The 225276-nt window shown below is 61.8% G+C and carries 198 protein-coding genes, 1 other RNA gene and 17 pseudogenes (2 of these 216 running past the window's edge); 120 read left to right on the top strand and 96 right to left on the bottom strand.

The window, feature by feature from the left end:
* On the bottom strand, nt 1–450 hold the 5' portion of the coding sequence (gene tssB / locus PSH84_RS28075; RefSeq protein ID WP_305482065.1) for a type VI secretion system contractile sheath small subunit. 57 nt of this gene lie to the left of the window's left edge; 450 of the gene's 507 nt are visible here — the first part of the coding sequence; the start codon lies at nt 448–450; its stop codon lies beyond the left edge, outside the window.
* 81 nt (nt 451–531) lie between these two features.
* A pseudogene (tssA, locus tag PSH84_RS28070) lies at nt 532–1570 on the bottom strand (type VI secretion system protein TssA).
* Between the two features lie 416 nt (nt 1571–1986).
* Between tssA and tagH the strand changes: the two are divergent.
* From tagH to PSH84_RS28005, 13 genes and pseudogenes are all read left to right on the top strand, one after another.
* Complete coding sequence (gene tagH, locus PSH84_RS28065; RefSeq protein WP_305482064.1) at nt 1987–3489, top strand: type VI secretion system-associated FHA domain protein TagH; 1503 nt, start codon at nt 1987–1989, stop codon at nt 3487–3489.
* Nucleotides 3490–3557: 68 nt separating this feature from the next.
* Nucleotides 3558–4065: pseudogene (tssJ, locus tag PSH84_RS28060) on the top strand (type VI secretion system lipoprotein TssJ).
* Between the two features lie 15 nt (nt 4066–4080).
* Nucleotides 4081–5416, top strand: a pseudogene (gene tssK, locus PSH84_RS28055) (type VI secretion system baseplate subunit TssK).
* Nucleotides 5417–5422: 6 nt separating this feature from the next.
* Nucleotides 5423–6736 (top strand): DotU family type VI secretion system protein, encoded by a 1314-nt coding sequence (locus PSH84_RS28050; RefSeq protein ID WP_116833752.1) that lies wholly within the window; start codon nt 5423–5425, stop codon nt 6734–6736.
* Complete coding sequence (gene tssM / locus PSH84_RS28045) at nt 6733–10233, top strand: type VI secretion system membrane subunit TssM (RefSeq protein ID WP_122567581.1); 3501 nt, start codon at nt 6733–6735, stop codon at nt 10231–10233. Before PSH84_RS28050 ends, tssM begins: the two co-directional genes overlap by 4 nt.
* Nucleotides 10230–10883, top strand: coding sequence for a type VI secretion system-associated protein TagF (tagF, locus tag PSH84_RS28040; protein WP_122567580.1), 654 nt, complete (start codon nt 10230–10232; stop codon nt 10881–10883). Before tssM ends, tagF begins: the two co-directional genes overlap by 4 nt.
* Entirely contained in the window at nt 10884–11615 is a 732-nt protein-coding gene (locus PSH84_RS28035; RefSeq protein WP_003206909.1) for a PP2C family protein-serine/threonine phosphatase, read from the top strand.
* Entirely contained in the window at nt 11612–14710 is a 3099-nt protein-coding gene (locus tag PSH84_RS28030) for a serine/threonine-protein kinase (protein ID WP_305468837.1), read from the top strand. Before PSH84_RS28035 ends, PSH84_RS28030 begins: the two co-directional genes overlap by 4 nt.
* Nucleotides 14710–15426, top strand: coding sequence for an ABC transporter ATP-binding protein (locus tag PSH84_RS28025; protein WP_003206906.1), 717 nt, complete (start codon nt 14710–14712; stop codon nt 15424–15426). The genes PSH84_RS28030 and PSH84_RS28025 overlap by 1 nt, the downstream gene beginning before the upstream one ends.
* Nucleotides 15426–16622 (top strand): ABC transporter permease, encoded by a 1197-nt coding sequence (locus tag PSH84_RS28020; RefSeq protein WP_122567578.1) that lies wholly within the window; start codon nt 15426–15428, stop codon nt 16620–16622. The genes PSH84_RS28025 and PSH84_RS28020 overlap by 1 nt, the downstream gene beginning before the upstream one ends.
* Nucleotides 16623–16659: 37 nt before the next feature.
* A complete protein-coding gene (locus PSH84_RS28015) occupies nt 16660–18357 on the top strand; it encodes a formylglycine-generating enzyme family protein (protein ID WP_436278731.1) in 1698 nt (565 codons plus the stop codon).
* A gap of 85 nt (nt 18358–18442) precedes the next feature.
* The gene (tagQ, locus tag PSH84_RS28010; RefSeq protein WP_305468836.1) at nt 18443–19384 is read left to right on the top strand and encodes a type VI secretion system-associated lipoprotein TagQ; all 942 of its coding nucleotides are present in this window, start codon (nt 18443–18445) and stop codon (nt 19382–19384) included.
* Nucleotides 19385–19798: 414 nt separating this feature from the next.
* Nucleotides 19799–19999 carry a nucleoid-structuring protein H-NS gene (locus PSH84_RS28005; protein WP_305471308.1) on the top strand — a complete coding sequence of 67 codons (201 nt, stop codon included), beginning with the start codon at nt 19799–19801 and terminating at the stop codon, nt 19997–19999.
* Between the two features lie 300 nt (nt 20000–20299).
* Here the strand turns inward: PSH84_RS28005 and PSH84_RS28000 are convergent.
* Nucleotides 20300–20684, bottom strand: a pseudogene (locus PSH84_RS28000) (DUF6124 family protein).
* A gap of 530 nt (nt 20685–21214) precedes the next feature.
* Here PSH84_RS28000 and PSH84_RS27995 point away from each other — a divergent pair.
* Nucleotides 21215–21598 carry a helicase gene (locus PSH84_RS27995; RefSeq protein WP_305468834.1) on the top strand — a complete coding sequence of 128 codons (384 nt, stop codon included), beginning with the start codon at nt 21215–21217 and terminating at the stop codon, nt 21596–21598.
* A gap of 141 nt (nt 21599–21739) precedes the next feature.
* On the top strand, nt 21740–23119 hold the full coding sequence (locus PSH84_RS27990; protein ID WP_305482062.1) for an NHL repeat-containing protein: 1380 nt from the start codon (nt 21740–21742) through the stop codon (nt 23117–23119).
* Nucleotides 23120–23187: 68 nt separating this feature from the next.
* Here the strand turns inward: PSH84_RS27990 and PSH84_RS27985 are convergent, their stop codons facing one another.
* The 6 genes from PSH84_RS27985 to exbB form a co-directional block, all read right to left on the bottom strand.
* A complete protein-coding gene (locus PSH84_RS27985) occupies nt 23188–24585 on the bottom strand; it encodes an aminoacyl-tRNA deacylase and HDOD domain-containing protein (protein ID WP_122567573.1) in 1398 nt (465 codons plus the stop codon).
* 79 nt (nt 24586–24664) lie between these two features.
* Nucleotides 24665–26740, bottom strand: coding sequence for an ATP-dependent DNA helicase RecG (gene recG, locus PSH84_RS27980; RefSeq protein ID WP_305468832.1), 2076 nt, complete (start codon nt 26738–26740; stop codon nt 24665–24667).
* A 9-nt stretch (nt 26741–26749) separates the two neighbouring features.
* A complete protein-coding gene (locus PSH84_RS27975; protein WP_122567571.1) occupies nt 26750–27670 on the bottom strand; it encodes a hydrogen peroxide-inducible genes activator in 921 nt (306 codons plus the stop codon).
* 326 nt (nt 27671–27996) lie between these two features.
* Nucleotides 27997–28755, bottom strand: coding sequence for an energy transducer TonB (locus PSH84_RS27970; protein WP_305468831.1), 759 nt, complete (start codon nt 28753–28755; stop codon nt 27997–27999).
* Nucleotides 28752–29180 carry a TonB system transport protein ExbD gene (gene exbD, locus PSH84_RS27965; protein WP_122567569.1) on the bottom strand — a complete coding sequence of 143 codons (429 nt, stop codon included), beginning with the start codon at nt 29178–29180 and terminating at the stop codon, nt 28752–28754. Before exbD ends, PSH84_RS27970 begins: the two co-directional genes overlap by 4 nt.
* A 6-nt stretch (nt 29181–29186) precedes the next feature.
* Nucleotides 29187–30170 (bottom strand): tonB-system energizer ExbB, encoded by a 984-nt coding sequence (gene exbB / locus PSH84_RS27960; RefSeq protein WP_122567826.1) that lies wholly within the window; start codon nt 30168–30170, stop codon nt 29187–29189.
* A gap of 187 nt (nt 30171–30357) precedes the next feature.
* Here exbB and PSH84_RS27955 point away from each other — a divergent pair, with 187 nt between their 5' ends.
* On the top strand, nt 30358–31215 hold the full coding sequence (locus tag PSH84_RS27955) for an SDR family oxidoreductase (RefSeq protein ID WP_305468830.1): 858 nt from the start codon (nt 30358–30360) through the stop codon (nt 31213–31215).
* Between the two features lie 157 nt (nt 31216–31372).
* Here the strand turns inward: PSH84_RS27955 and PSH84_RS27950 are convergent, their stop codons facing one another.
* The 6 genes and pseudogenes from PSH84_RS27950 to PSH84_RS27925 all read right to left on the bottom strand — a co-directional run bounded on the left by PSH84_RS27950 (nt 31373) and on the right by PSH84_RS27925 (nt 36681).
* Nucleotides 31373–32113 carry a hypothetical protein gene (locus PSH84_RS27950; protein ID WP_122567567.1) on the bottom strand — a complete coding sequence of 247 codons (741 nt, stop codon included), beginning with the start codon at nt 32111–32113 and terminating at the stop codon, nt 31373–31375.
* A 55-nt stretch (nt 32114–32168) separates the two neighbouring features.
* Nucleotides 32169–32549, bottom strand: a complete 381-nt coding sequence (locus tag PSH84_RS27945; protein ID WP_014340863.1) for a RidA family protein — start codon at nt 32547–32549, stop codon at nt 32169–32171.
* 36 nt (nt 32550–32585) lie between these two features.
* The gene (spoT, locus tag PSH84_RS27940; protein ID WP_053126562.1) at nt 32586–34691 is read right to left on the bottom strand and encodes a bifunctional GTP diphosphokinase/guanosine-3',5'-bis pyrophosphate 3'-pyrophosphohydrolase; all 2106 of its coding nucleotides are present in this window, start codon (nt 34689–34691) and stop codon (nt 32586–32588) included.
* A 60-nt stretch (nt 34692–34751) separates the two neighbouring features.
* The gene (gene rpoZ / locus PSH84_RS27935; protein ID WP_003177259.1) at nt 34752–35015 is read right to left on the bottom strand and encodes a DNA-directed RNA polymerase subunit omega; all 264 of its coding nucleotides are present in this window, start codon (nt 35013–35015) and stop codon (nt 34752–34754) included.
* Between the two features lie 167 nt (nt 35016–35182).
* Nucleotides 35183–35804 (bottom strand): annotated as a pseudogene (gene gmk, locus PSH84_RS27930) (guanylate kinase).
* A 12-nt stretch (nt 35805–35816) separates the two neighbouring features.
* A pseudogene (locus PSH84_RS27925) lies at nt 35817–36681 on the bottom strand (YicC/YloC family endoribonuclease).
* A gap of 262 nt (nt 36682–36943) precedes the next feature.
* Between PSH84_RS27925 and rph the strand changes: the two are divergent.
* On the top strand, nt 36944–37666 hold the full coding sequence (rph, locus tag PSH84_RS27920) for a ribonuclease PH (RefSeq protein WP_060740056.1): 723 nt from the start codon (nt 36944–36946) through the stop codon (nt 37664–37666).
* 30 nt (nt 37667–37696) lie between these two features.
* The gene (locus tag PSH84_RS27915; RefSeq protein WP_122567565.1) at nt 37697–38065 is read left to right on the top strand and encodes a DUF4870 domain-containing protein; all 369 of its coding nucleotides are present in this window, start codon (nt 37697–37699) and stop codon (nt 38063–38065) included.
* A gap of 177 nt (nt 38066–38242) precedes the next feature.
* Here PSH84_RS27915 and crc read toward each other — a convergent pair whose 3' ends face one another.
* Nucleotides 38243–39022 (bottom strand): catabolite repression control protein Crc, encoded by a 780-nt coding sequence (gene crc, locus PSH84_RS27910; RefSeq protein WP_013694557.1) that lies wholly within the window; start codon nt 39020–39022, stop codon nt 38243–38245.
* Between the two features lie 82 nt (nt 39023–39104).
* On the opposite strand from crc, the gene pyrE reads away from it, so the two are divergent.
* A complete protein-coding gene (gene pyrE / locus PSH84_RS27905) occupies nt 39105–39749 on the top strand; it encodes an orotate phosphoribosyltransferase (protein WP_122567564.1) in 645 nt (214 codons plus the stop codon).
* A 195-nt stretch (nt 39750–39944) separates the two neighbouring features.
* Here the strand turns inward: pyrE and argB are convergent, their stop codons facing one another.
* The 4 genes and pseudogenes from argB to coaBC all read right to left on the bottom strand — a co-directional run bounded on the left by argB (nt 39945) and on the right by coaBC (nt 44202).
* Entirely contained in the window at nt 39945–40850 is a 906-nt protein-coding gene (argB, locus tag PSH84_RS27900; RefSeq protein WP_025216133.1) for an acetylglutamate kinase, read from the bottom strand.
* A gap of 27 nt (nt 40851–40877) precedes the next feature.
* A pseudogene (locus tag PSH84_RS27895) lies at nt 40878–42281 on the bottom strand (phosphomannomutase/phosphoglucomutase); the annotation flags it as partial.
* Between the two features lie 252 nt (nt 42282–42533).
* Nucleotides 42534–42989 (bottom strand): dUTP diphosphatase, encoded by a 456-nt coding sequence (dut, locus tag PSH84_RS27890; protein ID WP_053126549.1) that lies wholly within the window; start codon nt 42987–42989, stop codon nt 42534–42536.
* A 4-nt stretch (nt 42990–42993) separates the two neighbouring features.
* Nucleotides 42994–44202, bottom strand: a complete 1209-nt coding sequence (coaBC, locus tag PSH84_RS27885) for a bifunctional phosphopantothenoylcysteine decarboxylase/phosphopantothenate--cysteine ligase CoaBC (RefSeq protein WP_003206865.1) — start codon at nt 44200–44202, stop codon at nt 42994–42996.
* Nucleotides 44203–44346: 144 nt separating this feature from the next.
* Here coaBC and radC point away from each other — a divergent pair, with 144 nt between their 5' ends.
* Entirely contained in the window at nt 44347–45021 is a 675-nt protein-coding gene (radC, locus tag PSH84_RS27880) for a RadC family protein (RefSeq protein ID WP_122567560.1), read from the top strand.
* A 151-nt stretch (nt 45022–45172) separates the two neighbouring features.
* On the opposite strand, the gene PSH84_RS27875 is transcribed toward radC, so the two are convergent.
* On the bottom strand, nt 45173–46759 hold the full coding sequence (locus PSH84_RS27875) for an ABC transporter substrate-binding protein (protein ID WP_305468828.1): 1587 nt from the start codon (nt 46757–46759) through the stop codon (nt 45173–45175).
* Between the two features lie 437 nt (nt 46760–47196).
* Between PSH84_RS27875 and rpmB the strand changes: the two genes are divergently transcribed.
* Together rpmB and rpmG are read left to right on the top strand one after the other, a co-directional pair.
* Entirely contained in the window at nt 47197–47430 is a 234-nt protein-coding gene (gene rpmB, locus PSH84_RS27870) for a 50S ribosomal protein L28 (protein WP_003177273.1), read from the top strand.
* 11 nt (nt 47431–47441) lie between these two features.
* Nucleotides 47442–47597 carry a 50S ribosomal protein L33 gene (rpmG, locus tag PSH84_RS27865; protein WP_003177274.1) on the top strand — a complete coding sequence of 52 codons (156 nt, stop codon included), beginning with the start codon at nt 47442–47444 and terminating at the stop codon, nt 47595–47597.
* A 75-nt stretch (nt 47598–47672) separates the two neighbouring features.
* On the opposite strand, the gene PSH84_RS27860 is transcribed toward rpmG, so the two are convergent.
* Entirely contained in the window at nt 47673–47918 is a 246-nt protein-coding gene (locus tag PSH84_RS27860) for an I78 family peptidase inhibitor (RefSeq protein WP_305482059.1), read from the bottom strand.
* A gap of 170 nt (nt 47919–48088) precedes the next feature.
* Nucleotides 48089–48448: a cupin domain-containing protein gene (locus PSH84_RS27855; protein ID WP_122567558.1), complete on the bottom strand. Its 360-nt coding sequence runs from the start codon at nt 48446–48448 to the stop codon at nt 48089–48091.
* Between the two features lie 233 nt (nt 48449–48681).
* Between PSH84_RS27855 and PSH84_RS27850 the strand changes: the two genes are divergently transcribed.
* Together PSH84_RS27850 and PSH84_RS27845 are read left to right on the top strand one after the other, a co-directional pair.
* The gene (locus PSH84_RS27850; protein ID WP_305482057.1) at nt 48682–50175 is read left to right on the top strand and encodes an aldehyde dehydrogenase; all 1494 of its coding nucleotides are present in this window, start codon (nt 48682–48684) and stop codon (nt 50173–50175) included.
* A gap of 302 nt (nt 50176–50477) precedes the next feature.
* Nucleotides 50478–51620 (top strand): MFS transporter, encoded by a 1143-nt coding sequence (locus PSH84_RS27845; RefSeq protein WP_305468827.1) that lies wholly within the window; start codon nt 50478–50480, stop codon nt 51618–51620.
* A 163-nt stretch (nt 51621–51783) separates the two neighbouring features.
* Here the strand turns inward: PSH84_RS27845 and PSH84_RS27840 are convergent, their stop codons facing one another.
* Nucleotides 51784–53349, bottom strand: a complete 1566-nt coding sequence (locus PSH84_RS27840) for a phospholipase D family protein (RefSeq protein WP_305468826.1) — start codon at nt 53347–53349, stop codon at nt 51784–51786.
* Nucleotides 53350–53410: 61 nt separating this feature from the next.
* Entirely contained in the window at nt 53411–54844 is a 1434-nt protein-coding gene (locus PSH84_RS27835) for an aminotransferase-like domain-containing protein (protein ID WP_122567554.1), read from the bottom strand.
* A gap of 179 nt (nt 54845–55023) precedes the next feature.
* On the opposite strand from PSH84_RS27835, the gene PSH84_RS27830 reads away from it, so the two are divergent.
* Complete coding sequence (locus PSH84_RS27830; RefSeq protein ID WP_053126531.1) at nt 55024–55269, top strand: DUF1127 domain-containing protein; 246 nt, start codon at nt 55024–55026, stop codon at nt 55267–55269.
* A 133-nt stretch (nt 55270–55402) separates the two neighbouring features.
* On the opposite strand, the gene PSH84_RS27825 is transcribed toward PSH84_RS27830, so the two are convergent.
* Nucleotides 55403–56716 carry an NAD(P)/FAD-dependent oxidoreductase gene (locus tag PSH84_RS27825; protein ID WP_305468825.1) on the bottom strand — a complete coding sequence of 438 codons (1314 nt, stop codon included), beginning with the start codon at nt 56714–56716 and terminating at the stop codon, nt 55403–55405.
* 145 nt (nt 56717–56861) lie between these two features.
* Here PSH84_RS27825 and PSH84_RS27820 point away from each other — a divergent pair, with 145 nt between their 5' ends.
* On the top strand, nt 56862–57215 hold the full coding sequence (locus PSH84_RS27820; protein ID WP_122567552.1) for a YkgJ family cysteine cluster protein: 354 nt from the start codon (nt 56862–56864) through the stop codon (nt 57213–57215).
* Between the two features lie 153 nt (nt 57216–57368).
* Here PSH84_RS27820 and PSH84_RS27815 read toward each other — a convergent pair whose 3' ends face one another.
* Entirely contained in the window at nt 57369–57857 is a 489-nt protein-coding gene (locus tag PSH84_RS27815; protein WP_305482054.1) for an Lrp/AsnC ligand binding domain-containing protein, read from the bottom strand.
* A gap of 156 nt (nt 57858–58013) precedes the next feature.
* On the opposite strand from PSH84_RS27815, the gene dadA reads away from it, so the two are divergent.
* The 6 genes from dadA (at nt 58014) to PSH84_RS27785 (ending at nt 64154) form a co-directional block, all read left to right on the top strand.
* Nucleotides 58014–59318 (top strand): D-amino acid dehydrogenase, encoded by a 1305-nt coding sequence (gene dadA / locus PSH84_RS27810; RefSeq protein ID WP_092204785.1) that lies wholly within the window; start codon nt 58014–58016, stop codon nt 59316–59318.
* Nucleotides 59290–59643: a RidA family protein gene (locus tag PSH84_RS27805; protein WP_305468824.1), complete on the top strand. Its 354-nt coding sequence runs from the start codon at nt 59290–59292 to the stop codon at nt 59641–59643. Before dadA ends, PSH84_RS27805 begins: the two co-directional genes overlap by 29 nt.
* A 96-nt stretch (nt 59644–59739) precedes the next feature.
* Entirely contained in the window at nt 59740–60813 is a 1074-nt protein-coding gene (gene alr / locus PSH84_RS27800; RefSeq protein WP_305468823.1) for an alanine racemase, read from the top strand.
* A gap of 128 nt (nt 60814–60941) precedes the next feature.
* Nucleotides 60942–61490: a cupin domain-containing protein gene (locus PSH84_RS27795; protein WP_003206841.1), complete on the top strand. Its 549-nt coding sequence runs from the start codon at nt 60942–60944 to the stop codon at nt 61488–61490.
* A gap of 183 nt (nt 61491–61673) precedes the next feature.
* The gene (locus PSH84_RS27790; RefSeq protein WP_122567549.1) at nt 61674–62087 is read left to right on the top strand and encodes a c-type cytochrome; all 414 of its coding nucleotides are present in this window, start codon (nt 61674–61676) and stop codon (nt 62085–62087) included.
* Between the two features lie 135 nt (nt 62088–62222).
* Nucleotides 62223–64154, top strand: a complete 1932-nt coding sequence (locus PSH84_RS27785) for an acetyl-CoA hydrolase/transferase C-terminal domain-containing protein (RefSeq protein WP_305468822.1) — start codon at nt 62223–62225, stop codon at nt 64152–64154.
* Nucleotides 64155–64260: 106 nt separating this feature from the next.
* Here the strand turns inward: PSH84_RS27785 and PSH84_RS27780 are convergent, their stop codons facing one another.
* Both PSH84_RS27780 and rep read right to left on the bottom strand, forming a co-directional pair.
* Nucleotides 64261–64833, bottom strand: a complete 573-nt coding sequence (locus tag PSH84_RS27780) for a xanthine phosphoribosyltransferase (protein ID WP_109752690.1) — start codon at nt 64831–64833, stop codon at nt 64261–64263.
* A 54-nt stretch (nt 64834–64887) separates the two neighbouring features.
* Nucleotides 64888–66897 carry a DNA helicase Rep gene (rep, locus tag PSH84_RS27775; RefSeq protein ID WP_122567546.1) on the bottom strand — a complete coding sequence of 670 codons (2010 nt, stop codon included), beginning with the start codon at nt 66895–66897 and terminating at the stop codon, nt 64888–64890.
* 272 nt (nt 66898–67169) lie between these two features.
* Between rep and PSH84_RS27770 the strand changes: the two genes are divergently transcribed.
* The gene (locus PSH84_RS27770) at nt 67170–68840 is read left to right on the top strand and encodes a putative bifunctional diguanylate cyclase/phosphodiesterase (RefSeq protein WP_122567545.1); all 1671 of its coding nucleotides are present in this window, start codon (nt 67170–67172) and stop codon (nt 68838–68840) included.
* 106 nt (nt 68841–68946) lie between these two features.
* On the opposite strand, the gene PSH84_RS27765 is transcribed toward PSH84_RS27770, so the two are convergent.
* Nucleotides 68947–70341, bottom strand: a complete 1395-nt coding sequence (locus tag PSH84_RS27765; protein WP_305471294.1) for a NorM family multidrug efflux MATE transporter — start codon at nt 70339–70341, stop codon at nt 68947–68949.
* A gap of 158 nt (nt 70342–70499) precedes the next feature.
* Between PSH84_RS27765 and PSH84_RS27760 the strand changes: the two genes are divergently transcribed.
* From PSH84_RS27760 to PSH84_RS27750, 3 genes are all read left to right on the top strand, one after another.
* Nucleotides 70500–71420 carry a LysR substrate-binding domain-containing protein gene (locus tag PSH84_RS27760; RefSeq protein ID WP_122567544.1) on the top strand — a complete coding sequence of 307 codons (921 nt, stop codon included), beginning with the start codon at nt 70500–70502 and terminating at the stop codon, nt 71418–71420.
* A gap of 186 nt (nt 71421–71606) precedes the next feature.
* Nucleotides 71607–73583 carry a methyl-accepting chemotaxis protein gene (locus tag PSH84_RS27755; RefSeq protein ID WP_122567543.1) on the top strand — a complete coding sequence of 659 codons (1977 nt, stop codon included), beginning with the start codon at nt 71607–71609 and terminating at the stop codon, nt 73581–73583.
* A gap of 328 nt (nt 73584–73911) precedes the next feature.
* On the top strand, nt 73912–75126 hold the full coding sequence (locus PSH84_RS27750) for an aldose 1-epimerase family protein (RefSeq protein ID WP_305468821.1): 1215 nt from the start codon (nt 73912–73914) through the stop codon (nt 75124–75126).
* 5 nt (nt 75127–75131) lie between these two features.
* Here PSH84_RS27750 and PSH84_RS27745 read toward each other — a convergent pair whose 3' ends face one another.
* Complete coding sequence (locus PSH84_RS27745; protein ID WP_305468820.1) at nt 75132–76625, bottom strand: YifB family Mg chelatase-like AAA ATPase; 1494 nt, start codon at nt 76623–76625, stop codon at nt 75132–75134.
* A 212-nt stretch (nt 76626–76837) separates the two neighbouring features.
* On the opposite strand from PSH84_RS27745, the gene PSH84_RS27740 reads away from it, so the two are divergent.
* Both PSH84_RS27740 and PSH84_RS27735 read left to right on the top strand, forming a co-directional pair.
* Entirely contained in the window at nt 76838–78283 is a 1446-nt protein-coding gene (locus PSH84_RS27740) for an alpha/beta fold hydrolase (protein ID WP_305468819.1), read from the top strand.
* Nucleotides 78284–78527: 244 nt separating this feature from the next.
* A complete protein-coding gene (locus tag PSH84_RS27735; RefSeq protein WP_122567539.1) occupies nt 78528–79805 on the top strand; it encodes a sensor histidine kinase in 1278 nt (425 codons plus the stop codon).
* 36 nt (nt 79806–79841) lie between these two features.
* Here the strand turns inward: PSH84_RS27735 and PSH84_RS27730 are convergent, their stop codons facing one another.
* Entirely contained in the window at nt 79842–80102 is a 261-nt protein-coding gene (locus tag PSH84_RS27730; RefSeq protein ID WP_122567538.1) for an accessory factor UbiK family protein, read from the bottom strand.
* Between the two features lie 415 nt (nt 80103–80517).
* On the opposite strand from PSH84_RS27730, the gene glnK reads away from it, so the two are divergent.
* The 4 genes from glnK (at nt 80518) to sutA (ending at nt 83288) form a co-directional block, all read left to right on the top strand.
* On the top strand, nt 80518–80856 hold the full coding sequence (gene glnK / locus PSH84_RS27725; protein ID WP_002555808.1) for a P-II family nitrogen regulator: 339 nt from the start codon (nt 80518–80520) through the stop codon (nt 80854–80856).
* 33 nt (nt 80857–80889) lie between these two features.
* Nucleotides 80890–82224 (top strand): ammonium transporter, encoded by a 1335-nt coding sequence (locus tag PSH84_RS27720; protein WP_305468818.1) that lies wholly within the window; start codon nt 80890–80892, stop codon nt 82222–82224.
* 212 nt (nt 82225–82436) lie between these two features.
* Nucleotides 82437–82862: a secondary thiamine-phosphate synthase enzyme YjbQ gene (locus PSH84_RS27715; RefSeq protein WP_122567822.1), complete on the top strand. Its 426-nt coding sequence runs from the start codon at nt 82437–82439 to the stop codon at nt 82860–82862.
* A gap of 102 nt (nt 82863–82964) precedes the next feature.
* On the top strand, nt 82965–83288 hold the full coding sequence (sutA, locus tag PSH84_RS27710; protein ID WP_072406034.1) for a dormancy-specific transcriptional regulator SutA: 324 nt from the start codon (nt 82965–82967) through the stop codon (nt 83286–83288).
* Between the two features lie 228 nt (nt 83289–83516).
* Here the strand turns inward: sutA and PSH84_RS27705 are convergent, their stop codons facing one another.
* Genes PSH84_RS27705 through lptM form a run of 6 tightly spaced genes read right to left on the bottom strand, consistent with a single transcriptional unit; the run spans nt 83517 to nt 88118 of the window.
* Nucleotides 83517–84221, bottom strand: a complete 705-nt coding sequence (locus tag PSH84_RS27705; RefSeq protein WP_305468817.1) for an HAD family hydrolase — start codon at nt 84219–84221, stop codon at nt 83517–83519.
* The gene (xerC, locus tag PSH84_RS27700) at nt 84218–85117 is read right to left on the bottom strand and encodes a tyrosine recombinase XerC (protein ID WP_122567534.1); all 900 of its coding nucleotides are present in this window, start codon (nt 85115–85117) and stop codon (nt 84218–84220) included. Before xerC ends, PSH84_RS27705 begins: the two co-directional genes overlap by 4 nt.
* 2 nt (nt 85118–85119) lie before the next feature.
* Nucleotides 85120–85842, bottom strand: coding sequence for a DUF484 family protein (locus PSH84_RS27695; RefSeq protein ID WP_122567533.1), 723 nt, complete (start codon nt 85840–85842; stop codon nt 85120–85122).
* A gap of 13 nt (nt 85843–85855) precedes the next feature.
* Nucleotides 85856–86686: a diaminopimelate epimerase gene (gene dapF, locus PSH84_RS27690; protein ID WP_122567532.1), complete on the bottom strand. Its 831-nt coding sequence runs from the start codon at nt 86684–86686 to the stop codon at nt 85856–85858.
* Nucleotides 86687–86690: 4 nt separating this feature from the next.
* A complete protein-coding gene (gene lysA / locus PSH84_RS27685) occupies nt 86691–87938 on the bottom strand; it encodes a diaminopimelate decarboxylase (RefSeq protein ID WP_092174851.1) in 1248 nt (415 codons plus the stop codon).
* A 9-nt stretch (nt 87939–87947) separates the two neighbouring features.
* On the bottom strand, nt 87948–88118 hold the full coding sequence (gene lptM / locus PSH84_RS27680) for an LPS translocon maturation chaperone LptM (protein ID WP_072406122.1): 171 nt from the start codon (nt 88116–88118) through the stop codon (nt 87948–87950).
* 185 nt (nt 88119–88303) lie between these two features.
* On the opposite strand from lptM, the gene cyaY reads away from it, so the two are divergent.
* The 3 genes from cyaY to rnk all read left to right on the top strand — a co-directional run bounded on the left by cyaY (nt 88304) and on the right by rnk (nt 89573).
* On the top strand, nt 88304–88636 hold the full coding sequence (cyaY, locus tag PSH84_RS27675) for an iron donor protein CyaY (protein ID WP_122567530.1): 333 nt from the start codon (nt 88304–88306) through the stop codon (nt 88634–88636).
* A gap of 4 nt (nt 88637–88640) precedes the next feature.
* Complete coding sequence (locus PSH84_RS27670) at nt 88641–88856, top strand: DUF1289 domain-containing protein (RefSeq protein ID WP_305468816.1); 216 nt, start codon at nt 88641–88643, stop codon at nt 88854–88856.
* A 306-nt stretch (nt 88857–89162) separates the two neighbouring features.
* Nucleotides 89163–89573: a nucleoside diphosphate kinase regulator gene (gene rnk, locus PSH84_RS27665; protein WP_122567528.1), complete on the top strand. Its 411-nt coding sequence runs from the start codon at nt 89163–89165 to the stop codon at nt 89571–89573.
* Nucleotides 89574–89585: 12 nt separating this feature from the next.
* Here rnk and PSH84_RS27660 read toward each other — a convergent pair whose 3' ends face one another.
* The 3 genes from PSH84_RS27660 to PSH84_RS27650 form a co-directional block, all read right to left on the bottom strand.
* Nucleotides 89586–92426 (bottom strand): class I adenylate cyclase, encoded by a 2841-nt coding sequence (locus tag PSH84_RS27660; RefSeq protein ID WP_305468815.1) that lies wholly within the window; start codon nt 92424–92426, stop codon nt 89586–89588.
* A gap of 168 nt (nt 92427–92594) precedes the next feature.
* Complete coding sequence (locus tag PSH84_RS27655) at nt 92595–92843, bottom strand: TIGR02647 family protein (RefSeq protein WP_305482051.1); 249 nt, start codon at nt 92841–92843, stop codon at nt 92595–92597.
* A gap of 278 nt (nt 92844–93121) precedes the next feature.
* On the bottom strand, nt 93122–93406 hold the full coding sequence (locus tag PSH84_RS27650) for a hypothetical protein (RefSeq protein WP_122567526.1): 285 nt from the start codon (nt 93404–93406) through the stop codon (nt 93122–93124).
* Nucleotides 93407–93529: 123 nt separating this feature from the next.
* On the opposite strand from PSH84_RS27650, the gene PSH84_RS27645 reads away from it, so the two are divergent.
* On the top strand, nt 93530–94189 hold the full coding sequence (locus tag PSH84_RS27645) for a glutathione S-transferase family protein (RefSeq protein ID WP_305482050.1): 660 nt from the start codon (nt 93530–93532) through the stop codon (nt 94187–94189).
* A 130-nt stretch (nt 94190–94319) separates the two neighbouring features.
* On the opposite strand, the gene argH is transcribed toward PSH84_RS27645, so the two are convergent.
* Complete coding sequence (gene argH, locus PSH84_RS27640) at nt 94320–95714, bottom strand: argininosuccinate lyase (RefSeq protein WP_122567524.1); 1395 nt, start codon at nt 95712–95714, stop codon at nt 94320–94322.
* A 462-nt stretch (nt 95715–96176) separates the two neighbouring features.
* On the opposite strand from argH, the pseudogene PSH84_RS27630 reads away from it, so the two are divergent.
* The 7 genes and pseudogenes from PSH84_RS27630 to rsd all read left to right on the top strand — a co-directional run bounded on the left by PSH84_RS27630 (nt 96177) and on the right by rsd (nt 102761).
* Nucleotides 96177–96927: pseudogene (locus tag PSH84_RS27630) on the top strand (LytR/AlgR family response regulator transcription factor).
* Between the two features lie 138 nt (nt 96928–97065).
* Nucleotides 97066–98007, top strand: coding sequence for a hydroxymethylbilane synthase (gene hemC, locus PSH84_RS27625; RefSeq protein WP_122567522.1), 942 nt, complete (start codon nt 97066–97068; stop codon nt 98005–98007).
* Nucleotides 98004–98702: pseudogene (locus tag PSH84_RS27620) on the top strand (uroporphyrinogen-III synthase); the annotation flags it as partial. The gene hemC and the pseudogene PSH84_RS27620, both read left to right, overlap by 4 nt.
* An 84-nt stretch (nt 98703–98786) precedes the next feature.
* A complete protein-coding gene (locus PSH84_RS27615) occupies nt 98787–99920 on the top strand; it encodes a uroporphyrinogen-III C-methyltransferase (protein WP_240998498.1) in 1134 nt (377 codons plus the stop codon).
* Nucleotides 99917–101168: pseudogene (locus tag PSH84_RS27610) on the top strand (heme biosynthesis protein HemY). Before PSH84_RS27615 ends, PSH84_RS27610 begins: the two are co-directional and overlap by 4 nt.
* Nucleotides 101169–101585: 417 nt before the next feature.
* Nucleotides 101586–102128, top strand: coding sequence for a disulfide bond formation protein B (locus tag PSH84_RS27605; RefSeq protein ID WP_122567519.1), 543 nt, complete (start codon nt 101586–101588; stop codon nt 102126–102128).
* 174 nt (nt 102129–102302) lie between these two features.
* Nucleotides 102303–102761, top strand: coding sequence for a sigma D regulator (gene rsd, locus PSH84_RS27600; protein WP_122567517.1), 459 nt, complete (start codon nt 102303–102305; stop codon nt 102759–102761).
* A 58-nt stretch (nt 102762–102819) separates the two neighbouring features.
* On the opposite strand, the gene PSH84_RS27595 is transcribed toward rsd, so the two are convergent.
* Nucleotides 102820–103485: an FKBP-type peptidyl-prolyl cis-trans isomerase gene (locus PSH84_RS27595; protein ID WP_122567516.1), complete on the bottom strand. Its 666-nt coding sequence runs from the start codon at nt 103483–103485 to the stop codon at nt 102820–102822.
* A 191-nt stretch (nt 103486–103676) separates the two neighbouring features.
* Here PSH84_RS27595 and PSH84_RS27590 point away from each other — a divergent pair, with 191 nt between their 5' ends.
* Nucleotides 103677–104855, top strand: a complete 1179-nt coding sequence (locus PSH84_RS27590) for an AlgP family protein (RefSeq protein WP_305482049.1) — start codon at nt 103677–103679, stop codon at nt 104853–104855.
* Here PSH84_RS27590 and PSH84_RS27585 read toward each other — a convergent pair.
* Nucleotides 104852–105316 carry a TIGR02444 family protein gene (locus PSH84_RS27585; RefSeq protein WP_122567514.1) on the bottom strand — a complete coding sequence of 155 codons (465 nt, stop codon included), beginning with the start codon at nt 105314–105316 and terminating at the stop codon, nt 104852–104854. The genes PSH84_RS27590 and PSH84_RS27585 overlap by 4 nt on opposite strands.
* Before the next feature lie 50 nt (nt 105317–105366).
* Here PSH84_RS27585 and abc-f point away from each other — a divergent pair, with 50 nt between their 5' ends.
* The 3 genes from abc-f (at nt 105367) to rhtB (ending at nt 108633) form a co-directional block, all read left to right on the top strand.
* The gene (gene abc-f / locus PSH84_RS27580; protein ID WP_305482048.1) at nt 105367–107277 is read left to right on the top strand and encodes a ribosomal protection-like ABC-F family protein; all 1911 of its coding nucleotides are present in this window, start codon (nt 105367–105369) and stop codon (nt 107275–107277) included.
* Nucleotides 107277–107858 (top strand): mechanosensitive ion channel family protein, encoded by a 582-nt coding sequence (locus PSH84_RS27575; RefSeq protein ID WP_122567512.1) that lies wholly within the window; start codon nt 107277–107279, stop codon nt 107856–107858. Before abc-f ends, PSH84_RS27575 begins: the two co-directional genes overlap by 1 nt.
* A gap of 142 nt (nt 107859–108000) precedes the next feature.
* Nucleotides 108001–108633 carry a homoserine/homoserine lactone efflux protein gene (rhtB, locus tag PSH84_RS27570; protein ID WP_305468809.1) on the top strand — a complete coding sequence of 211 codons (633 nt, stop codon included), beginning with the start codon at nt 108001–108003 and terminating at the stop codon, nt 108631–108633.
* A 192-nt stretch (nt 108634–108825) separates the two neighbouring features.
* Here the strand turns inward: rhtB and PSH84_RS27565 are convergent, their stop codons facing one another.
* The 4 genes from PSH84_RS27565 to PSH84_RS27550 form a co-directional block, all read right to left on the bottom strand.
* The gene (locus PSH84_RS27565; RefSeq protein WP_122567510.1) at nt 108826–109569 is read right to left on the bottom strand and encodes a penicillin-binding protein activator LpoB; all 744 of its coding nucleotides are present in this window, start codon (nt 109567–109569) and stop codon (nt 108826–108828) included.
* A 3-nt stretch (nt 109570–109572) separates the two neighbouring features.
* Nucleotides 109573–110160 (bottom strand): penicillin-binding protein activator LpoB, encoded by a 588-nt coding sequence (gene lpoB / locus PSH84_RS27560; protein ID WP_003177333.1) that lies wholly within the window; start codon nt 110158–110160, stop codon nt 109573–109575.
* A gap of 142 nt (nt 110161–110302) precedes the next feature.
* Nucleotides 110303–110674 (bottom strand): YcfL family putative periplasmic lipoprotein, encoded by a 372-nt coding sequence (locus tag PSH84_RS27555; protein WP_134926331.1) that lies wholly within the window; start codon nt 110672–110674, stop codon nt 110303–110305.
* An 18-nt stretch (nt 110675–110692) separates the two neighbouring features.
* On the bottom strand, nt 110693–112087 hold the full coding sequence (locus tag PSH84_RS27550) for a COG3014 family protein (RefSeq protein ID WP_122567821.1): 1395 nt from the start codon (nt 112085–112087) through the stop codon (nt 110693–110695).
* 312 nt (nt 112088–112399) lie between these two features.
* Here PSH84_RS27550 and PSH84_RS27545 point away from each other — a divergent pair.
* Nucleotides 112400–114300, top strand: a pseudogene (locus tag PSH84_RS27545) (FTR1 family protein).
* A gap of 138 nt (nt 114301–114438) precedes the next feature.
* On the top strand, nt 114439–114894 hold the full coding sequence (locus PSH84_RS27540; RefSeq protein WP_122567508.1) for a YaiI/YqxD family protein: 456 nt from the start codon (nt 114439–114441) through the stop codon (nt 114892–114894).
* 123 nt (nt 114895–115017) lie between these two features.
* Here PSH84_RS27540 and elbB read toward each other — a convergent pair whose 3' ends face one another.
* Complete coding sequence (gene elbB, locus PSH84_RS27535) at nt 115018–115686, bottom strand: isoprenoid biosynthesis glyoxalase ElbB (protein ID WP_122567507.1); 669 nt, start codon at nt 115684–115686, stop codon at nt 115018–115020.
* Nucleotides 115687–115811: 125 nt separating this feature from the next.
* Here elbB and PSH84_RS27530 point away from each other — a divergent pair, with 125 nt between their 5' ends.
* Entirely contained in the window at nt 115812–117059 is a 1248-nt protein-coding gene (locus PSH84_RS27530; RefSeq protein WP_122567506.1) for a sterol desaturase family protein, read from the top strand.
* On the opposite strand, the gene PSH84_RS27525 is transcribed toward PSH84_RS27530, so the two are convergent.
* On the bottom strand, nt 117040–117663 hold the full coding sequence (locus PSH84_RS27525; RefSeq protein ID WP_122567505.1) for a DedA family protein: 624 nt from the start codon (nt 117661–117663) through the stop codon (nt 117040–117042). The genes PSH84_RS27530 and PSH84_RS27525 overlap by 20 nt on opposite strands.
* 204 nt (nt 117664–117867) lie before the next feature.
* On the opposite strand from PSH84_RS27525, the gene hemB reads away from it, so the two are divergent.
* Nucleotides 117868–118881, top strand: a complete 1014-nt coding sequence (gene hemB, locus PSH84_RS27520) for a porphobilinogen synthase (RefSeq protein WP_122567504.1) — start codon at nt 117868–117870, stop codon at nt 118879–118881.
* A 17-nt stretch (nt 118882–118898) separates the two neighbouring features.
* A complete protein-coding gene (gene ppk1 / locus PSH84_RS27515) occupies nt 118899–121115 on the top strand; it encodes a polyphosphate kinase 1 (RefSeq protein WP_122567503.1) in 2217 nt (738 codons plus the stop codon).
* Nucleotides 121116–121313: 198 nt separating this feature from the next.
* Here ppk1 and ppx read toward each other — a convergent pair whose 3' ends face one another.
* Nucleotides 121314–122816 carry an exopolyphosphatase gene (ppx, locus tag PSH84_RS27510; RefSeq protein ID WP_305468803.1) on the bottom strand — a complete coding sequence of 501 codons (1503 nt, stop codon included), beginning with the start codon at nt 122814–122816 and terminating at the stop codon, nt 121314–121316.
* A gap of 369 nt (nt 122817–123185) precedes the next feature.
* Here ppx and PSH84_RS27505 point away from each other — a divergent pair, with 369 nt between their 5' ends.
* The 4 genes from PSH84_RS27505 (at nt 123186) to PSH84_RS27490 (ending at nt 127798) form a co-directional block, all read left to right on the top strand.
* Nucleotides 123186–123839 carry a DUF1120 domain-containing protein gene (locus PSH84_RS27505; RefSeq protein WP_305468802.1) on the top strand — a complete coding sequence of 218 codons (654 nt, stop codon included), beginning with the start codon at nt 123186–123188 and terminating at the stop codon, nt 123837–123839.
* Nucleotides 123840–124087: 248 nt separating this feature from the next.
* Nucleotides 124088–124723: a fimbria/pilus chaperone family protein gene (locus tag PSH84_RS27500; protein ID WP_240998497.1), complete on the top strand. Its 636-nt coding sequence runs from the start codon at nt 124088–124090 to the stop codon at nt 124721–124723.
* Nucleotides 124724–124731: 8 nt separating this feature from the next.
* On the top strand, nt 124732–127323 hold the full coding sequence (locus PSH84_RS27495; protein ID WP_439800571.1) for a fimbria/pilus outer membrane usher protein: 2592 nt from the start codon (nt 124732–124734) through the stop codon (nt 127321–127323).
* Nucleotides 127286–127798: a DUF1120 domain-containing protein gene (locus PSH84_RS27490; protein ID WP_305468800.1), complete on the top strand. Its 513-nt coding sequence runs from the start codon at nt 127286–127288 to the stop codon at nt 127796–127798. Before PSH84_RS27495 ends, PSH84_RS27490 begins: the two co-directional genes overlap by 38 nt.
* Nucleotides 127799–127801: 3 nt before the next feature.
* On the opposite strand, the gene PSH84_RS27485 is transcribed toward PSH84_RS27490, so the two are convergent.
* The 4 genes from PSH84_RS27485 to PSH84_RS27470 are packed head-to-tail and all read right to left on the bottom strand — an operon-like array spanning nt 127802 to nt 130660.
* Nucleotides 127802–128539 (bottom strand): amino acid ABC transporter ATP-binding protein, encoded by a 738-nt coding sequence (locus tag PSH84_RS27485; protein ID WP_024619803.1) that lies wholly within the window; start codon nt 128537–128539, stop codon nt 127802–127804.
* Nucleotides 128526–129176, bottom strand: coding sequence for an amino acid ABC transporter permease (locus tag PSH84_RS27480; RefSeq protein WP_077507224.1), 651 nt, complete (start codon nt 129174–129176; stop codon nt 128526–128528). The genes PSH84_RS27485 and PSH84_RS27480 overlap by 14 nt, the downstream gene beginning before the upstream one ends.
* Nucleotides 129173–129853: an amino acid ABC transporter permease gene (locus PSH84_RS27475; protein WP_305468799.1), complete on the bottom strand. Its 681-nt coding sequence runs from the start codon at nt 129851–129853 to the stop codon at nt 129173–129175. The genes PSH84_RS27480 and PSH84_RS27475 overlap by 4 nt, the downstream gene beginning before the upstream one ends.
* Before the next feature lie 21 nt (nt 129854–129874).
* Nucleotides 129875–130660 carry a transporter substrate-binding domain-containing protein gene (locus PSH84_RS27470; RefSeq protein ID WP_305468798.1) on the bottom strand — a complete coding sequence of 262 codons (786 nt, stop codon included), beginning with the start codon at nt 130658–130660 and terminating at the stop codon, nt 129875–129877.
* 255 nt (nt 130661–130915) lie between these two features.
* On the opposite strand from PSH84_RS27470, the gene PSH84_RS27465 reads away from it, so the two are divergent.
* The 7 genes from PSH84_RS27465 (at nt 130916) to PSH84_RS27435 (ending at nt 139194) form a co-directional block, all read left to right on the top strand.
* Nucleotides 130916–131623, top strand: coding sequence for a FadR/GntR family transcriptional regulator (locus PSH84_RS27465; protein ID WP_305468797.1), 708 nt, complete (start codon nt 130916–130918; stop codon nt 131621–131623).
* Between the two features lie 121 nt (nt 131624–131744).
* Nucleotides 131745–132074 carry a thioredoxin TrxA gene (trxA, locus tag PSH84_RS27460; RefSeq protein WP_003206727.1) on the top strand — a complete coding sequence of 110 codons (330 nt, stop codon included), beginning with the start codon at nt 131745–131747 and terminating at the stop codon, nt 132072–132074.
* 241 nt (nt 132075–132315) lie between these two features.
* Entirely contained in the window at nt 132316–133575 is a 1260-nt protein-coding gene (rho, locus tag PSH84_RS27455; protein ID WP_046039047.1) for a transcription termination factor Rho, read from the top strand.
* 149 nt (nt 133576–133724) lie between these two features.
* Nucleotides 133725–135680: an acyltransferase family protein gene (locus tag PSH84_RS27450; RefSeq protein WP_305468796.1), complete on the top strand. Its 1956-nt coding sequence runs from the start codon at nt 133725–133727 to the stop codon at nt 135678–135680.
* 78 nt (nt 135681–135758) lie between these two features.
* A complete protein-coding gene (gene ubiD, locus PSH84_RS27445) occupies nt 135759–137225 on the top strand; it encodes a 4-hydroxy-3-polyprenylbenzoate decarboxylase (RefSeq protein ID WP_122567817.1) in 1467 nt (488 codons plus the stop codon).
* Nucleotides 137225–138193 carry a CDP-6-deoxy-delta-3,4-glucoseen reductase gene (locus PSH84_RS27440; protein ID WP_305468795.1) on the top strand — a complete coding sequence of 323 codons (969 nt, stop codon included), beginning with the start codon at nt 137225–137227 and terminating at the stop codon, nt 138191–138193. The genes ubiD and PSH84_RS27440 overlap by 1 nt, the downstream gene beginning before the upstream one ends.
* Nucleotides 138194–138525: 332 nt before the next feature.
* Nucleotides 138526–139194, top strand: coding sequence for a gamma-glutamylcyclotransferase (locus PSH84_RS27435; protein WP_305468794.1), 669 nt, complete (start codon nt 138526–138528; stop codon nt 139192–139194).
* Here the strand turns inward: PSH84_RS27435 and glpT are convergent.
* Nucleotides 139170–140519: a glycerol-3-phosphate transporter gene (glpT, locus tag PSH84_RS27430; RefSeq protein WP_122567494.1), complete on the bottom strand. Its 1350-nt coding sequence runs from the start codon at nt 140517–140519 to the stop codon at nt 139170–139172. The two genes, PSH84_RS27435 and glpT, sit on opposite strands and share 25 nt — an antisense overlap.
* A gap of 330 nt (nt 140520–140849) precedes the next feature.
* Here glpT and PSH84_RS27425 point away from each other — a divergent pair, with 330 nt between their 5' ends.
* The gene (locus PSH84_RS27425) at nt 140850–141437 is read left to right on the top strand and encodes an energy transducer TonB (protein WP_305468793.1); all 588 of its coding nucleotides are present in this window, start codon (nt 140850–140852) and stop codon (nt 141435–141437) included.
* Nucleotides 141438–141479: 42 nt separating this feature from the next.
* Here PSH84_RS27425 and PSH84_RS27420 read toward each other — a convergent pair whose 3' ends face one another.
* From PSH84_RS27420 to PSH84_RS27410, 3 genes are all read right to left on the bottom strand, one after another.
* Nucleotides 141480–141737 (bottom strand): bacteriocin immunity protein, encoded by a 258-nt coding sequence (locus PSH84_RS27420; protein ID WP_305468792.1) that lies wholly within the window; start codon nt 141735–141737, stop codon nt 141480–141482.
* The gene (locus tag PSH84_RS27415; RefSeq protein WP_305468791.1) at nt 141734–144073 is read right to left on the bottom strand and encodes a pyocin-S2/colicin E7-DNase domain-containing protein; all 2340 of its coding nucleotides are present in this window, start codon (nt 144071–144073) and stop codon (nt 141734–141736) included. The genes PSH84_RS27420 and PSH84_RS27415 overlap by 4 nt, the downstream gene beginning before the upstream one ends.
* 407 nt (nt 144074–144480) lie before the next feature.
* Entirely contained in the window at nt 144481–145458 is a 978-nt protein-coding gene (locus PSH84_RS27410; protein WP_305468790.1) for an NADPH:quinone oxidoreductase family protein, read from the bottom strand.
* A 150-nt stretch (nt 145459–145608) separates the two neighbouring features.
* Between PSH84_RS27410 and PSH84_RS27405 the strand changes: the two genes are divergently transcribed.
* Nucleotides 145609–146016: a flagellar basal body-associated protein FliL gene (locus tag PSH84_RS27405; RefSeq protein WP_305468789.1), complete on the top strand. Its 408-nt coding sequence runs from the start codon at nt 145609–145611 to the stop codon at nt 146014–146016.
* A 125-nt stretch (nt 146017–146141) separates the two neighbouring features.
* On the opposite strand, the gene PSH84_RS27400 is transcribed toward PSH84_RS27405, so the two are convergent.
* Nucleotides 146142–146594, bottom strand: a complete 453-nt coding sequence (locus PSH84_RS27400) for an EVE domain-containing protein (RefSeq protein WP_305482046.1) — start codon at nt 146592–146594, stop codon at nt 146142–146144.
* Between the two features lie 195 nt (nt 146595–146789).
* Here PSH84_RS27400 and PSH84_RS27395 point away from each other — a divergent pair, with 195 nt between their 5' ends.
* On the top strand, nt 146790–146936 hold the full coding sequence (locus PSH84_RS27395) for a hypothetical protein (RefSeq protein ID WP_122567491.1): 147 nt from the start codon (nt 146790–146792) through the stop codon (nt 146934–146936).
* Between the two features lie 35 nt (nt 146937–146971).
* Here PSH84_RS27395 and PSH84_RS27390 read toward each other — a convergent pair.
* The 4 genes and pseudogenes from PSH84_RS27390 to PSH84_RS27375 form a co-directional block, all read right to left on the bottom strand.
* Nucleotides 146972–147579 (bottom strand): annotated as a pseudogene (locus PSH84_RS27390) (5-formyltetrahydrofolate cyclo-ligase).
* 117 nt (nt 147580–147696) lie between these two features.
* Nucleotides 147697–147876: non-coding RNA, 6S RNA (ssrS, locus tag PSH84_RS27385), on the bottom strand.
* 30 nt (nt 147877–147906) lie between these two features.
* On the bottom strand, nt 147907–148224 hold the full coding sequence (locus PSH84_RS27380; protein ID WP_122567489.1) for a cell division protein ZapA: 318 nt from the start codon (nt 148222–148224) through the stop codon (nt 147907–147909).
* A complete protein-coding gene (locus tag PSH84_RS27375) occupies nt 148221–148430 on the bottom strand; it encodes a TIGR02449 family protein (protein ID WP_003177365.1) in 210 nt (69 codons plus the stop codon). Before PSH84_RS27375 ends, PSH84_RS27380 begins: the two co-directional genes overlap by 4 nt.
* A 131-nt stretch (nt 148431–148561) precedes the next feature.
* On the opposite strand from PSH84_RS27375, the gene PSH84_RS27370 reads away from it, so the two are divergent.
* The 8 genes and pseudogenes from PSH84_RS27370 (at nt 148562) to gcvH (ending at nt 157658) form a co-directional block, all read left to right on the top strand.
* Entirely contained in the window at nt 148562–149116 is a 555-nt protein-coding gene (locus PSH84_RS27370) for a YecA/YgfB family protein (RefSeq protein WP_060740134.1), read from the top strand.
* A 22-nt stretch (nt 149117–149138) separates the two neighbouring features.
* Nucleotides 149139–150474 (top strand): annotated as a pseudogene (gene pepP / locus PSH84_RS27365) (Xaa-Pro aminopeptidase).
* A pseudogene (ubiH, locus tag PSH84_RS27360) lies at nt 150471–151660 on the top strand (2-octaprenyl-6-methoxyphenyl hydroxylase). Before pepP ends, ubiH begins: the two co-directional pseudogenes overlap by 4 nt.
* Nucleotides 151661–151727: 67 nt before the next feature.
* Nucleotides 151728–152945 (top strand): 2-octaprenyl-3-methyl-6-methoxy-1,4-benzoquinol hydroxylase, encoded by a 1218-nt coding sequence (locus PSH84_RS27355; protein ID WP_305471291.1) that lies wholly within the window; start codon nt 151728–151730, stop codon nt 152943–152945.
* A 243-nt stretch (nt 152946–153188) separates the two neighbouring features.
* Nucleotides 153189–154193, top strand: coding sequence for an extracellular solute-binding protein (locus tag PSH84_RS27350; protein ID WP_305468787.1), 1005 nt, complete (start codon nt 153189–153191; stop codon nt 154191–154193).
* Between the two features lie 173 nt (nt 154194–154366).
* Nucleotides 154367–155984, top strand: a pseudogene (locus tag PSH84_RS27345) (ABC transporter permease).
* Between the two features lie 155 nt (nt 155985–156139).
* The gene (gene gcvT / locus PSH84_RS27340) at nt 156140–157222 is read left to right on the top strand and encodes a glycine cleavage system aminomethyltransferase GcvT (RefSeq protein WP_305468786.1); all 1083 of its coding nucleotides are present in this window, start codon (nt 156140–156142) and stop codon (nt 157220–157222) included.
* Nucleotides 157223–157274: 52 nt separating this feature from the next.
* Nucleotides 157275–157658 (top strand): glycine cleavage system protein GcvH, encoded by a 384-nt coding sequence (gene gcvH / locus PSH84_RS27335; RefSeq protein ID WP_305468785.1) that lies wholly within the window; start codon nt 157275–157277, stop codon nt 157656–157658.
* 181 nt (nt 157659–157839) lie between these two features.
* Here the strand turns inward: gcvH and PSH84_RS27330 are convergent, their stop codons facing one another.
* From PSH84_RS27330 to PSH84_RS27310, 5 genes are all read right to left on the bottom strand, one after another.
* Nucleotides 157840–158160 carry a DUF2388 domain-containing protein gene (locus tag PSH84_RS27330; protein ID WP_170846005.1) on the bottom strand — a complete coding sequence of 107 codons (321 nt, stop codon included), beginning with the start codon at nt 158158–158160 and terminating at the stop codon, nt 157840–157842.
* Nucleotides 158161–158225: 65 nt separating this feature from the next.
* Entirely contained in the window at nt 158226–158675 is a 450-nt protein-coding gene (locus tag PSH84_RS27325) for an NfeD family protein (protein ID WP_122567480.1), read from the bottom strand.
* 9 nt (nt 158676–158684) lie between these two features.
* The gene (locus PSH84_RS27320) at nt 158685–159605 is read right to left on the bottom strand and encodes an SPFH domain-containing protein (RefSeq protein WP_003206668.1); all 921 of its coding nucleotides are present in this window, start codon (nt 159603–159605) and stop codon (nt 158685–158687) included.
* A 197-nt stretch (nt 159606–159802) separates the two neighbouring features.
* The gene (gene tfpB / locus PSH84_RS27315; protein ID WP_053126399.1) at nt 159803–161587 is read right to left on the bottom strand and encodes a type IV pilus assembly ATPase TfpB; all 1785 of its coding nucleotides are present in this window, start codon (nt 161585–161587) and stop codon (nt 159803–159805) included.
* 145 nt (nt 161588–161732) lie between these two features.
* On the bottom strand, nt 161733–162071 hold the full coding sequence (locus PSH84_RS27310) for an ACT-like domain-containing protein (RefSeq protein WP_122567479.1): 339 nt from the start codon (nt 162069–162071) through the stop codon (nt 161733–161735).
* Nucleotides 162072–162196: 125 nt separating this feature from the next.
* Between PSH84_RS27310 and PSH84_RS27305 the strand changes: the two genes are divergently transcribed.
* Entirely contained in the window at nt 162197–162667 is a 471-nt protein-coding gene (locus PSH84_RS27305) for an Lrp/AsnC family transcriptional regulator (RefSeq protein WP_122567478.1), read from the top strand.
* Between the two features lie 133 nt (nt 162668–162800).
* Here PSH84_RS27305 and PSH84_RS27300 read toward each other — a convergent pair whose 3' ends face one another.
* Nucleotides 162801–164168 carry a CYTH domain-containing protein gene (locus PSH84_RS27300; RefSeq protein ID WP_305468784.1) on the bottom strand — a complete coding sequence of 456 codons (1368 nt, stop codon included), beginning with the start codon at nt 164166–164168 and terminating at the stop codon, nt 162801–162803.
* Between the two features lie 158 nt (nt 164169–164326).
* Between PSH84_RS27300 and argE the strand changes: the two genes are divergently transcribed.
* The 3 genes from argE to PSH84_RS27285 all read left to right on the top strand — a co-directional run bounded on the left by argE (nt 164327) and on the right by PSH84_RS27285 (nt 168725).
* Entirely contained in the window at nt 164327–165484 is a 1158-nt protein-coding gene (gene argE / locus PSH84_RS27295; RefSeq protein WP_122567476.1) for an acetylornithine deacetylase, read from the top strand.
* Nucleotides 165485–165623: 139 nt separating this feature from the next.
* Nucleotides 165624–166922, top strand: a complete 1299-nt coding sequence (gene argA, locus PSH84_RS27290; RefSeq protein ID WP_122567475.1) for an amino-acid N-acetyltransferase — start codon at nt 165624–165626, stop codon at nt 166920–166922.
* A 474-nt stretch (nt 166923–167396) separates the two neighbouring features.
* Nucleotides 167397–168725: an OprD family outer membrane porin gene (locus PSH84_RS27285; protein WP_122567474.1), complete on the top strand. Its 1329-nt coding sequence runs from the start codon at nt 167397–167399 to the stop codon at nt 168723–168725.
* Nucleotides 168726–168808: 83 nt separating this feature from the next.
* Here PSH84_RS27285 and hepT read toward each other — a convergent pair whose 3' ends face one another.
* Together hepT and mntA are read right to left on the bottom strand one after the other, a co-directional pair.
* Entirely contained in the window at nt 168809–169237 is a 429-nt protein-coding gene (gene hepT / locus PSH84_RS27280; RefSeq protein ID WP_305468783.1) for a type VII toxin-antitoxin system HepT family RNase toxin, read from the bottom strand.
* Nucleotides 169227–169622 (bottom strand): type VII toxin-antitoxin system MntA family adenylyltransferase antitoxin, encoded by a 396-nt coding sequence (gene mntA / locus PSH84_RS27275; protein ID WP_122567472.1) that lies wholly within the window; start codon nt 169620–169622, stop codon nt 169227–169229. Before mntA ends, hepT begins: the two co-directional genes overlap by 11 nt.
* Nucleotides 169623–169958: 336 nt before the next feature.
* Here mntA and PSH84_RS27270 point away from each other — a divergent pair, with 336 nt between their 5' ends.
* The 7 genes from PSH84_RS27270 (at nt 169959) to PSH84_RS27240 (ending at nt 175570) form a co-directional block, all read left to right on the top strand.
* Complete coding sequence (locus PSH84_RS27270) at nt 169959–170597, top strand: peroxiredoxin (protein WP_024617266.1); 639 nt, start codon at nt 169959–169961, stop codon at nt 170595–170597.
* Nucleotides 170598–170913: 316 nt separating this feature from the next.
* Nucleotides 170914–171507 carry an NADPH-dependent FMN reductase gene (ssuE, locus tag PSH84_RS27265; protein WP_305482044.1) on the top strand — a complete coding sequence of 198 codons (594 nt, stop codon included), beginning with the start codon at nt 170914–170916 and terminating at the stop codon, nt 171505–171507.
* A 90-nt stretch (nt 171508–171597) separates the two neighbouring features.
* Complete coding sequence (locus tag PSH84_RS27260) at nt 171598–172563, top strand: sulfonate ABC transporter substrate-binding protein (protein ID WP_305482043.1); 966 nt, start codon at nt 171598–171600, stop codon at nt 172561–172563.
* A 24-nt stretch (nt 172564–172587) separates the two neighbouring features.
* Nucleotides 172588–173736, top strand: a complete 1149-nt coding sequence (ssuD, locus tag PSH84_RS27255) for an FMNH2-dependent alkanesulfonate monooxygenase (RefSeq protein ID WP_018610594.1) — start codon at nt 172588–172590, stop codon at nt 173734–173736.
* A 7-nt stretch (nt 173737–173743) separates the two neighbouring features.
* Nucleotides 173744–174526: an aliphatic sulfonate ABC transporter permease SsuC gene (gene ssuC / locus PSH84_RS27250; RefSeq protein WP_122567469.1), complete on the top strand. Its 783-nt coding sequence runs from the start codon at nt 173744–173746 to the stop codon at nt 174524–174526.
* Nucleotides 174523–175329: an aliphatic sulfonates ABC transporter ATP-binding protein gene (gene ssuB, locus PSH84_RS27245; RefSeq protein ID WP_122567468.1), complete on the top strand. Its 807-nt coding sequence runs from the start codon at nt 174523–174525 to the stop codon at nt 175327–175329. Before ssuC ends, ssuB begins: the two co-directional genes overlap by 4 nt.
* A gap of 25 nt (nt 175330–175354) precedes the next feature.
* Nucleotides 175355–175570, top strand: a complete 216-nt coding sequence (locus PSH84_RS27240; protein ID WP_003177394.1) for a TOBE domain-containing protein — start codon at nt 175355–175357, stop codon at nt 175568–175570.
* A gap of 128 nt (nt 175571–175698) precedes the next feature.
* Here the strand turns inward: PSH84_RS27240 and PSH84_RS27235 are convergent, their stop codons facing one another.
* Complete coding sequence (locus PSH84_RS27235) at nt 175699–176334, bottom strand: TetR/AcrR family transcriptional regulator (RefSeq protein ID WP_122567467.1); 636 nt, start codon at nt 176332–176334, stop codon at nt 175699–175701.
* A gap of 244 nt (nt 176335–176578) precedes the next feature.
* On the bottom strand, nt 176579–177955 hold the full coding sequence (locus PSH84_RS27230) for a glutamine synthetase family protein (protein ID WP_025216023.1): 1377 nt from the start codon (nt 177953–177955) through the stop codon (nt 176579–176581).
* A 278-nt stretch (nt 177956–178233) separates the two neighbouring features.
* Here PSH84_RS27230 and PSH84_RS27225 point away from each other — a divergent pair, with 278 nt between their 5' ends.
* From PSH84_RS27225 to PSH84_RS27190, 8 genes and pseudogenes are all read left to right on the top strand, one after another.
* On the top strand, nt 178234–179010 hold the full coding sequence (locus PSH84_RS27225; RefSeq protein ID WP_305482042.1) for a gamma-glutamyl-gamma-aminobutyrate hydrolase family protein: 777 nt from the start codon (nt 178234–178236) through the stop codon (nt 179008–179010).
* Between the two features lie 40 nt (nt 179011–179050).
* Nucleotides 179051–180409 (top strand): glutamine synthetase family protein, encoded by a 1359-nt coding sequence (locus PSH84_RS27220; protein ID WP_053126367.1) that lies wholly within the window; start codon nt 179051–179053, stop codon nt 180407–180409.
* 58 nt (nt 180410–180467) lie between these two features.
* Nucleotides 180468–181832 (top strand): aspartate aminotransferase family protein, encoded by a 1365-nt coding sequence (locus PSH84_RS27215; RefSeq protein WP_122567465.1) that lies wholly within the window; start codon nt 180468–180470, stop codon nt 181830–181832.
* 181 nt (nt 181833–182013) lie between these two features.
* Nucleotides 182014–183111, top strand: a complete 1098-nt coding sequence (locus PSH84_RS27210) for a polyamine ABC transporter substrate-binding protein (RefSeq protein WP_122567464.1) — start codon at nt 182014–182016, stop codon at nt 183109–183111.
* Nucleotides 183112–183294: 183 nt separating this feature from the next.
* Nucleotides 183295–184394: pseudogene (locus tag PSH84_RS27205) on the top strand (polyamine ABC transporter substrate-binding protein).
* Between the two features lie 59 nt (nt 184395–184453).
* Nucleotides 184454–185596, top strand: a complete 1143-nt coding sequence (locus PSH84_RS27200; RefSeq protein ID WP_122567462.1) for an ABC transporter ATP-binding protein — start codon at nt 184454–184456, stop codon at nt 185594–185596.
* Nucleotides 185593–186513 carry an ABC transporter permease subunit gene (locus PSH84_RS27195; protein WP_122567461.1) on the top strand — a complete coding sequence of 307 codons (921 nt, stop codon included), beginning with the start codon at nt 185593–185595 and terminating at the stop codon, nt 186511–186513. The genes PSH84_RS27200 and PSH84_RS27195 overlap by 4 nt, the downstream gene beginning before the upstream one ends.
* Nucleotides 186510–187397 (top strand): ABC transporter permease subunit, encoded by an 888-nt coding sequence (locus tag PSH84_RS27190; protein WP_122567460.1) that lies wholly within the window; start codon nt 186510–186512, stop codon nt 187395–187397. The genes PSH84_RS27195 and PSH84_RS27190 overlap by 4 nt, the downstream gene beginning before the upstream one ends.
* Nucleotides 187398–188415: 1018 nt before the next feature.
* Here PSH84_RS27190 and PSH84_RS27185 read toward each other — a convergent pair.
* From PSH84_RS27185 to PSH84_RS27170, 4 genes are all read right to left on the bottom strand, one after another.
* Nucleotides 188416–188757, bottom strand: a complete 342-nt coding sequence (locus tag PSH84_RS27185) for a carboxymuconolactone decarboxylase family protein (protein WP_014340738.1) — start codon at nt 188755–188757, stop codon at nt 188416–188418.
* 105 nt (nt 188758–188862) lie between these two features.
* A complete protein-coding gene (locus tag PSH84_RS27180; protein ID WP_305468779.1) occupies nt 188863–191268 on the bottom strand; it encodes a penicillin acylase family protein in 2406 nt (801 codons plus the stop codon).
* 360 nt (nt 191269–191628) lie between these two features.
* Nucleotides 191629–193764 carry a type III effector gene (locus PSH84_RS27175; protein ID WP_122567457.1) on the bottom strand — a complete coding sequence of 712 codons (2136 nt, stop codon included), beginning with the start codon at nt 193762–193764 and terminating at the stop codon, nt 191629–191631.
* Nucleotides 193765–193773: 9 nt separating this feature from the next.
* On the bottom strand, nt 193774–194265 hold the full coding sequence (locus tag PSH84_RS27170) for a type III secretion system chaperone family protein (RefSeq protein ID WP_122567456.1): 492 nt from the start codon (nt 194263–194265) through the stop codon (nt 193774–193776).
* 187 nt (nt 194266–194452) lie between these two features.
* On the opposite strand from PSH84_RS27170, the gene PSH84_RS27165 reads away from it, so the two are divergent.
* Entirely contained in the window at nt 194453–195577 is a 1125-nt protein-coding gene (locus tag PSH84_RS27165) for a transglycosylase SLT domain-containing protein (protein WP_305482041.1), read from the top strand.
* Between the two features lie 114 nt (nt 195578–195691).
* Here PSH84_RS27165 and PSH84_RS27160 read toward each other — a convergent pair.
* Nucleotides 195692–196850 (bottom strand): annotated as a pseudogene (locus tag PSH84_RS27160) (serine hydrolase domain-containing protein).
* A gap of 144 nt (nt 196851–196994) precedes the next feature.
* Here PSH84_RS27160 and PSH84_RS27155 point away from each other — a divergent pair.
* Entirely contained in the window at nt 196995–198209 is a 1215-nt protein-coding gene (locus tag PSH84_RS27155) for a cytochrome P450 family protein (protein ID WP_305468777.1), read from the top strand.
* Nucleotides 198210–198525: 316 nt separating this feature from the next.
* Here the strand turns inward: PSH84_RS27155 and PSH84_RS27150 are convergent, their stop codons facing one another.
* Both PSH84_RS27150 and PSH84_RS27145 read right to left on the bottom strand, forming a co-directional pair.
* Nucleotides 198526–199122, bottom strand: a complete 597-nt coding sequence (locus PSH84_RS27150) for a GNAT family N-acetyltransferase (RefSeq protein ID WP_122567452.1) — start codon at nt 199120–199122, stop codon at nt 198526–198528.
* Nucleotides 199119–199670, bottom strand: a complete 552-nt coding sequence (locus tag PSH84_RS27145) for an RNA polymerase sigma factor (protein WP_122567451.1) — start codon at nt 199668–199670, stop codon at nt 199119–199121. Before PSH84_RS27145 ends, PSH84_RS27150 begins: the two co-directional genes overlap by 4 nt.
* 310 nt (nt 199671–199980) lie before the next feature.
* Between PSH84_RS27145 and PSH84_RS27140 the strand changes: the two genes are divergently transcribed.
* From PSH84_RS27140 to PSH84_RS27085, 12 genes are all read left to right on the top strand, one after another.
* Nucleotides 199981–201108, top strand: a complete 1128-nt coding sequence (locus PSH84_RS27140; protein ID WP_122567450.1) for a TyeA family type III secretion system gatekeeper subunit — start codon at nt 199981–199983, stop codon at nt 201106–201108.
* Nucleotides 201105–203192, top strand: coding sequence for a type III secretion system export apparatus subunit SctV (sctV, locus tag PSH84_RS27135; RefSeq protein WP_122567449.1), 2088 nt, complete (start codon nt 201105–201107; stop codon nt 203190–203192). Before PSH84_RS27140 ends, sctV begins: the two co-directional genes overlap by 4 nt.
* A gap of 156 nt (nt 203193–203348) precedes the next feature.
* Nucleotides 203349–204242: an FHA domain-containing protein gene (locus tag PSH84_RS27130; protein ID WP_305468776.1), complete on the top strand. Its 894-nt coding sequence runs from the start codon at nt 203349–203351 to the stop codon at nt 204240–204242.
* Nucleotides 204242–205600 (top strand): FliI/YscN family ATPase, encoded by a 1359-nt coding sequence (locus PSH84_RS27125; protein WP_305471289.1) that lies wholly within the window; start codon nt 204242–204244, stop codon nt 205598–205600. Before PSH84_RS27130 ends, PSH84_RS27125 begins: the two co-directional genes overlap by 1 nt.
* Nucleotides 205587–206006, top strand: a complete 420-nt coding sequence (locus tag PSH84_RS27120; RefSeq protein WP_122567446.1) for a YscO family type III secretion system apparatus protein — start codon at nt 205587–205589, stop codon at nt 206004–206006. The genes PSH84_RS27125 and PSH84_RS27120 overlap by 14 nt, the downstream gene beginning before the upstream one ends.
* On the top strand, nt 205999–206568 hold the full coding sequence (locus PSH84_RS27115; protein ID WP_240998489.1) for a type III secretion protein: 570 nt from the start codon (nt 205999–206001) through the stop codon (nt 206566–206568). The genes PSH84_RS27120 and PSH84_RS27115 overlap by 8 nt, the downstream gene beginning before the upstream one ends.
* On the top strand, nt 206565–207662 hold the full coding sequence (gene sctQ, locus PSH84_RS27110) for a type III secretion system cytoplasmic ring protein SctQ (RefSeq protein ID WP_122567445.1): 1098 nt from the start codon (nt 206565–206567) through the stop codon (nt 207660–207662). Before PSH84_RS27115 ends, sctQ begins: the two co-directional genes overlap by 4 nt.
* On the top strand, nt 207659–208312 hold the full coding sequence (gene sctR, locus PSH84_RS27105) for a type III secretion system export apparatus subunit SctR (RefSeq protein WP_116833691.1): 654 nt from the start codon (nt 207659–207661) through the stop codon (nt 208310–208312). Before sctQ ends, sctR begins: the two co-directional genes overlap by 4 nt.
* A 9-nt stretch (nt 208313–208321) precedes the next feature.
* Nucleotides 208322–208576, top strand: coding sequence for a type III secretion system export apparatus subunit SctS (gene sctS, locus PSH84_RS27100; protein ID WP_003206603.1), 255 nt, complete (start codon nt 208322–208324; stop codon nt 208574–208576).
* Nucleotides 208576–209373, top strand: coding sequence for a type III secretion system export apparatus subunit SctT (sctT, locus tag PSH84_RS27095; protein ID WP_109752489.1), 798 nt, complete (start codon nt 208576–208578; stop codon nt 209371–209373). Before sctS ends, sctT begins: the two co-directional genes overlap by 1 nt.
* 15 nt (nt 209374–209388) lie before the next feature.
* A complete protein-coding gene (gene sctU, locus PSH84_RS27090; protein WP_305468775.1) occupies nt 209389–210489 on the top strand; it encodes a type III secretion system export apparatus subunit SctU in 1101 nt (366 codons plus the stop codon).
* A 114-nt stretch (nt 210490–210603) separates the two neighbouring features.
* Nucleotides 210604–211125, top strand: a complete 522-nt coding sequence (locus tag PSH84_RS27085) for a type III effector (protein WP_305482039.1) — start codon at nt 210604–210606, stop codon at nt 211123–211125.
* A gap of 158 nt (nt 211126–211283) precedes the next feature.
* On the opposite strand, the gene PSH84_RS27080 is transcribed toward PSH84_RS27085, so the two are convergent.
* The 13 genes from PSH84_RS27080 to PSH84_RS27020 form a co-directional block, all read right to left on the bottom strand.
* On the bottom strand, nt 211284–211733 hold the full coding sequence (locus tag PSH84_RS27080; protein ID WP_122567443.1) for a type III secretion system chaperone: 450 nt from the start codon (nt 211731–211733) through the stop codon (nt 211284–211286).
* Between the two features lie 79 nt (nt 211734–211812).
* On the bottom strand, nt 211813–212190 hold the full coding sequence (locus tag PSH84_RS27075) for a transcriptional regulator (RefSeq protein ID WP_122567442.1): 378 nt from the start codon (nt 212188–212190) through the stop codon (nt 211813–211815).
* Between the two features lie 6 nt (nt 212191–212196).
* On the bottom strand, nt 212197–212406 hold the full coding sequence (hrpT, locus tag PSH84_RS27070) for an HrpT family type III secretion system protein (RefSeq protein WP_122567441.1): 210 nt from the start codon (nt 212404–212406) through the stop codon (nt 212197–212199).
* On the bottom strand, nt 212403–214550 hold the full coding sequence (sctC, locus tag PSH84_RS27065; RefSeq protein ID WP_122567440.1) for a type III secretion system outer membrane ring subunit SctC: 2148 nt from the start codon (nt 214548–214550) through the stop codon (nt 212403–212405). Before sctC ends, hrpT begins: the two co-directional genes overlap by 4 nt.
* Complete coding sequence (locus tag PSH84_RS27060) at nt 214543–214980, bottom strand: type III secretion system chaperone (RefSeq protein ID WP_305482038.1); 438 nt, start codon at nt 214978–214980, stop codon at nt 214543–214545. Before PSH84_RS27060 ends, sctC begins: the two co-directional genes overlap by 8 nt.
* Nucleotides 214967–215191, bottom strand: coding sequence for a type III secretion protein (locus tag PSH84_RS27055; RefSeq protein WP_014340714.1), 225 nt, complete (start codon nt 215189–215191; stop codon nt 214967–214969). The genes PSH84_RS27060 and PSH84_RS27055 overlap by 14 nt, the downstream gene beginning before the upstream one ends.
* 248 nt (nt 215192–215439) lie before the next feature.
* On the bottom strand, nt 215440–216033 hold the full coding sequence (sctL, locus tag PSH84_RS27050; RefSeq protein WP_305468772.1) for a type III secretion system stator protein SctL: 594 nt from the start codon (nt 216031–216033) through the stop codon (nt 215440–215442).
* A gap of 565 nt (nt 216034–216598) precedes the next feature.
* Nucleotides 216599–217486 (bottom strand): type III secretion system inner membrane ring lipoprotein SctJ, encoded by an 888-nt coding sequence (gene sctJ / locus PSH84_RS27045; RefSeq protein ID WP_122567436.1) that lies wholly within the window; start codon nt 217484–217486, stop codon nt 216599–216601.
* Nucleotides 217487–217500: 14 nt separating this feature from the next.
* Complete coding sequence (gene sctI / locus PSH84_RS27040) at nt 217501–217875, bottom strand: type III secretion system inner rod subunit SctI (protein ID WP_122567435.1); 375 nt, start codon at nt 217873–217875, stop codon at nt 217501–217503.
* A 49-nt stretch (nt 217876–217924) separates the two neighbouring features.
* Nucleotides 217925–218854 carry a type III secretion protein gene (locus PSH84_RS27035; protein ID WP_305482036.1) on the bottom strand — a complete coding sequence of 310 codons (930 nt, stop codon included), beginning with the start codon at nt 218852–218854 and terminating at the stop codon, nt 217925–217927.
* A 61-nt stretch (nt 218855–218915) separates the two neighbouring features.
* The gene (locus PSH84_RS27030) at nt 218916–219125 is read right to left on the bottom strand and encodes a type III secretion system major pilin HrpA (protein WP_109752469.1); all 210 of its coding nucleotides are present in this window, start codon (nt 219123–219125) and stop codon (nt 218916–218918) included.
* Between the two features lie 93 nt (nt 219126–219218).
* Complete coding sequence (locus tag PSH84_RS27025; RefSeq protein ID WP_122567434.1) at nt 219219–220142, bottom strand: sigma 54-interacting transcriptional regulator; 924 nt, start codon at nt 220140–220142, stop codon at nt 219219–219221.
* 403 nt (nt 220143–220545) lie between these two features.
* Complete coding sequence (locus PSH84_RS27020; protein ID WP_122567433.1) at nt 220546–221121, bottom strand: DUF6436 domain-containing protein; 576 nt, start codon at nt 221119–221121, stop codon at nt 220546–220548.
* A 108-nt stretch (nt 221122–221229) separates the two neighbouring features.
* Here PSH84_RS27020 and bipL point away from each other — a divergent pair, with 108 nt between their 5' ends.
* A complete protein-coding gene (bipL, locus tag PSH84_RS27015; RefSeq protein WP_305468769.1) occupies nt 221230–222177 on the top strand; it encodes a phospholipase BipL in 948 nt (315 codons plus the stop codon).
* Between the two features lie 114 nt (nt 222178–222291).
* Here bipL and PSH84_RS27010 read toward each other — a convergent pair whose 3' ends face one another.
* Nucleotides 222292–223035: a hypothetical protein gene (locus PSH84_RS27010; RefSeq protein ID WP_305482035.1), complete on the bottom strand. Its 744-nt coding sequence runs from the start codon at nt 223033–223035 to the stop codon at nt 222292–222294.
* Between the two features lie 142 nt (nt 223036–223177).
* Here PSH84_RS27010 and PSH84_RS27005 point away from each other — a divergent pair, with 142 nt between their 5' ends.
* Together PSH84_RS27005 and PSH84_RS27000 are read left to right on the top strand one after the other, a co-directional pair.
* Entirely contained in the window at nt 223178–223813 is a 636-nt protein-coding gene (locus PSH84_RS27005) for a 2OG-Fe(II) oxygenase (protein ID WP_122567430.1), read from the top strand.
* Nucleotides 223814–223815: 2 nt separating this feature from the next.
* Nucleotides 223816–224307 (top strand): 2-thiouracil desulfurase family protein, encoded by a 492-nt coding sequence (locus PSH84_RS27000; protein WP_305468768.1) that lies wholly within the window; start codon nt 223816–223818, stop codon nt 224305–224307.
* Nucleotides 224308–224448: 141 nt separating this feature from the next.
* Here PSH84_RS27000 and PSH84_RS26995 read toward each other — a convergent pair whose 3' ends face one another.
* Nucleotides 224449–225276, bottom strand: the 3' portion of a protein-coding gene (locus PSH84_RS26995) for a GTPase/DUF3482 domain-containing protein (RefSeq protein WP_122567428.1). 546 nt of this gene lie beyond the right edge of the window; only the last 828 of its 1374 coding nucleotides appear in the window; its start codon lies beyond the right edge, outside the window; it ends in the stop codon at nt 224449–224451.

Raw genomic sequence — 225276 nt, 5'->3', positions numbered from 1 at the left:
CTTGATCGCCTTCATGATGATTTCTTCGGCGCCGGTCTTGCCGTCCATGTAGGTCAGCAGGTTGGCCAACTGGGTGCGCGCTTCGAGCAGCTTGTTCAGCGAGTCGACCTTGCGGGCCACGGCCGCCGGGCTGAAGTCGTCCATGCTTTCAAACGTCAGGTCCAGGCTCAGGTTGCCTTCGCCGGTCAGTTCGTTAGGCACATGGAACGCCACGCGCGGCTGCATGGCCTTGAGGCGCGAGTCGAAGTTGTCGACGTCGATCTCGAGGAACTTGCGGTCGGCTACCGCTGCCAGAGGCTCGGCGGGCTTGCCGGCGAGGTCGGCCATGACGCCCATGACGAAGGGCAACTGGACCTTTTTCTCGGCGCCGTAGAGCTCGACGTCGTACTCGATCTGCACTCGAGGCGCGCGGTTGCGCGCGCTGAATTTCTGAGAACTTTGCTTCGCCACGTTGCTGCTCCTGGTCGCTTGAGCGACGGTGTTGGCGTCATCGGGGGTGCCGGTGACGTGACTGCGTGATCCGCTCGCTTTTTATTCGCTGTCTGGGCCGCGCAGGTTTTCAAATTGACTCATGCCGTCGGGAATCAGGTTGCGCACAATGGCCGCGAAATCGGCGTGCACCAGATTCTTGGCCCGATTCAACAGCACCGGCAGCGGGCTGGAGGGCTCATGACGGGTGTAGTAAGCGAGAATTCGGTCCAGGCTGCGCAGCACGTCGTCACGGTTGTTGATGTCGCCGCTGACGGTGCTGTCGCTGGTGTGGCGCGGTGCGCTTGGCGCGCTGGCATATTCTGTTGTTGCGGCGCTGTCGTCGCTCACGGAATCGGGCAGGGCGCTGTCGCCACTCTGCGGGGCGAACTGACCGAGAATCTGCAGGGCCATCTTCAACGGTTGCTTCAACGGGCCGAGGTCCACGCCTTGGGCGGAACCGACCTGGTCGCTGACCTGCTGCTCGATGGCTTCGGCGGCGCTGCGGGCTTCGAGCAGCGGCGGCGCGGGTAATTTCCAACTGCTCGGGATCGCTGTCGAGCAGGGCACCGGCGAGTTGTTCGGCGCCGAGGTTTTCATCCGGAAAACTTTGCAGGCCACTGGCGTTGGCGGCGGCGCGCAGGCTGACGGCACCGAAGGTCCGCGAACGGGTCAGGATGCTTTCGCGCAGCAGGCGGAGAGTGACATCGGACGTCAGGCCGGCGAGGGCATTGATGCGCACGGTGGGGTCATTGTCGTCATCGGCGTCCAGGCGCGGATGCAGTTCGGCCCAGTATTGCTTGAGCAACTCGCTGATCAGCGTCAGCACACGGGCCATGCCCGGCAGGCCTTCGAGGGCCAGGGAGCTTTGCATCAGGAAATGGGTGATGCGCAGGTCTTTGCTGCGTTGCAGCAAGTCCAGGCTCTGCTGCTGGATGCTGCGCCATTCAGGGGGTTCGGCAGGCAGGATCGAATCGCCCATGCTGCGCTCGGGTTGGCCCCGGGAGTCGCGCTCCAGGCGCAGGAAATCCGCGTCATATTCCAGATCTTCACCGCACGGCGAAGTCGCGGAAACGGCGGCGAGCAACAAAGGCACATCCACTTGGATCGATCTCCCTATCACCCGCTTGATAGAAGTCGGGCAGTTCACACGCAAGTTTCGGATAAAACTTCACATGTTCCTTGACGATAATGGCCCTTTAGATCTGCAATGATTTTAAAGTGCCATCATCTATATTCAAGAAGTTGTGCATTTTTGGTGTAGTACTTATCGCTTGTCAAGGTAAGCTATTTCACCAGTGTAGCCCCTCTGTAACAGTTGTGATGCGCTTAACAGCCTGCCCGACCTACCGGTCGAAGCGGCAACTGACGTGGGGTTTTTGTCACGCAAGCCGGTTATGATCAGCAATCATGCTGGCAAAAAGCCGTTTTCACGGTTGTTGGCAAGGTTGCCGGCGGGTTGTCAGGGCCTGACCCCTCACTCCCGCCCGCGCGCGAAGTATTCAGCAAGGAGGCAAGATGCCGCTGTGTTTGACTATCACTAGTTATCACAAAATTACCCCAGGCCAGTGTTCTGAAAAGTCCATGGATCAGGGGGTGATGGCAATTGGCCGTAATTCCGATAATGACTGGGTATTACCGGACCCCGAGCGTCTGGTTTCCGGTAAACATTGCGTTATCCAATACAAAGACGGGCGTTATTATTTAACCGATAACAGCACTAATGGTGTGGAATTGGTCAAGGCCGGCGTCCGCCTGCGCAAGGGCAACAGCGAGCCCCTGCAAGACGGCGAAGTGATTCGCATCGGTGATTATGAAATCCAGGCACGCGTGGATTTCAACCTGCCGGTCACCGACAGCAACCCGTTCGCCGAGTCGCCCAGCAGTTTCGAGGCCCTGATGGGCCAGCAGAGCGCCCCCGCGCATACGCCGTCGCCGATCCAGGTGGCCTCGCCTGCGCATTTCCAGGGCGTGTCGGCCATGGACACCCTGCCGGACCTGTTCGACTTCTTGACCCCAAGCAGTGTCCCGCCGGCCACCCAGCCTGACCATGTCCCGGCCGAGCAACACAATTTCCGCCCGCCGACGCCGATTCCCCGGCCGAGCCCACCGCCGGTGGTCGAGCCAGTGATACCGCCGTCCGCCTCGATGATTCCGGACGACTGGGACCCGTTCAGCGACAAGCCTGCGTCGGTGGCGGTTGCTCCGCTGCCCGTGGCCTCGCCGCCGGTGCCGCTACCGCCGGTGGTTGAACCTGTCGCGACGCCTGTTGCGCAGCCTCCGCTCGTCGACATCTTTGCTGAAATCAGTGCTCCGCCGCCGCCCGTGCGTGAAGCGCCGGTGACCCGCGTCGAGCCCCCGGTCGCACCTCCGGTTGCTCCGGTTGCTCCGGTTGCTCCGGTTGCTCCAGTCGCCCCGATTGAGGCCAACCAACCCGACTTGCTGCAAGCCTTCCTGCGCGGTGCCGGGCTGGATCAGTTGCGCCTGGACAAGGCCCAGGCCGAAGCGCAGATGGAAAGCATTGGGCGCAGTTATCGTTTGATGGTCGAAGGCCTGATCGATGTCTTGCGCGCCCGCAGCAGCCTCAAGGGTGAGTTCCGCATCCAGCAGACGATGATCCAGCCGGTGGAAAACAACCCGCTGAAATTCGCCCCCAATGTCGATGAAGCCCTGCTGTTGCTGTTGCGCCACGGCAACCAGGCGTTCATGGCCCCGGACGCGGCGGTGCGTGACAGTTTCGATGACTTGCGGGCCCACCAACTGGCGGTGATGGCCGGCGTGGAAGCGGCGATCAAGCATTTGCTGGGGCGCTTCGAGCCAGCGCAACTGGAAGAACGCATGGCCAAGCCCGGTGGGCTCTCCGGTATTTTCAGCGGCTCGCGGCAGGCCCAGTACTGGCAGCAATTCACCGAGCTCTACAGCAACATTTCCCGTGAGGCCCAGGAGGATTTCCAAGATCTGTTCGGCCGTGAATTCAGCCGCGCCTACGAAGAACACAGCACACGACAGCGACGCCGTTGAGCGGCGCTGTCCTATAACAATATTGATAAGCCAACAACGGATAGCTCAAACGTCATTGAGGACGCAGGATGATTCCCAGGTTTTTACTCGCAGTCGCCACCGCGCTTCTGCTGACGGCGTGCGCCAAGGATGCGGCCAACCCCCAGCCCGAAGAAGCTGAGGCCGACACTGCCGCCATCGAGCTGCATTTCCATGCCATTGCCGGCCTCAACCCCGGCGCCACCGGCCAGCCGGCCCCGGTCCGGGTGCGCATTTTCGAACTGAAAAATGCCGCGACCTTTGGCCGTTCCGATTATTTCGCCCTGGCCGAACGGGCCCAGGCCACGCTGGGCGCCGACCTGATCGACCAGGACGAGGTTGCTGATCCAGCCCGGCCAGCAACTGAGCCTGCAACGCGACCTCGACCCCGCCACGCGACACATCGGAATACTGGTGGGCTATCGCGAGCTGGACCAGTCGCTGTGGCGCACGGTGATGAATGTCCCGGCGCGTGAATACACCGAATACCAGATCAGCCTCGACGTGCGCGCCGTGCGCAGCGCCGTCGTCGTTCCCCCATCCAGCCCTGCCCAATAAGCAATCGGAGCCCCCATGTCCTGGAACAATCGCGTGGTCTGGTCGGAAGGCATGTTCATTGGAACGCAGCACTTCCAACAGCACGACCGCTACCTGGAAAACCCTCATCGACGCACGCAGCCGCCCATTGTCGGCCGGCGCCTGGGGTTTTTCCGAACTGCTGATCGACCAGGGCCTGCTGGCCCAGGGCAAGCTGGCGATCATCTCGGCGCGGGGCCTGCTGCCGGACGGTACGCCCTTCAACATTCCCCAGGATGACCTGGCGCCCACACCGCTGAACGTCGATGACAACCTGCGTGACGGCCTGGTGTACCTGGCCTTGCCGCTCAAGCGTGCCGGCGCCCGTGACACCGTGGACGAAGGCGAAGACCTCGGTGCTGCGCGGTATGTGAGCCAGGTGTGCGAAGTGCGCGACGACAACGCGCCGTTCGAGAACCGTGCGCCAGTGGCCCTCGGCTCCCGGGCCCTGCGGTTGTTGACCGAGCAGGATGGCATCGGCGACTACGCCGCCATCGGTGTGGTGCGCATCAAGGAAAAACGTGCTGACCGTGCCTTGGTGCTCGACGACGCCTACATCCCGCCGCTGCTGGATGTCATCGCTTCCAAACCGCTGGCGGCGTTTCGCAGTGAACTGCTGGGCCTGCTGCATCAACGCGGTGAAGCCTTGGCCGGGCGGGTGGTGGCGTCCGGTGCCGGTGGCGCCTCGGAGATCGCCGATTTCATGCTGTTGCAACTGGTCAACCGCGCTCAGCCGCTGATCCAGCACCTGAGCCAGTTGAGCCCGCTGCACCCCGAGCGCTTCTACAGCGAACTGGTGAGCCTGGCCGGGGAGTTTTCCACGTTCACCGCCTCCGGGCGACGACCGCAGCAATACCCGCCGTACCAGCACGATGACCTGGCGCTCAGCTACGCGCCGGTGATGCAGGCCCTGCGCGAAGCCCTGTCGATGCTGATCGACAGCAAGGCGACGCCGATTCCGATTGTCGAGAAAGCCTACGGCATCCACGTGGCGATGCTCGCCGACAAGACCTTGCTCGACAGCGCCAGTTTCATTCTGGTGGTGCGTGCCGATGTACCGGCCGAAACCCTGCGCAGCCGCTTCGGCCAGCAGAGCAAGGTCGGTTCGGTGGAGCACATCCGCGATCTGGTCAACCTGCAACTGCCGGGCATCGGCCTGCTGCCGTTGCCGGTGGCGCCACGGCAGCTGCCGTACCACGCCGGTTCCACCTACTACGAACTCGACCGGGGCAGCGACCACTGGCAGCAGTTGAGCAACTCCGGCGGCTTTGCGTTCCACATCGCCGGCCAGTTCCCAGGGCTGAACCTGGCTTTCTGGGCGATCCGAGGATAAACCGCGATGAGCAACGACGATCGTACCCAATTCATGCCGACGCCCGGTGGCCGTGGCGCCGATCCATTTCGCCCGGACCCTGGCCGTCCGGACCCGGGTCGTCCACAGCCTGCGCCGCTGTCGATGCCGGCCGCGCCGGTCCTGACCGGCAAGGCCGAGGGCCTCAACCCGTTGGAAAGCGCCGCCGGCCCGCTGCTGGCGCTGCTGACGCGCCTGCGCAACACCATCGCCCACCCGGCGCCGGCCAGTTTGCGCGCACAGCTGCTGGCCTATCTGCGCCAGTTCGAAGAGCGCGCCGAGGCCGCCGGTGTGGTGCGCAACGATGTGTTGCTGGCCCGCTACGCCCTGTGTACCGCGTTGGACGAAGCGGTGTTGAGCACCCCGTGGGGCGGCACCAGCGACTGGGGCAAGCAAAGCCTGCTGATCACCGTGCACAACGAAGCCTGGGGCGGCGAGAAGGTGTTCCAGCTGCTGGAGCATTGCCTGCAAAGCCCCCGCGAGCGCCTGTATCTGCTGGAGCTTTTGTACCTGTGCATGTGCCTCGGTTTCGAGGGGCGCTACCGGGTAATGAACGACGGTCGCAGCCAATTGGAAGCCTTGCGTGAGCGCACCGCTGGTGTGATTCGCAGCGCCCGGGGCGACTACGAGCGCGAGCTGTCGCCGCACTGGCGCGGTGTCACCGTGGCCCGCGACCGGTTGGCCCAGTTCATGCCGCCATGGATCGCCGTGGCTATCGGCGCGGCCCTGCTGCTGGCGTTGCTGTTCGGCCTGCGCATGAAACTGGCCTCCGATGCCGAGCCGGTGTTCAAGAACATTCATTTCCTCGGTGAAATCCCGGTGCAGACCATCGACCGCCCTGTGGTGCAGCCGAAAGTGGTCGAGCGCCCACGTCTGGCCGGCTTCCTCGCCGATGAAATCCGCGCCAACCGCATTGCGGTGGAAGACGCCGTCGACCGCTCGGTGGTGACCATCCGCGGCGATGAACTGTTCGCCTCGGGCAGCGCCAGCATCAAGGACGATTTCCAGCCGCTGATGCTGCGCATCGCCGATGCGGTGCGCAAGGTCAAGGGCCAGGTCCTGGTGACCGGGCACAGCGACAATCGGCCGATCGCCACCCTCCGGTTCCCGTCCAACTGGGCGCTGTCCGAAGCGCGGGCCCAATCGGTGCTGCAAATTCTGTCGGCCAAGACCGGCCAGCCCGAGCGCTTCAGCGCCGAAGGCCGCAGCGACACCGAGCCGTTGGCGTCCAACGCCACCCCAGAGGGGCGTGCGCGCAATCGTCGGGTTGAAATCACAGTATTGGCGGAGGGGGTCGAGTGAAGGCGTTTTTCAGTTTTATGACCCGCTGGGTCATTCCATTGCTGGGGCTGATCGCCCTGAGCCTGATCATCTGGTTCGTGGGCCCGCTGCTCGATTGGCTGGTGCCTGAAGGCCGCCGCTGGGCCTTGATCATTCTGGTGTTCGCGGTGTGGATCGCCTACCGGGTGTTCCGCATCATCCAGGCGCGCCGGCAGGCCGCCGAAGTGATGCGCAGCCTGGCCGCGCAAACCCCACCCGACCCCACCAGCATCGCCACAGCCGAGGAGCTCGAGACCCTGCGCCAGCGCATGGACGAAGCCTTGGCCCTGCTCAAGAAAGCCAAGCTGGGCGGTGACGAGCGCCGTAACCTCTACGAGCTGCCGTGGTACGTGATCATCGGCCCGCCGGGTTCGGGCAAGACCACCGCGCTGGTCAACTCCGGGCTGCATTTCCCGCTGGCCGCGCAACTGGGCGCCGGTGCCGTGCGCGGCGTGGGCGGTACGCGCAATTGCGATTGGTGGTTCACCGACCAGGCGGTCCTGCTCGACACCGCTGGCCGCTACACCACCCAGGACAGCGACGCGACCATCGACAAGGCCGCGTGGCTGGGCTTTCTTGGCCTGTTGAAAAAACAACGGGCCCGACGCCCGATTGACGGTGCCTTCATTGCCATCAGCCTGTCCGACCTGCTGCTGGGCAGCGACGCCGAGCGCGCCGCCCATGCCGCGGCAATTCGCTTGCGCATCCAGGAGCTGTACACCCAACTGGGCGTGCGTTTCCCGATCTACCTGATGCTGACCAAGCTCGACCTCGTGCCGGGGTTCATGGAGTATTTCGATACCCTGAGCAAGGAAGAGCGCGCCCAGGTCTGGGGCATGACCTTTGCCCTGGACGATGGCAAGAGCAACGACAGCCCGCTGGCGCACCTGCAAAGCGAATTCACCGGCCTGGAGCAGCGCCTCAACGACCGTTTGGTGGAGCGCTTGCAACAAGAGCGCGACCCGGCGCGCCGTGATCTGATCTACGGCTTCCCGCAGCAGTTCGGCGCCTTGAAAGATTGTCTGCAAAGCTTCCTCGAAGGCGTGTTCAAACCCAACGCCTTCGAAGAGCGCGTGTTGCTGCGCGGCGTGTATTTCACCAGCGGCACCCAGGAAGGCAGCCCGATCGACCGCTTGATCGGCTCCATGGCCCAGAGCATGAACCTGGACCGTCAGCACCTGGCGCGCCAGACCGGCACCGGGCGCAGCTACTTCATCGAAAAACTCTTCACCGCCGTGGCCTTCGCCGAGCGCGGGCTGGTGGGCGTCGACCCGAAAGTCGAGCGTCGGCGCAAATGGATCGCCCGGGGTGTACTGGCTTCCACGGTGGTGCTGGTGTTGGTGGTCAGCACGCTGTGGTGGGTCAGCTACCGCGCTAACCAGGCCTACATCGCCCAGGTCGATCAGAAGGTCGCGCCATTGGGCCAGACGGTGCAGAACCTCAGCCCGGCGCAACGGGATGTGCTCGCGGTGTTGCCGCTGCTTAACGCCGTGAAGCACCTGGCCGACGACGCCCCGAGCTGGGCCGAAGGCCTGGGCCTGTATCAGGGTGACATGCTCGAAGCCGAGTCCGGCAGCGTCTACCGCAAGCTGCTGATCGCGGTGTTTGCGCCACGCCTGCTGACACGCATCGAAGAGCAACTGCACAGCGGCGGCAATTCGGATTTCCTCTACGAAGGCTTGAAGGCCTACCTGATGCTCGCCGACACCGAGCATTACGATGCCGATTTCATCAAGGCCTGGATCGCCCTGGATTGGGATCGCAGCCTGCCGCGGGACTTGCCAGCCGAGCAACGCCAAGCCTTGACCGCGCATTTGCAGGCACTGTTCGAGCGGCGTCCGCCGCTGGCGCGCCTCGACACGCGCCTGGTCGAAGACCTGCGCCGCCAGTTGCAGCAATTGCCGGTAGCCCAACGAGTGTATGACCGGATCAAGCGCCAGAAACTGCCCGAAGGCATCCCGGACTTCCGCATCAACGAAGCCGCCGGGCGTGACGCGGCGCTGGTGTTCAGCCGCAAGAGCGGCAAGCCGTTGGGCGAGCCGCTGAGCGGGTTCTTCACCGTCAAGGGCTACCGCCAGGGCTTCTTGCTCACCAGCCTGAGCCAGACCGGTACCCTGGCCGAAGAGCAATGGGTACTGGGCCACGAAGAGGCCGATCAGCAGAACGTCGCCAGCCTGGCCGCCGATGTGCGTCGCCTGTACTTCCAGGATTATCTGCGCCAATGGGACGCCTTGCTGGCCGACATCGACTTTGTGCCGATCACCAGCGTGGCCCAGGCCGCCGACGTGCTGCGGGTGATTTCCGGCCCGACCTCGCCGTTGAAAAAACTGCTGGTGGCGGTGGCGAAGGAAACCGACCTGCAACAGGATGAACGCCTGCTGGCCGCCCAAGGTACACCGGTGGAAGGCGGTGTGGACAAACTCAAGGAGCGCCTGGGCAGCTTGCTCGGCCAGGAGCAGGCGACGCCCAACGCGCCGGCGGCGAGCGATGACCCGATCACCGCGCACTTCGCCGAGCTCAACAGCATCGTCAGCAAAAGCGAAGGCGAGCCGGCGGCCATCGATGGCTTGCTGGCGGACATGAACGCTTTGTACGTGCAGGTCAGCGCCATGGTCGGTGCCAGCGGCGACGCCTTGCTCGGCGAGGCCAAGAACCAGGCCTCGGCCGCTGCCACTCGGGTCAGCCTCAACGCCGAACGCCAGCCGCCGCTGGTGCAGGGCCTGGTCAAGTCGGTGGTCAACTCCACCACCAACAGCATGATGGGCGGGGTGCGCAACCAACTGAACGCCGCCTGGACCAGCGAAGTGGTGAACATCTATCGTCAGTCCCTGGCCGGGCGCTATCCGATGTCGCCGGGCAGTGCGCGGGACGCGACCCTGGATGACTTTGGCCAGTTCTTCGGCGTCGGCGGGGTGATGGACAACTACTTCCGCAAGTACCTGCAACCCTACGTCGACACCTCGACCCCGACCTGGCGCTGGCAACCGGGCGCGGCGCAGAAGCTCGGCATCGCCCCTGGCGTGCTGCAGACCTTCCAGCGCGCGGCGACCATCCGCGATGCGTTCTTCCGTTCCGGCGGCACCCAGCCGATGGTGCGCTTCGAACTCAAACCGGTGGCGATGGACTCGACCATCACCCAGTTCCTGCTCGACCTCGACGGCCAGCAACTGAGCTACGACCACGGCCCGAGCCGGCCGACCGCCATGCAATGGCCGAACCCGGGCAGCATCGGCGTGGTGCGGATCTCGATCATGCCGCCGTCGTCCAGCGGTCGCTCCGGCATCACCCTGGATGGGCCGTGGGCCTGGTTCCGGCTGCTGGAGCAATCGGACCTGACCGCCGGCAACTCGCCGGACCGCTTCAACCTGCGGCTGCGGGTCGATGGTGCCAGCGCCTCTTACGAATTGCGGGCCAACAGCGCCTTCAACCCGTTCAAGAGCCGGGTGCTCAGCGGCTTCAGCCTGCCGGAGCGGCTATGAGTACGCCGGGCTTCTACGGCAAGTTGGCCAGCCGCGGGGACTTTGTCAGCCGTGGTTTGCCCCAGGGGTTTATCGGTCCGTGGGATTCGTGGTTGGCGGCGGGTTTGCTCGCCAGTCAGAGCAGCCTCGGCGAGCGCTGGCTGGATGCCTATCTGGTCAGCCCGCTGTGGCGCTTCATGGTCGCGCCCGGTGTGTGTGGCCCGGACGCCGCCGTTGGGGTGGTGATGCCGAGCATCGACCGGGTCGGCCGTTATTTTCCGTTGACCGTCGCGGTGCTGCTGGAGCCCGACGCGGACCCGGCGTCGGTGGTGGGCGGTGCGGACGAGTGGTTCGAGCGGGTGGAGAACCTGTTGCTGAGCACGTTGAGCGTGGAGGCCAGTTTCGAGGCGTTCAACGAACAGCTGGAAACCCTCGGCAGCCCGATGTATTTGCCGCGCACGCCAAGCAGCCGTTTCGCCAGCCTGCATCGCTTCGATGCCACCGACCCGCAGCGGCGCATGAGCGCTCTGGCCGAAGCGGCCTGCGAAGGCGTGAGCTTGTGGTGGGGCCAGGGATCGGAGCGCATTGCCCCGGGTTTGATGCGCTGCCAGGGATTGCCGGCAGCCGCTGATTTTGCGCAATTTTTGCTCGGCCAAGAAGGTGTTGTGTAGATGCGTCCAAGTGCCGGAAAAGCAATCAAGTCTGCAAGCAAGAGCCATGTCGGGATGGTCCGTCAGGTCAACGAAGACGCCTGCCTGGACCTGCCGGAAAACGGCCTCTGGGTGGTGGCCGACGGCATGGGCGGGCACGCGGCGGGCGACTACGTCAGCAGCCTGATCGTCGACAGCCTGCGCGGCATTGCCGTGGGGCGTTCACTGGATGAGTACGTTGCGGCGCTGCAAAGCGACCTGCTGCGGGTCAACGCCGCCGTGCGCGAAGAAACCGCCAACCGTGGCGTGACGATGATGGGCAGCACCGTGGTGGTGCTGGCCGCCCGGGACCTGCGTGGCATGTGCCTGTGGGCCGGTGACAGCCGTTTGTATCGCCTGCGCGACGGCGTACTCGAAGGCATCTCCCGGGACCACAGCTATGTCCAGGACTTGCAGGACAGTGGCCTGCTCAGCGAAGCCGAGGCGCGGGTCCATCCACGAGCCAACATCGTCACCCGGGCCATCGGCGTCGAGGCGCAACTGAACCTGGCGCTGACCGAACTGCTGCTGGTGCCTGGCGACAGCTACCTGTTGTGCAGCGACGGGCTGACCAAGACCGTCGAGGATGATGAGATCCGCGAAGTCTTGAGCCACGACGAGCCCGGCGAAATCGCCAGCAGCCTGGTGTCCCTGGGCCTGATGCGCGGTGCGCCGGACAACATCACCGTGGTGGTCGTGAAGGTGCCGTCATGAGCTTGACCCTGAACATTGTCATCCCCGGCTACGACATCGAAGGGCCGATCGGCGAAGGCGCGATGGCCAGCGTGTACCTGGCGACCCAGCGTTCGCTGGAGCGCAAGGTGGCATTGAAAGTCATGGCCGCCGCCCTGGCCGCCGACCCGACCTTCTGCGAACGTTTCCTGCGCGAAGGCAAGACCCTGGCGCGCTTGTCGCACCCGCACACCGTCACCATCCATGACATCGGCAACGTCGGTGAGCTGTATTACATGGCGATGGAATACCTGCCCAACGGCACGCTCAAGGAACGCATCGCCGCGGGCCTGACGCCGGAGCAGGGCCTGACCTACATTCGCCAGATCGCCTCGGCCCTGGGGTATGCCCACGGACTGGGCCTGGTCCACCGTGACGTCAAGCCGGCCAACATCCTGTTCCGCGCCGATGGCACGGCGGTGCTCTCGGACTTCGGCATCGCCAAGTCCTTGGACGACCGCACCCAATTCACCCAGGCCGGCTTTGCCGTCGGCACGCCCAGCTACATGAGCCCGGAACAGGCCCGTGGGCAAGACATCGACGGCCGCGCCGACCTGTACGCCTTGGGCGTGGTGCTCTACGAAATCCTCGTCGGCAAACTGCCGTATACCGGCAATGACGCACTGTCCACAGCCCTGGCGCACCTGACCGAACCGTTGCCGGAGTTGCCGGTGCACCATGGTCGTTACCAGGATGTGCTGCGCAAGCTATTGGCCAAGGATCCGGCGGAGCGTTTCCCGGATGCGGCGGCGTTGCTGCGGGCGCTGGATAACCTGCCAGAGGAATCGTCGGAGGCGACGCTGATCCGACCGTTGTCGTTTCAACTGCCGACCACGCCACCGCCGGTGGATGACTTGGCGGGCTTGACGCCCATGTCCATCGACATTCCCAGCGGCCCGGCTTACTCACAACCGCAGCCTCAACCGCAGCCCAAGCCCGTTCCGCCGCCAGTAAAACCGACGGTTCAATCCTCGGTGTCGGAGCAGCGCAAGGGGCCGGTGTTCGCCCTGGCCGCCGTGGCAGTCGCCGTGGCGCTGGCGTTGGGTGGCGCGGGTTATTGGTGGTTGGCCGGTGATGATGGGAAAGAGGTGAAGAAGCCGGTGACCACGACGACCTCGGTCAAGCCTCCCGAGGTGTCCCGGCCGAAGGCTCCCGAGGTGCCAGCGGTTAAACCTCCCGTCACCCCTGCGGCCCAGCCACCCGTGGCGGCCGAGGCCGACGGCGGCCAGCGTCCGCTGCTGATGGCCGGCAAGAAAACCCTGTTCCAGCGCGTGCTCAGCAAGCCGGGGGCGAAACTCGCCGAGGCGCCGGGCGCTGCGCCCGGCAAGGCACTGCCGGCGTTTTCGGTGTTGTACGTGTATCAGCGCAAAGACGTGGATGGCAGCGCTTGGGTGCGGGTCGGCGCGGCCACCGACGGGCGCAGCGACGGCTGGTTGCCCGCAACCCAAGTCAGCGACTGGAAGCAAAGCCTGGTGCTCAAGTTCACCGAACGCTCTGGCCGTGCGCCGGTGATGTTCCTGCGTCAGCCTGGCGAAGTGGAAAAGCTCCTGGCTAACCCATCGGCCGCCAAGAACGTCTTGCTCAAGGCCCAGCAGAGCCCCCAGCAAGAGCAGCAAGTGTTGGCCCTGGAACCGGCCGCCAGCGCGGTACCGCAGAACCAGTTCTACCTGTTGCCGATCTTCGATTCCCGCGAAAGCATGGATGAGAACGGCCAGCCGGTGCAGTTGCTGAACGTGGCCTCCATCGACCCGGGCAACACCCCCAAGGCTGCGGGCAACACGCCGATCACGACCGCCAATGCCGACGCGTTCCGTACGGCGGTGGTGCTGGTGGTGGACACTACGGTGTCGATGCAGCCCTACATCGACCAGGTCCGCGACGTGGTCCACGCACTGCAAACCCGCATCGCCGAGCGCGGCGAGTTGGACAGTGTCAGCTTCGGCATGGTGGGTTTCCGCAGCAGCATCAAGAAAACCCCGGGGCTGGAATACGTCGCCAAGACCTTGATCACCCTGGAGCAGGGCCGCGACCCGCAACGCTTCGTGGAGCTGGCGCGGCAGGTCAAGGCCTCGACGGTGTCGAGCCATTCGTTCAACGAAGATGCGTTCGCCGGGGTCATGGAAGCCGTCGAAGGCATGGACTGGTCCGGCTACGGCGGGCGCTTGATCCTGTTGGTCACCGACGCCGGCGCCCTGCGCAAGAACGATCCGTTTGCCGCCACGCAAATGAACGAGGCCGAAGTGCGCCAGGCGGCGCTGGGCAAGCAGATCAAGATCTACGCCCTGCACCTGCTCAGCGACGCCGGCAAGAAAACCCATGCCGGCGCCCAGAGCCAGTACCGCATCCTGACCGCCGACGCCAACCCGCAGATCGGCGACCTGTACATTCCGGTGCCGGGCGCCGATGTGCGCAAGTTCGGCGAGCGCGTCGATGAGATCGGTTCGGTGTTCGCCGACCTGGTGCATCAGGTGCGCAGCAACAAGCCGCAAGCCGTGCCGCTGTTGAGCGCCGCGCCGAGCCTGGCCGACAAGTCGGCCGCGGTCGGCTACGCGATGCACATGGATTTCCTGGGGCGCAAATCCGCCAGCCAGGCGCCGCAACTGGTCAGCGCCTGGACCGCCGACCGCGACCTGACCAACCCGGCGCTGCCGGCGTTCCAGGTCTGCGTGATGCTGACCAAGCTGCAACTCAACGACCTGCAGCAGTCGCTGAAGCTGATCGTCGACGCGGCCCGCAAGACCCAGAGCTCGCCCAAGGATTTCTTCCAGGAAATCGCCAGCGCCAGTGCCTACATGAGCCGCGACCCATCGGCTTTGCGCAAGGGCGGTAACCTGGCCGACGGCGGGATTCTCGGCGAGTACCTCGAAGGGCTGCCGTACCGCAGCAAGTCGCTGAACATGACCCAGGACTTGTGGTTGTCCTTGAGCGTGGCCGAGCAGGAAGACTTCATCGACGAGCTGGATTCGAAAATCCGTCTCTACGAAACCTTCCACAACGACCTCGCCAACTGGGTGCGTTTCGGCGATGCCGAGCCGGGTGATGCCTTGTACCGCGTTCCGTTGTCGACGCTGCCGTGATGCTGACCCTGAACGCCGTGCACAAAAGCCGGGGCGCCGGCAGCCAACGCTACAGCCTGGTGATTCCACGGCTGCATTTGCGCGGCGGTGAACAGTTGGCGGTGGTCGGCCCCAGCGGCTGTGGCAAGAGCACCTTGCTGGACCTGCTGGCGCTGGTGTTGGCGCCGGATCAGGCCGGGCAATTCGACTTCACGCCGGCCGACAAGCCGCTGGACATCGCCAAATTGTGGCGTGCGTCGCAACAGGGCACCTTGGCCGAGCTGCGCAGCCGTTACCTGGGTTATGTTCTGCAAACCGGCGGCCTGTTGGGCTTCCTGGATGTGCGCGGCAACATCGCGTTGTCGCGCAAATTGCTGGGCTTGAAGGATGACGCAAGCGTGACGCGCCTGGCTGGGCAGTTGGACATTGCCGATCAACTGGACAAGAAACCGGCGGACTTATCCGTCGGCCAGCGCCAGCGGGTCAGTTGTGCCCGGGCGTTGGCCCATGGGCCGCGCCTGCTGCTGGCCGATGAACCGACCGCCGCCCTCGACCCGCTGAACGCCGAGCGCGTCATGCAGTTGCTGGTGGCCCAGGCCCGCGAGCACGGCGTCTGCTGTGTGGTTGCCACCCACGACGAAGCGCTGGCCCGCGCCAGCGGTTTGCAGGTGCGGCGCATCAGTTGCCGTCGCGATGTCGACGGTGGCGTCACCGCTACGCTCGGGGAGGCTTGCTGATGCGCGGCGCGCTGGTGGCTTCCCTGGCCTGGCAGGATTACCGCAACGATGCCTGGCTGTCGGCTTGCTCGGTGCTGGCCTTGGTGGCGGTGGTGGCGCCGTTGCTGGTGCTGTTCGGCCTGAAGTTCGGCCTGGTCAGCAGCCTGACCGAGCGCTTGCAGAACGATCCGGCCACCCGGGAAATCATCCCCTTGGGCGGCGGTCGCTTCAGTGCCGAATTCATCGACCAATTAAGTCAGCGCGGCGACGTGGCCTTTGCCTTGCCGCGCACCCGGCAGATCGCCGCGACGGCGGATTTGAGCAGCGATGCTTCGGCCGTCACGGTCGAGATGATTCCCACCGCCGCCAACGATCCCTTGTTCGAACATTTGCCGGTGCCGCAAGGCTTGGATCAAGTGGTGCTCAGCCAGACCGCCGCTGAAAAGCTCGGCGCCAAGGCTGGCGATTGGTTGCAGGCCAGTTTCGGCCGGCAGGTGGCCGGTCGCAGCGAGGCGCAGCGCACCCGTGTGCAGGTGCTGCACGTGCTGCCCTTGGAAGCCTTCGCCCGGGACGGTCTGTTTGCACCGTTGGCGTTGCTGGAGGCGGCTGAGGATTACCGTGACGGCCGTGCCGTGCCCGCGTTCGGTTGGCCGGGGGATGCGGTGGGTGTGAGCGGGCAACGGGTCTACCCGGCGTTTCGTTTGTATGCCCGCAGCCTCGGCGATGTCGAGCCGCTGCGACAGTATTTCGCCGGGCAGAACCTGCTGGTATCGACCCAGGCCCAGACCATCGCACAAGTGCAATCGCTGAGCCGCAATCTGTCGATCGTGTTCTGGATTATTGCCGGGTTGGCGCTGGCCGGCGCGTTCGCGGCGATCTTCGCCGGGGCCCTGGCGGCGGTCGAGCGCAAGCGCCGGGAGCTGTCGGTGTTGCGCCTGCTGGGGGTTTCCACCGCGGCGCTGTTGCTGTTCGTGGTGTTGCAGGCACTCTACAGCGCCACGTTTGCGGCCCTGTTGAGTGCCGGCCTGTATGGCCTGGCGCAGTCGGGCCTGAATTATTTATTTGCACAGATGCCCGGCGAATACGCCAGTCATCTGTTGGTGCGTCACTACACCTTGGCCCTGGTGGCCGTGCTCGGCGTCAGCGCCGTCGCGGCGGCTTGCGGCGGCTGGCGGGTGGCGCGCATCCAGGCGTGTGAAGGAATTCGCGATGTATAAATTATTGGGCGCCGCCGTGGCGCTGAGCCTGGCCAGTATGGGCATGGTTGGCCTAGTGCATGCCGATGAAGGCACGGACAAGCTGGACAACCCCAAGCCGCTGCCCGACGACGTCAGCCTGCCGCTGCCGTGCGAAGGCCAGATGGTGTTCCGCTACGTCTACATCCTCGCCCAGGGCACCTTGGACGACCGTGAGATCAGCCTCGGTTACCCGTTCAGCGAAGGCGAGGCGGGCTATCAACAATCGTTCATTTCCGGCTACCGGCGCGACTTCATCAACGGCCAGTTCACCCTCAAGGACCTGCCCAAGGACTGGAACAAGACCATCACGCCGTTGATGCCCAAGACCGACGCCAAGACGCCGCTCAAGCCGATGCTGTACTTCATCGGCAAGTACGAGGTCACGGCCCGGCAATACGCCCAGGTCATGGCCCAGGCGCAATCGTTGGCCAGCGGTGAGCCAGCGCCGGCCTGTGAAACCCTGCAAGCCGATCTGCCCCAAGGCGTGGCGGGGCGTTTGCCCAAGGTGAAACTGTCGAAGTTCGAGGCCGAGCGCTTCTCGGCGGTGTACAGCGCCTGGCTGATGAAATACCACAAGGACCTGCTGCCGGTGAGCGGTCGCGGCACCTCCGCCGAAGACGGCGGACTGGGTTTCGTGCGCTTGCCGACGGAAGTCGAATGGGAATTCGCCGCCCGTGGCGGCCAGGCCGTGAGCCGCCAGGACCTGGAAGGACGTCTGTTCCCACGACGCCTGGAAGGCAGTGAAAGCGACGGGCCGCTGGCCGACTGGGCGGTGTTCAACCAGGTCGCCGGTGGCACCGGACAGGCGGCGCGGCTGATGCCCATCGGCACCAAGCTGCCGAACCCTATCGGTTTGTTCGATGTGGTGGGCAACGCTGCCGAGATGGTCCAGGAATCCTTCCAGTTGGTGCACGCCGGTCGCCGCCAGGGCGCCTATGGCGGCTTCGTGGTCAAGGGCGGCAACTACCTGGAAGGCGAGGGTACGTTGTTCACCGGCATGCGCCGCGAATACCCGTTGTTCGCCGCCGATGGCACCGAGCAAAGCAACGAAACCACCGGTTTTCGCGTGGCCGTCGGGGCCTTGTCGGCGCCGCGTTCGCGCTACAAGGAATTGTTCGCCCAATGGCAGAAAGAAGGCCGGCTCGCGTCGCTGACTGACGCCATCGATGACGCCGACGACCCGACCAAACGCCTGGACAGCATCATCGCCGCCAGCGTCGATCCGCGCCTGCAAGCGGAACTGGGGCTGGTCAACGAAGAGCTCAAGCGCAACGTCTCGCTCATCGCCCAGCAGCGCGAGGAAGCGGCGGGCAACCTGATCCAGTCGTCGGCCCTGGTGGCCGAGACCGTCAACAACTACAACATTCGCCTGACCAATCTGCAGAACAGCCGGCAAGCCGCGCTGGACGCCAAGGACGAGGCCAGCGCCACGCTGTTCGCCACGGCCATCGACAATGGCCGCAGTGCGCTGGATGGCGCGGTGGCGATCTACATCGACAACCTGGCGACCGGCACGCGCTACACCGATGCCGTGATCCAGGCGCAGTTCCAGCGCATCAAGGAAGAGCTTGAGCGCAAACCGGTACTGGGCAAGAGCCTGGTGGCGCGTGCAACGTTATTCGTTCGTCATGTCGGGGATTATCGTCAGCAAAAACGAGCCGACCCGGCGGCGATATTGAAGGAATTGCTCGCATCGAACGCTCAGCGGTCTTGAGCGTTCGTTGTCAGCGAGCTTGGAAGGGACTCAGGCGGCGATAGCGCCGCGCTGAGCGGGTCAATACTTAAACGAGAACACAACTATGCTTTTCTCCCGTAAACCATTTGCTTCGGTTTCCAAGCGTCACTTGCTGATGGTCGCTGTCGGCTTCAGCACCGTACTGACCGGCTGTGCCACGTCGCCGACCTCCAAGGTTGCTTCGAGCACCAAGGTCGAGTACTACCCGAACTGCTACGAGCCGGTGCAGCACTTGCGCTCCACCGAAGGCAACATGACCAAGTCGGTTGTCACCGGTGCGGCCGTTGGTGCGGTCGGCGGTGCATTGCTGGGCGTCTTGACCGCCGATAAGGAAGACCGTGGCCGTAACGCCGCCATCGGTGCCGCGGGCGGCGCCCTGGCCGGTGGTGCCGCCGGTTACTACACCGAGCGCCAGAAGCAGATCGCCGATGACAACCAACGCATCGCGTCCTACGCCGCTGACGTCAACAAAAGTGTCTCCGACATCGACCGCAGCACTGCCTACGCCAAGACGTCGCAGCAGTGCTACCAGAACGCGTTCAGCAAACTGGTTGCCGACCGCAAGGCCAAGACCGTCAACGACACCGAAGGCCGCAAGCGCCTGGCGGAAATCGTCGCTGGCCTGAAAGAGTCGAACGACCTGATTGTTGCGGTCAACGGCAAGGCTTCCGAAGACCTGAACAACTACACCCAGGCTTACGAGAAAGACCTGCAGCAAGTGGGTGTGCAGCGTACTGATGTGGTGACCGTGGCTACTGCTGAAACCACGCCGGTTGTGGCTCAGACCAACACCAAGAAAAAGAACAAGAACGTACAACCGGCGAAGAAGAAAGACCTGCCGACTGTTCCGAAAGAAGCGGTAACCACCGAGAAAACCCTGCAGACCGCCAAGGCCAAGCAGGATGAAAGCAAGCAGGTTGCCAGCGCTGGTACCTCTCAGGTCAACAGCATGTGCAAGAACCCGGACCTGGGCGACTGGGCACCGGTTCCTTGCCCGAATGTTTGATTGAGTGATTGCGGCTGATCATTCCCTCGGGGAGTGATCAGTGCACAAAACCTGTGGGAGCGAGCTTGCTCGCGATAGCGTCGGTTCAGTTGGCATTAATGTCGACTGACTCACCGCCATCGCGAGCAAGCTCGCTCCCACAGTTGTTTTGTGCTGGCTGAAATATCTGCTCCAATCCCCAATCCGCCTGTGGGAGCAAAGCTTGCTCGCGAGGCGGCCTGACAGCCGACCTGTCTCTCCGGTTGTGCCCCAATCCAACTGTGGGAGCGAGCTTGCTCGCGATGGCGGCCTGACAGCCGGCCAGGATTTTGTTGACCGGGTACATATCCATTGCTGCGGTAACGGCTACTTAGGGTTCCGCCCTTACGGCGGCTCACTTTTTTTCAGACGCCAAAAAAAGTAAGCAAAAAAGGCTTGCCCCACCACTCGGTGCCTCGCCTAGGCTCGGCATGCCCGAACGCAGGCATTGCTCCGTGGGCCCGCCGCGAAGGGCCATCCATGGCCCAGCGCGGCTATCCCGGCATCCATGCCGGGATGCCCACTCCACAATGCCTGCGTTCGGCCATCGTGGTTAACGGGGCGTCCGAGATCAACGTCCACCGCGAGGCGGCCTGATAGCCGACCTGGTTCTTGATCAGACCGCGTTCCTCCTGTGGGAGCGGGCTTGCTCGCGAAGGCGGCCTTACAGCCGGCCTATCTCTCCCGGCTGTACCCCGATCCAACTGTGGGAGCGAGCTTGCTCGCGATGGGGCCGTATCAGCTTGCATCGATAGTGCCTGATACACCGCCATCGCGAGCAAGCTCGCTCCCACAGTTGTTTTGTGTCGACTGCTATATCCGCGACAACACCCACTTCCCCTGTGGGAGCGAGCTTGCTCGCGATGGCGTCAGCTCAGCTTGCATCAAAGCAAAGTGCTACCCCTCGGTCCCAGGCGCCGCCATCTCCTTGGTTTCCAAATGATCCAACGCCCGCTCAACCAACAACTGCACCCCATCGGCCATACGGCTGATTGCCAGGGCGACACAGCGGCGTGAGTCGTCCCACGTCGTCGGCCAGGTCGGCGGCGATGGTGCTGATGGAGAGCAGGTCTTCGGAGGCGTTGGCGAGCAGGGTTTCGGTGTCGATGTGGGGCGAGACGATGAAGAGTTGGTTTTTGTCGGGTTCGGGCGGTGAGGCAGGCTTGGGCTTGAGGTAATAGTCGAGGGCGCGGGTGGCGGCGTCATCGAGCTTTTTTTCTTCCTGCGCTTGGAGGCGGGATTTGTGACCGCTTTGCGGGGGATTCGGAGTTGCCTTGAACATAATGAAGCTTCCTGGAAGTGGAGCCGGCACCCTCCGATTGCACGTCGAAAAATGGGTGGCAGCTGTACGTAGGTGTGCAAGACCGGTCCAGGAGCCCGGCAGACCCGAAGGTCTCCCACGCGCAGCCGCCATAACAGTCGGCGAGCATAAAAAAATGCTCAGCGAATAGCCATAACGAATACGTTCCTAGATCGGACTTGCACGTCCGTGTCACCGTTTTTTGCGATGACGAACAGAGGTTAGCGGCGCTCGAAAGCGCTGCCTAGTTCATGAACAGCCCGGCGTATTGAAGGAAATGTCCGAGGAGCAGGAAGGTAAAAAAGATCAAAAGATCGCAGCCTTCGGCAGCTCCTACGGAAATCGATGTAGGAGCTGCCGTAGGCTGCGATCTTTTGATTTTTGGTTTCGTGACTTGGCAGTCATCTTTCGCGAAAACCAGCTTATCTTCCGACAAATCGATACGATGATGGCGTTGCGCCGAAGAATCGCTAAACTGCCAGCCATTGATCTTTTCTCACGAGGCTGTGCCCATGAAATTTCGTTTTCTGCTGTGGATGCTGGGGTTGTTGATGGGCAAGGCCAGCCGGACCAATCCGGCGTTCCAGCAGCAGTTGGGCGACAAGGAGTTGGTTTTCCAGCTACAAACCCTGGACGGTAAGGTCGCCCGGCATTTCACCGTGAAAAACCAGCGCATCACCAGTCAGTCGGGCATCTACCCAGAGCCTGCGTTCGCCATCGCCTTCAAGGACGCGGCCTATGGCTTCGCCACGATGCAGGCCAAGAACAAGCAGTTGGCGTTCATGACAGGGATTCAGGACAAGTCGATCCAGATCAAGGGCAACCCGGCGCTGGTGATCTGGTTCCAGGGGCTGACCAAGTACTTGAAGCCGAAGAAGGCCAAGCCCAAGGCTTGATTGGTTTGGCCTGAAAGGCCAATGATTTGGCCGCCAGGGATCATGGCTCTGTCAACCCTGACAGGTGTGTGGACCGGTGTTTGGGCGCTCCATTGATGATGAAGCCAGCGTGGTTTCATACACCTTGATGGAGTAACGATCATGGCCTATGCATCAAGCGCCGTTCAAGCTGGAACGCTCGACCCCACCTTTGCCGAAGGTGGGGTGCTGACGCTGCCCACCCGCGAATTAGGAGGCTACCGCACGTTAGCCATGCTGCCGCTAGCTGAAAACAAGCTACTGATCACCGTGCTCATACCGGAAAAACCCGGCGCTTTCGGACTGTCTAAAGTGAACGAGGATGGGTCGATCGATAGGGAGTTTGGTGGAGCCGGGACGGGCGTGGTGGAATTCTCCAAAGAAAATACATATGTGGACGAGATCGTCGACATCTGCGGCCTGAGCGATGGTGGATGGCTGGTGATGGGCGGATATGCATCGTTCGGTGATTCCGGCATTTATGTCGTGCGGTTCTTGGAAGATGGGCGGCTGAATACACTCTTTGGCGAGGACGGTGTGCGCTGGCTTCCGTTTCGTCTTGAGCCAAAGAGTGGAGGTATGGAAGATGGGCCGCTGACGTTTAGTTGGCGGGACCGAGAACCCTCCGCACAGGCTCCGCGATCTTCAGGCAATAATGGCTCTTCTGCGGTTGAGCAGCCGGATGGAAAGATCATTCTGCGCAATGTGGTCAATAGCGGCTCCGACGACCTATCGCACTGGGTGGTGCTTCGTCTTAACCCGGATGGCTCTACTGACGAAACGTTTAATGAGACTGGATCCGTGGTCATCGAGTTTCCAGGTGTGCCCCGTGTCGCTACCAGTGTCAAAGGTGTTGCCCTTCAATCAGATGGCAAGGTGTTAGTTTTCGGGGATTTTTTCCAAAACACTCTGGCTTCCAGTATTTATGTGGCGCGTCTGGATGCAACGGGACGTTTCGATACCAGTTTCAATGGCGGCGTCGGCGTTGTGACCGTTCCGAATCTTCATTATGCGAACGCGAATGCGATGGCGCTGAGAGAAAGCGACGACGCGATTGTTGTTGCAGGGGATTGTTGGCCCAATCCCGATCAAGGCTTCGACAGGCATGGTCTGATGTTCGTGTTAAGTCGCGATGGATTCTTCGATTTTGCTTTCAATAGCGGGCAGCCACTGTTCTCTAAGTTGGTGGATAAGGGGCATGACTGGTATCGCTGCGCATGGCAGGCAGACGGTTCCATCGTCGTCGCGGGCACTACCGGCAGGGGGGGTGTTGAGACGGGGGTGTTAGCGCTGACAGCGCGTTTGCGCTCTGATGGTTCGCTGGACCCGACCTTCAATGGCAGTGGTTTTGTGCGTTTTAACGAAGAAGGCTATGAGGCGACTGTCGAGGATATGGGGCTAATGCCTGACGGACGGATTGTCGTTGGCGGTTTTACGCGGCGACCCGGCGCCGTATATTGGGGCCGCACCTTTGGAAGCTGGTTCATACGCTACCTGGCTTGAATGGCTATGGATCGGTGGCGGGGGAAGCCAACTCCCCTGCCACAAAAAGCTCCACTCCCAACCTGCAATCAGTGGCTGAACTGCGAAGCCAGTTCCCGCAGCAGCACTTCAGCCTCAAGCACTTTGCTGACCACGTCGTTGGCCTTTTCCCGGGTCAAGCCCACGCGTTCGAGCAACGCGTCCGGGATTTCTTCATCCGGGCCGGAGCCGATGCTGCGGGCGCGCAGCAGGCGCACAGCCAGGCACACCAGGTTCGGGTAGGCGGCGTATTCGCCGTCGTAGTGCGGATCGTGCTGGAAGCGCAGGGCGGTGGCCAGTTCGTCGGGCATGTCCCAGTAGCGCATCAGCCAGGCGCCGATCTGTTCGCGGCTGATGCCCAGCAGGTGCTGTTCCACGTAGCTGTGGCACAGGTGCGGGTTGACCTCCAGGTGCCGGCAGATCAGCGAGAAGTGCGGCGGGAACACGTGGGCCAGCAGCAGATAACCGAAGTTGTGCAGCAGGCCGGAGAGGTAGGTCAGGCCGCCTTCGGGGCGCTGGGCGCGGGGCATGGCGCGGGTCAGGCCTTCGATGACGGCGGCGGTATAGATCGACTGGTGCCAGTACGGCGTGGTGTGTTGCGGGTGGTCCTTGGGCAAGCTGAGGGTCTTGCCCAAGGCCAGGCCCAGCGCCAGGTTGATCACCAGGTCGAAGCCCAGGACGCGGACGATGGCGTCCTCTACCGAGCGAATCTTGCCGGGCGAGGCGTAGTAGGGCGAGGCGGCCCAGCTCACCACTTGCGCGGCCAGGGCCGGGTCGGTTTCCACCACACCGGTGATGTCGTCGATGGTGGCGTCGGGGTCGACCCGCAGCTTGATGATCTTTTGCGCGGTTTCAGCCAGCGGCGGGATCTCGATGGTTTCTTCCAGCCGTTGCTGGATACGCCGGGCGGTGAACGCCTGTACGGCCTGGGTGATTTCCGCGCGGTCGTCGTGCGGGCGGTCCAGGTTGGGGGTGATGTTGCTCACGGCTTCGCCGAACGTCGCGGCGCTGGCCTTGGTGAGCATGGTCTTGAACGCTTCGCTGGTCACTTCCAGCAGCAGCCCCGGCTCGCCGGAGTTGATCAGCAGCTTCGGTTCGCGCAGCAGGCTTTCTTCGTACAGGCACGGTGAGCTGGTCAGTGCCGGCAGGCCGGGCAGCAGGCTCAGGCTGTGTTTGCCGAGCATGCGCTCCAGGCGTTCGGTCGGCACCGCCGTGAGCTTGCGACCGGTGAGTTCGGCCAGGCGATTGAGGTCCAGCAGCTGGCTTTGCGGAAACAGCACCATGAGCGCGCCAACGGCATCGTGCAGCAACACCGCCTGGACTTTGCGGGCAGGGTTCAGGCCGGGGTGTTCGAGTACTTCGTCATAGCCGATGCCCAATTTCTCGAGCAACAGCCGAATAACAGACGGAGCGTGCGGGGCTTCGGGGACGAGGGCAGCTTCTGTCATGGTCTGTATCCGTTTTCCTACAAGTTGGTCAGTATAACCAGCTTGTCCGGCACGCGGGTCTTGAAAACTGAGCGCGTGCTCACACTTGGCCGTATTGCTGCCCATGACGCAGCCAGCGATCCAGCAGCGGGCTGACGTGGTCGGGCCAGCGTTCCAGCAGGGCCTGGGCGGCGTCGCGTACGGCGGGGAGCAGATCGGCGTCGCGCATCAGGTCGGCTACCTTGAATTGAAGCAGACCCGTCTGGCGTGTGCCGAGCATTTCACCGGGGCCGCGCAATTCGAGGTCTTTTTCGGCGATGACGAAACCGTCGTTGGTTTCGCGCATGATCCCCAGCCGTTGGCGGCCGATCTGCGACAGCGGCGGGTGATAGAGCAAGACGCAATGGCTGGCGGCGCTGCCCCGGCCCACCCGGCCGCGCAGTTGGTGCAACTGCGCCAGGCCCAGGCGTTCGGGGTTCTCGATGATCATCAGGCTGGCGTTGGGCACGTCCACACCGACCTCGATCACCGTGGTGGCGACCAGCAATTGCAGGGCGCCGGCCTTGAATTCAGCCATCACCGCGGCTTTCTCGGCGGGTTTCATGCGGCCGTGGATCAGCCCGACCTTCAACTCGCCGAGGGCGGCGGTGAGGTCCTCAAAGGTGGTTTCGGCCGCCTGGCAGGTCAGTTCTTCCGACTCTTCGATCAATGTGCACACCCAATAGGCCTGCCGACCCTCGGCACAGGCGCTGCGCACGCGCTCGATCACCTCCACCCGTCGGGTATCGGTGACCAGCACGGTATTGACCGGCGTGCGGCCGGGGGGCAGTTCGTCGAGGATCGAGGTGTCGAGGTCGGCGTAGGCGCTCATTGCCAGAGTCCGCGGGATCGGCGTGGCGGTCATGATCAGTTGATGAGGGCACATCCGCCCGCCGACGCCTTTCTGCCGCAGGGCCAGGCGCTGTTGCACGCCGAAGCGGTGCTGTTCGTCGATGATCACCAGGGCCAGGTTCTTGAATTGCACTTCGTCCTGGAACAGCGCATGGGTGCCGACCACCATCGGTGCGCCTTCGGCGATCTGCGCCAGGGCGGCGGCGCGGTTCTTGCCCTTGAGCTTGCCGGCCAGCCAGGCGACTTCGATGCCCAGCGGTTCGAGCCAGCGCTGGAAGGTGATGAAATGTTGTTCGGCGAGGATTTCGGTGGGCGCCATCAACGCCACCTGATAACCGGCCTCCAAGGCTTGCAAGGCCGCAAGGGCGGCGACCACGGTCTTGCCGGCGCCGACATCGCCCTGGATCAGCCGCAGCATGGGCTCGGGCTGGCTCAGGTCGTAGGCGATTTCGTTGCCGACCCGTTGCTGGGCGCCCGTGGGAGTAAATCCGAGGTTGGCCAGGTAGCGGGCCGGCAGGTCCCTGGCCTTGGGCATGGCCGGGGCGCGCAGGGAACGCAGGCTTTCGCGCAGGCGTTGCTGGGACAGTTGATGGGTCAGCAGTTCTTCGAACGCCAGGCGGTGCTGGGCCCAGTGATGGCCGAGGGCGAGTTCGTCGACATCGGCGTCGGCAGGCGGATGGTGCAGGTAGCGGATCGCATCGGCCAACGGCGCCAGTTGATAATCCCGGGCCAGTTCCGTGGGCAGCCAGTCGGGCAGGCTGCTGGGGCCAAGCAATGTCAGGGTTTGCTGGCAGAGCTGGCGCAGGCGTTGCTGGGTCAGGCCTTCGGTGAGCGGATAGACCGGGGTCAGGGTTTCATCCACGGGCGGCGGTTCGTCGCCGGTAATGCTGCGGTATTCCGGGTGGTAGATCTCCAGCCCCGATGCTCCGGGCCGCGCCTCACCGTAGCAGCGCACGCGGGTACCGCGCTTGAGGCCTTCCTTCTGAGCATTGCTGAAGTGATAGAAGCGCAGGCTGAGCCCGCCAGTGCCGTCCTGCAGGCGCACCACCAGGCTGCGACGGCGGCCCATGACCACGTCGGCGCCGCTGACGGTGCCTTCGATCACCGCATCCTGCCCCGGGCGCAGATGGCCGATGGGCACCACGCGGGTGCGATCCTGATAGCGCAACGGCAGGTGAAACAGCAGGTCCTGGAGGTTTTCCAGGCCGACCTTGGCCAGTTTTTCGGCCATGGCTTCACCGACACCCTTGAGTGTCGTGACCGGCACTTTCGACAGCTCAGTCATGGCAGCGGCTTACTTGGCGGCAGGCGGCTTGGCCACGGAGCACAGGCGGATCGAGTCGGCGAGGATTTCGATGGCCTTGGGCCGCGGGAAACTGGCGCGCCAGGCGATGGCAACGGTGCGGAACGGAACGGGCGGCGTCAGCGGGCGGACTTCGATCACGCCGGGGGAGTAATGATGGCTGTCCACCGCCGACAGCGGCAGGATCGAAATGCCCAGGCCGGATGCGACCATGTGGCGAATGGTTTCCAGGGAGCTGGATTCCACCGTGGTGTGCTTGGCGCCTTCGCTGCCCTTGGTCAGGGTCGGGCAGGCTTCGAGCACCTGGTCGCGGAAGCAATGGCCTTCGCCGAGCAGCAGCAGGCTCTTGTCGTTGAGCAGGGCGGCGTCGATGGTTTTTTTCTGGGTCCAGGGGTGTTGAGCCGGCATCAGGACGTAGAACGGTTCGTCGTAGAGCGGCAGGGTCAGGACATCGGCTTCGTTGAACGGCAAGGCGATGATGATTGCGTCCAGCTCGCCGTTGCGCAGCTTGTCGCGCAGCACGTGGGTGAAGTTTTCTTCGATGTACAACGGCATCTGCGGGGCAACCCGGTGCAGTTGCGGAATCAGGTGCGGGAACAGATACGGGCCGACGGTGTAGATCGCGCCGACTTTCAGCGGGGCGGTCAGTTGGTTTTTGCCGGCCTGGGCCAGTTCGCGAATGCCTTGGGCCTGCTCCAGGACTTTCTGTGCCTGGGCAACGATGCCTTCGCCCACCGGGGTCAGGCGCACGGCGCTTTTGCTGCGCTCGAAAATCAGCACACCGAGTTCGTCTTCAAGCTTTTTCACACCCACCGACAGCGTCGGCTGGCTGACGTGACAGCGCTCGGCCGCATGGCCGAAATGCTGCTCTTGGGCGAGGGTCACGATGTAGCGTAATTCTGTGAGGGTCATGGCGAGCGTCCGTGAAGTTGCGAGCCAAGCATACCGGCTGCAATCGATAGACGCACGTTATCAGACTGGGGGCGCGGTGTGACACTGTCGAATGTCTGTGTGGACAGGGATTTATTTGAGAATGTGGAATTGTCTGTGGGAGCAAGGCTTGCCCGCGATGAAGTTAACGCGGTGCTCACTGGAACCGAGGTGCCTGTATCGCGAGCAAGCTTTGCTCCCACAGATGTCCTGGCTCCACAGATGTCTTTGCTGCGAATTACCTGGGCTCCAAAAACCTCGTTACTAGAAACAAGAAGCCCCTGTTACAGGGGCTTGCAAATTTGAGGTCAACGCCGGCGCTTGTCGATGGAGTACACAAACGGTGCCGTCAGTTCGATGGTGCCGTTGGTCAGCAGCTCCGCCGGTGGCTTGGGCAGCGGTTGGGCGCGGCGGATCATTTCCAGGGTGGCCCGGTCCAGCAACTCCGTGCCGGAACTGCCCACCAACTCGAATGACAGCACGTTGCCGTTGGCATCCACCACGAAACGCAGGCGGTTGGTGCCTTCCTTGTTCATTTGCTGGGCCCTGGGCGGGTACTTCTTGTACTTGCCCAAGTGCGCCAGCAGCGTGCCCTGCCAATTGGCCTTGGCGGCTGTTTGCGCAGGTGACGGGCCAGGCGCCGGTTGCGCGGACTTCTCGGTCGGTGCCTGGGTCGGCTGGGTGTCGCTCGGTTTCTGCTCCGACGGCTCTTCCTTCGGCGGCTCCGGCTTCTTCTCGACCACGGGCTTGGGTTTGGGCGGTTGAGGCTTGGGCTTGGGCTTGACCGGCTTGGGCACGGCGATTTCCGGCTTCGGCGCATCGGCAAGCTTAGGCAGCGGCAGCTCTTCCACCGGCTCGGGCGGTTGCGGCGGTGTGACGACTTTTGGCGGTGCCGGTGGCGGCGGGGCGGGCACTGGCGCCAGCTCGACCATCATCGCCTGGGGCGGCAATTCGATGGGCGGGCGCGAGGTCCAGTTCAGCGCCAGGGCGATGGCGAGCGCATGCACGCCCAGCACGACCACCAGGCTACCGCTGTAACGCGTCAGCTTTTGGCGCGTCGTGATCATTGCTTGGGCGCCGTCTCTAGGCCGACCAGGCCGACCTTCAGGTAGCCGGCGCTTCGTAGCGCGTCCATCACGCTCATCAGGTCGCCGTAGTCCACGCCTTTATCGGCCTGGAAGAAGATCGTCGTGTCTTTCTTGCCTTGGGTCTTGGCGTCGAGGGTCGCGCCGAGGGTATCGGCTTTGACCTCGTCCTCACCCAGGAACAGGCGTTGGTCGGCCTTGACGCTGAGGAACACCGGTTTTTCCGGCCGTGGCGAAGGCTTGGCCGTCGACGCCGGCAGGTCGACTTTGATGTCCACGGTGGCCAGCGGGGCGGCCACCATGAAGATGATCAACAGCACCAGCATCACGTCGATGAACGGCGTGACGTTGATTTCGTGGTTCTCGGCCAGATCGTCGTCTGCGCCTTCTTTCAAATGCAGGCCCATGGCCGATTACCCCACTTTCACCATGTGCGGTTGCGCGCCGCGCTCGGGCGGCAGATGGTCGAGGTCGCGGCTGACCAACAGCAGGACTTCGGCCGAAGCGTCGGAGACTTGGGCCTTGTAGCCGGCAATGGAGCGGGCGAAGACGTTGTAGATCACCACGGCTGGAATGGCCGCGACCAGGCCCAATGCCGTTGCCAGCAGGGCTTCGGCGATGCCGGGGGCGACGACGGCGAGGTTGGTGGTCTGGGTCTTGGCGATGCCGATGAAGCTGTTCATGATGCCCCAAACGGTGCCGAACAGGCCGACGAAGGGGGCAGTGGAACCGATGGTGGCGAGCACGCCGGTGCCACTGCTCATGTTGCGACCGCAGGCGGCAACCAGGCGCTCAAGACGGAAGCTCACGCGTTCCTTGATGCCTTCCTTCTCGCGGCTGTTGGCCGACAGGCGCATCTCTTCGAGTGCGTCATGCACCAGCAGGTTGGCGAGGGTGCCTTCCTTGGCGGCGGTGGCGCTGGCTTCCTTGAGGGTGGCGGCTTTTTTCAGGGCGGCGATTTCACCGCGCAAGCGACGCTTGGCCCCCAACAGCTCGAAGCCTTTGGCAATCCAGATGGTCCAGGTGATGATCGAGGCGATGGCCAGGCCGATCATCACGATCTTGACGATGATGTCGGCGTTTTTGTACATGCCCCATGGCGACAGGTCGTGGGCCATGCCCAGGGTGTTGTCGGCTTCGAGCACTTCAGGTGCCTGGGCCTCGACGGCTTGGGCCGGATCGGTGGCTACCGGCGTCGCAACGGGAGCGGCCGGGTCCGTCGGTGCCTGGGCGGCAGCAGGTGCGGCGGTCGGGGTTGTGGCTGGGGGCGTGGCGGGCGTCTGTGCATCAGCGAACGCGGCGGCAGGTGCCAGCAGCAGGCTGAATAGCAAGGCGGCTACCGTGCTCCAGGCACGAGGTCGATTGGTTGGCGAAGCGGGGGATAGAGAGCGTTTCATGCTGGCCGGACCTGAGAAAAAAAGAAGGTTGATGCTCTTCCAGGCCTCGTGGGCCGAGAACAAAAGTGGCGAGCATTATTGCAAGTAATTCTTGTTAACAAAAGTAATACAGTAACTTTTTTTCTCACATGGCTAGCCGCTCATCCCCTACGGAGGCTAGTCTGCGGCTTTGCCAGAGGAGTTTTTAATGTCCGCGCCTTCTGTTTTGATTGCCGGCTGCGGTGATATCGGCGGCCGCCTGGCCCGCCAATTATTGGCCGAACGTTGGCAAGTCCATGGCTTGCGGCGTACGGTTTCGAGCCTGCCGACCGGCGTCATCGGGGTGGCAGGGGATTTGTTCAGCGAGCAATGCCCCGTTGATTGGCCCATCGGTCCGCTGGACTACCTGGTGTACAGCGCCGCCGCCACCGACCACGACGAGGCGGGCTATCGCACGGCTTATGTCGAAGGGTTGCAGCATGTGTTGGGCTGGTTGAAGCAGCATGGCCAGCGGCCCAAGCGCCTGTTGTTTGTGTCCAGCAGCAGTGTTTATGGGCAGCAGCAGGGCGAGTGGGTGGATGAAACTTCGCCTACCGTGGCCGGCGGTTATTCCGGTCGGCTGATGCTTGAAGCCGAACAAATCGCCCTGGACAGTGGCATCCCGGCCAGTCGCGTGCGCCTGACCGGCATCTATGGGCCGGGTCGGGAGTGGTTGCTGAGCCAGGTGCGCCAAGGTTATCGCGTGGTGATCGACCCGCCGCTGTACGCCAATCGTATCCATGCCGACGATGCCGCCGGCTTGCTGGCGTTTCTGCTGGAGGCTGATCGCCAGGGCCAGGTGTTGGACGATTGCTACATCGGCGTCGATGACGCCCCCGCGCCACTGGCCGAAGTGGTGGGCTGGTTGCGGGAATACATGGGGGTTACCGAGTGGGCCGAAGACGCCAGCGTGCGTCGCGCCGGCAGCAAGCGCTGCAGCAATGCCCGGGCGAAGGCCTTGGGGTGGACGCCGCGTTATCCGAGTTTTCGCGAGGGGTATGCGGCGATTCTGGAAGGGCGTTGCTGACTTACAGCCACCCCAAAACAAACTGTTGGAGCGAGCCTGTGGGAGCAAAGCTTGCTCGCGATGACGTCGCTACATACAACACTTCTGTTGGCTGTAAAACCGCTATCGCGAGCAAGCTTTGCTCCCACAGGCTCGCTCCCACATTAGGGAGTTCGGGTTACTGCTTTTCAAGCACCCACTTGCGATCACCCGGTGTGAATGACGGCATTTCATCGGCCAGCGCGGCATTCACGGTCTGGAAAATTTCCAGCTTCTTGCCGTCGCGAGCGAAGATCCAGGTGTTGCCCTGGCCGTTCTGTTGCAGCCAGATGTTGTCGTTGCCGCCACTCATGGAGGCGCAATCGCCCGCCAGGCATAAGGCGTAGCGATCGGCGCCGGGCAGGCCGCTGACCTGGCCGTCAGGCTGGAATTGCACGGTGGCGCCTTGGCCGGGGCCGTTGACGATGTTCCAGGTGCCACCGAGGTAGGCGGCATACAGCGCCCGTTCGAAACTGGCGCCGATGGGTGCGCCTTCCGGCACCTGGACTTGCGCACGGTCGAACACCTGCTGCGGTTCGTTCTCGGTAGCCGCCTGGCTCAACTGGTCGCCGTCACGCTTGAGTTCGCTGGCGGAGCTGCCGTAAAAGTCGACTTTCCAGGCGCCGTCTTCTTCGCCCAGCAACTTGCCTTCGACGTTTTCAAAGCCGTTGGTGTAGCGCGCCTGGCCGGCCCGGGTGTTGACGTCCCATTCCAGGTTAGGGCCATAGCCTTGCAGCGCTTCGCGCAGCGGGCCGCCTTTGGCTGCAGCGTCGATGGCCGCCTGGTTGATCCAGGTGCCGCTGATGTCACGGTCGGCAGGGTCGCTGGCGCAACCGCCCAGAAAGAGGGCGAGCAGCGAGAGAGCAAGCGCTTTGCGCATGGTGGAATCCTTTCAAGACGAAAACGGCGCAGCGGGGGAGGCTGCGCCGACCTTATTACTCGATGACCAGGATGGCATCCATCTCGACCTGCGCGCCCTTTGGCAGGGCCGCCACGCCAATGGCGGCGCGGGCAGGGTAAGGCTGATCGAAGTACTTGCCCATGATCTCGTTGACCTTGGCGAAGTGGCTCAGGTCGGTGAGGAAGATGTTGAGCTTGACGATGTCCTTGAACGAACCGCCAGCAGCTTCGGCCACGGCCTTGAGGTTTTCGAACACCTGCACGGTCTGGGCCTCGAAGCCTTCCACCAGCTCCATGGTTTTCGGGTCCAGTGGGATCTGGCCCGACATGTACACGGTGTTGCCGGCCTTGATCGCCTGGGAGTAAGTACCGATGGCGGCCGGGGCCTTGTCGCTGGTGATTACAGTCTTGGTCATTGATGACTCCTTGTAAGCAATAGGGCTGTTGAGGCGCTATGCGCGCATCCGAGTGATGCGGATAACGCCGGTCAGGGCGCGCAGTTTCTTGATCACGCGGGCCAGGTGCACACGGTCGTGCACGCTGACCACCAATTGGACGACGCTGATGCGGCCATCGCGCTCGTCCATGCTGATTTTTTCGATATTGCCGTCGGCGGCGTTGACGCTGCTGGCCAGCAGGGCGATCAGGCCACGCTGGTGTTCCAGCTCGACCCGCAACTCGACATTAAATTCGCCGGTGACATCCTTGGCCCAGGAGAGCTGGATGCATTTTTCCGGGTTGTGGCGGATTTCGCTGATGTTGCGGCAGTTGTCCAGGTGCACCACCATCCCCTTGCCGGCGGACAGGTGGCCGACAATCGGGTCGCCCGGGATCGGCGTGCAACACTTGGCATAGCTGAGCACCAGGCCTTCGGTGCCGCGAATCGCCAGCGGGCCTTCGGGGCTTGGCAGCTGTTCGCCTTCGCCAAGCAGGCGGCGGGCGACGACATAGGCCATGCGATTGCCCAGGCCGATGTCTTCGAGCAGGTCTTCGATCAATTCGAGGCGGTATTCGTGGAGCATCACTTGCACGCGCTCGCCTGGAATCTTGTCCAGGGAGCTGTCGAAGCCGTTCAGGACCTTGTTCAACAGGCGTTCGCCGAGGCTGATGGATTCGGAGCGGCGTTGCAGCTTCAGCGCGTGACGAATGTGCGTGCGGGCCTTACCGGTGACCACGAAGTTGAGCCACGCCGGGTTGGGCCGTGCGCCGGGGGCGCTGACGATCTCCACCGTGGAGCCGCTTTGCAGCGGCTCGGACAACGGTGCCAGGCGACGGTTGATGCGACAGGCGATGCAGCTGTTGCCGACGTCGGTGTGCACCGCATAGGCGAAGTCCACGGCCGTGGAGCCTTTGGGCAGCTCCATGATCCGGCCTTTGGGCGTGAACACGTAGACCTCGTCCGGGAACAGGTCGATCTTCACGCTCTCGATGAATTCCAGGGAGTTGCCGGCGCGCTGCTGCATTTCCAGCACACCCTTGACCCATTGCCGGGCGCGGGCGTGGGTACTCTTGGGTTGTTCGTCGCCGCTGGATTTGTAGAGCCAGTGGGCGGCGATGCCGTTGTTGGCCATCTCTTCCATTTCGCGGGTGCGGATCTGGATTTCGATCGGGACGCCGTGCATGCCGAACAGCGTGGTGTGCAGCGATTGGTAGCCGTTGGCCTTGGGGATCGCGATGTAATCCTTGAAGCGCCCCGGCAACGGTTTGTACAAATTATGTACAGCACCGAGCACGCGATAACAGGTATCGACCTTGTCGACGATGATCCGGAACGCGTAGACGTCCATGATCTCGTTGAAGGCCCGACGCTTTCCGCGCATTTTCTTGTAGATGCCGTAGAGGTGTTTCTGTCGCCCGCTGACTTCGCCTTCGATGCCGTCGATGGCCAGGCAGTGGCTCAGGGACTCTTCGATCTTGTTGACGATTTCCTTGCGGTTGCCCCGGGCGCGCTTGACGGCCTGGTTGATTCGCGCCGAACGCATCGGGTGCATGGCCTTGAAGCCCAGGTCTTCGAACTCGATGCGGATCGCGTGCATGCCCAGGCGGTTGGCGATGGGCGCATAGATTTCCAGGGTTTCCTTGGCGATGCGCCGGCGTTTTTCGCCGGAGAGTACTTCCAGGGTGCGCATGTTGTGCAGGCGGTCGGCGAGCTTGACCAGGATCACGCGGATGTCGCGCGCCATGGCCATGGCCATTTTCTGGAAGTTTTCGGCCTGGGCCTCGGCCTTGGTCTCGAAGTTCATCTGGGTCAGCTTGCTGACCCCGTCGACCAGTTCGGCCACGGTTTCGCCGAACTGCGCTTGCAGCGCTTCCTTGGCAATGCCGGTGTCTTCGATCACGTCATGCAGCATCGCCGCCATCAGGCTCTGATGGTCCATGTGCATGTCGGCAAGAATATTCGCCACCGCAAGAGGATGCGTGACGTACGCTTCGCCGCTGCGGCGGCGTTGGCCGTCGTGGGCTTGTTCAGCGTAGAAATAGGCTCGGCGGACCAGGTTGACCTGGTCCGTGCCGAGGTAGGCCGATAAGCGATCGGCGAGGGCGTCTATGCTCGGCATGATGATGACTCCTGCCGTTTGCTGTGACCCCGCGCCGTGCTACGTCGACCAGGCATAGGCTTAGACCGCCTCGTTGGACTCGTCCTCGAACGCTGCGAACAGCGGTTCGTCTTCGACGATTTCAGCGTTGGCGATGAACTCGTAGCTCATCAGGCCTTCGGCGATTTCACGCAGCGCTACCACGGTAGGCTTGTCGTTTTCCCACTGGACCAATGGCTCTTTGCCGCCGGTGGCCAGTTGACGGGCACGCTTGGTAGAGAGCATGACCAGCTCAAAGCGGTTTTCCACGTGTTCTAGGCAGTCTTCAACGGTTACGCGGGCCATGGTATTCCTCGGAGCGAATGCAATATGCGCGCTGCCCGGTTGGGCGAGCGGACTCGACAGTTTAAAAAAACACCAGCGTTTAGGGAAGCGCTGATTTTTTAACCAAACCCCTCGGCGCGCTGCGACTACCAATGTAAAGCCGTCGCAGCGGTTTTGGGAAGGGCTGATCAGCCCAACAATTCGGCCAATAATTTACCGAAACGTTGCTGCTGGCGTTTCTGTTGCAGCTGGCTGGCGCGGAAAATCGCCTTCAGGTCGTCCAGTGCGTGGGCGAAATCGTCGTTGATGATCAGGTAATCGTAGTCGACGTAGTGGCTCATTTCGCTGACCGCTTCGCGCATCCGGCCTTCGATGATTTCGTCACTGTCCTGGCCGCGGTTGGTCAGGCGCTGGCGCAACGCCTGCTGGCTCGGCGGCAGGATGAAGATCGAGCGGGCCTGGGGCATCAGCTTGCGCACCTGCTCGGCGCCTTGCCAGTCGATTTCCAGGATCAGGTCGTGGCCTTCGTCGAGGGTCTGCTGCAAGTAGCTTTGCGAAGTGCCGTAGAGGTTGCCGAAGACTTCGGCGCGCTCCAGGAAGTCGCCGTGCTCGGCCATCTTCACGAACTCTTCGCGGTCGACGAAGTGATAGTTCACGCCATTCACTTCCCCCGGGCGCATGGCACGGGTGGTGTGCGAGACCGAGACGCGAATTTGCGGCTCGGCGTCGATCAACGCCTTGACCAGGCTGGTCTTGCCGGCGCCCGAGGGCGCGGAAATGATGTAAGAGAGTGCCGGTGCTGTGGGTCATGTCGGGTTAGCCTTACTCAATGTTCTGCACTTGTTCGCGCATTTGCTCGATCAACACCTTGAGGTTGACCGCTGCCTGGGTGCTGCGCGGGTCAAAGGCTTTGGAGCCCAGTGTATTGGCTTCGCGGTTGAGCTCCTGCATCAGGAAGTCGAGGCGGCGACCGGCCGCGCCGCCGGACTTGAGCACCCGGCGAACTTCGATGATGTGGGGTGCTCAGGCGATCCAGTTCTTCGGCCACGTCGCTCTTTTGCGCGAGCATGACCATTTCCTGTTCCAGGCGTTGCGGATCCAGCTCGGCCTTCATGTCGGCGAAGCGGTCGAGGACTTTCTGGCGCTGGGTGGCGAGCATCTGTGGGACCAGCTCGCGCAGGGTGCTGACGTCTTCTTCGATGGAGGTCAGGCGCTCGTTGATCAGCCGGGCCAGCTCCGCGCCTTCACGCTCGCGACCGGCCTTGAGTTCTTGCAAGCCTTGGTTGAACAGTGCCAGCGCCTCGGCGTTCAGCGCTTGCGGGTCGCTCGCGTCACCCACCAGCACGCCGGGCCAGGCCAGGACTTCCAGCGGGTTCAGGGCTGCCGGATTCTTGATCAGGCTGGCGACGGTTTCGGCGGCGGCGACCAATTGCGCGGCGCGCTCGCGGTCCACTTGCAGGGCTTTGCCGGTGCTTTCTTCGGTGAAACGCAGGGTGCATTCCAGCTTGCCCCGGGACAAGCCCTGGCGCAGCGCTTCGCGCACTCCGCCTTCCAGGTCGCGGAAGGACTCGGGCAGGCGCAGGTGCGGCTCCAGGTAACGGCTGTTGACCGAGCGCAGTTCCCAGCTCAGCGTGCCTTGGGCACCGGCTTTTTCGACGCGGGCGAAGGCGGTCATGCTGTGCACCATGGAGGTTCCTCGCAATGCAGGCCGGCACGACGGTGGTCGTGGGCCTGGGATCTGTAGATAAAAGCCCGAGGGCAGCAAAGGCGCAGGATTGTAGCGCAGTGGGACGCAAGCGCCCAAACAGCTCCGGCAACAAAGCGCTGCAGCCCGTCGGCCGGGGTTTTGAGCGCGCTCACCTGCCGCGTCAGTTTTTTTAAACTGCCCTCTGGCGGCCCACGGCTCTATAATGTCCGGCAGTTTTCCGTCCTCTGTACAGGTGTTCCCTATGAAACGTCCAAGTGGTCGCGCTGCCGATCAGCTTCGCTCGATCCGCATTACCCGCAACTACACCAAACACGCCGAGGGATCTGTACTGGTCGAATTCGGTGATACCAAGGTCATCTGCACTGTTAGTGTCGAAAACGGCGTGCCACGGTTTCTCAAGGGCCAGGGCCAGGGCTGGTTGACCGCCGAATACGGCATGCTGCCGCGCGCCACCGGTGAGCGGAACCAGCGTGAGGCCAGCCGTGGCAAGCAGGGCGGTCGTACCCTGGAAATCCAGCGCCTGATCGGCCGTTCGCTGCGCGCCGCGCTGGACATGTCCAAGCTGGGCGACGTGACGCTGTATGTGGACTGCGACGTGATCCAGGCCGACGGCGGCACACGTACGGCCTCCATCACCGGGGCCATGGTTGCGCTGGTCGATGCCTTGAAAGTGATCAAGAAGCGCGGCGGCCTCAAGGGCGGCGACCCGCTCAAGCAAATGATCGCCGCCGTGTCCGTGGGCATGTATCAGGGCGAGCCGGTGCTGGACCTGGATTACTTGGAGGACTCCGCCGCCGAGACCGATCTGAACGTGGTCATGACCAGTGCTGGCGGTTTCATCGAAGTCCAGGGCACCGCCGAAGGCGCGCCGTTCCAGCCGGAAGATTTGAACGCTATGCTGGAATTGGCGAAGAAAGGCATGAACGAGATTTTCGAACTGCAAAAAGCCGCATTGGCTGACTGATTGTTTCGCGCTTCAGACAAGGAGAGTGTCATGAGTGATGAGCAAGTCCTACTGCCCCAGCCGAGCAAAGAGGCGCGTCAATGGGCAATGTTTTGTCACCTGTCCGCCTTGTTGGGGATCTGGATTCCGTTTGGCACGCTGATCGGGCCGTTGGTGCTCTGGCAGCTCAAGCGTGAATCCGACCCGTTCATCGATGCCCAGGGCAAGGAAGCGCTGAACTTCCAGATCACTGTGGCGATTGCCTCGGCGATCTGCCTGCTGTTGATGATCGTGGTGATTGGCTTCTTCCTGTTCGGCCTGGTGGCCATCGGTGCGCTGGTGCTGACCATCATTGGCGGCGTGAAGGCCAATGAAGGGCTGCCGTATCGGTATCCGTTTACCTGGCGGTTGGTCAAATAACGATCAGTAAACGCCTGTCCCTGTGGGGGCGAGCTTGCTCGCGATTGCGATTTTTCATTCAACATCGATGTTGGTTGATCCGCCGCCATCGCGAGCAAGCTCGCTCCCACAGTAGAAATGGGTGTCCACAAAAAAACCGACACGGCTGTCGGTTTTTTTGTGGCTGCGAAACGACACTCAGATCGTCAGCGTCCAGTCGTAATCCACGATCAGCGGCGCATGCTGTGAGAACCGTGGCTGGCGCGGCAGGCGGGCGCTGCGTACGAAGCGGCGCAGCCCGGGCGTCAGCAACTGGTAGTCGAAACGCCAACCGAGGTTGAGCATTTCGGCCTGCTCGTTGTCCGGCCACCAGCTGTATTGGTCGCCTTCGCGGCTGACTTCACGCAGGGCATCGACATAACCCATGTTGCCAATGATCTCGTCCATCCAGGCCCGTTCCGGCGCCAGGAAACCAGGAGATTGTTGGCTGTCACGCCAGTTCTTGATATCCAGCTTCTGTTGCGCCACGTACAGCGAGCCACAATAGATGTACTCGCGACGTTTGCGCCGCTGTTTATCCAGGTAACGGGCGAAGTCGTCCATCAACTTGAATTTCTGATTCAAATCTTCATCGCCGTTCTGCCCCGAAGGGAGCAGTAAGGTCGCGATGCTGACCTTGTCGAAATCGGCTTGCAGGTAGCGCCCGTAGCGGTCCGCCGTCTCGAAACCGAGACCGTTGATGACAGCCTTCGGTTGCAGCCGCGAGTACAAAGCCACGCCACCCTGGGCGGGGACTTCGGCATCGCAGGCATAAAGGAAGTAACCATCCAGTTGGAAGGCTGCATCGTCCAGTTCAAAGGCGGAGGCGCGGGTGTCCTGCAGGCAGATGACGTCGGCATTCTGTGCTTGCAGCCAACTGAGCAAACCACGCTCGACTGCAGCCTGAATACCATTGACGTTCACACTGATGATCCGCATAAATGGCCCCAAAAATCACGTGCGTGTATGATACACGGCGTGTACCTATTTAGCTAAATCCGCGGTATTTGAGGCTTTTTTCATGCAGGCGTATCAGCGCGATTTCATTCGCTTTGCCATCGATCGCGGCGTTTTGCGCTTCGGTGAATTCACCCTCAAGTCCGGGCGCACCAGCCCGTACTTCTTCAATGCCGGCCTGTTCAACAGCGGTACTGCCCTGGCGCAGTTGGGGCGTTTCTACGCGGCAGCCATCGTCGAGAGCGGCATCCCGTTCGACGTGCTGTTCGGCCCGGCCTACAAAGGCATCCCCCTGGCCGCCACCACCGCCGTCGCCCTGGCCGAACACCACGGCCGCGACCTGCCCTGGTGTTTCAACCGCAAGGAAGCCAAGGCCCACGGCGAAGGCGGCAGCCTGGTCGGCGCGCCGCTGACCGGCGAAGTATTGATCATCGACGACGTCATCACCGCTGGCACTGCCATTCGCGAAGTGATGCAGATCATCGGTTCCCAGGAAGGCGCCAAGGCGGCCGGCGTGCTGATCGCCCTGAACCGTCAGGAGCGCGGCAACGGTGAGTTGTCGGCGATCCAGGAAGTGGAACGCGACTTCGGCATTCCGGTGATCAGCATTGTGTCGCTGAACCAGGTGCTGGAGTTTTTGGCCGACGATCCGCAACTCAAGCAGCATTTGCCGGCGGTGGAAGCCTACCGCGCCCAGTTCGGCGTCTGAAATGGCTCCTGATTTTGATCTTGTGGCGAGGGAGCTTGCTCCCGCTGGGCTGCGCAGCGGCCCCAACATTTTGGCGATCGCTGCGCAATCGAGCGGGAGCAAGCTCCCTCGCCACAAAAGCATCATCTGAAAAAGAGGTGCAAAAAAAGACCCCGCTCAACCAGGTTGAGCGGGGTCTTTTTTTACCGGTGTCGCTTACGGACGCTTGCGATTACTGATCAACGTACCCACACCTGTATCGGTGAAGATCTCCAGCAGAATCGCATTCGGCACCCGCCCGTCGATGATCAGCGAGCTGCCGACGCCGCCCTGTACCGCTTCCAGCGCGCAACGGATCTTGGGCAGCATGCCGCCGTAGATGGTGCCGTCGGCGATCAGGTCGTCGACCTGTTGGGTCGACAACCCGGTCAGGACCTTGCCGGTCTTGTCCATCAGGCCGGCGATGTTGGTCAGCAACATCAGCTTTTCAGCTTTCAGCGCCTCGGCAACCTTGCCCGCCACCAGGTCGGCGTTGATGTTGTACGACTCACCGTTGGCGCCCACGCCGATCGGCGCGATGACCGGGATGAAGTCACCCTTGACCAGCAGGTTCAGCAGGTCGGTGTTGATGCCGACCACTTCGCCCACGTGACCGATGTCGATGATTTCCGGCTGGGTCATCTCCGGGGTCTGGCGGGTGACGGTGAGCTTCTTCGCCCGGATCAGCTCGGCGTCCTTGCCCGTCAGGCCAATGGCGCTGCCGCCATGGCGGTTGATCAGGTTGACGATGTCCTTGTTGACCTGACCGCCGAGGACCATTTCCACCACATCCATGGTCTGCGCATCGGTCACGCGCATGCCGTCGATGAAGTGGCTCTCGATCGACAGGCGCTTGAGCAGGTCGCCGATTTGCGGGCCGCCGCCGTGGACCACCACCGGGTTGATGCCCACGGCCTTCATCAGCACGATGTCGCGGGCGAAGCCGGTTTTCAGCTCCTCGCTTTCCATCGCGTTGCCGCCGTATTTGATCACCAGGGTCTTGCCGACGTAGCGTCGGATATAAGGCAACGCTTCGGACAGGACCTTGGCGGTGTTGGCGGCGGCTTCGCGTTCGAGGGTCATTCAGGGCTCCGGTAGTGCTTCAAAAAATCAAAACGGTAGTTGGAGATCAGGTGCAACACGTTTGAGTTGGGTGTGGAACACGTCCTTGATGCGCTGCAGTTCGGCCTCGTTGTCGGCCTCGAAGCGCAGCACCAGCACCGGGGTGGTGTTGGACGCGCGGACCAGGCCCCAGCCTTGTGGGTAGTCGACCCGCACACCGTCGATGGTGGTCAGTTCGGCGCCTTCGCCCCACTGGGCGTCGTGCAGTGCATCAATGATGCTGAATTTGCTCTCTTCGGTCACATGGATATTGATTTCTGGCGTAGAAATATCGTTCGGGAAGGTTGCGAACAGCTCTTCGGCCGTGGATTTTTCCTTGCTGAGGATCTCCAGCAGGCGCGCGGCGCTGTAGATACCGTCGTCGAAACCGAACCAGCGCTCCTTGAAGAAGATGTGGCCGCTCATTTCACCGGCCAGCAGGGCACCGCTCTGTTTCATTTTCTTCTTGATCAACGAATGACCGGTTTTCCACATCAGCGGACGACCGCCATATTCCTTGATCAGTGGCACCAGGCGACGGGTGCATTTCACGTCGAAGATGATTTCGGCGTTCGGATTGCGCGCCACCACGTCACGGGCGAACAACATCAGCAGGCGGTCGGGGAACACCACGCTGCCGGTATTGGTCACCACGCCGACGCGGTCGCCGTCGCCGTCGAAGGCCAGGCCCAGGTCGGCGTTGGTTTCCTTGACCTTGGCGATCAGGTCTTGCAGGTTTTCCAGCTTGCCCGGGTCCGGGTGGTGGTTAGGGAAGTTGCCGTCCACGTCGCAGAACAGCGGGATGACTTCGCAATTCAGGGCTTCGATCAGTTGCGGGGCGATCACGCCGGCCGCACCGTTGCCGCAGTCGACCACCACTTTCAGGCGTCGGGCGAGCTTCACGTCCTTGACGATCTCGTCGTTGTAGCGCTCGAGGATGTCGACCTTGGTCACGCTGCCCTGGCCGCTGCTCAGGTCGTTGGTCTTGAGGCGGGTGTGCAGGGCCTGGATCTGCTCGTTGGCGAGGGTGTCGCCGGCAATGACGATCTTGAAGCCGTTGTAGTTCGACGGGTTGTGGCTGCCGGTGAGCATCACACCGGATTTGCCGGCCAGCACGTTGGCGGCGTAGTACAGCGCCGGGGTCGGTACCAGGCCCACGTCGCTGACGTGGCAGCCACTGTCGGCAACGCCTTTGATCAACTGTTCTACCAGCTCAGGGCCCGACAAGCGGCCATCACGGCCGACGCACACGTTCGGTTCGCCCTGGGCCAGGCTCTGGGAGCCAATGGCGCGGCCGATCCAATAGGCGGTTTCGGCGGTGAGGGTTTCCGGTACCACGCCACGGATGTCGTAGGCGCGGAAAATGCTTTCAGGGAAGATCGGGGCGATTGCGGCTGGGGTGTTCATGGGCGGGGCGCTCTATCAGGAAAGTGACTGGACAGGCCGGCACTGGGCGTCGGCAGGCTCAAGCTGAAGGGTATGACGGCGTTTTTGACAGAGAGTTCGTGGTGGGAAATTGCCATGAGACAGCGTTACCCCGGCCTCGCTCGCCTAATACATTGATTCCGGATGGGAAACCTAGCAGAAAGCCATTGCGCATTTTTTGTCCTGAAACAGAAGCTTAACAAACGGGCCGGGCAGGACGCCCGGCCCGGAATCGCACGGTCAATGGCTGCCGGAATGCCCGAAACCACCGGCGCCGCGCTGGCTCTCGTCGAATTCCTCGACCAGTTCGAAGTGGGCTTGGACCACCGGCACCAGCACCAACTGCGCGATGCGTTCGCCCACGGCAATGTTGAAGGCCGTCTGGCCGCGGTTCCAGCACGACACCATCAATTCGCCCTGGTAGTCGGAGTCGATCAGGCCCACCAGGTTGCCCAGCACGATGCCGTGCTTGTGGCCCAGGCCCGAGCGCGGCAGGATCAGCGCGGCCAGGCCCGGGTCGCCGATGTACACCGACAGGCCGGTAGGAATCAGCAGGGTCTGGCCTGGTTCCAGGATCGTGTCCTGCTTGAGCATCGCCCGCAGGTCGAGGCCGGCGGAGCCCGGTGTGGCGTATTGCGGCAGCGGGAATTCGCTACCGATGCGTGGGTCGAGGATCTTGGCTTGTAGGGCGTGCATGACATTAAACCTGGTTCAGACGTTCGGCGATAAAAGTGATCAGCTGGCGGGCAATCTTGCTCTTGCTGGTCTGGGCGAAAAGCGTGGCGTGCAACTGGCGGTCGATCACGCTGCAGGCGTTTTCTTCGCTGTTGAAGCCGATGCTCGGGTTGGCGACGTCGTTGGCGACGATCAAGTCGAGGTTCTTGTCCTTGAGCTTGCGGGCGGCGTAGTCGAGCAGGTGTTCGGTCTCGGCGGCGAAGCCGACACTGAACGGACGGTCGGGGCGGGTGGCGATGCTGGCCAGGATATCCGGGTTGCGCACCATTTGTAGTAGCAGGCCGTCACCGCTTGTAGGGTCTTTCTTCAATTTTTGCGGGGCAACGACTTCGGGGCGGTAGTCCGCTACCGCAGCCGAGGCGATGAACAGGTCGCACGGGATGGCCGCTTCGCAGGCCGCGAGCATGTCCCGGGCACTGACCACGTCGATGCGCGTGACCCGGTCCGGGGTCGGCAGGTGCACCGGGCCGGTAATCAGCGTCACCCGGGCGCCGGCTTCCACGGCGGCTTCGGCCAGGGCGAAGCCCATTTTCCCGGAGCTGTGGTTGGTGATGTAGCGCACCGGGTCGATGTTTTCCTGGGTCGGCCCGGCGGTGATCAGCACATGCTTGCCGGTCAGGGCCTGGCGCTGGAAGCAGTCGGCGGCGCACTGGGCCAGGTCCGTGGCTTCGAGCATGCGCCCCATGCCGACATCGCCGCAGGCCTGGCTGCCTGAGGCCGGGCCGAAGACTTTCAGGGCGCGGCTTTCCAGCAATTGCAGGTTGGCCTGGGTGGCCGGGTCGCGCCACATGGCTTGGTTCATGGCGGGTGCAACGGCGACCACGGCGTCGGTGGCGAGCACCAGGGTGGTCAGCAGGTCGTCGGCGATGCCTTGGGCCAGACGGGCGATCAGGTCGGCCGTGGCCGGGGCGATCAGCACCAGGTCGGCCCATTTGGCCAGTTCGATATGGCCCATGGCGGCTTCGGCCGCCGGGTCGAGCAAATCCAGGTGGACCGGGTGCCCGGACAGGGCTTGCATGGTCAGCGGGGTAATAAACTCGCTGCCACCACGGGTCATGACGACCCGTACTTCCGCGCCCTGGTCGATAAGCCTGCGAACCAGCTCGGCGCTCTTGTAGGCGGCAATGCCGCCGCCGACGCCCAGAACGATGCGTTTCCGATACAGCCGCTGCATAGGCCTGCCTTTCGATTTCAGTGGTCAGTGCAAGGCGAACCCCTTGGCAGCAGCTGCCAGGGTGCTAATCGCCTGCAAAAAAGATGGGCTACGATATCACAGCGACCGCTACGGAACAGCGGCGCCCACAATCAGGGAGATGCCATGAGTATTCGCGATTGGCCTGCGGCCGAACGGCCACGGGAGAGGTTATTGGCGCTGGGGGCGGGGAGTCTTTCGGACGCCGAGCTGCTGGCGATTTTTTTACGCACCGGCGTGTCGGGCAAAAGCGCTGTGGATCTGGCGCGACAACTGTTGATTCAATTTGGCAGCCTGCGCGCACTGCTTGAAGCGGATCAGATCACATTCAGCAATCACATGGGGCTCGGGCCGGCGAAGTTTGCCCAACTGCAGGCGGCTCAGGAAATGAGTCGGCGGCATTTGGCTGAACGGGCGCGGGAAAAGACCATGCTGGAAAGCCCGTTCGCGGTGCGTGAATACCTGAAGTCCATGCTGCGCCACGAGCCCCACGAGGTGTTCGGTTGCCTGTTTCTCAATTCCAAGCATCAGGTGCTGACCTTCGAAGCGCTGTTTCGCGGTTCTATCGACAGCGCCAGTGTCCATCCCCGGCAGGTGGTCAAGCGCGCCCTGGCCCACAACGCCGCTGCGTTGATCCTGTGCCACAACCACCCCTCCGGCAACACCGAGCCCAGCCAGGCCGACCGGGTGCTCACCGAGCGGCTCCAGGAGGCCCTGGAGCTGATCGACGTGCGGGTGCTCGACCACTTCATTGTTGGCGATGGGGAGCCGCTGTCGATGGCGGAGTATGGGTGGATGTAGGCCCGATTAGGCTTGAACAATTCCTTGTGGGAGCAAAGCTTGCTCGCGATAGCGGTTTTACAGCCAACACAAGGGTTGTATGTGACGACGTCATCGCGAGCAAGCTTTGCTCCCCCCAGGCTCCCCCGGAGGGGCTCTGGGGGGGGCGGGGTTACTTGAGGCTGACTTTGGCGTAATCCTGCCGCCCAAACGGGCTCACCGAATAACCCTGCACATCCTTGCGGGTCAGCGCGAAGGCGGTGGGGTGGGCCAGGGGCAGCCACAGGGCCTGCTGCTGGATCTGTGCCTGGGCCTGCTCGTACAGCTTGGCACGCACACCTTGTTCGCCGGTGGTCTTGCCGGCGCTGATCAGTTTGTCCAGGTCCGGGTTGCAGTAGCGGGCGAAGTTGGTACCGGATTTGACTGCCGCGCAGGAAAACTGCGGCGTGAGGAAGTTGTCCGGGTCGCCGTTGTCACCGGCCCAGCCCATGAACAGCAGGTCATGTTCGCCGGCCTTGGCGCGGCGGATCAGTTCGCCCCATTCGATCACGCGGATTTCGGCCTGGATGCCGATTTCCGCCAGGTCCGATTGCAGCAACTGCGCACCAAGGCTCGGATTGGGGTTGAGCAGGCTGCCGGAGGGACGGGTCCAGATCGTGGTCTTGAAGCCTTCCTTCAAACCGGCCTTGGCCAGCAGGTCACGGGCCTTCGCCGGGTCATGGGCGTAGCCGGGCAGGCTTTTGGCGTAGCTCCAGGTGTTAGGCGGGTAAGGGCCGTTAGCGGCTTCGGCGGTGCCTTCGAAGACGGTCTTGAGGTAGCTGGCCTTGTCGAACGCCAGGTTGATGGCTTGTCGCACCTCAGGCTTGTCCAGTGGCGGGTGCTGGCTGTTGATCGCCACGAACGCGGTCATGAAGGCTTCGGTCTGGGCCACGCTCAGGGTCGCTTCCTGTCGGGCGGCTTGCACGTCCAGTGGCTTGGGCGACAGGGCGATCTGGCATTCGTTGCGGCGCAATTTCTGCAGGCGCACGTTGGCGTCCGGCGTGATGGCGAAGATCAAGGGGTCCACTTGGGGCTTGCCGCCAAAATAATCCGGGTTGGCTTTGTAGCGAATCGAAGCGTCTTTCTGGAATCGGTTGAAAATGAACGGGCCGGTGCCGACCGGCTGGTTGTTGAGTTTCTCCGGCGTGCCGGCCTGCATCAACTGATCGGCGTATTCGGCTGAATAGATGGAGGCAAAGCCCATGCTCAACGTCGCCAGGAAGGTCGAGTCGGCGTGATCGAGGGTGAAGCGCACGGTCAGCGGGTCCAGGGCGTCGATTTTCTTGATCAGCACCGGCAATTGCATGGACTGGGCGTGGGGGAAGCCGCTTTGCGCCACCTTGTGCCACGGGTTCGCCGGGTCGAGCATGCGCTCAAAGCTGAACTTCACGTCCTCGGCGGTCAGGTCGCGGCGCGGCGTGAAGTAATCGGTGTGATGGAACTTGACCCGTGGCCGCAGCTTGAACACGTAGGTCAGGCCATCGGTGGAGACTTCCCAGCGCTCGGCCAGACTGGGGACCACCTTGCCGCTGGCGGTATCGAAATCCACCAGGCGATTCATCAGCACGTCGGCGGAGGCGTTGGTGGTGGTCAGGGAGTTGTACTGGACGACATCGAACCCTTCCGGGCTGGCTTCGGTGCAGACGCTCAGGGCGGCGGCCAAGGCCTGCGGGGTGATCAGCAGAGGGGCGAGCAACAACGGTAGGGCAGCGAGGCGCATGGTCGGTTTCCTGTGCAAGTCGAAGGCCCATCTGCGAGTGCAGTCTGGAAAAGGCCTACCCTAGTGGGCTCGCTGCCAAATGACTATCCCCTTTTTGCATTTTCCGGCACGCTGCGGCGACGGTGTGGATGGCCAGAACCTGCCGCGCGTGAAAAAAACCTGCGTGCAGCGACGAGCGGTCAGGGGCCGTGCCAGCCTCTGCCCCCGCCGTCCGGGGCGGTTAGTCGATGCTTCTCCAGGAAGACAAATCACATCGGCTGTTGTTGCGCTGTGGTCTTTCTGGTATAAAGCAGCGCTCTTTTCTAGGGGCCCGGTTCCTTCACTGTAGGTGTAGCCGGTAAGACCCTTAAAGAAACGCGGCGCCTGGCGCCAAATGACTGAGAGATTAAGCGGCCAACCCATGCCGGGTTGGGCATGTGGTTTTAGAGGGCTGAGGCATGTCGAGAGTCTGTCAAGTTACCGGTAAGGGTCCGGTGACTGGGAATAACATTTCCCACGCAAACAACAAAACCCGTCGTCGTTTCCTGCCGAACCTGCAGCATCACCGCTTCTGGGTTGAAGAAGAGAAACGTTTTGTGCGTCTGCGCGTATCTGCCAAGGGCATGCGTATCATCGACAAGCGTGGCATCAGTGTCGTGCTGGCCGAACTTCGTCGCGATGGCAAGGTTTAAGGGAGCTAATCATGCGTGAATTGATTCGTTTGATCTCGAGCGCCGGTACTGGTCACTTCTACACTACCGACAAGAACAAGCGTACTACCCCGGACAAAATCGAGATCAAGAAATATGATCCGGTTGTTCGCAAGCACGTGATCTACAAGGAAGGCAAAATCAAGTAATTGATTTTTCCGTCTTACAAAAAAGGCCCGTATCGCGAGATACGGGCCTTTTTTGTTGCGTTTGGATCTTGTGGATCAACCGCATTTAATGCCGATGATAATGCCGTCGACATCGGTTACAAGGTTGATGCGGCGCGGGCGCAGATCGTAGGTTATCGGGTGTTTTGGGCCTGCGGGGCGAACCGGGGCTCCGTTGGCCAGGGCGCGAACTTCTTCACGCAGCTCAGGGGTGTATTTTTGGCCAATGGTGTACTGGGCGATAGCGATATCGCACTGATCGTTTGGCGTCGGCACGACAACGGTGTCGTTTTGATTAGGCATTTCTAGCTTCCTTGCTGATAGTTAAAAAGTTAAGGCACTCACCGGTTGGGTGGGGCGCGCATCCTGCGCGTCCCGCTGTGAGGATAAATTGCGCGGTGCCTATGGCAGGTTTTAATCGTCACCGCGGTTATTGACCAATGATTAAGTGTCACGGTCTTTTACGGTGTGGTTCAGGCCTGCTCGAACACCACATAGATCTTGCGGCACGGCTCCAGCACTTCCCAGGTGCCCTTGAACCCGGCCGGGATCACGAAGCGGTCGCCGGCCCGCAGGGTCTTGGCGTTGCCATCGTTGTCCCGCAGCACGGAAACGCCCTGGACGATCTCGCAGTATTCATGCTCGGTGTAATTGACCATCCATTGGCCGACGGCGCCTTCCCATACGCCAGCGTTCATCTGGCCGCAGGGGCTGCTGTAGTGGTTGAACACGGTTTGCTCGGGATCGCCCTTGAACACCTTGGCCGGATCCGGGCGATAACGTTCGGCGGTGGTATTGGCCTGGCTGAAGTCGACGATGTCCTGAATGCTCATGCGGGTGATCCCCAGTGATCGTGTGGAAGGCCTCGAGTCTATGTTTATTAAAACGAACATCGCAAGGCCGTTTGCCACTGTTGTGTCAAATATATTGAAACATGACCAGCCGCTGGTTTAGGGTGGCGGGTGCCCTAAGCCGAAAACGGCGCCGAAAACAGCTGGCCGGGCAGAATTCTTTTGAGCGCTGCGCATTGCGCGGCGTTCGTACTCAATAAGAGGAGGACACACGCATGACCACCCTGACTCGTACCGATTGGGAACAACGCGCCCGCGACCTGAAGATCGAAGGCCGCGCCTTCATCAACGGTGAGTACACCGATGCGGTGTCCGGCGAAACCTTCGATTGCCTCAGCCCGGTCGATGGCCGTGTGCTGGGCAAGATCGCCAGCTGCGACGTGGCCGACGCCCAGCGTGCTGTCGAAAATGCCCGCGCCACCTTCAACTCTGGTGTCTGGTCGCGCCTGGCGCCGAGCAAGCGCAAAGCGACCATGATTCGTTTTGCCGGCCTGCTCAAGCAGAACGCCGAAGAGCTGGCACTGCTCGAAACCTTGGACATGGGCAAGCCGATCAGCGACTCCTTGAACATCGATGTTCCCGGTGCAGCTCAAGCGTTGAGCTGGAGCGGTGAAGCCATCGACAAGCTCTACGATGAAGTGGCTGCTACCCCCCACGATCAGTTGGGCCTGGTGACCCGCGAGCCGGTGGGGGTCGTGGGCGCTATCGTGCCGTGGAACTTCCCCTTGATGATGGCCTGCTGGAAGCTCGGCCCGGCGCTGTCCACCGGTAACTCGGTGGTGCTCAAGCCCTCGGAAAAATCCCCGCTGACCGCCATCCGCATTGCCGCACTGGCGATTGAGGCCGGCATTCCGAAAGGCGTGCTGAACGTGCTGCCGGGCTACGGTCATACCGTCGGCAAGGCCCTGGCCCTGCACATGGACGTCGATACCCTGGTGTTCACCGGTTCCACCAAAATCGCCAAGCAACTGATGATTTACTCCGGCGAATCGAACATGAAGCGCATCTGGCTGGAAGCCGGCGGCAAGAGCCCGAACATCGTGTTCGCCGATGCCCCGGACCTGCAAGCCGCGGCCGAATCCGCCGCCAGCGCCATCGCCTTCAACCAGGGCGAAGTCTGCACCGCCGGCTCGCGGCTGTTGGTGGAGCGCTCCATCAAGGACACGTTCCTGCCGCTGGTGATCGAAGCCCTCAAGGGCTGGAAACCGGGTAATCCCCTGGACCCGGCCACCAACGTCGGCGCGCTGGTGGATACCCAGCAGATGAACACCGTGCTGTCCTACATCGAGGCCGGTCACAGCGACGGCGCCAAACTGGTGGCCGGTGGCAAGCGCATCCTTGAAGAAACCGGCGGCACGTATGTCGAGCCGACGATTTTCGACAGCGTGAGCAACGCCATGAAAATCGCCCAGGAAGAGATTTTTGGCCCGGTGTTGTCGGTCATCGCTTTCGACACCGCCGAGCAGGCCATCGAAATCGCCAACGACACGCCGTATGGTCTGGCCGCAGCGGTGTGGACCAAGGACATTTCCAAGGCTCACCTGACCGCCAAGGCCCTGCGTGCCGGCAGCGTATGGGTCAACCAATACGACGGCGGCGACATGACCGCGCCATTCGGTGGCTTCAAGCAGTCGGGCAACGGTCGCGACAAGTCGCTGCATGCGTTCGACAAATACACCGAGCTGAAGTCGACCTGGATCAAGCTCTGACAGGGGCGCCATGCAGTACTGATTCCCTCTGTGGGAGCGAGCTTGCTCGCGATAGCGGTACAACAGTCGACGAATTTGTTGAATGTCGCGCCACCATCGCGAGCAAGCTCGCTCCCACATTGGTCGGGATGAGCGGAAGATTGGCGGCCAACACAAATCCTCTGTGGGAGCGAGCTTGCTCGCGATAGCGGTATGACAGACGACGACTTTGTTGAATGTTGCTCCGCCATCGCGAGCAAGCTCGCTCCCACAGTGGTTTTGGGTGATGGCTGAGATTGATAACCCTCCACAGGAGCGTGGAAATGCGTTGGGCAACCTATTTCGCCGTGCTGGCGTCCGTCCTGAGCGTCGGCCTGGCCCTGGGCGTGAGCATGCCGTTGGTGTCGCTGCGCCTGGAGGGCTGGGGCTATGGCTCGTTCGCCATTGGCGTGATGGCTGCCATGCCGGCCGTGGGGGTGTTGCTCGGGGCCAAGGTATCGAGCCGGCTGGCGGCGCGGTTCGGCACGGCGGCGTTGATGCGCCTGTGCCTGTGGGGTGGCGCGGTGTCCATCGGGTTGCTGGCGCTGCTGCCCAGCTATCCGGTCTGGTTGCTGCTGCGCCTGATGATTGGCGTGGTTCTGACTCTGGTGTTCATTCTGGGTGAGAGCTGGATCAACCAACTGGTCATTGAAAAATGGCGTGGACGGCTGGTGGCGCTGTACGGCAGCAGCTACGCCCTGAGCCAGCTATCCGGCCCGCTGCTGCTGGGCGCGCTGGGGACCGATCATGACTACGGGTTCTGGGTGGGTGTCGGCCTGCTGTTGGTCGCACCCTTGCTGTTGCTGGGTCGTAGCGGTGCGCCGAGCAGCGAGGCCGGCAGCGTCACGTTCGGCGATTTGTGGACGTTTTGCCGAGGTTTGCCGGCGATTGCCTGGGCGGTCTCGTTGTTCGCTGCGTTCGAGGCGATGATCCTCACGTTGCTGCCGGTGTATTGCCTGCGCCAGGGCTTCACGGCCGACATTGCGTTGGCGATGGTCAGCACCGTGGTGGTCGGTGATGCCTTGCTGCAGTTGCCCATCGGCGCCCTGGCCGATCGCGTGTCTCGCCGGGCCCTGTTGACCGGGTGCGCGGTGGCGCTGATGTTATCGAGCCTGGCGGTTCCGCTGCTGATCGATACGTTGTTGATCTGGCCGCTGTGGGTGCTGTTCGGCGCCAGTGCGGGCGGTTTGTTCACGTTGTCGCTGATCCTGATCGGCGAGCGTTATCGTGACGATGCGCTGGTGCGGGCCAACGCCCATGTCGCGCAACTGTGGGGGCTCGGTTGTCTGATCGGTCCACTGGTGGCGGGGGCGGGCAGCCAATGGGTCAGCGGACATGCACTGCCTTTGTTCATGGCGGCCGGGGCGTTCGGGCTGGTGATCCTGTTGTTGTGTCAAGGGGCGTTTGGGGCCACCCAACCCGCCTGAATATCCCGGAACCCCTGTGGCGAGGGGATTTATCCCCGCTGGACTGCGCAGCAGTCCCAAACATCTGAATCCAGCCAGTCGGATCGGTGCAGATCACCCTTTTTTAGGGTCGCTTCGCGCGCCAGCGGGGATAAATCCCCTCGCCACAGAGGTTTGTGCAGACCTACAACATCCGCTCCAACCCGATCGTCGTGCTGAACCAGGCATTGAACCGGCGCCACCAGCTGCCCGGCTCGCGGGCCAGGTCGTGGATCTTGCCGTTGTCTTCTGTGGTCCATACCAGCGTTCCATCTTCCAGCCTGGCCTGATAACTCAGGGCCGGCGCCATGCCTTGCAGGGCCAGTTCACGCACTTGGCCGGCGAGTTCAGGGCTGTCGACCAGCACCCCGACTTCGGTGTTCCACAGCACTGAGCGCGGGTCGAAATTGAACGAGCCAATGAAGGATTTCTGCTGATCGAAGATGATCGCCTTGCTGTGCAGGCTGGAGTCCGATTCGCCGTAGGATTTGCTGTAGAACAGGTGCGGGCTGCTGCCGGAATCGCCCGGTTGTCGGCGCAACTCGAACAGGCGCACGCCATGCTGCAGCAGGGCCTTGCGGTACGGCGCATAGCCGCCGTGCACGGCGGGCACGTCGGTGGCCTCCAGGGAGTTGGTCAGCAGGCTCACCGACACGCCGGCATCGGCGCGACTGGTCAGGTACACCAAGCCTGGCTGGCCGGGGACGAAGTAGGCGGAAATCATGATCAGTTCTTTGCGCACGCCCGTCAGCTCGGGGGCCAGTTGGGTGGTCAGCAACAGCTGCGGGTCCGGTTCGTCCTTGGCCAGCACCTTGCTGGGCGCGTCCCATAGCGCCTTGTTCCAAGCCCAGATCAACTGGTCGCGCCAAGTGTCCAGGCGCGGTTGGGTCTTGTAGGCGGTCAGCTGCTGGTAGAGCGCGTGGTTTTCCTTGTGGGTTTGTTCCAGGGACTCTTGCAGGCGCAGGCGGCTGTTGGCCAGGTCCTTGGGCGTGGGGCGATGGGACAGGAACTGTTCGATGGGTTTGCTCAGGGCGCTGTTCCAGTACTGGTCGAAGCTGTGGCCCAATTGTTCGGCCACCGGCCCGACGCTGAGCAGGTCGATGTCGGTGAAGTTCAGGTTGGGTTCGGCGTCGAAATACTCATCGCCCAGGTTGCGACCGCCGACGATGGCCATGCTGTTGTCCGCCAGCCACAGCTTGTTGTGCATCCGCCGGTGCTGCAACGACAGGTTGAACAGGCGTCCGAGGCTGCGAGTCACGCCGGTGGCGCGTCCCAAGTGCAGTGGGTTGAACAGGCGGATCTGGATTTGCGGATGGGCGGCGAGGGTGGCGATGATCTGATCCTGGCCGTCGCTGGTGGTGTCGTCCAGCAGGATCCGAACGCGCACCCCCCGGTCGGCGGCCTTGAGCAGTTCATCCACCAGCATCCGCGTGCTGATGCCGTCATGGACGATGTAGTACTGCAAATCCAGGCTGCCTTGGGCGTGGCGAATCAGCTCGGCCCGAGCGGTGAAGGCCTCGGTGCTGTCCGATAGCAGCCGAAAGCCCGAGCGCCCTTCATGGGAAGCGGCCTGGGCCTGGACCGAGCGGCCGAACGAGGACTCGGTGGCCGGCAGGGCCTGGGAGGGCTCACGGGTGATATCAAGACCGGCGCAGCCGCTCAGCAGTGAGGCGACTAACAGTAGCGCAGGCAGGATCGGTCTGGATCTCACGTAGGATCGTTCCGCTTGTTCACATTGATCGGCTGTTGGGGGCTGCTTCCCTGGATAAAGTTCAGACGACGTCGCGCTGGGTTTCGTTCAACAGCGCGATAGCGGCGGCTCCGACCTTGCGTACGGCCTCTTCGATCTGGGCCGTTGGCTTGGCAGCGTAGTTCATCCGCAGGCAGTTGCGGTACTTGCCCGATGCCGAAAAAATACTGCCGACGGCGACCTGCACGCCTTGCTCCAGCAGGACCCGATTGAGCTTCAGTGTGTCGAAGCCGTCGGGCAACTCGATCCACAGCATGAAACTGCCCCGTGGGCGACTGGCACGAGTGCCCGAGGGGAAGTAGCGGCTGACCCAGTCGATCATCACGTCGCGATTGCGCTGGTATTGCGTGCGCATCCGCCGCAAATGGGGTTCGAAATGCCCGCCCTTGAGAAATTCGGCAATGGCGATCTGCGGCTGTGGCGCGGTGGAGCCGGTGCTGATGTATTTCATGTGCAGCACCCGCTCCAGGTACCGGCCTGGCGCGACCCAACCAATGCGCAGGCCAGGCGCCAGGGTCTTGGAAAATGAACTGCAGAGCAGGACGCGGCCGTCTTCATCGAAGGACTTGATGGTGCGTGGGCGAGGGTATGTGTAGGCCAATTCTCCATACACATCATCTTCGATGATCGCCACGTCGAAGCGCTGTGCCAGGTTCAGCAGTGCGCGTTTATTGGCGTCGGGCATGATGTAGCCCAGCGGGTTGTTGCAGCTGGGGGTCAACTGTATGGCCTTGATCGGCCATTGTTCCAGGGCCAGTTCCAGTGCTTCCAGGCTGATGCCGGTGAGTGGGTCGGTGGGAATTTCCAAGGCCTTCATGCCCAGGCCCTTGAGGGTTTGCATGGCCCCGTGAAAGCTGGGTGAGTCCACCGCGACGATATCGCCTTGTTCGCAGGTGGCGCGGATGCTGACCGACAGAGCTTCGTGACAGCCGGTGGTGATGATCAGATCGTTGGGCCCCAGTTGGCAGCCAGAGTCCAGCGACAGCCGGGCGATCTGCTCGCGCAGTGCGAGGTTGCCGTAGATGTTGTCGTAATACAGGCCGGGCATGTCTTGCCGGCGGCTGATCTGCGCCAAGCTGCGCAGCAGCGGCTTCATGGTCGGTGAGTTGATGTCCGGCATGCCCCGTCCCAGCTGCACCACATCCGGGCGCGGTACGGCGCGTATCAGTTCCAGCACCTGGTCCCACTGGGAAATATCCACAGGGCGCTGGGCCGGCCGGCCTACCACCGGCAGGTCCGGCAATTCGCGGCCCACGGGTACGAAGTAGCCGGACTTGGGCCTAGGCATCGCCAGTCCACTGTCCTCCAGCACGCGATAGGCCTGCTGCACCGTACTCAAACTGACCCCATGTTCCGTGCTCAATGCCCGCACAGACGGCAGCCGGTCGCCGGGGCGGTAGAAGCCCTGTTCGATGCGGGTGCCGAGCAGTTCGGCGAGGTTCACGTAGAGGGTCATGGTGCGCTCCCGATGAGGTGGACAACTGCAACCGATACAGTTGAGGTGGAAAATGACGATTCAGTGCCGTAAATATCGAATCTGTATGCTTATAAAAGAAACTGGTTGAATCTGTATCGTTTTCGGTCGTCCGCGCATCATGAAACCTCTGGCTACCCAAGTAAACAGGAGCGATCAAAATGAACGGCTTGAGCGATGTGCGGCTGACGTTACACAGTCAGGAACTGGCGGCAGGGCAGGAGAAGGGGCTGCGCAGCGCGACATTGCGCAATGCGCCGTCCGGCCTGAGCCGCTGGGCCCTGTTCTGGCATCGTCTGCATACACGCAAGGCCTTGTTGGAACTTACACCCGAACAGTTGCGTGACGTCGGGCTGAGTCGGGAGCAGGCGCGGGAGGAGGGGCTCAAACCGTTCTGGCGGCTTTGAAGCGGTGTGGGTCCTGAGATTGCTATCGCGGGCAAGCCTTGCTCCCACAGATTTGCTTGCTCCCACAGATTTGAAATTGACCTGTGGGAGCTAGGCCTGCCCGCGATAGCGTCATCCGTAGTGCTGAAGTTCTTTAAACCAACTCTTTCAATCGATGCCACAACATCCCCAGCGCCAACAGCGGTGAGCGTAAATGCTTGCCACCCGGGAAGGTCATGTGCGGAACCTGGGCGAACAAGTCAAAACCGCTGCTCTGCTGCCCGCTGATGGCTTCGGCCAACAGTTTGCCGGCCAGGTGCGTGGCATTCACCCCGTGGCCGGAATAGGCTTGGGCGTAATACACATTGGGCTGGTCCTTGAGCCGGCCGATCTGCGGCAAACGGTTGGCGCCAATGCCAATCATCCCGCCCCATTGATAATCGATGTTCACCTCCGCCAATTGCGGGAACACCTTGAGCATCTTCGGACGCATATAGGCGCCAATGTCCTGCGGGTCGCGGCCGGAATAGTGACAGGCCCCGCCAAACAGCAAGCGGCGATCCGCCGAAAGCCGGTAGTAATCCAGTGCCACCCGTTGGTCGCAGACGGCCATGTTCTGCGGCAACAGCGCCTGTGCCTGGGCCTGGCTCAAGGGTTCGGTGGCGATGATGTAGCTGCCGGCCGGCAGGACTTTACCGCCGAGTTGCGGATTGAGTCCATTGAGGTAGGCGTTGCAGCCCAGCACCAGGGTCTTGGCGCGGACTGAGCCCTGATGGGTGTGCACTTTCACCTCGGTGCCGTAGTCGATGCGTGTGACCGCCGATTGTTCGAACAGCCGGACCCCCAGTTGCTGCGCGGCGGCGGCTTCGCCCAGGGCCAGGTTCAACGGATGCAAATGACCCGAACCCATGTCGATCAGTCCGCCGACGTAGCGATCCGAACCCACGACGCTGTGCATTTCGTCAGCTTGCAGCAGTCGGGTTGGGTGGCGATAACCCAGGCTGCGCAATTCTTCGGCGTCTTCGGCGAAGCCTTCCAGGTCGCTGGGTTTGTTGGCGAGGTCGCAGTAGCCCCAGGTGAGATCGCACGGGATCTGAAAACGCTCGACGCGCTGTCGGACGATTTCCACAGCCTCAAGACCCATGAGTTTCATCTGGCGCACGCCATCGGTGCCGATGATCGGCGCGAACTGGTCGAGGCCGTGACCGACGCCACGGATCAATTGCCCGCCGTTGCGCCCGCTGGCGCCCCAGCCGATCCGGTGCGCTTCCAGCAGCACCACGCTCATGCCGCGTTCGGCCAGTTCGATCGCCGTGTTCAACCCGGAGAACCCGCCGCCGACGACGCAGACATCCGCCCGCAACTCACCCTGCAGCAGCGGATGGTCCGGTTGCGGCAGGCTGCTGGCGGCGTAGTAGGAGGCGGCGTGCGCGTGGTTCGGGGCGGGTTGCTGAACACGGGCGTTCATGTGCGTAATCCTGATTATTGTGTTTGAGAAATTTTACGGAGCATAAGCCGGGGATTCCTTTCTGGGCAACACCGGTCGGTTGGCGCTGTCTGGCTCTCGGCCTTTAAGGCAGAATCCCGGTTTGTCCCTCTCGGTAACCGCCTCGATGAGCTGCAACAGTCAAAAAATCCGCACGCTACGCCAGCAGATTCCCACGTTCGAGTGCGTACCGGGCTGCCATGACTGCTGCGGTCCGGTCACCACCTCGCCCGAGGAAATGGCCCGCTTGCCCCGCAAGACCCGCGCCGAACAGGACGCGGCCTTGGAAGCCCTGGACTGCGTGCACCTGGGGCCCAACGGTTGCACGGTCTACGACGAGCGGCCGCTGATCTGCCGACTGTTTGGTACCACGGCGACCTTGCCCTGCCCCAATGGCCGGCGGCCGGTGGAGCTGATCCATCCGCGGGTCGAGAAACAGATTCATGAATACATGGCCAGCACCCGGCAGGTGTTGGTCTAGCAGGCAGCGATACCGAGTCGCGGCCTTCGCGAGCAAGCTTGCTCCCACAAATGGATCTTCATTGCTCACAAGAAGGTATTCACTGCCGCACGATGTGGGAGCGAGCTTGCTCGCGAAAGCGGCCGTCCAGATAACCATTGCCTTGAGCCAGACTCAATCCGGAATCGGCAGGTTCAAGCTCTCCTTCACTTCTTCCATCACGATGTAGCTCTTGGATTCGCGCACGTGGGGCAGTTTGAGCAGGATATCCCCCAGCAGCTTGCGGTACGACGCCATCTCGGAAATCCGCGCCTTCACCAGATAGTCGAAATCTCCTGACACCAAGTGACATTCCAGCACGTGAGGCAATTTCAGCACGGCGCGTCGGAACTCTTCGAAGGTGTCGCCGGACTTGTAGTCGAGACTGATCTCGACAAACACCAGCAGGCTGCCCTTCAAGTGCTGCGGATTGAGCCGGGCGTTGTAGCCCATGATGATGCCCTCGCGCTCCAGGCGCCGGACCCGCTCGGTACAGGGCGTGGTCGAAAGGCCGACCTTTTCCCCCCGCTCGGTGAAGGAGATCCGTCCGTCCGCCTGGAGAATCCGCAGGATGTTGCGGTCGATCTTGTCCAGCTCGCGTTTGGTCTGGGTGTTGGTACGCACAGGTGATGCGCCTCCATGAAAAGGGGTTTTGCCGAGAATTCTCGCCAAATATAGGTGTTTATATAGTGAAAAGCACTGGCTGATCTTTTTTACACTGCGCCCATCAAAGCTATGTACAACAAACGTCAGCGGATCATCCGCGATGAGGGCATCAACATGCGCGTTCTGGTCTTGGGTAGCGGCGTCATCGGTACCGTCAGTGCTTATTATCTGGCCCGTGCCGGGTTTGAAGTGGTGGTGGTCGACCGTCAGCCAGCGCCTGCCATGGAAACCAGTTTCGCCAACGCCGGCCAGGTGTCGCCGGGTTATGCCTCGCCGTGGGCCGCGCCGGGCGTGCCGCTCAAGGCCATCAAGTGGCTGCTGCAACGCCATGCGCCACTGGCGATCAAGGCCACTGCCGACATCGATCAATACCTGTGGATGGCCCAGATGCTGCGCAATTGCACCGCCAGCCGCTATGCCATCAACAAGGAGCGCATGGTGCGCCTGTCCGAGTACAGCCGTGACTGCCTCGACGAGCTGCGCGCCGAAACCGGCATTGCCTACGAAGGGCGTAGCCTCGGGACTACACAGCTGTTCCGCACCCAGGCCCAGCTCGATGGCGCGGCAAAAGACATCGCTGTATTGAAAGAGTCTGGCGTACCATTCGAAGTGCTCGACCGTGAAGGCATCGCCCGGGTCGAGCCGGCCCTGGCCAATGTCACCGACATCCTGGCTGGTGCCTTGCGCCTGCCTAATGACCAGACCGGCGACTGTCAGATGTTTACTACGCGCCTGGCGGAAATGGCGGTGAAGCTGGGTGTGCAATTCCGCTTCGGCCAGGACATCCAGCGTCTGGACTTTGCCGGTGACCGCATCAACGGTGTCTGGATCGACGGCAAGCTGGAAACCGCCGACCGCTACGTCCTGGCCCTGGGCAGCTACTCACCGCAACTGCTCAAGCCGTTGGGGATCCGCGCGCCGGTGTACCCGCTCAAGGGCTACTCCCTGACCGTGCCGATCACCAACCCGGCGATGGCCCCGACCTCGACCATTCTCGACGAAACCTACAAAGTGGCGATCACCCGGTTCGACAATCGCATTCGCGTGGGTGGCATGGCGGAAATCGCCGGTTTTGACCTGTCCCTCAACCCACGTCGGCGCGAAACCCTGGAGATGATCGTCAACGACCTTTATCCTCAGGGCGGCGATCTGGCCCAGGCCAGTTTCTGGACCGGCTTGCGCCCGACCACCCCCGACGGCACGCCCATCGTGGGTGCCACACCGTTCAAGAATCTGTTTCTGAATACCGGCCACGGCACCCTCGGATGGACCATGGCCTGTGGTTCCGGTCGCCTGTTGGCCGACCTGATGGCGAAGAAAAAGCCGCAGATCAGCGCCGAAGGCCTCGATATTTCCCGTTATGGCAGCAAACCCCAGGAGTCTGCAAAACATGTCAATCCAGCGCCAGCTCACCAATGACCGCATGAGCCAGGTTGTCGTGCACAACGGCACCGTTTACCTGGCGGGGCAGGTCGGCGACGACATGAACGCCGGTATTGAACAGCAGACTCGTGAATGCCTGGCCAATATCGAGCGTTTGCTGGATTTGTCCGGGACCGACAAGACGCGGCTGTTATCGGTGACGATCTACCTGAAGGACATCGAGGCCCACTTCCAAGGCATGAACGCCATCTGGGACAACTGGTTGCCCAAAGGCGTTGCCCCGGCCCGGGCCACGGTGGAGGCCAAGCTGTGTGAGCCAGAGATCCTGGTGGAGCTGTCCGTCGTGGCTGCGCTGCCTTAGTTCCGGCCTAAACGATCCCTCTTCCGGCGCTGTGGTTGGTTCACCCTGCCAGCCCGCGTCGGTTTTTTATTCATGACCGCCTAGAAGCCTGCCGCCATGCGTCCTGCCCGTGCCCTGATCGACCTCCAAGCCCTGCGTCACAACTACCAATTGGCCCGCGAAGTCACGGCGGCCAAGGCCCTTGCGGTAATCAAGGCCGACGCCTACGGACACGGTGCGGTGCGTTGCGCCGAGGCCCTGCAGGACACGGCGGACGGGTTCGCCGTGGCCTGTATCGAAGAAGCCTTGGAACTGCGGGCCGGCGGGATCCGTGGGCCGGTCCTGCTGTTGGAAGGTTTTTTTGAAGCCGATGAGCTGCCGTTGATCGTCGAGCACGATTTCTGGTGCGTGGTGCATTCGTTGTGGCAGCTCGAAGCGATTGAAAAAACCGCGCTGAGCCAGCCGATCACGGTCTGGCTCAAGCTCGATTCCGGCATGCACCGGGTCGGCCTGCATCCGGCGGATTACCAGGCGGCCTACCGTCGCCTGCTCGCCAGCGGCAACGTGGCAAAGATTGTCTTGATGAGCCACTTCGCCCGTGCCGATGAATTGCACGACCCCAGCAGCACCGAGCAACTGGCGATATTCGACAAGGCCCGCCAGGGCCTGGTGGCGCAGATCAGCCTGCGCAACTCACCGGCGGTGCTGGGCTGGCCGCAGATACCCAGCGACTGGGTGCGCCCGGGCATCATGCTCTACGGGGCCACGCCCTTTGACGAGCCCAATGCCGTCGCCTCGCGCCTGCAACCGGTGATGACCCTGGAGTCGAAAATCATCAGCGTGCGCGAATTGCCCGCCGGCGAACCGGTGGGCTATGGCGCCCGCTTCGTCACCACGCAACCGACTCGGGTTGGCGTGGTTGCCATGGGCTATGCCGACGGCTACCCACGCCAGGCGCCCACCGGGACCCCGGTGCTGGTGGATGGACAGCGCAGCCAGCTGGTCGGCCGGGTGTCGATGGACATGCTGGCTGTCGACTTGACCCATATCCCCCAGGCCGGGCTCGGCTCGGCCGTGGAGTTGTGGGGCAAAAACATCCTCGCCAGTGACGTCGCCAAGGCCGCTGACACGATTCCCTATCAGATTTTCTGCAACCTGCGGCGGGTGCCACGGCTCTATTCCGGGGCCTGACACAAAGCGTAACCTACCGAAAGTCGCTTCACCGCACAGGATTCGGGTCAAAGTGTTGTAAATACTGAACGCTGTCGCCATGATAACGGTCACTTTCCACACAACCTGATTCCCTGGAGGCTCCAGCATTGGACGTCGGTGAACGACTGCAATCCATTCGTAAACTCAAAGGCCTTTCCCAGCGTGAACTCGCCAAGCGCGCGGGCGTCACCAACAGCACTATTTCGATGATCGAGAAGAACAGCGTCAGCCCCTCGATCAGTTCGCTGCGTAAGGTCCTTGGCGGGATTCCCATGTCCATGGTCGAATTTTTCTCCGAAGAGATCCTTCAGGAAAAACCGACCCAGATCGTCTACAAAGCCAACGAACTGATCGACATCTCCGATGGCGCCGTGACCATGAAGCTGGTGGGCCGAGCACATCCGAGCCGGGCGATTGCCTTTCTCAACGAGATCTATCCGCCGGGTGCCGATACCGGTGAAGAGATGCTCACCCATGAGGGCGAGGAAACCGGGATCCTGGTGGAAGGGCGGCTGGAATTGGTGGTCGGTGTCGAAACCTTCGTGCTTGAAGCTGGCGACAGCTACTATTTCGAAAGCACCAAGCCCCACCGTTTCCGTAATCCGTTCGACGTGCCGGCGCGACTGATCAGCGCAGCCACACCGGCCAATTTCTAGACCAAGAGGCGCCAGGCCCGCGTGGCAAAGGCGCCCACTTGTTGGGCTGTCATGACAAACAAGACCCTTGCGACTTTGGGGTTGTTTCAGAGTGACAGGCTTACCGCTATACTTGCGCCCGCCTGCAAACCGTGGCCGCAGGCGTGACTAGCCACCATTGAGGGTGTACGCGTGAACCTAATTATGAAAATGCTGGCTGCACCAGCAACCGTATTGGCCCTATGGGCTGCGACCGCTCAAGCGGCGCCGAACGACGAAATCGCCAAGCGCCTTGAACCCGTCGGCCAGGTCTGCGTCCAGGGCAAGGAATGCAAGGGTATGGAAGTGGTGGCTTCGGCTGGCGGCGCTGGCGGTGCCAAGAAGCCGGCTGACGTGATTGCAAAACATTGCAATGCTTGCCACGGTACTGGCCTGCTGGGCGCGCCGAAAATCGGTGACAAGGCTGCCTGGAAAGAGCGCGCCGATCATCAGGGCGGTCTCGACGGCATCCTGGCCAAGGCCATCACCGGCGTTAACGCCATGCCGCCAAAAGGCACCTGCGCCGACTGCTCGGATGACGACCTCAAGGGCGCCATCAAAGAGATGTCTGGCCTGTAATACGCCGACATCCTTCACAAAAAAGCCGCTTACGAGCGGCTTTTTTGCGCCCGGGATTTTTCGGGGCTGTTCATCGCAACCAAGACCCGGCAAGCTCGGTCCAACCCACATTCATGGAATGTCCTGGAGGGTCCGATGGTGCAGTTGTGTTCAATCGAACAGGCGGTGGATGACGTGCTCGAGCGCCTGCCCGCGCATATTCACCTCGGCATGCCCCTGGGGCTGGGCAAGCCCAACCTGTTCGCCAACGCGCTGTACCGGCGCATCGCCCAACTGCCCGAGCGACAGCTGACGATCTACACCGCCCTGAGCCTGGGTCGGCCGAACCTGGGCGATGGTTTGCAGAAGCGCTTCCTCGAACCCTTTATCGAACGGATCTTCGGTGATTACCCGGAGCTGGATTACCTGGCCGACCTGCACCGGGACAGCCTGCCGGCCAACATACGGGTCGAGCAGTTTTTCATGCAGCCTGGCAGCCTGCTGCACAGCGCGTCGGCCCAGCAGGACTACGTCAGCAGCAACTACAGCCATGCGGCCCGGGACATCAACGCCGCCGGCTTGAACCTGGTGGCGCAACTGGTGGCGAGCGCCCCGGAACACCCGGATCGCCTGAGCCTGAGCTGCAACCCGGACATCACCCTCGACCTGCTGCCGATGATCGCCAAGCGCCGGGCGGCCGGGGAGACGATTCTCCTGGTCGGCCAGGTGCACAACGATTTGCCCTACATGCCGGGCGACGCGGAAGTCGGCATCGACGCTTTCGACCTGTTGATCGACGAGAAAGACAGCCACACATTGTTTTCCACGCCGAACATGCCGGTGGGCTTCCAGGACCATTTGATCGGCTTGCACGCCAGTACCTTGGTGCGCGACGGCGGGACGCTGCAGATCGGCATCGGCGCCATGGGCGATGCCTTGACGGCGGCGTTACTGGCGCGCCAAGCCGATAACGCCGGTTACCAGGCGCTGCTGGCGGACCTGAACCTTAGCCAGTGGGCGCAACTGATCGAGCGCGAGGGCGGGGTCGAGCCGTTTGCCAAAGGGCTGTACGGTTGCAGTGAAATGTTCGTCAACGGTTTGCTGGTGCTGGCCGAGGCCGGGATCATCCGGCGCAAGGTCTACCCCGACGAGCCGACCCAGGAACGGGCCAACGCCGGGACCCTCGACGAGGCGGCACAACCCGACGGTATCTGCATACACGGCGGATTCTTCCTCGGTCCGCGCAGTTTTTATGAGCGCCTGCGCGAGTTGCCGCAGAGCCGTCTGCTCGAATTCAACATGACGCGCATCAGCTACATCAACGAGCTGTACGGCCAAGAGCAGCTCAAGCGCCTGCAGCGCCTCGATGCCCGTTTCATCAACACGGTCTTCACCATGACCCTGATGGGGGCCGGGGTGGCCGATCAGTTGGCAGACGGGCGGGTGCTCAGCGGCGTGGGCGGGCAGTACAACTTCGTTGCCCAGGGCCATGCGCTGGAAGGCGGGCGTTCGATCCTGCTGCTGCGCAGTTGGCGCGAGGCCGGGGGCGAGATCAGCTCGAACATTGTCTGGGAGTACGGTCATTGCACGATTCCTCGGCACCTGCGCGACATCGTGGTGACCGAATACGGCATCGCCGACCTGCGCGGCAAGACCGACGCCGCGGTGATCGAAGCATTGCTGAACATCAGCGATTCACGCTTCCAGCCCGGGCTGATCGAGCAGGCGCAAAAAGCCGGTAAGTTGCCGAAGGATTTCCGCCTCGATCCGCGGTTCGCCGACAACACGTCGGAGCGGTTGCAGGCGATCCAGGCACGGCATCCGAATCTGTTTCCCGAATACCCGCTGGGGTGTGATTTCGACGCAATAGAGCGGGATCTGTTGCGAGCGCTGAACTGGCTCAAGAGCAAGTTCAAGCTCACCGAGATCCTGGAGCTGGGCAAGGCCGCGCTGGATGCGCCGGAGCCTTCGGCGTTTCCCGAGCATTTGGAGCGGATGCAGTTGGCGAGCCCCGAGGGACTGAAAGAAGAGCTGGCCCAGCGGTTGTTGCTCGCCGGTCTCAAGACCACTGCGCAACAACCAGCCTGAAACTCTGTGGGAGCGAGCTTGCTCGCGATAGCGGTGTATCTGTTACATAAAATGTGTCTGATAGGCCGCTATCGCGAGCAAGCTCGCTCCCACAGGAGGCACAGGGTTATTCGATGAAGGTGACAACGCCGTCCGCCAGCGACTTCACCCGAGCCAACGACTCGACGCGATAACCCTGGGCATCCAGTTCCGCGCGGCCGCCCTGGAACGACTTCTCGATCACGATCCCCAAGCCTGCCACGGTGGCGCCGGCCTGCTTGATGATGGAAATCAGCGCCTGGGAAGCTTTGCCGTTGGCCAAAAAGTCATCGATGATCAGCACCCGGTCACTGCTGGTCAGGTGACGTGGGCTGATGGCGACGGTGCTTTCGGTCTTCTTGGTGAACGAATACACGGTGGCCGACAGCAGGTTCTCCGTCAGGGTCAGGGACTGTTGCTTGCGGGCGAAGATCACCGGTACGCCAAGGTTCAGCCCGGTCATGATTGCCGGGGCAATGCCCGAGGCTTCGATGGTGACGATCTTGGTGATGCCCGAATCCTTGAACAGCGCGGCGAATTCGTCGCCGATCAGCTTCATCAATTGCGGGTCGATCTGGTGGTTCAGGAAAGCGTCGACTTTCAGGACCTGATCGGAAAGCACGATGCCTTGTTCACGAATTTTCTGGTGCAGGGCTTCCATGAAGCCTCCTCTGATGACGCGTCAGCGCCTGAAGTCGGTAAAAAGTAATCAATTCTAGCGCTTTAACATTGCGCGTATATCCGCCAGGGCACTGTTGCCACGAACGACTTTGACTTCCGTCGGCGTGTCGTCGTTGCCTTCCCAGGCCAGGTCGTCCGGCGGCAGCTCATCGAGAAAGCGGCTGGGGGCGCAGTCGATCACTTCGCCGTATTGCTTGCGCTTGGCGGCGAAGGTGAAGGCCAGCGTCTGGCGTGCCCGAGTAATACCGACGTAGGCCAGGCGCCGTTCTTCCTCGATGGTGTCGGCCTCGATGCTGGAGCGGTGCGGCAGGATTTCTTCTTCCATGCCCATGATGAACACGTAGGGAAACTCCAGGCCCTTGGAGGCGTGCAGCGTCATCATCTGCACGCCTTCGGCGCCTTCTTCCTCTTCCTGCTGGCGCTCGAGCATGTCCCGCAGCACGAGTTTGCCGATGGCGTCCTCCACCGTCATGTCGCCGTCTTCGTCTTTCTCCAAGGTGTTCTTCAATGCCTCGATCAGGAACCAGACGTTGCTCATGCGGTAGTCGGCCGCCTTGTCGCTGGAGCTGTTGGTGCGCAGCCAGTTCTCGTAGTCGATGTCCATCACCATGCTGCGCAGCGCTGAAATCGGATCTTCCCCGGCGCACTGTTCGCGGACCTTGTCCATAAAGCGCTTGAAGCGCGCCAGGCGATCGGTGAAGCGGCTGTCCAGATGTTCGCCCAGGCCGATTTCATCGGTGGCGGCGTACATCGAGATCTTGCGCTCGGTGGCGTAGTTGCCGAGTTTTTCCAGGGTGGTCGAACCGATTTCCCGGCGCGGCACGTTGATCACCCGCAGGAAGGCGTTGTCGTCGTCCGGGTTCACGATCAGGCGGAAGTAGGCCATCAGGTCCTTTACTTCCTGGCGTCCGAAAAAGCTGTTGCCCCCCGACAGGCGATAGGGAATCTGGTGATGCTGCAGTTTCAGCTCGATCAGCTTGGCCTGGTAGTTGCCGCGGTAGAGGATCGCAAAGTCGCTGTACGGCCGGTCGGTGCGCAGGTGCAGGCTGAGTATTTCCATGGCCACGCGCTCGGCCTCGGCGTCTTCGTTGCGGCAACGGATCACACGGATCTCGTCGCCGTGGCCCATCTCGCTCCACAGTTGTTTTTCGAACTCGTGGGGGTTGTTGGAAATCAGCACGTTGGCGCAGCGCAGGATGCGGCTGGTGGAACGGTAGTTCTGCTCCAGCATCACCACTTTGAGCGACGGGTAGTCGTCCTTGAGCAACATCAGGTTTTCCGGCCGCGCGCCGCGCCAGGCGTAGATCGACTGGTCGTCGTCGCCCACCACGGTGAACTGGTTGCGTTTGCCGATCAGCAGCTTCACCAGCAAGTACTGGCTGGCGTTGGTGTCCTGGTATTCGTCCACCAGCAGGTAGCGGACCTTGTTCTGCCATTTTTCGAGAATGTCGGCGTGGTCCTGGAACAGCTTGACCGGCAACAGGATCAGGTCGTCGAAGTCCACCGCATTGAACGCCTTGAGCGTGCGCTGATAGTGGGTGTAGACGATGGCGGCGGTCTGCTCCTTGGGGTTGCGGGCGTTTTCCAGGGCTTCGGGCGGCAGGATCAGGTCGTTTTTCCAGGCGCCGATCATGTTCTTGATCTCATCCACGCCGTCGTCGCCCGAGTATTCCTTCTGCATGATGTCGGTCATCAGGGCCTTGACGTCGGTCTCGTCGAAAATCGAGAAGCCCGGTTTGTAGCCCAGTCGCGCATGCTCCTTGCGGATGATGTTCAGGCCCAGGTTGTGGAAGGTACACACCGTCAGGCCGCGACCTTCGCCGGCGCGCAACAGGCCGCCGACCCGCTCTTTCATTTCCCGGGCGGCCTTGTTGGTGAAGGTCATGGCGACGATGTATTGGGCGCGGATGCCACAATTCTGGATCAGGTGCGCGATCTTGCGGGTGATTACGCTGGTCTTGCCGGAGCCTGCACCGGCGAGCACCAAAAGAGGGCCGCCGACATAGTTCACGGCTTCTTGCTGCCGGGGATTGAGTCGGGACATGACAGAGTCAGGGAGTCGTTTGCGAAATGGGCCGGCATTTTAACAGGCTCTGAGAATTGTGCTGCTCTGTCCGACTTGTGACGCACACAGGATTGTCATTTGCCGCTTCTGCCACTTTCACGCAGGATGTGGAACCAATTGGGTCCTGCGCGGCATTTGGAGCGGGAAAAACCACCGAAAGCGCGTGTTTGAGAACCGTTGGCATTGGTCATTGCCCATCGGCAGGTCATAATGCCCGGCGCCTACCACCTTGCAGAGTCTAGGGAGTCAGCTTGTCAACGCCTGTCGAACCCTTGCGTTTGCTGTTATTGGCCCAAGAGCCAGAGTGGTCAGCAATATTGCGCGAGTGCCTGGTGCCCATGGGGCCCTCGGTCGTGTTGATCAGCGCCCCGAGCTGGGAGTCAGTCAGCAGCCTGTTCGAAGACAATCGCAACGCGGTGTTGTTGACCGTAGCGGCGTTGCAACCAGCGCCGGGCCGTTGCAGCCTGCCGACCATCCTGTTGCTTGAGCACGAGCCGGCGGCTGCCCCCGACGGCGTCAGCGACTGGCTGGTACGCGACGTGCTCGACAGTGCGACCCTGCGTCGTTGCCTGCGCCATGTGCGCGAGCGCGGCGTGCTGGAAAACACCTTGCAGCGCCTCGCCGAACAGGACCCGTTGACGGGCATCGCCAATCGCCAGGGCTTTCAGACCTTGCTGGCGGCGCGCCTGGCGGAAAACGACGGCCGTGGCCTGGCGCTCGGTCACCTGGACCTGGACAACTTTCGCCACGCCAACGACGCCCTCGGCCACCAGGCCGGCGACCGCTTGATCTTGCAAGTGGTGTCGCGGCTCAAGGGTTCACTCGAGGCCGGCGATCAATTGGCGCGGCTGGGCAGCGATGAATTCGCCTTGCTGATCGACACCCGTCGCGCACCGCAGCGGGCCGAGTGGATGGCCGAGCGGATTACCGAAGCATTGGCCGAGCCTTATTGGGTGGACGGCGAAAGCCTGCTGATCGGCTGCAGCCTGGGGGTTGCCCATGCTCGCGCCCAGGCTGGCGCCGATCCGCTGATGTGGCATGCCCACATCGCCATGCAGCAGGCCAAGAGCACCCAGGGCTGCACCTTTCATATCTTCAACGAACGTATCAATCGCAATGCCCGCAGCCTTGCCGACCTGGAAAGCGAACTGCGCCGGGCACTGCGCCGCGACGAGCTGGAGCTGCATTACCAGCCGCGGCTGGACCTCGATGGCGGCCACATCGTCGGCCTTGAAGCCCTGGTGCGCTGGCGTCATGGTGAACGCGGCTTGCTGCCACCGAGTGAGTTCGTGCCGCTGGCTGAACAGAGCGGCCTGATCGTGCCGCTGGGCTACTGGGTGATTTCCCGGGCGCTGCGGGACATGCAGGCTCTGCGCGAACGGGGGCTGGCGCCGTTGCACATGGCGGTCAACCTGTCGTTCCGGCAGTTCCAGGACAGCCAGTTGTTGCCGACCTTGAGCCGGCTGATTGCCGAGCGAGGTGTCGAGGCGCAATGGCTGGAGTTCGAACTCACCGAAACTGCCGTCATGCGCCGCAGCGAATTGGTCAAGCAGACCATGGATGCCCTGGGCCGCCTGGGGGTGCGCTTCTCCCTGGACGACTTCGGCACCGGGTTCTCCTCATTCGTGCACCTCAATAGCCTGCCGATCGCCTTGCTCAAGATCGACAAGAGCTTCGTTGGCGGCATGGAGCAGCGCGAAGAGAACCGCAAACTGGTGCACGCCATGATCAACCTGGCCCACAACCTCAACCTGGAGGTGGTGGCCGAAGGTGTGGAAACCCAGGAACAACTGGACCTGCTACGCGGTTTTGGTTGCGACCAGGTGCAGGGTTTCCTGATCAGCAAGCCGTTGCCGCTGCCAGAGTTGGTTGAGTACCTGACATTTGACGGCAATCAGCAGCCCATACTGGAAATGAGCTGACCCAAAACCCTGTGGGAGCGAGCTTGCTCGCGATAGCGGTGTGTCAGTCAAAGTCGATGTGACAGGCCTATCGCCATCGCGAGCAAGCTCGCTCCCACAAGGGAAATCATTCAGTCTGAACGACCTCGAAGCCCTGCTGCCCGGGTTCACGCCTGATCATCCGCTTCATCTTCCATTCAAACGCCAGGGTCAGGCTCACGGCCGCGCAGGCCAGCCCCAGAGCCAGGCCCCACCAGACACCTGTCGGTCCCCAGTTCAGGTGGAACGCCATCCACCAGGCCGACGGTGCGCCGATCAGCCAATAGCAACCCAGGCCCACCAGGAAGGTGGTCTTGGCGTCCTTGAGCCCGCGAATGCAGCCCATGGCGATGGTTTGCGTGCCGTCGAACAGCTCGAACCACGCCGCCACCGCCAACAGGCTCACGGCCAGGTTGATCACATCGCGGAACGCCGGGTCGTCGTGGTCCAGGAACAAACCGATCAATTGATGGGGCAACAGCCAGAACACCATGGCAAACGCTAGCATCGCGGCCGCGCCAAAACCAATGCCGACTCGACCGGCCAGACGCGCCATCAACAGCTGCCCGGCGCCGTAGTGCTGGCCGATGCGCATGGTGATGGCATAGGACATCCCGGCCGGCACCATGAACGCCACCGAGACGATTTGCAGGGCGATCTGGTGGGCCGCCAACGGCGTGCTGCCCATGGTGCCCATGCACAGCGCGGCGAACGCGAACAGCCCGACTTCCACTGCGTACGTGCCGCCAATCGGCAGACCCAGGCGCCACAGTTCCTTGAGGTATTGGCGATTGGGCCGCGACAGGCCATCAAGCAGCGGATAGGCACGGTAGGCCGGGTGCCGATGGATGTGCCAGGCCAGCGCCAGGGCCATGCAATTGGCGACGATGGCCGTGACCAGGCCGATGCCCATCAAGCCGAGTTTCGGCAGGCCGAACATGCCGGTAATGAGCGCGTAGTTGAGCAGGAAGTTGGCCACCGTGCCGCCCAGGCTGATCACCATGACCGGCGTGGCCCGGCCGATGGCGCTGGTGAAGCCGCGCAGGGCCATGAAGCTCAGGTAGCCGGGCAGGGCGAACGGCAGCGCAAGCAGGAACTGTCCGGCGGACAGCACGTTGGTTTCGGTCTGGCCGAACATCAGCAGCACGGGCTTGAGGTTCCACAGCAGCAACCCGGCCATCAACGCCATCAACCAGGCCAGCCAAAGCCCGGCCTGGGTCAGCCGGGTGGCGCCTTCGACATCGCCCGCGCCCTGGCGGATCGCGACCAGGGTGCCCACCGCGGCGATCACGCCGATGCAGAAGATCGACACGAACGAATAGGTGGCCGCCCCGAGCCCGCCACCGGCGAGGGCTTCAGGGCTCAGGCGCGCCATCATCACAGTGTCGGTCAGCACCATCAGCATGTGCGCCAACTGCGAGGCGATCAACGGCCCCGCCAGCCGCAGGATGGCCCAGAGTTCGGTACGCACCGGATGCTGCATGATCATCACGCTCCATGTTTAAACAAGGCAGTAAAGCGACGATTCTCGGCGCTCTCGGCGGATTGCACAAAAGGATAAAAAAGATCGCTGGCATGATTAAAACTCATGCTGGACGGGTTTCTGGTAGGGTTTGCAGACCACGCCATGGAGCTTTTGCGATGCCCCGTCGTCTTCCTCCTCTCTATGCGTTGCGGGCATTCGAAGCCGCGGCGCGCTACAGCTCGTTCACCCGGGCCGCCGAAGAACTGTCGATCACCCAGAGCGCCGTCAGCCGGCACATTCGCACGCTGGAGGATCACTTTGCCTGCCGGCTGTTCCAGCGCAGCGGCCGCAACCTGCAATTGACCGAGGCGGCGCGATTGTTGTTGCCGGGCGTGCGGGAGGGCTTCATGGCGCTGGAGCGGGCCTGCCACACCTTGCATGGCGAAGACGGCATCCTGCGCATGAAAGCGCCTTCCACGTTGACCATGCGCTGGTTGTTGGCGCGCCTGAGTCGCTTCCGGCATTTGCAGCCCGGCAACGAGGTGCAACTGACCAGTGCCTGGATGGACATCGATTCGGTGGACTTCAACGTCGAGCCCTTCGATTGCGCCGTATTGCTGGGCAACGGGCATTTTCCGGCGGACTGGGAGGCCAGTTTGCTGTTCCCCGAGGAATTGATCCCGGTGGGTGCGCCGAACCTGTTGAACGATCAGCCTTGGGATGTGGCGCGGTTGGCCAGTGCTGAACTGCTGCATCCGACGCCGGATCGCCGGGACTGGCGCAACTGGCTGCAACGCATGGGCCTGTCCGACAAGGTCTCGCTCAAGGGGGGGCAGGTGTTCGATACCCTGGAGCTGGGCATGATCGCTGCGGCGCGTGGCTATGGGGTTTCCATGGGCGACTTGTTGATGGTGGCCGAGGACGTTGCCCAGGGACGCTTGAGCCTGCCCTGGCCGACGGCTGTCGCCAGCGGTGAGCACTATTACCTGGTCTGGCCGAAAACCCGGCCGGGAGGTGAACGTTTGCGCCGGCTCAGCGACTTCCTCCAAGGCGAGGTCAAGGCCATGCAACTGCCCGATGTACAGCGCCTGGGCTGAAACGTTGAAGTTGGCGTGCTAGCCACTTGGCATTAATCCGTCCAAACCGCTCAAGTATTTGGCGTTGCCGCCGAATCCGTGAAGATGGAACCCTCGTTCAGAAAGGGTCTACTCACACCTCACCCGAATAAAATGCCGAGCGTGCGACGTGATCAGGATGATCCGGTCTCTCGGCCAGGAGCCGTCATGTCTCAACCCCGCGCCCGAATCGCCTCACAGCTAGGCCTTGCCCTCGCCGTGATACTGGCGATCGTGATCTCCGGCAGTACCGTCTTCGCCTTGCGTTCGCTGGACACTGCCAACCTTGCCACCCGTGAAGAGCACTTGGCCAGCGAAGCGCGCCTGATGGCCGATCAGCTCAATACCTTCCACAGCACCCTGCGCGAGAGCACTCAGCGCTTGGCCGGTCTGTTCGAAAAGCGCTTCAGCGCGGGCCTGAGCGTGCATCCGGACCAGCCGGTGACGGTGGCGGGCGTACAAACTCCAGGCTTGAACCTGGGCAGCGAAGTGTTGAACAACAACTTCAAGGAAGTGGACGAGTTCAAGGCGATGACCGCCGGGGTGGCCACAGTCTTCGTGCGCAGCGGCGACGATTTCATCCGCGTCAGTACCTCGGTCAGTAAACAGGACGGTACACGGGCCATCGGCACCGTGCTCGACCGCGCCGGCCCGGCCTACGGCCCGGTGATCAGTGGGCAGAGCTACATTGGTCGGGCCCTGCTTTTCGGGCGCTTCTACATGTCGCAGTACACGCCTGTACGCGACAGCAGCGGCAAGATCATTGCCGTGTTGTACGTAGGCTTCGATTACACCGACGCGCAGAACGCGCAGTTCGAAAACCTCAAGCGCTTCCGCATCGGCCAGACCGGTTCCCTGGCGCTGCTGGACGAACAAAACAAATGGCTGGTGCCGCCCGCCGGCGTGCAGGCGCTGGACAACGCTACCGCGGCCATCACCGGCTTGATCAAAAAGCCGGGCAAGGGCGCGTTCTGGGCCGATACCGCCGAAGATTTCTACAGCGTTGCCGTACCGTTCGAGGGGGGGCCGTGGGCGGTGGTGGCGAGCATGCCGAAAACCGAGATCCGCGCCGTGACCTGGAGCGTCGGTATGCAACTGGCCATCGGCAGCCTGCTGGCGATGCTGTTGGCGGTCGGTTCGGCGATGTGGTTGTTGCGCAGCAAACTGGCACCGCTGGGGGATCTGGTGCGCCAGGCCGAGGCGTTGGGCGCCGGCGACCTGAGCGTGCGCCTGAATGTGTCGAGCCATGACGAAATCGGTCAGTTGGCCCGTGCCTTCAACCAGATGAGCCAGGCCCTGTCGACCATGGTCGAGCACATCCGCAAGGCCTCCCAGGAGGTCAACAGCCGCGCCCAGGCCCTGTCCGGGTTGTCCAGCGGAGCGTACGAAGGCATGGAACAGCAGTCCGGCGAGATCACCAGCATGGCTGGCGCCGTGGAGGAGTTCAGTGCGACCTCCTTGAACATTGCCGACAACATGGGCAACACCGAGCGCCTGGCCCAGGAAAACGCCCAGCAAACCCGCATTGGTCGGACCTCGATGGATGAAGCGTCGTCCTCCCTGGAGCAAATCGCCGGCGCGCTGAACAGCACGGCCACGGTCATCAATACCCTGGGCCAGCGGTCCCAGGAAATCGGCGGCATCGTGGGGGTCATTACCTCGATTGCCGAGCAGACCAACCTGTTGGCCTTGAACGCGGCCATTGAAGCTGCCCGCGCCGGCGAGCAGGGCCGTGGTTTCGCCGTGGTGGCCGATGAAGTCCGCAGCCTGGCGTCCCGCACCCGCCAGGCCACGGACGAAATCTCCAGCATGATCAACAGCATCCAGCAGGAAACCGGCAATGCCATCAGCACGATGGAGCAGGGCAATTTGTTGATGCAGGAAGGTCTGTCGCGCAACGCCAATGTGGCCTCGGCCCTGGCGCGCATCGACGAGCAGAGCCGCTCGGCTGGCCAGCAATTCGCGGCGATCACCACCGCCACCCAGGAACAAAGCAGCACCGCAACCCTGCTCAGCAGCAACCTGCAGAGCATTGCCATGGCCAACAGTGAACAGCGCCAAGTGGTCTCGAACCTGGCCCTCACTGCCAAGGAGCTGGAAAAACTGGCCCAGGACCTGCGCCAAGAGGTTGATCGGTTCCGCTGAGGCTTCCTGTCACAAGCCCGCTCCCAGAGATTCCCTGTGGGAGCGAGCTTGCTCGCGAAGGCGGCTTTCCAGCCACACCCCTGCCAGCTGACTCACCGCCATCACGAGCATTCACCACCGTCCTCTCAGCTCAACGCTGAACCTCAAGCCAATCCCTCGCCACGGGTTCTGGGTTGTCCGAGCTGACGTCATCGCGAGCAAGCTCGCTCCCACAAAAAGCTGTCGATCGTGTAGTCGTGCTTTTTTAAGGTTATTGCTGTTTTTAAGCTTGCTGAAACGTTTCTTCAAGACTATAAAAACCGCACAACTCCAATAAAAGGTCGCGTCCATGACTCCGCTCAAACTCCTCGTTACCCTTGGCGCCCTGGGCGCTGCTTCCCAGGCGATGGCTTGGGATTACGTCCTGCTGGATACCGATAAAGCCGCCCAACCCTGGCAAATCACCAGCCAGCAACTCGGCGTGAAGACCGACAAGCCCTTTTCCGTGACGATGCGCACCCTGCACGGCGGCCGGCAGGAAGGCGTCAGCGTGGTCGACATCGACAACGGCACCCTGAAGCTTTCAGTCGTCCCGACCCGTGGCATGAACGTGCTGCAGGCGTCGGTCGGTGATGTGCGCATGGGTTGGGATTCGCCCGTCAAGGAAGTGGTCAACCCGGCGTTCATCGAGCTCAACGGCCGAGGCGGGTTGGGCTGGCTCGAAGGCTTCAACGAGCTGGTTACCCGCTGCGGCTACGAATGGGTCGGCCATCCCGGCATGGACAACGGCGAGCTGCTGACCCTGCATGGTCGCGCCGCCAATATCCCCGCCAACAAAGTCACCTTGCACATCGATGAAAAACCACCCTACGCCATCACCCTGCAAGGCGAGTTGAAGGAGCAGGCGTTCAAGAAGGTCGATTTCTCGGTGCAAACCGAACTGGTCACCGAGCCCGGCAGCGTGACGTTCGCGCTCAACGACACGCTGACCAACAACGGCGATTACCCGAAGGAATACCAAGCGCTCTACCACAGCAATTTCAGCACGCCTTTCCTGGAGCAAGGCGCTCGTTTCGCGGCCCCGGTCAAGCAGGTCTCGCCGTTCAACGACAAGGCCAAGGGCGACTTGCCCGATTGGCAAACCTACCGGGCCCCGACCAAGGATTACGACGAAACCGTTTATAACGTCGTGCCCTACGCCGACGCCAAGGGCGACACTCTCACCGTGCTGCACAACAAGGCCGGCAGCCTCGGGGTATCGGTAGGCTTCAACACCAGCACGCTGCCCGTATTCTCCCTGTGGAAAAACACCGATACCCAAGGCCAGGGCTACGTGACCGGGTTGGAGCCAGGCACCAGTTTTTCCTATAACCGCCGCTATCAGCGCCCCCTGGGCCTGGTGCCCACGATCGGGCCGAAGGAGCACAAGCAATTCCAGATCCATTACAGCCTGTTGGCGGACAAGGGCGCTGTGGATAAGGCGCTCAAGCGCATCGATGCGATCCAGAACGGTCAAAAAACCGAGGTACGGCAAACACCATTGGTAGACCTGAGCAAACCGTAAAGCGGTCAAGCCGTAGCCGGCCGATACTGCAACGCTTCGGCCAGGTGCTCGCGGCGAATGCTCCCCGCTTGCTCCAGGTCCGCCAGTGTCCGGGCGACCTTGAGCAAGCGGTGAGCGGCACGTAGCGACAGGGTCAGCCGCTCGCAGGCGGTTTCCAGCCAGGTTTCATCGGTTGTGGATAACTTGCAGTGTCGGCGCAAGCCGGGCAGGTCGAGGAAGGCGTTAGCGCAGCCCTGGCGCTTGTGCTGGCGTTCCCGGGCTTCGGCTACGCGTTCCGCGACCGTGGCCGTATCGTCTCCGGGGTCGCGCTTGGGGTTCAACGCCGTGGCCTCCCGGGCGACGGTCAGGTGCAGGTCGATGCGGTCCAGCAGCGGGCCGGAGAGTTTGTTGCGGTAGCGCTGCACCATGTCCGGTGTACAGGCGCAGCGGCCGCTGGGCTCGCCAAGATAGCCACAGGGGCAGGGATTCATCGCCGCCACCAACTGGAAACGGGCAGGGAAGCGGACTCGATCCCGGGCGCGGGATACCACGATGTGCCCGGACTCCAGCGGTTCTCTCAAGACCTCCAGCACCTTGCGGTCGAATTCCGGCAGCTCATCCAGAAACAGCACGCCATGGTGGGCGAGGGTGATCTCCCCTGGCTGCGGCTTTGACCCGCCACCCACCAGCGCCGGGCCGGAAGCCGAGTGGTGTGGCTGGCGAAACGGGCGTTGCGGCCAATGGCTCAACGGCACGCAACTGGCCACCGACTGGATGGCCGCGACTTCCAGGGCTTCGCTCTCGGCCAGCGGCGGCAACAGCCCTGGCAAGCGGCTCGCCAGCAGGGTCTTGCCGGTGCCGGGTGGCCCGCTGAACAACAGGTTGTGAGCCCCCGCAGCGGCAATCAGCAAGGCCCGCTTGGCCCCGGCCTGGCCTTGTACTTCATTCAGGTCCGGGTAAGGCTTGCTGGCCGAGAGCAGTCCATTGGAAACGAACGGCTCGACCGGCGTGTGACCGTTGAAGTGCGCTACCGCTTCGAGCAGATGATCCACGGCGATCACCTTCAGCCCCGACGCCAGACAAGCTTCCTCGGCATTGGCCCGTGGCACCACCAGCGTGCGCCCGGCCTTGCGCGCCGCCAGCGCCGCAGGCAATACCCCGCGCACCGGTCGCACCGCGCCGGACAAGGCCAGTTCACCGAGGCATTCCACGTCGTCCAGCGTCAGGGTCGGCACCTGCACGCTGGCCGATAGGATCCCCAAGGCGATGGCCAGGTCGAAGCGCCCGCCGTCCTTGGGCAGGTCCGCCGGCGCCAGGTTCAGGGTGATGCGCCGCGCAGGAAAATTCAGCCCCGAATTGATGATCGCGCTGCGCACCCGATCCTTGCTTTCCTTCACCGCCGCTTCCGGCAGGCCAACCATCGTCAGCGACGGCAAGCCATTGGCCAGGTGAACTTCAACGGTAACGGCAGGAGCCTCGACCCCCACTTGGGCGCGGCTATGGACAATGGCGAGCGACATGAATCGTTCCTTGAGTGAATGGGGGGCCGCGTCCTGCGGCTTTTGAAGGTTAGTCGTGGGATGAGTTTGGGCATGGCAATTGAAGGGGGAAATTTTGGCAGGATGTTGCGGAGCGCTGAGCAGCCTGAGTGGCTATAGAGGGTGGGTGGCATGACGCCATTAAGGTCCCAGTTCTCTTCTACACTCCTAGTTACTTAAAGGGAGGGGGTCGCATGAAGCTCTTGACTTGGCTGATAGCAATTATTGTGTTGGTGGGGTGTGCAGGTCATAAAGGGACGGATTACCAGAATGCCAAATTGCACATGCTTTACATTGATGGGGATGGAAACCTCATTGATCCAAACCAAAAAACAATCATCGGTGAACGAGGCGATCTGAAGAAAACAAAAGCCGATGAGAAGATGTATCTCGAGAGGATTTTTCAGAATTATATAGCGCTCCGAAACAAGGATAAAAAATTAAGAATTACCTTGTTCATACACGGCGGCTTGAATAATTTTTCTACAGCGGTTGATCGTCCTGGAAGAATGGTCGATGACATGCTCGCTGATCATCAATACCCTATCTTTATTGCTTGGAATTCCGATTTCTGGCCTAACTATGCTGACCATCTATTTAGAATTCGAAAAGGGCTTAATAGACCGGTGCTGGGTGCGATGACCTCTCCCGTTGTGTTGATCGAGGATTTAGGGCGGTCCTTGGTCAGGGTTCCATCATCGATGTACAAGGAAATTTCAGACCCGGTCGCGGTGTCCAAAAGCGTCAATAGCGTTGATGAAGCAGACTACCAGAGAAGAGTTGATAAACTGGACGATATGGGATTTCAAGTAAGTAATTCGCCACCCCATGTCGGTGTCGGCAGTGATTACTATACCGTGTGGAATCCAGTCAAGTTGGGGATGGCCCCCTTGGTCGACGGCTTTGGAACCGGGGCATGGGATGGAATGCTGCGTCGTACTGACTTGGTGCTGACTAAAAATATCGCGTTTGAAGGCGATTTAATCACCGAGCCAGATAAAGAGTTCAAGGGGCCGGTTCGCTACGCTGATACAGCCGTTACCGCACTGCTCCATCGTTTGGAAAAAAAGGGCGATCAACAGGGTTCCCTATATCCCGTTGATGGGAGTGAGATAAATATTGTTGGGCATAGTATGGGGGCGATCGTCGCGGTTAATATCCTTGCCAGGCATCCGGATATTAACGTGAATAACCTGGTGTTTATGGGCGCTGCAGCGCGGGTAAAAGAAGTCGAGAACGTTGTTGTGCCTTGGTTGGTAACAAGACCTGAAGTGGACTTCTGGAATTTGAGCTTGGACCCATACAGAGAAATTGGTGAAAATTTCTTTCATGACTTCATGCCGCGCGGGAGTCTCTTGAACTGGATTGACTATACGTTTGGCGAAGTCAATTCATTCAAGGATCGAACGGCTGGGTCTTGGTGGAATATGACGCGGTTGGCTGAAGATGTTTTCCCGAATGCCCAGGTTGTTGATGACGTGGCATGTTACAGACCGCTGCGCAATAGGGTGCACTTAACTCGCTTCCCCATCGATAATCACGGTAAGTGGCCACAAAAACATGGAGAGTTTGCAGACTACAAGTTCTGGCGGGAGAGCTACTGGATGGCTGAGTCTGCGGTGAAACTGGACAGGCCATAAAGGTTCACGGTAGCCAATGTGAAGAGCGCGGAGCGTTAAGGCGTTCCGCGCTTATCCTGTGCAACTCCCTTGGCATTCTGCTGACAGTGTCTTCAGGTTGTGGACCTTTCCGCTTTCTTCACTATCACGGGGGCTCTACAAAAAGCTCCGTCGGCGGGCAAATTGTCCGGGACCGGCCCTCTGCTAGACTCGATTTTGCCCAGTCGGCACTTGGCGGTATCAACGGCACAGGGAGGAAGTGGCCATGAACGATCTGCTGGCTTTGTTAACCGACAAGCGCTTCATGCCCCACGGACATTGCTATATGTGGCGTCCGGATCTGCTGTGGACCAATGTGATCGCCGATGGCTTGATCACCCTGTCCTACGTCACCATCCCCTTCACCCTTCTGTACTTTATCCACAAGCGCAAGGATGTGCCGTTCGATTGGATGCTGGCGGCCTTCGGCGTGTTTATCCTGGCCTGCGGGACCAGCCACGTGATGGAAATCCTGACCATTTGGCAGCCTTATTACTGGTTGTCGGCACTGGTCAAGGTGATCACCGCGATTGCCTCGGTGATTACCGCCATCCTGCTGGTCCGGCTGGTGCCGGCGGCCCTGAAGATTCCCAGCCCGCGGCAATTGGCCAAGGTCAACGACGAGTTGCGCGAGGCGCAGGCCGAGCTGGTGACTACTGCGCGCCGGGCCGGCATGGCGGAGATCGCCACCAATGTATTGCACAACGTGGGCAATGTGCTCAATAGCGTCAACGTGTCAGCCCAAGTCCTCTACGAGAAGGTGCACACCTCCAAGGGACCGGGGGTGGCGAAGGTCGTCCAGTTGATGAAGGAACATCCCGATGACCTCGGCGACTTCATCAGCAGCGACCCGAAAGGGCGCGCGCTACCGGACTATCTCGACAAGCTGGCCGACGCGCTGGCAATCGAGCAGCAGGTCATGATCGCCGAATTGGCGCAGTTGACCCGCCGGATCGACCACATCAAGGAAATCGTCGCCACCCAGCAATCCTATGCCGGCAATGCCAGCGTCCTGGAGCCGGGCTCGTTGCGAGAGCTGCTTGAGGATGTCGTGCGCATTTGCGATGTGTCCCTGGCCCGCCACCACATCACCCTGATCAAGGAATTCAGCGATATCCCGCAAATGCCATTGGATAAGCACCGAGTGCTGCAGATCCTGGTCAATCTGATCAACAACGCCAAGCAGGCGCTGGACGCAGGCGTGAACCGTCCGCCACAGATCATCCTGCGCCTGGAGCTCGTTGACGATGAGCGTGTGCGGGTCGAGGTCGAGGACAATGGCGAGGGGATTTCCCAGGACAATCTTGCGCGGGTGTTCGAGCACGGCTTCACCACGCGTGTCGGCGGCCACGGCTTTGGTTTGCATAGCTGCATTCTGGCGGCGCACGAGATGGGCGGCGACCTGACCGTGCAGAGCGCCGGGCCGGGCCGCGGCGCGCTGTTTAGCCTGGAGCTGCCGCTGGCGCTCACACCGGACCAGGCTCAGCGGGCGGCGAATGCTTGAGTGACCTGTCAGAGCCTGTAACGTGAGCCGGGGGGGTTAATCCTGTACCGGAGCCAATCGTGCTTCCAGCTCGGCGACCTTGGCCTCCAGGCTTTCGAGCCGTGCCCGGGTCCGGGCCAGCACGACCATCTGGCTGTCGAATTCCTCCCGGCTGACCAAGTCCAGCTTGCTGAAGCCGCTTTGCAGCAAGGCCTTGAACTGGCTTTCGATTTCGCTTTTGGGCAGCGACGTGTCGCCACTCAAAATACGGGAGGCGTGGCCGCTCAGGGCGTCGAGAAGGTCTTTGGGCGCAAGCATGTGCAGGTGTCCTGGAAACGATGGCGGGCAGTGTACCACGCAGTGTCTATAGTCAATTGGCGAGCCAGGGATGCACGCTTTTCGCGCATGGGGTCGGGCGGCGCTGCACTGTTGTTGTGCGTATCGCTGCGGTTCGTGGTGCGGTACACGTCGAACAGGTGCCCAAGGGGCTGAAATCAGAGGGTTTGGGTGCAGATGGCAAGGTTTCTGCTTAGAGGCTGATGACCCATGCACTGATGCAGTCGCTGTGACGAATGCAGTGCAGCAGGCGGAACGGGGAGTTTCGTCAGGATCGGTTAACTGGCACCTGTCGGGCAACTTGGGCCGACGACGCGTTACAAAGCCAGGCACTGCGCTTAGACTTGAGTCGGGTTTGTTTTCCTGGGGCAAGTCCACCAATTCGGGAGAAAGTTTCATGAAGCTAGTCACTGCCATCATCAAGCCGTTCAAGTTGGACGACGTGCGCGAGTCGTTGTCCGAGATCGGCGTGCAGGGCATTACCGTTACTGAGGTCAAAGGCTTCGGTCGGCAGAAGGGTCACACCGAGCTGTATCGCGGCGCGGAATACGTGGTCGATTTCCTGCCCAAGGTGAAGATCGATGTCGCTATTGACGACAAGGACCTTGACCGGGTGATCGAGGCAATCACCAAGGCCGCCAACACCGGCAAGATCGGTGACGGGAAGATCTTTGTGGTCAATCTGGAACAGGCTATCCGCATCCGTACCGGCGAAACCGATACCGACGCTATCTAAGCCGCCAAACCCAACGCCCCAGGAGAAAACAATATGACTCTGCGTAAATTCGCAGGGCTAGGAGCCCTGTTGTCCTTCGCAATGCCTGGCCTGGCCATGGCAGAAGAAGCGGCAGCCCCTGTCCTGAACTCCGGCGACACCGCCTGGATGCTCACGGCCACGATTCTTGTACTGTTCATGACCATTCCCGGCCTGGCACTGTTCTACGGTGGCATGGTCCGCTCGAAAAACCTTCTTTCCGTGATGATGCAGTGCTTTGCCATTACCGGTCTGATCAGCGTTCTGTGGGTCATCTATGGCTACAGCATCGCGTTCGACACCACCGGCATGGAGCAGGGTGTCGTCAACTTCAATTCCTTCGTTGGCGGTTTCGGCAAAGCGTTCCTGGCGGGTGTGACGCCAGCCAGCCTGACCGGCCCGGCGGCGCTGTTCCCTGAAGCGGTGTTCATCACCTTCCAGATGACGTTCGCCATCATCACCCCGGCCCTGATCGTCGGTGCATTTGCCGAGCGGATGAAGTTCTCCGCCATGCTGATCTTCATGGGCGTGTGGTTCACCCTGGTGTATGCACCGATTGCGCACATGGTCTGGTCCGGCAACGGCGGCCTGATGTGGGACTGGGGCGTGCTGGACTTCGCCGGCGGCACCGTGGTGCACATCAACGCCGGTATCGCCGGCCTGGTGGCGTGCCTGGTACTGGGCAAGCGCAAAGGCTTCCCGACCACGCCAATGGCGCCGCATAACCTGGGTTACACCCTGATGGGTGCGGCCATGCTGTGGGTCGGCTGGTTCGGTTTCAACGCCGGTTCCGCTGTCGCTGCCAATGGCACTGCCGGCATGGCGATGCTGGTGACCCAGATCGCGACCGCTGCGGCGGCGCTGGGCTGGATGTTTGCCGAGTGGATCACCCACGGCAAGCCAAGCGCGCTGGGCATTGCTTCGGGCGTGGTGGCCGGCCTGGTTGCAATCACCCCGGCTGCCGGCACCGTGGGCCCGATGGGCGCCCTGGTCATCGGCCTGGCGGCGGGCGTGGTGTGCTTCTTCTGCGCCACCAGCCTCAAGCGCAAGCTCGGTTATGACGATTCCCTGGACGCCTTCGGCGTGCACGGCATCGGCGGTATCCTCGGCGCGATCCTGACCGGTGTGTTCGCAGCGCCCGCCCTGGGTGGCTTCGGCACCGTGACCGATATCGGCGCGCAAGTGTGGATTCAATTCAAAGGCGTGGGTTTCACGGTGGTCTACACCGGGATCGTCACCTTCATCATCCTCAAGGTCCTGGACGCCGTCATGGGTCTGCGTGTCACTGAGGAAGAAGAGGCTGTGGGCCTGGACCTGGCCCAGCACAACGAGCGTGGCTACAACCTGTAAGTACGCGCCATAAAAAATGCCCGGTTCGCCGGGCATTTTTTTGTCTGGAATTTGTCATTGCTCACAAGGTACCGCGGTTTTTCCGACGCCTTTTGTTGTGGATGCGACATAGGTTTTTATACCGCCAAAGGCTTACACCGAAGCAAGAATATTAGGGCCTTTGTTTTTTCCCAGAGCGCGCTAGAATGCGCGCCGAACGTGCGGAGATCTGTATGTGGCAACAGACGCTGATAACCCTGCGGGCAAAGCCCCGGGGCTTTCATCTGGTGACGGACGAGTTGCTGGCCGGCCTGCCTGAACTCCAGGCCTGTCGTGTCGGTCTGTTGCATCTGTGGCTGCAGCATACCTCGGCCTCGTTGACCATCAACGAGAACGCCGATCCGGCGGTGCGTCGAGACTTCGAACGATTTTTCAATCGGCTGATCCCACAAGGAACCGCCGACTATGAGCACAACGACGAAGGCCTGGACGACCTCCCGGCGCACTTCAAGGCCAGTGTGCTCGGTTGCCAGCTCAGCCTGCCGGTGACGGCGGGACGGCTGGCATTGGGAACCTGGCAAGGTGTTTATCTGGGCGAGCACCGTGATCACGGCGGTGCTCGTAAAGTCCTCGCCACCTTGTACGGTGAAGGGGCATAACCGCTGATTGCCGGCGGATGTTGAATTTTTTCTGGCAGCCTTCGAACAGATGGCGAAGCTGGGCTATAACTAATCTGCTTTTCGCAAGTCATGAGGTAGAACATGAGCGACGATGATCTGGAAAACGACGACCTCGAAGTAGGCGACGAAGACGAGACCGAAGAAGGCCTTGAAGTGGCGGCTGAAGACGTTGCCGAAGACGATGGCGCCGATGTCCCGGCACCTACCGCCAAAGGCAAGGCCAAGGCAGCCGTGTCGGTCGACGAGTTGCCGAGCGTAGAGGCCAAGAACAAGGAGCGTGATGCGCTCGCCAAGGCCATGGAGGAATTCCTGGCCAGGGGCGGTAAGGTGCAGGAAGTGGAAGCCAACGTGGTCGCTGATCCGCCCAAGAAGCCTGACAACAAGTACGGCAGCCGCCCGATCTGAGTATTTGCTTGTTGCTTGCTGAAAAAGCCCGCCGTCGCTGCGGGCTTTTTCATGGGCCAGATAATGTCTCGGACCAGCGGGCGCGGAGCCGCAGGACACAGCAGATCCAGGGTGGGAGCGAGCTTGCTCGCGATAGCGGTGGGTCTGCTGGCAGTGATGTTGGATGTGCCGTCGCCTTCGCGAGCAAGCTCGCTCCCACAAAGGGTTTTGGCGGCTGCGAAGCAGGGTTCAGGGTTGGCTATGCCATTGGGTCAGCAATCCTGGTAATTCGGTCAGGCTGCGGATTTCCGCGTCCGGCGCGTGGTCGGCATTCCAGGGTTTGCCTGCCGGGTTGAACCACACCGCGCGCAGGCCGGCCTGTTGGGCACCGGCGATGTCGTCGCCCGGGTGGTCGCCAATGTGCACGGCGGTCTGTGCCGTGGCGCCGCCGCGTTGCAGGGCTTCGTGGAACAGCCGGGCGTCAGGCTTGGCGATGCCGATGTCTTCGGCGCACAAGGCGAACTTGAAGTAGTCCGCCAACCCCAGGCGTCGCACGTCGGCGTTGCCATTGGTGACCACGCCGAGGGCGAAATGATTGGCCAGGATTTCCAGGGTGGGCTGCACCTCGGGAAAAATCTCCAGTTGGTGGCGGGCGTGCAGGAATGTCTCGAAGGCCTGGTCCGCCAGTTCGGAGGCTTGCCACTGGTCGTAGCCGGCTTCCTGCAAGGCACGGAACAGCACCCGTCGGCGCAACGCACTGATGCGATGCTTGAGGTTGGGTTCTTCGCGCAACACCTGCTCGCGAATCGAAAAAAGATGCTCCACCGGCAGGCCGCCCAGGTTCGGTGCGTTTTCGGTCAGCCATTGGCGGAGTATGGCTTCGGCGCTGGCGATTACCGGGGCGGTGTCCCACAGGGTGTCGTCCAGGTCGAAAGTGATGAGCTCGATGGTCATGATTCGTCGCCCTTGATGCGTTTGGCCCTGGGGTGGGCACTGTCATAGACCGTCGCCAGGTGCTGGAAGTCCAGGTGGGTGTAGATCTGTGTGGTCTTGATGTCCGAGTGCCCCAGCAGTTCTTGAACGGCGCGCAGGTCCTGGGAGGATTCCAGCAGATGGCTGGCGAAGGAGTGCCTGAGCATGTGCGGGTGCAGGTTCTGCCCCAGCTCGCGTTCGCCGGCGGCCTTGACCCGCAATTGAATCGCCCGCGGGCCGAGGCGCCGACCGCGTTGGCTGACAAATACCGCGTCGTCGGCGGGGTTGGCCAGGGCTCGCAGGGGCAGCCATAGCTCCAGGGCTTCACGGGCCTTGCGACCGACGGGCAGCAGGCGGGTCTTGCTGCCCTTGCCGAGCACCTGGACCATGCCGTCGGCCAGGTCCAGTTGCTCCAGGTTAAGCCCCGTCAGCTCTGAAAGCCGCAGGCCCGAAGAATAGAACAGCTCGAGAATCGCCTGGTCGCGCCGGGCCAGGAAGTCATCCTCGACGGCGCCTTCAAGCAATTGCAGGGCGCGGTCGGTGTCGAGGGTCTTCGGCAGCCGGCGTTCGCCCTTGGGCGGCGCCAGGCCGGTGGCCGGATCGTGATCGCACAGGCCTTCACGATTGAGGTAGTGATACAGGCCGCGTACCGCCGACAACAGGCGGGCCAGGCTGCGGGAGGACTGCCCCTGCTGATGCAGGCGGGCGATCAGGCTGCGCAAGCGCTGGATGTCAAGGGCCGACCAGCTGCCGATGTTCTGCTTCTGGCACCAGCCCAGGACTTTTTCCAGGTCACGGCGATAGGCCAACAACGTGTGGGGCGACACCTGACGCTCACTGCGCAGGTGTTCGCAGTAGGCGTCCAGTTGCCGTTCCATCGTCAGCGTACCGAGCGCAGCGAACCGGCAACCCGTGGCAGCACCCGGCCGGTGACTTCGGCGATGTAGCTCAAAAACAGCGTGCCCACCGAACTCTTGTAGTGCTGCGGATCGCGGCTGGCGATGGCCAGCACGCCGTGCACGCCCTGGTGGGCGATGGCGACGACGGCGGTGGAGCCGATCTGCTTGCGCTGTTCTTCGCCAAAGAGGAAGTCCAGTTCATGTTCGCGCAGGCTGCCGCTGACGCTTTTGTTTTCCGTGAGCAGGCCGCCGATGGCCGTTTGCGCTTCGGCGTGGGTCACCCAGCGGCCCACCGGCATGGCGTTGTCGCCGAACAGGATCAGGCTGACAAAGGGCACCTGGAAATCCTGGCGCAGGCTGTCTTCGACGCTCATGACCAGGTCTTCCAGGGTGCTGGCGTCCATCAGGGCCAGGATCAGCCGACGGGTCTTGTCGAAGAGTCGGTCGTTGTCCCGGGCCACGTCCATCAGGTGTGAAAGCCGATGGCGCATTTCGATGTTGCGCTCGCGCAGGATTTTCATCTGGTGCTCCACCAGCGACACGGTGTCGCCGCGCCGGTGGGGGATGCGCATCGTCGCAAGCAGTTCTTCATGCTCGACGAAGAAGTCCGGATGAGCTTCCAGGTAAGCGGTCACGGCCGCGGCTTCTGGAAAGCTGGGAGATTCGTCGGGCTGTGGGGCTGGAACCTGTGGCTGATCGGTCATGGGTTTGGCTCACTCAAAGACGAACTTGTCCTTCGTATACGCGCACTGCCGGGCCGGTCATCATCACCGGTTGGCCAGGGCCTGCCCATTCGATGGACAGGCGCCCGCCGGGCAGGTCGATCAACAATGGCGAATCCATCCACCCCTGGCTGATCGCAGCGACGGCAGCGGCACAGGCGCCGGTACCGCAGGCCTGGGTTTCCCCGGCGCCGCGTTCCCAGACGCGCAATTGTGCGCGGTGGCGGTCGATGACTTGCAGGAAACCGACATTCACCCGCGCCGGAAAGCGCGGATGGTGTTCGATTTTCGGCCCCAGCTCATGCACCGGGGCGCTGTTGATATCGGTCACTCGCAGCACGGCGTGGGGGTTTCCCATGGAAACCGCCGCCAGCTCCACCGGGGTGCCGTCGACGTCCACCTGATAGCTCAGGGCCTGGCTCGGTGCCTGGAAGGGGATGTCCGCCGGCACCAGGCGCGGAGCGCCCATGTTGACGCCGATCTGGCCGTCGCTGCGCACATCCAGTTCAATGATGCCGCTCTTGGTCTCGACGCGGATCTGCCGCTTGGCGGTCAGGCGCTTGTCCAGCACGAAGCGGGCGAAGCAGCGCGCGCCGTTGCCGCATTGCTCCACTTCCGAACCGTCGGCGTTGAAGATCCGATAACGGAAATCCACATCCGGGTTGTTGGGCGCCTCGACGATCAGCAACTGGTCGAAACCGATACCAGTGTGCCGGTCGCCCCATTGCTTGGCATGCTTGGGCAGGATATGCGCGTGCTGGCTGACCAGGTCGAGGACCATGAAGTCATTGCCCAGGCCGTGCATCTTGGTAAAACGCAGCAGCATGGTTTTACTCCGGCAGCAGGCTTTCGCCGGCAAACAACTCGGCTACCGTCTCACGGCGACGCACTTCGAATGCCTGATCACCGTCCACCAGCACCTCGGCGCAGCGGCCGCGGGTGTTGTAGTTGGAACTCATGACAAACCCGTAGGCACCGGCCGAATGCACGGCCAGCAAGTCGCCTTCTTCCAGCGCCAGCTCCCGACCCTTGGCCAGGAAGTCACCGGTTTCGCAGATCGGCCCGACGATGTCGTAGGGGCGGGCTGCGGTGTCGCGAGGGCGCACGGCGGTGACGTCCATCCACGCTTGGTACAGCGCCGGGCGGATCAGGTCGTTCATCGCCGCATCGACGATGGCGAAATCCTTGTGCTCGGTGTGCTTGAGGTATTCGACCTGGGTCAGCAGCACGCCGGCATTGGCCACGATGTAGCGGCCGGGCTCGAACATCAGCGCCAGGTCACGGCCTTCGAGGCGCTCGCGCACCGTCTTGATGTAGTCGGCCACCAGCGGCGGCTCTTCATCGCGATAGCGCACGCCGACACCGCCACCCAGGTCGATGTGGCGCAGGTAGATACCGCAATCGCCGAGGCGATCGACCAGCGCCAGCAGGCGGTCGAGGGCATCGATGAACGGTTCGAGGGTGGTCAGTTGCGAGCCGATGTGGCAATCGACACCCAGTACTTCCAGGTTCGGCAACTGGGCGGCGCGTACGTACACGTCCTCGGCGTCGGCAATGGCGATGCCGAACTTGTTTTCCTTCAGACCGGTGGAAATGTACGGGTGGGTGCCAGCGTCAACATCCGGGTTCACGCGCAGGGAGACCGGCGCGCGGACGCCCAGCTCGGCGGCAACAACCTGCAGGCGCTCCAGCTCATCGGTGGATTCGATGTTGAAGCAATGCACACCGACTTCCAGGGCGCGGCGCATGTCTTCACGGGTCTTGCCGACGCCGGAGAAGACGATCTTGTCGGCGCTACCGCCAGCGGCCAGCACACGCTCGAGCTCGCCACCGGAGACGATGTCGAAACCGGCACCCAGGCGCGCCAGGACATTGAGCACGCCCAGGTTGGAGTTGGCCTTGACGGCGAAACACACCAGGTGCGGCATGCCGTCGAGGGCATCGGCGAACGTCCGGTACTGGGCTTCGATGTGGGCACGGGAATAGACGTAGGTCGGCGTGCCGAAACGTTCGGCGATCGCGGACAGGGCAACCCCTTCCGCGAACAGCTCCCCGCCACGGTAGTTAAAAGCGTCCATGGCGTTCCCTTAGTAAGTGGTGTGGGTGTCGTGCGAGTGTGTCTTGGATTGCGACGACTTGGCCTGTTCTTCAGGGGACTTGCTGTCATCAGGCAGGTACAGCGGACCTTTTTGACCACAGGCTGTCACGAGGCAGGCAACCGCGACGAGCGCAGCAAGGGAAGAGATCAGGCGCTTCATGGCGAAATCCTTGAAAATGCGTTAATTGCGCCGGAGTATACCGGCCACCCGTCAGCTTGCCTATGCAACGGGGCGCCCGTCCGGCGGCGTTGGTCGTCGTCAGTGGGTATATCCTTTGCAATCGCCGGGAAGCGTCCGTATCTTGCGGCGCTTGAGCATGAGCAGACATTTTCGAGGTTGCCACAATGAGTTTGACTGAAGCCCGTTTCCACGACCTGGTCGATGCGACCCAGCAAACGCTGGAGGATGTGTTCGACGAGAGCGACCTGGACATCGACCTGGAAAGCTCCGCCGGCGTGCTGACCGTCAAGTTCGAAAACGGCAGCCAATTGATCTTCAGTCGCCAGGAGCCGTTGCGGCAGTTGTGGCTGGCGGCGGTCTCCGGTGGCTTTCATTTCGACTACGACGAGGAAAGCGAGCGCTGGATGTGCGACAAGAGCGAAGAGCAACTGGGCGAGATGCTCGAGCGCATCGTCAAGCAGCAGGCGGGCGTGGAACTCGAGTTCGAAGGCCTGTGACGGCGTGAGCCAGCCCCCGCCACGGCCGCCCAAGCCGCTCTACAGCAACGTCAGCCCCGCCGTGCCGTCGCCGTGCACCAGCGTGTGCAAGCTGGATGAGCAGAAGATCTGCCTCGGTTGTTTCCGTCATGTGGAAGATATCCGGGAATGGCGCTCGGCCGATGATGAGCGTCGGCGGGTCATCTGTGCCGAGGCGGCTAAACGCAAATCTCTGGTGTGATCGCCCACTGTGTGGGAGCAAGGCTTGCCTAGTAACCCTGTGAGAGTAAAGCTTGCTCGCGATACAAGCGCCTCGGTTCCAGAGAGACCTCGCTGTATTCATCGCGGGCAAGCCTTGCTCTCACAATTCCCTCGCCACAAGGGTTTAGTGCCGTCCATGGGCAGGGCAAATCCTGCCTGACTTGTTTATTTATTGAGCTGTGATAGTGTCCGGCTACGCCTCAACTCATCGAGGCCCGTGAAAACCCCGTCTTTTTGTGGCGGGGTTTTGCTTTTTTTGTGCAGAAGAAAGGAGTCTGCCTGGATCATGACCGCACCTTCCATCACCCTTACCCGCCTGGACGTACAGCGTCTGGAGCGCCTGATCGACAGTCTTGATGAAACGCTGCCGGGCGTGATCGCGTTGCAAACCGAACTGGATCGCGCCGAGAACGTGGTGGGCCACGAAGAAGTGCCTGCCGATGTCGTGACCATGAACTCACGCGTGCACTGCCGCGAAGAAAGCAGCGGCAAGGACTATCACCTGACGTTGGTTTATCCACAGGACGCCAATGCCGACGAAGGCCGGATCTCGATCCTGGCGCCGGTGGGCAGTGCCTTGCTGGGCCTGAAGGTCGGCCAGCACATCGACTGGCCGGCCCCGGGTGGCAAGACGCTGAAGCTGACCTTGCTGGCCGTCGAATACCAGCCCGAAGCAGGCGGCGATTTCCACCTCTGAGCGCCGGGTACTTCAGACCAGGGCCAGCGCCTCGTTCAGGGCGCGTTCCAGGTCGGCCTTGTAGCGCAGGTACAAATTGCTTGAGCAAGCCCCGTCGCCCACCAGCCCCGAGAGGTCCAGGTCGGTGATGTAGCAGCGATAGCGCTGGGCTTCGCGGCGCTGTTCGACGATCTCCCTGGCGACCACGCGGAACAGTTGGTCGCCATGTTCCAGTTCGGAAAACTCCTGCTGATCGCAGTACAGGGTAACGTGCACTTGCCCGTGCGCGGCTTTGCCGATGATCGCCTGCACGTCATAGAACGGCTTGTTGACCGGGGTCTGTGGCGCTTGTCGCGCTTCGATCCGGCGCGCCCGACCGCCTGACGGCAGCAACTGGTAGTACAGGGTTTCCAGGGTCAGCGGCTGGGCGGCGTCCAGCGGCAGCAGCGCGTCGCGACGGTACAGCACCGATTGCAGGAAGCGCTGCAGCGGCACCAGCAGGCTTTGTTCGTCGTGATACGGCACGCGTTGTTGCCAGAGTGCGTTGAACTCATCGAGCACGTACAGATCGGCTTCGTCCTCGTTGGTCCGGTAGAACACCTGGATGCACTCGGGCTGGCCCATGGGCAGGATCAGCGCCAGGTCGTGGTCTTCCAGGGCCATCGGGTCCAGGTGCAAGGGGCTGTAGGCCGTCAATTCTTCGCCGAGGTAGTCCATCAGCGCCGACAAGCTGCCCAAGGCCACGTGATTAACCTGGCCGGGCACCAGCTCCAGCACGTGATAGTGTTGCTGGACCTGAAGCAGATAACGGTGATTGAGCCTGCTCAACAGCAGGGTCTGCGCCGTTTCGATGACGTCTTCGACGCGCCGCGCAATGAATTGGGCGCGGTTGTGGCAGAAGCAGCGCACCTGCAAGCGCGGCTGGCGCTGGGTGACGGGCAGGTCGTTGAGGTAGTCGCGCAGGCAATCGAGCAGGGCGTGTTCGCCGTCGAAACGGTTGACCAGCACCTCATTCCAACTGTTGAGCGTGACCTGGTCGAGGGTCAGCACCAGGTTTTCCCGGACCCCGGCATAGCTCAGGGAGTCGGTCCGCTCGGTGGTCATCAGGATGTTCAGGTCGCGGTGGTGCTTGAGCGGGTCGACGCCGACGTTCACCAGAATCAACACTTCGCTGGGCACGCTGGCGCGCAGCAATTGCGCTTCATCCACCGTGGCCAGGGGCAGGGCGATGGACTGTTGCAGACTGCCCAGCAGGTTGAACAGTTCGAACTCGCTCAGGTCGCTGTCACCTGGGTGCAGCGCCAGACGCGTGCTGCTGTCGATCACGCCGTTGCGGTGGCACCAGGTCAACAGCTCCAGTAATTCGCGGCAACGCTTGATGGGCGCGAAGTTCTCCCATTCCAGGGCGTTGAGGCTGCCGTTGTACAGCGCCCACTGGTTCTGCCCCGGTTCTTTCTTGTTGGGTGACTGCACCAACGTCAGGGTGTCTTCGGCCAGGTCCGGGGCAATGCCGGGGTTGATGAACTCGACCTTGTCGGCCTTGCGCTCGAAGGCGGCGTACAAGCGCCGGCCAAGCACGTTGAGGTCGCGCTTGTTGATCAGGCTGACGGTTTTCTCGGTACGGGCGAACTGGCTCAGGAAGCGGTAGCTGTGGGTGAGTTCGTTGACCAGTGCGCGCCGTTCGTGGCTGACCTGGCGGACTTTCCACTGGCTGCGGCTGTCCAGCAACGCCAGTTGACGCTGGTCCCAACCCCATTCCCGGGCCAGTCGCTCTAGCAGTACCCGTTGCCAGCCACTGCTGCGCGCCTGGCCGGTGAGTTTGCGATTGACCTTCAGGTACAGCGCGCGGCGGATCAACTCCAAGCGTTCGGGTTCGCCACGGGCATTGAGGTATTCCTCGATGCGGCGGTAAACCACCATGTACGGGTCCAGCTCTTCCAGGTCCAGGCGATTGGCGAACACGGCCTGCTTGAAGCGCAGGCTCAGGCAGCGCACGTTCGGGTGTTCGCTGGCATAGACCTCGGTCAGCAGCAGCTTGAGCACGGACTTGTAGGGCGATTCTATGCCCTTGAACAACTGCCAGAGCCCAGCGCCGACGAATTCGCCCGGTGGAATGTAGGCCAGGTGCCCCAGGTCCAGGGTTTCATCCGCGCGGATGAAGCGTTTGGACATCAGTGTGTGGGTGTACTGCTCGTAGTTTTCTTCTTCATAGACCGGCACCAGCCACCAGATCGGTGTGCGCCCGGCCAGCCAGATCGCGGTGCGGTAGAACTCGTCCAGCAGCAGGTAGTGCTGGGTTGTGCCGCAATCGTCGGAACTGAGCTGGTTGTCCCGCTCGCCCCGCACGAAACGCTCCGGGTCGATCAGGAAAAAGTGAGCTTCGGCGCCCTGGGTCGCGGCCCAGATCTCCAGCAACTGGCATTTCTTGCGCAGCTCGGCCAGTTCATCGTCGCTCAGGTCTGGCCCGTGGCACACCCACACGTCCATGTCGCTCTGGTCGGCCTGGGCCAGGGTACCGAGGCTGCCCATCAGGAACAGGCCAAGGATCGGCCGCGGCGGGTTGCTGCCGTGCCGCGGCTTGTAGGAAAACGAACGGGTCAGCCGCTGGGCTTCGGCAAGGACGTTGGCGTCAGGCTCGTAGTTCGACAGCCCGGCAGGTGTGCTGCCGGAGACGTAGCCAGGCAGCAGCGGATGGTTGACGTGAAAAAACAGCGGCAGCAGCGTCAGCACGCCTTGCTGGCGGGGCGACAGGCCTTCGAGGGCGCGCTCCATCCGTACGGTGTTGAGCTTGAGAAAACGTGCGCGCAACTGGCTCAGCACCTTGCGGTCGATTCCCTCGTCCAGATCGGGGCGTATTTCGTGATTGCGGGTCATGTCTGCTCAAACCGGCTCGCGGCGTCGAACGTGGGGTGATGGCAGGTTAGCGCCCGATCTTGGGAATACTTAAGCTGAAAACAGGATTTTTGATGGCGGTTTTTTACGCCGGGCGTAAGTGCGCCTGCGGAAATCCCGTAGAGGAGATTTCCGTGGGCGGCAGGAGGGTCAGGCGGCTTCTTGTTGAACGCTGAGTATCGTCAGGACGGTTTGGACATTTTGGGCGGCGTCCCGTCCCAGGCTGGTCAGGTAACCACCGTCGGGCTGGGTGATCAGGTCTTTCTCGTACAAGCGTTGGGCAGCGGCAATCGCTTTAGGGGCAGCGGTCTGATGAATTTTCAGGCCTTCCTGGGAACTGTCCAGGTTGAAGAGTGCAAGGATTTCCAGTTCGGCAACCAACTCAGGGGTAAACGACATAAGGACTCCAGACTTTCTAGGAATTTGGTCGACAGCGTCACTAAGGTGAGCGCACTCGGCCGAGCTGTCCAGTGTCAGTGGCATGCTTTTTTTGTTTAAAGCGATTCTTTGTGGCCCCTTAGGAGCTGTCGAGTGTAACGAGGCTGCGATCTTTCCCCTGGCGCTTGAGTCTCAAGTGAAAGATCAAGATCAAAAGATCGCGGCCTTCGGCAGCTCCTACAGGGCGCAGCCCAGCGGGAGCAAGCTCCCTCGCCACAGGGGCAGCGTTGCCTTTCGGATCAGTTCTTTTCCGGCGGCAACTCAGGCAAGTTGCGCAAGGCGGCTTCGTACCACTGGGTATTAAACGCACGATCCTCTTCCAGGATCGCGTCGATTTCCACCGCCAGCACATGGGCCATCAGGTTGAGAATTTCTTCGCGTTCATAACCCACCAGGGTCAATTTATTGAAAACGGCCTTGGCCGCTGGGGGGTTGTCACTTGCGATCTGGTTTTCAATCGCCTCGATCAGCGTGTCCTCGACGAATTCTTCTTCGTCGCTATCGATATCGGTTGGCTCGCTCATGGCAGGCTCCTGTAAGAAAGTCGCCAGTTTACCTGCATTCAGCGGCGTGATGCGCCTGGCAGGAAATGCCCCGACGGTCTATAACGCAAGGCTGCCAACCCCGCACGGCCTGGAGGCTTTGTAATGCTCAAGCTTTATGGTTTCTCTGTCAGTAATTATTACAACATGGTCAAGCTGGCGCTGCTGGAGAAGGGCGTGCCCTTCGAAGAAGTGCAGTTCTTTGGCAACCAGACGCCGGAAGCCCTGGCCATCAGCCCGCGTGGCAAGGTGCCGGTGCTGAAGACCGAGCAGGGTTTTATCAACGAGACCAGCGTCATCCTCGAATACATCGAGCAAACCCAACCGGGTAAGGCCCTGCTGCCGGCCGACCCGTTCGAGCGCGCCCAGGTGTTGGCCTTGTGCCGGGAAATCGAGCTGTACATCGAGCTGCCGGGGCGGGCCTGCTATGGCGAGGCGTTTTTTGGCATGTCGGTTGCCGATGCCATCAAGGAAAAGTCCAAGGCCGAATTGTTGCTGGGGGTCGCCTCGCTTGGCCGGCACGGCAAATTCTCGCCCTACGTGGCGGGCGATAGCCTGAGCCTTGCCGACCTGTATTTCTACTACAGCCTTTCGCTGGCCTTGCAAGTGGGCAGGAAGGTCTTCGATATCGATTTGCTGGCGGACATGCCGGCGGCCAAGGCGCTGATGGAGCGCTTGGAGCAAAACCCGAACGTACAGCGGATTGCGGCGGACAGGGAGGCAGAGATGCCGGCGTTTTTGGCGATGATTGCCGCCAAGAAGTGAGTTTTTCGATGTTCTGAAGGGCGCTATCGCAAGCAAGCTCGCTTCCACATGGGATCTCTACATGTTCACAATATTTGTGTTCACTGGAGATCCACTGTGGAAGCGAGCTTGCTCGCGATGCTTTTGGCTTTTAGCGGCTGGCGATCAGCGCCTGGCCACGCACCACGGCCGCCTTGACCTGCGCCGGCGCCGTGCCGCCAATGTGGTCACGGGCATTGACCGAGCCTTCGAGGGTCAGCACCGCAAACACGTCCTGCTCGATCTGGTCGCTGAACTGGCGCAGTTCGTCCAGGCTCATTTCCGCCAGGTCCTTGCCGGTGTCCACGCCGTACTTCACGGCATGGCCGACAATCTCATGGCAATCGCGGAACGGCAGGCCACGGCGCACCAAGTAGTCGGCCAGGTCGGTGGCGGTAGAGAAGCCACGCAGGGCCGCTTCGCGCATCACCGCGTGCTTGGGCTTGATGGCCGGGATCATGTCGGCGAAGGCCCGCAGCGAGTCGCGCAAGGTATCGGCGGCGTCGAACAGCGGTTCCTTGTCTTCCTGGTTGTCCTTGTTGTAGGCCAGCGGCTGGCCTTTCATCAGGGTCAACAGGCCCATCAGTGCGCCGAACACCCGGCCACTCTTGCCGCGCACCAGCTCCGGTACGTCGGGGTTTTTCTTTTGCGGCATGATCGAGCTGCCGGTGCAGAAGCGGTCGGGCAAATCGATGAATTGGAACTGCGCGCTGGTCCACAGCACCAGCTCTTCGGAGAAGCGCGACAGGTGCATCATCGCGATGCTCGCGGCGGCGCAGAATTCGATGGCGAAATCGCGGTCCGAAACGTTATCCAGCGAATTGCCGCCCACGGCGTCGAAGCCCAGCAACTGCGCGGTGTATTCACGATCGATCGGGTACGTGGTGCCGGCCAGCGCGGCGCTGCCCAGGGGCATGCGGTTGGTGCGCTTGCGGCAGTCCACCAGGCGCTCGTAGTCGCGGCTGAGCATTTCGAACCAGGCCAGCATGTGATGCCCAAACGTTACAGGTTGAGCGGTTTGCAGGTGCGTGAACCCCGGCATGATGCTCTCGGCCTCGCGCTCGGCTTGTTCCAACAGGCCTTTTTGCAGGCGAGTGATTTCGCCCAGGATCAGGTCGATTTCATCGCGCAGCCACAGGCGGATGTCGGTGGCGACCTGGTCGTTACGGCTGCGGCCGGTGTGCAGCTTCTTGCCGGTCACGCCGATGCGGTCGGTCAGGCGTGCTTCGATGTTCATGTGCACGTCTTCAAGGTCGACGCGCCAGTCGAACTGGCCGGCTTCGATTTCCGTCTCGATGGTCTTCAGGCCGTCGATGATGCTGTCGCGCTCGGCATCGGTCAGCACGCCGACCTTGGCCAGCATGGTGGCGTGGGCGATCGAACCCATGATGTCGTGGCGATACAGGCGCTGGTCGAAGTTGACGGAGGCGGTGAAGCGGGCGACGAAGGCGTCGACGGGTTCACTGAAGCGGCCGCCCCAGGACTGATTGGTCTTGTCAGTGCTCATGAATTCGCTCGTGATCGGCTGTGGAAAAAGTAGCGGTTAAAGGCTGCGGCGGATGATAGCAGGGTTGCCGGGACTGGCGCTGGCACTGGTCGGCAGGTTTTTTCGCTCCAAGCCTGGGATCCAAGAAGGTTTTCGCACAACGATATTTTTCGATTGAGCAATATCGTCGTGGCAACCGTCTACAGTGGACGGTAGGACTTTTGCTTTTTCCATCCATGGCGCACCGGACAAATAGAAGAAGGGGGAGCTCATATTGGTCAGATCGACAGTTAACAATCCCTACGGCGACGCCGTGCGACAACGGGCCTCGGGCATCGGTCGGCAAGCGCTGGTAAAGATAGACAACCGCCTCGCGGCACTTTTTGGCCCTCGAACGAGTCTTAGCGTGGATCGCGGTGACGGATGTCACTTCCCCTGTCTACGCTATCCTTGTGCGAGACTCACGCAGGAATCCAGCGCAATATGAATGTCCTGATCGTTGATGACGAACCACTGGCCCGCGAGCGCCTGAACCGAATGGTTGGCGAGCTCGAGGGTTACAGTGTCCTGGAGCCGAGCGCCACCAATGGCGACGAGGCATTGGCCCTTATTGACAGCCACAAGCCGGATATCGTGCTGCTCGACATTCGCATGCCTGGCCTGGACGGCCTGCAGGTGGCGGCGAAGTTGTGCGAGCGAGAGTCGCCGCCCTCCGTGGTGTTCTGTACCACCCGGGACGACTTTCCCCCCGAGGTGTTGCAGGCCGGTGCCGTGGGCTACCTGATCAAGCCGGTGACGTCCGAGGCGTTGCTCGACGCCTTGCGCAAGGCCGAGCGCCCCAACCGTGTGCAACTGGCGGCGCTTGACCCGTCCGGCCGCCGAAAGCGGTAGCGGTCCGCGCAGCCACATCAGTGCGCGCACCCGCAAAGGCATCGAGCTGATCCCCTTGAACCAGGTGGTCTACTTCTTCATTGCCGACCATAAATACGTGACCTTGCGCCATGAGAGTGGCGAAGTGTTGCTGGACGAACCCCTCAAGGCCCTTGAAGACGAATTCGGCGAACGCTTCGTACGCATCCACCGCAACGCCCTCGTGGCCCGCGAGCGCATCGAGCGCTTGCAACGCACCCCCCTTGGACATTTCCAGTTGTTCCTCAAAGGCCTCAATGGCGACGCGCTGATTGTCAGCCGGCGGCACGTGGCCGGCGTGCGCAAGATGATGCAGCAGCTTTAAGCCAGGCGGTCCAAGGCGTCCAGCGCGTTTCATTTCCGGGATCTGGCGGCCAGGGAGGCCTTGGGGTCGTGATTCAAATCAAAGCGGTTTTGACTGAGCTGTTATTATCTGCCGTATCTTTTAAGTACGGATTGATCCATGTCCCCTCGCGAGATCCGCATCGCCACCCGTAAAAGTGCCTTGGCCCTCTGGCAGGCCGAATACGTCAAAGCCCGCCTGGAAGCGGCCCATCCCGGCCTGATCGTGACCCTGGTGCCCATGGTCAGTCGCGGTGACAAGCTGCTGGATTCGCCGCTGTCGAAAATCGGCGGCAAGGGCCTGTTCGTCAAGGAGCTGGAAACCGCGCTGCTGGACAACGAAGCCGACATCGCCGTGCATTCGATGAAAGACGTGCCCATGGACTTTCCCGAAGGACTGGGCCTGTTTTGCATCTGCGAGCGGGAAGACCCCCGCGATGCGTTCGTCTCCAACACGTTTTCCAGCCTCGAGGCGCTGCCTGCCGGGAGCGTGGTCGGCACGTCCAGCCTGCGTCGCCAGGCCCAATTGCTGACACGTCGTCCGGACCTGCAAATCCGTTTCCTGCGCGGCAACGTCAACACGCGCCTGGCCAAGCTCGATGCCGGCGAGTACGACGCCATCATCCTCGCCGCCGCCGGCCTGATCCGCCTGGGCTTCGAAGACCGCATCACCTCGGCCATCAGCGTCGACGACAGCCTGCCGGCCGGTGGGCAAGGGGCGGTGGGTATCGAGTGCCGCAGCGCCGACAGCGACATCCATGCCCTGCTGGCGCCGCTGCACCATGCCGACACCGCCACGCGAGTATTCGCCGAACGCGCGCTGAACAAACACCTCAATGGCGGCTGCCAAGTGCCAATCGCCTGTTACGCCGTGCTGGAAGGCGAACAGGTCTGGTTGCGTGGCCTGGTGGGGGATCCCAACGGTGGCCGGCTGCTCAGCGCCGAAGCCCGGGCACCGCGCCAGGATGCCGAAGCGTTGGGCGTGCGGGTGGCTGAAGATCTGCTGAGCCAGGGCGCCGCCGACATTCTCAAGGCGGTCTACGGCGAGGCCGGCCACGCGTGACGGGTTGGCGGCTGTTGCTCACCCGGCCGGCGGACGAGTCGTCGGCGCTGGCGGCTGCCTTGGCCGAAGCGGGGGTCTACAGCAGCAGCCTGCCGTTGCTGGAGATCGAGCCGGTCCCGCTGTCCGATGCCGGACGGGCGACCTTCCAGGCACTGGACCAATACGCTGCGGTGATTGTGGTCAGCAAACCTGCCGCACGCCTGTGCGTCGAGCTGCTGCGCCAATACTGGCCCCAGCCTCCAGACCAACCGTGGTTCAGCGTGGGCGCGGCCACCGGGCAGATCCTTGCCGATGCCGGCCTCACGGTGTTTTATCCTGATAACGGCGATGACAGCGAAGCCTTGCTGGAGCACTTGGTCTTGCGCCAGGCTGTTTCGCGGCCCGACCCCAAGGTCTTGATCGTGCGGGGCGAAGGTGGGCGTGGCTTGCTGGCAGAGCGTTTGCGCGAGCAAGGTGCTAGTGTCGATTACCTGGAGTTGTACCGCCGCCACTTGCCCAGTTATGGCGAAGGGGCGTTGCCGGCGATAGTCGAAGCGGAACGCTTGAACGCACTGGTGGTCAGCAGTGGGCAGGGCTTTGAGCATCTGCAGCGGCTGGCCGGCGATGCGTGGCCGGCCCTGGCGCGGTTACCGTTGTTTGTTCCAAGCCCAAGGGTTGCCGAGATGGCGCGTGCCGCCGGGGCCCGAACAGTTGTGGATTGCCGTGGCGCCAATGCCGCGGCTTTGCTGGCGGCGTTACGGGAACACTCCGTGCCGTTTTCTAATGCAAAGGATGGATACGTGAGCGAAACAGCCTTGCCAAAAGAAGATCTAGACCAGCCAGCGATCGATGCGCCGGTTGAAACCCCGCCCCCAGTGGCGCCGCGTCGCGGCAACGGGTTGGCCATTGTTGCCTTGCTGCTCGGCGCCGCCGGGGTCGCCGTAGGCGGTTGGGGCGTGTGGCAGGTCCGTCACCTGCAAACCAATAACCAGCAACAATCCGCCCAGGTCCAGGCGCTGAGCGACCAGGCTCAGACCCTCAAGCTCAACGAGCAACGCCTGAGCGAGCGCCTGGCGCAATTGCCTCCGGCCGAAGAGCTGGAGGAGCGGCGCCGCCAGGTGGCCCAGTTGCAAGGTGATCAGCAGCACTTGAACCAGCGCCTGGAAACCGTGCTGGGTGCCAGCCGCAAGGACTGGCGCCTGGCGGAGGCCGAGCATCTGTTGCGCCTGGCCAGCCTGCGTCTTTCCGCCCTGCAAGACATCACCAGTGCTCAGGCGCTGGTCCAGGGTGCTGACGAAATCCTGCGCGAGCAGAACGACCCCGGTTCGTTCGCCGCCCGCGAGCAACTGGCCAAGACCCTCGCTGCGCTGCGCAGCACCGAACAGCCGGATCGCACCGGGCTGTTCCTGCAACTGGGCGCCCTGCGTGACCAGGTGCTGCAACTGACCGAATTGGCGCCCGAGTACAAGGACCGCGGTGAATCGTTGCTGGGCCTGACCGCCGATGGCGATGGTGCCAGCCGGTGGGCACAGTGGTGGGACCAGATCTCGCGCTATATCCGCATCGACTTCAACGCCGACGAGAACGTCCGTCCGCTGCTGGCCGGGCAAAGCCTCGTGCAAGTGCGCCTGGCCCTCAGCCTGGCGTTGGAGCAGGCGCAATGGGCCGCCCTCAATGGTCAGGCACCGGTCTACACCCAGGCGCTGACCGAGGCGCGGGACGTGTTGAAGAACAACTTCAACCAGGACAATCCGCAAAGCAAAATCATGCTCGAACGCGTGGGTGAGTTGTCCAAGCAACCGGTGACGGTGGTCACCCCGGACCTGACGGGCACGCTGAGCAGCGTCCAGGCCTACCTTGAGCGCCGCAATCTCAATACCCAGGAATCGGTCAAGCCGCTGCCCGCGCCAGGCGCGCAGGAGGCCACGCCATGAAGCGTCTCTACGTGATTCTGTTCGTGGTCATCGCCGCCGCCGGTTTGCTGGGCGTGGCGATTGCCGAGCATTCGGGTTACGTGCTGGTGGCGTACAAGAACTTCCGTTATGAAGCTGGCCTGTGGGTCACCCTGGCCCTGGTGGCGGTGCTTTGGCTGTCGGGTGTGGCGAGGCCTGCGGGCGCTGATCGGGTTGGTGACCACGTCCAGCGGCGTGGTCAATCCGTGGTCGCGGCGCAACCGCAGTCGTCGGGTGCAAGTGGCGATCGAGCATGGCCAGTTGGACCTGGCCGAAGGTCGCTGGGCCAGTGCCCAGCGCCATCTGCATCGTGCCGCCGAAGCCGCGCGCCAGCCGCTGCTCTATTACCTGGGTGCCGCCCGTGCGGCCAACGAACAAGGGCTTTACGAACAGAGCGACAGTTTGCTGGAGCGCGCCCTGGAGCGTCAGCCCCAGGCGGAACTGGCCATTGCCCTGACGCACGCTCAACTGCAGACGGACCGAGGCGACACGGACGGCGCATTGAGCACGCTGCAGGCCATGCATGAGCGCCATCCTCATAACGTCCAGGTGCTGCGTCAATTGCAACGGCTGCACCAGCAGCGCGGCGATTGGTCGGCGGTGATCCGGCTGTTGCCGGAGTTGCGCAAGGATAAAGTCCTGCCGCCGGCCGAGTTGGCTGAACTGGAGCGGCGTGCCTGGGGTGAAAACCTGACCCTGGCGGCCCACCGTGAAGAGGATGGCAGCGTCGGCTTGCAGTCGCTCAATCGCGCCTGGCAGCAACTGACCTCCGCGCAACGCCAGGAGCCGGCGCTGGTGCTGGCCTATGCCGAGCAACTGCGCCAGTTGGGCGCTCAGGTCGAGGCCGAAGAGGTGCTGCGCGGCGCACTCAAGCGTCACTATGACAGTCACCTGGCGCGGCTGTATGGGTTGGTTCGCGGCAATGATCCGATCCGCCAGTTGCAAGCGGCCGAAGGCTGGCTCAAGGACCACCCGGCCGATCCGAGCCTGCTGCTGACCCTGGGGCGCCTATGCCTGCAGAACAGCTTGTGGGGCAAGGCGCGGGATTATCTGGAAAGCAGCTTGCGGGTCCAGCGCAATCCCGAAGCCTGCGCCGAACTGGCGCGCCTGCTGGCGCAACTGGGAGATGCCGAGCGCAGCAACCAGTTGTTCCAGGAGGGGTTGGGGCTGTTGGATGAGCGGCTGCTCGCCGCGCCGCTGCCGGTTCCGGCCCAGGTCTTGTCGACGTGAGAGGGGCATGACCCATTCTTGAAAGTGGCATGAATCATTGTGGCGAGGGAGCTTGCTCCCGCTCGGCTGAGAGGCCTGTGGTGAATTGAAGATCGCCATCGCGAGCAAGCTCGCTCCCACATTTGATCCCTGGCAACCGCCAACCCCCTGTGGGAGCGAGCTTGCTCGCGATGACGTCCCCCCAGGCTCCCTCTCCACGGGTTGGTGGAAACCTTGAATAAGGGGTGCGAATACCGCCCCGGTTTTGGGGGCTTTGGTCATACCTTCGGCAAAGTCCTACAACCGACCGCGCCGAATCCTCCTCGGCTTGTCGGGAATTCCCTACACCCTTGGTGAAGTGTCTGCGCGGGGCTGCCTTGAAAGGCCCGAGGGCTTTCCTCTACCGTAACTGCTTGTCTCTTCTGTTACGGAATCGCCATGTCTTTGGCCAGCTCACGCTTCTTGTTTCTCATGGCTTCCATCGCCGCCGCCCTGGCTTTGGGCATCAGCACGTATCTGGAATATTCGGTTGGCCTGACGCCTTGCAGCCTGTGTGTCTTGCAGCGGTTGTGTCTGATGCTGTTCCTGGCGAACAGCCTTGTGGCGTGCGTACACGGTCCAGGTCAAAGGGGCAGCTTTTTCTATGGGGCGGCAGGGTTGGTTTCTGCGACGGGAGGAATGGTCCTGGCCTGGCGTCAGGTCTTGATGCAAGGTCATTCGTTCGAGCCGTTGTCCGATTGCTCGATGCAGCTCAACCCGACGGGTTCCTGGTGGTGTGCGCTGCAGCGTGTCCTCGACGGTACCGTCGACTGCGCGAATATCACCTGGACGTTGCTCGACCTGAGCATCCCCGAGTGGAGCCTGCTGTTTTTTCTCGCGGTGTCCAGTGCGATGACCTATCTGCTGCTGCGCCTTGTCTGGAGTGCTCTGGTACAACCGCTCAGCGGCGAGACGTCGCAGTTGGTCCGGGCCCTGGATTAAACACTTGTATGAACTTTATCTCCTGCGTACCTTGAAGCCATTGTCGTGCGGGCATAATCTGGCCCGCACGTGTCATTGGAATTGTGTCGCTCGATCATGTTGTGTCTGGCTTGTCCCTGATCATCAGACGTGCACAGGCTGCGAGTGGCATGACTCACAAGGGAAGAAATCACCATGCTCGAAAGTTGTCAGAATGCTCAGGAACGCTGGGGTGGGGTGCATCAGCTGATCGACCGCTGGCTGCAGGAGCGTCACGAACTGGTTCGGGCCTACGATGCGCTCGGTGCCAGGCCTGAAGCCCTGAGCGAAAGCCGCAAACCCTTGCAGGAATTCTGCGGCGTGCTGGTCGACTATGTGTCTGCCGGTCATTTCGAGATCTATGAACAACTGACGGGCGAGGCCAAGGCCTTCAACGACAAGCGCGGCCTGGAACTGGCCGAGACGATCTACCCGCGCATCGATGTCATCACCGAGAAGCTGCTGGCGTTCAACGACCTGTGCGATGAAGGCAAGTGTGTGGCGGAAAAATTCAAGGAGCTGGGCGGTTTGTTGCACGAGCGTTTCGAATTGGAAGATTGTCTGATCGAAGTGCTGCACACCGCTCACAAGGAAGAAGATACCGTCCAGGCTTGAGGGTTCGCGGTCCTGAAAAAACGGTGCGCATTGCGCACCGTTTTTTATTGGGCCAGCCTCAGGTTGTCGCGCCCAGCAACTCGATCTCAAACACCAATGGCGTGTACGGCGGGATCACATCCCCGGCCCCTTCGGCGCCATAGGCCAGGGACGAGGGAATCACCAGTCGCCATTTCGCGCCGACCGGCATTTGCGGCAATGCACTGCGCCAACCGTCAATCACGCTGTCGAGATTGAACCACTGTGCCTGGCGGTTGGAATCGAACACGGTGCCGTCCGGCAGTCGACCGGTGTACAGCACCTGGACCTTGCCGTGAGGGCCGGCCTTCGCACCATGGCCTGGTTTGATTTCAGTCAGCAGAATGCCGTCTGCAAGTTGCTGAACCCCGGGCCGGCTTTTTTCTTCGGTGAGAAATTTCTGCTCGGTTTTCAACGCGGTGTCGATCTGCGGCGTTGCCGATGGCGCGTTCAGTTGCGCTTGGTGCTCGGCCAGGATCTGTTCGATGCGTTCATCTTTCAGGGCCAGCGGTTTGCCCAGGTAGGCCTGTTGCAAGCCTTCGACCAAGGCTTTGATCTGCAGGTCCGGCACGTCCTGGCGCAGGCGTTCGCCGAGGCTGGCGCCCAGGCTGTAAGCCAAATCGTGGGCATCATTTGCGTTGGTTTTTTCAACGGCCTGGGCCGTGGCGCAAGCCATGCACAGGAATAAAAACAGGTGACGCGACATGTGTGCTCTCCGGCCTCGAATCGAGGAATTATGCCAGTGCCGATATCTGTAGAGGTGGATTGCCAAGACACTGGCGCAGAAGATTTTTCGTCCCTTGCAACGCAACGTCTTATGTAGTGTCAACATGCCCTAGCGGCGGTTGAAGCAGAGGTCTAGTATGAGCCGCACTCACGTCAGTCAGGAGGTAAACCATGTCGGCCACCAAGAAGCCTGTAAACACTCCGTTGCACTTGCTCCAACAACTCTCGGGCAGCCTGCTCGAACATCTGGAAAATGCCTGCTCCCAAGCCCTGGCTGATGCTGAAAAACTGCTCGCCAAACTGGAAAAGCAACGCGGCAAAGCGCAGGAAAAACTGCACAAATCGCGCACCAAATTGCAAGACGCAGCCACCGCTGGCAAGGCCAAGGCACAAGCCAAGGCCAAAGATGTCGTGAAAGAACTCGAAGACCTGCTCGATGCCTTGAAGGATCGTCAGTCCGAAACCCGCGCCTACATTCTGCAACTCAAGCGTGATGCCCAGGAAAGCCTGAAATTGGCCCAGGGTGTCGGTCGCGTGCAAGAAGCCGCGGGCAAGGCGCTGTCGCTTCGTGCCGCCAAACCTGCCGCTGTATCGGCCAAGAAGCCGGCGGCTAAACCCGCCGTGGCAAAAGCACCGGCCAAAGTCGCTGCCAAGCCTGCCGCCAAAGCACCGGCCAAAGCCGCCACCAAGCCGGCTGCCAAACCCGTCGCTGCCAGCGCTGCAAAAACGGCGGCCAAAAAACCAGCGGCCAAGGCTGCTGCCAAGCCAGCCGCAAAAACGGCGGCCGCTAAACCTGCTGCTGCCAAGCCCGCTGTAAAAGCCGCTGCTAAACCAGCCGCTAAACCGGCAACAAAAGCTGCCGCCAAAACCGCCGCCGCAAAACTTGCCACGCCGAAAACCGCAGCCGCTAAACCGGCTGCCAAAGCGGCGGTGAAATCCACTGCCAAACCTGCTGCCGCCAAGCCAGCGGCCAAGCCTGCGGCAACCAAACCGGCTGCGGCCAAGCCTGCTGCGAAAACCGCTGCCAAACCCGTCGCTGCCAAAGCGCCTGCCAAAGTGGCGGCTAAACCCGCTGCCAAACCGGCCGCTGTCAAACCTGCTGCCGCGAAGCCAACGGCTGCCAAGCCAGCCGCCGCGAAGCCAGCTGCTGCTAAACCGGTCGCCAAGCCCGCCGCGAAACCGGCCGTGAAAAAACCAGCCGCTGCAAAACCTGCGACTGCGCCAGCCGCCAAGCCAGCGACACCGGCTCCGACCGCGACACCTGCGCCAACCGCCAGCACTCCGGCCACGGCGACCAGCCCAGCCGCCGTTGCGCCGACCACCACCAGCACCCCAACCAGCGCTTCCTAAGTGCCGGACACCGCGACGCGCAGCTGATGCAGCGCGTCGCGGCTCGCTGGTTTGGCATTCGCCGCCAGCCCCCGCAGCCATTGGGCTGAATCGTTCTGTTGTGCCCCCGGCCAATCCTTGGCCAGCGCTTCCAATCGCTCCAATAATCGCCGTTCGGCTGCCAATTCCAGTTGCTTGACCTGTTCGCGCAGGCCATTGAGTGCCGTGTCCTGGAGGGCGCCGGCTTTCCATTGGTTGCGAAGCGTGCGCAGTGGCCGCACCACCTCGGCATCCCACGGCTCGGCCACTTGTCGAAGCTGCTGCAGACGGTGTTCATCGCAGGTCACGCCGCGTTGCGCCAGCCAGAGGCCGCAAAGCAGCAGGCAGACGTTGGCGCCGGCGTCTTGTGACGCCAGGCACGCAGGCTCTACGCCAGGCTTGGCATAGAGGTCGAGGGAAAAGCTCCACAGGTCAGGGGACATCGTGCTACTCGCGCCAGTTGCGAGCGAAGCTGGTAGACTCCGCCGCCATTATGATCCGACTTCAGAACCTGACTTTACAGCGTGGCCCGCAACGTCTGCTAGAAGACGCCGAGCTGACCCTGCACGCCGGCCACAAAGCCGGCCTCATCGGTGCCAACGGCGCCGGCAAATCGAGCCTGTTCGCCTTGCTGCGCGGTGAGCTGCACCCGGACTCGGGCGATTGCCTGCTGCCGGCCGACTGGCGTATCGCTCACATGCGCCAGGAGGTCGACACCCTCGAGCGCCTGGCGGTGGACTACGTGCTCGATGGCGACCTGCGCCTGCGTCAGGTGCAACACGACCTGGCGGCGGCCGAAGCGGCCCACGACGGTGCCGCACAGGCCCGCCTGCACGCGGAACTCGACAGTGCCGACGGCTACACCGCCGATGCCCGCGCGCGCAAATTGCTCGCCGGCCTGGGCTTTACCAATAAACAGATGGACCGCCAGGTCGGGGACTTCTCCGGTGGCTGGCGGATGCGCCTGAACCTGGCGCAGGCCCTGATGTGCCCTTCGGATCTGCTGTTGCTCGATGAGCCGACCAACCACTTGGACCTCGACGCCATTATCTGGCTCGAAGACTGGCTCAAGAGTTACCCGGGCACGCTGCTGCTGATTTCCCACGACCGCGATTTCCTCGACGCGGTGGTGGATCACGTCGCCCATGTCGACCAGCGCAAGCTCACCTTGTACCGCGGCGGCTACAGCGCCTTCGAGCGCGCTCGTGCTGAACGCCTGGCCCAGCAACAGCAGGCCTACGAGAAGCAACAGGCGCAACGTGCGCACATGGAAAGCTACATCGCCCGCTTCAAGGCCCAGGCCACCAAGGCCCGCCAGGCCCAGAGCCGGATCAAGGCGCTGGAGCGGATGGAAGAGCTGTCGGCGGCCCACGTCGATTCACCGTTCGATTTTGTCTTCCGCGAATCGAGCAAGATTTCCAGCCCGTTGATCGACCTGTCCGACGCGCGCCTGGGCTACGGCGACAAGACCGTGCTGGAGAAGGTCAAGCTGCAACTGACCCCGGGGGCGCGGATCGGTCTGCTGGGCCCCAACGGTGCCGGTAAGTCGACCCTGATCAAAAACCTCTCTGGCGAACTCCAGCCATTGGCTGGGCGTTTGACCCGAGGCGAAAACACCGTCGTTGGCTACTTCGCCCAGCACCAACTCGACTCCCTGGATTCCAAGGCCAGCCCGTTGCTGCATCTGCAACGATTGGCGCCGACCGAGCGTGAACAGGTCCTGCGCGATTTTCTCGGCGGTTTCGATTTCCGCGGGGCGCGCATCGACGAGCCAGTGTTGAATTTCTCCGGTGGCGAAAAGGCACGCCTGGCGCTGGCGTTGATCGCCTGGGGCCGGCCGAACCTGTTGCTGCTCGACGAACCGACCAACCACCTGGACCTGGAAATGCGCCTGGCCCTGACGATGGCCCTGCAGGAATTCAGTGGTGCGGTGTTGGTGGTGTCCCACGATCGGCATTTGCTCAAGAGCACCACGGATAATTTCTTCCTGGTCGCCGACGGCAAGGTCGAGGAGTTCGACGGCGATCTGGAAGACTACGCTCGTTGGCTGGTGGAATACCGCCAGCGCAACGCGCCGGTCAGCAGCACGCCGGTCAACCCGGACAAGACCGACAAAAAGGCCCAGCGCCAGGCCGCCGCCGCGTTGCGTCAGCAACTGGCGCCGCACAAGCGCGAGGCCGACAAGCTCGAAGCCGAGCTGGGCAAGCTGCATGAAAAGCTGCAGAAAATCGAAACCAGCCTGGGCGACAGTGGTCTGTACGAGGCGGCGCGCAAGGATGAGTTGCGTGACCTGCTGGCTGAACAGGCCAGGTTGAAGGTTCGGGAAGCGGAGCTCGAGGAGGCTTGGATGCAAGCGCTGGAACTGCTGGAAACCCTGCAAGCGGAGCTGGAGGCGTTGTCCTGATGGAAGCGTTGGCGTTGCCTGTCCCTGTCCTATGGATCGAGCCGATCTGGCTCGGTGTGCAAATCCTGCTGATCCTGGTGGCCGGTTATGTCTCGCAGCGCTTCGTCGCGCGTGCGCTCACGGGCCTGGGCGAGCGTTACCCGCTCCCACCGCAATTGGTGATTATCCTGCGGGGCGTGCTGCGCTGGCTGATCATGGGCACTGCGGTGCTGGTGGTGCTCGAACGCCTGGGCGTCTCGGCCACAGTGCTGTGGACGGCTCTGTCGGGCTTCGTCGCAGTGGCGGCGGTGGCGTTCTTTGCCATCTGGAGCGTGCTGTCGAATCTGTTCTGCGCCGTTTTGATCTACACCGTCGGACCGTTTCGCCTGGGCGATGTGGTCGAACTGGTGGACACCACCGACAAGCCCGGCATCAAGGGGCGCGTGGTGGCGATCAATCTGCTGTACACCACGCTGATCGAACCCGAGGAACTCGGCACCGGCAGCGCCATGGTGCAGGTGCCCAACAGCCTGTTTTTCCAGCGTTCGGTGCGGCGCTGGCGTGGCAGCGAAGCGTTTCCGGTGGGTGGGCTCGTCGAGTAAAGGACTGCTGCGCAGCCCGGCGGGAGCAAGCTCCCTCGCCACGGTGTTCACATTGGCTTAGATACTTGGGCAAAAAACGGTGGTCAACGACGTGACGGCGCATTAGCTTAGTCGTTTCGACGAATCCGAGCCGAGGTGTGCAATGTTGCTGGAAACATGGCTGGCGTTTTTTGCCGCCTGTTGGGTGATCAGTCTTTCCCCAGGTGCCGGTGCCATTGCATCGATGTCCAGTGGCTTGCGATACGGCTTCTGGCGCGGTTACTGGAACGCCTTGGGCCTGCAATTGGGCCTGGCGTTGCAAATCGTGATCGTCGCCGCCGGTGTTGGCGCGATCCTCACGGCGTCGGCCACCGCGTTCTATGCGATCAAGTGGTTCGGCGTGGCTTACCTGGTTTACCTGGGTGTCAAACAATGGCGAGCCATTCCCGGTGACATGACTGACGACGCGGCCCCGCGGCCCATCGGCAAGCCCCTGGCACTGGTGTTTCGCGGCTTTCTGGTCAACGTCAGCAACCCCAAGGCGCTGGTGTTCATGCTGGCGGTGTTGCCGCAGTTCATCAATCCCCATGCACCGTTGATCCAGCAATACCTGATCCTGGGCGTCACCATGATCGTCGTCGATCTCATCGTCATGGCCGGCTACACCGGGTTGGCGTCCAAAGTCCTGCGCCTGTTGCGCACCCCGAAACAGCAACGGCGGATGAACCGTGCCTTCGCGGGTCTGTTCATTGGCGCGGCGGGTTTGCTCGCGACGATCAGAAAGGCCGCTGCATAAAGCAAAACCCGTGGCGAGGGAGCTTTTGTGGGAGCAAAGCTATGTGGGAGCAAGACTGTGGGAGCAAGGCTTGCCCGCGATTGAGGCGATGAGGTCTTTCAGAAATAGAGTCGCTCCATCGCGGGCAAGCCTTGCTCCCACATAGCCTTGCTCCCACAAGACCTCTGCGCCACAGAGCATTCGCTCAGTGATTCAGCGCAGGATTACCGGCGCCGTATCCCGAGGCAGGTTATTGCGCTGCACCGGTTCGCGGGGCTGTTCGTAGCTCGGGCCACCAAGCTGTTCGCTTAGCTGCCGCGCCACGTCTTCCCCCAGGGCCTTGGACACTTCGCGCACCACCCGTGGACGGTTGAGGCTGATGCGCACGTCCCGGTGGTTCAGCAACTTGGTGTCCTGGCCTTCGCCCATGGCTGTAAAGGCCGAGGTGATTTCGTAGGTCTTGGTGTTGATCAGGCTGAAATCCGCCACCAGGGTCAGCGCCAGCACGGCCGAGTAGCTGTCGGTATTGGCCAGCTCGTTGATGTCGCGGGTGAAGTCGATGTCCGACACCGTGCCGAACAGCACGTAGTCGGCACCCTTGAAGTTCCCGGCCTTGATGCGCTTGATCACGTCATAGACGTCGCCATTGGACGCCGCCGTGTGGGGCGTCCCCTGGGTCAGCTGGAACATCCCGCTGCGCAGGATCTCGCCCTTGATGTCGCCGGTGAACTTGCGCAGTTCGCCCTGCTCGATGTAGCTGCTGGTGGCTTCCATCTCGTCGTAGCTCGAGGAAGCGCTGGCGCTGTAGGGGTTCGCCTGGAAGTTGCTCTGCGCCGAAACGGTGTGGATGTACTCCTCCACCCGTTCCTGGTACGCAAGGTCGGTCACCGCGACTTTTGGGGCCGCCTGCGCGCCAAATGCGCAGGCCAGGGCCATGATGCCTATCCATGTGCGCATGGCTTAGCGCTCCGTGGTCTTGCGGATTTCTTTTTCGTCCATCCACTCGGCCAGACCGCTCTCGACGTCGATCAATTGCAGGCTGAATTTGTAGAAGACGTCCTTGTAGTCGCTGCTGCGCTTGACGATCGAGCTGATGGAGCCCTCAAGGCGGTACTTGGCAGCGATCATGTTGCCGGTCTTGGCCACGGTGCTTTTCTTGTACAGGCCGCTCTGGTTCTGCAGCTTGAGCTGGTCGACCTGGCTGTCCATGGCGGTGTTGTCGCTGGCGAAACGGGCAGCGCCGGTCTTCATCAGCTGGGTCTTGATGCTGGTGGTGATTTCGCGGGTGTCGATGTATTCGCTGGTCTTGTTCTTCACGTCATAGACCTGGACCACTGGGCGACCCTGCAGGATGCCGGACTGGGCCAGGGAGCGGGTCATGGACTCGGCGATCATTTGCAGGTCGGTGGAGCCGAACTCGTTGGTCACGGTTTCCACGGCCTTGGTATCGCCGTAGCTGATGTTCTTGTTGCCCAGGACCGGCGAGTTGTTGGCACAGCCGCTGACCAGCAGGGCGGCGAGGGCGAGGGAGGAAATGCGTACGAACATGTGGGTGCTCTCGAAAACTGAATAAAAGGTCTGTGGCGAGGGGATTTATCCCCGTTCGAGTGCGCAGCGCTCGCTTAAAATTGGGGCTGCTGCGCAGCCCAGCGGGGATAAATCCCCTCGCCACAGGAAATGTGCATCTGTCTCAAGGGGTATTGATTTCCAAACGGAAATCCACGGCCTTGGGTGTGGGCGCGATGGCCGGCAGGAAGCTGGTCTGTTCGCCGTACAGCGTCAGGCTTTTCCAGGTTTCTTCCTCGGCGATTGGAAAGCCTTCCGGCCCCAGCCAGGCAAAGCGGTAATACATCGTCTTGTTGTTGTAGCTGGTGTTGCTCAACTGGACATTGACGGTCAGGTAACCGTTTTCCCGGGCCACGCGCATGGCGCCGACCACGATGTTCTTGGTCTTGCCCATCGCCACGACCTTGCTGGCGGCGCTGCCCGGCTCCGGTGGCGGCGGGGTGGCGCAACCGGCCAGCAAGGCCAGGGCGCCGACGGCGATCAGTTTTAAACGCATGTGAACAAGACTCCGTTCTTAAGGTTGCTTGAGGGCAATGGCGGTCGGGTTGGCGCTTGGCATCACCTGGGCCGCCAGGCCACCGGCGAACACCTGGTTGCCCACCGCCCGCAGGCTGATGACCTGGTAGCGCTGGTCGACGGTGACCTTGACCACCGAACCGCCCACCGCGCTTGGCAAGGTGACCTGGTGCTCGCCTTTCTTCAGGCGCAGGCGCACCACCTGGGTATAGTCGGGCAGGGTGCGCCAGGTCCGCGTGTCGGCGCCTTCGAGTACCGCCGAGGTTAGACCCACGGCCAGGCCGGCCAGGGGGTTGGTTTCGTTGATCTGCTTTTGCGCCACGCCACGGGTGACGGCGCGCACGGTGGTGCGCAGGATGATGCCCGGCATGTCGTCGCGCAGGGCCCGGCGGGACATGGCGGTGGTGCTATTGAGCTGGGTCAGGTCCAACTGACGGCCGTCGACACCGATCTGGCCGAAGGTGGCCGTGGAGGTGTCGGGCTTGATCAGCGGGAACGACAACGGCGTGATCACCAGGTTGCCGCTGATCGGCAAGGGCAGGGGAATGCGGATCGAATCCCGGGACGGTGCCAGGCCGCTCTGCACGACGATCAGGATGTCGCTGTCATCGCTTTTGGCGGCGGGTTTGTCGAGGTCGCGCAGGGCCTGCTCCAGCAACGGAGTGTTGGGGCGCAGTTCGGCGGCCTTGCGATAACCCGGTGCGGCCAGGTCCTTTTCACCCAGGGCTTCGTAGACGAAACCGGCCAGGTAATGGCTGAACGCGCTCTGGTAGCTGTTCTTGAGGCTGACCACTTCCGGGGCGTCGAGGCTGGCCACCGGATAACCCTGGAGGTCCTTGTATTCGGTCTTGACCCCTTGTTTCTCGGCTTCTTCCTCGCGCTTGAGGTATTCCTTGTCCCGCAGGTCGGCGATCACCGCTTCGCGTTCGTGGGTCTTCTTGATCTGGGTCCGCGCGCCGTCGAAGTCATTCACCGCCAGCAGATTCAGGGCCATCTGCGTGGTCAGCATGACCTTTTCGTAATCGTAGCCTTCATAGCGGCGGACTTTATCGTTCACCAGGAAACTGCCGAACTGGGCCAAGTACTTGGCCGAGTCGAGCTTGACCGCGTCTTCCCACTGGCCAACCTGCTGGTCGGCGCTGTTCCAGGCTGTCTGGCTGCCGGACAAGTCGCCCTTGGCACGCAGCAGCTCACCTTTCTCGAAGTAATACAGCAGGTCTTTGTCTTGGCTGGAGTTGTTCTTTTCCAGCAGGGTCAACGCGCCGTCGACGTTGCCGGACGCCAGTTGCTGGTTGGTCTGGGCCAATTCACTGTCGTAGTTGCGAAAGGCCGAGCAGCCGGACAACAAGGTGATCGCGCCAAGGGCGACCGAAAAAACGGCACGGGATGCCATGAACATTTCTTCCCTGATAGCAGCCGGGGTGTGCGGGTCGGGCTGGAGCGATCCCACGGACAAGCGTCGGGACGCTGCCGGTTCCTCATAAAAAGAGGAGCTTTTATGCCATCGAATGATAAGAAGGCGAGGGATTATAAACATGGCGCTTGGCTATGTAATGGCTTTTCAATTCTGAAATGCTGTTTTTGTGACATCACCTCCAAAGCATGAAATCCGATGAAAATCGGCCCCTCAAACACATCGGCCCTTGAGCCAAAGCCATTGGAAGTGAACAATGTGTTACTTCTTATTACCAACCGAGAGTCATTCATGACTGCGCCGTTCCGTTTCCTGGCCTGGCTTGTACTGCCATTGCTTGCGCTGAGCAGCACTCCGCTGCTGGCCGATACCGTCGAGAGTGCCCCCCAGGCGCTGCATTTGTTGGATTACATTGGGGCGGATTACCCGGCGACGGTCGAGATGGGCAAGGTCATCGACGATGCGGAATACCGCGAGCAACTGGAATTCACCCAGGCGCTGGAAGGGCTGATCGCCGGCCTGCCGGCCAAGCCGGAAAAGGCTGAGCTGGTCCAAGGCATCGGCACCTTGCGCGCGGCGATCACTCAGCGCCAGGACGGCGGCGATGTCGCCCGCCTGGCGCGGCAACTGGGGGCCAGGCTGGCGGTGGCGTATGAAGTCAGCCAGGCACCGGTCATCACCCCGGACCCGGCCCGCGGCGCGCCGTTGTATGCGCAGAATTGTTCGGTGTGCCACGGGGCCAACGGCGCCGGCGACGGTCCTGCCGGTGTCGGCCTGGAGCCGCCGCCGTCCAACTTGCGCGACGCCCAGCGTCTGGATCGCCTGAGTCTCTATGGGATCTACAACACCCTCGGCATGGGCATCGAAGGCACCGACATGCCGGCGTTCGCCGATCAGCTCGACGACCGTCAGCGCTGGGACCTGGCGACCTACATCGCCAGCTTCAGCGCCGACCCGGCCGCGGCCAAAAGTGAACAGGTCTTCAACCTCGCTGACCTGGCGCGCCAGACTCCTGCGGAAGTCCTCGCCGCGCAAGGCCCCGCAGCGGCGGCGACATTCCGTGCCCAGCGCGCCCAGCCGCCGCAGGTGCAACGTGGCCCGGCGCAGTTGCTCGACTACACGGCCGCCACCCTGGATAAAAGCATCGCGGCGTATCGCGCCGGTGGCCATGACCAGGCCTACGACCTGTCGGTAGCGGCTTACCTGGAAGGGTTCGAGCTGGTGGAAAGCTCGCTGGACAACGTCGATGCCAACGTTCGCAAGGACACCGAAAAGGCCCTGATGGCCTACCGTCAGTCGCTACAGGACGGTTTGCCGGTGGAGCAGGCCGAGCAGCGCCTGGACGCGGCCAAGGCCAAGTTGAAGGAGTCCGCCGGCCTGTTGGGCGGCGATGGTTTGAGCTGGTCGCTGAGCTACATCTCCGGGTTGCTGATTCTGCTGCGCGAAGGGTTGGAAGCGATCCTGGTTGCTGGCGGCGATCCTGGCGTTCCTGCGCAACACCGGCCAGCAGTCGGCGGTGCGCAGCGTCAACGTCGGTTGGGGCCTGGCATTGCTGGCCGGTTTGGCGACCTGGGGCCTGGCGGCGTATGTGATCGATGTCAGCGGCGCCCAGCGCGAGCTGCTCGAAGGCGCGACGGCGTTGTTCGCCAGTGTGATGGTGCTGTGGCTGGGGGGTGTGGATGCACGACCGGCGTCACGCCGCGGCCTGGCAGGATTACATCAAGAGCAGCCTGGTGGGCGGCGGTGGTCGTTTTGGTTTTGCGATCCTGGCGTTCTTCTCGGTCTATCGCGAACTGTTCGAAGTGATCCTGTTCTACGAGACCCTGTGGCTGCAAGCGGGTCCTGCCGGGCATAACGCCGTGCTGGCCGGCGGCGCGACGGCGCTGGTGTTGCTGGTGGGGCTGGCCTGGGTGATTCTGCGTGGCTCGGCGAAACTGCCGCTGGCGCTGTTCTTCAGCATCAACGCCGCGTTGCTGTGCGCACTGTCGGTGGTGTTCGCCGGCCATGGCGTGAAGGCGTTGCAGGAGGCCGGGATCTTCGGCACCCACCCGGTGGCGTTCTTCGATTTCGACTGGCTGGGCATTCATGCCGATGCCTATTCGCTGGCCGCTCAAGTGGTGGCGATCCTGGCGATCATGGTGTTGTATGGGCGCAGTTGGGTGGCGGAGAAGCGTCGGGTCCAGGTTTCCTGAAAAGCATTCGCTGCGCTCATAATCGCGAGCAAGCCTTGCTCCCACAGACTATGGGAGCAAGGCTTGTGGGAGCAAGGCTTGTGTGGGAGCAAGGCTTGCCCGCGATGCTTTTCTTTTCAATTTAGAGGAAACCACTCAATGCGCGTATGGATCGACGCCGACGCCTGCCCCAAGGCAGCGAAGGAACTGGTGGTCAAGTTCGCCCTGAAGCGCCGATTCGAGGTGGTACTGGTGGCCGGTCAACCGCAGATCAAGCCGGCCCTGGCCTGTGTGAAATTGATCGTGGTGCCCAGCGGCCCTGACGCGGCGGACGATTACCTGGTAGAGCACGCCGTGCCGGGTGAGCTAGTGATCTGCAGCGACGTGCCCCTGGCCGACCGGTTGGTGAAGAAGGGCGTCGCCGCCCTGGACCCGCGGGGCAAGGAGTTCGATGCGCAGAACATGGGCGAGCGGCTGGCGGTGCGCAACCTGTTCACCGATTTGCGTGAGCAGGGTCATGTGGGCGGCGGTCCGGCGGCCTATAGCGAGCGGGACAAGCAGGGGTTTGCCAATGCACTGGATCGGATCCTGACGCGCCTGACCCGAATCGCTTAAGCCTGGCTCGACCTCCTGCGGGAGCGAGCTTGCTCGCGATAACGGTGTGTCAGCCAATACACATGCAACTGAACTGACGCCATCGCGAGCAAGCTCGCTCCCACAGGGGTAGTGGTGGTGGGGTCAGGCGTCGTTCTCGTGGGTCAGCTCCAACACCCGGTCCACCAGTTTGTTGATGCCTGAAGCCGCTTCGCTGATGTTCTGTGCCAGCATGTAGGCCGGGGTGCTGACCAGTTTGCGCGCGCGGTCTTCGACGATGTCGGTTACCGCGCACTCTTCGTGAGTGCCGCCCATTTTGCCCACGGCTGCCGCGGTGTCCGGGTCGTTGCCGATGGTGCACGTCACCCCCGGGCCATAGATTTTTGCCGCCAGGGCCGGTGAGATGCAGATCAGCCCGACCGGTTTACCCGCTTCGGCAAAAGCCTCGGTCAAGGCCAGGACCTCAGGCTGGACAGTGCAACCGGCGCCTTCGACAGCAAAGTTGGAGAGGTTTTTCGCCGAGCCAAAACCACCGGGTACGATCAGAGCGTCGAAATCCTCGGCGTTGGCTTCGCGCAAATCCTTCACGTTGCCCCGGGCGATCCGCGCCGATTCCACCAACACGTTGCGACTCTCGGGCATTTCCTCGCCGGTCAGGTGATTGATCACGTGCAGTTGGGCAATGTTGGGGGCGAAGCACTGGACTTGCGCCCCGCGCTGATCGAGGCGCAGCAGGGTGATCACGCTTTCGTGGATCTCGGCGCCGTCATACACGCCACAGCCGGAAAGGATCACTGCAATTTTTTTGCTCATGGGCTTTTTTCTCCAGATTCATGGCGTTAAATGTCTACTAATTTGTCACTCGTTGCCATAGGGGGATCGGGCAGCTACACCTAATCTGCCGACTATCTCCCTGCCTTGCATGCCCGGGTTGCGTCATGAACTTCATCCTGTATGCCGTGCCGTTCTTCTTCGTGCTGATTGCCGTCGAGTTGCTGGCCGATCGTTGGCGGGGCGTGAGCCACTACCGCGTGGCAGACGCGATCAACAGCTTGAGCACCGGCGTGCTGTCGACCACCACGGGCCTGTTGACCAAAGGCGTGGGGCTGGTGACCTACGCCTTTGCGTTGAAACACCTGGCCGTCATCGAATTGCCTGCCGACCGGGCCTGGACCTGGGTGTTCGCCTTCGTGCTCTACGACTTCTGCTACTACTGGCTGCACCGCATGGGCCATGAGCGCAACATCCTCTGGGCCGCCCATTCGGTGCATCACCAGAGCGAGGACTACAACCTGTCCACCGCACTGCGCCAGACCAGCACCGGGTTCCTGTTGAGCTGGATTTTCTACGTCCCGCTCGCCGTACTGGGTGTGCCGCTGGTGGTCTTCGTCAGCGTCGCGGCGTTGAATCTGCTGTACCAGTTCTGGGTCCACACCCAACACATTCCCAAGCTCGGCTGGCTGGAGTGGTGCTTCGTGACGCCGTCCAATCATCGTGCCCACCATGCACAGAACCCTCTCTACATGGATCGCAACTACGGCGGGGTGTTCATTATTTGGGACCGTCTGTTTGGCACCTTCCAAGAAGAAGACGATAACGAACCGGTGATTTTCGGCGTGACCACGCCGCTGGCGAGTTGGAATCCGTTGTGGGCCAACCTGCAGTTCTATGCCCAGCTGTGGGCCGATGCGCGGCGGACCGGGCGTTGGTGGGACAAGCTGCGAATCTGGTTCATGCCCACCGGTTGGCGTCCGGCGGACGTTGCAGCCCAGTACCCGCTGAACAAGCCGAACCTGAGCCAGTTCCGCAAATTCGCCGTGCCGCTGGACCTGCGCCAACAGTGGTACGTGGGGCTGCAGTTCTGCGTCTACATTGCCTTGGGCAGTTATTTGATGAACCTTGAAAGCAGCCTGCCGGTCGCCGCCCTGGTGTTGGGGTGGGGGGCGGTGGCGTTCGGTCTGTTCGTGTTGGGCGTGGCCCTGGAGAATCGCCCGTGGGCGCTGAAGCTGGAGCTGTTGCGGCTGGCCTCGAACCTGCCGCTGGTGTGGCTGGCGCCCTTGACCGGGTTGTGGCCGGTCAGCGCGGTGATGAGCCATGGGGCCTGGGTCGGGCTGCTCAGCTACAGCCTGCTCAGTGGCATCGGGCTGTATTGCTGTCGCAGCCGATTTACTCGGTTGGCGTCGTAGGTGCGTCGGACCTGGTTTGTTCCAGGCGTTCGGCTTCGAGGACTTTCTTGGCCAGACGCGCATTCTTGATGCGCCGGCGCAGCCACAGGACCAAGCCTAGCACCAGCAGCGCGCCGAGTACCCACAACTCGTATTTCTTGATGCTGCCCAGCATGCCTTCGAGCACCGCGCCGAAGTGGTACGCGGCGGCGGCCAGGGCCGTGGCCCAGATCGCCGCGCCGATGCCGTTGAGCAGCAGGTAGCGGCCCGGCGGATAGCCTGACAGGCCGATCGCCACCGGCATCACCGTGCGCAGGCCGTAGACGAAGCGGAAGCTCAGGACCCAGATGTCCGGATGCCGGCGAATGTGCTCCAGCGCGCGATCCCCCATCAACTGCCAGCGCGGCTTGCGCGCCAGGAGCTTGCGGCCGTGCTTGCGCCCCAGGAAATACCACAGCTGATCGCCGGCGTAACTGCCGCAGAACGCCACGACCACCACCAGGTTGATGTCCATGTAGCCACGGAACGCCAGGAAGCCTGCGAGCACGAGGATGGTTTCGCCTTCGAAAAACGTGCCGATAAACAGGGCCAAGTAGCCGAAGTCATGCAGAAATTGTTGGAGCATTGTCTGGGTGCTGGCGAAATGAACGCGCAGCCTAACCCTTCGGGCACATTCAGGAAAGTATCGAAATGTGTCTCGACGTGAACAATTCCTACAGAAGACAATGACTGCGACTACCGGTCGCGCTTAAGCACAACTGTCACGCGTTCGTCATAATGGTCGCTTATAACTGTCACGCTCGCCCGTCTGCGGGCTCAGGAGTCTGCCGTGAGCTTTACCCCCGCCAATCGTCTGTTCCCTGCTACCCGCCTGCGTCGTAACCGTCGTGATGAGTTTTCTCGTCGGCTGGTGCGTGAAAACGTGCTGACCACCGATGACCTGATCCTGCCGGTATTCGTGCTGGATGGGGAGAACCGTCGCGAAGCGGTGGCGTCGATGCCCGGGGTGGAACGCCTGACCATCGACCTGCTGCTCGAAGAAGCTGCCCACTGGGTCGAACTGGGTATCCCGGCGCTGGCCCTGTTCCCGGTTACGCCGCCGGCGCTCAAGTCCCTGGACGCCGCGCAAGCCTGGAACCCTGAGGGCATCGCCCAACGTGCGACCCGTGCCCTGCGTGAGCGCTTCCCGGAGCTGGGGGTGATCACCGACGTGGCGCTGGACCCGTTCACCACCCACGGGCAGGACGGCATCCTCGATGAAGAAGGCTACGTGCAGAACGACATTACCGTCGATGCGCTGGTCAGGCAGGCGCTGTCCCACGCCGAGGCCGGTGCCCAGGTGGTTGCGCCGTCGGACATGATGGACGGGCGCATCCAGGCGATCCGCGAAGCCCTCGAGGTGGCCGGTCACGTCAACGTGCGGATCATGGCCTATTCGGCCAAGTACGCCAGCGCCTATTACGGCCCGTTCCGCGATGCGGTCGGCTCGGCCCTGAACCTGGGCAAGGCCAACAAGGCCTCTTATCAGATGGACCCGGCCAACAGTCAGGAAGCCTTGCACGAAGTGGCGGCCGACTTGTCAGAAGGGGCAGACATGGTCATGGTCAAGCCTGGCATGCCCTACCTCGACATTCTTTGCCGGGTCAAAGACGAATTCAAAGTGCCGACCTTTGTTTATCAGGTCAGCGGCGAGTACGCCATGCACATGGCCGCGATCCAGAACGGTTGGTTGGGCGAAGGGGTAATCCTGGAGTCCTTGACCGCTTTCAAACGCGCAGGCGCTGATGGCATCCTGACTTACTTTGCTGTGCGCGCCGCCCAATTGTTACGAGAGCAGAAATAGCCTCCCAGGAACTTGCGATGAATACCGAAGGACTCTCCGAAGTTGCCGTAAAAGACGCTCAACCCGTGGTCGAGCAAGTTGCCGAAACGCCGCCGGAGCTGGAGCCTGCTCCCCCGGCTGTCGTCGAGCCCATCCCGGCGCCGGCAATTGCCATTCCGAACCTGGATGACAGCAGCCTGTACATCCATCGCGAGCTGTCGCAACTGCAGTTCAACATCCGCGTGCTGGAGCAGGCGCTGGACGAGTCCTACCCGCTGCTGGAACGGCTGAAATTTCTGCTGATCTTTTCCAGCAACCTGGATGAGTTTTTCGAAATCCGCGTCGCCGGCCTGAAGAAGCAGATCACCTTCGCTCGTGAACAGGCGGGTGCCGACGGTTTGCAACCGCACCAGGCCCTGGCCCGCATCAGCGAACTGGTCCACGGCCATGTGGACCGCCAGTACGCGATCCTCAACGACATCCTGTTGCCGGAGCTGGAAAAGCACCAGGTGCGCTTCATCCGTCGCCGCAACTGGAACACCAAGATCAAGACCTGGGTGCGCCGCTATTTCCGCGACGAGATCGCGCCGATCATTACGCCGATCGGCCTCGATCCGACGCACCCGTTCCCGTTGCTGGTCAACAAGAGCCTGAACTTCATCGTCGAACTGGAAGGCATCGACGCCTTCGGTCGCGATTCCGGCCTGGCGATCATCCCGGCGCCACGCCTGTTGCCGCGCATCATCCGCGTGCCGGAAGACGTTGGCGGCCCTGGCGACAACTATGTGTTCCTGTCGTCGATGATCCACGCCCACGCCGATGACCTGTTCCAGGGCATGAAGGTGAAGGGGTGCTACCAGTTCCGTCTGACCCGTAACGCCGACTTGTCGGTGGACACCGAGGACGTCGAAGACCTGGCCCGCGCCTTGCGCGGCGAGCTGTTCTCCCGTCGCTACGGCGATGCGGTGCGCCTTGAGGTGGCCGACACCTGCCCGAAACACTTGTCCGACTACCTGCTCAAGCAGTTCAACCTGCACGAGACCGAGCTGTATCAGGTCAACGGTCCGGTCAACCTGACCCGACTGTTCAGCATCACCGGCCTGGACAGCCACCCGGAACTGCAATACCTGCCGTTCACGCCGCAGATCCCGAAACTGCTGCAAAACAGCGAGAATATTTTCAGCGTGATCAGCAAGCAGGACATCCTGCTGCTGCACCCGTTCGAGTCGTTCACGCCGGTGGTCGACCTGCTGCGCCAGGCCGCCAAGGACCCCCACGTCCTGGCGGTGCGCCAGACCCTGTACCGCAGTGGCGCCAACTCGGAAATTGTCGATGCCCTGGTGGACGCGGCGCGAAACGGCAAGGAAGTCACGGCGGTGATCGAATTGCGCGCCCGCTTCGATGAAGAATCGAACCTGCAACTGGCCAGCCGTCTGCAAGCGGCCGGCGCGGTGGTGATCTACGGCGTGGTCGGCTTCAAGACCCACGCCAAGATGATGCTCATCCTGCGTCGTGAGGCCGGTGAGATCGTGCGTTACGCCCACTTGGGCACCGGCAACTACCACGCCGCCAACGCCCGCCTGTACACCGACTACAGCCTGCTGACCTCTGACGATGCCTTGTGCGAAGACGTCGGCAAGCTGTTCAGCCAGTTGATCGGCATGGGCAAGACCCTGCGCATGAAGAAACTGCTGCACGCGCCGTTCACCCTGAAAAAGGGCATGCTCGACATGATCGCCCGGGAGACGCAGTTCGCCCTGGACGGCAAGCCGGCCCACATCATTGCCAAGTTCAACTCGCTGACCGACCCGAAGATCATTCGTGCGTTGTACAAGGCCAGCCAGTCGGGCGTGCGCATCGACCTAGTGGTGCGGGGCATGTGCTGCCTGCGGCCGGGCATCCCGGGGGTGTCCCACAACATCCATGTACGCTCGATCATCGGGCGGTTCCTGGAGCATACGCGGGTGTTCTACTTCCTCAACGGCGGTGAGGAGCAGATGTTCCTGTCCAGCGCCGACTGGATGGAGCGCAACCTCGACAAGCGGGTCGAGACCTGCTTCCCGGTGGAAGGCAAGAAGCTGATCCTGCGGGTCAAGAAGGAATTGGAAAGCTACCTCACCGACAACACCCACAGCTGGAGCCTGCAGTCGGATGGTCGCTACATCCGCAACACGCCGACCGGCAACCAGAACCCGCGCAGCGCCCAGGCGACCTTGCTGGAGCGCTTGAGCAGCCCGGTGTTGGCGGTTCGTTAAACGCTCGGAGACGAGCTTGGCTTTTGTGGCGAGGGAGCTTGCTGTGGCGAGGGGATTTATCCCCGTTGGGCTGCGAAGCAGCCCTAAAACCTGGCAGCGCGGTGTGTCAGATCTACTGAGCCCAACCTCCCTGGGGCTGCTTCGCAGCCCAGCGGGGATAAATCCCCTCGCCACAAGAGATCGGTGTTGTCGCTGGACTCAGTGAATGTTCAGCACAATCCCGACCCGGGTCAGCCAGTCGGCTTCCTGGGCGAAGTCGGCCTGGGTCAGCTGGTTTTCTTCCAGCCAACCCTCGGGGAACATCACGTCCAGTTGATCGCCGTCGGCGTGCAGGGCCACTTGCGGCATTTCCTGGGTGCCACGGATGTGGTGGAACAGGATCGCAAAACGCAGCAGCACGCACAGGCGAATCAGCTTGATGCCGTCATCGCCGAACTCGGCGAATTTATCCTTGGGAATGTTGCGTCGATGGCCGCGCACCAATAGCGCGAGCATCTGTTGGTCTTCCCGGGAGAAACCCGCCAGGTCCGAGTGCTCGATCAGGTAGGCGCCGTGCTTGTGGTAGTGATAGTGGGCGATGTCCAGGCCCACTTCATGGACCTTGGCGGCCCAGCCCAGCAATTCGCGCCACACCCCGTCGTTCAAGTCCCAGTCGTCAGCCACCTGGTCGAAGGCATGCAGGGCTTTGCGTTCGACCCGTACAGCCTGCTCCAGGTCAACGTGATAACGCTCCATGAGCGAGCCCAGGGTGCGTTCACGCACGTCTTCGTGATGATGACGCCCCAGCAGGTCGTAGAGCACGCCTTCGCGCAGGGCGCCCTCGCAGTGGTCCATGCGTTGCAGTTCGAGGGCGTCGAAAATCGCTTCGAGGATCGCCAGGCCCGCCGGGAAAATCGCCCGGCGGTCGGGCTTGATGCCTTCGAAATCGATCTTGTCCGCTTCACCGAGCTTGAATACTCGGCGCTTGAGCCAGGCCAGGCCCTCGGCGTTGACCTCGCCGGTACCGTGGCCGCCCGCCTTGAGCGCCAGGCCGATGGCGCGAATGGTCCCCGAGGAGCCGATGGCTTCGTCCCAGGTCAGGCGGTGCAGGGCGTGTTCGATGCTCATGATTTCCAGGCGCGCCGCCGTGTAGGCCTGGGCGTAGCGGGCCGGGGTGATCTTGCCGTCGCGGAAATAGCGCTGGGTGTAGCTGACGCAGCCCATCTGCAGGCTTTCGCGCAGCAGCGGTTCGAAGCGCTGGCCAATGATGAATTCGGTACTGCCACCACCGATGTCCGCCACCAGGCGCTTGCCCGGGGTATCGGCCAGGGTGTGGGAAACGCCAAGGTAGATCAGGCGGGCTTCTTCACGGCCGGAGATGACTTCCACCGGATGGCCGAGGATCTCTTCGGCGCGACGGATGAATTCGCCACGGTTGCGCGCTTCACGCAGGGCGTTGGTGCCCACGATCCGCACCGCGCCCAGGGGCATACCGTTGATCAGTTGGGCAAACCGCTTGAGGCAATCGAGCCCGCGCTGGATGGATTCTTCGCTCAGTTGGCGTTCTTCGTCGATGCCGGCGGCCAACTGGACCTTCTCGCCGAGCCGCTCAAGAATGCGGATTTCCCCGTTCTGGGCCTTGGCGACGACCATGTGGAAGCTGTTGGAGCCCAGGTCGATGGCGGCGATCAGGGACAGATTCTTGGCTTGGGATGGCGGCATGGTCAAAAAGTCTCGGTCGATAACCTCGCCATCCTGCCACGATCGACGACCGCCGCCAACGGATGCTGCTGGGTTTCGGTCGGTGACGGTTTTGGATAGAAGCGATAATTACGCAGGAAAGTATTGTAGGAAAGTACCTATTGTTTTATGGGTGGTAGTAGTTTCCTACGATAAATGATGATGTTTCCTGCTTATCTTTAAGCGGCTTTTCCCGATACTTTCGCTCGGCAATTTCGCCGTGATGTTAGTTGTTGCGACTGTTGGGTTTCAGGAAGAAGTTCTGCCTGCTGAGTTAGGTGTGATAGGGGGAAGGAGTTCCCAGGCGTTGCATGATTAGCATCCAATTGATGCTATTTGAAGGAAATAGTAATGAAAAACAAATATGGTTTGGCGGCAATCACGCTTCTTGCATTGGCCTGCACCAATGCCCAGGCGGCTGACTTGCAAGTGACAGGTAGCATTGTTCCTGGCAGTTGCTCGCTGAATATTCCTACGTTGTCGGTCGATTATGGACGAATCGCTATCACGGATTTGAGCCCTGTCGATTACACCAAACTGAACAAACTGAATACGGCGTTCAACATCACCTGTGATGGACCGACACTTGTTGGTTTAACTGCTAGCGATAATCGGGCGGGCAGCAGAAAGCATGAAGCCATGGAAGTTATCAATCCTGGCCTTGCTCATCCGCTCAATAGCTTCGGGTTGGGGACAAACGCGGATGGCGATAAAATTGGCGCCTATAGCCTGCATGTGCGTAACTATTCGGTGGACGGAGGCACTGACTTCAAAACCATCCTGTCCGGAACTTCGTCGGCTTGGATCGGCGCTCAAGATTTTCTCCGTAGCGTGCCCCAATACGTTCTCACGTGGTCTCCAAATAGCGTCACTAGCCCGCACCTTTTGACATCAGTCACAGGTGAGTTGGAAATCGAAGCAGCGATCAACAATACAACCGAACTGGTTGTGCGGGATGACCTGCAAATAGATGGCAGCGCAACGCTGGAACTGAACTACATCTGATGTTATTGCCAGCCCCGATCCCGGGGCTGGCTCTTTGCTGGATATATTAGCTCTGCACGGCTGATCGATGCTGACGAAGGAAAGGTCAGGCGTCAGGTTGTGGCCGTTTCGAGCATTTTATTCAGATCTATGTATCGCTCCATGAACTTCGATTCGTGGCGGGAGAGTGTGCCTTGGACTTTTTACTGAAACTTGGATTTGCTTTGCGTGCAGCGCTGTACCTGGGTTGTTTTGTTTGCGGCTCGGCGATGGCTGCCGGCATGCAACCGGAAACCACGGTGGTTATCTTTTATGAAGAGCATGGCGAGGCCAATATCAACCTCACCAATACCGATGCCGGCCCAGCGCTGCTTCATTCAAAGATTGAACACATACCGGAAGACCCCGAGCTGTCGGTGATCGTGACGCCGCCGATCATGCGGGTCGATGCCGGTGAAACGCAGTTGGTCCGTTTGATCGGGGCCTTCAAGGAGCCGCTCAAGACCCAGCGTCTCAAGCGTGTCACTTTCGAAGGGATCCCGCAGAAGAAATCCGATGGCGGTGCCACGGTGGGCATCAACATTCGCCATAACTTGCCGGTGATCATCCATCCCAAGGGTTTGCCTCGGCATCAGGCGCCCTGGGAACTCTTGAAATGGACAGTCGACGGGGAAAACCTGGCGGTGCAGAACGACAGCCCCTACGTCGTGCGCTTGTCGGAGCGGGTGCATCTGAACCCACCGAACACCTCGGTTTCCCTGCCCCGCACCTATATCTTGCCGGGCGAGACCCTGACGGCCGCGCTCAAGGAGGCTGTGCCCGAGCTCACGTCGGTCACGATCCAGCCCGCGACGCTGTATGGGTTTGCGATTGGCAATTTTGATGCGCCGGTCGTGAGTCGATGATGAAGGTCATGTACGCGGCGCCGCGCCTTATCGTACGCAACAGCGGTCGTCGGTGGGTTTGCGGATGGACGGGCAAACGACTCTGGTCACGCAAGTGGATCTTGTCCGCAGCGATCTGGTGCGGGACCGATGGCTATGTGCTCGCGCAGGAACAAGAGGCTCAGTTCGGTGCCTCGATACTCTCTTCCCGAGGCGTCGACCCCGGTGTTTCGGATTACTTCCGTACCGCGCCGCGTTTTCACGAGGGCACACGCGTCGTGAGCCTGCGGCTCAACGGCAATCAACTCGGGTTGACCGAGGCGCAATTCGATCGCGATGGTGAGCTGTGCTTTACCCAAGGTTTGTTGGAGAAGGCCGGTTTGCGCGTGCCTGCTGCAATGATCAACCAAGGGGAAGGGGAAGCACCGACCTGCCATGACTTCCTTGCGCAATACCCCAATACGGTCGTGAGCCTGCGCCCCAATCGCGAAGAGGTCGCACTGGTGGTCCCGAGCGAGGCCTTTCGAGAGCAGGGGCTGAGCGAGGAAATGTTCGCCCGGGGCGGCCTGGCAGGGCTGCTCAACTACGATGTGCTGGGCCTGGAAAGCCAATCGCGTTCAGGCGGCGCAAACCGTTATCTCTCCCTGGCCACGGAAGCCGGCTTCAATCTGGGGGACTGGATTGTCCGCAGTCGCCAGCTTTACACCTCGATCAACGGGGTGCAACGCAGCGAGCATCTGTACGCCTATGCCCAGCGCGACCTGCTGCCTTTGCAATCGACTTTCCAGGTCGGACAGCTTTCCAGCAACAGTCCGGTGTTCGGTGGTGTGCAGTTCTCCGGTCTGCAGTTCTTTCCCGACGGCGTGAAGCGCGGCGGTGGCGCCAGTGGTGCCGTGGTGGAAGGGTTGGCCTTGAGTCAGTCCCGGGTGGAGGTCCGTCAGTCCGGTGCGTTGATTTACACAACGCTGGTGCCGGAAGGCCCCTTCACCCTCAGCAATTTGCCGCTCCTCAACGGCACCAGCGATCTTGAAGTGAGCGTGATCGAAGACAGTGGCGCAGAGCAGCGTTTTGTCGTGCCGGCGGCGTCGTTCCGGGGCACGGTTCCCGTTCAGTCGGGTTATTACCTTTCCCTGGGCCAGGTGCGTGGGTCAGGAGAAAGCGAGGGCGAGCAACCGTTGCTGGCGATGGGGAGCGCAAGCTGGGGGCTGGGGCAGAGCTCGGCGGTCAGCAGCGGCCTGGTGGGTGCGCAGACGTATCAGGCGATGGGGCTTGGGCTCGATACCCGACCACTGGCGAACCTTTCGGTTGGCGCGCGCAGCAACGTCTCCCATGACAAGGCCAGCGGCAGGTCCGGCGCGCGCAGCAGTCTTTCCCTGGGCACGGCGCTGGCCGACAACCTCGACCTGACACTCAGTGCCACCCGGCAGACGCCGGGCTACCGCGAAGTTTCAGAGATTCGTTACGTCGACAAAAATATCGAGCGGGATGATTTTCTGGCGTCGCGCTTCAAGAACCAATACACGGCCGGACTCAGCTGGTTCGATCCGGCGTTGGGTGGTTTCTCGATGGGTTACTCCCAATCGTCGCAATTCGATGACCAGACGTACGCGCGCTTGTACGGCTCCTGGAGCAAATCGTTCAAGCATGCCAGCGTGAGTGCCCACATTGATTCGGCGGTGGGCACATCAGGGTCATACGACGAGGGTGTGTCGGTACGCCTGCAGGTCAGCGTACCGCTGGGCAAGGACCGTCGCGCCCGTTCCTCTCTAAGGCATCAGGGCAGCCGTTCGACCCTGGCGGCCGCCTACAGCGAGCGCGTCAACGAATACCTCAACTATGAGGTGGGGACCGAGCAGGGGCTTAACCATTCGCAATCCCTGACGCGAGGCAGTGTCAACGCGACGCCACGTTATGCGCAGGTCGGGCTGGCGGCCAGTCAAGACCGTTTCAGCACTAATTACAGTGGCTACCTCAAAGGTGGTGTCGTAGCGCATGGACAAGGGGTGACCTTTTCCCCTTACCGGGTCCAGGAAACGTTCGGCGTTGTTTCCTTGGGGGGGGTTCCAGGGGCCAGGATCAGCACACCGCAAGGCCCGGTATGGACGGACGCGAAAGGGCAGGCGGTCATCGCCAGTTTGCCCGCCTACAACAACAGTCGTCTCCAAGTGGACACCCGGTCGCTGCCCAAGCGCGTGGATATCCAGAACGGCACCAAGGTCCTGAGCGCCGGACGCGGTTCATTCAATGCCGTCGACTTCTCGGTGGTCAATGTTCGCAGGCTGTTGCTGCATGCCCGCGACGAAGGCGGTCAGGCGCTGCCGCAGGGTGTCTCGGTACTGGCTGAAAATGACGACTTCCTGACCAGCGTGGCTGGCGACGGCATGATTTTCCTTGGCGACATCGATGGGCAGCAGGCCCTGAAAGTTGCGTTGTCCGGAGCCAGGACCTGCCAGCTTCAATTCGAACTGATGGAGAACAACGATGAAGATCTTCCCTATGAGACCGCTTCGGCGGTATGCCGTGACCTTCAGTCAAATGAGGCACTGGCGACTGCCGAGGAACCTGAGTTGCCTGAGTTGCTTGATGCTGATGCTGATGCTGACGAACCCAGCGAAAGCTGAACAATGCAGTGTGTCGCTGAGCCAGGATCGGGTCGATTATGGTCGCCTGCACTCCGGCGAGCTGCTTGTCGAGCAGCCGGGCCAGGCTGAACTGGCGCTCGGCAAGCGAACCCTGAACCTGAGTGTGGTCTGTCCCCAGCCCACCGCGATGGCTTTGCGTTTCGACAGCCCTGGCGCCGGCCCCGAAGCCTTCAGCCTGGGGCTCCACGGCAGTTTCACGCTAGGCCTCAAGCAGCCCCGGCTGGACGGGCAGGCCGTCGAACTGTTCCAAGGACGTGCGCGTTCCCTGGAGCAGGGCAGCCGTCTGTTGCCTGGCCAGACCCTGGTCGCCCGGCAGGGCGGTGTACCCATCCAGGGGCGGATGTTTACGGCGCAAGTCGAGATCGAGACCTACTTGCCAGCCAGTGCGACCCGGGTGCGTGATGAAACCTTGATTGACGGTCGTGGCCGCTTCGAGCTGGTCCCCGGCCACTGAACGTCACGCCGCCGGTTCCACGGTACCGATGAAGTTCGCCAATTCGGCTGTCTGCGGATCGGCGAACAGCACCTTGGGATCGCCCACCTCATGCACCTTGCCCTGGTGCATGAACACCAGTTTGTCGCCCACTTCCCGGGCGAAGCGCATTTCGTGGGTGACCATGATCAGGGTCATGCCTTCCTTGGCCAGTTGCCGCACCACGCTGAGCACTTCGTTGACCAGTTCCGGGTCCAGGGCCGAGGTGATTTCGTCGCACAGCAGCACTTTCGGCGACATCGCCAGGGCGCGGGCAATCGCCACCCGTTGCTGCTGGCCGCCGGACAAGCGGTCGGGGAAGGCATCGAATTTCTCGCCAAGCCCGACCCGTTCCAACATCTGCCGCGCCAGCACGGCCGCCTTGGCCTTGGGCACTTTTTGCACAACCTGCGGCGCCAGCATCACGTTCTCGCCCACCGTCAGGTGCGGGAACAGGTTGAACTGCTGGAACACCATCCCGACTTTCTGCCGCAGGCTGCGCAGGTCGGCGCGGGCGGCATCGAGGTATTCGCCGTCGACTTCGATCACGCCGTCGTTGATCGATTCCAGGCCATTGAGGGTGCGCAGCAAGGTGGACTTGCCCGAGCCGCTGCGGCCGATGATCGCCACCACCTGGCCTTCCTCGACGCTCAGGTCGATGCCTTTGAGCACGTGATGATCGCCGTAGTATTTATGCAGGGCAGTAATTCTAAGCAGAGGCATGCAGTCTCCTTTCCAGGTAGCGCGCACTGAGGGACAAGGGGTAGCAGAGCAGGAAGTAACCGAGGGCGACCAGGCCGTAGACCATGAATGGCTCAAAGGTGGCGTTGGCGAGCATGCCGCCGGTCTTGGTCAGTTCGGTGAAGCCAATGATCGAAGTGACGGCGGTGCCTTTGACCACCTGCACGGAAAAGCCCACGGTCGGTGCCACGGCGATGCGCAGGGCCTGGGGCAGGATCACGTAGCGCAACTGTTCCAGCGGGTTGAGGGCCAGGCTCGCCGAAGCTTCCCACTGGCCGTGGGAAATCGAGTCGACACAACCGCGCCAGATCTCCGCCAGGTAGGCGCTGGTAAACAGCGTCAAGGCAATGGCCGCCGCCATCCACGGGGAAATCTCTACCCCGGCCAGGGCCACGCCGAAGAACACCAGGAAGAGTTGCATCAACAGCGGCGTGCCTTGGAACAGCTCGATGTAGGTGCGGGCAATGTTACGGGGCAGGGCGCTTTTGGAGATGCGCAGCACCATCACCAGCAAGCCGATCACACCTCCGCCGATAAACGCCACCAGCGACAGCGCCAGGGTCCATTGCAGGCCGGTGAGCAGGTTGCGCACCACGTCCCAGAAGGTGAAATCGCTCATGGGCGGCTCCCGGTGCTGCTCTTGTATAGGCAGCGGCGACCCACCCAGTTGAGGAACTGGCGGATCAACAGCGCCATGCACAAGTAGATGAGCGTGGTCAGGGCGTAGGTTTCGAACGCGCGGAAGTTGCGCGACTGGATGAAGTTGGCGGCAAAGCTCAACTCTTCGGTGGCGATCTGCGAACAGACCGCCGATCCGAGCATCACGATGATGATCTGGCTGCTCAGGGCCGGCCAGACCTTGCCCAATGCCGGCAGCAGCACCACGTAGCGCAAGGCTTCGAAGCGGCTCATCGCCAGGGCCGCGGCCGCTTCGAGTTGCCCCCGGGGGATGGCCTGGATACCGGCGCGGATGATCTCGGTGGAGTAGGCGCCGAGGTTGATCACCATCGCCAGCACCGCCGCCTGCCATTCGGAGATCTGCAGGCCCAGGGATGGCAAACCGAAGAAGATGAAAAACAACTGCACCAGGAACGGCGTGTTGCGGATCAATTCCACGTACACACCGAAGATCGCCGCGAATGGACGAATGTTCCAGGCCCGCACCACGGCCCCGACAATGCCCAGGCCGACCCCGAGCAACGTGCCAATGGCGGTCAGTTCCAAGGTGAACAGCGCACCACGCAACAGCAGCTCGGTGTTTTGCACCACCGGCAGAAAATCGAACTGATAAGCCATGCTCAGCCTCTCAAGCGACGGTCAGAGATCGGCCGGCAGCGGCTGCTTGAGCCAGGTCTGGGAATTCTTCTCCAGGCTGCCATCGGTCTTGGCGGTGGCGAGGATCTGGTTGACCTTGTCCAGCAGCGCCGGCTCGTTCTTGTTCACGCCCACGTACACCGGCGAGTCCTTGAGTTTCACCTTCAACGCCGGGACGCGCTTGGGGTTGCGTTCGCTGATGGCGACCATCACCACGTTGCCGCTGGCGATCAGGTCCACCTGGCCGGCCAGGTAGGCGGCGATGGTCGAGTTGTTGTCTTCGAAGCGCTTGATGGTGGTGCCTTCGGGGGCGACTTTGCTCAGTTCGATGTCTTCGATGGCGCCACGGGTGACGCTGATGGTCTTGCCCTTGAGGTCGTCCAGGGTGTTGATGGCGGCATCAGGTGGACCGAACACGGCCAGGTAGAACGGCGCGTAGGCGCTGGAGAAGTCGATGACTTTTTCGCGCTCCGGGTTCTTGCCAAGGCTGGAAATCACCAGGTCGACCTTACCGGTGGTCAGGAAGGGGATGCGGTTGGTGCTGTTGACCGGCGTCAGTTCAAGCTTGACCTTGAGCTGGTCGGCCAGCAGTTTTGCGGTGTCGATGTCCAGGCCGCGGGGTTTCATGTCCGGGCCGACCGAACCGAATGGCGGGAAGTCCTGGGGCACGGCGACCTTGAGGGTGCCCCGCTTGACCACGTCGTCCAGGCCGTCGGCATGGGCGGGCAACTGACTAAGCATCAGGCTGGCAAACAGGGCTGTGAGCAGGACGCTGCAACGCTGAATCATGGCGAATCTCCGCAATCGGTGATGTGATTTCTGCGTTCGGACAGAGCACAGGCCATGCCAAGGCGACTTTCCATCGGCCGAAGCCACGGTTTTGCTGGTGGGGAGCGGTCTTACTGGTCTGAACAGTTGTGCCGCGTTTCGCACCGTTATCGGGCGTCGGCATTTGTCGCCGAACCCTGCTGGGGCACGACTTGCCGGGGGCGGCGAATAGCTTTACAACTAGCCGCTCACTGGCCCGGTTCGTCTGAAAAAATCATGAATTCCATCGCTCGTGCCGTTCCTGAAGTGGCCCTGCAAGCCATCCGCAAACTGATCGTCGATGAAGGCTTCGGCCCGGGCGATGCGCTGCCGTCGCAACGGGACCTGGCGCTGCAACTGGGCGTGAGCCGGGCGTCGCTGCGCGAAGCGCTGTCCTCCCTGAGTGCCTTGGGCATGATCAGCGTGCAGCCGGGCAAGGGGGTGTTCGTGCAGGCACCGGTAGAGGCTCCACGCGGCGAGTCGGCGCCGGGCTGGCCGTTCGCGGCCCAGATCTCGCCGGTGGATATCTTCCAGTTGCGCTACGCCCTGGAGGGCTTTGCGGCGGGGTTGGCTGCAGTGACACTCAGCGCCGATGAGCTCGACCGGCTGCAAGACAATGTCGAAGCCATGCGTCGGGAATTGAAGGTCGGGGATTTCGACGCCGCCGCGCGGCTGGATTTCGAATTCCATCGGCGCATCCTGCTGGCCAGCGGTAACCAGGCGATGTTGAGCATCCTCACCGCCAGCGCTGACATCTTCCTGGAAAGCCAGAAGCTACCGTTCATCCGGGCGGAGCGGGCGATGGAAACCTGGCAGGAGCATCGCAAGATCCTTCGCGCCCTGGCCCGTCGGGCGTCAGGCGCCGCGCAAAAAGCCATGCAGGAACATGTACGTAACGCTGCGCTGCGTACCGGAATTTCCTTCGTGGCGCCTGTGGCCTCGTGACTTGAGCTATACCCAAATACATCTGCCGCCATAGCGAGACTCAATCAACTCAAGCTTCCTGAACCTGGGAAGGGCAGCTATGATGGGCCACGTTTTTTTGCTGATTACCCCGGAGATTTCCATGAGCAGCGATCTGATCAAACACGTTAGCGACGCTAGCTTCGAAGCTGACGTACTCAAGGCCGAAGGCGCAGTGCTGGTCGACTATTGGGCTGAGTGGTGCGGTCCCTGCAAAATGATCGCCCCGGTCCTGGACGAGATTGCCGAGACCTACAAGGGCAAGCTGACCGTTGCCAAGCTGAACATCGACGAGAACCAGGAGACTCCGGCCAAGCACGGCGTGCGTGGTATCCCGACCCTGATGCTGTTCAAGAACGGCAACGTCGAAGCCACCAAGGTCGGTGCGCTGTCGAAGTCGCAACTGGCCGCTTTCCTCGACGCCAACATCTAAGCGCCGAATGCCATTGAAAAAGCCCCGCAAATCGCGGGGCTTTTTCGTTATTCAGGGCTAGACGCTCGCAAACCCAGGTGTTACATTCGGCCCCGCACTGGTTTCTCCATTGCCCCCTGCAAGCCGTCGCCGACGCTCTCCTTTCGAATAAGTACGCGATCCTGTCGCCTTCTCCGCGGCGCGGCCTCATTAAGCCAAAAGCTTAATTTCCCCCCTCCATAAATGATTACGTCATTCCTATATGAATCTGACTGAACTCAAGCAAAAGCCGATTACCGAACTGCTCGAATTGGCCGAACAGATGGGCATAGAAAATATGGCCCGTTCGCGCAAGCAGGACGTGATTTTCTCCCTGCTCAAGAAGCACGCGAAAAGCGGCGAGGAAATCTCCGGTGATGGCGTGCTGGAGATTCTCCAGGACGGCTTCGGCTTCCTTCGCTCCGCAGACGCTTCCTATCTCGCCGGCCCAGACGATATCTACGTCTCGCCGAGCCAGATCCGTCGCTTCAACTTGCGCACCGGTGACACCATCGTTGGCAAGATCCGCCCTCCGAAGGAAGGCGAGCGTTACTTCGCCCTGCTCAAGGTCGACACGATCAACTACGACCGTCCGGAAAACGCGAAGAACAAGATTCTCTTCGAGAACCTGACCCCGCTGTTCCCGACCGTGCGCATGAAGATGGAAGCCGGCAACGGTTCCACCGAAGACCTCACCGGTCGTGTCATCGACCTGTGCGCACCCATCGGCAAAGGCCAGCGCGGCCTGATCGTGGCGCCGCCGAAAGCGGGCAAGACGATCATGCTGCAGAACATCGCGGCCAACATCGCCCGTAACAACCCTGAAGTTCATCTGATTGTGCTGCTGATCGACGAACGTCCGGAAGAAGTGACCGAGATGCAGCGCACCGTACGCGGCGAAGTGGTTGCCTCGACGTTCGACGAGCCGCCGACCCGCCACGTGCAGGTTGCCGAAATGGTGATCGAGAAGGCCAAGCGCCTGGTCGAACACAAGAAAGACGTGGTGATCCTGCTGGACTCCATCACCCGTCTGGCCCGAGCCTACAATACCGTGATCCCGAGCTCCGGCAAGGTGCTGACCGGTGGTGTCGATGCCCACGCGCTGGAAAAACCCAAGCGTTTCTTCGGCGCCGCGCGGAACATCGAGGAAGGCGGCTCGCTGACCATCATCGCCACCGCACTGGTTGAAACCGGTTCGAAGATGGACGAAGTGATCTACGAGGAATTCAAGGGCACCGGCAACATGGAGCTGCCCCTGGATCGTCGTATCGCCGAAAAGCGTGTGTTCCCGGCCATCAACATCAACCGTTCCGGCACGCGCCGCGAAGAGTTGCTGACCGCCGACGACGAATTGCAGCGCATGTGGATCCTGCGCAAGCTGCTGCATCCGATGGATGAAGTCGCCGCCATCGAGTTCCTGGTCGACAAGCTGAAAACGACCAAGACCAACGATGAGTTCTTCCTGTCGATGAAGCGCAAGTAACACGAAGCAACGCTTCAAAAAAAGAGCGCCCCTGACCGGGCGCTCTTTTTTGGGCTGGATTTATATCAAGGCAGACAACTTTTTGCAGGCTGGCAGTGTCCTTGTTTTGGCATTTGTATTTTTAAACGATTTAAACGACAAGGAGCGTTATGCACACATTTGGCAATCGCCGTGACATCGACGGCTTGAGGGCCTTGGCCGTTATTCCGGTGGTGCTGTTTCACTTCGGTTTCAGCACGTTCAGCGGTGGTTTTGTCGGGGTCGACGTCTTCTTTGTCATTTCCGGATTCCTGATCACCAGCATCCTCTTCCGTGAGATTGGCGCGCAACGTTTCAGTTTTGTCGATTTCTGGGCCCGGCGTGCGCGACGCATCCTGCCGGCCTTGAGCCTGGTGTTGTTGGCAACGTTGGTCCTGGGGTGGTTATTGCTGACGGCCAAGGATTTTTCCGAGCTTGGCCGGACGGTTCGTTACCAATCGCTGTTCATTTCAAACATCTTGTTCATGCGTGAAGACGGCTACTTCGAGCCGGCGTCGGACCTGAAGCCGCTACTTCATACCTGGTCGCTGGCTGTTGAAGAGCAGTACTACATTTTCTTTCCGTTGCTGATGGTGTTGTTGATGCGCCATGTTCGTCATTGGCGCTGGATGCTGTTTGCCGTATTGCTGGTTTCTTTCGGGCTGAATATCGCCTACATCGACCGCAAGCCTGACGTGACGTTCTTCTCGTTGCCGACACGGGCCTGGGAGCTGTTGTGTGGTGCGATGCTCGCGGTATTGCCCACCTCAAGACATGCCGTGAGGCCGTGGCTCTATCAACTGGCGGGTGTGGCCGGGTTGGCGGCGGTTCTGGTGGCGGTGTTCACCTTTGACAGGACCACGACGTTCCCGGGTTGGGCCGCTTTACTGCCTGTCCTTGGCGCCACCGCGCTGATCTGGTCCGGGGCACAGGGTTCGACCTGGGTGGCTCAACTGCTCGGTACCAGGGCGCTCGTCTGGATTGGTTTGATTTCCTATTCCCTTTACCTGTGGCATTGGCCGGTCTACGTCTATGCCAATGCTGTTTCCATCGACGGTATCGAACATCTGGAGGCCGTAGGCTGGATACTGCTGGCGTTGAGTCTGGCCTGGCTGAGCTGGCGCTTCGTCGAGCTTCCGTTTCGTGAGAAGCGCTTGTTGCCCGGACGCAAGCCGGTGCTGGTGGGAGGCTTGCTGGCCATGGTCGCCCTGGCGGTGACAGGTTCGGTGGTGCGTTCGGCGGATGGCTTTCCTCAGCGCCTTACCGGCAAGGCGTTGGAGTATGCGCAGGCGCGGGAGTGGAAGGCCGGGCAGATGAAATGCATGCTGGTGACCTCGGACAAGAACCTGGACAAGGCGTGCCTGGTTGGTGCGACCAAAGAGGCCCCGGCGACTCAACTGTTCTGGGGCGACAGCCATGCCGCGGCATTGTTGCCGGCGATTGAGAGCAATGCCACACGTGAGGGGCGCCCGGTATGGCTTTACAGCATGAGCGCCTGTCCGCCGATCCTGAGCGACGACGTGCGCCAGCGTTGCAAGGACTTCAACGAAAGGACCATGGAGCAGGTTCGCCACCTGCAGATCAAGGATGTAGTGCTGGCTTCCAATTGGAGTCTTTACGTCTACGGTCGTGAGGACGGCGACAGGAAAGTTTTGCTCAACCCCCGCGACAATACGGCCGAGGCCGAGGCGCGCATGGCCGCGGCGCTCAAGGCTCGGGTGGCGATGCTAAGGGCGGCGGGCGTGCAAGTCTGGTTGTTCAAGGAAGTGCCGCTGCAGCGCAAGGGCGCCGTTAATCGATTGACGAGCCTGGCCCGGGTCGGACGTTCGGCCGAAGGGTTGGGGCGCCCGCTCCAGGAGCACTTGACCCGCCAGCACTTTCTCAGTGCCTTGTTCGAGTCGATGAGCGCCGCCGATCCAGGCGTGCATGTCATCGATCCGACGCCGCTGATGTGTGCGGGACAGATCTGCAGCATTGAGGTCAATGGTTACTCACAGTACAAGGATGAGGATCATCTGTCTGATCTCGGCAGTACCCGACTAAGTCCACTGTTTGCTCCAGTGCTGTTGGGTACAACCGAAAATTGATCGCGCCGCGCACGCGCGGGCTGCTGTTTGGGCGTTAGAGCAGGTAGGATGTACGCCTATTTTCGGGGTGGCATCTCAATGAAATTCAAGGATCTTCGGGATTTCGTGCAGCAGCTTGAGCAGCGCGGCGAGTTGAAACGCATCCAGGTTCCTATCTCTCCAGTGCTGGAGATGACGGAAGTCTGCGACCGCACGCTTCGGGCCAAAGGCCCGGCGCTGCTATTCGAGAACCCTACGGGCTACGACATTCCAGTGCTGGGCAACCTGTTCGGCACACCGGAGCGCGTGGCCCTGGGCATGGGCGCCGAAGCCGTCAGCGAACTGCGCGAAATCGGCAAGCTGCTGGCGTTCCTCAAGGAGCCCGAGCCGCCAAAAGGCCTGAAGGACGCTTGGTCCAAGCTGCCGATTTTCCGCAAGATCATTTCCATGGCGCCGAAAGTCGTCAAGGACGCGATCTGCCAGGAAGTGGTGATCGAGGGCGACGATGTCGACTTGGCCATGCTGCCGGTGCAGACCTGCTGGCCGGGCGACGTGGCCCCGCTGATCACCTGGGGCCTGACCGTCACCAAAGGCCCGAACAAGGACCGCCAGAACTTGGGCATCTACCGTCAGCAGGTGATTGGCCGCAACAAGGTCATCATGCGCTGGCTGAGCCACCGGGGCGGGGCGCTGGACTACCGTGAGTGGTGTGAAAAACACCCCGGCCAGCCCTTTCCGGTGTCGGTGGCCCTGGGCGCGGACCCCGCGACCATTCTCGGTGCCGTCACGCCCGTGCCCGATAGCCTTTCCGAGTATGCGTTCGCCGGTCTGTTGCGCGGCAACCGTACCGAGTTGGTGAAATGCCGTGGCAATAACCTGCAAGTGCCGGCCACCGCTGAGATCATTCTTGAAGGTGTGATCCATCCCGGCGAAATGGCCGATGAGGGGCCGTACGGCGACCACACCGGTTACTACAACGAAGTCGACAGTTTCCCGGTGTTCACCGTCGAGCGCATCACCCATCGGATCAAACCGATTTACCACAGCACCTACACCGGCCGTCCACCCGATGAGCCGGCCATTCTCGGCGTGGCGCTGAACGAAGTGTTCGTGCCGATCCTGCAGAAGCAGTTTCCGGAAATCACCGATTTCTATCTGCCGCCGGAAGGTTGTTCGTATCGCATGGCCGTGGTGACCATGAAGAAGTCGTATCCGGGGCACGCCAAGCGCGTGATGCTCGGGGTCTGGTCGTTTTTGCGACAGTTCATGTACACCAAGTTCGTTATCGTCACCGACGACGATATCAACGCACGGGACTGGAACGACGTGATCTGGGCCATCACCACGCGCATGGACCCCAAGCGCGACACGGTGATGATCGAGAATACGCCGATCGACTACCTCGACTTCGCCTCGCCGGTGTCTGGCCTGGGGTCGAAGATGGGGCTCGATGCCACGCATAAATGGCCCGGTGAAACCACTCGCGAGTGGGGCCGGGTTATCGTCAAGGATGAAGCCGTTACCCAACGGATCGATGCCATCTGGAATCAGTTAGGAATAGATTGATGCGTGTAACCTTGCAGCCTTCCGGGGCGGTGCTGGAGATACGGCCCGCCGAGCGGATTCTCGATGGCGCGCGGCGCCTGGGCTATGAATGCCCGCAAAGCTGCCGCAACGGCAACTGCCATGTCTGTGGTGCGTTGCTGGTGGAAGGCCGTGTGCAACAGGCGGGCGAGGTGCGCGATCACGGTGAGATCTTCACGTGCATCGCCGAGCCGTTGGAGGACTGCGTGGTGTTGTGGGATGGCGTGCTGTCGCCGGGTGAACTGCCGGTACGCAACCTGGCGTGCCAGGTGATCGAGTGCGCCGATGTGGGCGGCGATGTCTGGCGAGTGCGCCTGCGGGCGCCAGCGGGCAAGCCACCGCGCTATCACGCCGGGCAGTACCTGCTGATCGAACGGGAAAACGGCGAAAAATCGGCGTTCTCCCTGGCCTCGGCGCCGCATTCCGGGCGCGAGCTGCAGTTGCACGTATTGGTGCGCGAAAGCAGTGCACGGGCGCTGCTGGAACAACTGCAACGCAACCCCAGCGTGCGCGTCGAAATGCCTTTTGGTGGCACCCATTTGTCCGAGCTGCCGGACGGGCCGTTGGTGTTGATCGCCGCCGGTACCGGCATGGCGCAGATGCACAGCTTGATCGAGCATTGCCGCGCGGCGGGTTTCAAGCACCCGGTGCATCTGTACTGGGGCGTGCGGCGGCCGGACGATTTCTATGAAATCGAGCATTGGGACGAATGGAAAAAACTGCCGAACCTGTTCCTGCATAAAGTCGTCAGCGACTTGTGCGGCTGGGAAGGGCGTTGCGGGATGCTCCATGAAGCGGTGTGCGAGGACCTCAGCGATCTTTCCGGCGTGCACGTCTACGCCAGCGGCTCGCCGGCCATGATCTACGCCACGCTCGATGCGCTGGTGGAAGCCGGCATGGACGCCCATCAAATGCGCGCCGACGTATTTGCGTATGCGCCGCGGGCTTGAGCCGCATTCATTAGCACAGGCTCAGGTCTGCTTTGTGGCGAGGGGATTTATCCCCGTTGGGCTGCGACGCAGCCCCTGAAACCATAACGCAATTGACTGACACACCGAGCAATCATGTTTTGGGGTTGCTTCGCAGCCCAGCGGGGATAAATCCCCTCGCCACAAGTTATATACCCAACGATATTTCTATTCGATATTTAGTCTCAGGGCTAGATACCGATAACGTATATAGCGCGTGGATGGCATTTAACTTGCCTTGATCCCCGTGAACGTCAACCTCATGACGACCCCCATTCACTTTCCGACCCGCGAGGAGCCAACCGCTACCGGCCATGAGTGCTATCGAATCCGCCATCACCTGTGCCTTGTACCCGCCACGACTCGAGCTGGGGCCGCAGTTGACCCGTGAGCAATTGCTCGCCTCGATGCAATTGACCATGAGTCTTCACCAGGGCGGCCCTGTCTGGTTGTTCGCTTACGGTTCACTGATCTGGCGGCCGGAATGCACGGCAGTGGAGCGCATGCGCGGTCGGGTCCATGGTTATCATCGCGGTTTGTACCTGTGGTCCCACGAACACCGTGGCACCCCGGAGTTGCCGGGGCTGGTGTTCGGATTGGATCGCGGCGGCTCGTGCAGCGGGTTCGCCTACCGATTGCCGGAGGAGAATCTCGAAGACTCGCTGTTTGCCCTCTGGCAGCGCGAGATGCCGGTGCCGTCCTATCGCCCGCACTGGCTCAGTTGCCGTCTCGAGGATGGCAGCCGGGTGCAAGCCTTGGGATTTGTGCTGGAGCGGCACCTGCCCAGCTATGCCGGCAACTTGCCGGACCATGTGCTGAGCCAGGTGTTCGAAAGTGCCTGCGGGCGTTACGGCACCACTCGCGATTACGTCGAGCAGACCGTCCACGCCCTGCGTAGCCACGCCATGCCAGACCGAAGTCTGGAGGCGCGGCTCAAGCGCTGCCAATCAGCGCTGGATCAGGCGACCGCTTCGCGGCTCTGACTGGCGATTTGTTTGTGCCACAGGGTTGGCGCGAGGAATGCCATCGCCAGCAGGCACGCACCGATCAACAGCACAAACCCACCGTCCCAGCCAAAATGGTCCACGGTGTAGCCCATGGCGGCGCTGGCCGCGACCGAACCACCCAGATAACCAAACAGGCCAGTGAAACCCGCAGCGGTACCGGCGGCTTTCTTCGGCGCCAGTTCCAATGCCTGCAAACCGATCAGCATCACCGGGCCGTAGATCAGGAAACCGATGGAAACCAGGGCGATCATGTCGACGGTCGGGTTGCCGGCCGGATTCAGCCAGTACACCAGGGTTGCCACGGTCACCAAGGCCATGAACACCATGCCGGTCAGGCCACGATTGCCACGGAAGATCTTGTCCGACATCCAGCCACACAGCAGCGTGCCAGGAATGCCCGCCCACTCGTAGAAGAAATAGGCCCAGGAGCTCTTGTCCACCGTGAAGCCCTTGGCTTCCTTGAGGTAGGTCGGCGCCCAGTCCAGCACGCCGTAGCGCAGCAGGTAGACGAAGACGTTGGCCATGGCGATGTACCAGAGCATTTTGTTGCGCAGCACGTACTTGACGAAGATTTCCTTGGCGCTGAATTCGTTCTCGTGGCTGGCGTCGTAGCCTTCCGGGTAGTCGTTCTTGTATTTCTCGATCGGCGGCAAGCCCACCGATTGCGGGGTGTCGCGCATGGTCGCGAAGGCAAACACCGCAACGACGAGCGCTACGGTAGCAGGCACATAGAATGCCGCGTGCCAATCATTGAACCAGGCCATCCCCAGCAGGAACAGCGGACCGATCAGGCCGCCGCCGACGTTGTGCGCCACGTTCCACACCGACACCACGCCGCCACGTTCCTTCTGCGACCACCAGTGCACCATGGTCCGTCCGCTTGGCGGCCAGCCCATGCCTTGGGCCCAGCCGTTGATGAATAGCAGGATGAACATGATGGTGACGCTGGACGTTGCCCAGGGCGCGAAACCGAACACGAACATCACCCCCGCCGAGACCAGCAAGCCGAAGGGCAGGAAGTAACGCGGATTGGAACGGTCGGACACCAGGCCCATGAGGAACTTCGACAGCCCGTAGGCAATGGCGATGGCCGACATGGCCAGGCCCAGCTGGCCACGGGTGTAACCCTCGTCGATCAGATAGGGCATGGCCAGGGAGAAGTTCTTGCGCAGCAGGTAATACCCGGCGTAGCCAATGAAGATCCCGGCGAAGATCTGCCAGCGAAGGCGTCGGTAGGTGCTGTCTATTTTTTCTTCAGGCAGGACTGCCTGGTGTGCGGCAGGTCGAAAGAAAGCAAACATTCAAGTGCTCCAGGTTCTTGTTATGGCGGCGGATGCGAATGTTACAGTTTCGTTACCGAAAATAGCATTGCTCGTTGTCGCATAAACAGCGGAAATTTCGATTAGTCATGTTCTTAAGTGAACATGTCGCTCAGGCATAAGCGAAGGGCGCCGTAGGAAATGTCTTCGCAAAGCCCTTTCATGCCCCGTATCGGTGAAAACGGGGCAAATCGGTGGGAAACATCCTTCACCCAAATGGGAAGTCTCGCTATAGGGCCCATGAGTCATGGCCTTTACCCTTTACGTCTCTGAATTCAGGTGAGGGGTAGGGGTATGAGGTGGTGTGTGGTGATGCTGTTGCTGTGCTTGTCCGGCATGAGCGGGGCAGCGGATGTGTTGTTGGTGCCCGAACACAATCCCAAGCCGGATTACCCGACGACTCTGGTCCGGCAGGGCATCACGGGTGTGGCCCGGGTCGGCTTCATGGTGCATGCCGATGGTCATGTCGATGAGATCGCGATCCTGCACAGCGATCATCCGGACTTTGCCGAAGCCGCACGGGAGGCCGTGAGCCAATGGCGCTTCAAGCCCTGGACAGTGGACCACGAACACCCGGCGCAGACGCACGTGGTAGCGCCCTTCGAGTTCCGTCTGGATGGCTTGCCGCTGGATACGAATAAATGGATCAAGACCTGGAAATGCTCGGACATCAACGCACACGCCAAGGGCCAGCGATGGGAACAGGACTTGCTCCCGTTCCACTACACACGCCTTTATTTGTCCAATGCGTTTCTCGTCAAACAGCTACCGGAAAACGAGCGCCTGGCCTTGATCGCCCGGTTCAACAGGCTCCTGCCCTCGATCGTGCAGCGTTGTGGGCGTTTTCCTGCGACACGGTATGTGCGGATGCTGCCGAAGGAGATTCGCGAGTTGCTTTAGCTGCTGTAGGAGGCATCGCCGTTGACGATGCCCCCTACTTGTTCATTCTGGCTTGAAACCGGGTTTTCCGTTTTGTTCTCGCCAGAACTCAATGCTGTTAAGTATTCCCAGGGGCGTATCTTCAACTCCCTTGCTAGGGTAAAAAATAATATCGGTTCCATCTGGATGCTCTGAAGTGTCGACAATCTGATGTACTAGCGCATCGAGTTCGGTCTCGGATGAGTATTCTTTATTAAATAAGCGCTCGATAAGGTGTAGGAACTCTTTGCGAGTATATTGTTCGTACGGTTTTTTAATCATTTTCGCTCACCATTGCTTTTTGAGTGAATAGTAATATGGCTCTTAGGCGTCGTGATAGCCATATTGTCGATATTGTATACATCACCGCCCTCGCCAATTGGGTGCACATGATGTATCTCAAACTTTTCTCGTCCCCCTACCTGTTCGTTACGCGGCGCATATGGAGAGTAGCCGTCTTTCATTATCGCCTGATTTCGAGAGCTGAATTGTTTGATTAACTCTGGTTCGTTTGCAACAGCGCTCCATAATTTTTCTCTAAAGCTATCAAAATCTTTCATTTCTTGACCACGCAAGCTATCCGCTATCTGGCTGGGAATCGGAACGCCGCTTGATTCCCTAGCGGCGCTCATCCAATCTGGGCCGACTGTTTGTCCGGCACCGGTCACTGTCCCTGGCTCATAACGCGGCCCGGTACGACTCGCCATGACATAGACTGGCTGAATTCCCGATTCCATTGGGAATACCAGCACATAATCGTCAATGTCAGCGTCATCGCAGGTTGGATGCTCGTCTATTCTCCCCTCTATCTGGGTAATCCTGGCCCCTGGAAGGATCCTGATTTCCGGCTGCGTCACAGGCAACTCAGTCGATCCAAGGAGACTATCCCCTGGAGGGCTGTTCGGCGTCCAAGTCAGTGTCCTTGGAAGAATCCCCTCTGTCGTGAAAGTGTAGAGATTGGTGTGTGGATCAAGTGTTATGTATCTGATCCGAACCTCGTTGGATAAACTTCCACCGGTCGGTGAAAGATAAAACTGAGTATGCTCCCCGCGAACCGATGACACGACGCGAAGCGGTAAATGACCTGTTTCAGTATTTGGAGTTAGTTTGAAATTCTCATCCAGTTGGGACAGCGGAATACTGATCACCACTGGATTACGCTGAAGCTCGCTATTGCCGATTGTCGGAGAGTAAGACACCGCCACGCCAAATACCGTCAATGGACCACCCGCCAGGGTGGCACTCGCCTTCTTCAGTAGATCTATGGCGCCTTGCAACGAAACGGGCGAACCCTCATACCCAGCGATCAGGCCGTCGGGAGTCGTCATGAGTGGCCGTGCTGATGCCAGCGTGCCGCTGGCGGTGGATAGCTGTATATTTTCGATGTGATGTTTCAACCGAAAAGTCGCATCGATATCGGCTTGTGCTTTACGCAGCGAAGTCTTCCGTGAATCACTCGTCAATACATTGAAAAGATTGCCTACTGCGTGCTCTGCTTTGGTTGCGTCCCGGTGCGCGATAGACAGTTCCCGGTGCTTTTGCTGCATCCAAGGCAGTTTTTGATTGATGTCTTCAGGCTGGGCTTGGTTGAACTGATGGAGCAGCGCGTTGAAACGGTCTGCCAATGCCGCCGCGATTTTCTGTTTTCGTTCTTGTTCGGCTCGTTGCGCCGCAGCTCGGGCTTGCGCTTGCTTTAGTGCTTGTGCTTTTTTTTCGGCTGCAACACGTAGCTGTTCTTGTAAGCGTTCGGCTGCTAAAGCCCTGTCGATGAGTCCGGTAAAGGCGTTAGTTGTTTTTATTAAATGTCGAACGGATTCTGAGTGAAGAAGGGATACATGGTAGTCCTGCCATCGCTTTCCTAGGTTTGTTTTTGCCTGTAGCGCCACAAGATTGTTGAGGGCATCGAGCTCAGGTTTACTCAAGGGAGGCTTGATGTTCGGATTGGCTTTCGCAAAAGCAGCGATAGCTGCACGCTCAGTTGCAATAATCTTGGCTAAGGCTGCTTTGTAGTTCCTAAGCGACTGGGAGGAGGTTAGCCCGCCTGTTGCGCCTAGCGTCGATGAAACTTTTCTTAGCAAAAAGCCTGGAAGAAGCTGGAGGTGAGTATTTTTTTCCTGATTGATAATCCTAAGTTTTTCATTTGCTGCTGATGCGGAATCACTTTGCCCAGATTTGACAGCAGCCTGCTCGACTTTTTTTGATGCGTGTTCCAGTTGTCCAGCAAGGATGTCATTTTGCAATGAAAGCCGTTTCAGCTCCAACGCTGATCGGTACGCGTTATCGATCGCTGAGTAAGCGACGGCGATATTGGGTGGGGAGGTCTGCAGGCTTTCCATTACTCTTTTGAAAGACAATTCCTTCATTAGGAAGAATGGATTGTGACCATACAGCGAGTAAGCATTTTTGGTGCGTGCTTGATACTCGGTTTCTTTGGAGTGAATAGATTTTAGCGTTACTTCATGCTCTGTCTTCGCTTTTTCCAAAGGCGAAAGCGGACGAGCACCTATTGCTGATTTTTTCGCTTGCTCGAGTTCTTTTATGGTCGTTTCGGTAAGTTTTATAAATATATTACGATACTCGGAATCGATGACTTTGCTGTTTTCGATTCGCTCTCTCATCATGTCATCCCATGCGTAGGGGATAGACGCGTTGTGTCTTTTTGAACTTCTAGTGACCCCTCTGGGAGGCCCCTCGTACGGACCCCAAGCCCCTTGGAAATATCCCTCAGTGAAATTATTACCTTTGATCGATAAAGGACCTATTTCGTATGAGCCGGGGCCTAACTGCTTATGAGGCCCTAAATATGTATTCGCATCGCACATATGACTTATCCATGTCGGTTTTCCGTACTGAATGGCTCCCCGCTGCTGCGAGTTGCTGTTGTGTGCGAAGAAGGTTTACGTTTTTTTTCGGTGAGGGTGCGGTATATATCTACCGCCAAATCAGCTTTTATTTATGGCAGCTGAGATAAAAAAAAGGCCAGAACCACCTCATCAGTGGTTCTGGCCTTTTTGTCCGACGGGTTTCAACGCACCTGAACAACCACCTTCCCCACCGCTTTGCGCTGCCCCAAGTCATTGATCGCCTGAGCGGCATTACTCAGCGGATACACCTGCGACACCAGCGGCTTGAGCTTGCCCTCGGCGAACCAGCCGAACAATTGTTGGAAGTTGGCGGCGTTGTCCTGGGGCTGGCGTTGGGCGAAGGAACCCCAGAACACACCCACCACCGCGGCGCCCTTGAGCAGGGCCAGGTTCACCGGCAGTTCGGGGATGCGCCCGCTGGCAAAGCCGACCACCAGCAGCCGGCCGTTCCAGGCGATGGCGCGGATGGCCTGGTCGAACAGGTCGCCGCCCACCGGGTCGTAGATCACATCGGCGCCCTGGCCGTCGGTAAGGCGTTTGATTTCATCCTTGAGGCTGGTTTCGTTGTAGTTGATCAACTCGTCGGCGCCAGCGGCCTTGGTCACGGCAAGTTTCTCCGCGCTGCTGGCGGCGGCGATCACCCGAGCACCCATGGCCTTGCCGATTTCCACGGCGGCCAGGCCAACGCCGCCGGAGGCGCCGAGCACCAGCAGGGTTTCGCCGGGTTGCAGGTTGGCCCGTTGCTTGAGGGCGTGCATCGAAGTGCCGTAGGTCATGCTGAAGGCGGCAGCGGTGTTGAAGTCCATCGATGCCGGGATCGGCAGCACGTTATAGTCTGGCACCGCCACTTGTTCGGCAAAGCTGCCCCAACCTGTCAGCGCCATCACCCGGTCGCCGACCTTCAAGTGGCTGACTTTCTCACCCACCTCGCTGACCACGCCCGCCGCTTCGCCGCCAGGAGAGAACGGGAAGGGTGGCTTGAATTGATATTTGCCCTCAATGATCAGCGTGTCCGGGAAATTCACCCCGGCGGCGTGCACGTCCAGCAGCACTTCGTTCTTCTTGGCGACGGGGCTGGCGACGTCTTCCAGCACCAGCGATTCGGCGGGGCCGAATTCTTTGCACAGCACGGCTTTCATCAGGGCTATTCCTTTGGGAGTGATGGCCGATAAGTGTAGGTGTGAGAGACAACGGGTCAACGAGCATGCCCCGCCCTGATAGCCGGCCATAAGCTTGTGCTTGAACGGCGGGTCGGTATGCTGGGCCGCAAACTGGATGAGGAATCAATTGTGAAAGCGTGGATCATGTTGATGCTGGCCCTGTCGCTGCCTGTGGCGGCGATGGCCGAAGAGGCCAAAGAAGGCGAGGCGCCGAAGGTCAGTTACATCACCCTCAGCCCGCCCTTCGTGGGCAATTATGGCTTGGACGGCACGGCGAAGCTGAAGGTCTACAAGGCTGATGTGGCCCTGCGTGTGACCGGTGACGCCGCCGCTGCGGCGGTCAAGGCCAACGAGCCGCTGATTCGCAACCAATTGGTGGCGTTGTTCGCCCAGCAGACCACCGAGGCGATGAACAACCTCGAAGCCAAGGAAAAACTACGTCAGGAAGCGTTGAAGCAGACCCAGCAGGTGATGAACGACGAGACCGGCAAGCCGATGGTGGATGATCTGTTGTTCAACAACCTGATCATTCAGTAAATCTAACGTCGTCTGGGACGGCCCTATCGCGAGCAAGCTCGCTCCCACAGGGGTTTTGTGATCGACGCAAAACCCCTGTGGGAGCGAGCTTGCTCGCGATAGCGGCCTATCGGACAGCGAATCGCTCAAGGTTTCAGCGCAACCACCGCCGCCCACTGCTCAGCCGTCACTGGCATCACCGAAAGCCGCGAGCCTTTCTGTACCAGCGGCATTTGCGCCAGGGCGGTCTGTTGCTTGAGGTAGTCGAGCTTCAGCACGTGACGGAACGTCTCGACGTGGGCCACGTCGATCGCGGTCCAGGGGTTTTTGTCCGGGCTGGCCTTGGGGTCGAAATAATGGCTGTCCGGGTCCAGGGCCGTCGGGTCGGGATAGGCCGCCTGGATGATTTTGCCGATCCCGGCAATGCCCGGCTCGGGGCAACTGGAGTGGTAGAAAAAGAACGTGTCGCCCACCACCATGGCTCGCAGGAAATTGCGCGCCTGGTAGTTGCGAACGCCGTCCCATCGGGCCTGGCCGAGCTTTTCCAAGCCTTGGATAGACAATTCATCGGGCTCGGATTTCATCAGCCAATAGGCCATGATTGCTACTCCTGGGCGGTGTTGAAAAAAATAGTTCAGCGATTTTATGACAAACCGACAGTCGGTTGACGCCAGAGTTTGCGTGTCGGGGCCGGTTGCCGCAAAATGCCGGCCTTCCAAGCTTGACGCTGCTGCACGGCCAATAAGAAAACCGCTGCTGTCATCGTGTGTGATATGCCTTGAGGGGGGCAATCGATGAAACGCAAACCGGATTTGTTGTGGATCTTGGTCATTCTGTTCGGTCTGGGTGTCGTGACCACGGGTTACGCCCAAAGCCTGTGGTCCAACAAGACCGAGGCGCCGGTGGACATCACCCAACCCGCGCCATCGCTCAAACGCTGAGCCCGCTTTCCAGGCGCCGCTGATTCCCGCGGCGTCTACCCCGCGATATACCATTGCCTGTCGCTGACCGTTCCCTGCAGCGGCACGTCCCAGCTTGCCTTGCGCCAATCGTTCGACCTTCTGGCATTCATGGGCCAGCCCCAACAGCGTGGGCTTGCGCCACTGCTTGCGTCGCGCCAGGTACGCCAGGCTGCGATCGTAAAAGCCGCCGCCCATGCCCAGTCGACCTCCCGCATCGTCAAACCCCACCAATGGCAACAACACCAGGTCCAACGTCCAGACCTTGCGTTGCCGGGCGATGTTCTTGCGTGGCTCGGGGATGCGAAACCGGTTGGGCTGCATTTTTTCGCCGGGGTGGATGCGCTGGAACACCATCTTGGTCTGCGGCCACGGGCTGAGCACTGGCAGGTAAGTGGCCTTGCCCCGGCGCTGGGCCGCGCGCAGCAGCAGGCGCGGGTCGATCTCGCCATCGTTGGGGCAGGTACAGGGCGATGTGCTTCGCGCGGCGGAACAGCGGATGCTGGGCCAGTTGTTTGTACAGCCCGCGGGCGGCTTGCCGTTGCTGGGCGGGTGTCAGGGCGCGACGGGCCTGACGAAGCAGGCGTCGAAGTTGCGGGCGGGGCAGCAGCGCGGGTTCAGTCATGTCGAGGCTTCACGCAGGGGCGATGCCGCACAGCGTAACCGCAAAACAGGACGCTCAGAAATGCCTGCGCCCAGAAACGACAATGCCAGTTCACATGAACTGGCATTGTCTGGAGTCAGGCTCCCCGGATGAACCGCTGTCGGCTTAGCCCTTGAACCCGAAAGTTCAAGGTGGAAGTTGCAGGGGGCGTTAAGGCTTTCCGTCAAGCGGACATGCACACCGGCCCCAACGTGCAACCCCCGTGGTTGTGCGTATCGGCTCAGGGACATCACCAACTGGCAAGCACCCCAGGGAGTGAAGCGAGTATACCCCAGGCAGCCTCGCGAATCAGCCCTTGGTGACGTCCGGATCGGTGGCGAGCACCAGATCCACCCGATCGAGCAGGTCGCGCACCTGTTCACGGGTCGAGCCGCTGACCTGTACGTCCGGCGTATCCTGGCGATGCAACAGGTCGTGGGTGATGTTCAAGGCGGCCATCACGGCGATGCGGTCGGCACCGATGACTTTGCCGCTGCTGCGGATCTCGCGCATCTTGCCGTCCAGGTAACGGGCGGCGCTCACCAGGTTGCTACGCTCTTCCTGGGGGCAGATGATCGAATATTCTTTGTCGAGGATCTGCACGGTAACGCTATTGCTTGAACTCATGAGTCTTGCTCCAGGGCCTTGAGGCGCGAAATCATCGATTCGACCTTACGCCGGGCGATTTCGTTTTTTTCAATGAGGTGCGCGCGTTCCTCGCGCCAGGTTTTTTCCTGAGCTAATAGGAGTCCGTTTTGGCTCTTAAGTTGCTCGACCCGGTCAATTAGCAGTTCGAGTCTGGCCATCAGCGCTTGCAGGTCGGTGTCTTCCATTGTGTCCACTGAAGATTGTGTCTGATGGAGGGATGTGGGTCGCACAGCCTCTGAATAGTCTTGGCGAGTCTGTCGATGTAGGATACAAGGCCTCCATTCTAGACATAGCGCCGTCTGGCGCCTAGCTGCCCATGCCCATTCAGAATTCCCCGTATCAAGCATTCGCCACCCTGCTGAGCACCAGCGGTCATCCTGTCTCGCCTGCCGAACTGCATGGCCTGTTGCTCGGGCGCAGTTGCGCCGGCGCCGGCTTCGATGCCGACGGCTGGTTGGCCGACGCCGCCGAGCTGTTGGAAGGCGAGCCGGCGGACAACGTTCGTAACGCGCTGATCGGCCTGCAGGAAATGGTCAAGGGCGAGCTGACCAGCGACGACATGACCGTCGTCCTGCTGCTGCCCACTGACGATGCCCCCTTGGCCGAACGTGCCGCGGCGCTGGGCCAGTGGTGCCAGGGCTTCCTCGCCGGCTTCGGTCTGACCCGTCGCGAATACGCGCTGAGCGAAGAGGCCAAGGAAGTGTTGCAGGACTTGGCCGCGATCTCCCAGGTCCAGGATGCCCTGGAAGAGTCCGATGACGGCGAAAGCGACTACATGGAAGTGATGGAGTACCTGCGGGTCGCGCCATTGCTGCTGTTCACCGAGACCAAGAAAACCGATGCAGCGGCCCCCAAGCCGTCCTTGCATTAATTAGAGGGAACCCCGTCTGCCCATGATTCATATCCCGAAATCGGAATACAGCCGTCGCCGCAAGGCCCTGATGGCGCAGATGGAACCCAACAGCATCGCAATCCTGCCCGCCGCCGCCGTTGCGATCCGCAACCGCGACGTCGAGCACGTCTACCGCCAGGACAGTGACTTCCAATACCTCAGCGGCTTCCCCGAGCCGCAAGCGGTGCTGGTGCTGATGCCCGGCCGCGCCCACGGCGAGTACATCCTCTTTTGTCGCGAGCGCAACGCCGAACGTGAGTTGTGGGACGGCCTGCGCGCCGGCCAGGAAGGGGCGATCCGTGACTACGGCGCTGACGACGCATTTCCCATCACCGACATCGACGACATCCTGCCGGGCCTGATCGAAGGCCGCGACCGGGTGTATTCAGCCATGGGCAGCAACCCTGAGTTCGACCGGCACCTGATGGAGTGGATCAACGTGATTCGCTCCAAGGCCCACCTCGGCGCCCAGCCGCCGAACGAATTCGTTGCCCTGGATCACTTGCTGCACGACATGCGCCTGTATAAATCGGCGGCGGAACTGAAGGTCATGCGCGAAGCGGCGCGGATCTCCGCCCAGGCGCACATCCGGGCGATGCAGGCGGCACGTCCGGGGTTGCATGAGTTCAGCCTGGAAGCCGAACTGGATTATGAATTCCGCAAGGGCGGGGCGAAGATGCCGGCCTATGGCTCGATCGTCGCGGCGGGGCGCAACAGCTGCATCCTGCACTACCAGCAGAACGACGCGCTGCTCAAGGACGGCGACCTGGTGTTGATCGACGCCGGTTGTGAAATCGACTGCTATGCCAGCGATATCACCCGTACGTGGCCGGTCAGCGGCAAGTTTTCACCCGAGCAGAAGGCGATCTACGAAGTGGTGCTGGCCGCCCAGGAAGCCGCGTTTGCCCAGATCGCACCGGACAAACACTGGAACCAGGCCCACGAAGCGACGGTCCGGGTCATTACCGAAGGGTTGGTACGCCTGGGGTTGCTGGAGGGTGAGGTGGACGAGTTGATCGCCAGCGAGGCCTACCGGGCGTTCTACATGCACCGCGCCGGGCATTGGCTGGGCATGGACGTGCATGACGTGGGTGAGTACCGGGTCGGCGGCGAGTGGCGGGGTACTGGAAATCGGCATGACGCTGACGGTGGAGCCGGGCATCTACATCAGCCCGAACAACCGCAGCGTCGCGAAGAAATGGCGCGGCATTGGCGTGCGCATCGAGGATGACGTGGTAGTGACCAAAACCGGTTGTGAAATCCTGAGCCGAGACGTGCCGAAAACGGTCGCCGACATCGAGGCCCTGATGGCCGCCGCCCGGACGCAAGCGGCATGAGCCGGGTCAACCTGGCGATCATCGGCGGCGGCCTGGTCGGCGCGAGCCTGGCATTGGCCCTGCAGGCCGGTGCCAAGGCCCGGGGCTGGAAAATCATGCTGATCGAGCCTTTCGCCCCCGGTGACGCTTGGCAGCCAAGCTACGATGCCCGGTCCTCGGCGTTGTCCTACGGTGCCCGGCAGATTTATCAACGCCTGGGTGTGTCTGGCAGGAGATTTCCCGTCGCGCCGAGCCGATCAAGCAGATCCATGTGTCCGACCGCGGGCGGTTTTCCACGGCGCGGCTGTCGGCCATGGAAGAGGGCGTGCCGGCGCTGGGTTACGTGGTGGAAAACGCCTGGCTCGGCCAGTGCCTGTGGCAAGGTCTGGACCCAGAGGTGGTCAGTTGGCGCTGCCCGGCGCAGGTGACCCGCATGGAACCACTGGTCGGCGGTTATCGCCTGACCCTCGACGACGAAACCACCCTGGAGTGCGACCTGGCCGTACTGGCCGATGGTGGTCGCTCCAGCCTGCGCGAGCAGTTGGGCGTCGCCGTGCGCAGTCGCCCTTATGACCAGAGCGCCTTGATCGCCAACATCACCCCCAGCGAAGCCCACAATGGCATGGCCTTTGAACGCTTCACCGATGACGGCCCGATGGCCTTGTTGCCGCTGCCGGAGAATCGTTGCGCGTTGGTCTGGACCCGCCAGGGCATGGACGCACAACGGCTGGCGGCCCTCGACGAACGCAGCTTCCTCGCCGAATTGCAGGGCGTGTTCGGTTATCGCCTGGGTACGCTGAAGCAAGTGGGCGTGCGACACCTGTACCCGCTGGCGCTGGTGGAGGCCGAAGAGCAGGTTCGTCCGCACCTGGCGATCCTGGGCAATGCCGCCCACAGCCTGCACCCGATTGCCGGGCAGGGGTTCAACCTGTCCCTGCGCGATGCTCAGGCCCTGGCCGATGCCTTGCTCGACAGCGACAGCGAGCCGGGGGATTTTGCCGTGCTGCAAGCCTATCGCGAGAGCCAGCGCATGGACCAGGCCCTGACCGTGGGCTTCTCCGATCAGGTCACGCGGCTGTTCGGCAGCAGCCTGCCGTTGGTGTCCCTGGGCCGTAACCTCGGCTTGCTGGGCCTCGACCTGCTGCCGCCAGCCAAGCGCTGGTTCGCCCGCCAGGCCATGGGCCTGGGGACGCGTCCCGATGCTTGAGGCTGGGGTGGTCATTTCTTTTCATGGGCGGCTGATGTCGCCAGCAAAACAGGCTTAGAGCATGGAATTGCGTGCAGATCTGCTGATTGTCGGCGCCGGTATGGTCGGCAGCGCCCTGGCGCTGGCGTTGCAGGGCAGTGGCCTGCAAGTGCTGTTGCTCGACGGCAGCCCGATGAGCGTCAAGCCCTTCGATCCCCAGGCCGCGTTCGAGCCCCGGGTCAGCGCCTTGTCGACGGCCAGCCAGCGGATCCTCGAGCGCCTGGGCGTCTGGGACGGCATCACCACCCGGCGTGTCAGCCCTTACACCGACATGCACGTCTGGGACGGCAGTGGCACCGGGCAGATCCATTTTTCCGCCACCAGCCTGCATGCCGAGACGCTTGGGCACATCGTTGAAAACCGCGTGGTGCAGGACGCCTTGCTGGATCGGCTGCATGACTGCGACCTGGGCTTGCTGGCCAACGCCCGCCTGGAGCAGATGCGTCGTTCCGGCGACGACTGGCTGCTGACCCTGGCCGATGGCCGCACCTTGCGCGCGCCCCTGGTCATTGCCGCCGACGGCGCGAATTCCGCTGTGCGCCGCCTGACCGGCGTGGCGACGCGCGAGTGGGATTACCTGCACCACGCCATCGTCACCAGCGTGCGCAGCGCCCGGCCGCATCGAATGACGGCATGGCAGCGCTTCACCGACAACGGTCCGCTGGCGTTCCTGCCCCTTGAACGTGACGGCCAGCACGATTGGTGCTCGATTGTCTGGTCCACCACCCCCGAAGAAGCACAGCGCTTGATGGCGCTTGATGACACCGCATTCTGCAACGAACTGGAACGCGCCTTCGAAGGCCAGCTCGGCACGGTGCTGAGTGCCGACCCGCGCCTGTGCGTGCCGCTGCGCCAGCGACATGCCAAGCGCTACGTGGCCGAAGGGCTGGCGCTGATCGGCGACGCGGCCCATACCATTCATCCGTTGGCCGGGCAGGGGGTGAACCTGGGCTTCCTCGACGCCGCCGTGCTGGCCGAAGTGCTGCTGCACGCGGCTGGCCGTGGCGAGCGGTTGGCGGACGTGAAGGTGTTGAGCCGCTACGAGCGGCGCCGCATGCCCCATAACCTGGCGCTGATGGCGGCGATGGAGGGGTTCGAGCGGTTGTTCCAGGCCGATCCGCTGCCGGTGCGCTGGTTGCGTAACACCGGGCTGAAACTGGTGGACCGCCTGCCTGAGGCCAAGGCGTTGTTCGTGCGCGAGGCACTGGGATTGATTGGGGATTTGCCGGATTTGGCCAAGGCCTGAAATCTGTATTGGGGCTCATGGCCCTATCGCGGGCAAGCCTTGCTCCCACAAAAGCTTGTCCCACATTGCACACCTGTGGGAGCAAGAGCTTGTGGGAGCAAGGCTTGCCCGCGATGGCGGACCCAAAATACTGCGCATCTCCAGGCTGCAACATTTGGAAATGTGTCCGCCCACTGTTCGATTGTGGTGCCAAATGTGAGTCCTTATCATTTGCGCTTCGTTCATAATCCAGAGACCGCTACCATGTTGGCAACCAAGCGCCTGCTGTCCGCCCTCGTCTTGACACTGATCGGCTCCACTGCCGCCCAGGCCGCCGATGAGGTGGTGGTCTACTCCTCGCGTATCGATGAACTGATCAAGCCGGTCTTCGATGCCTACACCAAGAAGACTGGCGTGTCGGTGAAGTTCATCACTGACAAGGAAGCGCCGTTGATGCAGCGGATCAAGGCCGAAGGCGAGAACGCCACCGCCGACCTGCTGCTCACCGTCGACGCCGGCAACCTCTGGCAGGCCGAGCAGATGGGTATTCTCCAACCGTTCACCTCCCCGGTGATCGATGCCAACATCCCATCCCAATACCGCGCTTCGTCCCACGCCTGGACCGGCTTGAGCCTGCGGGCACGGACCATTGTCTACTCCACCGAACGGGTTAAACCCAGCGAATTGACCACCTATGAAGCGCTGGCTGGCAAAGAGTGGGAAGGCCGCCTGTGCCTGCGGACCTCGAAAAAGGTCTACAACCAGTCCCTGACCGCCACGCTGATCGAAACCCACGGCGCGGAAAAAACCGAGGAAATCCTCAAGGGCTGGGTCAGGAACCTGTCCACCGACGTGTTCTCTGACGACACCGCATTGCTTGAGGCGATCAACGCTGGCCAGTGCGACGTCGGCATCGTCAACACTTACTACTATGGCCGCCTGCACCAGCAGAAGCCGGACCTGAAAGTGAAATTGTTCTGGCCGAACCAGGCTGATCGCGGCGTGCACATCAACCTTTCGGGGATTGGCTTGACCAAGCATGCACCGCATCCGGAAGCCGCGAAGAAACTGGTGGAGTGGATGACCACGCCGGAAGCGCAGAACATTTTCGCCGACGTGAACCAGGAATTCCCGGCCAACCCGAAGGTCGAGCCGTCCAAGGAAGTGGCGGCCTGGGGCAAGTTCAAGGCCGACACCCTGCCGGTGGAAGTCGCGGGTAAACGCCAGGCCGAAGCCATTCGCATGATGGATCGTGCCGGCTGGAACTGAGACCAGTCCTGTCCAGTTCATTGATAACATGTGGCGAGGGAGCTTGCTCCCGCTGGAGGGCGAAGCCCTCCCAGAGTATCCGCGGGCCATGGCCCGGAACTTTGGGGCTACTTCGTAGCCCAGCGGGAGCAAGCTCCCTCGCCACGTGACCGATTGTTTAACGAGAGTATTCCTTGGCCCACCCCGCCCAACGCCGCTGGTACCCCCTGGTCTTCGCCATCGCCGCGCTGGTCCTGTTGCCCCTGAGTGTGCTGCTGCTGTCCTGGCAGAGCGTCGACCAGCAGATATGGTCCCATTTGTGGGACACGCAGATGCCGCGCTTGTTGGGCAACACCCTCACGTTGATCCTTGGCGTGGGTGTGGGTGTGACCTTGCTGGGTGTCAGTCTCGCCTGGCTCACCAGCCTGTGTGAGTTCCCGGGGCGTCGCTGGCTCGATTGGGCATTGATGCTACCGTTTGCGATTCCGGCCTACGTATTGGCATTTGTCTTCGTGGGCCTGCTGGATTTTGCCGGCCCCGTGCAGACGCTGATGCGTGAATGGTTCGGCAGCGGCCTGCGCCTGCCCCGGGTTCGCTCCACCGGCGGGGTGATCCTGGTGCTGGTGCTGGTCTTTTACCCATACGTGTATCTGCTGGCGCGCAGTGCCTTCCTGGCCCAGGGCAAGGGCTTGATGGAAGCCGCCCGGGTGCTGGGGCAGTCGCCGTGGCAGGCGTTCTGGCGCGTGGCGCTGCCGATGGCCCGGCCGGCCATCGGTGCGGGCGTGGCGCTGGCGCTGATGGAAACCCTGGCGGATTTCGGCGCGGTGTCGGTGTTCAACTTCGACACCTTCACCACCGCCATCTACAAGACCTGGTACGGCTTCTTCAGCCTTTCCAGCGCTGCCCAACTGGCCAGCTTGCTGTTGCTGGCGGTGATGTTGGTGCTCTACGGCGAACGCCGGGCCCGTGGCGCCCACCGGGCCAGTAACGAGCGGCCCCGGGTCAAGGCGTTGTACACGTTGCGCGGCCTCAAGGCCGTGGCGGCCAGTGGCTGGTGCTTTCTGGTGTTTGCCTGCGCCTTTGTCATCCCGGTACTGCAATTGGTGGTGTGGTTCTGGCAACGGGGTCGTTTCGACCTGGATGAGCGTTATGCCGGGCTGATCGTCCACACTCTCTACCTGGGCGGCCTGGCGGCGCTGGTCACCGTTTGCGTGGCCTTGCTGCTGGCGTTCGCCCGGCGGTTGGCGCCGACCCGGCCGATTCGTGCCGGCGTCGGCCTGGCGAACCTGGGGTATGCCTTGCCCGGTTCGGTGTTGGCGGTGTCGATCATGCTTGCGTTCAGCTATCTGGACCGTGAGCTGGTTATCCCGCTGTCGACCTGGCTCGGCGGTGCAGGCAAACCGTTGTTGCTGGGCAGCCTGTCGGCGCTGTTGCTGGCGTATCTGGTGCGCTTCCTGGCCGTGGCCTACGGCCCGTTGGAGAGCAGCCTGGCGCGAATTCGTCCGTCCTTGCCCGAAGCAGCACGCAGCCTTGGGATCAGTGGGCCACGACTGTTTTTCAAAGTGTATCTGCCATTGCTGTTGCCCGGAACGTTGAGCGCGGCGTTGCTGGTGTTCGTCGATGTGCTCAAGGAAATGCCCGCGACGCTACTGATGCGCCCGTTCGGCTGGGACACGCTGGCGGTGCCGGATCTTCGAGATGACCAGTGAAGGCGAGTGGGCCCGGGCCGCGCTGCCGGCGCTGACGTTGGTATTGGTGGGGCTGTTGCCGGTCATCGGATTGATACGACGTTCGGCCCATCGAAACAGCTAGGTGTCAGTCCTACCTCATGCGGCTACAATGCGCGGCATTCGGTGCGGTCCGTCTGTCGGACCGGGCAACTGAGAACGTCAGAAAACTCCTTTTTTCAGACGTTCGCGCTACGCAGTGTCCGTCCGCACCTTCGCCAAGCCCGGAAGGAGAAACCCATGGGACAGCGTACGCCTCTGTATGACCTTCATCTCGCCCTTGGCGCGAAGATGGTCGATTTTGGCGGTTGGGATATGCCTTTGCATTACGGCTCGCAGGTCGAAGAACACCATCAGGTGCGTCGCGACTGCGGTGTGTTCGATGTATCCCACATGACCGTGATCGACGTCGCTGGCCCCCAGGCCAAGGTCTGGCTGCAGCGCTTGCTGGCCAATGACGTCGACCGCTTGCAGGACACAGGCAGTGCCTTGTACAGCGCCATGCTCAATGAGCGCGGCGGCATCGTCGACGACATGATCATCTACCGTGTCGGGGACGGCTATCGGCTGGTCTTCAACGCCTCGACCCGCGATCAGGACCTGGCCTGGATGCAGGCACAGCTCGGTGACTACGACGCGCAACTGCATGAGCGCCCCGAGCTGGCGATGCTGGCGATCCAGGGGCCCCACGCCCGACAGAAGATTGCCGAGCTGGTCACACAATCCCGTGGACAAATCATCCAGCAACTCAAGCCTTTCGAAGGGCGTGCCGACGGCGAATGGTTCATCGCCCGGACCGGCTACACCGGCGAAGATGGCCTGGAAATCGTCCTGCCCGCCCAGGAAGCCCCGAGTTTCTTCAACGACCTGGTCGGCGCCGGTATTTCGCCCATCGGCCTCGGTGCTCGCGATACCTTGCGCCTGGAAGCGGGCATGAACCTCTACGGCCAGGATATCCACCCGGACGTTTCACCGCTGGCCTCGAACATGGCCTGGAGTATCGCCTGGGAACCGGCGAGCCGTCAGTTCATCGGGCGTGGTGCGCTGGAAGCCGAGCTTGCCAGCGGTGTGCAGCACAAACTGGTCGGGCTGGTGTTGGAGGAGCGGGGTGTTTTGCGCGCCCATCAGGTGGTTCGCATCGCCAATGTTGGCGAAGGGGAGATCACCAGTGGTAGTTTTTCTCCTACGCTTAGCAAGTCGATCGCCCTGGCACGTGTTCCGATGGCTACTGCCGACCGGGCCGAGGTAGAAATTCGCGGTAAGTGGTACCCGGTACGGGTGGTCAAACCGACCTTCGTCCGCCATGGCAAAACCCTGATCTAACCTTTTGCGGCGGGCCGCTGGCCGCTGACACTTTCTCTTGAGGACACAGAATATGAGTGATATCCCTGCCGAACTGCGTTTTGCTGAAAGCCATGAGTGGGCCCGCCTGGAAGCTGACGGTACCGTCACCGTGGGCATCAGCGATCATGCACAGGAAGCCTTGGGCGATGTGGTGTTTGTCGAGCTGACTGAAGTCGGTAAGGTGTTTGAAGCTGGTGACCAGGCCGGTGTGGTTGAGTCGGTCAAAGCCGCTTCCGATATCTACTCCCCGATTGCCGGTGAAGTGATTGCGGTCAATGAGGCGTTGGGCGGTGAGCCGGAACTGCTGAACTCCGATCCGTACGGCGCCTGGATCTTCAAGCTCAAGCCAAGCGACAAGGCCGAGATGGACAAGTTGCTCGATGCGGCCGGCTACCAGGCCGCTATCGGCGAATAAGGACCACTGTACCTGTGGGAGCGAGCTTGCTCGCGATAGCGGTGGATCAGCAGCATTGATGTGGGCTGACACGCCGCTATCGCGAGCAAGCTCGCTCCCACAGGGGGGCTGGGACAGCCTTGGGGGTTTCACCGGCCAAAAAAAGCCGCTCAATCGAGCGGCATTTTTTATTGGCCGGAAATCAGTCCTGGGCGACGGCGTTTTTCGCCAGGATCGCGTTGGCCAGTTCCATGTCGGTGGCTTGCAGGCCTGGGTTGTCGGCGCGAACTTTCTGCATCGCCGCTTCCAGGTAAGGGCCACGGATACCGCCATCACTGGCGACGAAGCTGCCGGCATCGTCCTGGGCGGCGACGATCAGTTTGTGATCCTTGAAAGTCAGGTAGGTGGAACCGGTGGTCGCACCGGATGAAATGACGTTACGCCAAAACGTGTCGGCCATTGCCGAGCCAACAGGTAGAGACAGCAAGGCTAGGGTAGCGACAGCAAGTTTGAGACGCATGATAGGTGACTCCACTGGGTTAACTATGACGTTGGATTACCGGCGTCTCGATTCAGTTCCATGACGTGTCAGTCAGCCCGTTCCACCTGCAGCACCGCGCCGTCCTGCGCCATCACCCTGACCCGCGTGCCAACGGACGACTCGGGTCCCTTGGCCAGCCAGACACTGTCGGCCACCTTGATCTTGCCGCGGCCATCGACAATCGCTTCATGGACCAGGAAGACCTTGCCGATCAGTTCCTGTCCGCGCAGGTTCAGGTGCGGCTGATCGCTTTGGCGCACGGCGCTGCGCTGGCGTTGCCACCAGTACAGCGCCGTGGCGATGGCGAACAGGCCGAACAACAGGAACTGCAGCTCCCACGGTATCTGCGGCAGGATGAACGTGAGCACGCCGACTGCCGCGGCGGCCATGCCGATCCACAGCAAGTACCCCCCGGCGCCGAACACTTCAAGGATCAGCAGGATAACGCCCAGCGCCAGCCAGTCCCAGTACGACAGGTGTTGCAGGAACTCCCACATACGCGTGCCTCAGGCTTTCTTGCTGTCGAAGGTGGCCTTGACGATCTCGCCGATGCCACCGACCGCACCGATGACCTGGCTGGCTTCCAGCGGCATCAGGATCACCTTGCTGTTGTTGGCTGACGCCAGTTTGCCCAGCGCATCGATGTACTTCTGGGCGACGAAGTAGTTCACGGCCTGCACGTTACCGTCGGCAATGGCCTGGGACACCACCTGAGTGGCCAGCGCTTCAGCTTGCGCCTGACGCTCGCGGGCCTCGGACTCCAGGAACGCCGCCTGGCGGCTGCCCTCGGCCTCGAGGATCTGCGCCTGCTTCTTGCCTTCGGCGGTGAGAATCGCCGACGCTCGCAGGCCCTCGGCTTCCAGGATCTGGGCACGCTTGATACGTTCGGCTTTCATTTGCCCCGACATGGCGGCCATCAGGTCGGCCGGCGGGCTGATGTCCTTGATCTCGATCCGGGTGATCTTGATGCCCCACGGTGCCGTGGCTTCATCGACGGTGCGCAGCAATTTTTCGTTGATACCGTCGCGCTGGCTCAGCATCGCGTCCAGTTCCATGGACCCCAGCACGGTACGGATGTTGGTTTGCAACAGGTTGCGGATGGCGTGTTCGAGGTTGTTGACCTCGTAGGCCGCCTGGGCCGTATTGACCACTTGGAAGAAGCACACGGCGTCAATTTGTACCGTGGCGTTGTCGGCGGTAATGACTTCCTGGGGTGGGATGTCCAGCACGCTTTCCATGACATTGATCTTGCGCCCGATACGATCCATCACCGGGATGATGATGTTCAGGCCGGGCTTGAGGGTGTTGGTGTAACGGCCGAACCGCTCGACAGTCCATTGGTAGCCCTGGGGCACGACCTTGAAGCCCATGAAGAGAATGGCGACCACCAGGCCGATGAAAAGTAAAAGTACGCTACCGATCTGCATGACGGTTCCCTGTGCGAATTGAGATGGACCTGCGAGCCCTTAGTGTAGGGCAAGCGGCCATTATCCTCACTCTGTGGGAGCAAAGCTTGCTCGCGATGCAGGCGCCTTGCTTCCCAGGGAGACCGCGTTATCTTCATCGCGGGCAAGCCTTGCTCCCACAGTGGGGATAAACCCTCTCGCCACAGGTGCTGCCACAACTACTTCTGCTCGCTCTGTGGCGTCACCCGCAGCACTTCCTCGACAGTGGTCAAGCCCGCCGCCACCTTTTGCGCCCCCGACAGCCGCAGGCTGCGCATGCCTTCCTTGAAGGCCTGGCGGCGCACCGCCAGAAGGTCGGTGTCGGGGTGGATCAAGGCCTTGACGCTGTCGGTCAGTTGCATGATTTCGTAGACGCCGGCGCGACCACGGTAACCGGTGTCGCGGCATTCCAGGCAGCCAACGGCTTGTTGGGCGTTGCTCGGCAACGGTGCCTGCCAGGGCCGGGTCAGGGTCTGCCAGTCATCTTCGTCGAGGGTCAGCGGGGCCTTGCATTGTGGGCACAGGGTGCGCACCAGGCGCTGGGCCATGACCCCGAGCACGGTGGCCTTGATCAGGTAATGGGGCACCCCCAGCTCCAGCAAACGGCTGATGGCACTTGGCGCGTCGTTGGTGTGCAGGGTCGACAGCACCAGGTGCCCGGTGAGCGCCGCCTGGATCGCCATTTCAGCGGTTTCCAGGTCGCGGATCTCACCGATCATGATGATGTCCGGGTCTTGCCGCATCAGTGCGCGCACGCCGGCGGCGAAGGTCAGGTCGATGTTGTGCTGGACCTGCATCTGGTTGAAGGACGCCTCGACCATTTCAATCGGGTCCTCGATGGTGCAGAGGTTCACTTCCGGCGTCGCCAGTTTCTTGAGGGTGGTGTAGAGGGTGGTGGTCTTGCCGGAGCCGGTGGGCCCGGTTACCAGGATGATGCCGTTGGGCTGGCGGGTCATGTCCTGCCAGCGGCGCAGGTCGTCGGCGGAGAAGCCGAGCTGGTCGAAGTCCTTGAGCAGCACTTCCGGGTCGAAGATCCGCATGACCATCTTTTCGCCGAACGCCGTGGGCAAGGTCGACAGGCGCAATTCCACTTCGCCGCCGTCCGGGGTCTTGGTCTTGACCCGACCGTCCTGGGGTTTGCGTTTTTCCGCGACGTTCATTCGGCCCAGGCTCTTGAGGCGGCTGACGATCGCCATCGTCACCTGCGGCGGGAACTGATAGACGGTATGCAGCACCCCGTCGATGCGAAACCGCACGGTGCCCTGCTCGCGGCGCGGTTCGATGTGGATATCGCTGGCGCGCTGTTGGAAGGCGTACTGGAACAGCCAGTCGACGATATTGACGATGTGGGCGTCGTTGGCGTCCGGTTCCTGGTCACTGGCGCCGAGGTTGAGCAACTGTTCGAAGTTGCTCAGGTTGCTCGGTTGCTGATCGACCGTGGTGGCGCCGCTGACCGACTTGGCCAGGCGATAGAACTCCACGCTCAAGCGCTGGATATCCACCGGGTTGGCGACCACCCGCTTGATCGGCAACTTGAGCACGTGGGTCAGGTCGGCTTCCCAGCTGCTGACGTAAGGTTGTGCGCTGGCGACGGTGACGGCGTCACGATCGACCGCTACCGCGAGGATCTTGTGGCGCTGGGCAAAGGCGTAGGACATCAAGGGTGTCACGGCCGCCACGTTGATTTTCAGCGGGTCGATGCGCATGTAGGGTTGGCCGGCCTGCTGGGACAACCACAGGGTCAGGTTCTCCAGGTCCAGGCGCTTGCCAGGGCGGCTGAGATCGTCCAGGTGCTGGTTGGCAATGAACTCCAGCGGATGCAGCTGGCTATTGGCGCTGTGGCGTCGGCGGGCGTTGAGCGCGGTTTCGGCTGAATCCTGGCTGATGAAGCCTTGGGTGACCAGTTGGCGCAGCAGATCATTGAGGTCCAGCCAGCGGTCCTGAGTGGCGTGTTTGGTGGACATGCGGGTTCCTATTGGACAATTGCAGCAAAGCCGCGATACAGACGCTTCGGCGTCTTCGCTCGGTCTGCAAAAGAATAGTCCCGACCCGGTGGTCCGTTGGGCCACTACCCGACCAATGCGTTACCAGGTCTTGCCCGTGGGGCGCTCAACCGGCCGCCTGGGTCGGCTCAACCCTCGTAAATTCAGCGCTTTGCAGGTTCACCGAGCACATGCCGATCAGGTTGCGTAATTTTTCAGCGATCACCTGGGCTCGGTGCCAACTCAGCCCGTCCATGACGATCTCCAGCGACAGCAGGTCATCGAGGCGCTCGACGCGAACCTGCTGTGGCGTCAGGCCCTGTAAGGCAAACAGGTTCAAGGCCCGGCACAGCAGGTCCGGCTCGGCCTCGGCCAGCATCTGGTAGTGCACGCGGCAATGAGCATTGGCGACATGCCAGACATCGGCGCGGGTCGGGGCAGTGGCAACGGCTTCAAGTGGGGGCATGTTCGGTCTCCTTGGGGGCGGAGAAATATTTACATGCGTCGTGGGGTATTTCTTATCTAAGATGGGTGGATCTGGCGATACTACGAATCGCCTTATTCTCCAAATCAGTCATTTTGGGTTTATTTATGCAAAGCCAGCTGGATAGCTACGACCGCCGGATACTGGCGCTGCTGCAAGAGGATGCCTCGCTGTCCAGCGCGCAGATCGCCGAGCAGGTTGGCTTGTCTCAGTCGCCGTGCTGGCGGCGGATCCAGCGGATGAAGGAGGAGGGCATCATCCGCGGGCAGGTGACCCTGCTGGATCGCAAGAAAATCGGCCTCAACACGCAGATCTTCGCCGAAGTGAAACTCAACGCCCATGGCCGTTCGAACTTCACCGAGTTCACCGAGGCGATCCGCGGCTTTCCCGAAGTACTGGAGTGTTACGTGCTGATGGGGTCGGTGGATTTTCTGTTGCGCATCGTCACGGCGGACATCGAGGCGTATGAGCGATTCTTTTTCGAAAAGCTGTCGATGGTACCGGGGATCCAGGAAGTGAATTCGATCGTGGCGCTGTCGGAGATCAAATCGACGACGAGTTTGCCGGTGGTGCGCTGAAGCTTGTTTTTTGTGGTGTTTGGGGGTGGCCTCATCGCGAGCAAGCTCGCTCCCACAGTTGATCTTCAGTGGCCACAAGATGTGGTTACAACACTGAACCCCTGTGGGAGCGAGCTTGCTCGCGATGGCGGTATCACAGGCGCAGCAAAGTCTTCCAAGCCCGATTCTGATACACCGCAATGGCCTGCTGCTTGCGCGCATCCAGCGTTTCGTCGGTGATCGGCTGGTTGGCCAGTTGCGCCAGTTTATTCAGCTCGCCATAGAGGCGATCCATTTCCGGGATCTCCAGTACATGGCGGGCGTGGTGTAGCCAGGCCTGGATGCGTTCGATGCGCGGCAGTTGCTCGGCGAGGTCTTCCGGCTGCTGCTGATAGCGTTGCAATTGCAGGGACGAGGATTCTTCGCCCAGCAGACGCGGCAGCCAGCTGCCCAGTTGCGCCGCGCCCTGGCGATTGCCACGGGTGTTGCGCTCGGCGGCCCAGCTGCGCGCCAGCAGCCAGCGTGAAGTATTGAGGGAAAACAGGCCCCAGCGCGGGTCTTGCAACTCTTCCAGGAACTGTTCCGGCGCGGCCTTGCGCACATCTTCGTCGTCCAGGCCGGCCTGGACCAGCGGGCGCCAGTCTTCCAGCAACGCGTCCAGGGCCAGGCGCAAGTCGTGGGTCGACTGGCGTGGCGCGGCCTGGCCGAGGCTGCTGAGCAGGGCGCGCAGTTCAGCGAGGTTTTCCACCCAGTCCTGCAGCAGGCGCCAGTGGCCGTTGAAACGGTATTGCTCGGCCAGGCGCTGGCTGCTGCCGAGCAAATGCCAGCTCAGTGCGGCGAAGGCGTCATCCAGCGGCGTTTCGGCGGTCAGTTGCGGGGCCGGCAGGCTCAAGGCGTAGCTGCTCGCGTCATGCAGGCGATAGCCTCGCTCGGCCTTGCTGATGTCGCAGGGCATCAAGGGCAGGGTTGCGGCCAGCTCGGCGGCCAGTTCCAGCAGGGCGGCGGGCACGCCTTCGCGTAGTTCCAGCTCCAGCTCACAGATTTCTTCCTTCTGCTTGCCGACCACGACGTGGCCCAGGTCCAGGGCGGCTTCGATGACCACCTTGCTTTTGCCACGGCCCCAGGCGATTTCAGCGCGTTCGCGAACGAAATCGGTGGTGAAGATGGCCTTGAGGGTTTTCTTGTCCAGGTCGGCCAGGGCCTCGGGCCAGCATTCGCCGTCGAGCTTCTTCAGGTCGAGCTTGGCCTTGGGCAGGTGCCAGTCGTACTCGTTGCGCTCGGACAGGCCGGCGACGCTCTGGCCGCGGGTCTTGAGGGTCTGGATCACCTCTTCGCCGTCGCGACGCAGGCGCAGGGCGACCTTGGCCTGGGCCAGGTCACGCTCTGGCGTGTCGAAATACTGGTTCATCAATTCGTGGCGTTCCCAGCCACTCTTGTTGCGTTTTTTCAGCAGCGGATGCTCGCGCAAGGCTGCCAGGGTCTCGCGGCTGACGCGGAGTTTGATTTCGGTTTCTTTCTGCATGGCCGGAAAATCCAGGGATCGGGTGCGCAGCCGGGGGAAGGTGTGGCTGCCAAGGCCGTGCAGTGTACAGGACTCCTCCCTCCTACGCGCCGCGACGGTTTATTCCTGGGTCCAGATGGTTCTATGATGAACGTCAATCTGTAAGCTCGGAGCCAGCGATGCCTTTGCCGTCCATGAAAGATCAATTCGCTGCCCTGATCGCCACGCCTTCGGTCAGTTGCACCCAACCAGGGCTCGACCAATCCAACAGTGCCGTGATCGAGCTGCTGGCAGGCTGGCTCACTGAGCTGGGGTTCTCCTGTGATATCCAGCAGGTCAGCCCTGGCAAATTCAACCTGCTGGCCAGTTTCGGCAGCGGTCCCGGCGGTCTGGTGCTAGCGGGCCACAGCGACACGGTGCCGTTCGACGGCGCGTTGTGGCAGACCGATCCGTTGAAGCTCACCGAGGTCGATGGCCGTTGGGTGGGCCTGGGCAGTTGTGACATGAAGGGCTTTTTCGCCCTGGCCATCGAAGCGGTCAAGCCGCTGCTGGACCAACCGTTCAAGCAACCGCTGCTGATCCTCGCGACCTGTGACGAAGAAAGCTCCATGTCCGGCGCCCGGGCCCTGGCCGATGCCGGCCGGCCCCTGGGGCGGGCTGCGGTAATCGGTGAGCCGACCGGCCTCAAGCCAATTCGGATGCACAAAGGCATCATGATGGAGCGCATCGACATTCTCGGGCGTAGCGGCCATTCGTCCGATCCGCGCCTGGGCCACAGCGCACTGGAAGCCATGCACGATGCCATGGGCGAATTGCGCGGCCTGCGCCTGCAATGGCAGCGTGAATTCCGTAATCCGCAGTTCAGCGTGCCACAACCGACCTTGAACTTCGGCTGCATCCATGGGGGCGACAATCCCAACCGGATCTGCGGCCAGTGTTCCATGGAATTCGACCTGCGCCCGTTGCCGGGCATGGATCCGCAAGTGCTGCGGGCGGCGATCCGGCAGAAGCTCGAGCCCATTGCCGAGCGACACCAGGTCAAGATTGATTACGCGCCACTGTTCCCCGAAGTGCCGCCGTTCGAGCAGGCCGAGGACGCCGAGTTGGTCCGCGTGGCCGAACGGCTGACCGGCCATCGCGCCGAAGCAGTGGCGTTTGGCACCGAAGCGCCTTATCTTCAGCGCCTTGGCTGCGAAACCCTGGTGCTCGGCCCTGGCGATATCGCCTGTGCCCACCAACCGGGCGAGTACCTTGAAATGTCACGTTTGCAACCTACCGTGCAACTGTTGCGGCAGTTGATCGGCCATTACTGCCTGACGCCGGCCACCGCCGGTTAAATTGCGCCCTTGCGGGCCCGTATTCATCACATGAGGAGAGCGCGCGTGTCGCCAAGCCTGTTCCGACGATAACCACCAGCCCCGTTGTGCGTTCTGTTTCGTCTTTGTTTTGGCTGTTATTTATTACAGGTCCAGGTTCATGCCCGAATACGTCAATTGGCTTCGCCACGCTTCGCCCTACATCAATGCCCACCGCGATTGCACCTTCATCGTCATGCTGCCCGGCGACGGGGTGGAACACCCGAATTTCGGCAATATCGTCCATGACCTGGTGCTGCTGCACAGCCTCGGCGTGCGCCTGGTGCTGGTCCATGGTTCGCGTCCGCAGATCGAGACCCGCCTCGCTGCACGGGGCCTGACGCCCCATTACCACCACGGCATGCGTATCACCGATGCGGCGACCCTGGAGTGCGTGATCGACGCGGTCGGCCAGTTGCGCATCGCCATCGAGGCACGCCTGTCCATGGACATGGCCTCTTCGCCCATGCAGGGCTCGCGGTTGCGGGTCGCCAGCGGCAACCTGGTCACCGCGCGTCCCATCGGTGTGCTCGAAGGCGTGGATTATCACCACACCGGTGAAGTGCGTCGGGTCGATCGCAAGGGCATCAATCGCCTGCTGGACGAGCGTTCCATCGTGCTGCTGTCGCCGTTGGGTTATTCGCCCACCGGAGAGATCTTCAACCTGGCCTGTGAAGACGTCGCCACCCGGGCGGCCATCGACCTGGCCGCCGACAAGCTGCTGCTGTTCGGTGCCGAGCAGGGGCTGATCGGCGAGGATGGACGGCTGGTGCGCGAATTGCGCCCGCAACAGGTCCCCGGCCACATGCAACGCCTGGGCAGCGACTATCAGGCCGAACTGCTGGATGCGGCGGCCCAGGCCTGTCGTGGCGGCGTCGCCCGTAGCCATATCGTCAGCTATGCCGAGGACGGCGCGCTGCTGGCTGAACTGTTCACCCGCGATGGCAGCGGCACCTTGGTGGCCCAGGAGCAATTCGAAGTGGTGCGCGAAGCGGCCATCGAAGATGTCGGCGGCCTGCTGGACCTGATCAGTCCGCTGGAAGAGCAGGGGATTCTGGTGCGTCGCTCCCGCGAGGTGCTGGAGCGCGAGATCGAACAGTTCAGCGTGGTCGAGCGCGAAGGCATGATCATCGCCTGCGCGGCGCTGTACCAGATCGCCGACTCGGATGCCGGGGAACTGGCCTGCCTGGCGGTGAACCCGGAATACCGCCACGGTGGCCGGGGCGATGAGCTGCTGGAGCGCATCGAAACCCGGGCCCGTGCCCAAGGGCTCAAGACGCTGTTCGTCCTTACGACCCGCACTGCCCACTGGTTCCGCGAACGCGGTTTCGAGCCCAGCAGCGTCGACCGCCTGCCGGCGGCGCGGGCGTCGCTCTACAACTATCAGCGTAATTCGAAAATCTTCGAAAAATCCTTGTAGGACAGCCGTCGGAAACTTTGCGCTACCGCGATCTTCTTGATTTCAGACAATGAGCAGCTAGTCTGGAACACGTCAAGATCGCGGCATGCGCGCGCTGTCTTGAACAGGAATCGAAGGCGCAGGAGGCGCGCAAACAGATCTCGCCGCCAAGAATTCGCGGGTCTCGTAAATCCCCGACGAATCATCGTTCAGTAATTCTCTGCGTCGCCGATAAGGCATGTCACGGCCTGATGGTGCTGTGATGGCACTCATATGTCGAAACGAGCTGAAAACTGTTGAAACAATTCTTTTTGGGATTATAAAGAATCCATTATCCTGCGGGCCGGTGTAGAGGGGTTAGACCATAGTCGTAGCCATAAATGCTTACGATTGACTTGTCAGTCACGGTCTGGCGCTAATCGCGCATCCGCGGATTCCGGGCGTTCGATCCGGAGCCAAAGAGACACAAGAATTAGAAAACGAGAGGAGCGAAGCATGAACAAGTCCACCTTGGCCCTGGCCGTGGCCGTTGGGGTTCTGGCGCAGCAGGCAGGCGCCGCGGGGTTTATCGAAGACAGCAAGGCGTCTGTCAGTTCTCGTACGTTGTATTTCAATGACGATTTTCGCGAAGGCACTACCAATGACCAACGTGAGACGGCTACTGGTCTGAAGTTCGACTACAAGTCCGGCTTCACTCAAGGTGTCGTTGGTTTTGGTATCGATGCTCAGGCACTGGTGGGTATTCATCTCGATGGCGGCAAAGGTCATCACCCGGATAACAACACCTTTGTTCCAAGCGAGACCAACGGTTCGGCCGTGGATAACTGGAGTCGCCTGTCCGGTAACGTAAAGGCGCTTTTCTCCAAGACCGAGGCTCACGTAGGTGGTGCACTGGCGCCTAACCTGCCGATCCTGGTTGCCAGTGATGGTCGTCTGCTGCCGCAAACGTTTGAAGGTGGCACCATCACCTCCAAGGAAATCGACGGTGTGACCTTCAACGCTGGTCAATTGGAACACGCCGTTGGCCGCGCCGGAACTAACAGCACCGGCTTGTCGGTGAACGGCGCCAGCGAGGACAGCAACCAGTTCCGCTACGGCGGCGCCGACTGGAAAGTCACCAAAGACCTGACTTTGCAGTACTACTACGCCAACCTGCAGGATTTCTATAAACAGCACTTCCTGGGCGCGGTACACGTTTTCCCGATCAGCGAAGGCCAGTCGTTCAAGACTGACCTGCGTTACTTCGACAGCAGCTCGGATGGCCGTAACGGTGAAGCGGGCTATCAGTTCAACAACAATGGTGGCTATTTCAAAGAACGGGGTGTGGTCGACAACAAGACCTGGAGCGCCATGTTCACCTATACCCTGGGTGGCAGCGCATTCCTGTTGGGTCACCAGCAAGTCGGTGATGACGGTGGCTTCGTCTACCTGAACCAGGGCGGCCTGCTCAATGACAGCGGTCGCAACGAAGGGGCTGGTGGTTCGAGCTTCTACTTGTTCACCGACAGCATGATCCATCAGTTCATTCGTGCGGGTGAGAACACCACCTTCGGTCAATACTCGTATGATTTCGCTGGATTGGGCGTTCCAGGCCTGAAGGCAGCGATTGCCTATCTGCACGGCGACGACATCAAGTCGGCTACCGGCGGCAGCGACACGTCCGAGTGGGAACGTGACATGCGTCTGGACTACGTTGTCCAGCAAGGTCCGCTCAAAGGCTTCGGTACTACCCTGCGTCATGGTTCCTACCGTGGCAGCAGCACCGGTATTGCCGACCGTGATCAGACCCGCCTGATCTTCAACTACACTTACAACTTCATGTAAGACGTAGCGAAGTAAAAAAGCCCCGCCCGGCAACACGCCGGGCGGGGCTTTTGCATTTTTGGCTCAACGAGCCGGATATCGCTTTATTCCTTGGACTCCGTCGCGTCCTTGCGCAGGATGAACGCGCTGAACGCCAGGAAGTCCCCCAGGTGCTGGGTAATGATCGCGACCATGATCGGCAATTGCAGGGCTTGGTAGTCATGCACGGCGATATTCCTGAAACCCACCATGTTCTTCAGGTTTTTCACCAAACCTTCTTCCACCCAGCTACTTTGGAAAAGCAACTCGAACACATCCCGGGAGCTTTGCGGGATACCCAATCGCTCACGTCGAATCAAATGCTGTCCCATATCCAGTGCCGCTTCACACGCACGCTGGATGTTCAGGACTGCCGAATCCTGGCGAGTGAAATCGGTGGCAAACGTAGCGGGATCTTTCTCGTACTCCTCCCGCACCCTGGCGACGCAACGCTCGATACTCGCTGCTTTATTGATCAGTACGTCATCGGCCATACACGCTGCCTTCTTCCTGAATATCCTTGAGCAACCCCGCCCGAGCCTCATCGAGAGCGGTTTTTTCGCTGAGAATAAAACACTCGAACAACCCCGCCTGTACGTCTCTGGCCCAGAGCCTCTGGCCTCGGGTCACAATCTGGTATTGCATGACGGTTGTTGCCCCGCGTAAATCAATCAGATCCACCGGACTGCCCGCGATATCCGCCAGATCACCTGAAAGCTGCCATAACGACACTGGATCGACTTCACCGGACAAAAGCACAGCCAAATCGACATCGCTGTCAGGCCCGGCGGTGCCCTGTGCATGGCTACCGAACAGGTAAACCGCCAGCAGTCCAGGGAGATGGTTTTGCAGATGAGTCAGCAAGGCTTGAGTGTTCATGTTGCCTATCCTAGCCGCTCGTCCTGAAATCGCGTCAATAATTTCCGCAGTGTGGGTACAAAACAAAAAAAGCCCCGCCCGGCAACACGCCGGGCGGGGCTTATACGTTTTCGAGTCAGGCCCACCCCTGTAGCCCTCCTCGAAACTTCTCCTCTTTTCAGCAACTCGAGGCCTTCTCGAACCTCGTTGACGATCTTGTGCCGGTATGCGGAATGGCGCCAGTGAACAGTTTTTTATATTCACTAATGATCTAGATAAATGGATATTCATTCTTTTTAATGCAATCGAAACCGGTGCAAAGTTGGGCTCACAACAACCTCATCCAGGAGCCGCACCATGAGCCTCAGACTTGGCGACATCGCCCCCGATTTCGAACAGGATTCCAGCGCCGGCAAGATTCGCTTTCACGAATGGCTCGGCGACAGCTGGGGTGTGCTGTTTTCCCACCCGGCGGACTTCACGCCGGTGTGCACCACCGAGCTAGGCCTGACCGCCAAGCTCAAGGACGAGTTCGCCCAGCGCGGGGTCAAGGCCATTGCGCTCTCGGTGGACCCGGTGGACTCGCACCACAAGTGGATCGAGGACATCAACGAGACCCAGAACGCCGTGGTCAATTTTCCGATCCTGGCCGATGCCGACCGCAAGGTGTCGGACCTGTACGACCTGATTCACCCCAACGCCAGCGACACCTTGACCGTGCGCTCACTGTTCGTGATCGATCCGAACAAGAAGATTCGCTTGACCATCACTTACCCGGCCAGCACCGGGCGCAATTTCAACGAGATCCTGAGGGTGATCGATTCCCTGCAACTGACCGACAACTACAAAGTCGCCACCCCGGCCAACTGGCAGGACGGTGATGAAGTGGTGATCGTGCCGTCGCTCAAGGATGAAGAGGAACTCAAGCAGCGCTTTCCCAAGGGCTACCGCGCCGTGAAACCCTACCTGCGCCTTACCCCGCAGCCCAATCGCTGAGACAAAACCTGGTCCTGGACCTGAACCTGTGGGAGCGAGCTTGCTCGCGATAGCAGTCTATCCGACACATTAATGTTGGCTGACACACCGCTATCGCGAGCAAGCTCGCTCCCACAGGGGGATTACTGTGCACCAAGGGTTTTCGGCCGTTCCGACGGCCTTTTTTTATGCCCCGAATAAAGTCATACGTATATCTCTATATGGAATAATCAAATGAATAAATATGATTTAAAGATATATAAATCCCCTGTTATGGTTTGACCCATACAGCGAGATCGCGCCGCGAATCGCACGTGACAGTTAAGGAAGGGTAGGCATGTTGGTCGTCTCACTCGGTGGCAGTCCCAGCCAACGCTCCCGCTCCGGGGTGCTGCTGGAGCGGTCGCAACGCTGGTTGCAGCAACAAGGTGTGGAAGTGGTGAGTTATCAGGTGCGCGATTTCCCGGCCGAAGACTTGCTCCATGCCCGTTTCGACAGCCCGAAGGTGGTCGACCTGCTCCAGCAGATCGAAAATGCCGACGGTCTGCTGATTGCCACGCCGGTGTACAAGGCGTCTTTTTCCGGCGCGTTGAAGACCTTGCTGGACCTGCTGCCGGAACGGGCCTTGGCCCATAAAGTGGTGCTGCCGATGGCAACCGGCGGCAGCATCGCCCATATGCTGGCAGTGGACTACGCCCTCAAGCCGGTGTTGTCGGCGCTCAAGGCCCAGGAAATGCTCCATGGGATCTTTGCCGAAGACAGCCAGATCGCCTACGGCGAAGGCAGTGCCCAGGCGCAATTGGCGCCGGCCTTGCAACAGCGCCTGGAAGAGGCGCTGGAACAGTTTTTCAGCGCCATGGCCCGTCGGCCCAGGCCGCTGGACCCCAATGTATTGAACGAACGTTTGCTGAGTGCTCGCTGGAGCATTTGAACCCGAACACCCCTGATTCACCTCACCTTACTCAGCCGCCAACGGCCCAGCAGGTGCAGCCAAAACCCCACAGCAAAAAGGAGAGGCGCCATGCGCACTGTCATTTTGCGTCGCGGGCTGGTCGCTCTGTTTGCTGCGGCTGTGTCCTTCGGCGTCATCGCTCAAGCTCAAGCCGAGACCTTGCGGATCGGTTATCAGAAATACGGCACTCTGGTGCTGCTCAAGGCCAAGGGCTCATTGGAAAAACGTCTCGCCGCCCAAGGCGTGGATGTGCAATGGACTGAATTTCCCGGCGGCCCGCAGTTGCTGGAAGGCTTGAACGTCGGTTCCATCGACTTCGGCGTGACCGGTGAAACCCCGCCGGTGTTTGCCCAGGCCGCGGGCGCCGACCTGCTCTATGTTGCTTACGAACCACCGGCGCCCACCAGCGAAGCCATCCTTGTGCCCAAAGGCTCGGCCATCCAATCGGTGCAAGACCTCAAGGGCAAGAAAGTCGCGCTGAACAAAGGCTCCAACGTCCATTACCTGCTGGTGCGGGCGCTGGAAGACGCCGGCCTCAAGTATGCCGATATCCAGACCGTTTTCCTGCCGCCGGCTGACGCCCGTGCCGCGTTCGAACGGGGCAGTGTGGACGCCTGGGTGATCTGGGACCCGTACCAGGCTGCCGCCGAACAACAGTTGCAGGCACGCACCCTGCGTGACGGCAAAGGCATCGTCGATAACCACCAGTTCTACCTCGCCACCAAACCTTATGCGCAAAAGAATCCCCAGGTCATTACCGCCCTGGTGGAAGAAGTGCGCGCGGTGGGGGAGTGGTCCAAGGCCAACCCTGAAGACGTGACCCAGCAGGTATCGCCGCTGCTCGGCCTGCCGGCGGACATCACCCTGACGTCGGTGAAACGCCAAGGCTACGGGGCGCTGTTCCTCACGCCGGAAGTGGTGGCGGCGCAGCAAAAAATCGCCGACAGCTTCTACCAGCTCAAATTGATTCCCAAGCCCTTGAGCATCAAGGACGTGATCTGGACGCCGCCGGCGGCCGTTGCGAACGCGCAGTAATTCGATCCCTTAGGAGACCACTCCATGAGCCTCAATATTTTCTGGTTCCTGCCTACCCACGGCGACGGCCATTACCTTGGCACTGCCGAAGGCGCCCGCGCCGTCGATCACGGTTATTTGCAGCAGGTCGCCCAAGCGGCGGACCGCCTGGGTTTCGGCGGCGTGTTGATCCCCACCGGGCGTTCCTGCGAGGATTCGTGGCTGGTGGCCGCTTCGTTGATTCCGGTGACCCAGCGCCTGAAATTCCTCGTCGCCCTGCGTCCCGGGATTATTTCGCCGACGGTGGCGGCACGCCAGGCCGCGACCCTCGACCGGTTGTCCGGCGGACGGGCGTTGTTCAACCTGGTGACCGGCGGCGACCCGGACGAACTGGCCGGCGATGGCTTGTTCCTCGACCACGAACAACGCTACCAGGCCTCAGTGGAATTCACCCGGATCTGGCGCCGAGTGCTGGAAGGCGAAACCGTGGATTACGACGGTGAACACATCAGTGTGAAGGGCGCCAAGCTGCTCTATCCGCCGATCCAGCAACCGCGTCCGCCGCTGTATTTCGGCGGCTCGTCGGAAGCCGCCCAGGACCTGGCGGCCGAGCAAGTGGAAATGGTGCTGACCTGGGGTGAGCCGCCCGCCGCCGTAGCGCAGAAGATCGAACAAGTGCGCGCCAAGGCCGCGAAGCTCGGCCGCACCGTGCGCTTCGGCATCCGTCTGCATGTGATCGTGCGCGAAACCAACGCCGAAGCCTGGCAAGCAGCCGACCGGCTGATTTCCCACCTGGACGACGACACCATCGCCCGTGCCCAGGCGTCCCTGGCGCGCTTCGATTCGGTGGGCCAGCAACGCATGGCCGCCCTGCACGGTGGCCGTCGCGACAAGCTGGAAGTCAGCCCCAACCTCTGGGCCGGTGTCGGCCTGGTGCGCGGCGGTGCCGGTACCGCACTGGTGGGCGATGGCCCGACCGTGGCGGCGCGGGTCAAGGAGTACGCCGATCTTGGCATCGACACCTTCATCTTCTCCGGTTATCCCCACCTGGAAGAGTCTTATCGCGTGGCGGAACTGTTGTTCCCACACCTGGACGTGGAGCGTCCGGAGCTGCCGAAAAGCCAGGGTTATGTGAGCCCGTTCGGTGAAATGGTCGCCAACGACATCCTGCCCAAAGCCGCGTCCCAGAGCTGAGGCGGCCATGAAGAAAATTATCCACAACCTCGCGCCCTGGGCAGTGCCGCTGCTGTTGCTGGCGGTCTGGCAACTGTCGGTGTCGGCCGGTTGGTTGTCCACGCGGATCCTGCCGGCACCCGTGGCGGTGATCGAAGCTGGGGTGAACCTGGTGCGCAGCGGCGAGATCTGGACGCACCTGGCCATCAGCGGTTGGCGGGCGGCGGTGGGTTTCCTGATCGGTGGCGGCATCGGCCTGGCCCTGGGCTTTATCACCGGTTTGTCGAAATGGGGCGAACGCCTGTTGGACAGCTCCGTGCAGATGGTGCGGAACGTGCCGCACCTGGCGCTGATTCCGCTGGTGATCCTGTGGTTTGGCATCGATGAGTCGGCGAAGATTTTCCTGGTGGCCCTGGGCACGTTGTTTCCCATCTACCTCAACACCTACCACGGGATTCGCAACGTCGACCCGGCGCTGGTGGAAATGTCCCGCAGCTACGGCTTGTCTGGCTTGCGCCTGTTTCGTCAGGTGATCCTGCCGGGCGCCTTGCCTTCGATCCTGGTGGGCGTGCGCTTTGCCCTGGGTTTCATGTGGCTGACGCTGATCGTTGCGGAAACCATCTCCGCCAGTTCCGGCATCGGTTACCTGGCGATGAATGCCCGGGAGTTCCTGCAAACCGATGTGGTGGTATTGGCGATTCTTCTGTACGCCGTGCTGGGCAAATTGGCCGACCTGGCCGCTCGCGGGCTTGAGCGGGTCTGGCTGCGCTGGCACCCGGCGTACCAAGTGAGCAAGGGAGGTGTGGCATGACCGCCCAACAACCTCCGCGCCTGCTGCGTGGCATTCCGCTGGCGGTGCGCAAGCTGCAAAAAACCTTCGGCACGCGCCAGGTATTGCGCGACATCGACCTGCATATCCCGGCCGGGCAATTCGTGGCCGTGGTCGGTCGCAGCGGCTGTGGCAAAAGTACCTTGCTGCGTTTGCTGGCTGGCCTCGATCAGCCCACCGGTGGACAGTTGCTGGCCGGTTCTGCGTCGTTGAGCGATGCACGGGAAGACACGCGGTTGATGTTCCAGGAAGCGCGTTTGCTGCCCTGGAAAAAAATCATCGACAACGTCGGTCTCGGGCTCAGGGGCAATTGGCGCCCGCAGGCGTTGCAGGCACTGGAAGCGGTGGGCCTGGCCGACCGCGCCCATGAGTGGCCGGCGGCGCTGTCCGGCGGCCAGAAGCAACGGGTGGCCCTGGCTCGCGCGTTGATCCATCAGCCACGCCTGTTGCTGCTCGACGAACCCTTGGGAGCGCTGGACGCCCTGACCCGTATCGAGATGCAGCAACTGATCGAAAACCTCTGGCGGCAACACGGTTTCACGGTGTTGCTGGTGACCCACGACGTCAGCGAAGCGGTGGCGATTGCCGATCGGGTGATCCTGATCGAGGACGGTCAGATCGGCCTCGACCTGGCCATCGCCCTGCCGCGTCCACGGGTTCGCGGCTCTCATCGCCTGGCGAGCCTGGAAACCGAAGTCCTCAACCGTGTGCTGTCCTTGCCCGGCCAACCGCCGGAACCCGAACCCGTTTCACCCTTGCCCACGCAATTGCGTTGGGCTCAATAACTTCATCCAGACAGGAATCGACACCATGACTATCAAAGCCATCAACGTACGCAACCAGTTCAAAGGCACCATCAAGGAAATCGTCGAAGGCGACGTGCTGTCGGAAATCGACGTGCAGACCGCTTCCGGCATCGTCACGTCGGTCATCACTACCCGCTCGGTCAAGGAGCTGGAGCTGGCGATCGGCAGTGAAGTGATCGCCTTCGTCAAATCCACTGAGGTGTCTATCGCCAAGTTGTGAAGGATGTTTCACCCACAGCCCCGGACGGCGTGAGCCCTTCGGGGTTCTTTTTGGTGGCCGGTGAATACGCTTGGTGAGGTTAGAAGGGGGCCTTTGTGGCGAGGGGATAAATCCCCTCGCCACAGGGGTCAGGGGGCTTCACGCTTGGGGAGATACGGCGGCAGATACAGTCCCAGGTACGCATCGAACACCCGCATGCCTTCTTCGGCCATGCGCGGGGTGATCTGGCCGTGCTGTTGTATCGAGCGGGCGTAGACGCGGTCGCCCAGTTCCATGGCCAGGGCGAACACGTCGACGTCTTTAGGCAAGGGCGGCAGGGCGAAATGGTGGTCGAATACCTTGTGCATCAAGTCACTCAGCTCAAGGTCGTGCTGGCGGTCGGCCTGGGTGACTTCGGTCAGGCCGTGCTGGGCCAGGATCAGCTGGCGAGCGGCGGCGTCCTGGCTGTAGATGGCGAGCATGCGCTGTTCCACCAGCCGTGACAGGTCGTGCCAGTGGTTCAGCGCTGCATGATCGATCGGTGCTTGCAGGCCCGCGCGAAAGGCGGCGTGGACATCGGCGGTCAGGGCTTCGAGCAGGGCCGGGACGCTGGCGAAGAAATGGTACACGGAAGAGGGCGGGATCCCGGCGCGCTCGGCGACGCTGTAGATCGACAGGCTGGCCACGCCTTCGGCGGCAAGCAGTGTACGGGCGGCATCGAGAATGGTGTCGATCCGGGCCTGGCTGCGTGCGCGGGGTTTGCGGGGTGCGGCGATGCGTGTCATGAAGCTCTCCTGCGGGGCTGCCGGGCATTGTACGAGTCGGGTCCGGTGTTGTCTTCCCGGCCGCCATCGCGAGCAAGCTCGCTCCCACATTGGGTGTGTGCTGACCCTCAAATCATGTGCACCGCAAATCCCCTGTGGGAGCTGAGCTTGCTCGCGATCCGCCGAAGGCGGCCATTCAACCAGCATCCATAAAAAAACGCCGCAGGCCATAAGGCCTGCGGCGTTTCTTTTTTACCGCAACCGCTTACACGGTATGCAGGTACCAGTTGTATTCGAGGTCGGAGATGGAGTGTTCGAACTCCTCCAGCTCACTTTCCTTACAGGCCACGAAGATATCGATGTATTTCGGATCGATGTACTTGGCCATGACTTCACTGTCGTCGAGCTCGCGCAGTGCATCGCGCAAGTTGTTCGGCAGGCTTTGCTCGTTCTGCTCGTAGCTGTTGCCTTCCACCGGCGCACCGGGCTCGATCTTGTTGACCAGGCCATGGTGCACACCCGCCAACACTGCCGCCATCAGCAGGTAGGGGTTGGCATCGGCGCCGGCGACGCGGTGTTCCAGACGCACGGCATCGGCCGAGCCGGTGGGCACGCGCAAGGCCACGGTGCGGTTGTCCAGGCCCCAGGTCGGCGAGTTCGGCACGTAGAACTGTGCGCCGAAACGACGGTAGGAGTTGACGTTCGGGCAGAGGAAAGCCATCTGCGCGGGCAGGGTCTCGAGCACACCGCCGATCGCGTGACGCAGTGCGGCGTTCTGCTCGGGATCCTCGCTGGCAAAGATATTCTTGCCGTCTTTATCCAGAATCGAAATGTGGACGTGCAACCCATTGCCCGCCTGGCCCGGATACGGCTTGGCCATGAAGGTGGTGTCCATTTCATGGTCGTAGGCGATGTTCTTGATCAGGCGCTTGAGCAGGACCGCGTAGTCGCACGCCTTGATCGGATCGGCCACGTGGTGCAGGTTCACTTCGAACTGCGCCGGGGCACTTTCCTTGACGATGGCGTCGGCGGGAATGCCTTGCTCCTTGGCCCCTTCCAGAATGTCCTGGAGGCAATCGACGTATTCGTCGAGGTCATCGATCAGGTAGACCTGTGTCGAATGCGGGCGTTTGCCGGAAATCGGCGAGCGAGGCGGTTGTGGGCGTCCATTCACGTTTTCCTGGTCGATCAGGTAGAACTCCAACTCGAATGCGGCGCAGATGGTCAGACCCAGTTCATCGAACTTGGTCACGACCTGTCGCAGGACTTCACGCGGGTCGGCGAAGAAAGGTTCGCCTTCGAGTTCGTGCATGGTCATCAACAGTTGCGCAGTAGGGCGCTTCTGCCAAGGCTCGTTGCACAGGGTGTCAGGGATTGGATAACAGATTCGGTCAGCATCACCGATGTCCAGGCCCAGGCCGGTGCTTTCCACCGTAGAGCCATTGATATCCAGAGCAAATAAAGAGGCCGGCAGGTTGATGCCTTTCTCGTAAACCTTGTGGAGGCTGGTGCGTTCTATGCGCTTGCCGCGCACCACACCATTCATATCCGCAATCAGAAGGTCAACGTACAGAACCTCAGGATGTTCCTTAAGGAACGCGTTCGCTTCGTTAAGCTGAACGGCACGCGGGGGTACCGACATGATGCAACACCTTTGTTGTTAAAAATATCAATCATTGATCTCTTCGAAAGCCAGTCAACCCGAACGGCATGCCGAAGTCAAGCAGGGCCTTTTTTGCCCTAAAAAAGCACCTGCAGGGCTTTTTTGAGGCAATTTAGGGCGTTTTTTTCCCTTTAAGGGCCTTGGCGCCCGCAGGCTTGAGCGGGCCGTGTTGTATTTTTTACGGGGGTGTTGTGTAAAAAAATGAACAAGGCTAAGCTCGATTCAAACCCATAACAGCAATAATACCGGGGTGCTTCATGTCTCGCCTGCCGTTAATCGGCGTCACCACCTGCTCCAAGCAGATGGGTCTGCATGCTTATCACGCCAGTGGCGATAAATATTCCCGGGCTGTCGCGACAGCCGCCAAGGGCTTGCCAGTGCTGCTCCCGTCCTTGGCGGATCTGTTCGCGCCGTCCGATATTCTGGACGCCCTGGACGGTATTCTCTTTACCGGCTCTCCTTCCAATGTAGAACCTTTTCACTACCAGGGCCCAGCCAGCGCGCCGGGCACTGCCCATGATCCTGCACGGGACGCCACCACCCTGCCGCTGATCCGCGCCGCTGTCGCGGCGGGCGTCCCGGTGCTGGGCATCTGCCGTGGTTTCCAGGAGATGAACGTAGCCTTTGGCGGCAGCCTGCATCAGAAGGTTCATGAAGTGGGAACGTTTATCGATCATCGTGAAGACGATACTCAAGCGGTGGACGTCCAATACGGTCCTGCCCACACCGTGCATATCCAGCCTGGCGGCGTACTGGCAGGCCTGGGGTTGCCTCAATGGATAGACGTCAACTCGATCCACAGCCAGGGTATCGAGCGCCTGGCACCTGGCTTGCGGGCCGAAGCGGTGGCGCCGGACGGCCTGATCGAGGCTATTTCGGTATTAAAAGGCAAGGCTTTTGCTTTAGGTGTGCAATGGCACCCTGAATGGGAGGTAAGCTCTAACCCGCACTACCTTGCGATTTTCCAGGCATTTGGCGATGCCTGCCGCGCAAGGGCAACACAACGCGACGCGGATGCGTCAAACAACGCCTGACGACTAATAGCAGTCAGGAAACTCACGCCTAGAGGCATTTATGAGTAACAACCTCGACCAGCTCACCGATTGGTTGAAAGACCACAAGATCACAGAAGTCGAATGCATGATTGGCGACCTGACCGGTATCACCCGGGGCAAGATCTCGCCGACCAACAAGTTCATCGCCGAGAAAGGCATGCGTCTGCCCGAGAGCGTTCTGCTCCAGACCGTTACGGGCGACTATGTCGAAGACGACATCTATTACGAACTGCTCGACCCGGCTGACATCGACATGATCTGCCGCCCGGACGAGAACGCCGTATTCCTTGTGCCATGGGCCATCGAGCCCACCGCCCAGGTCATCCACGACGCCTACGACAAGCAGGGCAACCCCATCGAGCTGTCGCCGCGCAACGTGCTCAAGAAAGTGCTCAAGCTCTACGCCGACAAAGGCTGGCAGCCCATCGTCGCGCCGGAAATGGAGTTCTACCTGACCAAACGCAGCGACGATCCGGACTTTCCGCTGCAACCGCCCATTGGTCGCTCCGGCCGCCCGGAAACCGGTCGCCAGTCTTTCTCGATCGAAGCGGCCAACGAATTCGACCCGCTGTTCGAAGACGTCTACGACTGGTGCGAGTTGCAGGAACTGGACCTCGATACCCTGATCCACGAGGACGGCACGGCGCAGATGGAAATCAATTTCCGTCATGGCGATGCCCTGTCCCTGGCCGACCAGATCCTGGTGTTCAAGCGCACCATGCGCGAGGCGGCACTCAAGCACGACGTGGCGGCCACGTTCATGGCCAAGCCCATGACCGGCGAGCCGGGCAGCGCGATGCACTTGCACCAGAGCATCATCGACAAGGAAACCGGCAAGAACGTCTTCTCCAATGAAGACGGGACCATGAGCGATCTGTTCCTGCACCACATCGGCGGCCTGCAGAAGTTCATCCCCGAGCTGTTGCCGCTGTTCGCCCCCAACGTCAACTCGTTCCGCCGCTTCCTGCCGGACACCTCGGCACCGGTGAACGTGGAGTGGGGCGAAGAGAACCGCACCGTGGGCCTGCGCGTGCCGGATGCTGGGCCGCAGAACCGTCGGGTGGAAAACCGCTTGCCGGGCGCCGACGCCAACCCGTATCTGGCGATTGCCGCCAGCCTGCTGTGCGGCTTCATCGGCATGGTCGAGGGCATCAGCCCGAGCGCGCCGGTGGTGGGCCGTGGCTACGAACGCCGCAACCTGCGTTTGCCGCTGACCATCGAAGACGCCCTGGAACGCATGGAAAACAGCACCACCATCGAGAAATACCTGGGCAAGAAATTCATCACAGGCTACGTCGCGGTCAAGCGGGCCGAGCATGAAAACTTCAAGCGCGTCATCAGTTCGTGGGAGCGGGAATTCCTGCTCTTTGCCGTCTGAAGCGCCGGGCGGAGCTGCTTAAGGCAGCTTCGCCCTCACCGATCACAGGAGAATTCGCATGACCCGCAATAACCCGCAAACCCGTGAATGGCAGGCCCTGAGCAACGATCACCACCTGGCGCCGTTCAGCGATTTCAAGCAGCTCAAAGAGAAAGGCCCGCGCATCATTACTCACGCCAAGGGCGTCTACCTCTGGGACAGTGAAGGCAACAAGATCCTCGACGGTATGGCCGGCCTCTGGTGCGTGGCCGTCGGTTATGGCCGCGACGAACTGGCCGACGCCGCCAGCCAACAGATGCGCGAACTGCCGTACTACAACCTGTTCTTCCAGACGGCCCACCCGCCGGTGCTGGAATTGTCCAAAGCCATCGCCGACATCGCCCCTGAAGGCATGAATCATGTGTTCTTCACCGGCTCCGGCTCCGAGGGCAACGACACCATGTTGCGCATGGTCCGCCACTATTGGGCGATCAAGGGCCAGCCGAACAAGAAAGTCATCATCAGCCGCAAGAACGGTTATCACGGTTCGACCGTCGCCGGCGCGAGCCTGGGCGGCATGACCTATATGCACGAGCAGGGCGACCTGCCGATCCCGGGCATCGTCCACATCGCCCAGCCTTACTGGTTCGGCGAAGGCGGCGACATGAGCCCCGAAGAGTTCGGCGTGTGGGCGGCCAACCAGTTGGAAGAAAAGATCCTGGAGATCGGCGTGGACAACGTCGGTGCCTTCATCGCCGAGCCGATCCAGGGCGCCGGTGGCGTAATCGTGCCGCCGGACAGCTACTGGCCGCGCATGAAGGAAATCCTCGCCAAGTACGACATTCTGTTCGTGGCCGATGAAGTGATCTGTGGCTTCGGCCGTACCGGTGAGTGGTTCGGTACCGATCATTACGGGTTGAAACCGCACATGATGACCATCGCCAAGGGCCTGACCTCTGGCTACATCCCCATGGGCGGGTTGATCGTGCGCGACGACGTGGTCGCGGTGCTCAACGAAGGCGGTGACTTCAACCACGGGTTTACCTACTCCGGTCACCCGGTGGCCGCGGCGGTGGCCCTGGAAAACATCCGCATCCTGCGCGACGAGAAGATCATCGAGCGTGTCCACAGCGAAACGGCACCCTATTTGCAGAAGCGTTTGCGGGAACTGAACGATCATCCGCTGGTGGGTGAAGTACGCGGGGTCGGTTTGCTGGGGGCGATCGAACTGGTCCAGGACAAGGCCACGCGCAAGCGCTACGAAGGCAAGGGCGTGGGCATGATCTGCCGGCAGTTCTGTTTCGATAACGGGCTGATCATGCGCGCGGTGGGCGACACCATGATCATTGCGCCGCCGCTGGTGATCAGCAAGGCCGAGATCGATGAGCTGGTGACCAAGGCGCGGCAGTGTCTGGACCTGACCCTCAATGCATTGCAAGGCTAAGTGCTAGGCTCTGAGCGAGGTGCCTGCAAGGGCCTCGCCCAGCGTAAACAAAAGGCTGGGCTTGTGTTGAAAGCCTGGCCTGTAACTTGCCAGACTACCCGCTGTTCAAGTTGCCCGCGAGCCGGCTGCTGAACGTGGCTAAAAAGAATAACTGGAGCATCAATCCATGAAGGCATTAGGTATGAAGATAGCTGGCAAGACCCTCCTCGCCATGTCCCTGATGGGCGTGATGGCGGGCGCCGTCCAGGCGGACGACAAAGTGCTGCATGTCTATAACTGGTCCGACTACATTGCGCCGGACACCGTCGCCAAGTTCGAGAAAGCAACGGGGATCAAAGTCGTCTACGACGTGTTCGACAGCAACGAAACCCTGGAAGCCAAGTTGCTGGCCGGCAAGTCCGGTTATGACATCGTGGTGCCGTCGAACAATTTCCTGGCCAAGCAGATCAAGGCCGGCGTCTACCAGGAACTGGACAAGTCCAAGCTGCCGAACTGGAAGAACCTGGACACCGACCTGCTCAAGGCTGTCGGCGATGCCAGCGACCAGGGCAACAAACACGCCTTCCCTTATATGTGGGGCACCATCGGCATCGGTTACAACCCCGAGAAGGTCAAGGCCGCATTGGGCGTCGACAAGATCGACTCCTGGGACACCCTGCTCAAGCCCGAGAACATCGCCAAGCTCAAGAGCTGCGGCGTAAGTTTCCTCGATTCGCCAACCGAAATGATTCCGGTGGCCCTGCATTACCTTGGCTACCCGACCGACAGCCAGGACAAGAAGCAATTGGCCGAGGCCGAAGCACTGTTCCTCAAGTTGCGTCCATCGATCGGTTACTTCCACTCGTCCAAATACATTTCCGACCTGGCCAACGGCAACATCTGCGTCGCCGTGGGCTATTCGGGTGATATCGAGCAATCCAAGAGCCGAGCTGCCGAGGCTGGCGGCAAAGTGAAAGTGGCCTACACCATTCCCAAGGAAGGTGCCGGTTCGTTCTACGACATGGTCGCCATTCCCAAGGATGCCGAAAACGTCGAGGCCGCTTATAAGTGGATGAACTTCATCATGCAGCCGGAAATCATGGCGGAGATCACCGACAACGTGCGTTTCCCTAACGGTAACAAGGCCGCCACCGCTTTGGTGGACAAGGAAATCTCCGGCGACCCGAGCATTTATCCATCGGATGAAGTGAAGGCCAAGCTGTACGCCATCGCTGACCTGCCGTCGGCAACCCAGCGGATCCTGACCCGCAGCTGGACCAAGATCAAATCCGGTAAATAAGCCGGCCTGAAGCATCCTCCTGTTGTTGCTGGCATCGCGGCGGCGGCAACAGGAGCATTCAATAACTAAAAGTTTTGCGGGATCGGTTTATCGAGGGTAAGTTGCGCGCCGGTTTTGTTGCAGGGCCCATCGTGGCCAAGTAACGGGGGCAACTTGGGCCCAACTATTTAAGAGGACCTCCACGTGCCAGTCTTTTCTTTGTTACGCAACGCCTTGCTGGTCGGTGCCGGCCTGACGCTCGCTGTCAGCGTCCAGGCCGCCTCCACCGTGCATATTTATAATTGGTCGGACTACATTGGCGAGACCACCCTGGCGGATTTCGAAAAAGCCACGGGCATCAAGCCGGTGTATGACGTGTTCGACTCCAACGAAACCCTGGAAGGCAAGTTGCTGGCCGGGCGCACCGGTTACGACGTGGTCGTGCCGTCCAACCACTTCCTGGGCAAGCAGATCAAGGCCGGGGCGTTCCAGAAGCTCGACAAGGCGCAGTTGCCCAACTACGCCAACCTCGACCCTGTGCTGCTCAAGCGCCTGGAAAAGAACGACCCGGGCAACCAGTACGCCGTGCCTTACCTGTGGGGCACTAACGGCATCGGCTATAACGTCGAGAAGATCAAGGCGGTCCTGGGCGTCGACAAGATCGATTCGTGGGCCATGTTGTTCGAGCCGGAAAACATCAAGAAGTTGTCCAGCTGCGGCGTTTCGTTCCTCGACTCGGGCGACGAAATGATCCCGGCGATGCTCAACTACCTGGGCCTGAACCCCAACAGCGAAGACCCTGAAGACTACAAGAAGGCCGAGGCGCAGTTGCTCAAGATCCGGCCTTACGTGACCTACTTCAACTCCTCCAAGTACATCTCCGATCTGGCCAATGGCGAGATCTGCGTGGCGGCCGGTTTCTCTACGGCGACATCTTCCAGGCCCGCGAACGTGCCAGTGAAGCCGGCAAGGGCGTCGATATCGCCTACGTGATTCCCAAGGAAGGCGGCAACCTCTGGTTCGACATGCTGGCGATCCCGCGTGACGCCACTAACGTCAAGCAAGCGCATGCCTTCATCAACTATGTGCTCAAGCCTGAGGTCATCGCCCAAGTCAGCGACGTTGTCGGTTATGCCAACCCGAACCCGAAGGCTGGCGAACTGATGGACCAGAAAGTACGCACCGATGAAGCGGTTTATCCACCGCAAGCGGTCGTCGACAAGCTCTATGTCAACTCCGAGTTGCCGCCCAAGATCCAACGACTCATGACCCGCAGCTGGACCAAGGTCAAGTCGGGTAAATAACCTCAACACCCTTGTTCGTCCGCGTGGGGCGAACTGCAAATTTTGTGGGAGTTTCGTAAATGGCAGTTGCCTCCGGCGCCTATAAGAAAGCCCTCGAGGGCGACCAGACACCCAAACAGGTGCTGGTCAAAATCGACCGGGTCACGAAGAAGTTCGACGAGACGATTGCCGTGGACGATGTGTCCCTGGAAATCAAGAAAGGCGAGATCTTCGCCTTGCTCGGCGGTTCGGGATCGGGCAAATCCACCTTGCTGCGCATGCTGGCCGGTTTCGAGCGGCCCACCGAGGGACGGATTTTCCTCGACGGTGTGGACATCACCGACATGCCGCCCTATGAGCGGCCGATCAACATGATGTTCCAGTCCTACGCCTTGTTCCCGCACATGACCGTGGCGCAGAACATCGCCTTCGGCCTGCAACAGGACAAGATCCCGAAGGCCGAGATCGATGCCCGCGTGGCGGAGATGCTCAAACTGGTGCAGATGAGCCAGTACGCCAAGCGCAAGCCGCACCAGCTCTCCGGCGGCCAGCGCCAGCGTGTGGCCCTGGCCCGTTCCCTGGCCAAGCGGCCGAAGCTGTTGCTGCTCGACGAGCCGATGGGCGCGCTGGACAAGAAGCTGCGCTCGCAGATGCAGCTGGAGTTGGTGGAGATCATCGAGCGGGTCGGCGTGACCTGCGTCATGGTGACTCACGACCAGGAAGAGGCCATGACCATGGCCGAACGCATCGCGATCATGCACCTGGGCTGGATCGCCCAGATCGGCAGCCCAATCGACATCTACGAAACCCCGACCAGCCGGCTGGTCTGCGAGTTCATCGGCAACGTCAACATCTTCGAGACCGAAGTGGTGGATGACGCCGAAGGCCACGCGGTGCTGACGTGCAAGGACCTGGACCGCAACATCTACGTTGGCCACGGCATCAGCACCTCGGTGCAGGACAAGTCCGTGACCTACGCCATTCGCCCGGAAAAACTGTTGGTTACGTCCGAGCAGCCGACCTGCGAGCACAACTGGTCCAGCGGCAAGGTCCATGACATCGCCTACCTGGGCGGCCACTCGGTGTTCTACGTCGAGCTGCCGAGCGGCAAGTTGGTGCAATCCTTCGTCGCCAACGCCGAACGCCGTGGCCAGCGTCCGACCTGGGGCGACCAGGTATTCGTCTGGTGGGAAGACGACAGCGGCGTGGTACTTCGCTCATGAACATGCGCAAATTCAAACGCCGACTTGATCGAATAACGCCCGGTGGCCGCCAACTGGTCATCGGGGTGCCTTTCATCTGGCTGTTCCTGTTCTTCATGCTGCCGTTCTTCATCGTCTTGAAGATCAGCTTCGCCGAAGCCGACGTGGCCATCCCGCCGTACACCGAGATCTACAGCTACGTCGACCAGAAGCTGCAGGTGCTGCTCAACCTCGCCAACTACGCGATGCTGAGCGAGGACGAGTTGTACATCGCTGCCTACCTTGGCTCGCTGAAGATGGCCCTGATCAGCACGGCCTTGTGCCTGTTGATCGGCTACCCGATGGCCTATGGCATCGCCAACGCCCGCAAAGAGATGCAGACGGTGCTGGTACTGCTGATCATGATGCCCACCTGGACCGCGATCCTGATCCGCGTCTATGCGTGGATGGGCATCCTCAGCAACAACGGCTTGCTCAACGGCTTTTTGTTGAGCATGGGCTGGATCAGCGAACCGCTGCAGATCCTCAACACCAACCTGGCGGTGTATATCGGGGTCGTCTACTCCTATCTGCCGTTCATGATCCTGCCGTTGTACGCCAACTTGGTAAAACATGACGCCAGCCTGTTGGAAGCCGCGTCGGACCTGGGTTCGAGCACCTTCAACAGCTTCTGGAAAATCACCGTGCCGCTGTCCAAGAACGGCATCATCGCCGGCTGCATGCTCGTGTTCATCCCCGTGGTGGGCGAGTTCGTGATCCCGGAACTGCTGGGTGGCCCGGAAACCCTGATGATCGGCAAAGTGCTGTGGCAGGAATTCTTCAATAACCGAGACTGGCCGGTGGCTTCCGCCCTGGCGGTGGTGATGCTGGCGATCCTGATCGTGCCCATCATCCTGTTCAACCGCAGTCAGGCCAAAGAAATGGAGGGCAAGGAATGAAGCGCTTCAGTTTTTCAAGCCTGATGCTGGTGCTGGGTTTGCTGTTTATCTACGCGCCGATGCTGATCCTGGTGATCTACTCGTTCAACGCCTCGAAGCTGGTGACGGTGTGGGGCGGCTGGTCGATCAAGTGGTACGTCGGCCTGCTGGACAACAGCCAGTTGATGGGCTCGGTGATGCGCTCGCTGGAAATCGCCTGCTACACGGCGATTGCCGCGGTGGCCCTGGGTACGCTGGCGGCTTTCGTGTTGACCCGCATCACCCACTTCAAGGGCCGCACGCTGTTCGGTGGCTTGGTCACCGCGCCGCTGGTGATGCCGGAAGTGATCACCGGTCTGTCGCTGTTGCTGCTGTTCGTGGCCATGGCGCAGATGATCGGCTGGCCCCAGGAGCGTGGCATCGTCACGATCTGGATCGCCCACACTACGTTCTGCGCGGCCTATGTGGCGGTGGTGGTCTCGGCACGCTTGCGTGAGTTGGACCTGTCCATCGAAGAGGCGGCCATGGACCTCGGTGCGCGGCCGTGGAAGGTGTTCTTCCTGATCACCATCCCGATGATCGCGCCGTCGCTGGCGGCGGGGGGCATGATGTCGTTCGCCTTGTCCCTGGATGACCTGGTGCTGGCGAGCTTCGTTTCCGGCCCTGGCTCGACGACCTTGCCGATGGAAGTGTTCTCGGCCGTGCGCCTGGGGGTCAAACCGGAAATCAACGCCGTGGCGAGCCTGATCCTGCTGGCGGTGTCGCTGGTGACCTTCCTGGTCTGGTATTTCAGCCGCCGCGCCGAAGAAAATCGCAAGCGCGCGATCCAGCAAGCCATCGAAGAAAGCGCCGCCGACTCCTGGAAACAACCGCAAGTCCGCCGGGCCGAGACCGCACCGGTCTAACCCGACACTGGCGCCAAATGTGGGAGCGGGCTTGCTCGCGAAGACGGAAGTACATTCAACATTCATGTTGGCTGATACACCGCTATCGCGAGCAAGCCCGCTCCCACAGGTTTTTTGGGGCACCTGCAAATCCGCGGTCGAACGCAAATCCCATTGTGGGAGCGAGCTTGCTCGCGATAGCGGTGTGTCAGTCGACGAAGAGGTTGAAGGTCAGTCCGCCATCGCGAGCAAGCTCGCTCCCACAGGTTTTTTGGGGCGCCTGCAAATCCGCGGTCGAACACAGATCCCATTGTGGGAGCGAGCTTGCTCGCGATAGCGGTGTGTCAGTCGACGAAGAGGTTGAAGGTCAGTCCGCCATCGCGAGCAAGCTCGCTCCCACAGGTTTTTTGGGGCGCCTGCAAATCCGCGGTCGAACGCAAATCCCATTGTGGGAGCGAGCTTGCTCGCGATAGCGGTGTGACAGTCGACGAAGAGGTTGAAGGTCAGTCCGCCATCGCGAGCAAGCTCGTCCCCACAGGTTTTTTGGGGCGCCTGCAAATCCGCGGTCAAACACAGATCCCATTGTGGGAGCGAGCCTGCTCGCGATAGCGGTGTGTCAGTCGACGAAGAGGTTGAAGGTCAGTCCGTCATCGCGAGCAAGCCCGCTCCCACAGGTTTTTTGGGGCGCCTGCAAATCCGCAGTCGAACGCAAATCCCATTGTGGGAGCGAGCTTGCTCGCGATAGCGGTGTGACAGTCGACGAAGAGGTTGAAGGTCAGTCCGCCATCGCGAGCAAGCCCGCTCCCACAGGTTTTTTGGGGCGCCTGCAAATCCGCGGTCGAACGCAGATCCCATTGTGGGAGCGAGCTTGCTCGCGATAGCGGTGTGACAGTCGACGAAGAGGTTGAAGGTCAGTCCGCCATCGCGAGCAAGCTCGCTCCCACAGGTTTTTTGGGGCGCCTGCAAATCCGCGGTCGAACGCAAATCCCATTGTGGGAGTGAGCTTGCTCGCGATAGCGGTGGGCGGGTTATTCGCCGCTCACTTCTTCAACGCGTCATGGGCCTCCAGGGCTCGCAGGGAGTAGATGTACGCCGCGCCGGCATTCAGTGACACGGCGGTGGCCAGGGTGGCGGCGATTTCTTCGCGGGTGGCGCCGGCCTTGATGGCGGCGTCGGTGTGTACGCCGATGCAGCCGTCACAGCGGGTGGTGATGGCGACGGCGATGGAGATCAGTTCGCGGGTCTTGGCATCGAGCACATTGTTCTCAGCCGCGGCTTCGTCCAGGGCCATGTAGGCCTTGACCATCTTCGGATTGCTTTTGCCCAGGGCGCCAAAGGCGCTCTTGATGGTGGGCAGCAGCTCGGACCAGTTATTGAACATAGCATTGACTCCTGTGGAAGAGGCGGGGGGAATGAGCCCCTGTAGTCTTGACCATCCATGACGATCAAGCCCGGTTAACGATGGAAAAAGACCTGCGCGTCCGATTCAGGGCGCCCTGGCCGGCAACAGCTTCAAGGTGCCATGGGTATTGGCCGTCACTTCCTCCTCGGCCAGGTGCGCCTGGTGATACAGCCCCTCGATGTACGCCTCGGCCTGATCCTCGTAATGCTTGTCGAACGGTACGCCGCTCTGGCCAACGGGGTTGATGGTGACGCTGTGGCTCGGGTCGGCGAAGTCGATGATGCGCCGGGTCGAAGGCCCATAGGTCACCGGCCACGGCGCCGGGCCGATTTTGGCGGAGAGGTTGTTGGGCACTTCATGGGTGCCCGGCGCGGCGAACGGGCCGACGTTGAAGATCCGGTCCAGTGGTTTCTGCAGCCCCAGCGGGTGGCCGTGGGTCAAGGTGTGGGCCTTGCCCCATCGCCATTGCGTGGCGTCTTCGCCGAGGGTGGCCTTCAGGTGGGCGAGGCTCTTGTCCCAGGCCTTTTTCACGGTATCGGCACGGGTTTCCGTGCCGAGGGTCGTGCGGTCATCCCACCATGGTGAATCCTCGGAGGCCGCGAGGCGTGGCAGGGCTGCGTCGATCACCCGGGTCGACAGAGCGGTCTCGAAGAACCCATCGCCCAGTTCATCGTGCAGGGCGGCGTCGGCCAGGTTGAACAGGAACTGGTTGAACAGCGTGGCGCTGATGGAGTCCAGGGGATAATCGCCCGGCCATTGGGCCAGTTGCTCCACCCATTTGCGTTGCTGTGGGTCGCTGACCACTTCACGCAGCACCGGCAGTAAAGGCGCGAGCAGGCGAGGGCCGTAGGCGGTGGTGGTGCCCAGTTGCAGTTTCTGGGTAGCTTCCAGGTCCCACTTCGCCTGCTTGTCGCTGAGCTGACGGTTGAGTTGCTGGCCACGGTCGGCGAGGTTGTAGTAACCGGGAATCTCGATGCCGCTGGCCGGCACCGGCTGGAAATTGGCCGAAATGATGTAGCCCCGCGCCGGATTCTCTTCCTGGGGATTGCTACTGAACGGATAGAAGCCTTCCTTTTCCGCCTCCGGGCTACTGCCATCGAGGATGAACCCGGGCTTCACGCCGACTGGACGTTTGGGCAATTGCGCCGCGGCCCACCAGCCGATATCGCCCTTGGCGTTGGCCCACACCACGTTCAACCCGGGGGCGTGGATATTGGCCGAGGCGCCACGCGCCTTGGCCAGGGTATCGGCGCGGTTGAGCTGGTAAAAGGCGTCGAGGATCGGGTTGCGACTTTCCAGGAACCCCCACCACATGGCGACCGGGGTCTTGCCGGCGTTCGCACCGAGGGCATCGTTGACGATCGGACCGTGGGGCGACTGGCGCAGCACCAGCGTCACCGGTGCCTGGCCCTTGACCGCGATCTGCTGCTCGCTGCGAGCCATGTCGACCCATTTGTCGCGGTACCAGACCTGCTCGGGATTGTCCGGGTTGACCTTCTCGGCGATCAGGTCCAGGTCGTCGTTCTGGAACATGGTGACGCTCCAGCCGAAATCCTTGTTCATGCCCAGCGTCGCAAAGGGCAGCAGCGCCTGGTACTGCCCGTAGAGTTCGAAACCCGGAGCCGACAGATGCGCCTCGTACCACACCGACGGCGCGGAAAAGCGGATGTGCGGATCGCCCGCCAGCAACGGCTTGCCGCTGCGGGTACGGCTGCCGGCAACCGCCCAGGCGTTGCTGCCCTCGAATTGCGGCAGACCGTTTTCGGCCAGGGCTTGCTCGCTCAGGCGGGCCAGGGCGTTGAGGTCTTTCCAGTCGGCGGCGGCCAATGGCAGGCCAGTCTTGCGACCTTCGTCCAGCACGCCCTGGGGCTGCCAGTCGAGGTCGAAGATGTTCAGGTACTCGGCACCCAGTTGATCGCGCACATAGGTCAACAGGGGTTCGGTGCGAAAGGCGGCGGCAAAGCTGTAGGCCATGTAGCCGGTGATGCTCACGGTGTCTTCAGCAGTGAAGGGACGCTTGGGAATGCCCAGCACATCGAACTCCACGGGCCGGGTGTGGCTGTCCTGGTAGGCATTGATCCCGTTCAGGTACGCTTGCATGGCGATCCAGGCCGGGGATTGCGGATCTTGCTCGGTCACATAGGCCGCGGCGCGCTCGCTGATGCGCAGGCTGCGCATCAGCTTGTCGGTGTCCAGCAGCTTTGGCCCCAGTACCTCGGCCAACTCGCCCCGGGCCAGACGGCGCATGAGCTCCATTTGAAACAGCCGGTCCTGGGCATGGACATAACCGAGGGCGCGGTACAGGTCGGTTTCGTTTTCGGCGCGGATATGCGGCACACCGCGTTCGTCGTAGCGCACTGTCACCGAGCCCTGCAGCCCTTGCAACTGCATCGTGCCCTGGCGGGTGGGCTGCTTGCTGTAGAGGTAGCCGCCCGCGACGATGATCGCGGTGACGATCAATGACAGGAAGGCGATGAGGGTGCGTTTCATGGTGAGTCCTTATTCTGGTGACAGCGGTTCCATGGCCTCGCTGTTGATTCCCTGTTTAGCATACGGCTGCTTCCCGGCGCATCGTCCGTCGGAGGGATTTTCTCCAAGTCGCCTCGCGGGCGGGAGTATAGGCGGTGGAAAGTCTCGGGCAGCGACCGGGTTTTGGAGGCCGGCGCCGCGAGTCGGGAGGCTATCGTCGATCGGCGCGGCAATCACGTCGGCCGTCGTCGAAGCGCAAAGGGATGTGAGTCGGCGTGTGTCGCGAGGGCCGGCCACAGGAGGCTCCTGCGACCGGCGTAGCTAGAAGGGCGGTTTCAACCGGTGATCGTCAAGCCAGCGAAGGATGGCTCGGCGAGTTCATCAGCTTGGCCGGGTGGTGGGTGTTGGTTCGTTGGACGGCCCGCCCTGGGGCCGTGCTTCGCCGCGTTCCGCCAGCTCCAGATTGTTGTCCGGGAGCGCGTTCTTGGATCGCGTGGTGAGGTTTTGGACCTTGTTGGCGCCCAGGTTGAGACCCGCGATAGCGGTTTGGGGAACGATCTGGGTAAAGCCGCGAGCCACGTGGTAGGTGTTCTCCAGATTGCGCCGCAAGCCTTCCGGCTGGGTATGAGGGAGGGTGTCGCGGTTGGGATGCAGGACGTTCTGCAATGGCACGTTTGCACGCTGGGCGAGGTTGTCCTCCTTGTCTTCATTCATCGCCTTGTTTTCCAACGGGGCTGCCACGCTGTTGGCAAAGAACGGGAACAGGGTCAGGCCGGAGTTGTAGAACGTCGCGACCACCTGCTCGAGTTTTTTCTGCACCGGGGCGTCGTCGCCCGCCTCGGACGCGCCGCCCACTGCGGTTCGCAGGGCGATCCCTTCGCCGACGCTGACGAACCGGTTGGAGAGGTCGCTGAGGTTGGTCATGCTGATAGGGTTGAGTTTGTCCTTCGCCTCGGAAAAGGCCTTGGGCAACAGTTCGCCCCAGTTCCGGTTTTCTTTTGTGACCCGATAGGTGGGAATCTGCTCGTCACCATGGGTCTGCGCATATTTCGCCACGGCCTGGCCGCCCGCCATGAAGGTGCCGCCCACCGCCGAAGCGAGGCTGCGGGCGGCGATACCCGAGGCGTTTACCGAGCTGAACTGATCCAACGTGTCGCGCACCGCGTGAGCGGCCCCGAAGGCAAGGTAGCCGGTGAAGTCACCGCTCATGGTGCCAAAGTTGTTGGCGTTCTGTTTCAGTTTGAACTCGTCGCGCTTTTGCGCCTGGGAAGCGTCGAGTGTCGCGAATTGCGGGTTGGCGACCCGACGCCCGTTCACGGTGATCTCCTGCAAGGGCTTGGGGTACACCGCCAACGGGTCGACTTTGGCCAGGCCCTTGCCGATGGTCTTGTCGACCACCACCTGGACAAACGGGCGAATGCCGTCGCTGATCACCTTGTGCGCCGTACCAAGGACGGCTGAGGTCGCGGCGACATGTTTGCCATAGGCCGTATCCGCCATCGCTTCATCGATCGCCGCGGTGCTTGCGCCGAAGTGGCCGGCGGACGCAACGCCCTGGGGAATTCCCGCGTCGACGAAGACCGCCAGGCCAGTGACGAAGCCGGTCTGGGTCTTGAGTTCGGCGACATGGTCCTGGCGCGCGATGTTCTTCAAGGCGGTGTCCAGCCCATCGTTTGCCTTCGTCGCCTTATCGAGCTTGCTCGGGGTGGCTGGCTTGGCCTCATCCTTTTTCAGCAACTCACCGAGCTCCGTGCGCACTTCCTGCAGTTGGATCAATTGATCCCGCGCGCTGTCCTGCTCGGCCTTGGGCAGGGCCTCGTTGCTGGCGGCCTCTTGCGCGTGGGCGATACGGCTGTCCAGGAACGTGCTCAGGCGTGTGGGCATTTCCTCGGTCATGGCCTTCACCACACCCTTGGCGTAGCCCCGGAAGGCGGCATGGCTGCGCTCCAGGTGCGCAAGGTCCTCATGCCCCTGGGAGTTGTCGATGACTTCCTGGCATAACGAATGATAAGCCCCGAGGGTGTTGCCCACGCGCTCGCAATGGGCATCCCAGACGGCTTTGAAACCGCCGCTGGCGTCCCGTGCTTCTTCGCTGCTGTTCAGGTATTTGTCGAGGGCGGTGGTGAAGTCTTCGGTTTCCTTGCGGCCCGACAGCATCGGGTGCGTCTTGCCGCCCAGCTCGGCCAGATGCTGGTGCATGTCCTGATAACTCGTTCCAGGCGCGTAGCTCAGTGCCTTGCCTTCCAGGGTCATATGTGCCCGGGCAAAGCCGATGGGATCTGCTTCAGGGTCCTTTTTGCCCAGCCTGCCGATCATCCCCTCCAGGCGGGTCTTTTTGCTGGCGAAGGCCTGCTGCGTCGAATCGGTGGAACTGCCGGTGAAATGGTAGGGCACCAAAGGGGTCGTGGAGGGACGAACCTGCTCGGCAAGGTTGCCTCCCACCGGTCTGATTTCATCGTCCTGCTGTTGGCGCAATGCCGCGAGGCCTTGGTTCTGGCTTACGGATAAATCTGCCATGGTTTTCTCCTAGAGCGACAAGGCGCTGTTGAGTCCTGAATGACGCTTGATGGGGTTTGGCGCCTGGGCAGGCTTGGCGTCGCGACCCGTGTCGGGGCCGTCGAAGAAGTAGCCATCGCGCCAAATCAGCGCCATGTCGGCAGCCCCGCCCATCAGCCCGAGCAGGCGTTCGGCCGTGAGGGTTTCCAGGGGGACGTGGCCGATCAGGATCACCTGTTCGCTGTCGCGGTTGTAAGACAGGGAAGGGCAGAACGCCCCGCTCAGCAGGTACAGGTTGGTTTCCAGCAGCCGTTGCAGGACCGCTTCGCGATTCGCCACGGGCAACGGCCCGAAGCCGCAGTAGATGAACACGTCTCCTTCGCCCGCGCCTGGGGTGTGCTTCAGGGAAAAGTCCACATCCTTGACCGACAGGTTCGCCTGTTCGTAGAACGCTGACGGGGTGGGAATCATCGTGAGTGCGCAGAGCTGATCGATCAGCTTGCAATAGGTGGGTGACGCCATGAGTGACCTCGCATTGTCATCCAGGCGCCGACGAGCGCCTGCTGCCCATGGTGAGTGACACCCGCGGCATTTCGGTTCCAACCGAGCGCCGTTGCCGCCCAATGCCAGCGCGCTGGATGATCTGCGTGGAACCAGTGTCCTGTGATCTGCCACCCAATGGCGCCACCTCATTCAAGGTCGACCGCCCATGTCCCGATCACTTGCACCTTCGCCGGCTCTTCGCTTCGTCCCCAAAGGGTTGTCCATGCTGGCCATGGGGACCTTGCTGTATGGCTGCCAGCACCTCGAACCGCAGTTGACCATTGGCGATCCTTCCGCCAACGAGCCTTATCGTTCGCAACTGCGCTGGCTGGAGCCGGCGCCTACGGACACCATCATCCAGATCAGTGAGTTGGCCCCGCAAAGCGGCGGTAGCCTGTGGGCGCGCATGCGCCAGGGATTTTCCTTGCAGGCCAAGACCCAGGGTGTGGCGCGCGTCGATGAGCAGCGCCGCTGGCTGATGGCGCGTCCGGCGTTTCTCACCCAGACCGGGCGTGCCGGCAGCCGTTACTTGCACTTCATCGTGGGGGAACTGAACAAGCGCAACATGCCGCTGGAACTGGCACTGTTGCCGGCCATCGAGAGCGGGTTCAATCCGAACGCCCAATCGCCCGCCCAGGCCATGGGCCTGTGGCAATTCATCCCCGCCACGGGACGCCGTTACCAGTTGCAGCAGCGAGGCGACTATGACGAGCGCCGGGACATTCCATCGTCGACGCGGGCCGCCCTGGATTATTTGTCCTATCTGCACGATTACTTCGACGGCGACTGGCTGCTGGCGCTGGCCGCCTATAACGCCGGGGAAGGGCGGGTACGCGACGCAATCACGCGCAATCGCGCCCGCGGCCTGGCGACCAATTATTGGAACCTGTCGTTGCCCGGTGAGACCCAGAACTATGTGCCGCGGCTGCTGGCGCTGTCGCAACTGGTGAATGCGCCCGCGGACTATGGCGTGAGCCTGGCGCCCATCGTCGACCAGCCATATTTCCAGATGGTCGCCTTGGCGCAGCCCGTGGACCTGGCGCACCTGGCGCTGTTGTCCGGTGTTCATGAGCGAGAGTTGCGCATGCTCAACCCCGCCGCGCGTGGCCGGGCCCGGGGGCGCTTGCTGATGCCCTTGGAAGCGTCGCGCCGGTTGCAGGCCCAACCGGACATGATCGCCAAGGCGGCGCTGCCCCGCGTGCCTGGTAGCGAAGAGCCCATGGTTGGCGCTCCCGATACCGGCGCGGCCGAGCCGCAGGTGGCAGAGGTGGCCGCGCCACCAGGAGTTTGAGCCGATCGTCACCTTCCAGAAGCGGAACGCGGAGCGTCCCTGGCGACATTCCCACGCAGGAGCGTGGGAACGATCGATCCGCGCCAGCCGGCTACTAATTCTTCCATCCGGGGTCTACAGGCAGCCCATCGCGACATTGGCCAAGCCGCGTGCGCGCGGGTCCATCAAGACGTAGGAGCCAATGGTGTTGCAGGCGAAGCCGAACGCCACCCCGCGTTCAGGGTCGGCAAACCCGATAGTGCCTCCGGCGCCCATGTGGCCGAACGCCTCGCCTGCCCATGCCGTAACTGCCGTTCGCCACGTCTGGCTGGTTGAGCATGATGCCCAGGCCAAAACGCGTTGGGGTCTGGATGGTCGGATCGTATTCGGCGCTGTGCTCGCACAACATTTCGTTGAGCAACGGCGACTCCAGTAATCGCCCGTCGAGCAGGCCGGTGTAGAACGCTGCCAGGCTGCGGGCATTGCCGTGTCCGTTGGCCGCGGGTTGGGTCATGCGTTTCCAGCCGGTTTCGTTACTGCGCCCCAGTACCATCGGCGGATTGGCGAAGGCCAGGGCACTCATGGCGGTCGGCGCGTTGAGCACATCGTTCAGCACCCGGCCAAAGGCTTCATCGTCGATCTCGTCCTTGGTGCGCGCCATGTAAGCGCAGCGAGCGATGGTCGCATCGTCCAGGCCGATGTGGAAATCCAGCCCGAGCGGCACCGCCACGCGCCGATGAATGCTTTGCGCCGGCGTCAGACCATCCACCCGGCGTAGCAGCTCGCCGAGGATCCAGCCGAACAGCAAGGGCGAATACGTCTGCTGTTCCCCTGCCGCGGCCCAGGGATGCTCCTCGGCGATCAGGTCCGTCATGGTGTTCCAGTCGTAGAGGGTTTCCGGTGCCAGGGGCGTGCGCAACGCCGGCAGCCCGGCGCGATGGCAAAGCACCTGGCGCACTGTGATCGACGCTTTACCGGCGTTGGCGAAGGCCGGCCAGTAGTGGCAGACCGGCGCGTCCAGATCCAGGCGTCCTTCGCCGACCAACTGCATGATCGCCACCGCTGTGAAGGGCTTGGTGCAGGAAAACAGATTGAGCAGCGTGTCGCGCTGCCAATGGCTGTCCGGTTCCGGCCCGGCAATGCCGGCCCACAGGTCGATAACGGTTTCGCCGTCAATCTGGATGCAAAGGGCGGCACCGCGTTCGAAAGGGCTCTGCATCAGTCGGATAAACGCCTCTTTGACCGGTTCGAAGCGGGTGTCGCATTGGCCATGGATAGCAAGTGCACGCGTCATGTCAGCTCCACGCAAGGGTTGGTGTTTTTCCTTGAGTGACGCCAGCTGTGCAAACGGTTCACCGACGGGTCCAGATCCCACAGGGATCTTTTTGGCCAGCCTTGCCACTCAAGGAGCAACGATTCATGCCCCTGGAGAGTGTTCATGGCTTACGAGCGTACCCTTGATTTCAATAGCGACGCGTTTCGCGGCGAGGCCTATCGGCATTATGCGGCGCTGCGCCAGACGTCTCCGGTGTTCCTCAGCCAGGCCGAAGGACAGTTGCCGATGTGGTACGTCACCGGTGCCCGGGAAGTCGAGGAGGTGCTGCTGGACAACGAGCGCTTCGCCCGTGACCCGTCGCGGATCGATGCGCAGTTCGCCGCGATGCTCGGTGGCGAGCAATCGATCGCGTTCCTTAACGAACACATGCTCAACCGTGATGGCGACAGTCATCGCCGCTTGCGTCGCCTGGTCAACAAGGCCTTCACGTTGAAGGCGGTGAACGCTCTGCGGCCGCGTATCGAGCAGATCGCCGAGACGTTGCTGGAGCCCGTGCGGTCGAGCGGGCGAATGGACGTGGTGAGCCAATATGCATTCCCGTTATCGATCACCGTCATCGCCGAATTGCTTGGCGTCCCTGCGCAAGACCGTGACGATTTCCGCCGCTGGTCCCACATGATCGTCCAGCAGGTGGGGCACGACCTGAGCGAGTTGCAGCGTTGCTACAACGAATTCGCCGGCTACATGCTTGCATTGATAGACCAGCGTCGGGCGCAGCCGGGCGACGACCTGGTGTCGGCATTGGTGCAGGTCGAGGAAGAGGGCAGCATGCTCAGCCAAAGTGAGCTGTGCAGCATGATTGCGCTGCTGATCATCGCCGGGCACGAAACGTCGGCGTCGATGATCGGCAATGCTGTGCACATGCTCGTGCAGCACCCGAAGGCGCTGGCGCGATTGCGCGATGAGCCGAAGTTGATGCCCGGCGCGGTCGAAGAGCTTCTGCGTTATGACTCGTCGGTGGAGCGGGCCATGGTCCGCTTCGTCACCCGGGACACCGAGCTGGCCGGGCAGCGTTTGCTGCGCGGGCAACTGCTGATTGCGGTGGTGGGTTCGGCCAATCGTGACGAAGCGCTGTGTGCCAATCCTGACACGCTCGACATCACTCGCCCGGCCTGCCCACACATGTCTTTCGGCAAGGGCACTCACTACTGCCTGGGCGCCTCGCTGGCCCGGCAGGAGTTGGAAATTGCATTGAATACGCTTCTTCGGTGTTGCCCTGGGCTGCGATTGACGGTCGATCCCAGCGCCGTACGCTGGCGTTACGTCCCCAACTTCCGGGGGCCGGAGGCGTTGCCGGTGTGCTGGTCGGTGGACTGAGGCGGTTGCTGCCGGGAGACGCCCAGGTGACGGTGCATGCGGTTTACTTGAGAGGGCGTATGAATGTGTGGCGAGGGGATTTATCCCCGTTGGGCTGCGAAGCGGCCCTGAAGCCTGCCGCCGTGGCGTGCCTGGCTGGTCGCAGTCAACCTTTTCGGGGCTGCTGCGCAACCCAGCGGGGATAAATCCCCTCGCCACAATGGATCGAATAAACCCTGGGTGAGTAGCGTTGTTTGTGACTGTGCAGAAAATGGCACAGGCCTCTGCCTGATAAAAAAAACGGCTCGTCCGACGTCAAGCCGGACGAGCCGTGGACTCACGCCAGGCTGGCCTCCTCGGTTTGCGCCGGCGCTGAAAGGGGGGTGGGTGCCGTGTCGCTTGGCGTCAGGTGCAGTCCATAGAGCACGACATCCGCACGCGTGTCCGCGAACCGGGCAATCCCTGGAAAGCGTCCCCATTGCGTTGCGCCAAGTCCTTGTACGCCGCGTTTGCTGGCCTCGTTATGCTCGATGATCCAGGCCACCAGCGTCTCGAAACCATACCGTTTGGCCAACACCACCGCGGCTTGGCCAAGGCGAATGCCGACGCCGCTGCCGATGTGGTCGTTGCGCACGTAGATCGACACTTCGCCGGTCAATCGACAGGCCTGGGCGCCCCAGCAGAAGCGGTTGACGATCAACCAGGCGACGACTTCGCCAGCGCGTTCAAGCACGTAGATCGGATCGCCCTCCTTGACGAAACAGTCGACGAAGAACGTCATTTCCTTCAGGGAAAACGCTCTGAGTACGGGGGAGCTGGTCCCCCCCAGAGCGCTTTCGTTGAAGATATCTGTCATCACCGGCAAGTCGTCGGGGGTGTAGCGACGCACGCCGCGTGGCAGGTCGGGCCGGCTGTTCAAACGATTCTGGGTCATGGTCGGGCTTCTCCGTAGACGCTTCGCTTGAGTTGTTCACGCGCGCGAAACAACCTTGAGCGCACGGTGCCAATGGGTACGCCCAGCCGTTCGGCAGCATCGCGATAACTGCTTTCAGTGTCCACGGCGGTCCACAGGGTATCGCGCATGTCCTTGGGCAGTGCGTCCATGGCGATCAGCGTGCGGTCCAGCAATCGACGGTTATCGCACAGTTCACTCAAGTCAATGTCGTCACTGGACTCGTTGAACTCGCTTTCATCGAAAGTGCTCAGCGGCGGCTGTGCGTAGAAGCGGCGGAAATGGTTGCGGATCAGGTTCAGGGCGATACCGCACAACCAAGTGTCCTGCTTTGCCAGCCCTTTGAACTTCTGCTGGTTACGCCAGGCTTCCAGGTACGTGAGCTGGATGATGTCGTCGGCGTCGTCTTGGTTGAGTACGCGTTTTTGCACAAACAGACGCAGTTTGCGTTCCTCGCCGAAGCAGATGCCTGGCGCACCCGTGGGTGCCGGGGAGGTTTGCGGGGGGGCCATGAGATTCAGGCTGGTCATCAATAAATCCCTCTGAGTAGGTTCCGTAGCGTCGATGCAAATGTCGACGTTTCCCCTGTCAGCAGGACCTGTGCCAAGCCAAATTTGTTAGTTATCTATTTGATAAATAAGTCTTTTTATCTAGTGCTTTTGCTCTATTTGTGCAAGGGCATGCACAGCCGTCCCGAGCCCCACTGCATGAAATTGCACCGAGCGAACGCTTGGTCGGGAAGCCCTCTCGAACCGGTCAGAAAAGGCCACGGCCGCCGATGGAACCGAATGCCGGATCGCCGCCACCCACTGAGCGTCCGAAACCACGCTCACGGCCATCATGAAAGTAGAAGCCCCGACCAATGCGCGTATTGCCGTCAACCTTGCCCAGGCCGCTTCGGCCGTCGTGGGCATGGGCAAGCCTGTCGAATCGTTCCAGGCCGTGCAGTCCAATTCGATGGAGGAGGTCGGCATGACCTTCAGCCATCACGTGGAGCGCAATACCAAGGCACTGAGCCAGCGGCGCATCCGCAATGCCCGCAGCGAGGTGGGCCAGGTGCGGGTCGAGACGCGCGAGCAGTTGGAGGAGTGGTACGACCAACTCGGCCATCCAGGCAAGCAGAGCCTGGGCGCGATGGCCGCCCAGGCGGGTCTGTTGTTGCGTGGCGAGCCGGTGCTTGAGGAGGTGGTGCAGTCCACCGGTGGAGACCCGGCCCGTACCGACCTGATCCTGCAACAAACATTGCGCGATGCCGAGGTGCAAGGGCGTCTTGTCGAAGCCCAGCGTGCTCGCGACTACCTGCAGTTATTGCGCGAGCGTTATGGCGCGCAGATCCAGGCGGGCATGAACATCGCCGAGGCATTGCGCGCTGCGGGCGGCGATCCCGAACTGCGCCAGGCGGTACGGCGGCTCTACTACGACACCGTGGTGCTCAAGCAGTCATTGCCCACCATGATGCAGGCATTGCTTGGCCTGTTCGGCGAGGCGGCGTTCGTGCCGGGGCTGGATATGATGCGCCGGGCACTGGCTGACGACATCGCCGCACACACGCCTTCACGCCCTACCGCCCTGTTGCGCACGTTGTTGATCGGCCTGGCGGCCTCGACGCAACTGGGCAGTGTCCTGCATAGCTGCCGCCGTTTGCTGGAGCAGTTGGCCTACAGTTGCCCGGCCAGCCAGCTCACCGCCGTGTTGCTGCTCCAGCGCATGCTGGGGTTTGTCAGCAGTGGCCTGTCGGCGGCGGAAGTACGGCGCATCGGCCGTGAACTGGGGGGCGACCAGGAGCGGGACCAACTGGTCTCCCTGAACGGCCTGTATCCCTTGCTCAAGCGTTTGCCGCTACCCCTCTGGCGTGATGGCAAAAGCCGACAGACCGCATTGAAGAATCTGTTGGTGCTGCTCGATGAGCGTTCCCGTGGCGAGCCCCGAAGCCAGACCGCTGTTCCGGTGATTGGAGCGCGCTCATGATCGCCCTGTTGAACAAAGTCGCCAATGAAGCGGTGCGGCGCATCGAGGTGGTCGGGGCGTTCGTGGTGCTGGGCATTGTGTTCATGCTGATCCTGCCTTTGCCGACCTCGGTGGTCGATGCGCTGATCGCGATCAACATCTGTATTTCCTGCCTGCTGATCGTGCTCTCGCTGTACCTGCCACGCCCGCTGGCGTTTTCCTCGTTTCCGGCGGTGCTGCTGTTGACCACGCTGTTCCGGCTGGCGTTGTCGGTGGCCACCACCCGGTTGATCCTGCTCCAGGGCGACGCCGGTCATATCGTCCAGGCGTTCGGGAATTTCGTGGTGGGGGGCAACCTGGCGGTCGGGTTGGTCATTTTCCTCATTCTGACGGTGGTCAACTTCCTGGTGATCACCAAGGGCTCGGAGCGGGTCGCCGAAGTGGCGGCGCGTTTTACCCTGGATGCGCTGCCGGGCAAACAAATGTCCATCGACAGCGACCTGCGCGCGAACCTGATCGACGTCAGCGAAGCCCGGCGGCGACGCGAGGAATTGAACAAGGAAAGCCAGCTGTTCGGTGCGATGGACGGGGCGATGAAGTTCGTCAAGGGCGATGCCATCGCGGGCTTGGTGATCGTCGTGATCAACCTCATCGGCGGCTTTTCGATCGGCATGATGCAGCACGACATGAGCGCGTCCGAATCGATGCATTTGTATGCCGTGTTGACCATCGGTGACGGCCTGATCGCGCAGATTCCGGCACTGCTGATTTCCCTCACCGCCGGCATGATCATCACCCGGGTTTCGCCGGAAGGGCAGCCGGCAGGTAGTAGCGTCGGCAAGGAAATCGCCCAGCAGTTGACCGCCGAGCCCAAGGCCTGGGTGATCGCGTCGGTGGGAATGCTCGGCTTTGCGGCCTTGCCCGGTATGCCGACGTTGGTGTTCATTGTCATCGCCTTGATCACCGGCACCGCGGGCATCCTCCAGCTGTACACGCGCGCCCGGCAGGCCCGTCAGGGCGACCAGCCAGCGGATGTCGTCGCCCCGGCACAGAACGGCGCGGAAGACCTGCGCAGCTTCGACCCGACCCGTGCCTATCTTTTGCAGTTTTCCAAAGCCATGGAAGGCAACGCGGCGGCCGAGGACGTCATCCAGGCGATCCGCAAGAAACGTAATGCCCTGGTGGCCGGTTTTGGCCTGACCTTGCCACCCTTTGAGATCGAATACAGCGCGCTGTTGGAGGACGACGAGTTCCGCTTCTGCGTGCACGAGGTGCCGATGTTGCGGGCAACTTTCGGTGAGCGTGTGGCCGTGGCGCGCGGGCCGCTGCCGTTCGAAGCCCGCGACGGGCAGGTCGGCAGCGAGGTGCGTGACGAGCACCAGTGGCTATGGCTGACGCCTGACGATCCGCTGTTGGCGGACGAGCGCGTGGAGGCGGTGTCGGCCGGCGAATTGCTGGTGGAACGCATGAGCCGCGCCATGTTCGCCACGGGCCCGCAGTTCTTGGGCCTTCAGGAGAGCAAGTCGATTCTCAGTTGGCTCGAAGCGGGCCAGCCAGAGCTGGTGCAGGAGCTGCAGAGAACCATGCCATTGGCCCGTTTCGCCGCCGTGCTCCAGCGCCTGGCCGGCGAAGGTGTCCCGCTGCGCGCGGTGCGTCTGATCGCCGAGTCCCTGATCGAACATGGGCAGCACGAGCGTGACATCGGTGCGCTGACCGACTACGCACGCATTGCCCTGAAGTCGCAGATCTATCACCAGTACCGCGATGAAGACGGCCTGCACGTGTGGCTGTTGACGCCGGAAACCGAAGGCCTGTTGCGCGACGCGCTGCGCCAGACCCAGACGGAAACTTTTTTTGCCCTGGAAAGCCTGCATACCCGCGCCTTGGTGATGCAGTTGCGCGAAGGCTTCCCGTTGCGCGCCAGGCGCGTGGCCGTGCTGCTGGTGGCGCAAGACCTGCGGGCACCGCTGCGCGATTTGTTGCGCGACGAATTCAATCACGTGCCCGTGCTCGCCTTCAGCGAGTTGCACAGCAACGCCCAGGTCATCGTGCTGGGACGTTTTGACCTCGAGCAGGAAAAACTACAGGTGGAGGATGCCGCGTGACGGTCGGCCTTGGCGCACCGGCAGCGCAGCCACTAGGTAACGATGCAAATCCAGGTGCGGTCGATGGCCTGGCTATGACAGAGGACGGGCACCGCCGGTGCCCCGTCGTACAACCGGAGCGTGGGCGAACGTCTGTCGCCCCTTGAGGAATTGGCCATGTTCGAACTGCGTGTCTTGAGTGGTCTGCACCGAGGTGCGGCGTTGCCGCTGGTGGGCGAGCAATGGGTGGTCGGGGCGGCGGAGGATGCCGACCTGGCGCTTTACGATCCGGGCATCTGCGGGCGTCACGTAGGCCTGCGGCAGGTGCAGGGCCAATGGCTGCTGGAGCTGCTGGAGGGTGCGGTTTGCGATGGACAGGGCCAACCTTGGACGCCGGCCGAGCCCTTGCAGAGCAATGCCCCGTTTGCCGTGGCAGGCGTCTGGCTGTGTCTGGCCCCGGCCGATCAGCCCTGGCCCGAAGAGGCGGCGCTGGATGACGCTGCGCATCTGGCGACGGCGCGGGAAACCCCGAAACCCGTCGTGCGGCCATCGTGGCCCAAGCGCCTGGCAATCGCTGCGGCGGTGATCACCGTTGCGTCCAGCGCTTGGGCCTTTACCAGCCAGCCGGCGCAGACCGCGACGCGCAGCCCGGCCCAGCAGCTCAAGCACAGCAAAGTGGCATTGGACAATGTCGAGGCGGTCCGCCTGGAACTCGATCGCATGTTGCAGGAACGTGATCTGGGTGCCGGCGTGCGGGTCGAGAACCAGGGCGACCAGTTGGTCCTGGTGGGCGAGCTGCCGCGCCCACGCCTGGCGATGGTCGAGCGGTTGATCGAGCGTTTCTACGATCGCTACGAGACACCAATCGGGATTACGGCCAACGTGAAGGAGCGACTGACGCAGTTGCCGTTCCAGATCGCCCAGATCGTGGGCGGCAAGCGTGGCCACGTGGTTACGGCCGATGGACGTCGGCTGTTCCTGGGCGACCAGATCGATGGCCTGCGCTTGACCGCCATCGACAGCGGCAAAGTCACCTTCGAGGGTGACCAACGCTACGAGGTCACGTGGTGATGACGCAGGCGGCCATCGCGCGACTGGAGGCCTGGGAGGCCGGGCAACTGGCGCACCTGCGTCGCTTCGCGCCGGTCATGGTGCGCGGACGGGTGCAGCGGGTCAGCGGCATCCTGTTGCAGTGCCGGCTGCCGGGGGCGCAGATCGGCGACCTCTGCCGGGTCGAGCGCGACGCCCGCGAACCGCTGCTCGCCGAGATCGTCGGCTTCGACCAGCACGATGCCTTGCTCAGCGCCTTGGGAGGCCTGGAGGGTGTCCGGGTCGGTGCGGCGGTGGAGCCACTGGGCATGCCCCATCGGGTGTGCGTGGGGCCGCAGTTGCTGGGCCAGGTGTTGGATGGCTTCGGCCGGCCACTGGTGGACGGCGGCGCCGGGGCGTTCGCCGGACCCCATGTACTGCAAGCCTCGCCAGTGATTGGCGAGGCCCCGGCACCTACCGCGCGCCCGCGTATCCAACGGCCCTTGATGACCGGCGTACGGGCCATCGACGGCCCGCTGACACTCGGCGAAGGCCAGCGTGTGGGGCTGTTCGCCGGCGCCGGTTGCGGCAAGACCACGCTGCTGGCGGAAATTGCCCGGAACGTTGACTGCGATGTCATCGTCTTCGGCCTGATCGGCGAGCGTGGGCGCGAACTGCGCGAATTTCTCGACCATGAGCTGGACGATGAACTGCGTGCCCGTGCGGTCCTGGTGTGCGCTACCTCCGACCGCTCCAGCATGGAGCGCGCCCGTGCGGCGTTCACCGCGACGGCATTGGCCGAGGGTTTTCGCGCCCGGGGCCAACGGGTCCTGCTGCTCATCGATTCGCTGACCCGCTTCGCCCGGGCCCAACGTGAAATCGGTCTGGCCGCTGGCGAGCCGTTGGGGCGCGGCGGCCTGCCACCGTCGGTCTACAGCTTGCTGCCGCGCCTGGTCGAGCGCGCCGGGTTGACCAACGAGGGCGCCATCACCGCGTTTTATACGGTGCTCATCGAGCAGGATTCCATGAACGATCCGGTGGCGGATGAAGTGCGGTCGCTGCTCGACGGTCACATCGTGCTGTCGCGCAAGCTCGCCGAGCGCGGCCACTACCCGGCAATCGACGTGCTGGCCAGCCTCTCGCGAACCTTGGCCAACGTGGCCGAGGCAGAGCACCTGCGGGCGGGCATCAATGTGCGTCGATTGCTGTCGGCCTATGAACAAATCGAACTGATGTTGCGCTTGGGCGAATACCAGGCCGGCGCCGACCCCTTGACCGACCTGGCGGTGGAGTCCCGTGGGGCCCTGGACGCCTTCCTGCGCCAGGACCTGCGTGAGCCGGAGCCGTTTGCGTCGACGCTCGCCCATCTGCAGCAGTTGACCGCTTATGTCCCGGGTTGATCTGGACACCCTGGCGCCGATTCGCCGCCACCGTGAAGCGCAGGCCGAGCGGGCGTGGCGCCAGCAGCGCGAGCTTCTGCGCGAGCGCGAAGCCGCGGTTGTCGCCGCGCGGGCGCGCATGCAGGCGACCAGCGAGGAGCAGGCGCTGCAGCGCGAAGCGTTGTACGGCGAGCACCGTGGCCGGGCGCTGAGCGTGTGCGAACTCAATGCCTGGAGTACCCAGGAGCGTCGTTTGATCGGCGAGCTGGCCGAGCAAGCGCGGGCGTTGCAGGCACTGGACGATGAGCAGGCGCAGCAGGCAAAGGACACGGCCGCCGCCCAGCAGCGGCTACAAGGGCGCCGACGTGATCTGGAAAAGCTCAGCGCAATGATGGAGCACTGGGTGGAGACCCCAAGCGATGAATGAACGTACCGTGCGCGGTGGGCCGACACCGCACAGCAACCCCTCGGCAGCGCCCGTCCGGCATCCGCCTCGGGCGTATGAGCAACCGCCCGCCCAGGTGAGCCGGGCCATCCGTCCGGCGGCGCGCGACTCTGCTCCTGCAACCGGGCGCGACCCCGACGTGATGGCAGGGCGCAGTGACGGCTACTGGTTTCGCCAGTGGGCCGATGCGCCACGGGGCGGCACGCAGGATGACACCGCAGGCACTGGTTCGCTGGCGGGCCTGGTGAATCTTTCGAGCAGCGAAGTGGAGGCGTTTGTCGACCAGCTCACGCCACGCTTGCGCGCCACGCTCGACCAGCAACTGGACCTGCTGCTGCACCTTCCCAATCTGGGCCGCATCAAGGTGTCCGCCCGCCGGCTGGGCGGGGCGTCCGGGTGGGACATCGGCCTGACCGGCGAAAGTGCAGACGCACAGGCGCGGTTATCGAGTCGATCCGGCCGTCTCGAAGAAGCGCTGACCCAGAGCCTGGGCCAACCAGTGAGCGTGCGCGTAGCGCAGGAAGAAGAGGCAAGCGCGACATGACCGTCCATGCATTGACGCTGCCGCCGGTTGGTATCGAGGACGCCACTGCCCGGCGGCTATTGGGGATCGGTGTCAGCTTGCCCTTCGAGGTGGCGGGTGAGACGGGCCTGCTGGAACTGACCCCGGGTGGCGCGGCTGGGGGGGCGCCGTGTGTGTTGGCGTGTGCCCATGGTGTCTTCACGCTGGATGAGCCCGGCGCCGTACTCAGCCTGTTCGGTGAATGTCCGGTGGTCTTGCCCGCCGACCCCGGACCGGATGACGCGTGGTTCTGGTCGCTGTTCCAGCAAACCCTGAGCGAGCCCCTGCGCCTGGCATTCGGCTTTCTCAAGCCAACGGCCGAGCCTGCCGTGCCGGGCATTGTCTGCCGGCTCGACGTGAGGGTGGGCGCGGCCCGCGTCACGAGCCATCTGCAAATGCCCGGGACGACCCTGCTGGGGCTGCTTCGCGCCGCCCCTTGGCAGCGGCGAAGCGCGCCCGGGTTCGCGGGTTTTGCGCTGCATGTTCCGTTGGAACTGGGACGCCTGGCACTGCCTGCCGGGCAGTTGGCGACGCTGCGCCCCGGTGATGTGCTGGTGCCGGAAACCGCCTTGTTCGACTCATCCGGCCAAGGGCTGATTCGCCTGGGCCGGCATTGTTTGCAGGTGCGGGTACACAGCCGTGCCGCGCCGTTGCGCCTGACCTTGCTCGCTCTGGAGGAGACCGTTATGAGCACCACTGCCGACACCGACATCCTGACACCGGACTGGGACGATACCGCCCGCTACGAACCTGAGGCCCAAGCCCCCGAGGCGGCCGATCAGCCAGCCTATGGCGTCGCTGAAACCGAGGAGGCGCCGATGACGGAGCCGGTTGCTGCCGATCTGCCCGAGCGCTTCGACGACCTGCCGCTGGCGCTTACGATCCGCTGCGGTCATTTGAACCTGACATTGGGCGAGCTGCGCAACCTGGCGCCTGGCGCGGTGTTGCAAGTGCAGGGTGCGACACCGGGAACAGCGGCGCTGTTCTATGGCGAACGAGCCCTGGCCCATGGCGAGCTGGTCGAGGTCGATGGCCGGCTGGGCCTGCAAATCGCTCGCGTGGATGTGGCTGGATGAGCTTCCAGGGGGTCGACCCCTTTCTGCTGGCGCTGTTCATCGGTGGGATCTCGTTGGTCCCCCTGCTGCTGATCATCTGCAGCGCCTTTCTCAAGATAGCCATCGTGCTGACGATCACCCGTAACGCCATCGGCGTACAGCAGGTGCCACCCAATATGGCGCTGTATGCCATTGCGCTGGCCGCGACGCTGTTCATCATGGCGCCGGTCGGTCACAACATCGCCGAAGAGCTGAAGGAGCGACCGTTGGATTTCAGCAGTACCGAGGCGCTGCAAGGTTCTGCTCTGAACGCGATAAAACCGTTGCAGGCGTTCATGTCGCGCAATACCAACCCGGACATCCTCGCCCACCTGCTGGAAAACACCCAGCGGATGTGGCCCAAGGAACGCGCCGAGCAGGCCAGTCGCGACGACCTGATGCTGCTCATCCCGGCCTTCATGCTGTCGGAGCTCGAGGCCGGCTTCCAGATGGGCTTCCTGATCTACATCCCGTTCATTGTCATCGACCTGATCGTGTCCAACCTGCTGCTGGCGCTGGGCATGCAGATGGTCGCGCCCATGACCATTTCATTGCCGCTCAAGCTGCTGATTTTTGTCCTCGTGCAGGGCTGGACGCAATTGCTCGACAGCCTCTTCTATTCCTATCTTTGAGGACGTGCGATGGACGCGCTGACGTTGTTTAAGGAAGGCATGTTGCTGGTGGTCCTGCTCTCCGCGCCGCCCTTGATCGTGGCGGTGATCGTCGGTGTGCTGACGTCCCTGGTGCAGGCCTTGATGCAGATCCAGGACCAGACCTTGCCCTTCGGCATCAAGCTGGTGGCGGTCGGGCTGACCTTGCTGGTCACCGGCCGCTGGATCGGCGTGGAATTGCTGGGACTGCTGCGCCGGGCGTTCGAAATGATGGCCAACACCTGATGACGGCCCAGGCTTTCGTCCCGTACTTCGACTTGCTGCTGTCGATCGCGCTCGGCATGGCGCGCATCTACCCGGTCGCTTACCTGGTCCCGGTGTTTTGCTTCCAGCACCTGCGAGGCTTGCCGCGCCATGCCGTGGTGTTTGCCCTGGGCATGTTGCCGGCGCCCGGCATTCGCCAGGCGCTGATCGACGCCCAGGTCAATTGGTTGTCCCTCGCCGGGTTGATGTTCAAGGAACTGGTGCTGGGTTTCTTGCTCGGGGTGCTGCTGGCGATGCCGTTCTGGTTGTACGAATCGGTGGGCGCCTTGCTGGACAACCAGCGCGGCGCGCTCATCGGTGGTCAGTTGAACCCGGCGCTCGGCACCGACACCACGCCCTTGGGACACCTGTTCAAGGAGATGACGATCCTGCTGCTGGTCGCCACCCTGGGCATTGGTACGTTGACCCAGGTGATCTGGGACAGCTACCTGGTGTGGTCGCCCACCGTTTGGTTTCCATTGCCTGGCGCGGACGGCTTCGGCGTGTTTCTCGGGCTGCTCGCCGAAATGTTCATGCACATGATGCTCTACGCGGCACCCTTTATCGGCTTGCTGTTGCTGGTGGAGTTCAGCCTGGCGCTGCTCAGCCTGTATAGCCCGCAATTGCAGGTGTTCGTGCTCGCCATGCCGGCCAAGAGCCTGATCGGCCTGGGCTTCCTGCTGTTCTACCTGCCCACCCTGTGGGATGCGATGACGGGCCGTCTTGGCCGCTATGGCGAAATCCGGCATCTGCTTCACCTGTTGTTGCAGGCGCCCTGAAGGAGGGCTTCGCCCATGAGCGAAGACAGTGGTGAAAAGACCAAGCGGGCGACGCCCAAGAAGATTCGCGACGCGCGCAACAAAGGCCAGGTCGGCCAGAGCCAGGACTTGAGCAGCCTGCTGGTGCTCGCTGCGATCACTGAAGTGGCATTGACCCAGGCCGACGACAGCATGCAGGCGTTGGAAGACCTGGTGGCGTTCCCGCTGCACCGGCTGGATGTCGACTTTGTACGGGCCTTCGAGGAGACCTTGGCCCATGCCGGTGGCGTGCTGCTCAATTTCACCTTGATGACCGTGGGGCTGGCGATCGTCACGCGCCTGGTGGCCGGTTGGATACAGTTCGGCTTCCTGTTCGCTCCCGAAGCCCTGCAGCCTGACCCGAACCGCTTGAACCCGATGAACCAGGCCAAGCAGATGTTCTCCGGCCAGGCGCTGATCAACCTGTTCATGGGGCTGATCAAGGCCGTGTTTATCGGCAGCGTGATTTATCTGGTGACCCTGCCGGCACTCGGCTCGTTGATCAGTCTGGTCAACGGCGACCTGCACAGTTACTGGCGCGGGTTGGCCAGCCTGTTTCGACACATCATGCACGTTTGCCTGGGCGTATTGCTGGTGCTGGCGATTCTCGACTTCGGCCTGCAGAAATATTTCTTCGCCAAGCGCCTGCGCATGAGCGAGGAGGAGGTGCGCAAGGAGTTCAAGGAAATGGAAGGCGACCCGCACGTAAAAATGCATCGCCGCAGCCTGGCCCGGCAATTGGTCGACCAGCCCGTCAGCAAAGAGACCAAGCCGGTGGAGGACGCCGACATGCTGGTGGTCAACCCCACCCACTTTGCCGTCGCGCTGCTGTATCGCCCCGAGGAAACGCCGCTGCCGCAACTGATCGTCAAAGGCGTCGATGCCGAGGCCCGGGCGCTGATCGAACGGGCCAAGGCGGCGCGGGTCCCGGTCATTCAGTGCATCTGGCTGGCACGAACGATCTACCGCGAAGACGTCGGTGGGTATATCCCCCGGGAAACGCTCCAGGCGGTTGCGCACATTTATCGGGTGCTGCGCGAGCTGGATGACGAGGCCAAGGGCGAGGTGATCGAGATTCCGGAATTGAACCTGCGTTGAGGTCGATGGAACCGATGCACGCGCGCTCGCCACTCAGGTAGTGAGCCAGGCTCGTCTGGCCGATACCGGCCTGCCGACAGTGCTCACCACACACCGACTCGTGGAGGATTTCCCATGCCTGATCAACGTTCCCTGACGACCCCCATAAGGGGCACAGGTGCCCTGCACGGCATCGACAGCTTATCGCGCTCACCCTCACTGAACCAACGGCCCCGCGAGGCGCAGCAGCGCCAGGGCAGCCAAAGCCTGCACACACGGGGACGTTCCTCCTCGACGCCACCTCCGGTGCATCAGCGTGAGCGTGGCCGTACCCGAACGCGGGACGCCAACCATGCGGCGGCGCCGAATGAAGCTCAACCGCTGGATGACGCGCAAACGTCCAACGCCACTCCGGCATCGCGCACTCAGGACTACTCTTTCATGAGCGAGATGGAAACCCGTCAAAAGGAGGCGATGGAAAAGCAGTTCGGTCTACAGATGCAGATGGAAGAGCGCCAGAGCGCCCTGATGCTGATTAAAAGCTCTGCCGACATGGCCAAGTTGATGAGCGATACGGTGACCGAGGTGACCAAGGGCTTCATGGACAGCGCAAGGAAAGTCATGCAGGAGGGTGGAGAGGCGATGAAGCTTCGATAAACATCTCCAATGCTGACCATCTGGGGAAAATGATGAACCTGTGGCGAGGGAGCTTGCTCCCGCTTGAGTGCGAAAGCACTCACAAAAAATGGTCTGCTACGCAGCCCAGCGGGAGCAACCTCTAGCCATGGGTTCATCGACTTTTGTTCTATGGCCATCTAGCCCAGTCGGGTACGGCTTGTGTTGAGCGAGGTCGGACGAGGTCCGCCCGGCGTCGCAGGCACCGCCAAGCGTGCACGAACCTCGCCGACCTGGGCGATGAAGCCCACGATCCAATGGCAGAACCGCGCTTCGTCGAGCATCGCCAGCGGGCAATGGGCGCACAGGCGAACGCTGCTCTTATCGTCCAGGGCCAGCCAGCTGCCACCGAGCAGATCCAAGCGAAAGTTGAGCTCCAGCAAGCGCTTGTGCAGGCCGGGGGCGTGGGCAGGTACATCGATCGAGCAATGAAGGATGGCGACGTCGCCGTGATCGGGCAGCTCGATGACCACCGCCTCGCGGTTGCTCGTGTCATACAGCGCACATACGCCACCTTCCAGCTGCAAGTCCGCATGCAGGTGTTGCGCGAGGGCCGAGATCAAGCGCTGGGCAAGCGGTGCGACAGTCATGGAAAACCTCCCTCATAAAGTTTCTGGATGAATCTCTGGCCACGGGTTCAGCGTTGTTCCTGAGTGAACAGCATCGCCCTCAATAAGTGGCCGAATAATCGTCGAGGTCTTCCAGGCCCAGCAGCGATAGCTGACGGGACTGGATTTCATCGAGCAGCTCAGTGGACAGCGGCGCGTCGGGCAGTGCCTGCCAGACCACGAGCGCTCGCTGCGGATCGAGAAATACGAACAGCTGCGCGTAGTCGGTCGGGTGGGCGAAGCGCCGTTCCAGCGCATGCTGGATCTGGTTTGCGCGTAGCGCCTGGCTTTCTATCTGTAAGGCGAGCCCGACGCTGTGAGGCTCGCGTCGCAGACAGAACTCAATGCCCGGGGCTATTTCCCAATACGTCGCGATGCCGGCGATGATGTTCTTCTGGAAGGCCTGGCGAGTGCTCACGCTGTGTACCGAAAAAGACATAGCGTTTCAGTTCTCCAATGGGACGACCGTATGGTCCAGTGGGTGTTCGGGGGAGCCAAGGCCGCCACGCATACCGGGCGACCACCAGATCACCAGTCGACCGTTGTCTGGTTCGGCCCGGCTGCAGGCCTCGCCCTGGCAGCCCGAGCGGTTCGCGCAGCCGGCGAACACCGGCAGGCTCAGCAATAAAACGAGCAGCAGTGACGTGCGACTCATGGCAAGGTCCTCGCGCTGGTTTGCAGGAGAGAAGGGCGCTCGCCGCCGGGCGTGCGCGTGGGTTGTTTCATGACCACGAACACTTCCGTTTCCTCGCCAGGCTCAAGCCACACCTTCGGCCAGGCGGAGGTGGCCAGGGTCCAGCGGCTGCCGCAGCTCGCCTCGTCGAAGCGCAGCCGCCGCTGGCCGTCGTTGCGCACCACGCCCACGGCGATGCCGTAATCGGGGCCTGCGAACCATTGCGCCCGTGCGGCATCCAGGGATAGCCCGGGTTGCAGTGCGCACAATGTGTCGGGCGAATAAGGAATCGACGCAGCCTGCTTGAACGTGGCCGGAATGTTGCCGTCGGCGAGCTGGGCGAGCACATCGCTGACTTCGATACGGCCGACGGGACGGGTGCCGTTGCGACGCTCTTCCAGGCGAGCCATGGCGCTGTCGACCTGCTCGCGGTCAAGGGCGGAGATATAGCGGGCCGGGTCGACCTGGTCGCCGATCAGGCGGGGCGTCAGGATGAAGACCCGTTCGCGACGGCTGGTCTCGCGCGTGGTCGAGGAAAACAGCAGCGGCCCGATCAGCGGGATGCGGCCCAGCCACGGCACCCGTTCGAGGTTGTCACCGGTCTCTTCGGTATGAAAACCGCCGACCACCAGCGACCGGCTTTCCCCCATGACAGCCTGGGTGCTGACCACGCCCCGGCGCACGCTGGGCGTCTGCTGGCCGACCTCCGAGGGCTCGATGCGGCCGTCTTCGATGTCCAGGGACATCTGGATCTGGTTGCGGCCCCCGGTCTCGATGGCATGGGGCACGACCTGCAGGCTGGTGCCCGCCGTGATCGGCTCGACGGTGGCTACGCGCTCGCCGATGGCGGAGATGTACTCGGTGCGGCTGAAGTCGATGACCGCCGGCTGGTTCTCCAGGGTCAGAACCGATGGATTCGCCACCACCGAGGCCAGGCCGCGGCCTTCCAGGGCACGCAGTTGCGCGGAAAAATCACCGTAGTCCTGAATGAACACCGTCGAGCTGGCACCGGGGCGAATCATCGAGGCCCCACCGATCAGATCGCCGCTCTCGACGTTCCAGTTCGAGGCCAACTCGGCCAGTTGCGTGCGGTCGATGTCGAGGATGATCGCATCGATCTCCACCAGCTTGCGCGGGACGTCCACATCGCGAATCAGCGGCGTGTAGATTTCCCGTCGCTTGGGCGCGTCGTAGATGAGCACCGCGTTGTTGCGCACGTCGGCTTCGACGCGGATCTTGCCCCGGCCGCCTCCACCGCCGCTCGCGCCGGACGGTACGCGGTTGGTGTTCGGGCGACCCATGCCGTTCAATGCCAACTGTTCGATGTTGCCCATGGTCGCCGATTGCTGGGCCTGCATGTTCTGGAACGATGCCTGGGGCGAGGCCGTTTGCATGCCGCCGGACACGGCGCTGCGGCTTTCCAGCAAACCTTTCAGGATGCTGGCGACCCCGGGAATGACCAGTGTTTCGCCGCGGTACTTGACGTTGCGGTCGGCGGCGGTGGCATAGCGCAATGGGAAGCTGATCACTTCCTGCTTTTCCTCGGGGGTCTTGCGTGCTTCGGCAAACTGCGTCACCAGACGCACATAGCGTTCCGGGCCGGAGACCAGGACCACGCCTTCGTCGGGCAATTCACCCCAGCCGAAGCGTGGATCCAGCAGGCCGATGTCGGTCAAGGCTTGCTTCATGTCCGGCACGGCATCGGCGGACACTTCCAGGCGCGTGGAGTCCTGGTTCTGCAAGGGGCTGACGTACAACGTGTTGCCGTACATGAACCACTGGAAGCGATTTTCCAGGCCGAGCCTGTCGAGGAACGCCTGGGGACTTTCAGCGCGCATCCGCCCGTCGACGGTGCCTTTCACCGTGCCATCGATCACCAGTTGCACCGCGAAGGTATTGGCGAAGTCGCCGAGTACCTTGGCCAACGGTGTGCCCTGGGCGTCGTAGGCGTAAGGCGTGTTCTTCCAGTCGGTCGGTATGGCCGCCTGTGCCGGCATGCCCGCGCCAAGCGCGGCCAATGCCAGTGCGACCAGCGCAGGTGTCGCCCAGCGGCGTGGGATCGACTGGCGAAGGTGTACCTTGCCTGCGGTCATCGAGCGGTACGGTATAAGCCACCTGTTAGGCATGGCGGATTCCTGTTCCGAGCAAGTGAGAGTGCGAGAGGCGTCGCGCCACAGGCGCTGCGACGGCACGTTGGTCTTTATTGAGAATGGATTGCCAGGTGTCACGCTGGTTGAGCAGGGCTTCGAGCGCCTCGATCAGGTCGTCGATATGCCCGTCCGGCGCCAATTGCGTCAGCAGCCATAAACGACCGTCCTGCGGCGAACGGGCCAGCGCGCCGGGGAATCGCGATAGGCTTGGGTGCGCCAGCCGAAGCAGGTCTTCCAGAAGCACCTCATGGGTCATCGGGACAGTCAGCTCGACCGATACCAGCACGGCCTCGTCGAGCTTGCTGAAGGTCGCCTCGCCATCGTCGATGACAAGGCTGAAGCGTTCCGGGCCATCGCCGCTGGCGCTCCAGCGGGTGAGCTGTGTTCGCAGCTCATGGCATTGCATCGATGATCGCCTTGGCGAGGTTGTGATGGGCCGTGGTCTGTTGAGTCGCCGCGTTCACTGCCACGGACATGCCGTTCATGCTCGTCAGGAATGAATGCATGTCGTCGAGCGACTGACTTTCTGCCGCGTTCATCGCAGCGTTGTTGACGTTGTCGGTCGCGCGTTGGAAGTAGGTGTCGAGGCGGCGCTGGACGGCATCGGTGGAAGACATGGGCGGTTCCTCTGGGTTAGGCATGTTCACGATGTGAGTGGTGGTCAAGCCATGGGCGGTTCCGCGTAAATGAGGAAAAAACTGGGGAGGTGGGGCTTGCTTGTGATGGAGGTGGCTCAGTTAGCGTCGGGGGGCTGTGCCGCCGTCATCGCGAGCAAGCTCGCTCCCACAGTTTTTCCGGGGTGTTCACAGGCAGCGCAGCCACCAGAAATCCCTGTGGGAGCGAGCTTGCTCGCGATAGCGGTAGGTCAGTTTGCAGGGAGGTGTGGTGGATCAGGCAGGCGCAGGGCTTTGACAGCGGTGGGCCAGTCGAGCAGGAATGTGCCGCCTGGCGTTTCCAGCTTCAGTTGCTGTCGTTCCATGTCGGCATCCGCCACCGGCGTCCAGGGGCGCCTGCCATCGGTGCCCAGGCTCTGCGTCAGGCTCGCCAGGTCTTCGGGATGGCAGCGAAGGGTGACGCTGACCGGCTCGTCCTGGCGCGACGCCAACTGGCGAACGAGCGCATCGATGCGCGCCTGTTCCGGGACTTCGTCCAACAGCGTCCCCAGGGCCTCGTTGACCAGGTGAGCAGCACTCGTCTCGATCCGCTCCCACATGGCTTGGCGCTGGGCTTCCCAGGCGGCGAGCAAGGTTTCGGCCTTTTCCCAGAAGCGGGCTTGGGCCTCAAGCACGGTCGCGTCCGCCTCTGCGCTGGCGCGCTCAAGCCATTGCGCAGCCTGCGCCTGGGCCTGTTCGAGGATGACCTGTGCGCGGGCACAGTCCACCAGGGTTTCGCGCGATATATAGGGCTGCGACAGGCCCTGGCCATCGGGGCGCAGTTCAAGCGAACGCCGAGCGAGCATCGTGTCTCTCCGTTTGGATAGGGGCCGGGGCTGCCAGGCTTTGCTCAGCCTTCCAGCAGGCGGACTGCCAAAGCGTGTTCAGCTTGGCGGCTGGCGGTTGAGGGGCGGGCACCGATTCGAGGGCACTGATTCTGTCGCGTGGGAACGCCAGGCGCGCACGTTCCCAGGCCCGTTCACCCAGCCAGGCACGCAGCAGTGCGAGCGGATCCTGGCCTTGTTCGAGCCAGTGCCCCGGCCGCAGGGCTTTGGCGGTGCGCTCGCACCAGGCCCGGTCCTGCGCCGAAAGGGCGTGTGTCGCCGTTAACGGTGCGCAAGTGCTCGCCACCAATTCGCAGGCAAGGGGCAAGGTCCGGGGCGTACCGCAGAACAGCGCTTGCAGCGCCGGACTGGGTTGTGGTGGCGTGCACGGGGGTCATGCCGAAGGTGCGCGCAAGCGCGACGTGGTGCCCCCGGGCGAGGGCGTCGATTTGCGGCGCGGTCAGCCGGCAAAGCGCCGACGAGTACCAGGCCCGGTCTGCCTCGCGCCAGGCGTGGCTCCACCAGCGCACCCATTCAACTTCCGCCGTCATGCGGCAGTCCCGTTACTGTCGGGCTTGGCCCCCGGGGTTTTCACGGCAAACAACCCGGGTGTCGCGCTGCTTTGAGGTGAGGCGGGCGTCCCGGCTGGCTTGGCGAGCGTGTGGCCGAGAAACCGTGGCAGCACCAACACGCCTTTGCGCCATAGCCGATAGAGGCCATACAAGGCACCCATCAGGATGCCGAGCAAGGTGATGCTTGCCGCCACGGTCACCGCCCGCCAATAACCAATGTCATCGGCCTGCATGAGGAAGGGGCCGAAGTACGCCATCTTGCGCTGTTCCTGATAGGGGGCGGCGGGAACGAATACCACCGATAACTTGGTCGGGTTCTGAGTGGCGTCGGCCATGCCGGGAATCCCGCTGGCGACCAGGTTGCGTACGCGGGGAGTAATGCTGTCGGGGTCCAGGGCACTGGTGTGCTTGATGAAGACCGAGGCCGATGCAGGCTGGACCGGCTCACCCGGAGCCACCCGTTCCGGCAGGACCACATGAACCCGGGCAAGCACCACGCCATCGATTTGTGAAAGCGTCGATTCGAGCTCCTGGGACAAGGCATAGATGTAGCGGGCACGCTCTTCCATCGGCGTGGAAATCACCCCTTCCTTGCGGAAGATCTCCCCCAGGCTGGAGCGGGACCGACGCGGCAAGCCGGCGGCTTCGAGTACCTGGACGGCACTGTTCATGTCGGCTGGCTCGACCAGTACGGTCAACCCGTCTTTGTCGACTTGCTTGCTCGCCTCCACGTTCTTGTTCGCCAACTCGGCGATCACTTCGTTGGCATCCTGCTCGGAAAGATGGCTGTGCAATGCCGTCCGTTCGTCGCAACCGGTGAGCAGCAGGCACAGCAACAGTGTGGAGAACGCGCGCATGGACATGACCGGCCTTCCCTTTACTGGAGATTGGTGAGCTTCTCGATTGCCTGGGAGCCTTTGCTGACTATTTTCGCGGTCATCAGGCTTTCCAGGTGGAAGGACGACAACGACCGATTCGACTGCAACATATCCTGCGGGTCGGCGCTGCGGACGGCCTTGATCATGTCGCGGTTGGCGCGTTCATCCAGGCGCTGCAATTCGCTGGAGCGGCTCGACAACGAGTCAATGATGCGTGCCGCGACGTTGTTTTCGCTGTCCGGGGCGGGAGCTTTCTCGCGCATTTGTGCGTTGAACCAACTGACATCGCTGGTCTCGGCGCTGGCCTGTGGCCTGGCGCTCGTTTTGGCGGAAGTGGAGGCGAGGTTGCTGGGGTCGATGGCATGTATGTCCACGGAATGTCTCCTGTTGTTCAAATAGCTGGAATTCAAAGAGCGGGTGCCTTCAGGCGCACATCCGCCTCAAGACGTTGCGAGCGCTACCGGTGACGCTCAGGTGAAACTCGATTTCTTCCCGGCTGCGCCGGGCGCGTTGGCGTAGCGGGGACTGCTGGCCGGCCAAGCGGGCCAGCGCGGAGTCCAGTTCTTCCAGGGCAAGCTGGAACAAGCGAGTTTCGCGCGCATCCAGCGCTGTGCCGCGGGAAATGCGTTCGGTCCATGTCCACCGTTCCGTGTCGAGGGCTGCCGGTGGGGGATAGCGCGCCGGGTGCTGGTCCATGAATGCCGCGATCTCGAACAACAGGTCCTGGTCATCCGGTTCATACCGCGCCTGGCCGTCACTTTCGTCGATGTCCAGCAGCGTCAGCAGTTTCCTTCGGCCCAGGACTGCGATGATCTTGAGCAGCAGCGACAGGCTCGCGTCATGACGACCGCGCCGCGTGGCGTGATCGCCCTCCATTTCCCAGGCACCGAACAACGCGCCACAGAAGGGGTTGTTGGCACTGCCGAAATCGCTTTGGCTGTCGAGATCGTTGTCACCGATGGGTTGCCGGCGATGGGCGAGCATCTGGGCCAGATCGTTGAACAGGTCTTCATTGGAATAGGCGTCATCGATGTCGACATCGAGATTGGAACCGGTGCCGCTGTTGATCTCTTCCAGGATGTCTTCCAGCACCAGGCGCAAAGGGTCTTCGGTTTCTGCGGTCAATCTGTCCTGGGGGTTGCGCCAGCCGAAGCGAGACTGTCCGCCGGTCGAACCCTGTTCGTCACCCCACTGGACGAGCGACGCCCGCAACCGGTCGCCGGCCCCATGCAACGCCAGGTGCTCGGCGACCACGTTCGCCAGGCCCGGAGGAGTCTGGGCGGGGCGCTGCGTGGGCTCGTCATGGGACAGGTCTCTGAGAGCACGAAGGCTGTCTGGCATGTCAATGTGCATAAGGCCTCCTGCGCATCGCGCTTGAGGTTGCCCCGCCGAAGCGGGGACTGAAGCGGATGGGTCAGAATCGTATGCCTTTGGATGCCTCCCCCATGGCGGTGATGGCCTTGGTTGCGGTGTCCATCGACCCTGCCGCGATTGCGTTCATGGTGTCGGCGACCAGTTTCTTCTGGTCGAATTCGGATTTCATGGTTGTCATCGCAGCGGAGGTCGCGTCCATCTGCTGCATGGCAGCCGTGGAAGCCGCGAGAGAAAGTCCACCAAAACTCATAGTCGTATCTCCGGGTTGTGGAATGGCGAGACGATCGTGAGCGTCTCGACGGTTAAGTGGCGACCGTTGCGTAAACGGTTCCACCGATCCCACTCAACTCGTCGATATTTGCAGGCACTTCATTCGGTAATACAGCGTACGCCGGGCGATACCCAGTTCGGCGATAACCTTGTCGATGCAGTGATGGTGGCGGCGCATGCAGTCCTCGATGAGGATTTTCTCGAACTGCTGCAGGTGCTCTTTCAACTTGAGCGTTGAACTGCTGTGTTCCAGTGGTTCGGCGCGGGGCAATGCCGGCAAGCCGAGCACGTATCGCTTGGCGGCGGATTGCAGCTCGCGGATGTTTCCAGGCCAGGCGTAGCCGAGCAGTTGGCGCAACAGCGTTGGCGACGGTGCGACATAAGGCCGGTCAAGTGCCTGTGCCTCCCGGCGCACCAGCGACTGGAACAGCGGCACGATGCGCTCCTTGCGGCTACGCAGTGGAGGCAGCTTGAGGCTGATGATGTTCAGGCGAAAATACAGGTCCCGGCGAAACTCGCCACGTTCGACCATTTCTCCCAGCGGGCACTGGGCGGAGGCAATAACCCGCATGTTCACCGGGATGTTCTGGGTCGAGCCCAGCCTTTGGACCGTCCTGGATTCCAGGACACGCAGCAGCTTGGCTTGCAGCCCCAACGGCATGCTGTCGATTTCGTCCAGGTACAGCGTGCCGTTATGCGCGGCTTCGACGAACCCCGCGCGATTTTGGCTGGCGCCGGTAAACGCGCCGGTGTTGGCCCCGAAGAGCTGGCTCTCCGCGAGGGTTTCAGGAATGGCGGCGCAGTTGATGGCAACGAACTTGCCGGAGCAACCCGACATACGATGGATCTTTTCTGCCAGCGTGTCTTTACCCGTGCCGGTTTCGCCGCGCAGCAGCACGTCGATCATGAGCGGGGCGACGCATTGGACAAACGCCTCAAGGTTGAGGGCATCTTCTTTATGGGGATTGGAAAGTGCAGCGCATAGCAGCTTTTGCATCACTGACGATTCCATTTCTTGTTTGGTTAGGAGGGTCGACAAGTTGAAAGATCAAAAGGCGTATGGAACTTCCTCTAGTTAGCGCCGCCGCGCGCTGCACGGGTAAAGAACATTTTGTTGGTCACGAGGTTTAGAGAAGAGATTAAAAAAAAGTTCATACTGGCACGGCCGCTGTTAATCGATTCAGCTAAACGGTCGGCGGCCGTCAATTGCCCTGCACAACCCGTCTGGCACGGGGCACAGGCCGAAAAGGAAGGGTAATGGCGTTCTTTGGAAAAATTGGATCCGACAAACGGTTCAGCCCACGCCCTTACTTTGAGTAAGAGCTCTAGAGGCGGGCACTAGGTTCAACTTTGTATTCTCACCCAAGAGGAGGCTGGCAATACGTGATGTAGTTAACACTTCAGTTTGAAACCGACCACGGGCAATAACAGCCCACGGCCAATGTGTGAGTCGCGTTAACTTCCCGGCCGGCACTCAACGCCTCGAGAATCGGTTCGATGAAGCTGTTGCTCGAATTGCAGGTCAGGCCTTCGCTGTAGGGGCCGAAGTACGCCAACTGGCCGCTGCGATCCCAGATCGCCACGGCCGGGCTGGCGGGAATCTGGTTTGAGCCGGGGAGCGCCGAGAGCGGTTTGAGGCTGTTCAGGGTGGCCGGTAATTGACCCTGGCTGCCGGGCTTTTGTACCGCATAGAACTCAACGCCTTGCGGTACGTATTTATCGACCAGTTCGGCCAGGTGCTGCTGGTTGCCGACGTTGCACGGGCACGCCGGGTCCCAGAAATGCACCAGGCGGATCGCGCCGGGGCCGGCCAGGTCGGCAGGCAGGCGCAGAGGGTCGCCGGAAAACACCGCCGTGTGTTGACTGAAGGTCCGCAGGAAACGGCCTTGGAACCAGTCGTAGGCCGCCCACAATACGATGGCGCATCCGAGGGCAAGCAGGCTGGCAAGCAAGGTCGTGCGATGGGACGGGCGCATGGAGTCGATCCTCTGAAGCCGCGTAGCTTGCCATGCTTGCCGCGACAGATGAATATCACAGGCTTGTAAAGTCTGTCTCGCGCGCTGCGCCCATGTCTGGAAACCTTGATGCCTGCCACTTTCGATCCCGATCTCCTGCGTGCCAGCCTGCAACCGTTGGCCCAGTGGCAAGCCCTGTCCGAACAAGCCCAGGCTTACCAGCGGTTCTATGGGCTGGATTTTCCCCAGCGCAGCGTGCGCAAGGGATTGGGGCGTTTCGAGGTGGGCGGGTATGAGGTGGTCAGTCAGGTCTGGTGGCCGGAAAAAGCCGTGGCGACGTTGTTTGTGTTCCACGGTTACTACGATCACATGGGGCTGTACCGGCACTTGATCGAATGGGCCTTGGAGCAGAAGTTCGCGGTGATCGCCTGCGACCTGCCGGGCCATGGCCTGTCCAGCGGCGAACGCGCCAGCATCGAGGATTTCGCCGAGTACCAGGCCACCTTGCAGGGGCTATTGGCCGAGGCCACGACGCTGGACCTGCCGCATCCTTGGCACCTGTGTGGGCAAAGCACCGGCGGGGCGATCGTGGTCGATCACGTGCTCAACCACGGCGCGCAGAGCCCGGCCCAGGGCCAGGTCATCCTGTTGTCACCCCTGGTGCGGCCGCGGGCCTGGGGTTGGTCGCGCCTGAGTTATTACCTGCTCAAGCCCTTCGTCACTGGTATCGCCCGGCGTTTCAGCGAGAACTCCACTGACCCGCAGTTCCTGCCATTCCTGCAAGCCGATCCGCTGCAGCCATTACGTTTGCCCACCGCATGGGTGGGGGCCTTGGGGCAATGGATCAAGCGTATCGAAACCGCCCCGAGCAGCCCGCGCCAGCCGTTGATCGTGCAGGGACAGGCGGACATGACGGTGGATTGGGTGCACAACCTGCAAGTGCTGCGCGGCAAATTCGACCGGCCGCAGGTGCTGATGTTGCCTGAAGGGCGGCATCACCTGGCGAATGAGGCGCTGGCGATACGGCAAGAGATGTTTGGGTTTTTGACGAAGCGGATGAGTCGGGTTCGGCGGTGACCGGGCTATTGCTATCGCGAGCAAGCTCGCTCCCACATTGGATCTGTGTGCTCGCGAATCTGAGTTCACTCAACACCCTGTGGGAGCGAGCTTGCTCGCGATAGCGGTGCTGAACTATTGCCCGAGAGTCTGCCCCACCGCCAACCCCGCCCGAATCGCCGCCAAAGCCGCTTGATAATAAGCCTGGCCCTCAGTCGATTCGGCGAAGGTGGCGAACTCTTCCAACTCGGTATCCGTCAGGTCACGGTAGACGTACAGCAATGTGTTGTTCAGGTCCGCGCCGATCTGTTCCATCAGTCGCTGGCGCTGGCCGTTGAGCATGCCCTGGGCCTGGCCGGCCCCCAGGAGTCCCGGGATCATCGAGCTCAGGCTGTCGGCCGCCACGCCGGCGATCGCCAGGCTAACTTCGGCGCCGGCTTCGCGGGCGGGCAGGGCCTGGGCCAGGTGGCCGATGATCAACAGGCGGTTGTCACTGGCTTGCATCTTCGGCAGGCCCTTGGCGTTTTTCGCCAATTGATCGCGCCGGGTCGCCAGCAACTCGGCTGCCACGACTTTGCGGCCCAAAGGCGATTGGAAGAAACTCAGGGCCGGCTGAGGGTCACGAAGATTCTTGCGCATTTGCGCTTCGGCCCGCTGATCCATGGCCTGGGGGGCGAAACGTTGATTGCTGTTGTTCACCAGCGCCTGGAACACCGCCGCCGGCAGGCTGCTCTGGTAGCGCTGCTGGGCGGCGCTCAAGGCATCACTGAAATGCGCCCGCTGTTCCGGCCAGCCGGCGACCTTGTACAACTGGTCGTAGCTGTCTGCCCAGGCGGGCAAAACGCAGAACATCAACAGTGAGAAAAGCAAACGGCGCATAGGGACTCCTGTCAGCAGCCGACTATTCTCCGTGGGGTGTGGGGTCTTGTCGAGAATTCGTATCAAGTTCGTACGGCGGTGCTATCTGGCAGCAAAGAAACCTGCTGAGCGTCGCTGTCGGTTTTGCAGGCACAGGAATACTATGCGCGCCATGCAAATACCTTCTGATCACCCGCTGCTGCTACGTATCGTCGACGACCTGGCCGAGCGCGGCTGGTCGCAGCAGAATCTCTTCCTGCCGGAGGCGCTTACCCGCGCCCTGGCGGCCGAATGCCGCCAGCGTGCCGCCGAGGGTGAGCTGGCTCCGGCAGCGGTCGGTCGCGGACCGTTCTCGGAGATTCGCGAAGGGATTCGGGGGGATCGCATCCAGTGGATCGAACCTGGTCAGGCGCAAGCCTGCGACCATTACCTGGCGCTGATGGACAGCCTGCGCGAGGCGATGAATCGCGGGCTGTTCCTGGGGCTGGAGGATTTCGAAAGCCATTTCGCCCTGTACCCTCCCGGTGCGTTCTACCTCAGGCACGTCGACCGCTTTCGCGACGATGACCGGCGCATGGTGTCGGCGGTGCTCTACCTCAACGACGACGATTGGCTACCGGAGCACGGCGGCCAGTTGCGCATGTACCTGGACGAAGGCGTGGAGCGTGACGTGGTGCCCATCGGCGGCTGCCTGGTGGTGTTCCTGTCGGGAGACATTCCCCATGAAGTCCTGCCGGCCACGCGCAATCGCCTGTCCTTGACCGGTTGGTTCCGCCGTCGCGGCAATGAGTTGTTCTGAATATGGAAAAAATCCTGGTCAGTCGCTGCCTGCTAGGCCATCGCGTGCGCTACGACGGCGGCGCCAGTGGGCCGTTCGATCAACTCCAGCAATGGCTCGACGAAGGCCGGGTCGTGCCGTTGTGCCCAGAAGTCGCCGGCGGCTTGCCCACGCCTCGGGCGGCGGCGGAGATTCCTGGCGGGCAGGGCGGGCGAGTGCTCGACGGTCAGGCGGTGGTGATCACCACCGAGGGCGAGGATGTGAGTGCGCAGTTCCTGTCCGGTGCGAATCAGGCGCTGGAACTGGTGCGTGCCCATGGCATCCAGATCGCCGTGCTCAAGGCCAACAGCCCATCGTGCGGCAACCTGCTGACCTATGACGGGACGTTCAGCGGTGTGAAGGTCCGTGGCGAAGGCGTGACGGCGGCGTTGCTCAAGCGCCATGGGGTGCGGGTGTTCAGCGAGCTGGAGTTGGCTGAAGCGGCGGCGGCCCTCAAAGCCTTGAGTAACGAGTAATCTTGAGCAGCGCAGCGCTCTGCGACAAGGAACTCTCTGTGGGAGCAAGGCTTGCCCGCGATACAGGCGCCTCGGTCTCTGAAAGACCGCATCGATTCATCGCGGGCAAGCCTTGCTCCCACAAAGTCTCTTGCTGCAGGGCTAGAGCTGCTCGGCCAACTGCTCAATCTGCTCCTGCCGCTCCGCCTGGCTCAACCGCGCCTGGGGATTGAGCGACGACCATTGCGGATGCGCCCGGGCCTTGTTCAGGGCTTCGGGCAGCTTGCCTTCGCGCCAGGTCTTGTCCTGGGGCGTGGCGATGCGGATGCTGTCCATCGCCGCGTGGCCGCGCAGGTTGAGGGCTTGCAGCAATTGCCGTTGGCGCAGGGCCAGCAAGCGCAGCACGCCGTCGTCCACCGTCAGTTCCCGTTGTCCCTTGAGTTTGCCCATCAGCCGGTTGCCATAGCTGCGGGCGGTTTGCAGGGTGCCGCCGACAATGGCCCCGGCCAGGGCCGCGGCACCGAGGGTCAGGCCACCCACCAGCAAGTCCACCCCGGCACCGGCCGCCGCGCCCGCCGCGATCCCGCCGCCGACGCGTACGCCCAGTTGCTTGAGGGTTTCGGGGTTGAACAAATCATCGCCCCAACGTCCGTCGAGCAGCGGCAGGTCGCTGGCAGCCGCGTCCTGGGGACGGAACGCATAGAGCTTGAGCAGCGCTTCGACGCAGCGCTGTTCGCGCTGACGTACCGCGTTGCGCAGTTCACTAATGGCCTCGCGTTCCAACTCGACGTCGCTGGCCACGCTGCGTCGGCAGGCGGCGCAGTCGATCAGCAGTTCGGCGATCAAGCGCGCCGCGCTCTGCTGGCGGGCCAGGCGTTGGGCCTGTTGGTCGGCGACCAGTCGCTCCAGTTGCCCACGGGCGCTTTCCAGCAACAACGCGAGGCTTTCATACAGGCGTCGCTCGCCGTCCTCGGGCGGGGCGACGCTGTC

The organism is Pseudomonas beijingensis (genome assembly GCF_030687295.1).
Lineage (GTDB): Bacteria > Pseudomonadota > Gammaproteobacteria > Pseudomonadales > Pseudomonadaceae > Aquipseudomonas > Aquipseudomonas beijingensis.
Note: the sequence above shows the minus strand (reverse complement) of the source record. Positions and strands in the feature narration are given on the sequence as shown.

Excerpts from the sequence above, each read along its gene's own strand:
- tagH (WP_305482064.1), top strand. The coding sequence starts at position 1,987 with ATGCCGCTGTGTTTGACTATCACTAGTTATCACAAAATTACCCCAGGC.
- PSH84_RS28050 (WP_116833752.1), top strand. The coding sequence starts at position 5,423 with ATGAGCAACGACGATCGTACCCAATTCATGCCGACGCCCGGTGGCCGT.
- tagF (WP_122567580.1), top strand. The coding sequence starts at position 10,230 with ATGAGTACGCCGGGCTTCTACGGCAAGTTGGCCAGCCGCGGGGACTTT.
- PSH84_RS28035 (WP_003206909.1), top strand. The coding sequence starts at position 10,884 with ATGCGTCCAAGTGCCGGAAAAGCAATCAAGTCTGCAAGCAAGAGCCAT.
- PSH84_RS28030 (WP_305468837.1), top strand. The coding sequence starts at position 11,612 with ATGAGCTTGACCCTGAACATTGTCATCCCCGGCTACGACATCGAAGGG.
- PSH84_RS28025 (WP_003206906.1), top strand. The coding sequence starts at position 14,710 with ATGCTGACCCTGAACGCCGTGCACAAAAGCCGGGGCGCCGGCAGCCAA.
- PSH84_RS28020 (WP_122567578.1), top strand. The coding sequence starts at position 15,426 with ATGCGCGGCGCGCTGGTGGCTTCCCTGGCCTGGCAGGATTACCGCAAC.
- PSH84_RS28015 (WP_436278731.1), top strand. The coding sequence starts at position 16,660 with ATGGGCATGGTTGGCCTAGTGCATGCCGATGAAGGCACGGACAAGCTG.
- tagQ (WP_305468836.1), top strand. The coding sequence starts at position 18,443 with ATGCTTTTCTCCCGTAAACCATTTGCTTCGGTTTCCAAGCGTCACTTG.
- PSH84_RS27995 (WP_305468834.1), top strand. The coding sequence starts at position 21,215 with ATGAAATTTCGTTTTCTGCTGTGGATGCTGGGGTTGTTGATGGGCAAG.
- PSH84_RS27990 (WP_305482062.1), top strand. The coding sequence starts at position 21,740 with ATGGCCTATGCATCAAGCGCCGTTCAAGCTGGAACGCTCGACCCCACC.
- PSH84_RS27985 (WP_122567573.1), bottom strand. The coding sequence starts at position 24,585 with ATGACAGAAGCTGCCCTCGTCCCCGAAGCCCCGCACGCTCCGTCTGTT.
- recG (WP_305468832.1), bottom strand. The coding sequence starts at position 26,740 with ATGACTGAGCTGTCGAAAGTGCCGGTCACGACACTCAAGGGTGTCGGT.
- PSH84_RS27975 (WP_122567571.1), bottom strand. The coding sequence starts at position 27,670 with ATGACCCTCACAGAATTACGCTACATCGTGACCCTCGCCCAAGAGCAG.
- PSH84_RS27970 (WP_305468831.1), bottom strand. The coding sequence starts at position 28,755 with ATGATCACGACGCGCCAAAAGCTGACGCGTTACAGCGGTAGCCTGGTG.
- exbD (WP_122567569.1), bottom strand. The coding sequence starts at position 29,180 with ATGGGCCTGCATTTGAAAGAAGGCGCAGACGACGATCTGGCCGAGAAC.
- exbB (WP_122567826.1), bottom strand. The coding sequence starts at position 30,170 with ATGAAACGCTCTCTATCCCCCGCTTCGCCAACCAATCGACCTCGTGCC.
- PSH84_RS27955 (WP_305468830.1), top strand. The coding sequence starts at position 30,358 with ATGTCCGCGCCTTCTGTTTTGATTGCCGGCTGCGGTGATATCGGCGGC.
- PSH84_RS27950 (WP_122567567.1), bottom strand. The coding sequence starts at position 32,113 with ATGCGCAAAGCGCTTGCTCTCTCGCTGCTCGCCCTCTTTCTGGGCGGT.
- PSH84_RS27945 (WP_014340863.1), bottom strand. The coding sequence starts at position 32,549 with ATGACCAAGACTGTAATCACCAGCGACAAGGCCCCGGCCGCCATCGGT.
- spoT (WP_053126562.1), bottom strand. The coding sequence starts at position 34,691 with ATGCCGAGCATAGACGCCCTCGCCGATCGCTTATCGGCCTACCTCGGC.
- rpoZ (WP_003177259.1), bottom strand. The coding sequence starts at position 35,015 with ATGGCCCGCGTAACCGTTGAAGACTGCCTAGAACACGTGGAAAACCGC.
- rph (WP_060740056.1), top strand. The coding sequence starts at position 36,944 with ATGAAACGTCCAAGTGGTCGCGCTGCCGATCAGCTTCGCTCGATCCGC.
- PSH84_RS27915 (WP_122567565.1), top strand. The coding sequence starts at position 37,697 with ATGAGTGATGAGCAAGTCCTACTGCCCCAGCCGAGCAAAGAGGCGCGT.
- crc (WP_013694557.1), bottom strand. The coding sequence starts at position 39,022 with ATGCGGATCATCAGTGTGAACGTCAATGGTATTCAGGCTGCAGTCGAG.
- pyrE (WP_122567564.1), top strand. The coding sequence starts at position 39,105 with ATGCAGGCGTATCAGCGCGATTTCATTCGCTTTGCCATCGATCGCGGC.
- argB (WP_025216133.1), bottom strand. The coding sequence starts at position 40,850 with ATGACCCTCGAACGCGAAGCCGCCGCCAACACCGCCAAGGTCCTGTCC.
- dut (WP_053126549.1), bottom strand. The coding sequence starts at position 42,989 with ATGCACGCCCTACAAGCCAAGATCCTCGACCCACGCATCGGTAGCGAA.
- coaBC (WP_003206865.1), bottom strand. The coding sequence starts at position 44,202 with ATGCAGCGGCTGTATCGGAAACGCATCGTTCTGGGCGTCGGCGGCGGC.
- radC (WP_122567560.1), top strand. The coding sequence starts at position 44,347 with ATGAGTATTCGCGATTGGCCTGCGGCCGAACGGCCACGGGAGAGGTTA.
- PSH84_RS27875 (WP_305468828.1), bottom strand. The coding sequence starts at position 46,759 with ATGCGCCTCGCTGCCCTACCGTTGTTGCTCGCCCCTCTGCTGATCACC.
- rpmB (WP_003177273.1), top strand. The coding sequence starts at position 47,197 with ATGTCGAGAGTCTGTCAAGTTACCGGTAAGGGTCCGGTGACTGGGAAT.
- rpmG (WP_003177274.1), top strand. The coding sequence starts at position 47,442 with ATGCGTGAATTGATTCGTTTGATCTCGAGCGCCGGTACTGGTCACTTC.
- PSH84_RS27860 (WP_305482059.1), bottom strand. The coding sequence starts at position 47,918 with ATGCCTAATCAAAACGACACCGTTGTCGTGCCGACGCCAAACGATCAG.
- PSH84_RS27855 (WP_122567558.1), bottom strand. The coding sequence starts at position 48,448 with ATGAGCATTCAGGACATCGTCGACTTCAGCCAGGCCAATACCACCGCC.
- PSH84_RS27850 (WP_305482057.1), top strand. The coding sequence starts at position 48,682 with ATGACCACCCTGACTCGTACCGATTGGGAACAACGCGCCCGCGACCTG.
- PSH84_RS27845 (WP_305468827.1), top strand. The coding sequence starts at position 50,478 with ATGCGTTGGGCAACCTATTTCGCCGTGCTGGCGTCCGTCCTGAGCGTC.
- PSH84_RS27835 (WP_122567554.1), bottom strand. The coding sequence starts at position 54,844 with ATGACCCTCTACGTGAACCTCGCCGAACTGCTCGGCACCCGCATCGAA.
- PSH84_RS27830 (WP_053126531.1), top strand. The coding sequence starts at position 55,024 with ATGAACGGCTTGAGCGATGTGCGGCTGACGTTACACAGTCAGGAACTG.
- PSH84_RS27825 (WP_305468825.1), bottom strand. The coding sequence starts at position 56,716 with ATGAACGCCCGTGTTCAGCAACCCGCCCCGAACCACGCGCACGCCGCC.
- PSH84_RS27820 (WP_122567552.1), top strand. The coding sequence starts at position 56,862 with ATGAGCTGCAACAGTCAAAAAATCCGCACGCTACGCCAGCAGATTCCC.
- dadA (WP_092204785.1), top strand. The coding sequence starts at position 58,014 with ATGCGCGTTCTGGTCTTGGGTAGCGGCGTCATCGGTACCGTCAGTGCT.
- PSH84_RS27805 (WP_305468824.1), top strand. The coding sequence starts at position 59,290 with ATGTCAATCCAGCGCCAGCTCACCAATGACCGCATGAGCCAGGTTGTC.
- alr (WP_305468823.1), top strand. The coding sequence starts at position 59,740 with ATGCGTCCTGCCCGTGCCCTGATCGACCTCCAAGCCCTGCGTCACAAC.
- PSH84_RS27790 (WP_122567549.1), top strand. The coding sequence starts at position 61,674 with ATGAAAATGCTGGCTGCACCAGCAACCGTATTGGCCCTATGGGCTGCG.
- PSH84_RS27785 (WP_305468822.1), top strand. The coding sequence starts at position 62,223 with ATGGTGCAGTTGTGTTCAATCGAACAGGCGGTGGATGACGTGCTCGAG.
- PSH84_RS27780 (WP_109752690.1), bottom strand. The coding sequence starts at position 64,833 with ATGGAAGCCCTGCACCAGAAAATTCGTGAACAAGGCATCGTGCTTTCC.
- rep (WP_122567546.1), bottom strand. The coding sequence starts at position 66,897 with ATGTCCCGACTCAATCCCCGGCAGCAAGAAGCCGTGAACTATGTCGGC.
- PSH84_RS27765 (WP_305471294.1), bottom strand. The coding sequence starts at position 70,341 with ATGCAGCATCCGGTGCGTACCGAACTCTGGGCCATCCTGCGGCTGGCG.
- PSH84_RS27760 (WP_122567544.1), top strand. The coding sequence starts at position 70,500 with ATGCCCCGTCGTCTTCCTCCTCTCTATGCGTTGCGGGCATTCGAAGCC.
- PSH84_RS27755 (WP_122567543.1), top strand. The coding sequence starts at position 71,607 with ATGTCTCAACCCCGCGCCCGAATCGCCTCACAGCTAGGCCTTGCCCTC.
- PSH84_RS27750 (WP_305468821.1), top strand. The coding sequence starts at position 73,912 with ATGACTCCGCTCAAACTCCTCGTTACCCTTGGCGCCCTGGGCGCTGCT.
- PSH84_RS27745 (WP_305468820.1), bottom strand. The coding sequence starts at position 76,625 with ATGTCGCTCGCCATTGTCCATAGCCGCGCCCAAGTGGGGGTCGAGGCT.
- PSH84_RS27740 (WP_305468819.1), top strand. The coding sequence starts at position 76,838 with ATGAAGCTCTTGACTTGGCTGATAGCAATTATTGTGTTGGTGGGGTGT.
- PSH84_RS27735 (WP_122567539.1), top strand. The coding sequence starts at position 78,528 with ATGAACGATCTGCTGGCTTTGTTAACCGACAAGCGCTTCATGCCCCAC.
- PSH84_RS27730 (WP_122567538.1), bottom strand. The coding sequence starts at position 80,102 with ATGCTTGCGCCCAAAGACCTTCTCGACGCCCTGAGCGGCCACGCCTCC.
- glnK (WP_002555808.1), top strand. The coding sequence starts at position 80,518 with ATGAAGCTAGTCACTGCCATCATCAAGCCGTTCAAGTTGGACGACGTG.
- PSH84_RS27720 (WP_305468818.1), top strand. The coding sequence starts at position 80,890 with ATGACTCTGCGTAAATTCGCAGGGCTAGGAGCCCTGTTGTCCTTCGCA.
- PSH84_RS27715 (WP_122567822.1), top strand. The coding sequence starts at position 82,437 with ATGTGGCAACAGACGCTGATAACCCTGCGGGCAAAGCCCCGGGGCTTT.
- sutA (WP_072406034.1), top strand. The coding sequence starts at position 82,965 with ATGAGCGACGATGATCTGGAAAACGACGACCTCGAAGTAGGCGACGAA.
- PSH84_RS27705 (WP_305468817.1), bottom strand. The coding sequence starts at position 84,221 with ATGACCATCGAGCTCATCACTTTCGACCTGGACGACACCCTGTGGGAC.
- xerC (WP_122567534.1), bottom strand. The coding sequence starts at position 85,117 with ATGGAACGGCAACTGGACGCCTACTGCGAACACCTGCGCAGTGAGCGT.
- PSH84_RS27695 (WP_122567533.1), bottom strand. The coding sequence starts at position 85,842 with ATGACCGATCAGCCACAGGTTCCAGCCCCACAGCCCGACGAATCTCCC.
- dapF (WP_122567532.1), bottom strand. The coding sequence starts at position 86,686 with ATGCTGCTGCGTTTTACCAAGATGCACGGCCTGGGCAATGACTTCATG.
- lysA (WP_092174851.1), bottom strand. The coding sequence starts at position 87,938 with ATGGACGCTTTTAACTACCGTGGCGGGGAGCTGTTCGCGGAAGGGGTT.
- lptM (WP_072406122.1), bottom strand. The coding sequence starts at position 88,118 with ATGAAGCGCCTGATCTCTTCCCTTGCTGCGCTCGTCGCGGTTGCCTGC.
- cyaY (WP_122567530.1), top strand. The coding sequence starts at position 88,304 with ATGAGTTTGACTGAAGCCCGTTTCCACGACCTGGTCGATGCGACCCAG.
- rnk (WP_122567528.1), top strand. The coding sequence starts at position 89,163 with ATGACCGCACCTTCCATCACCCTTACCCGCCTGGACGTACAGCGTCTG.
- PSH84_RS27660 (WP_305468815.1), bottom strand. The coding sequence starts at position 92,426 with ATGACCCGCAATCACGAAATACGCCCCGATCTGGACGAGGGAATCGAC.
- PSH84_RS27655 (WP_305482051.1), bottom strand. The coding sequence starts at position 92,843 with ATGTCGTTTACCCCTGAGTTGGTTGCCGAACTGGAAATCCTTGCACTC.
- PSH84_RS27650 (WP_122567526.1), bottom strand. The coding sequence starts at position 93,406 with ATGAGCGAGCCAACCGATATCGATAGCGACGAAGAAGAATTCGTCGAG.
- PSH84_RS27645 (WP_305482050.1), top strand. The coding sequence starts at position 93,530 with ATGCTCAAGCTTTATGGTTTCTCTGTCAGTAATTATTACAACATGGTC.
- argH (WP_122567524.1), bottom strand. The coding sequence starts at position 95,714 with ATGAGCACTGACAAGACCAATCAGTCCTGGGGCGGCCGCTTCAGTGAA.
- hemC (WP_122567522.1), top strand. The coding sequence starts at position 97,066 with ATGTCCCCTCGCGAGATCCGCATCGCCACCCGTAAAAGTGCCTTGGCC.
- PSH84_RS27605 (WP_122567519.1), top strand. The coding sequence starts at position 101,586 with ATGTCTTTGGCCAGCTCACGCTTCTTGTTTCTCATGGCTTCCATCGCC.
- rsd (WP_122567517.1), top strand. The coding sequence starts at position 102,303 with ATGCTCGAAAGTTGTCAGAATGCTCAGGAACGCTGGGGTGGGGTGCAT.
- PSH84_RS27595 (WP_122567516.1), bottom strand. The coding sequence starts at position 103,485 with ATGTCGCGTCACCTGTTTTTATTCCTGTGCATGGCTTGCGCCACGGCC.
- PSH84_RS27590 (WP_305482049.1), top strand. The coding sequence starts at position 103,677 with ATGTCGGCCACCAAGAAGCCTGTAAACACTCCGTTGCACTTGCTCCAA.
- PSH84_RS27585 (WP_122567514.1), bottom strand. The coding sequence starts at position 105,316 with ATGTCCCCTGACCTGTGGAGCTTTTCCCTCGACCTCTATGCCAAGCCT.
- abc-f (WP_305482048.1), top strand. The coding sequence starts at position 105,367 with ATGATCCGACTTCAGAACCTGACTTTACAGCGTGGCCCGCAACGTCTG.
- PSH84_RS27575 (WP_122567512.1), top strand. The coding sequence starts at position 107,277 with ATGGAAGCGTTGGCGTTGCCTGTCCCTGTCCTATGGATCGAGCCGATC.
- rhtB (WP_305468809.1), top strand. The coding sequence starts at position 108,001 with ATGTTGCTGGAAACATGGCTGGCGTTTTTTGCCGCCTGTTGGGTGATC.
- PSH84_RS27565 (WP_122567510.1), bottom strand. The coding sequence starts at position 109,569 with ATGCGCACATGGATAGGCATCATGGCCCTGGCCTGCGCATTTGGCGCG.
- lpoB (WP_003177333.1), bottom strand. The coding sequence starts at position 110,160 with ATGTTCGTACGCATTTCCTCCCTCGCCCTCGCCGCCCTGCTGGTCAGC.
- PSH84_RS27555 (WP_134926331.1), bottom strand. The coding sequence starts at position 110,674 with ATGCGTTTAAAACTGATCGCCGTCGGCGCCCTGGCCTTGCTGGCCGGT.
- PSH84_RS27550 (WP_122567821.1), bottom strand. The coding sequence starts at position 112,087 with ATGGCATCCCGTGCCGTTTTTTCGGTCGCCCTTGGCGCGATCACCTTG.
- PSH84_RS27540 (WP_122567508.1), top strand. The coding sequence starts at position 114,439 with ATGCGCGTATGGATCGACGCCGACGCCTGCCCCAAGGCAGCGAAGGAA.
- elbB (WP_122567507.1), bottom strand. The coding sequence starts at position 115,686 with ATGAGCAAAAAAATTGCAGTGATCCTTTCCGGCTGTGGCGTGTATGAC.
- PSH84_RS27530 (WP_122567506.1), top strand. The coding sequence starts at position 115,812 with ATGAACTTCATCCTGTATGCCGTGCCGTTCTTCTTCGTGCTGATTGCC.
- PSH84_RS27525 (WP_122567505.1), bottom strand. The coding sequence starts at position 117,663 with ATGCTCCAACAATTTCTGCATGACTTCGGCTACTTGGCCCTGTTTATC.
- ppk1 (WP_122567503.1), top strand. The coding sequence starts at position 118,899 with ATGAATACCGAAGGACTCTCCGAAGTTGCCGTAAAAGACGCTCAACCC.
- ppx (WP_305468803.1), bottom strand. The coding sequence starts at position 122,816 with ATGCCGCCATCCCAAGCCAAGAATCTGTCCCTGATCGCCGCCATCGAC.
- PSH84_RS27505 (WP_305468802.1), top strand. The coding sequence starts at position 123,186 with ATGAAAAACAAATATGGTTTGGCGGCAATCACGCTTCTTGCATTGGCC.
- PSH84_RS27500 (WP_240998497.1), top strand. The coding sequence starts at position 124,088 with ATGGCTGCCGGCATGCAACCGGAAACCACGGTGGTTATCTTTTATGAA.
- PSH84_RS27495 (WP_439800571.1), top strand. The coding sequence starts at position 124,732 with ATGTACGCGGCGCCGCGCCTTATCGTACGCAACAGCGGTCGTCGGTGG.
- PSH84_RS27490 (WP_305468800.1), top strand. The coding sequence starts at position 127,286 with ATGCTGATGCTGATGCTGACGAACCCAGCGAAAGCTGAACAATGCAGT.
- PSH84_RS27485 (WP_024619803.1), bottom strand. The coding sequence starts at position 128,539 with ATGCCTCTGCTTAGAATTACTGCCCTGCATAAATACTACGGCGATCAT.
- PSH84_RS27480 (WP_077507224.1), bottom strand. The coding sequence starts at position 129,176 with ATGAGCGATTTCACCTTCTGGGACGTGGTGCGCAACCTGCTCACCGGC.
- PSH84_RS27475 (WP_305468799.1), bottom strand. The coding sequence starts at position 129,853 with ATGGCTTATCAGTTCGATTTTCTGCCGGTGGTGCAAAACACCGAGCTG.
- PSH84_RS27470 (WP_305468798.1), bottom strand. The coding sequence starts at position 130,660 with ATGATTCAGCGTTGCAGCGTCCTGCTCACAGCCCTGTTTGCCAGCCTG.
- PSH84_RS27465 (WP_305468797.1), top strand. The coding sequence starts at position 130,916 with ATGAATTCCATCGCTCGTGCCGTTCCTGAAGTGGCCCTGCAAGCCATC.
- trxA (WP_003206727.1), top strand. The coding sequence starts at position 131,745 with ATGAGCAGCGATCTGATCAAACACGTTAGCGACGCTAGCTTCGAAGCT.
- rho (WP_046039047.1), top strand. The coding sequence starts at position 132,316 with ATGAATCTGACTGAACTCAAGCAAAAGCCGATTACCGAACTGCTCGAA.
- PSH84_RS27450 (WP_305468796.1), top strand. The coding sequence starts at position 133,725 with ATGCACACATTTGGCAATCGCCGTGACATCGACGGCTTGAGGGCCTTG.
- ubiD (WP_122567817.1), top strand. The coding sequence starts at position 135,759 with ATGAAATTCAAGGATCTTCGGGATTTCGTGCAGCAGCTTGAGCAGCGC.
- PSH84_RS27440 (WP_305468795.1), top strand. The coding sequence starts at position 137,225 with ATGCGTGTAACCTTGCAGCCTTCCGGGGCGGTGCTGGAGATACGGCCC.
- PSH84_RS27435 (WP_305468794.1), top strand. The coding sequence starts at position 138,526 with ATGAGTGCTATCGAATCCGCCATCACCTGTGCCTTGTACCCGCCACGA.
- glpT (WP_122567494.1), bottom strand. The coding sequence starts at position 140,519 with ATGTTTGCTTTCTTTCGACCTGCCGCACACCAGGCAGTCCTGCCTGAA.
- PSH84_RS27425 (WP_305468793.1), top strand. The coding sequence starts at position 140,850 with ATGCTGTTGCTGTGCTTGTCCGGCATGAGCGGGGCAGCGGATGTGTTG.
- PSH84_RS27420 (WP_305468792.1), bottom strand. The coding sequence starts at position 141,737 with ATGATTAAAAAACCGTACGAACAATATACTCGCAAAGAGTTCCTACAC.
- PSH84_RS27415 (WP_305468791.1), bottom strand. The coding sequence starts at position 144,073 with ATGAGAGAGCGAATCGAAAACAGCAAAGTCATCGATTCCGAGTATCGT.
- PSH84_RS27410 (WP_305468790.1), bottom strand. The coding sequence starts at position 145,458 with ATGAAAGCCGTGCTGTGCAAAGAATTCGGCCCCGCCGAATCGCTGGTG.
- PSH84_RS27400 (WP_305482046.1), bottom strand. The coding sequence starts at position 146,594 with ATGGCCTATTGGCTGATGAAATCCGAGCCCGATGAATTGTCTATCCAA.
- PSH84_RS27395 (WP_122567491.1), top strand. The coding sequence starts at position 146,790 with ATGAAACGCAAACCGGATTTGTTGTGGATCTTGGTCATTCTGTTCGGT.
- PSH84_RS27380 (WP_122567489.1), bottom strand. The coding sequence starts at position 148,224 with ATGAGTTCAAGCAATAGCGTTACCGTGCAGATCCTCGACAAAGAATAT.
- PSH84_RS27375 (WP_003177365.1), bottom strand. The coding sequence starts at position 148,430 with ATGGAAGACACCGACCTGCAAGCGCTGATGGCCAGACTCGAACTGCTA.
- PSH84_RS27370 (WP_060740134.1), top strand. The coding sequence starts at position 148,562 with ATGCCCATTCAGAATTCCCCGTATCAAGCATTCGCCACCCTGCTGAGC.
- PSH84_RS27350 (WP_305468787.1), top strand. The coding sequence starts at position 153,189 with ATGTTGGCAACCAAGCGCCTGCTGTCCGCCCTCGTCTTGACACTGATC.
- gcvT (WP_305468786.1), top strand. The coding sequence starts at position 156,140 with ATGGGACAGCGTACGCCTCTGTATGACCTTCATCTCGCCCTTGGCGCG.
- gcvH (WP_305468785.1), top strand. The coding sequence starts at position 157,275 with ATGAGTGATATCCCTGCCGAACTGCGTTTTGCTGAAAGCCATGAGTGG.
- PSH84_RS27325 (WP_122567480.1), bottom strand. The coding sequence starts at position 158,675 with ATGTGGGAGTTCCTGCAACACCTGTCGTACTGGGACTGGCTGGCGCTG.
- PSH84_RS27320 (WP_003206668.1), bottom strand. The coding sequence starts at position 159,605 with ATGCAGATCGGTAGCGTACTTTTACTTTTCATCGGCCTGGTGGTCGCC.
- tfpB (WP_053126399.1), bottom strand. The coding sequence starts at position 161,587 with ATGTCCACCAAACACGCCACTCAGGACCGCTGGCTGGACCTCAATGAT.
- PSH84_RS27310 (WP_122567479.1), bottom strand. The coding sequence starts at position 162,071 with ATGCCCCCACTTGAAGCCGTTGCCACTGCCCCGACCCGCGCCGATGTC.
- PSH84_RS27305 (WP_122567478.1), top strand. The coding sequence starts at position 162,197 with ATGCAAAGCCAGCTGGATAGCTACGACCGCCGGATACTGGCGCTGCTG.
- PSH84_RS27300 (WP_305468784.1), bottom strand. The coding sequence starts at position 164,168 with ATGCAGAAAGAAACCGAAATCAAACTCCGCGTCAGCCGCGAGACCCTG.
- argE (WP_122567476.1), top strand. The coding sequence starts at position 164,327 with ATGCCTTTGCCGTCCATGAAAGATCAATTCGCTGCCCTGATCGCCACG.
- argA (WP_122567475.1), top strand. The coding sequence starts at position 165,624 with ATGCCCGAATACGTCAATTGGCTTCGCCACGCTTCGCCCTACATCAAT.
- PSH84_RS27285 (WP_122567474.1), top strand. The coding sequence starts at position 167,397 with ATGAACAAGTCCACCTTGGCCCTGGCCGTGGCCGTTGGGGTTCTGGCG.
- hepT (WP_305468783.1), bottom strand. The coding sequence starts at position 169,237 with ATGGCCGATGACGTACTGATCAATAAAGCAGCGAGTATCGAGCGTTGC.
- mntA (WP_122567472.1), bottom strand. The coding sequence starts at position 169,622 with ATGAACACTCAAGCCTTGCTGACTCATCTGCAAAACCATCTCCCTGGA.
- PSH84_RS27270 (WP_024617266.1), top strand. The coding sequence starts at position 169,959 with ATGAGCCTCAGACTTGGCGACATCGCCCCCGATTTCGAACAGGATTCC.
- ssuE (WP_305482044.1), top strand. The coding sequence starts at position 170,914 with ATGTTGGTCGTCTCACTCGGTGGCAGTCCCAGCCAACGCTCCCGCTCC.
- PSH84_RS27260 (WP_305482043.1), top strand. The coding sequence starts at position 171,598 with ATGCGCACTGTCATTTTGCGTCGCGGGCTGGTCGCTCTGTTTGCTGCG.
- ssuD (WP_018610594.1), top strand. The coding sequence starts at position 172,588 with ATGAGCCTCAATATTTTCTGGTTCCTGCCTACCCACGGCGACGGCCAT.
- ssuC (WP_122567469.1), top strand. The coding sequence starts at position 173,744 with ATGAAGAAAATTATCCACAACCTCGCGCCCTGGGCAGTGCCGCTGCTG.
- ssuB (WP_122567468.1), top strand. The coding sequence starts at position 174,523 with ATGACCGCCCAACAACCTCCGCGCCTGCTGCGTGGCATTCCGCTGGCG.
- PSH84_RS27240 (WP_003177394.1), top strand. The coding sequence starts at position 175,355 with ATGACTATCAAAGCCATCAACGTACGCAACCAGTTCAAAGGCACCATC.
- PSH84_RS27235 (WP_122567467.1), bottom strand. The coding sequence starts at position 176,334 with ATGACACGCATCGCCGCACCCCGCAAACCCCGCGCACGCAGCCAGGCC.
- PSH84_RS27230 (WP_025216023.1), bottom strand. The coding sequence starts at position 177,955 with ATGTCGGTACCCCCGCGTGCCGTTCAGCTTAACGAAGCGAACGCGTTC.
- PSH84_RS27225 (WP_305482042.1), top strand. The coding sequence starts at position 178,234 with ATGTCTCGCCTGCCGTTAATCGGCGTCACCACCTGCTCCAAGCAGATG.
- PSH84_RS27220 (WP_053126367.1), top strand. The coding sequence starts at position 179,051 with ATGAGTAACAACCTCGACCAGCTCACCGATTGGTTGAAAGACCACAAG.
- PSH84_RS27215 (WP_122567465.1), top strand. The coding sequence starts at position 180,468 with ATGACCCGCAATAACCCGCAAACCCGTGAATGGCAGGCCCTGAGCAAC.
- PSH84_RS27210 (WP_122567464.1), top strand. The coding sequence starts at position 182,014 with ATGAAGATAGCTGGCAAGACCCTCCTCGCCATGTCCCTGATGGGCGTG.
- PSH84_RS27200 (WP_122567462.1), top strand. The coding sequence starts at position 184,454 with ATGGCAGTTGCCTCCGGCGCCTATAAGAAAGCCCTCGAGGGCGACCAG.
- PSH84_RS27195 (WP_122567461.1), top strand. The coding sequence starts at position 185,593 with ATGAACATGCGCAAATTCAAACGCCGACTTGATCGAATAACGCCCGGT.
- PSH84_RS27190 (WP_122567460.1), top strand. The coding sequence starts at position 186,510 with ATGAAGCGCTTCAGTTTTTCAAGCCTGATGCTGGTGCTGGGTTTGCTG.
- PSH84_RS27185 (WP_014340738.1), bottom strand. The coding sequence starts at position 188,757 with ATGTTCAATAACTGGTCCGAGCTGCTGCCCACCATCAAGAGCGCCTTT.
- PSH84_RS27180 (WP_305468779.1), bottom strand. The coding sequence starts at position 191,268 with ATGAAACGCACCCTCATCGCCTTCCTGTCATTGATCGTCACCGCGATC.
- PSH84_RS27175 (WP_122567457.1), bottom strand. The coding sequence starts at position 193,764 with ATGGCAGATTTATCCGTAAGCCAGAACCAAGGCCTCGCGGCATTGCGC.
- PSH84_RS27170 (WP_122567456.1), bottom strand. The coding sequence starts at position 194,265 with ATGGCGTCACCCACCTATTGCAAGCTGATCGATCAGCTCTGCGCACTC.
- PSH84_RS27165 (WP_305482041.1), top strand. The coding sequence starts at position 194,453 with ATGTCCCGATCACTTGCACCTTCGCCGGCTCTTCGCTTCGTCCCCAAA.
- PSH84_RS27155 (WP_305468777.1), top strand. The coding sequence starts at position 196,995 with ATGGCTTACGAGCGTACCCTTGATTTCAATAGCGACGCGTTTCGCGGC.
- PSH84_RS27150 (WP_122567452.1), bottom strand. The coding sequence starts at position 199,122 with ATGACCCAGAATCGTTTGAACAGCCGGCCCGACCTGCCACGCGGCGTG.
- PSH84_RS27145 (WP_122567451.1), bottom strand. The coding sequence starts at position 199,670 with ATGACCAGCCTGAATCTCATGGCCCCCCCGCAAACCTCCCCGGCACCC.
- PSH84_RS27140 (WP_122567450.1), top strand. The coding sequence starts at position 199,981 with ATGAAAGTAGAAGCCCCGACCAATGCGCGTATTGCCGTCAACCTTGCC.
- sctV (WP_122567449.1), top strand. The coding sequence starts at position 201,105 with ATGATCGCCCTGTTGAACAAAGTCGCCAATGAAGCGGTGCGGCGCATC.
- PSH84_RS27130 (WP_305468776.1), top strand. The coding sequence starts at position 203,349 with ATGTTCGAACTGCGTGTCTTGAGTGGTCTGCACCGAGGTGCGGCGTTG.
- PSH84_RS27125 (WP_305471289.1), top strand. The coding sequence starts at position 204,242 with ATGACGCAGGCGGCCATCGCGCGACTGGAGGCCTGGGAGGCCGGGCAA.
- PSH84_RS27120 (WP_122567446.1), top strand. The coding sequence starts at position 205,587 with ATGTCCCGGGTTGATCTGGACACCCTGGCGCCGATTCGCCGCCACCGT.
- PSH84_RS27115 (WP_240998489.1), top strand. The coding sequence starts at position 205,999 with ATGAATGAACGTACCGTGCGCGGTGGGCCGACACCGCACAGCAACCCC.
- sctQ (WP_122567445.1), top strand. The coding sequence starts at position 206,565 with ATGACCGTCCATGCATTGACGCTGCCGCCGGTTGGTATCGAGGACGCC.
- sctR (WP_116833691.1), top strand. The coding sequence starts at position 207,659 with ATGAGCTTCCAGGGGGTCGACCCCTTTCTGCTGGCGCTGTTCATCGGT.
- sctS (WP_003206603.1), top strand. The coding sequence starts at position 208,322 with ATGGACGCGCTGACGTTGTTTAAGGAAGGCATGTTGCTGGTGGTCCTG.
- sctT (WP_109752489.1), top strand. The coding sequence starts at position 208,576 with ATGACGGCCCAGGCTTTCGTCCCGTACTTCGACTTGCTGCTGTCGATC.
- sctU (WP_305468775.1), top strand. The coding sequence starts at position 209,389 with ATGAGCGAAGACAGTGGTGAAAAGACCAAGCGGGCGACGCCCAAGAAG.
- PSH84_RS27085 (WP_305482039.1), top strand. The coding sequence starts at position 210,604 with ATGCCTGATCAACGTTCCCTGACGACCCCCATAAGGGGCACAGGTGCC.
- PSH84_RS27080 (WP_122567443.1), bottom strand. The coding sequence starts at position 211,733 with ATGACTGTCGCACCGCTTGCCCAGCGCTTGATCTCGGCCCTCGCGCAA.
- PSH84_RS27075 (WP_122567442.1), bottom strand. The coding sequence starts at position 212,190 with ATGTCTTTTTCGGTACACAGCGTGAGCACTCGCCAGGCCTTCCAGAAG.
- hrpT (WP_122567441.1), bottom strand. The coding sequence starts at position 212,406 with ATGAGTCGCACGTCACTGCTGCTCGTTTTATTGCTGAGCCTGCCGGTG.
- sctC (WP_122567440.1), bottom strand. The coding sequence starts at position 214,550 with ATGCCTAACAGGTGGCTTATACCGTACCGCTCGATGACCGCAGGCAAG.
- PSH84_RS27060 (WP_305482038.1), bottom strand. The coding sequence starts at position 214,980 with ATGCAATGCCATGAGCTGCGAACACAGCTCACCCGCTGGAGCGCCAGC.
- PSH84_RS27055 (WP_014340714.1), bottom strand. The coding sequence starts at position 215,191 with ATGTCTTCCACCGATGCCGTCCAGCGCCGCCTCGACACCTACTTCCAA.
- sctL (WP_305468772.1), bottom strand. The coding sequence starts at position 216,033 with ATGCTCGCTCGGCGTTCGCTTGAACTGCGCCCCGATGGCCAGGGCCTG.
- sctJ (WP_122567436.1), bottom strand. The coding sequence starts at position 217,486 with ATGTCCATGCGCGCGTTCTCCACACTGTTGCTGTGCCTGCTGCTCACC.
- PSH84_RS27035 (WP_305482036.1), bottom strand. The coding sequence starts at position 218,854 with ATGCACATTGACATGCCAGACAGCCTTCGTGCTCTCAGAGACCTGTCC.
- PSH84_RS27030 (WP_109752469.1), bottom strand. The coding sequence starts at position 219,125 with ATGAGTTTTGGTGGACTTTCTCTCGCGGCTTCCACGGCTGCCATGCAG.
- PSH84_RS27025 (WP_122567434.1), bottom strand. The coding sequence starts at position 220,142 with ATGCAAAAGCTGCTATGCGCTGCACTTTCCAATCCCCATAAAGAAGAT.
- PSH84_RS27020 (WP_122567433.1), bottom strand. The coding sequence starts at position 221,121 with ATGCGCCCGTCCCATCGCACGACCTTGCTTGCCAGCCTGCTTGCCCTC.
- bipL (WP_305468769.1), top strand. The coding sequence starts at position 221,230 with ATGCCTGCCACTTTCGATCCCGATCTCCTGCGTGCCAGCCTGCAACCG.
- PSH84_RS27010 (WP_305482035.1), bottom strand. The coding sequence starts at position 223,035 with ATGCGCCGTTTGCTTTTCTCACTGTTGATGTTCTGCGTTTTGCCCGCC.
- PSH84_RS27005 (WP_122567430.1), top strand. The coding sequence starts at position 223,178 with ATGCGCGCCATGCAAATACCTTCTGATCACCCGCTGCTGCTACGTATC.
- PSH84_RS27000 (WP_305468768.1), top strand. The coding sequence starts at position 223,816 with ATGGAAAAAATCCTGGTCAGTCGCTGCCTGCTAGGCCATCGCGTGCGC.